At 60.8% G+C, this 227,950-nt stretch carries 215 protein-coding genes, 1 other RNA gene and 7 pseudogenes (2 of these 223 running past the window's edge); 127 read left to right on the top strand and 96 right to left on the bottom strand.

Features of this window, described 5'->3' with window-relative positions; translation table 11 throughout:
- The 11 genes from AD665_RS02100 to sdhC all read right to left on the bottom strand — a co-directional run.
- Positions 1–49, bottom strand: the 5' portion of a protein-coding gene (locus AD665_RS02100; RefSeq protein WP_024780612.1) for a DUF599 domain-containing protein. Its footprint begins 689 nt before the window's first position; only the first 49 of its 738 coding nucleotides appear in the window; it begins with the start codon at positions 47–49; its stop codon lies beyond the left edge, outside the window.
- A gap of 259 nt (positions 50–308) precedes the next feature.
- Positions 309–1,622 carry a branched-chain amino acid transport system II carrier protein gene (gene brnQ / locus AD665_RS02095; RefSeq protein WP_053190678.1) on the bottom strand — a complete coding sequence of 438 codons (1,314 nt, stop codon included), beginning with the start codon at positions 1,620–1,622 and terminating at the stop codon, positions 309–311.
- Between the two features lie 385 nt (positions 1,623–2,007).
- Positions 2,008–2,892: a succinate--CoA ligase subunit alpha gene (sucD, locus tag AD665_RS02090; RefSeq protein WP_003179236.1), complete on the bottom strand. Its 885-nt coding sequence runs from the start codon at positions 2,890–2,892 to the stop codon at positions 2,008–2,010.
- Positions 2,892–4,058: an ADP-forming succinate--CoA ligase subunit beta gene (gene sucC / locus AD665_RS02085; protein WP_003179235.1), complete on the bottom strand. Its 1,167-nt coding sequence runs from the start codon at positions 4,056–4,058 to the stop codon at positions 2,892–2,894. The genes sucD and sucC overlap by 1 nt, the downstream gene beginning before the upstream one ends.
- Positions 4,059–4,254: 196 nt before the next feature.
- Positions 4,255–5,691 (bottom strand): dihydrolipoyl dehydrogenase, encoded by a 1,437-nt coding sequence (gene lpdA, locus AD665_RS02080; protein ID WP_024780614.1) that lies wholly within the window; start codon positions 5,689–5,691, stop codon positions 4,255–4,257.
- Between the two features lie 110 nt (positions 5,692–5,801).
- Positions 5,802–7,025: a 2-oxoglutarate dehydrogenase complex dihydrolipoyllysine-residue succinyltransferase gene (gene odhB / locus AD665_RS02075; RefSeq protein ID WP_024780615.1), complete on the bottom strand. Its 1,224-nt coding sequence runs from the start codon at positions 7,023–7,025 to the stop codon at positions 5,802–5,804.
- Between the two features lie 42 nt (positions 7,026–7,067).
- Positions 7,068–9,899 carry a 2-oxoglutarate dehydrogenase E1 component gene (locus tag AD665_RS02070; RefSeq protein WP_024780616.1) on the bottom strand — a complete coding sequence of 944 codons (2,832 nt, stop codon included), beginning with the start codon at positions 9,897–9,899 and terminating at the stop codon, positions 7,068–7,070.
- 261 nt (positions 9,900–10,160) lie between these two features.
- A complete protein-coding gene (locus AD665_RS02065) occupies positions 10,161–10,865 on the bottom strand; it encodes a succinate dehydrogenase iron-sulfur subunit (RefSeq protein WP_024780617.1) in 705 nt (234 codons plus the stop codon).
- A gap of 11 nt (positions 10,866–10,876) precedes the next feature.
- A complete protein-coding gene (gene sdhA, locus AD665_RS02060) occupies positions 10,877–12,649 on the bottom strand; it encodes a succinate dehydrogenase flavoprotein subunit (protein WP_024780618.1) in 1,773 nt (590 codons plus the stop codon).
- A 3-nt stretch (positions 12,650–12,652) separates the two neighbouring features.
- Entirely contained in the window at positions 12,653–13,021 is a 369-nt protein-coding gene (gene sdhD / locus AD665_RS02055) for a succinate dehydrogenase, hydrophobic membrane anchor protein (protein WP_024780619.1), read from the bottom strand.
- Entirely contained in the window at positions 13,015–13,401 is a 387-nt protein-coding gene (gene sdhC, locus AD665_RS02050; RefSeq protein WP_172679607.1) for a succinate dehydrogenase, cytochrome b556 subunit, read from the bottom strand. Before sdhC ends, sdhD begins: the two co-directional genes overlap by 7 nt.
- 351 nt (positions 13,402–13,752) lie before the next feature.
- Here sdhC and gltA point away from each other — a divergent pair, with 351 nt between their 5' ends.
- Entirely contained in the window at positions 13,753–15,042 is a 1,290-nt protein-coding gene (gene gltA, locus AD665_RS02045; protein WP_024780621.1) for a citrate synthase, read from the top strand.
- 401 nt (positions 15,043–15,443) lie between these two features.
- Here the strand turns inward: gltA and AD665_RS02040 are convergent, their stop codons facing one another.
- From AD665_RS02040 to AD665_RS02030, 3 genes are all read right to left on the bottom strand, one after another.
- Positions 15,444–17,102, bottom strand: a complete 1,659-nt coding sequence (locus AD665_RS02040) for a cation acetate symporter (protein WP_024780622.1) — start codon at positions 17,100–17,102, stop codon at positions 15,444–15,446.
- Entirely contained in the window at positions 17,099–17,410 is a 312-nt protein-coding gene (locus tag AD665_RS02035) for a DUF485 domain-containing protein (RefSeq protein ID WP_024780623.1), read from the bottom strand. Before AD665_RS02035 ends, AD665_RS02040 begins: the two co-directional genes overlap by 4 nt.
- Before the next feature lie 337 nt (positions 17,411–17,747).
- Entirely contained in the window at positions 17,748–18,602 is an 855-nt protein-coding gene (locus AD665_RS02030; RefSeq protein ID WP_024780624.1) for a glycine betaine ABC transporter substrate-binding protein, read from the bottom strand.
- Positions 18,603–18,975: 373 nt separating this feature from the next.
- On the opposite strand from AD665_RS02030, the gene AD665_RS02025 reads away from it, so the two are divergent.
- The gene (locus tag AD665_RS02025; RefSeq protein WP_024780625.1) at positions 18,976–20,274 is read left to right on the top strand and encodes an alpha/beta fold hydrolase; all 1,299 of its coding nucleotides are present in this window, start codon (positions 18,976–18,978) and stop codon (positions 20,272–20,274) included.
- Between the two features lie 25 nt (positions 20,275–20,299).
- Positions 20,300–21,040: an MlaA family lipoprotein gene (locus tag AD665_RS02020; protein ID WP_231995053.1), complete on the top strand. Its 741-nt coding sequence runs from the start codon at positions 20,300–20,302 to the stop codon at positions 21,038–21,040.
- 132 nt (positions 21,041–21,172) lie between these two features.
- Here the strand turns inward: AD665_RS02020 and AD665_RS02015 are convergent, their stop codons facing one another.
- Positions 21,173–22,087: a DUF808 domain-containing protein gene (locus AD665_RS02015; protein ID WP_053190675.1), complete on the bottom strand. Its 915-nt coding sequence runs from the start codon at positions 22,085–22,087 to the stop codon at positions 21,173–21,175.
- A gap of 131 nt (positions 22,088–22,218) precedes the next feature.
- Between AD665_RS02015 and AD665_RS02010 the strand changes: the two genes are divergently transcribed.
- On the top strand, positions 22,219–22,833 hold the full coding sequence (locus tag AD665_RS02010) for a TetR/AcrR family transcriptional regulator (protein WP_024780628.1): 615 nt from the start codon (positions 22,219–22,221) through the stop codon (positions 22,831–22,833).
- Positions 22,834–22,942: 109 nt separating this feature from the next.
- On the opposite strand, the gene AD665_RS02005 is transcribed toward AD665_RS02010, so the two are convergent.
- Entirely contained in the window at positions 22,943–23,401 is a 459-nt protein-coding gene (locus AD665_RS02005) for an REP-associated tyrosine transposase (RefSeq protein WP_024780629.1), read from the bottom strand.
- 213 nt (positions 23,402–23,614) lie between these two features.
- Complete coding sequence (locus AD665_RS02000) at positions 23,615–24,055, bottom strand: GlcG/HbpS family heme-binding protein (RefSeq protein ID WP_053190672.1); 441 nt, start codon at positions 24,053–24,055, stop codon at positions 23,615–23,617.
- 267 nt (positions 24,056–24,322) lie between these two features.
- On the opposite strand from AD665_RS02000, the gene gcl reads away from it, so the two are divergent.
- The 9 genes from gcl to AD665_RS01955 all read left to right on the top strand — a co-directional run bounded on the left by gcl (position 24,323) and on the right by AD665_RS01955 (position 35,290).
- Complete coding sequence (gene gcl / locus AD665_RS01995; protein WP_053190669.1) at positions 24,323–26,098, top strand: glyoxylate carboligase; 1,776 nt, start codon at positions 24,323–24,325, stop codon at positions 26,096–26,098.
- 137 nt (positions 26,099–26,235) lie between these two features.
- Positions 26,236–27,018 carry a hydroxypyruvate isomerase gene (hyi, locus tag AD665_RS01990; RefSeq protein ID WP_024780632.1) on the top strand — a complete coding sequence of 261 codons (783 nt, stop codon included), beginning with the start codon at positions 26,236–26,238 and terminating at the stop codon, positions 27,016–27,018.
- Between the two features lie 182 nt (positions 27,019–27,200).
- Positions 27,201–28,091 (top strand): 2-hydroxy-3-oxopropionate reductase, encoded by an 891-nt coding sequence (locus tag AD665_RS01985; protein ID WP_024780633.1) that lies wholly within the window; start codon positions 27,201–27,203, stop codon positions 28,089–28,091.
- A 144-nt stretch (positions 28,092–28,235) separates the two neighbouring features.
- On the top strand, positions 28,236–29,516 hold the full coding sequence (locus tag AD665_RS01980) for a glycerate kinase type-2 family protein (protein ID WP_024780634.1): 1,281 nt from the start codon (positions 28,236–28,238) through the stop codon (positions 29,514–29,516).
- Positions 29,506–30,921, top strand: a complete 1,416-nt coding sequence (gene pyk / locus AD665_RS01975; protein ID WP_024780635.1) for a pyruvate kinase — start codon at positions 29,506–29,508, stop codon at positions 30,919–30,921. The genes AD665_RS01980 and pyk overlap by 11 nt, the downstream gene beginning before the upstream one ends.
- Before the next feature lie 126 nt (positions 30,922–31,047).
- A complete protein-coding gene (locus tag AD665_RS01970; protein ID WP_024780636.1) occupies positions 31,048–31,950 on the top strand; it encodes an urea transporter in 903 nt (300 codons plus the stop codon).
- Between the two features lie 20 nt (positions 31,951–31,970).
- Positions 31,971–32,795: an ion transporter gene (locus tag AD665_RS01965; RefSeq protein WP_053190666.1), complete on the top strand. Its 825-nt coding sequence runs from the start codon at positions 31,971–31,973 to the stop codon at positions 32,793–32,795.
- Between the two features lie 85 nt (positions 32,796–32,880).
- Entirely contained in the window at positions 32,881–33,879 is a 999-nt protein-coding gene (locus AD665_RS01960; RefSeq protein WP_024780638.1) for a sulfate ABC transporter substrate-binding protein, read from the top strand.
- A 223-nt stretch (positions 33,880–34,102) separates the two neighbouring features.
- Positions 34,103–35,290, top strand: coding sequence for an MFS transporter (locus tag AD665_RS01955; protein ID WP_024780639.1), 1,188 nt, complete (start codon positions 34,103–34,105; stop codon positions 35,288–35,290).
- 49 nt (positions 35,291–35,339) lie between these two features.
- On the opposite strand, the gene AD665_RS01950 is transcribed toward AD665_RS01955, so the two are convergent.
- From AD665_RS01950 to AD665_RS01935, 4 genes are all read right to left on the bottom strand, one after another.
- A complete protein-coding gene (locus tag AD665_RS01950) occupies positions 35,340–35,531 on the bottom strand; it encodes a PLDc N-terminal domain-containing protein (protein WP_041021537.1) in 192 nt (63 codons plus the stop codon).
- 71 nt (positions 35,532–35,602) lie between these two features.
- Complete coding sequence (locus AD665_RS01945) at positions 35,603–36,133, bottom strand: hypothetical protein (protein WP_053190664.1); 531 nt, start codon at positions 36,131–36,133, stop codon at positions 35,603–35,605.
- A gap of 211 nt (positions 36,134–36,344) precedes the next feature.
- Positions 36,345–36,863, bottom strand: a complete 519-nt coding sequence (locus AD665_RS01940) for an ankyrin repeat domain-containing protein (RefSeq protein WP_024780642.1) — start codon at positions 36,861–36,863, stop codon at positions 36,345–36,347.
- Between the two features lie 95 nt (positions 36,864–36,958).
- A complete protein-coding gene (locus AD665_RS01935) occupies positions 36,959–38,785 on the bottom strand; it encodes a long-chain-acyl-CoA synthetase (protein WP_053190662.1) in 1,827 nt (608 codons plus the stop codon).
- Between the two features lie 348 nt (positions 38,786–39,133).
- On the opposite strand from AD665_RS01935, the gene AD665_RS01930 reads away from it, so the two are divergent.
- The gene (locus AD665_RS01930; protein WP_024780644.1) at positions 39,134–39,412 is read left to right on the top strand and encodes a DUF3509 domain-containing protein; all 279 of its coding nucleotides are present in this window, start codon (positions 39,134–39,136) and stop codon (positions 39,410–39,412) included.
- A gap of 60 nt (positions 39,413–39,472) precedes the next feature.
- Here the strand turns inward: AD665_RS01930 and mtnC are convergent, their stop codons facing one another.
- From mtnC to aroC, 5 genes are read right to left on the bottom strand one after another with little or no spacing between them, the layout of a single operon-like run.
- On the bottom strand, positions 39,473–40,156 hold the full coding sequence (mtnC, locus tag AD665_RS01925) for an acireductone synthase (protein ID WP_024780645.1): 684 nt from the start codon (positions 40,154–40,156) through the stop codon (positions 39,473–39,475).
- A 4-nt stretch (positions 40,157–40,160) separates the two neighbouring features.
- Positions 40,161–40,706: a 1,2-dihydroxy-3-keto-5-methylthiopentene dioxygenase gene (locus AD665_RS01920; RefSeq protein WP_024780646.1), complete on the bottom strand. Its 546-nt coding sequence runs from the start codon at positions 40,704–40,706 to the stop codon at positions 40,161–40,163.
- A gap of 18 nt (positions 40,707–40,724) precedes the next feature.
- Positions 40,725–41,345: a methylthioribulose 1-phosphate dehydratase gene (locus tag AD665_RS01915; protein WP_024780647.1), complete on the bottom strand. Its 621-nt coding sequence runs from the start codon at positions 41,343–41,345 to the stop codon at positions 40,725–40,727.
- On the bottom strand, positions 41,342–42,487 hold the full coding sequence (locus tag AD665_RS01910) for an MFS transporter (protein ID WP_024780648.1): 1,146 nt from the start codon (positions 42,485–42,487) through the stop codon (positions 41,342–41,344). The genes AD665_RS01915 and AD665_RS01910 overlap by 4 nt, the downstream gene beginning before the upstream one ends.
- Positions 42,488–42,521: 34 nt before the next feature.
- On the bottom strand, positions 42,522–43,613 hold the full coding sequence (gene aroC / locus AD665_RS01905) for a chorismate synthase (protein WP_053190660.1): 1,092 nt from the start codon (positions 43,611–43,613) through the stop codon (positions 42,522–42,524).
- 142 nt (positions 43,614–43,755) lie between these two features.
- On the opposite strand from aroC, the gene AD665_RS01900 reads away from it, so the two are divergent.
- Positions 43,756–44,721, top strand: a complete 966-nt coding sequence (locus AD665_RS01900) for an alpha/beta hydrolase (protein WP_024780650.1) — start codon at positions 43,756–43,758, stop codon at positions 44,719–44,721.
- 99 nt (positions 44,722–44,820) lie between these two features.
- Entirely contained in the window at positions 44,821–45,609 is a 789-nt protein-coding gene (locus AD665_RS01895) for an N-acetyltransferase (RefSeq protein ID WP_024780651.1), read from the top strand.
- 147 nt (positions 45,610–45,756) lie between these two features.
- On the opposite strand, the gene prmB is transcribed toward AD665_RS01895, so the two are convergent.
- Positions 45,757–46,665, bottom strand: coding sequence for a 50S ribosomal protein L3 N(5)-glutamine methyltransferase (gene prmB / locus AD665_RS01890; RefSeq protein WP_024780652.1), 909 nt, complete (start codon positions 46,663–46,665; stop codon positions 45,757–45,759).
- Between the two features lie 254 nt (positions 46,666–46,919).
- Between prmB and AD665_RS01885 the strand changes: the two genes are divergently transcribed.
- The 5 genes from AD665_RS01885 to AD665_RS01865 all read left to right on the top strand — a co-directional run bounded on the left by AD665_RS01885 (position 46,920) and on the right by AD665_RS01865 (position 49,682).
- Positions 46,920–47,510 (top strand): cysteine hydrolase family protein, encoded by a 591-nt coding sequence (locus tag AD665_RS01885; RefSeq protein WP_024780653.1) that lies wholly within the window; start codon positions 46,920–46,922, stop codon positions 47,508–47,510.
- Between the two features lie 121 nt (positions 47,511–47,631).
- Entirely contained in the window at positions 47,632–47,952 is a 321-nt protein-coding gene (locus AD665_RS01880) for a hypothetical protein (protein WP_024780654.1), read from the top strand.
- 74 nt (positions 47,953–48,026) lie between these two features.
- Positions 48,027–48,584, top strand: coding sequence for a Smr/MutS family protein (locus AD665_RS01875; protein WP_041021551.1), 558 nt, complete (start codon positions 48,027–48,029; stop codon positions 48,582–48,584).
- Between the two features lie 77 nt (positions 48,585–48,661).
- A complete protein-coding gene (folE, locus tag AD665_RS01870; protein WP_003204506.1) occupies positions 48,662–49,207 on the top strand; it encodes a GTP cyclohydrolase I FolE in 546 nt (181 codons plus the stop codon).
- A gap of 103 nt (positions 49,208–49,310) precedes the next feature.
- Positions 49,311–49,682 carry a glutathione S-transferase N-terminal domain-containing protein gene (locus tag AD665_RS01865; RefSeq protein ID WP_053190657.1) on the top strand — a complete coding sequence of 124 codons (372 nt, stop codon included), beginning with the start codon at positions 49,311–49,313 and terminating at the stop codon, positions 49,680–49,682.
- Positions 49,683–49,817: 135 nt separating this feature from the next.
- Here AD665_RS01865 and AD665_RS01860 read toward each other — a convergent pair whose 3' ends face one another.
- A complete protein-coding gene (locus AD665_RS01860; protein WP_024779648.1) occupies positions 49,818–50,984 on the bottom strand; it encodes an aminotransferase-like domain-containing protein in 1,167 nt (388 codons plus the stop codon).
- An 82-nt stretch (positions 50,985–51,066) separates the two neighbouring features.
- On the opposite strand from AD665_RS01860, the gene AD665_RS01855 reads away from it, so the two are divergent.
- The 5 genes from AD665_RS01855 (at position 51,067) to AD665_RS01835 (ending at position 59,444) form a co-directional block, all read left to right on the top strand.
- Positions 51,067–51,513, top strand: coding sequence for a MarR family winged helix-turn-helix transcriptional regulator (locus tag AD665_RS01855; RefSeq protein ID WP_024779647.1), 447 nt, complete (start codon positions 51,067–51,069; stop codon positions 51,511–51,513).
- Positions 51,514–51,834: 321 nt separating this feature from the next.
- A complete protein-coding gene (locus AD665_RS01850) occupies positions 51,835–53,184 on the top strand; it encodes an NCS2 family permease (protein ID WP_024779646.1) in 1,350 nt (449 codons plus the stop codon).
- Positions 53,185–53,247: 63 nt separating this feature from the next.
- On the top strand, positions 53,248–53,877 hold the full coding sequence (locus tag AD665_RS01845; protein ID WP_053190655.1) for a LysE family translocator: 630 nt from the start codon (positions 53,248–53,250) through the stop codon (positions 53,875–53,877).
- Positions 53,878–53,973: 96 nt separating this feature from the next.
- Complete coding sequence (locus AD665_RS01840; RefSeq protein ID WP_053190653.1) at positions 53,974–57,699, top strand: calcium-binding protein; 3,726 nt, start codon at positions 53,974–53,976, stop codon at positions 57,697–57,699.
- A 386-nt stretch (positions 57,700–58,085) separates the two neighbouring features.
- Positions 58,086–59,444 (top strand): hypothetical protein, encoded by a 1,359-nt coding sequence (locus AD665_RS01835; RefSeq protein ID WP_055136924.1) that lies wholly within the window; start codon positions 58,086–58,088, stop codon positions 59,442–59,444.
- Positions 59,445–59,537: 93 nt separating this feature from the next.
- Here AD665_RS01835 and uraH read toward each other — a convergent pair whose 3' ends face one another.
- Positions 59,538–59,891, bottom strand: a complete 354-nt coding sequence (gene uraH, locus AD665_RS01830) for a hydroxyisourate hydrolase (protein WP_024779641.1) — start codon at positions 59,889–59,891, stop codon at positions 59,538–59,540.
- A 410-nt stretch (positions 59,892–60,301) separates the two neighbouring features.
- Here uraH and puuE point away from each other — a divergent pair, with 410 nt between their 5' ends.
- The 6 genes from puuE to AD665_RS01800 all read left to right on the top strand — a co-directional run bounded on the left by puuE (position 60,302) and on the right by AD665_RS01800 (position 65,840).
- On the top strand, positions 60,302–61,228 hold the full coding sequence (gene puuE, locus AD665_RS01825) for an allantoinase PuuE (RefSeq protein ID WP_053190649.1): 927 nt from the start codon (positions 60,302–60,304) through the stop codon (positions 61,226–61,228).
- On the top strand, positions 61,225–61,740 hold the full coding sequence (gene uraD / locus AD665_RS01820) for a 2-oxo-4-hydroxy-4-carboxy-5-ureidoimidazoline decarboxylase (protein WP_024779639.1): 516 nt from the start codon (positions 61,225–61,227) through the stop codon (positions 61,738–61,740). The genes puuE and uraD overlap by 4 nt, the downstream gene beginning before the upstream one ends.
- Before the next feature lie 63 nt (positions 61,741–61,803).
- Positions 61,804–62,799, top strand: coding sequence for an allantoicase (gene alc / locus AD665_RS01815; RefSeq protein ID WP_053190647.1), 996 nt, complete (start codon positions 61,804–61,806; stop codon positions 62,797–62,799).
- A gap of 137 nt (positions 62,800–62,936) precedes the next feature.
- Positions 62,937–63,440, top strand: a complete 504-nt coding sequence (locus AD665_RS01810) for an ureidoglycolate lyase (RefSeq protein WP_024779637.1) — start codon at positions 62,937–62,939, stop codon at positions 63,438–63,440.
- Between the two features lie 52 nt (positions 63,441–63,492).
- Positions 63,493–64,794, top strand: a complete 1,302-nt coding sequence (locus tag AD665_RS01805; protein ID WP_053190645.1) for a urate hydroxylase PuuD — start codon at positions 63,493–63,495, stop codon at positions 64,792–64,794.
- Positions 64,795–65,054: 260 nt separating this feature from the next.
- Positions 65,055–65,840 (top strand): outer membrane protein OmpK, encoded by a 786-nt coding sequence (locus AD665_RS01800; protein WP_053190643.1) that lies wholly within the window; start codon positions 65,055–65,057, stop codon positions 65,838–65,840.
- Between the two features lie 481 nt (positions 65,841–66,321).
- On the opposite strand, the gene AD665_RS01795 is transcribed toward AD665_RS01800, so the two are convergent.
- Positions 66,322–67,482: a patatin-like phospholipase family protein gene (locus AD665_RS01795; RefSeq protein ID WP_053190641.1), complete on the bottom strand. Its 1,161-nt coding sequence runs from the start codon at positions 67,480–67,482 to the stop codon at positions 66,322–66,324.
- Positions 67,483–67,518: 36 nt separating this feature from the next.
- Entirely contained in the window at positions 67,519–68,451 is a 933-nt protein-coding gene (locus tag AD665_RS01790; RefSeq protein WP_053190639.1) for a lipid A biosynthesis lauroyl acyltransferase, read from the bottom strand.
- 118 nt (positions 68,452–68,569) lie between these two features.
- Here AD665_RS01790 and minC point away from each other — a divergent pair, with 118 nt between their 5' ends.
- The 6 genes from minC (at position 68,570) to AD665_RS01760 (ending at position 73,207) form a co-directional block, all read left to right on the top strand.
- Complete coding sequence (gene minC / locus AD665_RS01785) at positions 68,570–69,307, top strand: septum site-determining protein MinC (RefSeq protein ID WP_024779632.1); 738 nt, start codon at positions 68,570–68,572, stop codon at positions 69,305–69,307.
- A gap of 201 nt (positions 69,308–69,508) precedes the next feature.
- On the top strand, positions 69,509–70,321 hold the full coding sequence (gene minD, locus AD665_RS01780; protein WP_024779631.1) for a septum site-determining protein MinD: 813 nt from the start codon (positions 69,509–69,511) through the stop codon (positions 70,319–70,321).
- The gene (gene minE / locus AD665_RS01775) at positions 70,321–70,575 is read left to right on the top strand and encodes a cell division topological specificity factor MinE (protein WP_007960071.1); all 255 of its coding nucleotides are present in this window, start codon (positions 70,321–70,323) and stop codon (positions 70,573–70,575) included. The genes minD and minE overlap by 1 nt, the downstream gene beginning before the upstream one ends.
- A 178-nt stretch (positions 70,576–70,753) precedes the next feature.
- On the top strand, positions 70,754–71,389 hold the full coding sequence (locus AD665_RS01770) for an RluA family pseudouridine synthase (protein WP_003204542.1): 636 nt from the start codon (positions 70,754–70,756) through the stop codon (positions 71,387–71,389).
- A 197-nt stretch (positions 71,390–71,586) separates the two neighbouring features.
- Positions 71,587–72,876: a M18 family aminopeptidase gene (locus AD665_RS01765; RefSeq protein WP_024779630.1), complete on the top strand. Its 1,290-nt coding sequence runs from the start codon at positions 71,587–71,589 to the stop codon at positions 72,874–72,876.
- Positions 72,877–73,024: 148 nt separating this feature from the next.
- Entirely contained in the window at positions 73,025–73,207 is a 183-nt protein-coding gene (locus tag AD665_RS01760; protein ID WP_024779629.1) for a hypothetical protein, read from the top strand.
- Here the strand turns inward: AD665_RS01760 and AD665_RS01755 are convergent.
- The gene (locus AD665_RS01755; protein ID WP_053190637.1) at positions 73,199–73,927 is read right to left on the bottom strand and encodes a UTRA domain-containing protein; all 729 of its coding nucleotides are present in this window, start codon (positions 73,925–73,927) and stop codon (positions 73,199–73,201) included. The two genes, AD665_RS01760 and AD665_RS01755, sit on opposite strands and share 9 nt — an antisense overlap.
- 361 nt (positions 73,928–74,288) lie before the next feature.
- Between AD665_RS01755 and AD665_RS01750 the strand changes: the two genes are divergently transcribed.
- From AD665_RS01750 to AD665_RS01725, 6 genes are all read left to right on the top strand, one after another.
- Complete coding sequence (locus AD665_RS01750) at positions 74,289–75,356, top strand: ABC transporter substrate-binding protein (protein WP_053190635.1); 1,068 nt, start codon at positions 74,289–74,291, stop codon at positions 75,354–75,356.
- Positions 75,357–75,562: 206 nt separating this feature from the next.
- The gene (locus tag AD665_RS01745; protein WP_024779626.1) at positions 75,563–76,369 is read left to right on the top strand and encodes an alkaline phosphatase family protein; all 807 of its coding nucleotides are present in this window, start codon (positions 75,563–75,565) and stop codon (positions 76,367–76,369) included.
- Between the two features lie 5 nt (positions 76,370–76,374).
- Complete coding sequence (locus tag AD665_RS01740; protein ID WP_162232172.1) at positions 76,375–77,211, top strand: ABC transporter permease; 837 nt, start codon at positions 76,375–76,377, stop codon at positions 77,209–77,211.
- Complete coding sequence (locus AD665_RS01735; RefSeq protein WP_024779624.1) at positions 77,198–77,998, top strand: ABC transporter permease; 801 nt, start codon at positions 77,198–77,200, stop codon at positions 77,996–77,998. Before AD665_RS01740 ends, AD665_RS01735 begins: the two co-directional genes overlap by 14 nt.
- Positions 77,995–78,984: an ABC transporter ATP-binding protein gene (locus AD665_RS01730; protein ID WP_024779623.1), complete on the top strand. Its 990-nt coding sequence runs from the start codon at positions 77,995–77,997 to the stop codon at positions 78,982–78,984. The genes AD665_RS01735 and AD665_RS01730 overlap by 4 nt, the downstream gene beginning before the upstream one ends.
- A gap of 46 nt (positions 78,985–79,030) precedes the next feature.
- On the top strand, positions 79,031–79,684 hold the full coding sequence (locus AD665_RS01725) for an HAD family hydrolase (protein ID WP_053190632.1): 654 nt from the start codon (positions 79,031–79,033) through the stop codon (positions 79,682–79,684).
- Positions 79,685–79,939: 255 nt separating this feature from the next.
- Here AD665_RS01725 and AD665_RS01720 read toward each other — a convergent pair whose 3' ends face one another.
- Positions 79,940–80,182 (bottom strand): hypothetical protein, encoded by a 243-nt coding sequence (locus AD665_RS01720; RefSeq protein WP_053190629.1) that lies wholly within the window; start codon positions 80,180–80,182, stop codon positions 79,940–79,942.
- Positions 80,183–80,703: 521 nt separating this feature from the next.
- Between AD665_RS01720 and AD665_RS01715 the strand changes: the two genes are divergently transcribed.
- Entirely contained in the window at positions 80,704–81,660 is a 957-nt protein-coding gene (locus AD665_RS01715; RefSeq protein WP_053190627.1) for an IS110 family RNA-guided transposase, read from the top strand.
- A gap of 354 nt (positions 81,661–82,014) precedes the next feature.
- Here the strand turns inward: AD665_RS01715 and AD665_RS01710 are convergent, their stop codons facing one another.
- Both AD665_RS01710 and rep read right to left on the bottom strand, forming a co-directional pair.
- On the bottom strand, positions 82,015–82,587 hold the full coding sequence (locus AD665_RS01710) for a xanthine phosphoribosyltransferase (protein ID WP_024780573.1): 573 nt from the start codon (positions 82,585–82,587) through the stop codon (positions 82,015–82,017).
- A 56-nt stretch (positions 82,588–82,643) separates the two neighbouring features.
- A complete protein-coding gene (gene rep / locus AD665_RS01705) occupies positions 82,644–84,653 on the bottom strand; it encodes a DNA helicase Rep (protein ID WP_024780572.1) in 2,010 nt (669 codons plus the stop codon).
- 255 nt (positions 84,654–84,908) lie between these two features.
- Here rep and AD665_RS01700 point away from each other — a divergent pair, with 255 nt between their 5' ends.
- Positions 84,909–86,579 (top strand): putative bifunctional diguanylate cyclase/phosphodiesterase, encoded by a 1,671-nt coding sequence (locus AD665_RS01700; RefSeq protein ID WP_053190625.1) that lies wholly within the window; start codon positions 84,909–84,911, stop codon positions 86,577–86,579.
- Between the two features lie 125 nt (positions 86,580–86,704).
- On the opposite strand, the gene AD665_RS01695 is transcribed toward AD665_RS01700, so the two are convergent.
- A complete protein-coding gene (locus AD665_RS01695; protein WP_053190623.1) occupies positions 86,705–88,105 on the bottom strand; it encodes a NorM family multidrug efflux MATE transporter in 1,401 nt (466 codons plus the stop codon).
- Between the two features lie 204 nt (positions 88,106–88,309).
- Between AD665_RS01695 and AD665_RS01690 the strand changes: the two genes are divergently transcribed.
- The 4 genes and pseudogenes from AD665_RS01690 (at position 88,310) to AD665_RS01675 (ending at position 92,920) form a co-directional block, all read left to right on the top strand.
- Positions 88,310–89,230, top strand: a complete 921-nt coding sequence (locus AD665_RS01690; protein WP_024780569.1) for a LysR substrate-binding domain-containing protein — start codon at positions 88,310–88,312, stop codon at positions 89,228–89,230.
- A 185-nt stretch (positions 89,231–89,415) separates the two neighbouring features.
- A pseudogene (locus AD665_RS28070) lies at positions 89,416–90,489 on the top strand (Cache 3/Cache 2 fusion domain-containing protein); the annotation flags it as partial.
- A gap of 42 nt (positions 90,490–90,531) precedes the next feature.
- Complete coding sequence (locus AD665_RS28065) at positions 90,532–91,392, top strand: methyl-accepting chemotaxis protein (protein ID WP_392396980.1); 861 nt, start codon at positions 90,532–90,534, stop codon at positions 91,390–91,392.
- 313 nt (positions 91,393–91,705) lie between these two features.
- Entirely contained in the window at positions 91,706–92,920 is a 1,215-nt protein-coding gene (locus AD665_RS01675) for an aldose 1-epimerase family protein (RefSeq protein WP_053190619.1), read from the top strand.
- 6 nt (positions 92,921–92,926) lie between these two features.
- Here the strand turns inward: AD665_RS01675 and AD665_RS01670 are convergent, their stop codons facing one another.
- Together AD665_RS01670 and AD665_RS01665 are read right to left on the bottom strand one after the other, a co-directional pair.
- Positions 92,927–94,420, bottom strand: a complete 1,494-nt coding sequence (locus tag AD665_RS01670) for a YifB family Mg chelatase-like AAA ATPase (protein WP_024780566.1) — start codon at positions 94,418–94,420, stop codon at positions 92,927–92,929.
- A 294-nt stretch (positions 94,421–94,714) separates the two neighbouring features.
- Entirely contained in the window at positions 94,715–94,981 is a 267-nt protein-coding gene (locus AD665_RS01665) for a bacteriocin immunity protein (RefSeq protein WP_024780565.1), read from the bottom strand.
- A gap of 200 nt (positions 94,982–95,181) precedes the next feature.
- Here AD665_RS01665 and AD665_RS27745 point away from each other — a divergent pair, with 200 nt between their 5' ends.
- Positions 95,182–95,736, top strand: coding sequence for a hypothetical protein (locus tag AD665_RS27745; RefSeq protein ID WP_231995008.1), 555 nt, complete (start codon positions 95,182–95,184; stop codon positions 95,734–95,736).
- 24 nt (positions 95,737–95,760) lie between these two features.
- Positions 95,761–96,459: a sensor histidine kinase gene (locus tag AD665_RS27740; RefSeq protein ID WP_231995009.1), complete on the top strand. Its 699-nt coding sequence runs from the start codon at positions 95,761–95,763 to the stop codon at positions 96,457–96,459.
- Positions 96,460–96,479: 20 nt separating this feature from the next.
- Here AD665_RS27740 and AD665_RS01655 read toward each other — a convergent pair whose 3' ends face one another.
- Positions 96,480–96,740: an accessory factor UbiK family protein gene (locus AD665_RS01655; RefSeq protein ID WP_024780563.1), complete on the bottom strand. Its 261-nt coding sequence runs from the start codon at positions 96,738–96,740 to the stop codon at positions 96,480–96,482.
- Between the two features lie 414 nt (positions 96,741–97,154).
- On the opposite strand from AD665_RS01655, the gene glnK reads away from it, so the two are divergent.
- From glnK to sutA, 4 genes are all read left to right on the top strand, one after another.
- The gene (gene glnK / locus AD665_RS01650) at positions 97,155–97,493 is read left to right on the top strand and encodes a P-II family nitrogen regulator (protein ID WP_002555808.1); all 339 of its coding nucleotides are present in this window, start codon (positions 97,155–97,157) and stop codon (positions 97,491–97,493) included.
- A gap of 34 nt (positions 97,494–97,527) precedes the next feature.
- Positions 97,528–98,862, top strand: coding sequence for an ammonium transporter (locus tag AD665_RS01645; RefSeq protein WP_024780562.1), 1,335 nt, complete (start codon positions 97,528–97,530; stop codon positions 98,860–98,862).
- Positions 98,863–99,073: 211 nt separating this feature from the next.
- Complete coding sequence (locus AD665_RS01640) at positions 99,074–99,499, top strand: secondary thiamine-phosphate synthase enzyme YjbQ (RefSeq protein ID WP_024780561.1); 426 nt, start codon at positions 99,074–99,076, stop codon at positions 99,497–99,499.
- A gap of 101 nt (positions 99,500–99,600) precedes the next feature.
- On the top strand, positions 99,601–99,924 hold the full coding sequence (sutA, locus tag AD665_RS01635) for a transcriptional regulator SutA (protein ID WP_024780560.1): 324 nt from the start codon (positions 99,601–99,603) through the stop codon (positions 99,922–99,924).
- A gap of 188 nt (positions 99,925–100,112) precedes the next feature.
- Here the strand turns inward: sutA and AD665_RS01630 are convergent, their stop codons facing one another.
- Genes AD665_RS01630 through lptM form a run of 6 tightly spaced genes read right to left on the bottom strand, consistent with a single transcriptional unit; the run spans position 100,113 to position 104,717 of the window.
- Positions 100,113–100,817, bottom strand: coding sequence for an HAD family hydrolase (locus tag AD665_RS01630; RefSeq protein ID WP_053190617.1), 705 nt, complete (start codon positions 100,815–100,817; stop codon positions 100,113–100,115).
- Positions 100,814–101,713, bottom strand: coding sequence for a tyrosine recombinase XerC (gene xerC, locus AD665_RS01625; RefSeq protein WP_024780558.1), 900 nt, complete (start codon positions 101,711–101,713; stop codon positions 100,814–100,816). Before xerC ends, AD665_RS01630 begins: the two co-directional genes overlap by 4 nt.
- 2 nt (positions 101,714–101,715) lie before the next feature.
- Positions 101,716–102,441 carry a DUF484 family protein gene (locus AD665_RS01620; protein ID WP_024780557.1) on the bottom strand — a complete coding sequence of 242 codons (726 nt, stop codon included), beginning with the start codon at positions 102,439–102,441 and terminating at the stop codon, positions 101,716–101,718.
- A 13-nt stretch (positions 102,442–102,454) separates the two neighbouring features.
- A complete protein-coding gene (gene dapF, locus AD665_RS01615; protein ID WP_024780556.1) occupies positions 102,455–103,285 on the bottom strand; it encodes a diaminopimelate epimerase in 831 nt (276 codons plus the stop codon).
- 4 nt (positions 103,286–103,289) lie between these two features.
- The gene (gene lysA / locus AD665_RS01610) at positions 103,290–104,537 is read right to left on the bottom strand and encodes a diaminopimelate decarboxylase (protein ID WP_024780555.1); all 1,248 of its coding nucleotides are present in this window, start codon (positions 104,535–104,537) and stop codon (positions 103,290–103,292) included.
- A 9-nt stretch (positions 104,538–104,546) separates the two neighbouring features.
- Complete coding sequence (gene lptM, locus AD665_RS26600; RefSeq protein ID WP_033034938.1) at positions 104,547–104,717, bottom strand: LPS translocon maturation chaperone LptM; 171 nt, start codon at positions 104,715–104,717, stop codon at positions 104,547–104,549.
- 225 nt (positions 104,718–104,942) lie between these two features.
- Between lptM and cyaY the strand changes: the two genes are divergently transcribed.
- The 3 genes from cyaY (at position 104,943) to rnk (ending at position 106,185) form a co-directional block, all read left to right on the top strand.
- A complete protein-coding gene (gene cyaY / locus AD665_RS01605) occupies positions 104,943–105,275 on the top strand; it encodes an iron donor protein CyaY (protein ID WP_024780554.1) in 333 nt (110 codons plus the stop codon).
- A gap of 4 nt (positions 105,276–105,279) precedes the next feature.
- Entirely contained in the window at positions 105,280–105,498 is a 219-nt protein-coding gene (locus tag AD665_RS01600; RefSeq protein WP_024780553.1) for a DUF1289 domain-containing protein, read from the top strand.
- Between the two features lie 276 nt (positions 105,499–105,774).
- Positions 105,775–106,185: a nucleoside diphosphate kinase regulator gene (rnk, locus tag AD665_RS01595; protein WP_024780552.1), complete on the top strand. Its 411-nt coding sequence runs from the start codon at positions 105,775–105,777 to the stop codon at positions 106,183–106,185.
- A gap of 5 nt (positions 106,186–106,190) precedes the next feature.
- On the opposite strand, the gene AD665_RS01590 is transcribed toward rnk, so the two are convergent.
- The 3 genes from AD665_RS01590 to AD665_RS01580 form a co-directional block, all read right to left on the bottom strand.
- Positions 106,191–109,034 (bottom strand): class I adenylate cyclase, encoded by a 2,844-nt coding sequence (locus AD665_RS01590; protein ID WP_053190615.1) that lies wholly within the window; start codon positions 109,032–109,034, stop codon positions 106,191–106,193.
- A 176-nt stretch (positions 109,035–109,210) separates the two neighbouring features.
- On the bottom strand, positions 109,211–109,456 hold the full coding sequence (locus AD665_RS01585; protein WP_024780550.1) for a TIGR02647 family protein: 246 nt from the start codon (positions 109,454–109,456) through the stop codon (positions 109,211–109,213).
- Between the two features lie 233 nt (positions 109,457–109,689).
- Positions 109,690–109,974, bottom strand: a complete 285-nt coding sequence (locus tag AD665_RS01580) for a hypothetical protein (protein WP_024780549.1) — start codon at positions 109,972–109,974, stop codon at positions 109,690–109,692.
- 124 nt (positions 109,975–110,098) lie between these two features.
- Here AD665_RS01580 and AD665_RS01575 point away from each other — a divergent pair, with 124 nt between their 5' ends.
- Complete coding sequence (locus AD665_RS01575; protein ID WP_024780548.1) at positions 110,099–110,758, top strand: glutathione S-transferase family protein; 660 nt, start codon at positions 110,099–110,101, stop codon at positions 110,756–110,758.
- 130 nt (positions 110,759–110,888) lie between these two features.
- On the opposite strand, the gene argH is transcribed toward AD665_RS01575, so the two are convergent.
- Positions 110,889–112,283 carry an argininosuccinate lyase gene (argH, locus tag AD665_RS01570; RefSeq protein WP_024780547.1) on the bottom strand — a complete coding sequence of 465 codons (1,395 nt, stop codon included), beginning with the start codon at positions 112,281–112,283 and terminating at the stop codon, positions 110,889–110,891.
- A gap of 314 nt (positions 112,284–112,597) precedes the next feature.
- Between argH and AD665_RS28060 the strand changes: the two are divergent.
- The 8 genes and pseudogenes from AD665_RS28060 to AD665_RS01540 all read left to right on the top strand — a co-directional run.
- Positions 112,598–112,747, top strand: a pseudogene (locus AD665_RS28060) (sensor histidine kinase); the annotation flags it as partial.
- Positions 112,744–113,490: a LytR/AlgR family response regulator transcription factor gene (locus AD665_RS01565; protein ID WP_024780546.1), complete on the top strand. Its 747-nt coding sequence runs from the start codon at positions 112,744–112,746 to the stop codon at positions 113,488–113,490. The pseudogene AD665_RS28060 and the gene AD665_RS01565, both read left to right, overlap by 4 nt.
- 138 nt (positions 113,491–113,628) lie before the next feature.
- Positions 113,629–114,570: a hydroxymethylbilane synthase gene (gene hemC, locus AD665_RS01560; protein ID WP_053190614.1), complete on the top strand. Its 942-nt coding sequence runs from the start codon at positions 113,629–113,631 to the stop codon at positions 114,568–114,570.
- Positions 114,570–115,313 (top strand): annotated as a pseudogene (locus tag AD665_RS27735) (uroporphyrinogen-III synthase); the annotation flags it as partial. The gene hemC and the pseudogene AD665_RS27735, both read left to right, overlap by 1 nt.
- A 36-nt stretch (positions 115,314–115,349) precedes the next feature.
- On the top strand, positions 115,350–116,480 hold the full coding sequence (locus tag AD665_RS27730; RefSeq protein WP_053191288.1) for a uroporphyrinogen-III C-methyltransferase: 1,131 nt from the start codon (positions 115,350–115,352) through the stop codon (positions 116,478–116,480).
- Positions 116,477–117,724 carry a heme biosynthesis protein HemY gene (locus AD665_RS01550; RefSeq protein ID WP_024780543.1) on the top strand — a complete coding sequence of 416 codons (1,248 nt, stop codon included), beginning with the start codon at positions 116,477–116,479 and terminating at the stop codon, positions 117,722–117,724. Before AD665_RS27730 ends, AD665_RS01550 begins: the two co-directional genes overlap by 4 nt.
- Before the next feature lie 240 nt (positions 117,725–117,964).
- A complete protein-coding gene (locus tag AD665_RS01545; protein ID WP_024780542.1) occupies positions 117,965–118,507 on the top strand; it encodes a disulfide bond formation protein B in 543 nt (180 codons plus the stop codon).
- Between the two features lie 175 nt (positions 118,508–118,682).
- Positions 118,683–119,141, top strand: a complete 459-nt coding sequence (locus AD665_RS01540; RefSeq protein WP_024780541.1) for an Rsd/AlgQ family anti-sigma factor — start codon at positions 118,683–118,685, stop codon at positions 119,139–119,141.
- Positions 119,142–119,198: 57 nt separating this feature from the next.
- Here the strand turns inward: AD665_RS01540 and AD665_RS01535 are convergent, their stop codons facing one another.
- Complete coding sequence (locus AD665_RS01535) at positions 119,199–119,864, bottom strand: FKBP-type peptidyl-prolyl cis-trans isomerase (RefSeq protein WP_024780540.1); 666 nt, start codon at positions 119,862–119,864, stop codon at positions 119,199–119,201.
- 191 nt (positions 119,865–120,055) lie between these two features.
- Between AD665_RS01535 and AD665_RS01530 the strand changes: the two genes are divergently transcribed.
- Positions 120,056–121,147 carry an AlgP family protein gene (locus AD665_RS01530; protein ID WP_024780539.1) on the top strand — a complete coding sequence of 364 codons (1,092 nt, stop codon included), beginning with the start codon at positions 120,056–120,058 and terminating at the stop codon, positions 121,145–121,147.
- Here the strand turns inward: AD665_RS01530 and AD665_RS01525 are convergent.
- Entirely contained in the window at positions 121,144–121,608 is a 465-nt protein-coding gene (locus AD665_RS01525; RefSeq protein WP_024780538.1) for a TIGR02444 family protein, read from the bottom strand. The two genes, AD665_RS01530 and AD665_RS01525, sit on opposite strands and share 4 nt — an antisense overlap.
- 50 nt (positions 121,609–121,658) lie before the next feature.
- Here AD665_RS01525 and AD665_RS01520 point away from each other — a divergent pair, with 50 nt between their 5' ends.
- From AD665_RS01520 to AD665_RS01490, 7 genes are all read left to right on the top strand, one after another.
- The gene (locus tag AD665_RS01520) at positions 121,659–123,569 is read left to right on the top strand and encodes an ATP-binding cassette domain-containing protein (RefSeq protein ID WP_024780537.1); all 1,911 of its coding nucleotides are present in this window, start codon (positions 121,659–121,661) and stop codon (positions 123,567–123,569) included.
- Positions 123,569–124,150, top strand: coding sequence for a mechanosensitive ion channel family protein (locus AD665_RS01515; protein ID WP_024780536.1), 582 nt, complete (start codon positions 123,569–123,571; stop codon positions 124,148–124,150). The genes AD665_RS01520 and AD665_RS01515 overlap by 1 nt, the downstream gene beginning before the upstream one ends.
- 99 nt (positions 124,151–124,249) lie before the next feature.
- Positions 124,250–124,882, top strand: a complete 633-nt coding sequence (rhtB, locus tag AD665_RS01510) for a homoserine/homoserine lactone efflux protein (RefSeq protein ID WP_024780535.1) — start codon at positions 124,250–124,252, stop codon at positions 124,880–124,882.
- Between the two features lie 276 nt (positions 124,883–125,158).
- Positions 125,159–127,255, top strand: coding sequence for a type VI secretion system tip protein TssI/VgrG (tssI, locus tag AD665_RS01505; RefSeq protein WP_053190613.1), 2,097 nt, complete (start codon positions 125,159–125,161; stop codon positions 127,253–127,255).
- 24 nt (positions 127,256–127,279) lie between these two features.
- Positions 127,280–128,092 (top strand): toxin Tle1 chaperone Tla1, encoded by an 813-nt coding sequence (gene tla1, locus AD665_RS01500; protein WP_024780533.1) that lies wholly within the window; start codon positions 127,280–127,282, stop codon positions 128,090–128,092.
- Entirely contained in the window at positions 128,089–128,610 is a 522-nt protein-coding gene (tli1a, locus tag AD665_RS01495; RefSeq protein WP_024780532.1) for a Tli1a family immunity protein, read from the top strand. The genes tla1 and tli1a overlap by 4 nt, the downstream gene beginning before the upstream one ends.
- 179 nt (positions 128,611–128,789) lie before the next feature.
- Positions 128,790–131,120 carry a T6SS phospholipase effector Tle1-like catalytic domain-containing protein gene (locus AD665_RS01490; protein ID WP_080996560.1) on the top strand — a complete coding sequence of 777 codons (2,331 nt, stop codon included), beginning with the start codon at positions 128,790–128,792 and terminating at the stop codon, positions 131,118–131,120.
- Here the strand turns inward: AD665_RS01490 and AD665_RS01485 are convergent.
- The 4 genes from AD665_RS01485 to AD665_RS01470 form a co-directional block, all read right to left on the bottom strand.
- Complete coding sequence (locus tag AD665_RS01485) at positions 131,117–131,860, bottom strand: hypothetical protein (protein WP_053190609.1); 744 nt, start codon at positions 131,858–131,860, stop codon at positions 131,117–131,119. The two genes, AD665_RS01490 and AD665_RS01485, sit on opposite strands and share 4 nt — an antisense overlap.
- A gap of 3 nt (positions 131,861–131,863) precedes the next feature.
- The gene (gene lpoB / locus AD665_RS01480) at positions 131,864–132,451 is read right to left on the bottom strand and encodes a penicillin-binding protein activator LpoB (protein WP_024780529.1); all 588 of its coding nucleotides are present in this window, start codon (positions 132,449–132,451) and stop codon (positions 131,864–131,866) included.
- 89 nt (positions 132,452–132,540) lie between these two features.
- Complete coding sequence (locus tag AD665_RS01475) at positions 132,541–132,912, bottom strand: YcfL family putative periplasmic lipoprotein (RefSeq protein WP_024780528.1); 372 nt, start codon at positions 132,910–132,912, stop codon at positions 132,541–132,543.
- A gap of 18 nt (positions 132,913–132,930) precedes the next feature.
- Positions 132,931–134,328 carry a COG3014 family protein gene (locus AD665_RS01470; protein WP_024780527.1) on the bottom strand — a complete coding sequence of 466 codons (1,398 nt, stop codon included), beginning with the start codon at positions 134,326–134,328 and terminating at the stop codon, positions 132,931–132,933.
- A 312-nt stretch (positions 134,329–134,640) separates the two neighbouring features.
- Here AD665_RS01470 and AD665_RS01465 point away from each other — a divergent pair, with 312 nt between their 5' ends.
- Both AD665_RS01465 and AD665_RS01460 read left to right on the top strand, forming a co-directional pair.
- The gene (locus tag AD665_RS01465; RefSeq protein WP_053190607.1) at positions 134,641–136,539 is read left to right on the top strand and encodes an FTR1 family protein; all 1,899 of its coding nucleotides are present in this window, start codon (positions 134,641–134,643) and stop codon (positions 136,537–136,539) included.
- Positions 136,539–136,994: a YaiI/YqxD family protein gene (locus tag AD665_RS01460; RefSeq protein WP_024780525.1), complete on the top strand. Its 456-nt coding sequence runs from the start codon at positions 136,539–136,541 to the stop codon at positions 136,992–136,994. The genes AD665_RS01465 and AD665_RS01460 overlap by 1 nt, the downstream gene beginning before the upstream one ends.
- Positions 136,995–137,114: 120 nt before the next feature.
- Here the strand turns inward: AD665_RS01460 and elbB are convergent, their stop codons facing one another.
- On the bottom strand, positions 137,115–137,783 hold the full coding sequence (gene elbB / locus AD665_RS01455) for an isoprenoid biosynthesis glyoxalase ElbB (RefSeq protein WP_024780524.1): 669 nt from the start codon (positions 137,781–137,783) through the stop codon (positions 137,115–137,117).
- A gap of 113 nt (positions 137,784–137,896) precedes the next feature.
- Between elbB and AD665_RS01450 the strand changes: the two genes are divergently transcribed.
- Positions 137,897–139,132 carry a sterol desaturase family protein gene (locus AD665_RS01450; RefSeq protein WP_024780523.1) on the top strand — a complete coding sequence of 412 codons (1,236 nt, stop codon included), beginning with the start codon at positions 137,897–137,899 and terminating at the stop codon, positions 139,130–139,132.
- On the opposite strand, the gene AD665_RS01445 is transcribed toward AD665_RS01450, so the two are convergent.
- Positions 139,083–139,736: a DedA family protein gene (locus AD665_RS01445; RefSeq protein ID WP_053190605.1), complete on the bottom strand. Its 654-nt coding sequence runs from the start codon at positions 139,734–139,736 to the stop codon at positions 139,083–139,085. The two genes, AD665_RS01450 and AD665_RS01445, sit on opposite strands and share 50 nt — an antisense overlap.
- A 203-nt stretch (positions 139,737–139,939) precedes the next feature.
- Here AD665_RS01445 and hemB point away from each other — a divergent pair, with 203 nt between their 5' ends.
- Both hemB and ppk1 read left to right on the top strand, forming a co-directional pair.
- Positions 139,940–140,953: a porphobilinogen synthase gene (hemB, locus tag AD665_RS01440; protein ID WP_053190604.1), complete on the top strand. Its 1,014-nt coding sequence runs from the start codon at positions 139,940–139,942 to the stop codon at positions 140,951–140,953.
- 17 nt (positions 140,954–140,970) lie between these two features.
- The gene (gene ppk1, locus AD665_RS01435) at positions 140,971–143,190 is read left to right on the top strand and encodes a polyphosphate kinase 1 (RefSeq protein ID WP_024780520.1); all 2,220 of its coding nucleotides are present in this window, start codon (positions 140,971–140,973) and stop codon (positions 143,188–143,190) included.
- A 73-nt stretch (positions 143,191–143,263) separates the two neighbouring features.
- On the opposite strand, the gene ppx is transcribed toward ppk1, so the two are convergent.
- From ppx to AD665_RS01410, 5 genes are all read right to left on the bottom strand, one after another.
- Positions 143,264–144,766: an exopolyphosphatase gene (gene ppx / locus AD665_RS01430; RefSeq protein ID WP_024780519.1), complete on the bottom strand. Its 1,503-nt coding sequence runs from the start codon at positions 144,764–144,766 to the stop codon at positions 143,264–143,266.
- 126 nt (positions 144,767–144,892) lie between these two features.
- Positions 144,893–145,627, bottom strand: a complete 735-nt coding sequence (locus AD665_RS01425) for an amino acid ABC transporter ATP-binding protein (protein ID WP_024780518.1) — start codon at positions 145,625–145,627, stop codon at positions 144,893–144,895.
- Positions 145,614–146,264 (bottom strand): amino acid ABC transporter permease, encoded by a 651-nt coding sequence (locus AD665_RS01420; RefSeq protein ID WP_024780517.1) that lies wholly within the window; start codon positions 146,262–146,264, stop codon positions 145,614–145,616. Before AD665_RS01420 ends, AD665_RS01425 begins: the two co-directional genes overlap by 14 nt.
- The gene (locus AD665_RS01415) at positions 146,261–146,941 is read right to left on the bottom strand and encodes an amino acid ABC transporter permease (protein WP_053190602.1); all 681 of its coding nucleotides are present in this window, start codon (positions 146,939–146,941) and stop codon (positions 146,261–146,263) included. Before AD665_RS01415 ends, AD665_RS01420 begins: the two co-directional genes overlap by 4 nt.
- 21 nt (positions 146,942–146,962) lie before the next feature.
- Positions 146,963–147,748 (bottom strand): transporter substrate-binding domain-containing protein, encoded by a 786-nt coding sequence (locus AD665_RS01410; protein ID WP_053190600.1) that lies wholly within the window; start codon positions 147,746–147,748, stop codon positions 146,963–146,965.
- Positions 147,749–148,002: 254 nt separating this feature from the next.
- Here AD665_RS01410 and AD665_RS01405 point away from each other — a divergent pair, with 254 nt between their 5' ends.
- The 6 genes from AD665_RS01405 to AD665_RS01380 all read left to right on the top strand — a co-directional run bounded on the left by AD665_RS01405 (position 148,003) and on the right by AD665_RS01380 (position 154,163).
- Positions 148,003–148,710: a FadR/GntR family transcriptional regulator gene (locus AD665_RS01405; RefSeq protein ID WP_053190598.1), complete on the top strand. Its 708-nt coding sequence runs from the start codon at positions 148,003–148,005 to the stop codon at positions 148,708–148,710.
- 121 nt (positions 148,711–148,831) lie between these two features.
- A complete protein-coding gene (gene trxA, locus AD665_RS01400; protein WP_024780513.1) occupies positions 148,832–149,161 on the top strand; it encodes a thioredoxin TrxA in 330 nt (109 codons plus the stop codon).
- A gap of 239 nt (positions 149,162–149,400) precedes the next feature.
- On the top strand, positions 149,401–150,660 hold the full coding sequence (gene rho / locus AD665_RS01395; protein WP_003206716.1) for a transcription termination factor Rho: 1,260 nt from the start codon (positions 149,401–149,403) through the stop codon (positions 150,658–150,660).
- A 120-nt stretch (positions 150,661–150,780) separates the two neighbouring features.
- Positions 150,781–152,247, top strand: coding sequence for a 4-hydroxy-3-polyprenylbenzoate decarboxylase (ubiD, locus tag AD665_RS01390; protein ID WP_024780512.1), 1,467 nt, complete (start codon positions 150,781–150,783; stop codon positions 152,245–152,247).
- Positions 152,247–153,215 carry a CDP-6-deoxy-delta-3,4-glucoseen reductase gene (locus tag AD665_RS01385; protein WP_024780511.1) on the top strand — a complete coding sequence of 323 codons (969 nt, stop codon included), beginning with the start codon at positions 152,247–152,249 and terminating at the stop codon, positions 153,213–153,215. Before ubiD ends, AD665_RS01385 begins: the two co-directional genes overlap by 1 nt.
- Before the next feature lie 279 nt (positions 153,216–153,494).
- Positions 153,495–154,163 carry a gamma-glutamylcyclotransferase gene (locus AD665_RS01380; RefSeq protein ID WP_024780510.1) on the top strand — a complete coding sequence of 223 codons (669 nt, stop codon included), beginning with the start codon at positions 153,495–153,497 and terminating at the stop codon, positions 154,161–154,163.
- Here the strand turns inward: AD665_RS01380 and glpT are convergent.
- Both glpT and AD665_RS01370 read right to left on the bottom strand, forming a co-directional pair.
- A complete protein-coding gene (gene glpT, locus AD665_RS01375; RefSeq protein WP_024780509.1) occupies positions 154,139–155,488 on the bottom strand; it encodes a glycerol-3-phosphate transporter in 1,350 nt (449 codons plus the stop codon). The genes AD665_RS01380 and glpT overlap by 25 nt on opposite strands.
- Positions 155,489–155,722: 234 nt before the next feature.
- The gene (locus tag AD665_RS01370) at positions 155,723–156,700 is read right to left on the bottom strand and encodes an NADPH:quinone oxidoreductase family protein (protein ID WP_024780508.1); all 978 of its coding nucleotides are present in this window, start codon (positions 156,698–156,700) and stop codon (positions 155,723–155,725) included.
- A 151-nt stretch (positions 156,701–156,851) separates the two neighbouring features.
- Here AD665_RS01370 and AD665_RS01365 point away from each other — a divergent pair, with 151 nt between their 5' ends.
- Positions 156,852–157,268: a flagellar basal body-associated protein FliL gene (locus tag AD665_RS01365; protein WP_024780507.1), complete on the top strand. Its 417-nt coding sequence runs from the start codon at positions 156,852–156,854 to the stop codon at positions 157,266–157,268.
- 115 nt (positions 157,269–157,383) lie between these two features.
- On the opposite strand, the gene AD665_RS01360 is transcribed toward AD665_RS01365, so the two are convergent.
- Complete coding sequence (locus AD665_RS01360; protein WP_053190596.1) at positions 157,384–157,836, bottom strand: EVE domain-containing protein; 453 nt, start codon at positions 157,834–157,836, stop codon at positions 157,384–157,386.
- Positions 157,837–158,030: 194 nt separating this feature from the next.
- Here AD665_RS01360 and AD665_RS27545 point away from each other — a divergent pair, with 194 nt between their 5' ends.
- Entirely contained in the window at positions 158,031–158,177 is a 147-nt protein-coding gene (locus AD665_RS27545; RefSeq protein WP_167355720.1) for a hypothetical protein, read from the top strand.
- Positions 158,178–158,212: 35 nt separating this feature from the next.
- Here the strand turns inward: AD665_RS27545 and AD665_RS01355 are convergent, their stop codons facing one another.
- The 4 genes from AD665_RS01355 to AD665_RS01345 all read right to left on the bottom strand — a co-directional run bounded on the left by AD665_RS01355 (position 158,213) and on the right by AD665_RS01345 (position 159,669).
- Complete coding sequence (locus AD665_RS01355) at positions 158,213–158,818, bottom strand: 5-formyltetrahydrofolate cyclo-ligase (protein WP_053190595.1); 606 nt, start codon at positions 158,816–158,818, stop codon at positions 158,213–158,215.
- A 117-nt stretch (positions 158,819–158,935) separates the two neighbouring features.
- Positions 158,936–159,115, bottom strand: a non-coding RNA gene (gene ssrS / locus AD665_RS26585) — 6S RNA.
- Between the two features lie 30 nt (positions 159,116–159,145).
- Positions 159,146–159,463 (bottom strand): cell division protein ZapA, encoded by a 318-nt coding sequence (locus tag AD665_RS01350; RefSeq protein ID WP_024780504.1) that lies wholly within the window; start codon positions 159,461–159,463, stop codon positions 159,146–159,148.
- A complete protein-coding gene (locus AD665_RS01345) occupies positions 159,460–159,669 on the bottom strand; it encodes a TIGR02449 family protein (RefSeq protein WP_003177365.1) in 210 nt (69 codons plus the stop codon). Before AD665_RS01345 ends, AD665_RS01350 begins: the two co-directional genes overlap by 4 nt.
- 129 nt (positions 159,670–159,798) lie before the next feature.
- Here AD665_RS01345 and AD665_RS01340 point away from each other — a divergent pair, with 129 nt between their 5' ends.
- From AD665_RS01340 to gcvH, 8 genes are all read left to right on the top strand, one after another.
- Positions 159,799–160,353 (top strand): YecA/YgfB family protein, encoded by a 555-nt coding sequence (locus AD665_RS01340; RefSeq protein ID WP_024780503.1) that lies wholly within the window; start codon positions 159,799–159,801, stop codon positions 160,351–160,353.
- Positions 160,354–160,380: 27 nt separating this feature from the next.
- Positions 160,381–161,715 (top strand): Xaa-Pro aminopeptidase, encoded by a 1,335-nt coding sequence (gene pepP / locus AD665_RS01335; protein ID WP_024780502.1) that lies wholly within the window; start codon positions 160,381–160,383, stop codon positions 161,713–161,715.
- Complete coding sequence (gene ubiH / locus AD665_RS01330; RefSeq protein ID WP_053190592.1) at positions 161,712–162,899, top strand: 2-octaprenyl-6-methoxyphenyl hydroxylase; 1,188 nt, start codon at positions 161,712–161,714, stop codon at positions 162,897–162,899. Before pepP ends, ubiH begins: the two co-directional genes overlap by 4 nt.
- Positions 162,900–162,966: 67 nt before the next feature.
- Positions 162,967–164,184: a 2-octaprenyl-3-methyl-6-methoxy-1,4-benzoquinol hydroxylase gene (locus AD665_RS01325; RefSeq protein WP_173668677.1), complete on the top strand. Its 1,218-nt coding sequence runs from the start codon at positions 162,967–162,969 to the stop codon at positions 164,182–164,184.
- Between the two features lie 238 nt (positions 164,185–164,422).
- Positions 164,423–165,427, top strand: a complete 1,005-nt coding sequence (locus tag AD665_RS01320) for an extracellular solute-binding protein (RefSeq protein WP_024780499.1) — start codon at positions 164,423–164,425, stop codon at positions 165,425–165,427.
- 177 nt (positions 165,428–165,604) lie between these two features.
- A complete protein-coding gene (locus AD665_RS01315) occupies positions 165,605–167,218 on the top strand; it encodes an ABC transporter permease (RefSeq protein ID WP_053190588.1) in 1,614 nt (537 codons plus the stop codon).
- A gap of 240 nt (positions 167,219–167,458) precedes the next feature.
- Positions 167,459–168,541 carry a glycine cleavage system aminomethyltransferase GcvT gene (gcvT, locus tag AD665_RS01310; protein ID WP_024780497.1) on the top strand — a complete coding sequence of 361 codons (1,083 nt, stop codon included), beginning with the start codon at positions 167,459–167,461 and terminating at the stop codon, positions 168,539–168,541.
- A gap of 52 nt (positions 168,542–168,593) precedes the next feature.
- Entirely contained in the window at positions 168,594–168,980 is a 387-nt protein-coding gene (gcvH, locus tag AD665_RS01305) for a glycine cleavage system protein GcvH (RefSeq protein WP_024780496.1), read from the top strand.
- 162 nt (positions 168,981–169,142) lie between these two features.
- Here gcvH and AD665_RS01300 read toward each other — a convergent pair whose 3' ends face one another.
- From AD665_RS01300 to AD665_RS01290, 3 genes are all read right to left on the bottom strand, one after another.
- Positions 169,143–169,463, bottom strand: a complete 321-nt coding sequence (locus AD665_RS01300) for a DUF2388 domain-containing protein (RefSeq protein ID WP_173668678.1) — start codon at positions 169,461–169,463, stop codon at positions 169,143–169,145.
- Between the two features lie 84 nt (positions 169,464–169,547).
- On the bottom strand, positions 169,548–171,332 hold the full coding sequence (gene tfpB / locus AD665_RS01295; protein ID WP_024780494.1) for a type IV pilus assembly ATPase TfpB: 1,785 nt from the start codon (positions 171,330–171,332) through the stop codon (positions 169,548–169,550).
- 144 nt (positions 171,333–171,476) lie between these two features.
- Positions 171,477–171,806 carry a hypothetical protein gene (locus AD665_RS01290; protein WP_024780493.1) on the bottom strand — a complete coding sequence of 110 codons (330 nt, stop codon included), beginning with the start codon at positions 171,804–171,806 and terminating at the stop codon, positions 171,477–171,479.
- A gap of 125 nt (positions 171,807–171,931) precedes the next feature.
- On the opposite strand from AD665_RS01290, the gene AD665_RS01285 reads away from it, so the two are divergent.
- On the top strand, positions 171,932–172,402 hold the full coding sequence (locus AD665_RS01285) for an Lrp/AsnC family transcriptional regulator (protein WP_024780492.1): 471 nt from the start codon (positions 171,932–171,934) through the stop codon (positions 172,400–172,402).
- 126 nt (positions 172,403–172,528) lie between these two features.
- On the opposite strand, the gene AD665_RS01280 is transcribed toward AD665_RS01285, so the two are convergent.
- Positions 172,529–173,896, bottom strand: coding sequence for a CYTH domain-containing protein (locus tag AD665_RS01280; RefSeq protein WP_053190586.1), 1,368 nt, complete (start codon positions 173,894–173,896; stop codon positions 172,529–172,531).
- Positions 173,897–174,134: 238 nt separating this feature from the next.
- Here AD665_RS01280 and argE point away from each other — a divergent pair, with 238 nt between their 5' ends.
- The 11 genes and pseudogenes from argE (at position 174,135) to AD665_RS27720 (ending at position 182,964) form a co-directional block, all read left to right on the top strand.
- Positions 174,135–175,292, top strand: coding sequence for an acetylornithine deacetylase (gene argE, locus AD665_RS01275; RefSeq protein WP_024780490.1), 1,158 nt, complete (start codon positions 174,135–174,137; stop codon positions 175,290–175,292).
- 132 nt (positions 175,293–175,424) lie between these two features.
- Positions 175,425–176,723, top strand: coding sequence for an amino-acid N-acetyltransferase (gene argA / locus AD665_RS01270; protein ID WP_024780489.1), 1,299 nt, complete (start codon positions 175,425–175,427; stop codon positions 176,721–176,723).
- 486 nt (positions 176,724–177,209) lie between these two features.
- A complete protein-coding gene (locus tag AD665_RS01265) occupies positions 177,210–178,532 on the top strand; it encodes an OprD family porin (protein WP_024780488.1) in 1,323 nt (440 codons plus the stop codon).
- Positions 178,533–178,816: 284 nt separating this feature from the next.
- On the top strand, positions 178,817–179,455 hold the full coding sequence (locus AD665_RS01260; RefSeq protein WP_024780487.1) for a peroxiredoxin: 639 nt from the start codon (positions 178,817–178,819) through the stop codon (positions 179,453–179,455).
- A 248-nt stretch (positions 179,456–179,703) separates the two neighbouring features.
- Positions 179,704–180,144 (top strand): annotated as a pseudogene (locus AD665_RS01255) (LLM class oxidoreductase); the annotation flags it as partial.
- A gap of 7 nt (positions 180,145–180,151) precedes the next feature.
- Positions 180,152–180,931 (top strand): annotated as a pseudogene (gene ssuC, locus AD665_RS01250) (aliphatic sulfonate ABC transporter permease SsuC).
- A pseudogene (locus AD665_RS01245) lies at positions 180,928–181,552 on the top strand (ATP-binding cassette domain-containing protein). The pseudogenes ssuC and AD665_RS01245 overlap by 4 nt, the downstream one beginning before the upstream one ends.
- A gap of 25 nt (positions 181,553–181,577) precedes the next feature.
- On the top strand, positions 181,578–181,793 hold the full coding sequence (locus AD665_RS01240) for a TOBE domain-containing protein (RefSeq protein WP_024780485.1): 216 nt from the start codon (positions 181,578–181,580) through the stop codon (positions 181,791–181,793).
- A 293-nt stretch (positions 181,794–182,086) separates the two neighbouring features.
- On the top strand, positions 182,087–182,404 hold the full coding sequence (locus AD665_RS01235) for a helix-turn-helix domain-containing protein (protein WP_053190584.1): 318 nt from the start codon (positions 182,087–182,089) through the stop codon (positions 182,402–182,404).
- Positions 182,404–182,676, top strand: a complete 273-nt coding sequence (locus AD665_RS27725; RefSeq protein WP_024780482.1) for a HipA N-terminal domain-containing protein — start codon at positions 182,404–182,406, stop codon at positions 182,674–182,676. The genes AD665_RS01235 and AD665_RS27725 overlap by 1 nt, the downstream gene beginning before the upstream one ends.
- Before the next feature lie 54 nt (positions 182,677–182,730).
- Positions 182,731–182,964, top strand: a complete 234-nt coding sequence (locus AD665_RS27720; protein ID WP_231995011.1) for a HipA domain-containing protein — start codon at positions 182,731–182,733, stop codon at positions 182,962–182,964.
- Between the two features lie 142 nt (positions 182,965–183,106).
- On the opposite strand, the gene AD665_RS01220 is transcribed toward AD665_RS27720, so the two are convergent.
- Together AD665_RS01220 and AD665_RS01215 are read right to left on the bottom strand one after the other, a co-directional pair.
- Positions 183,107–183,742, bottom strand: a complete 636-nt coding sequence (locus AD665_RS01220; protein WP_024780480.1) for a TetR/AcrR family transcriptional regulator — start codon at positions 183,740–183,742, stop codon at positions 183,107–183,109.
- Positions 183,743–183,956: 214 nt separating this feature from the next.
- A complete protein-coding gene (locus AD665_RS01215) occupies positions 183,957–185,333 on the bottom strand; it encodes a glutamine synthetase family protein (protein ID WP_024780479.1) in 1,377 nt (458 codons plus the stop codon).
- Positions 185,334–185,610: 277 nt separating this feature from the next.
- Between AD665_RS01215 and AD665_RS27270 the strand changes: the two genes are divergently transcribed.
- The 8 genes from AD665_RS27270 to AD665_RS01180 all read left to right on the top strand — a co-directional run bounded on the left by AD665_RS27270 (position 185,611) and on the right by AD665_RS01180 (position 194,287).
- The gene (locus AD665_RS27270; RefSeq protein ID WP_147460400.1) at positions 185,611–185,913 is read left to right on the top strand and encodes a hypothetical protein; all 303 of its coding nucleotides are present in this window, start codon (positions 185,611–185,613) and stop codon (positions 185,911–185,913) included.
- A 33-nt stretch (positions 185,914–185,946) separates the two neighbouring features.
- Positions 185,947–187,305, top strand: coding sequence for a glutamine synthetase family protein (locus AD665_RS01210; protein WP_024780478.1), 1,359 nt, complete (start codon positions 185,947–185,949; stop codon positions 187,303–187,305).
- Between the two features lie 59 nt (positions 187,306–187,364).
- Positions 187,365–188,729, top strand: a complete 1,365-nt coding sequence (locus AD665_RS01205; protein WP_024780477.1) for an aspartate aminotransferase family protein — start codon at positions 187,365–187,367, stop codon at positions 188,727–188,729.
- 180 nt (positions 188,730–188,909) lie between these two features.
- Positions 188,910–190,007, top strand: a complete 1,098-nt coding sequence (locus tag AD665_RS01200) for a polyamine ABC transporter substrate-binding protein (protein WP_024780476.1) — start codon at positions 188,910–188,912, stop codon at positions 190,005–190,007.
- A gap of 184 nt (positions 190,008–190,191) precedes the next feature.
- Positions 190,192–191,289, top strand: coding sequence for a polyamine ABC transporter substrate-binding protein (locus AD665_RS01195; protein ID WP_024780475.1), 1,098 nt, complete (start codon positions 190,192–190,194; stop codon positions 191,287–191,289).
- A 60-nt stretch (positions 191,290–191,349) separates the two neighbouring features.
- The gene (locus AD665_RS01190; RefSeq protein ID WP_024780474.1) at positions 191,350–192,492 is read left to right on the top strand and encodes an ABC transporter ATP-binding protein; all 1,143 of its coding nucleotides are present in this window, start codon (positions 191,350–191,352) and stop codon (positions 192,490–192,492) included.
- Positions 192,489–193,409: an ABC transporter permease subunit gene (locus tag AD665_RS01185; RefSeq protein ID WP_053190582.1), complete on the top strand. Its 921-nt coding sequence runs from the start codon at positions 192,489–192,491 to the stop codon at positions 193,407–193,409. Before AD665_RS01190 ends, AD665_RS01185 begins: the two co-directional genes overlap by 4 nt.
- Positions 193,406–194,287, top strand: a complete 882-nt coding sequence (locus AD665_RS01180; protein ID WP_024780472.1) for an ABC transporter permease subunit — start codon at positions 193,406–193,408, stop codon at positions 194,285–194,287. Before AD665_RS01185 ends, AD665_RS01180 begins: the two co-directional genes overlap by 4 nt.
- 291 nt (positions 194,288–194,578) lie before the next feature.
- Here AD665_RS01180 and AD665_RS01175 read toward each other — a convergent pair whose 3' ends face one another.
- The 3 genes from AD665_RS01175 to AD665_RS01165 all read right to left on the bottom strand — a co-directional run bounded on the left by AD665_RS01175 (position 194,579) and on the right by AD665_RS01165 (position 198,024).
- Positions 194,579–194,920 (bottom strand): carboxymuconolactone decarboxylase family protein, encoded by a 342-nt coding sequence (locus tag AD665_RS01175; RefSeq protein ID WP_024780471.1) that lies wholly within the window; start codon positions 194,918–194,920, stop codon positions 194,579–194,581.
- A 101-nt stretch (positions 194,921–195,021) separates the two neighbouring features.
- Positions 195,022–197,430 (bottom strand): penicillin acylase family protein, encoded by a 2,409-nt coding sequence (locus tag AD665_RS01170; protein ID WP_053190580.1) that lies wholly within the window; start codon positions 197,428–197,430, stop codon positions 195,022–195,024.
- 9 nt (positions 197,431–197,439) lie between these two features.
- Positions 197,440–198,024, bottom strand: a complete 585-nt coding sequence (locus tag AD665_RS01165; RefSeq protein ID WP_024780469.1) for a DUF6436 domain-containing protein — start codon at positions 198,022–198,024, stop codon at positions 197,440–197,442.
- Positions 198,025–198,132: 108 nt separating this feature from the next.
- Here AD665_RS01165 and bipL point away from each other — a divergent pair, with 108 nt between their 5' ends.
- Positions 198,133–199,080 carry a phospholipase BipL gene (gene bipL / locus AD665_RS01160; RefSeq protein ID WP_053190578.1) on the top strand — a complete coding sequence of 316 codons (948 nt, stop codon included), beginning with the start codon at positions 198,133–198,135 and terminating at the stop codon, positions 199,078–199,080.
- A gap of 130 nt (positions 199,081–199,210) precedes the next feature.
- On the opposite strand, the gene AD665_RS01155 is transcribed toward bipL, so the two are convergent.
- On the bottom strand, positions 199,211–199,954 hold the full coding sequence (locus tag AD665_RS01155; protein WP_053190577.1) for a DUF2059 domain-containing protein: 744 nt from the start codon (positions 199,952–199,954) through the stop codon (positions 199,211–199,213).
- 140 nt (positions 199,955–200,094) lie between these two features.
- Between AD665_RS01155 and AD665_RS01150 the strand changes: the two genes are divergently transcribed.
- Positions 200,095–200,727 carry a 2OG-Fe(II) oxygenase gene (locus tag AD665_RS01150; RefSeq protein ID WP_024780466.1) on the top strand — a complete coding sequence of 211 codons (633 nt, stop codon included), beginning with the start codon at positions 200,095–200,097 and terminating at the stop codon, positions 200,725–200,727.
- Positions 200,728–201,219: a 2-thiouracil desulfurase family protein gene (locus tag AD665_RS01145; protein ID WP_024780465.1), complete on the top strand. Its 492-nt coding sequence runs from the start codon at positions 200,728–200,730 to the stop codon at positions 201,217–201,219.
- 170 nt (positions 201,220–201,389) lie between these two features.
- Here AD665_RS01145 and AD665_RS01140 read toward each other — a convergent pair whose 3' ends face one another.
- Positions 201,390–202,763 (bottom strand): GTPase/DUF3482 domain-containing protein, encoded by a 1,374-nt coding sequence (locus AD665_RS01140; RefSeq protein ID WP_024780464.1) that lies wholly within the window; start codon positions 202,761–202,763, stop codon positions 201,390–201,392.
- Complete coding sequence (locus AD665_RS01135) at positions 202,756–204,123, bottom strand: DUF2868 domain-containing protein (RefSeq protein ID WP_392396996.1); 1,368 nt, start codon at positions 204,121–204,123, stop codon at positions 202,756–202,758. The genes AD665_RS01140 and AD665_RS01135 overlap by 8 nt, the downstream gene beginning before the upstream one ends.
- 96 nt (positions 204,124–204,219) lie before the next feature.
- On the opposite strand from AD665_RS01135, the gene AD665_RS01130 reads away from it, so the two are divergent.
- Positions 204,220–204,732, top strand: a complete 513-nt coding sequence (locus tag AD665_RS01130) for a dihydrofolate reductase (RefSeq protein WP_024780462.1) — start codon at positions 204,220–204,222, stop codon at positions 204,730–204,732.
- Between the two features lie 150 nt (positions 204,733–204,882).
- Here the strand turns inward: AD665_RS01130 and AD665_RS01125 are convergent.
- Positions 204,883–206,170, bottom strand: a pseudogene (locus AD665_RS01125) (L-cystine transporter).
- 242 nt (positions 206,171–206,412) lie between these two features.
- On the opposite strand from AD665_RS01125, the gene AD665_RS01120 reads away from it, so the two are divergent.
- Complete coding sequence (locus tag AD665_RS01120; protein ID WP_024780461.1) at positions 206,413–207,468, top strand: HAD family hydrolase; 1,056 nt, start codon at positions 206,413–206,415, stop codon at positions 207,466–207,468.
- A gap of 180 nt (positions 207,469–207,648) precedes the next feature.
- Here AD665_RS01120 and ilvD read toward each other — a convergent pair whose 3' ends face one another.
- The 5 genes from ilvD to AD665_RS01095 form a co-directional block, all read right to left on the bottom strand.
- Positions 207,649–209,490 carry a dihydroxy-acid dehydratase gene (gene ilvD, locus AD665_RS01115; RefSeq protein WP_024780460.1) on the bottom strand — a complete coding sequence of 614 codons (1,842 nt, stop codon included), beginning with the start codon at positions 209,488–209,490 and terminating at the stop codon, positions 207,649–207,651.
- A 268-nt stretch (positions 209,491–209,758) separates the two neighbouring features.
- Positions 209,759–210,964 carry an MFS transporter gene (locus AD665_RS01110; RefSeq protein ID WP_024780459.1) on the bottom strand — a complete coding sequence of 402 codons (1,206 nt, stop codon included), beginning with the start codon at positions 210,962–210,964 and terminating at the stop codon, positions 209,759–209,761.
- Positions 210,957–211,910 (bottom strand): diiron oxygenase, encoded by a 954-nt coding sequence (locus AD665_RS01105; protein ID WP_053190575.1) that lies wholly within the window; start codon positions 211,908–211,910, stop codon positions 210,957–210,959. Before AD665_RS01105 ends, AD665_RS01110 begins: the two co-directional genes overlap by 8 nt.
- Positions 211,907–212,989: a SagB family peptide dehydrogenase gene (locus AD665_RS01100; RefSeq protein ID WP_024780457.1), complete on the bottom strand. Its 1,083-nt coding sequence runs from the start codon at positions 212,987–212,989 to the stop codon at positions 211,907–211,909. The genes AD665_RS01105 and AD665_RS01100 overlap by 4 nt, the downstream gene beginning before the upstream one ends.
- Before the next feature lie 441 nt (positions 212,990–213,430).
- The gene (locus tag AD665_RS01095; RefSeq protein ID WP_024780456.1) at positions 213,431–214,627 is read right to left on the bottom strand and encodes a class I SAM-dependent rRNA methyltransferase; all 1,197 of its coding nucleotides are present in this window, start codon (positions 214,625–214,627) and stop codon (positions 213,431–213,433) included.
- 282 nt (positions 214,628–214,909) lie between these two features.
- Between AD665_RS01095 and AD665_RS01090 the strand changes: the two genes are divergently transcribed.
- From AD665_RS01090 to AD665_RS01080, 3 genes are read left to right on the top strand one after another with little or no spacing between them, the layout of a single operon-like run.
- The gene (locus AD665_RS01090; RefSeq protein ID WP_162164418.1) at positions 214,910–215,725 is read left to right on the top strand and encodes an HDOD domain-containing protein; all 816 of its coding nucleotides are present in this window, start codon (positions 214,910–214,912) and stop codon (positions 215,723–215,725) included.
- Positions 215,726–215,754: 29 nt separating this feature from the next.
- On the top strand, positions 215,755–216,567 hold the full coding sequence (gene mutM / locus AD665_RS01085) for a bifunctional DNA-formamidopyrimidine glycosylase/DNA-(apurinic or apyrimidinic site) lyase (RefSeq protein WP_024780454.1): 813 nt from the start codon (positions 215,755–215,757) through the stop codon (positions 216,565–216,567).
- Between the two features lie 56 nt (positions 216,568–216,623).
- Positions 216,624–216,944 (top strand): hypothetical protein, encoded by a 321-nt coding sequence (locus tag AD665_RS01080; protein WP_024780453.1) that lies wholly within the window; start codon positions 216,624–216,626, stop codon positions 216,942–216,944.
- Positions 216,945–217,095: 151 nt separating this feature from the next.
- Here AD665_RS01080 and AD665_RS01075 read toward each other — a convergent pair whose 3' ends face one another.
- The 5 genes from AD665_RS01075 to AD665_RS01055 form a co-directional block, all read right to left on the bottom strand.
- Entirely contained in the window at positions 217,096–217,347 is a 252-nt protein-coding gene (locus AD665_RS01075) for a YfhL family 4Fe-4S dicluster ferredoxin (protein WP_003206534.1), read from the bottom strand.
- A 136-nt stretch (positions 217,348–217,483) separates the two neighbouring features.
- Positions 217,484–217,963: a pantetheine-phosphate adenylyltransferase gene (coaD, locus tag AD665_RS01070; protein ID WP_024780451.1), complete on the bottom strand. Its 480-nt coding sequence runs from the start codon at positions 217,961–217,963 to the stop codon at positions 217,484–217,486.
- A gap of 115 nt (positions 217,964–218,078) precedes the next feature.
- Positions 218,079–219,674 (bottom strand): GMC family oxidoreductase, encoded by a 1,596-nt coding sequence (locus AD665_RS01065; protein WP_024780450.1) that lies wholly within the window; start codon positions 219,672–219,674, stop codon positions 218,079–218,081.
- Between the two features lie 85 nt (positions 219,675–219,759).
- On the bottom strand, positions 219,760–220,305 hold the full coding sequence (locus AD665_RS01060) for a hypothetical protein (RefSeq protein WP_024780449.1): 546 nt from the start codon (positions 220,303–220,305) through the stop codon (positions 219,760–219,762).
- A 27-nt stretch (positions 220,306–220,332) separates the two neighbouring features.
- Positions 220,333–221,763 (bottom strand): coniferyl aldehyde dehydrogenase, encoded by a 1,431-nt coding sequence (locus AD665_RS01055; RefSeq protein ID WP_053190573.1) that lies wholly within the window; start codon positions 221,761–221,763, stop codon positions 220,333–220,335.
- A 147-nt stretch (positions 221,764–221,910) separates the two neighbouring features.
- On the opposite strand from AD665_RS01055, the gene AD665_RS01050 reads away from it, so the two are divergent.
- Both AD665_RS01050 and AD665_RS01045 read left to right on the top strand, forming a co-directional pair.
- Positions 221,911–222,582 carry a TetR/AcrR family transcriptional regulator gene (locus AD665_RS01050; protein ID WP_024780447.1) on the top strand — a complete coding sequence of 224 codons (672 nt, stop codon included), beginning with the start codon at positions 221,911–221,913 and terminating at the stop codon, positions 222,580–222,582.
- 50 nt (positions 222,583–222,632) lie between these two features.
- Complete coding sequence (locus AD665_RS01045; protein ID WP_024780446.1) at positions 222,633–223,487, top strand: sulfurtransferase; 855 nt, start codon at positions 222,633–222,635, stop codon at positions 223,485–223,487.
- A gap of 520 nt (positions 223,488–224,007) precedes the next feature.
- Here the strand turns inward: AD665_RS01045 and AD665_RS01040 are convergent.
- The 4 genes in view from AD665_RS01040 to AD665_RS01025 are tightly spaced (at most 30 nt apart) and all read right to left on the bottom strand, a layout consistent with a single transcriptional unit that may run on beyond the window.
- Entirely contained in the window at positions 224,008–225,006 is a 999-nt protein-coding gene (locus tag AD665_RS01040) for a hydrolase (RefSeq protein ID WP_053190572.1), read from the bottom strand.
- Between the two features lie 30 nt (positions 225,007–225,036).
- Positions 225,037–225,648: a 16S rRNA (guanine(966)-N(2))-methyltransferase RsmD gene (rsmD, locus tag AD665_RS01035; protein WP_024778912.1), complete on the bottom strand. Its 612-nt coding sequence runs from the start codon at positions 225,646–225,648 to the stop codon at positions 225,037–225,039.
- The gene (locus AD665_RS01030) at positions 225,648–227,138 is read right to left on the bottom strand and encodes a M16 family metallopeptidase (protein ID WP_053190570.1); all 1,491 of its coding nucleotides are present in this window, start codon (positions 227,136–227,138) and stop codon (positions 225,648–225,650) included. Before AD665_RS01030 ends, rsmD begins: the two co-directional genes overlap by 1 nt.
- A protein-coding gene (locus tag AD665_RS01025) for a M16 family metallopeptidase (protein ID WP_053190568.1) crosses the window boundary here: on the bottom strand, positions 227,131–227,950 show its 3' portion. It continues 536 nt past the right edge of the window; 820 of the gene's 1,356 nt are visible here — the last part of the coding sequence; its start codon lies off the right edge, out of view — the gene reads right to left on this strand; it ends in the stop codon at positions 227,131–227,133. The genes AD665_RS01030 and AD665_RS01025 overlap by 8 nt, the downstream gene beginning before the upstream one ends.

The raw sequence follows: 227,950 nt of genomic DNA, 5'->3' as shown, positions 1-227,950 counted from the left end.
ACCACACAGCGGCCAGGAGATGGATCAGGTTGGCTTGGATGAATGACATGCAATTCCTTGTATAAAAAGAACATGGAGCAGTTGCTGCGCCTCCTGTGGGAGCGAGCCTGCTCGCGATTGCGGTTGATCAGCTATCCATTCATTGGCTGACTTACCGCTATCGCGAGCAGGCTCGCTCCCACAGGAGAACTTCATTTGTGCAGGACACTGCTTCGACGTTAACCCAAGGAAAAAGACACCGCTGCATAAAAAATGCCCCGTATCGATTGATACGGGGCATTTCGGTCAAGCGGGAACAGTGTGGCGGTTTAAGCCAGTGCTTCGCTGCGCTTGCCCAGCAGGCGATCACACACCACGGCCACGACCAGGGTCATGACCGATGGCACCAGCCAGGCCAGTCCCTGCTCGCTCAGCGGCAGATGAGCCAGTTGCGCCGGCATCCAGTCAGCCAGCCCTGCGCCCTTGAGCGCATCGACCAGGCCAAACAGGAACGACACCAGCATCACCGGGCCGACGATGCGTCCCTGTTCGAGCCAGAAGTCCTTGCAGAAGCTCAGGGCTACCAGGGCGATGCATGGCGGATAGATTGCGGTCAGGACCGGGATCGACAAAGCGATCAGCTTGGTCAGGCCGAGGTTGGACACCAGCAACGAAAACGCCGCCAGAATCACCACCAGCGTCTTGTAGGACAGCGGCAGGACACGGCTGAAGTATTCGGCACAAGCGCAGGTCAGGCCCACCGCGGTCACCAGGCAGGCCAGGGAGATCAATACGGCAAGGAAACCACTGCCCAGACTGCCGAAGGTGTGTTGCACGTAGGCATGCAGCACCGCAGCGCCGTTGGTTGCGCCCAATGCCACTTCGTGGCTGCCCGAGCCCAGGCGGAACAGGCTGATATAGACCAGCGCGAGGCCGGCCCCGGCAATCAACCCGGCAATGATTGCATAGCGGGTGATCAGGGCCGGTGACTCGACGCCCCGGGAGCGGATCGCGTTGACGATGACGATGCCGAACACCAGGGCACCGAGGGTATCCATGGTCAGGTAGCCATTGATGAAACCCTGGGAGAACGGCGCCGCGACATACTCCGGTGTGGCTACGCCGATACCGCCGGCGGGCAAGGCAAACGCAGCGATCCCCAGCACGGCCAGGGCGATGATCTTCAGCGGCGCGAGGAAACGTCCAACGGTATCCAGCAACCGACCCGGGTAGAGCGAGATGAAGAACACCAGCACGAAATACACGGCGCTGTAGAGGAACAGCGCCAGCGGGCTTTCGCCGGTCAGTGGCGCCAGGCCGACTTCGAACGAGACGGTGGCGGTACGCGGCGTGGCGAACAGCGGACCGACGGCCAGGTAGCAGACCGCCGCCAGCAGACCGCCGGCAAGCTTGCCGATGGGACTGCTCAATGCATCCATCGCCCCGCCGACCTTCGCCAGGGCAACCACGGTGATCACCGGCAGCCCTACCGCAGTGATCAGGAAACCCAACGCCGCCATCCAGACATGGGGTCCGGACTGCAAACCAACGATAGGCGGGAAGATGATGTTGCCGGCCCCGACGAACAGGGCAAATGTCATGAAACCAAGCGCCAGGATGTCCTGGCCTTTCAACACTTTCATTAAGGAAACCACACTGCTGAATCGGAATTTAGAGAGGGATTTCCCCATGGGTAGAGGGAAATGCTGCCGATCCGTATGGGATCGACCCGTTTAGCGCGTCGCGTCCTTGTGGGCTGCGGTCGCAAAAATGGCTGCTAGCCTAACCAATTCGGATCACAAACGCACTGTTACGGGGCGAACTATCCGATACACGACATTTTCGTGTCGCGTTTACGTATCTATTTTTCCCACATAACCTCCCTGGTGGACAGCGGATGACTTGTGGCGAGGGGATTTATCTGTGGGAGCAAGGCTTGCTCCCACACTTGCTTCCACACAAGTGCCAGAAACGACAAAGGCCACCCGAAGGTGGCCTTTGTGCTGGAGCGAATCAGTCAGCCGAAGCTTACTTCTTCATTTCCCAGCCAGTCAGCTCAGCCAGGGCCTTGCCGATGTCTGCCAGCGAACGCACGGTTTTCACGCCTGCGTCTTGCAGTGCAGCGAATTTCTCGTCTGCAGTGCCTTTGCCGCCAGAGATGATTGCGCCAGCATGGCCCATGCGCTTGCCCGGAGGAGCAGTCACACCTGCGATGTAGGAAACAACCGGCTTGGTCACGTTTGCCTTGATGTAGGCAGCCGCTTCTTCTTCAGCCGAACCGCCGATCTCACCGATCATGACGATCGCTTCGGTCTTCGGGTCTTCCTGGAACAGCTTCAGGATGTCGATGAAGTTCGAGCCTGGGATCGGGTCACCGCCGATGCCGACGCAAGTCGACTGACCGAAACCGGCGTCAGTGGTCTGCTTCACAGCTTCGTAGGTCAGGGTGCCGGAACGGGAAACGATACCGACCTTGCCTGGCAAGTGAATGTGACCTGGCATGATGCCGATCTTGCATTCGCCTGGAGTGATCACGCCTGGGCAGTTAGGCCCGATCAGGGTGATGCCCAGCTCGTCGCACTTGACCTTGGCTTCCAGCATGTCGATGGTCGGGATGCCTTCGGTGATGCACACGATCAGCTTGATGCCGCCGAACGCCGCTTCAAGGATGGAATCCTTGCAGAAAGGAGCCGGAACGTAGATCACGCTGGCGGTGGCGCCAGTGGCTGCAACAGCGTCCTTGACGGTGTTGAAGACAGGCAGGCCCAGGTGCTCGGTGCCGCCCTTGCCAGGCGTTACGCCGCCAACCATCTTGGTGCCGTATTCGATGGCTTGCTGGGTGTGGAAACTACCTTGCGAACCGGTAATACCCTGGCAGATAACCTTGGTGTCTTTGTTGATCAGGACGCTCATTATTTGCCCTCCGCAGCTTTAACGACTTGTTGAGCAGCGTCGGTCAGGCTGGTAGCAGCGATGATGTTCAAACCGCTTTCTGCCAGTACTTTAGCGCCCAGCTCAGCGTTGTTGCCTTCGAGGCGAACAACAACCGGGATTTTCACGCCAACTTCTTTCACGGCGCCGATGATGCCTTCGGCAATCATGTCGCAACGAACGATACCGCCGAAGATGTTGACCAGTACTGCTGCGACGTTGGTGTCGGACAGGATGATCTTGAACGCTTCGGTTACGCGTTCCTTGGTAGCACCACCGCCCACGTCGAGGAAGTTGGCTGGCTTGCCGCCGTGCAGGTTGACGATGTCCATGGTACCCATGGCCAGACCGGCACCGTTGACCATGCAGCCGATGTTACCTTCCAGGGCTACGTAGTTCAGTTCGAACTTGGCAGCGTGCGCTTCGCGCGGATCGTCTTGCGACGGATCGTGGAAAGTCTTCAGCTTGGGCTGACGGTACATGGCGTTGGCGTCGATGTTGATCTTGGCATCGAGGCAGTGCAGGTCGCCGTCGGCCTTGATCACCAGCGGGTTCACTTCCAGCAGTGCCAGGTCGTGGTCCTGGAACAGCTTGGCCAGACCTACGAAGATCTTGGCGAATTGAGTGACCTGCTTGCCTTCCAGACCCAGCTGGAATGCCAGTTCGCGACCCTGGAATGGCTGTGCGCCAACCAGTGGATCGATGGTGGCCTTGAGGATTTTCTCAGGGGTATCGTGAGCGATTTTCTCGATGTCCACGCCACCTTCGGTGGAAGCCATGAACACGATGCGACGGCTCGAACGGTCAACGACAGCGCCCAGGTACAGCTCTTTAGCGATATCAGTGCACGATTCAACCAGGATCTTGGTGACTGGCTGACCATTGGCATCAGTCTGGTAAGTCACCAGACGCTTGCCCAGCCACTGCTGTGCGAAGGCTTTGGCGTCTTCTTTGCTGCGAACCAGCTTGACGCCGCCCGCTTTACCGCGACCACCGGCGTGAACCTGGGCTTTGACAACCCATTCGCTGCCGCCGATTTTGTCGCAAGCTTCTGCTGCCGCTTCCGGAGTGTCTACCGCGTAGCCTGTGGATACTGGCAGGCCGTACTCAGCGAACAGCTGCTTACCCTGATACTCGTGAAGATTCATGCTTATTACCGTCTTCGTTAGGTACTGCGCATTCGGTGCTGCACCGTTTCAGTGCCGCACCACCTGTGACTGCTGCTTGCGTAGCCTTCCGGTCGCCCGGTTCAGCTACGCAAGACTGCGTCCAGCGGACATTCCGCGGTGAGTCTTGCTCGCAAGGCTCACGACGGGCCGAACCGCCGTGGTTTCTTATTATTTATTAACGCTTCTTGCGGTTGGCCACGTGGATGGCGCCGCCATTTACGGCCAGGGCCGCTTCGTGCAAGGCTTCGGACAGGGTCGGATGGGAGAAGACCATCATGCCCAGATCTTCAGCGCTGGTGCCGAATTCCATGCCGATCGCGCCTTGCTGTACCAGCTCGGCAGCGCTTGGGCCGATAACGTGAACGCCCAATACGCGATCCGTCTTGGCATCGGCGATGACTTTCACGAAACCGCCGGTATCGTTGGCTGCCATGGCACGGCCACTGGCGGCGAACGGGAAGGTGCCGACGTTAACTTCAACGCCCTCGGCTTTCAAGGCCTGCTCGGTCTTGCCGACCCATGCGATTTCCGGGTGGGTGTAGATAACCGACGGGATCAGGTCGTAGTTCATCTGGGCCTTGTGGCCCTTGATGCGCTCGACGACCATGATGCCTTCCTCGGACGCCTTGTGCGCCAGCATCATGCCGCGGACCACGTCACCGATGGCGTAGACGCCCGGTACGGTAGTGGCGCAGAAATCGTCAACCTGGAGGAAACCGCGCTCGTCGATTTCCACGCCGCTGTCGGCAGCCAGCAGGTCGGTGGTCACCGGACGACGGCCAACCGCAACGATCAGCTTGTCAAAGGTGATGGTCTGTTCGCCATTGGCGTCGGTGTAGGTCACCACGACTTCTTCGCCGTTGACTTTCGAACCGGTCACGCGTGCACCCAGCTTGATGTCCAGGCCTTGCTTGGTCAGGGTCTTCAGCGCTTCCTTGGAGACTGCGGTGTCGGCAGCCATCAGGAAGGTATCGAGGGCTTCCAGTACGGTCACTTGCGCGCCCAGGCGCGACCATACCGAACCCAGCTCGAGGCCGATCACGCCGGCACCGATGACGCCCAGGCGCTTAGGCACGGACTGGAATTCCAGGGCGCCGGTGGAGTCGACGATCACGTTCTGGTCGACCGGAGCCGGCGGGATGTCGATCGGACGCGAACCAGGAGCCAGGATGACGTTTTCGGCTTCGATCACTTCAACCGAGCCGTCCGGCTTGGTCACTTCGACTTTCTTGCCCAGCAGCAACTTGCCGTGGCCCTGGATCGAGGTCACGCCGTTGGCCTTGAACAGGGTGGCAACACCGCTGGTCAGGTTCTTCACGATGTTGGCCTTGCGACCGACCATCGCGGGTACATCCATGCTCACGCCGGAGTGGCTGATACCGTGGATCTTGAAGCCGTCTTGCGCTTCGTGGAACTTCCAGGAGCTGTCCAGCAGCGCCTTGGATGGAATGCAACCGACGTTCAGGCAGGTACCGCCCAGGGCCAGTTTGCCCTCTTTGTCGGTGTACTTCTCGATGCAGGCAGTAGTGAGGCCCAGTTGCGCAGCCTTGATGGCCGCTACATAGCCACCAGGGCCCGCACCAATCACTACTACGTCGAATTTCTGAGTCATGAGTCATTCCTTCTCGAATCAAACCGGACGGTCACTTGTGGAGACCGCCGTGGGACGAAACCGGTTGTTTCAGCAAGGGGCCGGTCAACGGACCGGCCCTCGCGGCGATATCAGATATCCAGCAGCAGACGAGCCGGATCTTCCAGCAGGTTCTTGATGGTCACCAGGAACGTCACGGCTTCTTTACCGTCGATCAGGCGGTGATCGTAGGACAGGGCCAGGTACATCATCGGACGAATCACAACCTGACCGTTGATCGCCATCGGACGCTGCAGGATGTTGTGCATGCCCAGGATCGCCGCTTGTGGCGGGTTGACGATCGGCGTCGACATCATCGAACCGAATGTACCACCGTTGGTGATGGTGAACGTACCGCCGGTCATCTCTTCGATGGACAGCTTGCCGTCACGGGCCTTCTTGCCGAAGGTGGCGATGCCGCCTTCGATTTCGGCCAGGCTCATCAGTTCGGCGTTACGCAGGACCGGAACCACCAGGCCACGATCGCTGGAAACCGCAACACCAATGTCGGCGTAGCCATGGTAGACGATATCGGAACCGTCGATCGATGCGTTGACAGCCGGGAAGCGTTTCAGCGCTTCGGTGGCAGCCTTGACGAAGAACGACATGAAGCCCAGGCGTACGCCGTTGTGGGACTTCTCGAACAGGTCCTTGTACTTCGAACGCAGAGCCATGACTTCGGTCATGTCGACTTCGTTGAAGGTGGTCAGCATCGCCATGTTCGACTGGGCTTCGACCAGACGCTCGGCAACCTTGGCACGCAGGCGAGTCATCGGAACGCGTTTTTCAACGCGATCACCGGCAGCGAACACCGGAGCCGAAGCGGCCGGTGCGGCTGGCTTGGCAGGTGCGGCAGCTGGAGCGGCTTTCTTGGCGGCCACGGCGGCAACCACGTCTTCCTTGGTCACACGACCACCTTTGCCGGTGCCGGCAACGGAAGCGATGTTGATACCGTTCTCTTCGGCGATCTTGCGCGCAGCAGGTGCGGCGACTGGATCGTCTTCGCCATCGGCAACCGGAGCGGCAGCCTGGGCAGCGGCAGGTGCAGCAGCAGCGGCCGGAGCAGCAGCGGCAGCACCACCTTCAACGATCGAGCCCAGCACTTCGTCGGACAGAACAGTGTCGCCTTCGTTCTTGACGATCGCGCCCAGCACGCCGTCGGCGGTCGCCAGGACTTCCAGCACGACCTTGTCGGTCTCGATGTCGACGATCAGTTCGTCACGCTTGACGGCCTCGCCCGGTTTTTTGTGCCAGGTGGCAACGGTGCCATCGGCAACCGATTCCGGGAAAGTGGGGGCTTTGATCTCGATAGCCATTATCTGTGGTTCCTTAAATTCGGTTTCAGGTGCGCGAAGGCATTAAACAGTGAAGGCATCTTGCAGCAGTTGTTCCTGCTGCTCGGCGTGCATCGATGCGTAACCACAAGCAGGTGCAGCAGAAGCGTCACGACCGGCGTATTCCAGGCCCAGGGCCTTGTTATGGTTGCCGATGCTGCGACGCAGGTGATGCTGGCTGCTGTACCACGCGCCCTGGTTCATCGGTTCTTCCTGACACCACACCACGTCGGTGAGGTTGGTGTAAGGCGCGATGGCCTCCATCAGGTCTTCTTCCGGGAACGGGTAAAGCTGCTCGATACGCACGACGGCGATGTCTTCGCGGCCTTCGGCACGACGTTTTTCCAACAGGTCGTAGTAGACCTTGCCGCTGCACAGGATCAAGCGAGTCACCTTGGCCGCATCCAGCGTATCGATCTCGGAAATGACGGTCTGGAACGAGCCTTCGGCCAGGTCCTCGAGCGTGGAGATCGCCAGCTTGTGGCGCAGCAACGACTTCGGCGTCAGCACGATCAGCGGCTTGCGCAGCGGACGGATGACCTGACGACGCAGCAGGTGGTAGATCTGAGCCGGGGTCGTCGGTACGCAGACCTGGACGTTGTGCTCGGCGCACAGTTGCAGGTAACGCTCCAGACGTGCCGAGGAGTGCTCCGGCCCCTGCCCTTCATAACCGTGTGGCAGCAGCATGGTCAGGCCGCACAGACGACCCCACTTGTGCTCGCCGCTGGTGATGAACTGGTCGACCACCACCTGGGCACCGTTGGCGAAGTCGCCGAACTGGGCTTCCCAGATCACCAGCGCATTCGGCTCGGTGGTGGAGTAGCCATATTCGAACGCCAGGACGGCTTCCTCGGACAGCAGCGAATCGTACAGGTCGAAACGTGGCTGGCCTTTGTACAGGTGTTGCAGCGGGATGTAGGTGCTGGCGTCTTTCTGGTTGTGCAGCGCCGCGTGGCGGTGCGAGAAAGTGCCGCGGCCTACGTCCTGGCCGGTGATGCGGATCGGGTGACCTTCGAACGCCAGGGTCGCGTACGCCATGGTTTCGGCGTAACCCCAGTTGATCGGCAGGCCGCCGGCTTGCATCTTCTGACGGTCTTCGTAGATCTTCGCGACCTGGCGCTGGACCACGAAGCCTTCCGGAATTTCCAGCAGCTTGGCGGACAGTTCCTGAAGGGTCTTGAGGTCGAAACGCGTGTCGTGACGAGCGGTCCAGGCGTGGCCCAGGTATGGACGCCAGTCCACGAACAGCTCTTTGTTCGGCTCTTTGACCAGGCTTTTTACAACGTGCAGGCCATTGTCCAGGGCGTTGCGATATTCATCGACTTTTTCCTGGACGCGCTCGGCATTCAGCACGCCGCTCTGGGTCAGGCGCTCGGCATACAGCTCACGGGTAGTGCGCTGCTTGGCGATCTGCTGGTACATCAGAGGCTGGGTGCCGCTTGGCTCGTCGGCTTCGTTGTGGCCGCGACGACGGTAGCAGACCAGGTCGATCACCACGTCACGCTTGTACTGCATACGGTAGTCGATGGCCAGCTGGGTCACGAACAGCACGGCTTCCGGATCATCACCATTCACATGGAGGATCGGCGCCTGGATCATCTTCGCCACGTCGGTCGCGTACTCGGTGGAGCGCGAGTCCAACGGGTTGCTGATGGTGAAACCAACCTGGTTGTTGATGACGATGTGCACCGTACCGCCGGTCTTGAAACCGCGGGTCTGGGACATCTGGAAGGTTTCCATGACCACGCCCTGACCGGCGAATGCCGCGTCACCGTGGATGGAGATCGGCAGTACCTTCTCGCCGGTCGGGTCGTTGCGACGATCCTGACGGGCGCGAACCGAACCTTCGACCACCGGGGAAACGATTTCCAGGTGGGACGGGTTGAACGCCATGGCCAGGTGGACTTCGCCACCGGTGGTCATCACGTTGGACGAGAAGCCCTGGTGGTATTTAACGTCACCGGAACCCAGCTCGACCTTCTTCTTGCCTTCGAACTCGTCGAACAGCTCGCGCGGGTTCTTGCCGAAGGTGTTGACCAGCACGTTGAGACGACCACGGTGGGCCATGCCGATGACCACTTCCTTGGTGCCGTACGAACCGGAACGCTGGATCAGCTCGTCCAGCATCGGAATCAGGCTCTCGCCGCCTTCCAGGCCGAAACGCTTGGTGCCCGGGTACTTGGTGCCCAGGTATTTTTCCAGGCCTTCACCGGCAGTGACGCGCTCGAGCAGGTGGCTCTTGATGTCGGCGGAGTACGTCGGACGGCCACGAACGCTTTCCAGACGCTGCTGGAACCACTGGCGTTGCTCGGAATCGGTGATGTGCGTGAACTCAGCGCCAATGGTGCGGCAATATGTCTGCTGCAACGCTTCGTGAATTTCACGTAGGCTCGCTTCCTCTTTGCCGATAAACAGGTCGCCGGCACGGAAGGTCGTATCAAGATCGGCATTGGTCAAGCCGTAGTGAGTGATCGACAGGTCTGCAGGTGCAGGACGCTGCCACAGCCCCAGCGGGTCCAGCTGGGCTGCCTGGTGGCCTCGCATCCTGTAGGCCTGGATCAGTCGCAGTACTTCAACTTGCTTCTTCTCGTGTTCGCTGCTCACGCTGCCGGCGGAGACCGGTTGAGCGCGGCGCTGGTTCTTTGCCAGCAGCACGAAATGATCGCGAATCGTCGAGTGCGAAACATCAGTGGCAGAGTTACCGTCAGCCGGCAACTTCTGAAAATAGGTGCGCCATTCTTCTGGCACAGCGTTAGGGTCGTGCAGGTAGAGCTCGTAGAGCTCTTCCACATAGGCAGCGTTACCACCGGAGAGGTGGGCACTGTTCCACATGCGCTGCATCACGCTTTCTTGCATGCTTGGTCACCCTCGATTAGGGGAACACCATCGGCGAAAACACCGAGCAAACTTGCAGAAGTCCGAGTGCAGCGACTAAAACAAGCCACTTAGGATCACGCTGATAGTCCGGGTACCAGCCCGGATGCCCCTGCTTGTCTCATTTCTTCAAAATAAGAACCGCCGCTTTGTAAGCGGCTGTTCTGGTTATGCTACGACGCGGGTTGAAGCCCGCGCCTTAGCCTCTACGGGTACAGCGGTTCTACGGGTACAGCAGCTGAATCACACGCCGCTTTGCAGCAGCATGTTACGTACGTGACCGATGGCCTTAGTCGGGTTCAGGCCTTTCGGGCAGACGTTGACGCAGTTCATGATCCCGCGGCAGCGGAATACGCTGAACGGGTCATCCAGTGCGGCCAGACGCTCGGACGTCTTGGTATCACGGCTGTCTGCCAGGAAGCGGTACGCTTGCAGCAGGGCGGCCGGGCCCAGGAACTTGTCCGGGTTCCACCAGAAGGATGGGCACGAGGTCGAGCAGCAAGCGCACAGGATGCACTCGTACAGACCGTCGAGCTTCTCACGCTCTTCCGGGGACTGCAGACGCTCGATGGCCGGAGCCGGCGTGTCGTTCTGCAGGAATGGCTTCACCTTCTCGTATTGCTTGTAGAAGATGCTCATATCGACGACCAGGTCACGAATAACCGGCAAACCTGGTAGCGGACGAACGATCAGCTTGTTGCCTTTGACAACGGCCGACAGTGGCGTGATGCAGGCCAGGCCGTTCTTGCCGTTGATGTTCATGCCGTCGGAGCCGCAAACGCCCTCGCGGCAAGAGCGACGATAGGAGAAACCTTCGTCCTGCTCTTTGATCAGGGCCAGCACGTCCAGCACCATCAGGTCTTTACCACCGGTATCGACCTGGAAATCCTGCATGAACGGCGCGGCGTCCTGATCAGGGTTGTAGCGATAAACACTGACTTGCAACATGGCGGTCACCCTTAATAAGTCCGGACTTTAGGTTCGAAAGTCGGAACAGTCTTCGGCGAGAAGTTCACGGCACGCTTGGCGACGCGTTTTTCACCCGGGAAGTACAGCGTGTGGCACAGCCAGTTTTCGTCGTCACGGTCTTCATAGTCTTCGCGGGCGTGGGCACCACGGGACTCTTTACGCACTTCTGCGGCGATGGCGGTGGCTTCGGCCACTTCCAGCAAGTTCTGCAGTTCCAGCGCTTCGATACGAGCGGTGTTGAACGCCTGTGACTTATCGTTGATCTTCACATTGGCAATTCGTTCACGCAGTTCTGCCAGCTGGGCAATACCCTTCTGCATGTATTCGCCGGTACGGAACACACCGAAGTAGTTCTGCATGCAGCTTTGCAGCTCGCGACGCAGGGTGGCCACGTCTTCGCCATCGGTACGGTTGTTCAGGGCGTTCAGGCGCGACAAGGCCGCATTGATGTCGGCTTCGGTAGCGTCGTCGTATTCGATGCCATCGCTCAGCGCCTTCTCCAGGTGCAGGCCAGCGGCACGACCGAAGACCACCAGGTCGAGCAGCGAGTTGCCGCCCAGACGGTTGGCACCGTGAACCGATACACACGCCACTTCACCCACTGCGAACAGGCCAGGGATGATTTCGTCCACGCCTTCGGCGTTCTGGGTGATTGCCTGGCCATGGATGTTGGTGGGAACGCCGCCCATCATATAGTGGCAGGTTGGAACCACTGGAACCGGCGCGACGACCGGGTCGACGTGAGCGAAAGTCTTCGACAGTTCGCAGATGCCTGGCAGACGGCTGTGCAGAACTTCCTCGCCCAGATGGTCGAGTTTGAGCATCACGTGGTCGCCATTCGGGCCACAGCCGTTACCGGCGATGATTTCCTTGACCATCGAACGCGCTACGACGTCACGACCGGCAAGGTCCTTGGCGTTCGGAGCATAACGTTCCATGAAACGCTCGCCGTGCTTGTTGATCAAGTAACCGCCTTCACCGCGGCAACCTTCGGTGACCAGTACACCGGCGCCGGCGATGCCGGTCGGGTGGAACTGCCACATTTCGATGTCTTGTACCGGCACGCCAGCACGCAGGGCCATGCCGACGCCGTCACCGGTGTTGATCAGGGCGTTGGTGGTGGAGGCATAGATACGGCCTGCACCGCCGGTCGCCAGTACGGTGGCTTTCGAGCGGATGTAGGTGGTTTCGCCGGTTTCGATGCAGATCGCGATCACGCCGACGAAGGCGCCGTCCTGGTTCTTCACCAGGTCTACGGCGTAGTACTCGTTCAGGAACGTGGTACCGGCCTTCAGGTTGCCCTGGTACAGGGTGTGCAGCAGCGCGTGACCGGTACGGTCGGATGCCGCGCAGGTACGTGCAGCCTGACCGCCCTTGCCGTAGTCCTTGGACTGGCCGCCGAACGGACGCTGGTAGATACGGCCGGTTTCGGTACGGGAGAACGGCAGGCCCATGTGATCCAGCTCGAACACCGCGGCCGGGCCTTCCTGACACATATATTCGATAGCGTCCTGGTCACCGATGTAGTCGGAACCCTTGACGGTATCGTACATGTGCCAGCGCCAGTCATCGTTCGGGTCGGCCGAAGCGATGGCGCAGGTGATGCCGCCCTGGGCGGAAACAGTGTGCGAACGGGTCGGGAAGACCTTGGTGATCACGGCAGTCTTGTGACCGCCCTGGGCCAGTTGCAGCGCTGCGCGCATGCCGGCACCGCCGCCGCCAACAATGATGGCGTCGAAAGAAATCGTTGGAATGTTAGCCATGGATCAGATACCCCAGAGAATCTGCACACCCCAGACGAAGTAAGCGAACATCGCAACGCCGCATACTGCCTGGAAGAGGAAACGTACGGCAGTCGCCGACTTGCCGAACGCCATCTGCGTCAGGTAGTCGGTGGCAATGGTCCACATGCCGACCCAGGCGTGAGCGCCCAGTGCGACGAGGGCCAGCAGACTGAAGATACGCATCCAGTTGTTTGCAAACAGTTCATGCCATTGGGCATAGCCAAGGCCGGGGTGGGCGACGACATATCCGATCAGGAAAATGAAATAAGCCGCGAGAACGACCGCGGACACGCGCTGCGCCATCCAGTCATAGAGGCCCGAACGCGAGAGGTTCGTGACGTTGGTTACCATATCCAGACTCCTGCCAGAACGATTACCACCACGGAAACGGCGATAACGATTTTCGAGCCCAGCTTGCCGCCTTCCAGCGTTTCACCGATGCCCATGTCCATGATCAAGTGGCGCACACCGGCAACCAGGTGATACAGCAAGGCGGACAGGATGCCCCAAATCACTAGCTTGGCTAGCGGACTGGTCAGACACGCCTTCACCTGACCGAAGCCTTCTTCCGAGTCGAGCGACTTGTCCAATGCGTAGAGCATGATGGCCAGGCTGACAAAGAGGATGACACCGGAGATACGGTGAAGAATGGACGTGTAAGCAGTGACTGGGAGTTTGATGGTCCTTAGGTCTAGGTTTACAGGTCGTTGGCTTTTCACGGCTTTTTTCACACTGAAGAGCCCCTAAGAATCAGGGCAAAGTTGTTGCGGCGCGCACTGGTCAGGTACTCACCACCCAGGGAGTGACGACCCCCAGCAAAGCTGGCCCAAAAGCCCCTGGCGGTCGGCTGCCGAGTATAGACAGTTAGGTTACTAATGACAACGCGTTCACCTTCCACTGATGGCGCATTGCACAACAGCGGCAAAAGGCGTAAACGGCAGGCAATTTCGACGAAAAAGTCCGGTTAAAGCCTTCTGGAGCAAGACTTTAGGCAAATTGACATTCGGATTTATCTCACTATAGTGGTGCGGGCCCTGCGTGGGGGGTCTGTCTGATGATTCCAAGCATTAATAGGAGGCCACATGGCTGACAAAAAAGCGCAGTTGATCATCGAGGGCGCAGCCCCCGTCGAGCTGCCCATTTTAACCGGCACCGTTGGTCCCGATGTAATCGACGTTCGCGGCCTGACGGCCACGGGCCGCTTCACCTTCGATCCAGGGTTCATGTCGACCGCCTCGTGCGAGTCGAAGATCACCTATATCGACGGCGACAACGGCATCCTGCTGCACCGCGGCTACCCGATCGAGCAACTGGCTGAAAAATCGGACTACCTGGAAACCTGCTACCTGCTGCTCAACGGCGAGCTCCCGACCGCAGAACAAAAGGCCCAGTTCGTCAGCACCGTGAAAAACCACACCATGGTTCACGAGCAGTTGAAGTCCTTCTTCAACGGCTTCCGTCGCGACGCCCACCCGATGGCCGTCATGTGCGGCGTTGTCGGCGCCCTCTCGGCCTTCTACCACGACTCCCTGGACATCAATAACCCCCAGCATCGCGAAATCTCCGCGATCCGCCTGGTGGCGAAGATGCCGACCCTCGCGGCGATGGTCTACAAGTACTCCATGGGCCAGCCCATGATGTACCCGCGCAACGACCTGTCGTACGCGGAAAACTTCCTGCACATGATGTTCAACACCCCGTGCGAGATCAAACCGATCAGCCCGGTGCTCGCCAAGGCCATGGACCGGATCTTCATCCTCCATGCCGACCACGAGCAGAACGCCTCCACGTCCACCGTGCGCCTGGCCGGCTCGTCGGGTGCCAACCCGTTCGCCTGCATCGCTGCCGGTATCGCGGCACTCTGGGGCCCGGCCCACGGCGGTGCCAACGAAGCGGTACTGACCATGCTCGATGAAATCGGTGATGTCTCGAACATCGACAAGTTCATCGCCAAGGCCAAGGACAAGAACGATCCGTTCAAGCTGATGGGCTTCGGTCACCGGGTCTACAAGAACCGCGACCCGCGCGCCACCGTCATGAAGCAGACCTGCGACGAAGTGCTCAAGGAACTGGGGATCAAGAACGATCCGCAACTCGAACTGGCCATGCGCCTGGAAGAGATCGCCCTTACCGATCCGTACTTCATCGAACGCTCCCTGTACCCGAACGTCGACTTCTACTCGGGGATCATCCTCAAGGCGATCGGCATTCCAACCAGCATGTTCACCGTGATCTTCGCCCTGGCGCGGACCGTCGGCTGGATCTCCCACTGGAAGGAAATGCTCTCCAGCCCGTACAAGATCGGCCGCCCACGCCAGTTGTACACCGGCTACGAGTCGCGTGACATCACCAAACTGGAAGATCGCAAGTAAGTCCTTGCCATAACGCCTCAAGCCGCACCGGAACGGCCCCCGCATCTTATATAAGAGCGGGGGCCGTTTTGTTTGCCCCCCTCCCCCTGTAGTGACCATTTTGACGCCATCGTGAGCAGGCTCGCACACAGGGGATCTGTGCCAGACGCAAAGCCAACAGACACCAGGCACTACTGTGGGAGCGGGCTTGCTCGCGAAAGCAGTGGATCAGCTTGCATCGATGGTGTTTATGCCGCCGTCATCGCGAGCAGGGCTCGCACACATTGGAATGCGGTCACCTGTGGGAGCGAGCCTGCTCGCGATGACGCCAGACCTGATTCCCCTTTCTCCCGGGCACAAAAAAATACCCCAGCCTCTCGACCGGGGTATTTCTTCAAACGCGACGCTTGCTACTTATCGCCTCAGTGATTAACCGCCCCACTCGCCCCCAGGCCAGTCTGCGAACGCACGAACTGCGGGAAGAACAGCGCCCGCTCGCTCTCGGCTTCAGCCGACTTGTCGGTGATGGAGAAGAACCAGATACCGACGAAGGCAATGGCCATCGAGAACAACGCAGGATACTCATACGGGTAGATCGGCTTCTCGTGACCCATGATCTGTACCCAGATGGTTGGGCCGAGGATCATCAGGCCCACGGCGCTGACCAGGCCCAGCCAGCCACCAATCATGGCGCCGCGGGTGGTCAGTTTCTTCCAGTACATCGAAAGCAGCAGCACCGGGAAGTTGCAGCTCGCCGCGATGGAGAACGCCAGGCCCACCATGAACGCGATATTCTGCTTCTCGAACAGGATGCCCAGGCCGATCGCCAGCACCGCCAGAGCGATGGTGGTGATCTTCGAGACACGGATCTCGTCCTTCTCGTTGGCCTTGCCTTTCTTGATCACACTGGCATACAGGTCATGGGATACCGCCGAAGCACCAGCCAGGGTCAGGCCTGCCACAACCGCCAGGATGGTGGCAAACGCCACGGCCGAGATGAAGCCCAGGAAGACACTGCCGCCGACGGCGTTGGCCAGATGCACCGCCGCCATGTTGTTACCGCCCAGCAAGGCACCTGCCGCGTCCTTGAAGGCCGGGTTGGTGCTGACCAGCAAGATCGCGCCGAAGCCGATGATAAAGGTCAGGATGTAGAAGTAACCGATGAAGCCAGTGGCATACAGCACGCTCTTGCGAGCTTCCTTGGCGTCACTCACAGTGAAGAAGCGCATCAGGATGTGTGGCAGGCCAGCGGTACCGAACATCAGCGCCAGGCCCAGGGAGAAGGCCGAGACCGGATCCTTCACCAGACCGCCGGGGCTCATGATCGCCTCGCCTTTCGGGTGAACCTTGACCGCTTCTGCAAACAGCATGTTGAAGTCGAAGTTGACGTGCTTCATGACCATCAACGCCATGAACGTAGCACCCGACAGCAACAGCACTGCCTTGATGATCTGTACCCAGGTGGTCGCCAGCATGCCACCGAACAGCACATAGAGGCACATCAGGATACCCACCAGCACCACCGCAACGTGGTAGTCCAGGCCAAACAGCAACTGGATCAGCTTGCCGGCGCCGACCATCTGCGCGATCAGGTAGAACGCTACCACCACCAGCGAACCACTGGCGGACAAGGTACGGATCTGCTTTTGCCCAAGGCGATAGGACGCCACGTCGGCAAAGGTGTATTTACCCAGGTTACGCAGGCGCTCGGCGATCAGGAACAGAATGATCGGCCAGCCCACCAGGAAACCGATGGAGTAGATCAGGCCGTCGTAGCCGGAAGCGAACACCAGCGCGGAAATACCCAGGAAGGACGCCGCCGACATGTAGTCACCGGCAATGGCCAGGCCGTTCTGGAAGCCGGTGATCCGTCCACCCGCCGCATAGTAGTCACTGGCCGACTTGCTCCGCTTGGACGCCCAGTAGGTGATGCACAGGGTCAAGCCGACAAATCCCACGAACATGATAATGGCGGAGACGTTGAGGGGTTGTTTCTCCACAGCCCCGGTCAGGGCCTCAGCCGCCCAGGCACCCGGGGCGAACGCTGCGATGCTCAATAGAGCCAATAGACGCCGGATCATTGTTGAGCCTCCTTGAGAATCGCATTGTTCAGCTCATCGAACTCGCCATTGGCGCGTCGCACATAGATGGCGGTCAGGATGAACGCCGAGACAATCAGGCCGACACCAATGGGGATACCCCAGGTCATCGTCGACTCGGGCGTGATCTTGGCCCCGAGAATGTGCGGCCCGTAGGCGATCAGAAGAATGAATCCGGAGTACAGCCCTAGCATGATCGCCGAAAGAATCCAGGCGAACCTTTCTCTTTTTCTCACCAGCTCCTTGAAGCGCGGGCTGTTTTGAATCGAGAGGTAAATGCTGTCGTTCATTGTTTTTATCCTCGCAGCACAATTTAAGATGGAACGACTCTACTCTATGCGGCTCAAGGCGAGGTTCCAGACGACCTTAGTATTAGAACGACATGACGGTTTTGCCAGTTTTCAGCAAAAACTGTCTCCACCACCTCTCCCTTGTGGGAGCGAGCCTCTGTGGGAGCAAGGCTTGCCCGCGACAGCATCGCTCCGGCATCAAGACCAACCGAGGCGCCTGCATCGCGGGCAAGCCTTGCTCCCACAGGTATGTGTGGAGGATTCGAGTATTGCGTATCAAAAAAAAAACCGCATGACACGACGTCATGCGGCTTTCGGGATTACCGGATCAGGCAGATTACTTGCCAGTCCACTCCTTCACGCGGTCAGGGTGCTTGGCGACCCAGTCTTCGGCAGCAGCTTCAGGCTTGGCGCCCTCTTGGATAGCCAGCATGACTTCGCCGATCTCGTCTTTCGAGGACCATTGGAATTTCTTCAGGAACTCAGCGACTTCCGGCGCTTTGGTCGCCAATTCCTTGCTGCCGATGCTGTTCACGGTTTCAGCCGCGCCGTAGACGCCTTTCGGGTCTTCCAGGAAGCGCAGTTTCCACTTGGCGAACATCCAGTGCGGCACCCAACCGGTAACGGCGATGGATTCGTTCTTTTTCTCGGCACGGGTCAGCTCGGCAATCATGCCGGCGCCGGAACTGGCCTTGAGTTGATAACCGGTCAGGTCGTAGTCCTTGATCGCCTGCTCAGTCTTGAGCATCACACCTGAACCTGCGTCGATGCCAACAATGCGATTCTTGAAGCTTTCATCGGTTTTGAGATCAGCCACGGACTGAGCCTTGACGTACTCGGGCACGATCAGGCCGATTTTTGCATCTTTGAAGTTCGGGCCGTAATCGACCACCTGATCCTTGTTCTTCGCCCAATAATCGCCGTGAGTTACCGGCAGCCAGGCCGAGAGCATTGCATCGAGCTTGCCGGTGGCCACGCCCTGCCACATGATCCCGGTCGCCACCGCTTGCAGCTTCACGTCATAACCGAGCTTCTTCTTGATGACTTCCGCCGCCACGTGAGTGGTCGCGACGCTGTCGGACCAGCCGTCAACATAGCCGATGCTCACGGTTTTGGTTTCGGCGCTGGCCAGTGTGGAGCTGATCGCCAGTACCAGTGCGGCACCTGCGCCCATGAGTCGTCGCATCTTCATCGTGTACTTCCCCGAAAGTGCTGCGCCCGACGGATGCCGAGCGACGTCAACGTATTTGTTATGGTGCTCAGCGCCCCCATCACGCTCGCCTGCCAAACCGATTCGAACATCAGTGGAGTGCTGATGTAACGATCATCAACCCGCGCCGATCTGGAACCTGATCTGTCAGCGACATCGAAACAGCGAGGAGCGACATCAGAACGCCATCCACGACAAGTGTAGGCAACTAGCCATTAACCGCCCACACCGTGTATCGTCCCGTTGCCATTGTCCCTTGCTCAAACCTGTTTCGTGTCGATCATGGCACTTGGTTTCGCTTCAGTGGTCATAGCCTGCGAACCTCATTCGGCACCATCCTCTAAGGGATCCAGTCATGCTCCGTTCCTTGCGCTTCGCTGCCCTCATCGGCGGCCTTATCCTGAGTGCGTCCGTGCTGGCGGTGGATATCGACGCCGCCAGCTATGGCTACCCCTTGACCAACCCGTTCGAGGCAACCATCGCGACCACCCCGCCTGACCTGCGACCCGAGCTGCCCTTGATCGAGGACATCAACCAGGCGGACCACAGCGTCACCCTTCGCCCGGAACGCGAGTTCATTCTGCCGGACAACTTCTGGCCGGTGAAAAGCCTTACCTACCGCATGGCCACCCAGGACAAGCCGGCCCCGCTGATCTTCCTGATCGCCGGTACCGGTGCACGGTACGACAGCAGCCTCAACGAATACCTCAAGCGGCTCTATTACAAGGCCGGCTACCACGTGGTGCAGTTGTCATCGCCCACCAGTTTCGACTTCATGAGCGCCGCCTCGCGCTTCGCCACGCCGGGCATCACCAAGGAAGACGCCGAAGACATGTACCGGGTCATGCAAGCGGTGCGCGCGCAGAACCCGAAGCTGCCGGTGACCGAGTACTACCTCACCGGCTACAGCCTTGGCGCGCTGGATGCCGCCTTCGTCGCGCACCTGGACGAAACCCGCCGCAGCTTCAACTTCAAGAAAGTCCTGTTGCTGAACCCGCCGGTCAACCTCTACACCTCGGTCACCAACCTGGACAAACTGGTCCAGACCCAGGTCAAGGGCATCAACAACACCACGACTTTCTATGAGCTGGTGCTGAACAAGCTGACCCGCTACTTTCAGCAAAAAGGCTACATCGACCTCAACGATGCCCTCCTTTATGACTTCCAGCAGTCCAAGCAACACCTGAGCAACGAGCAGATGGCGATGCTGATCGGCACGTCATTCCGGTTCTCGGCAGCCGACATCGCATTCACCTCAGACCTGATCAACCGTCGCGGCCTGATCACCCCGCCCAAGTTCCCGATCACCGAAAGCACCAGCCTGACGCCATTTCTCAAGCGTGCGCTGCAATGCGATTTCGACTGCTACCTGACTGAACAAGTGATCCCGATGTGGCGCGCGCGGACCGACGGCGGCAGCCTGCTGCAACTGGTCGACCAGGTCAGTCTCTACGCCCTGAAGGATTACCTGCATGAAAGCTCGAAGATTGCCGTGATGCACAACGCCGACGACGTCATCCTCGGCCCCGGCGACCTGGGCTTCCTGCGCAAGACCTTTGGCGACCGCCTGACGGTGTATCCACTGGGCGGCCACTGCGGCAACCTCAATTACCGCGTCAACAGCGACGCCATGCTGGAGTTCTTCCGTGGCTAAATACCTCCTGCTTATCGCGGCGTTAATGGGTGCGGGCGTGGTTCACGCCGATGACCAGGCCACCGTGGACCCCGACGGTTTCAAGGAGCCGCTGGCCAAACTCAAGTTCAATCCGGGCCTGGACCAACGCGAATTCGAGCGCTCGACCCTCAACGCGCTGAATGTCTATGACCCACTCGAGTCCTGGAACCGTCGCGTCTATCACTTCAATTACCGTTTCGACCAATGGGTGTTCCTGCCCGTGGTCGATGGCTACCGCTACGTCACCCCGAGTTTCGTGCGCACCGGCGTCAGCAACTTCTTCAATAACCTGGGCGATGTACCGAACCTGATGAACAGCCTGCTGCAATTCAAGGGCAAGCGCTCGATGGAGACCACGGCGCGGCTGCTGCTCAACACCACGATCGGCGTCGCCGGCCTGTGGGATCCCGCCACCGCCATGGGCCTGCCGCGCCAGAGCGAAGACTTCGGCCAGACCCTGGGCTTCTATGGCGTACCCGCCGGTGCCTATTTCGTGCTGCCGATCTTCGGTCCTTCCAACCTGCGGGATACCTCAGGGTTGCTGGTGGACTACACGGCCGAGTCGGAGATCAACTTCCTGAACGTCTCGGAAGTCAGTGCCAACCACCCGGAACTGCTGCTCCTGCGCGGCGTGGACAAGCGCTACCAGACCACCTTCCGCTATGGCCAACTGAACTCGCCGTTCGAGTATGAAAAGGTGCGCTACGTGTACACGGAGTCGCGCAAGTTGCAGATTGCCGAGTAACAGTCGGCCAAGTGAGATCCCCTGTGGGAGCGAGCCTGCTCGCGATGAGGGCCTGACATTCAACATTTATGTTGCCTGACAGAGCGCTATCGCGAGCAGGCTCGCTCCCACAGGGGTTCCGGGTTGTCAGGTTCAGCCTTTCAGCGCCTTCCAGACCTTGCCCACCACCATCACCCCGGCCAGCACCACCGCCCCGGCCACGATCCCCGCCACCGCATTGAGCAATATCGGCACGATGAACCCGGCCCCGCCGGCACTCGCCGCCGCGGCCTCGATCCAGTGATGCACCACCGGCACGCCATGGGTGAGGATGCCGCCGCCCACCAGAAACATCGCTGCCGTACCGATCACGGACAGGCCTTTCATCATGTAAGGGGCAGCACGCAGGATGGCCCCACCGATGCTTCTGGCAACCTGTCCCGGTTTCTGTGTCAGCCACAGCCCCAGGTCATCGAGCTTGACGATCCCGGCCACCAGACCGTAGACACCGACGGTCATGACCACAGCGATGCCCGACAGCACGATCACCTGTTGGGTCAACGGTGCATCGGCGACAGTGCCGAGGGTGATGGCGATGATCTCCGCCGACAGGATGAAATCGGTACGTACCGCGCCCTTGATCTTGTCCTTCTCAAAAGCCACCAGGTCCACTGCCGGATCGGCCACGGCCTCGACCAACTGCGCATGCTCGGCCTGGTCTTCGGCCGGACTGTGGAGGAACTTGTGGGCGAGTTTTTCGAATCCCTCGAAACACAGGTAGGCGCCACCCACCATCAACAGCGGCGTCACCAGCCACGGCACGAAGGCACTGATAGCCAGGGCCGACGGCACCAGGATCAGCTTGTTGATAAAAGAGCCCTTCGCCACGGCCCAAACCACCGGCAGCTCTCGCTCGGCCCGCACGCCGGACACCTGCTGGGCGTTGAGCGCCAGATCGTCGCCGAGCACGCCGGCGGTTTTCTTCGCGGCCATCTTGGTCATCAGCGCAACATCGTCGAGCACGGTGGCGATGTCGTCGATCAACACCAGCAAACTGCTTCCGGCCATGGTGGGACTCCTTGAATAATAATGCCGCGCAGCATACCGCGAGCCGCCGTGCCACGGGGCATTCTTGAGCGTCGCGCGAGGCCGGTGCTACCATGCGCCACCGCCAGAACAGGCAAGGAACCCCTGGGTTTATGAGCACTATCCGCGAGCGCAACAAAGAACTCATCCTGCGTGCCGCCAGCGAAGAATTTGCCGACAAGGGCTTCGCAGCGACCAAGACCAGCGACATCGCGGCCAAGGCGGGCCTGCCCAAACCCAACGTCTACTACTACTTCAAATCCAAGGAAAACCTCTACCGCGAGGTCCTGGAAAGCATTATCGAGCCGATCCTCCAGGCCTCGACCCCGTTCAACGCCGACGGCTTGCCCGGCGAGGTGCTGAGCCATTACATCCGTTCCAAGATCCGCATTTCCCGCGACCTGCCCTTCGCCTCGAAGGTCTTCGCCAGCGAGATCATGCACGGCGCCCCCCACCTGAGCCCCGACCTGGTGGAACAACTCAACGCCCAGGCCCGGCACAACATCGACTGTATCCAGACCTGGATCGACCGAGGCCAGATCGCTCCCATCGACCCCAACCACCTGATGTTCAGCATCTGGGCCGCCACCCAGACCTATGCCGATTTCGACTGGCAGATCACCGCCGTCACCGGCAAGGCAAAGCTGGATGAAGCCGATTATGAAGCAGCGGCGCAGACGATTATCCGGTTGGTGTTGAAAGGGTGTGAGTTGGATCGCCAGGCTTAGCATCGAGTCGCCTTTATCGCGAGCAGGCTCGCTCCCACAGGGTCTGGCTGTATGACTGCTTTCCTTGTGGGAGCGAGCCTGCTCGCGATGGAGGCGACTCAATTCCAAATCAGACCCAGATCGCATCCCACAGCGGATAATCGCCAAACCGCTTGACCAATCCGGCCCGCAATGGGTTGGCCACGACATACCGCGCGAGCTTGACCAAGTCATCTTCCCGCCGCAGTGCCCGGTCATGAAAACCTGGCTGCCAAAGGCAGAGTTTACGATCAAGACGCAGGTTCACTGACTTGGTACTCAATGATTTTGTTCGTTGCATCAAGCCATCTAACGACCCCTTGCGTAATTCGATCAACCAATGGAAGTGATCCGGCATGACGACCCATGCCAATGAGTTGGCGAGGCCCAGATCCTCGGCTTTTCGAAACTGCTCGACAACCAATCTCCCCAGACCAAAATCGCTGAAGATCGGCATTCGGTCGGAGGTGTTGGTGGTTAATAGGTAGATCCGGCTGGACTCAGTACAGCGGCCAATGCGTAGTCGGCGCGAAGCAGGTAGATCAGGCATTCCGTGCCCCTTTGTTATCGAACTCCGGACAAGGCTAGACCTTCAAATACCTGAATGTGGGGCCAGACCATAGCAGGATGTGTCTACAAAATTGTCATCGCGAGCAGGCTCGCTCCCACAGGGGATTTGCGGTGTTCACACATTTTGTATCCACCCATCGAAACCTGTGGGAGCGAGCCTGCTCGCGATAGCGATAGGTCAGTCAATACAGAATCAAGCAACCCCCCCCGCATCCGCCCATAACCCCACAGCCTCCACAGCCCTGACAGCCACCTGCTCATCGACATCCGATAGATCGCCGCTGATCCCAACCGCACCCAACACCAGCCCCGCCTGATCCTTGATCAACACCCCACCCGGAACCGGCACGACGCTGCCCTGCCCCAGGCTGTTCAATGCAGCGATGAAGGCCGGGCGTTGTTGGGCGTCCTGGGCCAGCAGGCGTGAGCCTTTGCCCAGGGCGATGGCGCCCCAGGCCTTGCCGATGGCGATCTGCGGCCGGAGCAGGCTGGCGCCGTCCTCGCGCTGCAGGGCAATCAGGTGCCCGCCGCTGTCGAGGACCGCGACGGTCAGGGGTGCAGCGTTGATTTCACGGCCCGCGACAAGGGCCTGCCCCGCCAGGTTGACGGCGACATTCAAGGTTAGAGCGCTCATGGATGCTGTCCTTCTTCTGTTGTTGGAAAGCCTTCTGGGTTTCACCTTCGGCAAACCCTCACACAACAAATAGAGCACAATTGAATTTATTTTTGTATACAATAATTCTCGTAAAATCCTAGACAGGACAAAAAGCCATAGGATTATCGGCCTTCTGACGAATGGGACAGGCACCAGAGGAAAAGGATTGACCTGCACCATTCGCCATGAATAAACTCGCCGAAAAGCCACTTGTATACAATTACAAAACGTAAGAGGCACAAAACCATGAGCAAAATGAGAGCAATCGAAGCCGCCGTTCTGGTGATGCGCCGTGAAGGCGTGGACACCGCCTTCGGTATTCCGGGTGCCGCGATCAACCCGCTGTATTCCGCCCTACAGAAAGTGGGTGGCATCGATCATGTCCTCGCGCGCCACGTTGAAGGTGCCTCGCACATGGCTGAGGGCTACACCCGTACCAAAGCCGGTAACATTGGCGTCTGCATCGGCACGTCGGGCCCGGCCGGCACCGACATGGTCACCGGGCTCTACAGTGCCTCGGCCGATTCGATCCCGATCCTGTGCATCACCGGGCAAGCCCCCCGCGCCCGTATGCACAAGGAAGACTTCCAGGCAGTGGACATCACCAGCATCGTCAAGCCGGTGACCAAATGGGCCACCACTGTCCTGGAGCCGGGCCAGGTGCCCTATGCGTTTCAGAAAGCGTTCTTCGAGATGCGCTCCGGCCGCCCCGGCCCGGTATTGATCGACCTGCCCTTTGATGTACAGATGGCCGAGATCGAATTCGACATCGACACCTACCAGCCACTGCCGCTGGCCAAACCCGCGGCCAACCGTGCGCAGGTCGAGAAAGCCCTGGCGATGCTCGATCAGGCCGAACGCCCTTTGCTCGTGGCCGGTGGAGGTATCATCAACGCCGATGCCAGCGAGCTGCTGGTGGAGTTCGCCGAGCTGACTGGCATCCCGGTGATTCCCACGCTGATGGGCTGGGGCACGATCCCGGACGACCACCCGCTGATGGTCGGTATGGTCGGCCTGCAGACTTCCCACCGCTACGGCAACGCGACACTGCTCAAGTCGGACCTGGTGCTGGGCGTCGGTAACCGCTGGGCCAACCGTCACACCGGTTCGGTGGATGTCTACACCGAAGGCCGCCAGTTCATTCATGTGGACATCGAACCGACCCAGATCGGCCGTGTGTTCACCCCGGACCTGGGCATCGTCTCCGACGCCGCCTCGGCGCTGACAGCGTTCATCGAAGTCGCCCGTGAATGGCAGGCCGCCGGCAAACTGAAGAACCGCAGCGCCTGGTTGCAGGACTGCCAACAACGCAAGGCCAGCCTGCAGCGCAAGACGCACTTTGACAACGTGCCGGTCAAGCCCCAGCGCGTGTACGAAGAAATGAACCAGGTGTTCGGCAAGGACACCTGCTATGTCAGCACCATCGGCCTGTCGCAGATCGCCGGCGCGCAGTTCCTGCACGTCTACAAGCCGCGTCACTGGATCAACTGCGGCCAGGCCGGTCCGCTGGGCTGGACCATTCCGGCCGCGCTGGGGGTGGTCAAGGCCGACCCGAGTCGCAAGGTCGTGGCTTTGTCGGGCGACTACGACTTCCAGTTCATGATCGAAGAGCTGGCGGTAGGTGCGCAGTTCAAGCTGCCGTACATCCACGTCGTGGTGAACAACTCCTACCTGGGCCTGATTCGCCAGGCACAGCGCGGATTCGACATGGACTACTGCGTGCAGCTGTCCTTCGACAACCTCAACGCGCCGGAACTCAACGGTTATGGGGTGGACCACATCGCCGTCGCCGAGGGCCTGGGCTGCAAGGCGCTGCGCGTGTTCGAGCCGTCCGCCATCCAGCCGGCACTGCGCAAGGCCCAGGAAATGATCGAGGAGTTCAAGGTGCCGGTGATCGTCGAGGTCATTCTGGAACGGGTGACCAATATTTCCATGGGTACCGAGATCAACGCCGTCAACGAATTCGAAGACCTGGCATTGGTGGGCAACGACGCGCCGACGGCCATTTCGTTGCTCGATTGACCGCCGTGGGAGCAAGGCTTGCCCGCGATGGAAGCGCCTCGGTTCATCTTGATACCGAGGCGATGTGATCGCGGGCAAGCCTTGCTCCCACAGAAGTCCGCCCCACAAGGGCTTCAGAATATTCATAGGAGACTGTCATGCCGCGTTTCGCCGCCAACCTGTCCATGCTGTTTACCGAACAGGATTTTCTCGCCCGTTTCGAAGCGGCCGCCAAGGCCGGCTTCAGTGGTGTCGAGTACCTGTTCCCCTACGACTACAGCTCCGCCGAAATCAAGGCCCTGCTTGATGCCAATGGCCTGACCCAGGTGCTGTTCAACCTGCCGGCCGGTGACTGGGCCAAGGGCGAGCGTGGCATTGCCTGCCTGCCGGACCGGGTCGAGGAGTTCCGTGCCGGCGTCGACCTGGCGATTGCCTACGCTCAGGTGCTGGGCAACACCCAGGTCAACTGTCTGGCCGGGATTTGCCCGCACAATTGCGACGAAGCCCTGGTGCGCAAAACCTTCGTTGCCAACCTGAAGTATGCCGCCGAGAAGCTGCAAGCCAAGGGCATCAAGTTGGTGATGGAGGCCATCAACACCCGTGACATCCCCGGCTTCTACCTGAACAACACCGCCCAGGCCCTGTCGATCCGCGAGCAGGTGGGCAGCGCCAACCTGTTCCTGCAGTACGACATCTACCACATGCAGATCATGGAAGGTGACCTGGCCCGGACCCTGTCGGCGCACCTGGGCGAGATCAACCACGTGCAACTGGCGGACAACCCGGGACGCAACGAGCCGGGCACCGGCGAGATCAACTATCGCTTCCTGTTCGAACACCTGGACCGCATCGGCTACCAGGGTTGGGTCGGCTGCGAATACAAGCCGTTGACCACCACCGAAGCGGGCCTGAACTGGCTGAAAACCCATAACGCGATCTGAAATGCACTCCTGTGGGAGCGGGCCCGTGTGGGAGCAAAGCTTGCCCGCGATGTAGGCGCCTCGGTTCATCCAGGTACCGAGCCGATGTTATCGCGGGCAAGCCTTGCTCCCACAGAAGCTCGCTCCCACATAAAAGCAGTTCTCCATTTGCCTGAAGCAGCAACAAACAAGAGGATTCTCCCATGGCTAAAATCGGATTCATCGGCACCGGCATCATGGGTCACCCCATGGCACTGAACCTGCAAAAGGCCGGGCACAGCCTGTTCCTGTCCCAACATCACGACCCGGCTCCCGCCGATCTTCTGGCCGGTGGCGCGGTGGCCCTGGCCAATCCGAAGGAAGTCGCCCAGGAAGCCGAATTCATCATCGTCATGGTCCCGGACACGCCCCAGGTCGACGACGTGCTGTTCCGTGCCGATGGCGTCGCGGCGGGTGTGGGCGCGGGCAAGGTGGTGATCGACATGAGCTCGATCTCCCCGACCGCCACCAAGGCGTTCGCGGCGAAGATCAATGAAAAAGGCGCGCAGTATCTCGATGCCCCGGTGTCCGGTGGCGAAGTCGGCGCCAAGGCGGCGACCCTGAGCATCATGGTCGGTGGTGACAGCAGCGCTTTTGAACGCGCCCTGCCGCTGTTCCAGGCCATGGGCAAGAACATCACCCTGGTGGGCAGCAACGGCGACGGCCAGACCGCCAAGGTCGCCAACCAGATCATCGTCGCGCTGAACATCCAGGCCGTGGCCGAAGCCCTGCTGTTCGCGTCGAAGAACGGTGCCGATCCGGCCAAGGTCCGCGAAGCGCTGATGGGTGGTTTTGCTTCGTCGAAGATCCTGGAAGTGCACGGCGAGCGCATGATCAAAGGCACCTTCGATCCAGGTTTCCGCATCAGCCTGCACCAGAAGGACCTGAATCTGGCCCTGCAAGGTGCACGGGAACTGAACATCAACCTGCCCAACACCGCCAACGCCCAGCAAGTGTTCAGCACCTGCGCGGCCATCGGCGGCAGCAACTGGGATCACTCGGCGTTGATCAAGGGCCTGGAGCACATGGCGAATTTCTCGATTCGCGATAACTGAGCCCGGTGTTTCCCTGTGGGAGCGAGCCTGCTCGCGATGGCTGTTTCACAGTCGATAAGGCTGTGACTGAAGCATCGCTATCGCGAGCAGGCTCGCTCCCACAAGAGATCGCATCAATCCAATAATAAGAATCGGGAGCCCGCCATGTCGGTCGATCCGCAACAATTGCTCCGCGAGCTGTTTGCCGCAGCCATCGACGCGGCCCATCCGCAACAAGTCCTTGAACAGTATCTGCCAGCCGACCGCAGCGGCCGGGTGATTGTCATCGGGGCCGGTAAGGCCGCTGCGGCGATGGCGCAGGTAGTCGAGCGTTGCTGGCAGGGCGAAGTCAGCGGCCTGGTGGTGACCCGCTACGGCCATGGCGCGCCTTGCCAGAAAATCGAGGTGGTGGAAGCCGCCCACCCCGTGCCCGACGCGGCCGGCCTGGCGGTGGCCGGGCGGGTGCTGGAACTGGTCAGCAACCTGACAGAAGACGACCGGGTGATCTTCCTGCTGTCCGGCGGTGGCTCGGCGTTGCTGGCACTGCCGGCGGCCGGGATCAGTCTGGCCGACAAACAAGCGATCAACAAAGCCTTGCTCAAATCCGGCGCCACCATCAGCGAGATGAACTGCGTGCGCAAACACCTCTCGGCGATCAAGGGCGGGCGCCTGGGCAAGGCCTGCTGGCCAGCGACGGTCTACACCTATGCGATTTCCGATGTGCCGGGCGACCTCGCCACGGTCATCGCGTCCGGCCCCACCGTGGCCGACCCCAGCACATCGGCCGAAGCCCTGGCGATCCTCAAGCGCTACAGCATCGAGGTCCCGGCGGCGGTACACACCTGGCTGCAAAGCGCGGAGTCGGAAACCGTCAAGCCCGGCGACCCAAGCCTGGCCCGCAGTCATTTCCAACTGATCGCCCGCCCCCAGCAATCCCTGGAAGCGGCCGCTGTGAAGGCTCGCAAGGCCGGCTTCAGCCCGCTGATCCTTGGCGACCTGGAGGGTGAGTCCCGGGAAGTGGCGAAAGTCCATGGCGGTATCGCCCGGCAAATCGCCCGGTATGGCCAGCCAGTGGCGGCGCCGTGCGTGATCCTGTCCGGCGGCGAAACCACGGTGACCGTGCGCGGCCAGGGCCGAGGCGGTCGCAACGCAGAATTCCTGCTGAGCCTTACCGACAACCTCAAGGGCCATCCCGGCATTTATGCGCTGGCCGGCGACACCGACGGCATCGACGGTTCCGAAGACAACGCCGGCGCCATCATGACCCCAGGCAGTTATCGCCGTGCCGCCGAGCTGGGCCTGAGCGCCAGCGACGAACTGGACAACAACAACGGCTACGGCTATTTCGCCGCGCTGGACGCGTTGATCGTCACCGAGCCGACCCGCACCAACGTCAACGACTTCCGCGCCATCCTGATTCTCGAGAACCCCGAACATGACGCCTGACAAGAAGGTCAAGATCCTCGCCACCCTCGGCCCCGCCACTCGCGGGATCGACGACATCCATGAGCTGGTGCAGGCCGGGGTGAACATCTTCCGCCTGAACTTCAGCCACGGCGATCACGCCGACCATGCCCAGCGCTACCAGTGGATTCGCGAAGTGGAGCGGCAGCTCAACTACCCGCTGGGAATCCTGATGGACCTGCAAGGCCCGAAACTGCGGGTCGGCAAGTTCGCTGACGGCAAGGTCCTGCTGCAACGTGGCCAGGCCCTGCGCCTGGACCTGGACCCGACACCCGGCGATCAACGCCGGGTCAACCTGCCCCACCCTGAAATCATCGCAGCCCTGGAGCCGGGCATGGATCTGCTGCTGGATGACGGCAAACTACGCCTGCGGGTGGTTGCCCGGCACAGCGACGCCATCGACACCGAAGTGCTCAACGGTGGTGAACTGTCGGACCGCAAAGGCGTGAACGTCCCCCAGGCCGTGCTCGACCTGAGCCCGCTGACCGCCAAGGACCGTCGCGACTTGAGCTTCGGCCTGGAGTTGGGCGTGGACTGGGTGGCGCTGTCGTTTGTACAGCGTCCCGAAGACATCCGCGAAGCCCGCGCACTGATTGGCGACAAGGCGTTCCTGATGGCCAAGATCGAAAAACCATCGGCGGTGACCCAACTGCGGGAAATCGCCGAGCTGAGCGACGCGATCATGGTTGCGCGTGGCGATCTGGGCGTTGAAGTACCGGCCGAGAGCGTGCCGCAGATCCAGAAGAACATCATCGGCACCTGCCGCGCCCTCGGCAAACCGGTGGTGGTGGCGACCCAGATGCTGGAATCGATGCGTTTCTCCCCGGCACCCACCCGGGCCGAGGTCACCGACGTCGCCAACGCCGTGGCCGAAGGCGCCGATGCGGTGATGCTGTCGGCGGAAACCGCTTCGGGCGACTACCCCCTCGAAGCCGTGCAGATGATGAGCAAGATCATCCGCCAGGTCGAGAACGGTCCGGATTACCAGGCCCAGTTGGATGTCAGCCGACCGAAAGCCGAGGCCACGGTGTCGGACGCCATCAGCTGTGCGATCCGGCGCATCAGCAACGTCCTGCCGGTAGCGGTGCTGGTGAACTACAGCGAATCGGGCAGTTCCAGCCTGAGAGCCGCGCGGGAACGGCCAACGGTGCCGATCCTCAACCTCACGCCGAACCTTCAGGCAGCCCGCCGCTTGACGGTGGCCTGGGGCGTGCATTCGGTGGTCAACGATCGGCTGCGGCAGGTGGATGAAGTGTGCTCCACCGCCCTGGAAATCGCCCAGGCCCAAGGCATGGCGCGGCGCGGCGACACGCTGTTGATCACCGCGGGCGTGCCGTTCGGGCAGCCGGGGTCGACCAATTCGTTGCGCATCGAGACGTTGATCTAGCGTTTGTACTGGCCTCATCGCGAGCAGGCTCGCTCCCACACTGGGTTTGCGGCGTTCACCAAAACCTGTGGGAGCGAGCCTGCTCGCGACGGGGTCAACTCGATCCACCAGACACACCACCCAACCATGCCCAATACCCACTGCCCCGACTGGGCCACCGCCCTGCTCAACGGCTTCAGCCAGATCTTCCTCCAACGTCATCCGCTGTGCGGCCTGTTGTGCCTGCTGGCGATACTGTTCAGCACGCCGACCCTGTTCGGGTGGGCGTTGCTGGGCGGCGTGGCCGGGCTGCTCACGGCCCAGCGGCGCGATTACCCCAAGGCGGATCGCCAGGCCGGGCTGTTCAGCTACAACGGCATCCTGCTGGGGTTGCTGGCGGGCCTGGTGTTGCCCTGGTCCGTCCTGCTGCCGCCGCTGATTATCGCGGGCGGCGGCCTCAGTGCGATGCTGACCCAGCAATGGCTCAAGCGCATCCGTAGCCCGCGATGCCTGCCCGCCTACACCGCGCCTTTCGTAGGGCTGGGCTGGTTGCTGCTGGGGGGAGTCCCGCTACAGCCGCCCTCCCTGACGGTGGAACTGACAGTGCCCAACCTGCTGACCGGCTGGTTGAACGGATTGGGCCAAGTCGTATTTCTCGACCACCCGTTGGCCGGAGCGCTGATCGCGACAGGTCTGCTGCTGGTCAACCCGCGCGCCGCAAGCTGGGCATTGTTCGGTTCAGCCGCCGGCCTGGCCTTCGCGTTGTTGCATCACGAAAACGCAGCCGCCCTGTCAGGGTTGGGTGGTTATAACCCGGCCCTGGCTGCGCTGGCGCTCAGCCAGGCGCGGCGCTCACCCTGGCGACCACTGGCGGGCATCCTGTTGGCGATCCTGCTCACGCCCGGCTTCGCCGCCCTCGGCCTGGCGCCGCTGACCGCCCCTTTCATCCTCGCCGGCTGGCTGGTCCGCGCCACGGTTCGGGCGTGGCACCAGGCCACACTCGACACCGCGCCTTGCACTCTGCGGGGCAATCACCCTAGGCTTCGCTGACTCTGAATCAGGCGAAGGTTATGGACAGCACCGACAACTGGCGTGAACGCCTCTACATCATGATTTTCCAGACCGACACCGTGGCCGGTCGACGCTTCGACAGTACGTTGCTGTTGATCATCCTCGCCAGCCTGGTGATCGTGATGCTCGACAGCATCGACAGCGTGCACAAGAACTACGCAACCCTGCTGGCCGGGATCGAATGGGGTTTCACCTTTATCTTCCTCGTCGAGTATGGCCTGCGCCTGTATTGCTCACCCAAGCCCCTGCGGTATGCGTTCAGTTTCTATGGCCTGGTGGATCTGCTGGCGATCGTGCCGGGCATCCTGGCGCTGTACTACAGCGATGCCCAGTACCTGCTGATCATTCGGATCATCCGCATGCTGCGGATCTTCCGGGTGCTCAAGCTCAGCCCCTACCTCAAGCAAGCCAATTACCTGATGGCGGCGCTGCAGGGCAGCAAGCAGAAAATCATCGTGTTTCTGGTCAGCGTCTCCACCCTGGTAACCGTGTTCGGCACGCTGATGTACGTCATCGAAGGCCCGGAGCATGGCTTCACCAGCATTCCCAAGGGCATCTATTGGGCGATCGTGACACTGACCACCGTGGGTTTCGGCGATATCGTGCCCAGGACGCCCCTGGGCCAGGTGGTTTCATCCCTGGTGATGATCACCGGTTATTCGATCATCGCCGTGCCGACCGGTATCTTCACCGCAGAACTGGCCACCGCCATGCGCGGCGACCAGCTCAGGCACGATTGCCCGGTGTGCAGTAAAGACAGCCATGAGCATGGGGCCGCGTTCTGCTCTCGCTGTGGCAATACATTGTTCAGGAAACTGGAATAAGCAAAGCACTTTTTGATGCTTGTAGGCCGTCAGGCCTGCCGCTAGTGTGCTGGCCTGGAACCCCTTCAAATAAAAGGAATTCGCAGTGAAGAACTTCTTTCGCGCCTCCCTTCTCGCCGCCGGCCTGACCTTCGGCAGCCTGGCCCACGCCGCTCCGACGCTGCTCAACGTGTCCTACGACGTGATGCGCGACTTCTACAAGGATTACAACGCAGCCTTCCAGAAGCACTGGCAATCCGAGCACAACGAAAACATCACCGTGCAGATGTCCTTCGGCGGCTCGAGCAAACAGGCACGCTCGGTCATCGACGGGCTGCCGGCGGATGTCATCACCATGAACATGGCCACTGACATCAATGCCCTGGCGGACAACGGCAAACTGGTGCCCGAGGACTGGGTCAGCCGCCTGCCGAATCACAGCGCCCCGTTCACCTCGGCCACGGTGTTCATCGTGCGCAAAGGCAACCCCAAGGCTCTGAAAGACTGGCCCGACCTGCTCAAGGATGGCGTGCAAGTGATCGTGCCCAACCCGAAGACCTCCGGTAACGGTCGCTACACCTACCTGTCGGCCTGGGGCTACGTGCTGAAGAACGGCGGCGATGAAACCAAGGCCAAGGATTTCGTCGGCAAGCTGTTCAAGCAAGCGCCAGTGCTGGACACCGGCGGTCGTGCCGCGACCACCACGTTCATGACCAACCAGATCGGCGACGTGCTGGTGACCTTTGAAAACGAAGCTGAAATGATCGCCCGCGAGTTCGGTCGCGACCAGTTCGAAGTGGTCTATCCGAGCGTGTCCGCCGAAGCCGAGCCTCCGGTGACCGTGGTGGACAAGGTGGTGGAGAAAAAAGGCTCCCGCGCCGCAGCCGAGGCGTACCTCAACTACCTGTGGTCGCCCGAAGGCCAGGAAATTGCCGCCGCCAACTACCTGCGTCCACGGGATCCGGCCATCCTGGCCAAATACACCGACCGCTTCCCGAAGGTGGATTTCCTGTCGGTGGAGAAAACCTTCGGCGACTGGCGCACCGTGCAGAAGACGCACTTCAATGACGGTGGGATTTTCGACCAGATCTACAACGGGCAATAAACGCCACTTTCCAGGCCACACAAAAACCTGTGGGAGCGAGCCTGCTCGCGATGGCGGAGTGTCAGACAAGCACTGGTAACTGACACACCGCCATCGCGAGCAGGCTCGCTCCCACAGTCGCATCAATCCCGGACATGGTTGTTATCAATCCAGGCGACTACCCCAAAGCCGGCACAGCCTTTAGCCTTGCCCGCAATCCTTACTAGTCATTGACGGAACTCCCATGACCGCCAACTCCCCCGCCCTGACCCGAGGCATGGTCCTGCTATTCGCCTTCTGCTGCGGCGCCATCGTTGCCAATATCTATTACGCCCAACCCATCATCGAACTGATCGCCCCCGACGTCGGCCTGACCAGCACCATGGCCAGCCTGATCGTCTCGCTGACCCAGATCGGTTACGCCCTGGGCCTATTCTTCCTGGTGCCGCTGGGCGACCTGCTGGAAAACCGCCGGTTGATGATCCTCACCACCCTCGTGGCGATTGCCAGCCTGTTGGGCGCAGCGTTCACCGATCAGCCGAATGTGTTCCTGTTGGTTTCGCTGCTGGTGGGGTTCAGTTCAGTGTCGGTGCAAGTCCTGATTCCCCTGGCCGCGCATCTCACGCCGGAAGCGTCCCGGGGTCGGGTGGTCGGCGGGATCATGGGCGGGCTGCTGCTGGGGATCCTGCTGGCACGGCCGGTGTCCAGCGTGGTGGCCGATTACTTCGGCTGGCGCGCAATGTTCATGATCGCGGCGGCATTGATGGCGGCGATCAGTCTTGTTCTGGCGTTCACCGTGCCCAAGCGCCAACCTGACCACAGCGCCACCTACGGGCAATTGCTGGGTTCCCTCGGCACCTTGCTGCGTCAACAACCGCTGTTGCGCCAACGGGCGTTTTACCAGGCCTGCATGTTCGCCACGTTCAGCCTGTTCTGGACGGCCGTGCCCCTGGAGCTGGCGCGTAACCACGGGCTGTCCCAGACCGAGATTGCCCTGTTCGCCCTGGTCGGTGCCATCGGCGCCATCGCCGCCCCCATTGCCGGGCGGCTGGCCGACGCCGGTCACACCCGCATCGCCTCGCTGCTGGCAATGCTGTTCGCCGGCCTGAGTTTCCTGCCGGCATTCATCCATCCGCTCTACAGCGTCATCGGCCTGGCGGTCACCGGCGTGGTATTGGACTTTTGTGTGCAGATGAACATGGTACTGGGCCAGCGCACCATCTATGCCCTGGATGCCAAAAGCCGCGGCCGTCTCAATGCCCTGTACATGACCAGTATCTTCGTCGGCGGCGCCTTCGGCTCATCGATTGCCAGCGCGGTGTACGAGCATGGTGGCTGGCTGTGGGTGGTGATCATCGGCAGCGCCTTCCCGTTGCTGGCCCTGCTGCGTTTCCTCGGCACGTCACAGAAGCACGCGATGGCGGCGGCGTAATCGATAGAGGCCCGGCAGACAACGCCTGCCGGGCACAGCACAAGAGGCGTCAGACCCGCACGTTGCCACGCGGCCCGGCAATCGCCCAGATGATCAGGCCCAATACCGGCAACAGCAGGATCAGCAGTACCCAGAGGATTTTCATCCCGGTTTCCGCGCCACTCTTGAGCACATTGATGATCGCCCAGATATCGAGCGCCAGGATGATCAGGCCAACCAGGCCGTTGAAGGTGGAACCCATGGTGTCGCTCCCAAGTGATGGCATGCACACTTAGGATAGTCGGCCCCCAGCGAGGGTTCCGTTTGATTGCTTCAGACGTGGACCGCGACCTTGAGGGCTTCCAGGGCAGGTGCCGCGGCAATGCCGACTTGCGCGCACAGCTCCAGCACCCGCGGAACGTCGTTGCCGTACACCAGCACCATCTGCAATTCATCGTCGAGCAACTGGCTGAAGTTCATCAGTACGTAGCCGCCGTTTTCCTTGTTCAGGCTGCTCATCTGGATCTGGATGCGGTTGAGCGCCGTCAGGGCTTCGGTTTTCGCCAGTTGCTTGGGCTTGAGGTTGAACGCCACGCCGGGGCCGAAAGACGCGACGATCTGCTCGAACAACTGCACATAGGTGTCGGCCTGGAACAGCACGGTGTCCGGCAAACTGCCGACGACCACCCATTCGCCCAGCGGAATCGGAAAGGTGTCGTCGTAGTTGATGTCCGGGTTGACTGCCAGGAAAGCCGCCGGATCGGCATAGGCCTGGGCCGCTTCGTCGGCAATCCTGTCAATGTCGGCATCGCCCAGGCAGCCGGAGCTGATTTTGCTGATGAGTTCGACGAGTGCGGCTTTCATTGGGTGGATCCTGTGGCAATTGGGAATTTCGAGGGCGCGCAGGATAGCGCATCACATCAGCCGAGGCATCCGTGGCGAGGGAGCTTGCTGTGGGAGCAAAGTTTGCTCGCGATAGCGGCAGGCCAGTCGACATTATTGCTGACTGACTCACCGTAATCGCGAGCAAGCTTTGCTCCCACAGTCACTCTCATCACATGGATACCGTCTGATATCAACCCGACAACTTCTCCAACTGCGCCGTGGTATCTACCGCGCCCATGGTCCGGGCCGCATCCAGGGCCGAGGTGCCGTTGGCGTCCTTGGCCTTCGGGTCCGCGCCTTTGCCGATCAGGTAGTCGACGATCGCCACCCGGTTGAACATCGCCGCCATCATCAGCGCCGTGCGACCGTCGAAGGAGGCACCTTCCACCTGTGCGCCACCGTCCACCAGCGCCGAGACCACCGCCAGGTCGCCCTTGAACGCCGCGCCGGCAATCGGGCTCTGGCCGTTGTCGTTGCGGATTTCCGGGTCGGCCTTGTGTTCCAGCAGTACTTTCACCGTTTCCACGTGCCCGTGATAAGCGGCCAGCATCAACAAGGTGTCGCCCTTGTGGTTACGCAGGTTGGGCGGCAAGCCTTTGCTCAGCAAGGCCGCCATCATGGCGGCGTCACCCTGGCGCGCCACGTTGAACACCTGTTCGGCAAATTCCGCGGCCTCTTCCGGGGTCATCTGGCGGCTTGTATCGGACATGGGGAACTCCACTTGAGTCTTCGAGAATGCGGCTAGTTTCCCGAGCGGCGCAGGGCCTGTCATCCCCTTTTTCTCTGTACCCGTCATAGCCACAATCAATAGTCATACTGCCCGCCCCGGATCTGCGTCGCCAACTGGCGGTCGACGCGCACATAGGTTCCGGTGCCGGGTATCCAGGCGAAGACCGGCTCATCGTCCATGACGCAGGGGTCGAAGGCTTCACTCCTGAGCCGGGCCTTGTGGTATTTGAAGGTGCCGGTGATGTCCATCTTCACCTTGATGCGCAGGAACAGCGGTACCGCATTGGCCGGCAGCCGGGATTGCAGAAACTGCAACAGCTCGCTGAAGTCCAGGGTTGCCAGGGATTCGGATGGAGTGATGGCCGCCATGCCGGCGCGCCCGTCGGCGCCATTGATCTCCACACCATAGACCACCGCCTCGGCCACTTGCGGGTGCTGCAGCAAGACATTCTCGACTTGCGTGGCGGATACGTTTTCGCCTTTCCAGCGGTAGGTGTCGCCGAGGCGGTCGACGAATTGGCCATGGCCAAAACCGAGGTCACGCAGCAAGTCACCGGTATTGAAGTAACGATCACCAGGAGTGAAGACATCCCGATAGATGGCTTCTTCGTTCCGGGTCGGGTCGGCGTAGCCGTCCAGGGGCGCTTTGTCATCGATCCGCGCCAGCAGCAGACCAGGCTGCCCCTTCGGGACTTTCTGCATCCGCCCTTGCAGGTTGCGCAGCGGCATCCCGCTGCCCTGGTCGTACTGCACCAGCTCCCAGCCCGTCAGGGAAAACCCGACGGTATTGTCGAAATTCAGGAGGTTGGCGAAGCCGATATTGCCGTCGCTGGCCGCGTACATCTCACAAATGTGGTCGACGCCGAAGCGGGTCTTGAACGCAGCCCAGGCGCCCGGCCGCAGGCCATTACCGATCATCTTCTGCACCTCATGCCGACGGTCTTCGCCGCTGGCAGGCTGGTCGATCAGGAAGCGACACAGCTCCCCCACATACCCCAGCGTGGTTGCTCGATAACGGCGTACATCGCTCCAGAACCGGCCGGCGCTGAATGTACGCCGGATTGCAAAACCCGACGCGCCACTGATCGCTGCTCCCCAACACACGCACAGACCCGTGGCGTGATACAGGGGCAAGGGGCAGTAGAGGACATCGTCGGGCTGCATGTCCAGGGCCATCAGGCCAGAATGGGTGGACGTGCGCATCCAGCGCCCATGACTGAACACCACGGCCTTGGGCAGGCCGATAGTGCCCGAGGTGTAGAGATAAAAGCACGGGTCGTTGAAAAATACCTGTCGGCTGCTGACCGGGTTGTCATCAGGATAGTCGTCGCTGTTGCCCAGCAGATCGACGAAGCCGCAAGGGACAGCGGCGCTGTGTTCGTCAGCCAACCACCAGGTGCGAGCGCTCGACAGAGCAGTCCGGCCCCGCACCTGCTCGAAAGCCGGAATCCGCTCATCCCCCACCACCACCGCGACCGGTGCAACCAGCACCAGGCTGTGCACCAACGCGTCTCCCGTCTGCGAAGTGTTGAGCATGGCACTGACCGCCCCGATCTTCGCCACTGCCAACAGCGTTATCAGCAGTTGAGGACGGTTCTCGAGAAAAATCGCGATGCAGTCGCCCTTGCCAATGCCCTGCGCCAACCAATAGTGGGCGATGCGATTGGCCTGCTCGTTGACTTGTGCATAACTCAATGAAATGTCGTCGTACAGCAACGCAGGGCCCTGGGGATTGCGTCGCGCGGCCTGTTCGAAACTCCAGCCCAGGCCACAGGGTTGGGCCGGGTCCCGGACATTGGCGAACTTGCGGCCCCTGATGATCCGGGGGACGATTCTGGCGAGGGAAGGCAGCTTGCGCAGCATCATGCCCCAGGTAATGGCGTCGTTGGGTATACGACTCATGAAGCTCCCTGTTCGACCTGCGGGTCTCGGTTCCTGCGCTCAGGCTGGCGGCGATGGTCGCTCGAAAGTACCGAGCGCTCGTCGCCCTGTACACGCGCTTTTTGCAATGTTTTGTATCCACTGCGGGGACAGACGAAGCGTGAGCATCAGGATTTGATTTGGTTCAAAAAAAGATTGTCCGACCACGCAAAATGCAGGGTGCACGATAGCCATTCATGCAAGATGCACGAAAGCAAAAAAGCACCTGAAAATTAACTTGTTGTTTTTTAAGGAATTTTAGACGGATCCAATGCTGGCATGGTCAGTGCAACTTCTCCTCCACGGTTTGCCACCACCAAGGAGCAGTCAATGAATATGATTCAAGAGAAGTTCGCGTCCCTGTTTTCCAACTATGAAGTGACTACACAAGCTCGCCCGGACGGCGGCATCCTGCTGACATTGCGCAACAGCGAAGGCAAACAGTTCAAACGCTCGATTTCCTATGCCCAGTTGCACGCCGGGGACCAGCTGTCCTGGGTGATCAGTGCCATCCGTCGTGACTTGGCCGAGCAGGCCAGCGAGCTGCCGCAGATCAGTATGTTGCAGAGCCAGCATCGCTTTGCGCTGCCGACGTATCACAGCGCTTGACCTTGAAGTTCGCCCAGTTGGGCTCCCTCAACTGGGCTTTTGTGGGGTTTGCGGTGGTCCTCAGAAACCCTCAGGGTTTATGTCGGCAAAAGTCTTCACGGTGAGATGTCCAGGCAACTCCCCCCCCTCCCGAGCCAATCCACACGTCACCATGCCAGCCCCCTGGGCCGCATCCAGTTCCTGGACGATGTCCGACAGGAACAGGATCTCGCCTGGTGCAACTCCTATGGCCTGGCTGATCCGCTGATAGGACTGGACGTCGCGCTTGGCGCCTGAGGTGGTGTCGAAGTAACCGCTGAACAACGGCGACAAGTCGCCTGCCTCTGAACAGCCGAAGATCAGTTTCTGCGCCTGAATCGACCCCGATGAATACACATAGAGCCCATAGCCTGCTTCATGCCAGCGCTTGAGGGCCTCTACCGCATCCGGGTAAACGTGCCCCTTCAGCTGCCCGGCCTGATACCCCTGCTCCCAGACCATGCCCTGCAACGCCTTGAGTGGCGTGGCCTTGCGGTCTTCGGCGATCCAGCCCAGCAGAATCGCGATGACTCGCTCGATGTCTGCCCCCGGCTCGCCACTGTCCTGACGCACCGCAGCCAGTTGCTCGGCCACGTCGCCGCGGTCGGCATGCTGACGGACAAACGCCGGCAAGTGCTGTGCAGCGTAGGGAAACAGCACGTCGAAGACGAAACTCACCGCGCTGGTGGTGCCTTCGATGTCGGTGAGTATGGCTTTGATCGACACGGGCTCAGTCCTCCAGGCGAGGAAAACGGCTGGCGATGTCGTCGCCGGTGAAATTGGCGACCCAGCCTTCCGGGTTATTGAACAGGCGAATGGCAACGAAATGCGGGTGCTCACCCATATCGAACCAGTGCGGTGTGCCGGCAGGCACGGAGATCAAGTCGTTCTTTTCGCACAACACGGCGTAGACGTAATCGTCAATGTGCAGGGTAAACAGACCGCGCCCGGCGACGAAAAAGCGGACTTCGTCCTCACCGTGGCGATGCTCATCGAGGAACTTGGCGCGCAGTTCGGCTTTTTGCGGATGATCGCTGTTGAGGCTGATGACATCGACCGTGATGTAACCGCGCTCGGTCATCAACTGATCGATCTGGCTCCGGTAGGCGGCGATGACTTCGTCCTGGGCCGCGCCGGGCTGGATTCTCGTCGCCGCCTCCCAACGGTCGAAGCGAACCCCTTGTTCGGCCAGTGTCGCGGCGATGTCTTCGAAGTGAGTCAACACCTTGTTCGGGATGTCGGGACTTGATACGTGGTAAACGGACAGGCTGCTCATGGCTATGGCTCCAGCAAATTAACGGTTCAGGAGTGCGCGGGTTTTCAGCTCGCACTCGAACAGGAACTCGAACGCCTCGATCTGACGCAACGCATCATTCATGCCTGGTCCCCAGGTATACAGGCCGTGGCCACGGATCAGGTAGCCCACACAATCGGGATGCTCATCGAGCCACGGCTGTACCTTTGCGGCCAGGCGAGCGATGTCCTGGTCGTTGTCGAAAATCGGCACGCGCACCCGGGACTCGTGAGTCGATACACCGCTGAAGGCTTTCTGCAGTTCATAGTCTTCGAAATCGACGAACGCTTCAGCCGTCAGGCGCGACAGCACCGTGGCGTTCACCGAATGGGTATGCAGCACCGCACCGATCTCCGGGCGCCAGCGGTAGAGCTGGGTGTGCAACAGGGTTTCGGCGGAAGGTTTCTTGCCCGGTTCCAGGCTATTGCCATCCAGGTCAGTGGCCAGCACATCGTCAAGACCCAGTTGTCCCTTGTGCTTGCCGGACACGGTGAGCAAGGCCTGGTCAGGCGCCAGGCGGGTGGAGTAATTGCTGCTGGTGGCCGGGGACCAACCGCGGCCATACAGGAAACGCCCGGCGTCGATGATTTCCCGGGCAAGCTGTTCACGGGTAAGGCTCATGGCCTGTCCTCTTGCATACGTGTGGCAATGATAACGGCTGCAGCAAAGGCTGCGATGCTGGCGATACTGAAAGTCCAGGTGGCGCCCAAGGCGTTCCAGCTGTAGCCCGAGTACAAGGCGCCCAATGCCCCGCCCGTACCGGCCAGTGCGGCATACAGCGCCTGGCCCTGGCCTTGCTGGCGAGCGCCGAAACTACGTTGCACGAAATGGATGGCAGCGGCGTGAAAGCTGCCGAAGGTCGCCGCATGCAGCACCTGGGCAAACAACAGCACCCAGAGAAATTCGGCCAATGATCCCAGCAGCAGCCAGCGCAACGCGGCCAGCAGGAAACTCGCCAGCAGTACCCGCCGCACGGAAAACCGCGCCAGGATCCGGCTCATCACCAGGAACACCAGGACTTCAGCCACCACGCCCACGGCCCACAGCACGCCGATCACCCCACGGCTGTAACCCAGCCGTTCAAGATGCAGCGTCAGAAAGGTGTAATACGGTCCATGGCTCATCTGCATCAGGCCGACGCACGCATAGAAGGCCAGTACACCGGGGCTGCGCAGCTGGCGCAGGAATCCGTCGCCTGCCACCCGCGGCCCCTGTATCGGCTGGGCATTGGGCACCCAGAAGCTGGCAAGCACGATGCCGCCCATGATCAGCACCAGCGCCAGCGGGTAGATGTCCAGGCTCAGCCATTCGAACAGCCGGCCCAACGCGACCACGGCGATGATGAAGCCGATGGAGCCCCACAGGCGGATCTGGCTGTAGCGCGAGGCCTGTCCGCTCAGATGGGCCAGGGTGATGACTTCGAACTGCGGCAGCACCGCGTGCCAGAAGAACGCGTGCAACGCCATGACCATCGCCAGCCAGGCGTAGCTCTTGTCGATGAAGATCAGGGAAAAGGTCAGCAACGTACAGACCGCGCCGAAGCGCACGATCGCCAGGCGCTGACCTGTGTAATCCCCCAGCCAGCCCCAGATGTTCGGCGCCACGCAGCGCATCAGCATGGGAATCGCCACCAACTCGCCGATGCGCGCCGCGTTGAATCCCAGGTGATCGAAATACAGCGCCAGGAACGGCGCCGTCGAACCGAGCAGGGCGAAATAGAACAGATAGAAGCTGGAGAGCCGCCAGTACGGCAGTGCCGCCATGGTCGTCAGGCCACGGCGGTCGGCAGATCAGCCATCAAAGCTGACCCAGCACCGGGGTGCCGACCCGGACATCGGCGTTCTGGCCGCGATGCCGCAGCAGGTGATCCATCAACACCATCGCCATCATCGCCTCGGCAATCGGCGTGGCACGGATACCCACGCATGGGTCGTGACGGCCCTTGGTGATGACGTCTACCGGATTGCCGTGGATGTCGATGGAGCGGCCCGGCGTGGTAATGCTGGAGGTCGGTTTCAACGCCAGGTGCGCCACGATCGGCTGGCCCGAGGAAATGCCGCCCAGGATGCCGCCTGCGTTGTTGCTGAGGAAACCCTGCGGGGTCAGTTCGTCGCGGTGCTCGGTGCCACGCTGGGCAACGCAGGCGAAACCGGCACCGATTTCCACGCCTTTCACCGCGTTGATGCTCATCAGCGCGTGGGCGAGTTCGGCGTCGAGGCGGTCGAAAATCGGCTCGCCAAGGCCCGGCATCACTCCTTCGGCCACCACAGTGATCTTCGCACCGACCGAATCCTGGTCCCGGCGCAACTGGTCCATGTAGGCCTCAAGTGCCGGCACCTTGTCCGGATCGGGGCAGAAAAAGGCGTTCTGCTCCACCGAATCCCAGGTCTTGAAGGGGATTTCGATAGGGCCCAACTGGCTCATGTAGCCACGAATCACGATGCCCTGGCTGGCCAGGTATTTCTTGGCAATCGCCCCGGCCGCCACGCGCATCGCGGTTTCCCGGGCCGAACTGCGGCCGCCGCCACGGTAGTCACGCTCACCGTATTTGTGGTGGTAGGTGTAATCGGCGTGGGCCGGGCGGAACAGGTCCTTGATGGCCGAATAGTCCTTGGACTTCTGGTCGGTGTTGCGGATCAGCAGGCCGATGGCGCAACCGGTGGTGCGGCCTTCGAACACTCCGGACAGGATCTCGACTTCATCGGCTTCCTGGCGCTGGGTGGTGTGGCGGCTGGTGCCGGGCTTGCGGCGATCCAGATCACGCTGCAGATCCTCCAGGGAAATCTCCAGGCCCGGCGGGCAGCCGTCGACAATGGCGACCAACGCCGGGCCATGGCTTTCGCCCGCGGTGGTAACGGTGAACAGCTTGCCGTAGGTATTGCCGGACATGCAGGGTGCTCCGTGAAATCGCTGAGAAACTCAATCTGGGATTCTTGATGGGCGCCAGTATACGCAGGCTAACTGCGTAGTTCATCCTCGAACCTTATTGGTAGCCGTCAGTCCAACCGGCACCTTCACAACCAGTGGCGTGATGATGCTAAACCTGCGTGTCCTGAGCCTTACCCTGTTCATCGGTCTGTTTTCCAGCCTGGCCCAGGCGACGGTCCTGCTAAGACCGATCAGCCTCGACACCGGCCACGGCGAGCTCTTTGGTTCATTGCTACTGCCCAAATCCGACAAGCCGGTGCCGGTAGTCCTGATCATTTCCGGATCCGGTCCTACGGATCGCGACGGCAATAACCCCGAGGGCGGACGCAATGACAGTCTCAAACGCCTGGCCTGGGTCCTGGCCAAACACAACATTGCCAGCGTGCGGTATGACAAGCGCGGCGTGGCCGCCAGCCTGGCCGCGACACCGGACGAACGCGACCTGAGCGTCGAGGCCTATGTGGCCGATGCCGTGGCCTGGAGTCACAAACTGGCCGCTGACCCACGGCTGGGCCCATTGATTTTGCTCGGGCACAGCGAAGGCGCATTGATCGCCAGCCTCGCCGCCCCCCAGGCCAATGCGGCAGCGGTCATCTCGGTGGCCGGCAGTGCCCGTCCTATCGACCAGGTGCTGCGCCAGCAACTGGGCAGCCGTCTGCCACCGCCGCTGATGTTGCGCAGCAATGAGCTGCTCGACAGCCTCAAGGCCGGTCGCCTCGACGCGAACGTGCCGGCGCCGCTGCAGTTCATTTTCCGACCCAGCGTGCAGCCGTACCTGATCTCGCTGTTCCGTCAGGATCCAGCCCAGGCGTTCGCGGCGCTGAAGGTGCCGGCCTTGATCATCCAGGGCAGCCACGATATTCAGGTCAATGTCGATGACGCGCGGCAGTTGAAGGCGGCCAAACCCGACGCCGAGCTGGCGCTGATCGAGGGCATGAACCACGTGATGCGTATCGTGCCCTACGACGAGAAACGGCAACTGGCGTCCTATAAGAATCCCGACCTGCCCCTGGCAGCGGCGCTCGGTACCCATATAGTGGCTTTTATTGACTCGATAGCTGCCCGTTAAGCGCTTTTAACCCTCCAGTCCTGGGAAAAACGGCCGATAGATCGGTGTCGGACAGCGCATTGGCTTCCGACGAGCCGGCCAGGACAGGATTTCGCCGTTATGACTGAGACTGAAACTTCACCCGACACCACCGCCGAAACGCCCGCCACACCGACGGCGGAGCTGCCTTGGGCGGACGTGCAAGCCGAGCACCACAAGATGCTCCGGCTGGCCCCGCTCAAGACGGACCGTGCCACGGGCGCGCGGCCATTGCGGTTTGTCGAATTCAGCTACGCCGAGCGCCACAGCAAGGAACGCAGCTTGTTGCGCATGAGCATCCAGTTGCCAGGCCAACGCGTGCGCAAGGAACAGAACCACCTGGATGTCTGGGCCGATCACGTCGAGAAGCGCCTGCATTTTTCCCCGGAAAGCCTGCAGATGGAGCCGATGAACCGCGGCATCGGCCGCTTCCTCGCAGCCCAGGCCATTACGTGGGCCAAGAAGCGCTGGTCAAGCTATCGGGTGGACGGCACCGACCTGAACAACAAGGACGCGTTGAACGAAGATACCCGGCTGCGCCGCGACCGCTTCCTGCAGGCCCATGGCTTCGAAGTGGTCTATGCCGACGCCCAGCACCTCAAGGGCAGCGTCAAGAATGCCCAGGTCGGTGACCTGAAAGGAGACTGGAATACCGAAAAGCTGCAGTTCGTGGAAATCCTCGAAGCCGCGCAGATGCTGCAACAAGCCGAGCAGAACCTGGCGGAACAGGAGGTCAAGCTCAAGCAGCAGGAGGAAAAGGTCAACAAGTTCAAACGCGAAGACACCGGCCTGCGCTTCACCATCACCTGCCTGGTAGCGTTTGCCATGTTCCAGGCGGGCTTGCTGATCTGGATTGCGACGCGGCACTGAGACCACGCTATAGCTATGGATGCAATCCCCTGTGGGAGCGAGCCTGCTCGCGAAGGCGGTGTGTCAGCCACTACCCTGCAACTGATCTGACGCCTTCGCGAGCAGGCTCGCTCCCACAGGGGGAACTGACAGGCGATCTCGCTTCAGTCAAACCCGCGAAGCGAACAGCTCCTGATGCTGGCGGCACTGCTCGGCACTGAGCATGAACACGCCATGCCCGCCGCGTTCGAAATCCAGCCAGGCGAAATCGACTTCGGGGTACAACGCCTCGACATGAACCTGGCTGTTGCCTACCTCGACAATCAGCAATCCCTTCTCGGTCAGATGGTCGGCCGCCTCGGCCAGCATCCGGCGTACCAGGTTCAAGCCATCATCGCCACAGGCCAGGCCCAACTCCGGCTCATGCTGGTACTCCTGGGGCATGTCAGCGAAGTCTTCCGCATCGACGTAGGGCGGGTTCGACACGATCAGGTCGAAACGCTGTCCCGGCAGCCCGTCGAAACCATCGCCCTGGACGGTGAATACACGTTCATCGACGCCGTGGCGCTCGATGTTCTGGTTGGCCACTTCCAGTGCGTCGAACGACAGGTCGGCCAGCACCACTTCGGCTTCCGGAAATTCATAGGCACAGGCGATACCGATACAGCCGGAACCGGTGCACAGGTCTAGGATCCGTGCCGGTGCCTGGGCCAACCAGGGTTCGAAACGCTTTTCGATCAACTCACCGATGGGCGAGCGCGGGATGAGCACGCGCTCGTCGACAATGAAAGACATCCCGCAGAACCAGGCCTCGCCCAACAGGTAGGCCGCCGGGATGCGCTCCGCGATACGTCGCTGCAGCAGGCGCTGCACATGGACCAATTCGTCGTCTTCCAGACTGCAATCCAGATAGCTGTCGGCGATTTCCCAAGGCAGGTGCAGCGCGCCCAGTACCAGTTGGCGAGCCTCATCCCACGCATTGTCAGTGCCGTGGCCGAAAAACAGATCTTCCCCATGGAAACGGCTGACGGCCCAACGGATATGGTCGCGCAGGGTACGAAGACGGGAAGTGATCACAGCGGCAAACTCCAGAAAAAACGACTGGCGAGTCTAACAGCCAAACGCGCGCCTACCCAAACGCGCCTCAAGGACGACTGAAAAACGCCAGAGCAGGCGTAGGAACCTTCCGTTTTTTGCGCCACCCATTGAACAAGACGGGCGTCTTGACAAGGCTGTAGGCCAGCAACGACGGCGCTTGCGATGGAAGCGATTCACAGAACCGCTCAGCCAGAGGACAATGTCGCAAAAGCCCCACCCGAAGGAGCCCCAGAATGTCCGTTCCAAAAACGATGTTTCAACTCAGCGGCCGTGGTTACGCAGCGGCCAATCTGAGTCAAGCGACCCTGATCATCATCGATGCCCAGAAAGAATACCTCGCCGGCCCCCTGGCCCTGAGCGGCATGGATGCAGCGGTTGCGAACATCAAGCAACTGCTCGGCGCGGCCCGTGCCGCCGGCCGGCCGATCGTGCACGTGCGCCACCTGGGCACCCACGGCGGGCTGTTCGATCCACAGGGCGAACGCGGGGAATTCATTCCAGGCCTCGAACCCCTGGATGACGAAACCATTATCGGTAAGCTGCTGCCCAGCGCCTTCCATGGCACCGAATTGAAAAAGCGCCTGGAAGAGTTCGGTCCCCTGGATCTGATCGTCTGCGGATTCATGAGCCATTCCAGCGTCAGCACCACCGTGCGTGCCGCCAAGAACCTGGGCTTTCGCTGCACCCTGGTGGAAGACGCCTGCGCCACCCGCGACTTGCCGCACAAGGGCGGTGTCCTGAGCGCCGAACAAGTGCACCAGACTGAAATGGCGATCATGGCGGACAATTTCGCGACGCTGGCCCTGACCCACGACTTGATCTGATTGCCCTCGATGAGCGGCCGCCTCCGCCGCTCATCCGCAAAAGACTCCCATTAGCCCTATCCTCAGGAACAACCCGAACATCTTCCGGTCGAAGGGCCGATACCCACTGAGGAAGGTCGGAATGAAGTTATCCGATGGTTTTGACGCACGTCGCTTGCGGCCCAAAGGCCCGAGCAACTGGCGGTTTCGTTTTGGCGCGGCCATCGCGGCGCTGCTGGCAACACTCGGCGTCCTGCTGGCCATGGCCGGTGCCGCGAGCCTGTTGGGCCGCCCGCCCGCGCTGGGGGATTTGAACGCCTCCCCGCTCGGTTCGGCGATCATCCTGGCCGTGGGTCTTCTTGTCCTGTTGCTGGGTATCTGGCTCTGGCGCCTCTGCCGCCGTCGCGCCCGCCAATCCCTGGAGCTGGCCATGGCTCCGCACCTGATGAAAAAGCACGACTGACCCGCCATCCGACGTTTTGTCGCGCCCGATCCCGCCGGACTTGGGTAAACTGGCCAGCCTTCGCGGAGGCTGACATGCAAGACGACGATTTTTCCCTGTTCAAAAGTGCGATCCAGGGCGTTAAACCGATCAAACACGATCGCGCCGACACCGGCAAACCCAAAGCCGATCGCGCACAGATCGCCAAGCTGCGACAGGCCGCCACCGTGCGCGCCGACGCCACGACCGTGGACGGATTGTCCGATCAGTTCGTGATCGACGTAGGTCCCGAAGACGAGTTGATGTGGGCGCGCGACGGCGTCCAGGAAAGCCAGATGCGCAAGCTGAAGGTCGGCCAGATCCCCTTCGAGGGCAGTCTCGACCTGCATGGCATGAGCGTCGAAAAAGCCCGGGAAACCCTCTGGGCCTTCCTCGCCGAAGCCACGAAATTCGAAATCCGCTGCGTGCGTGTCACCCACGGCAAGGCCGTGCGCCTGGACGGCAAGCGGCCGATGATCAAGAGCCACGTCAACACCTGGCTGCGCCAGCACCCGCAAGTGCTGGGCTTCACCTCCTGCCAGGCGAAACACGGTGGCGCCGGGGCGGTATACGTGATGCTCAAGCGCACCATGATGGAAGGCCGCGACGAGTAGCCCTCGATTGCCGAGCTTGCAGCGCCGTGTCCGCCACCGTACCCTTGCCCTTTGCGTAAAATCCCACAGGTAGTTTCATGTCTCTGGAACAGAATTACACCGCGATTCTCGGCCAACTGGGCGAGGACGTTTCCCGCGAGGGCCTGCTCGACACGCCCAAGCGTGCTGCCAAGGCCATGCAGTACCTCTGCCGTGGTTATGAACAGACTCTCGAAGAAGTCACCAACGGTGCCTTGTTCAGCTCCGACAACAGCGAAATGGTGCTGGTCAAGGACATCGAGTTGTACTCGTTGTGCGAGCATCACCTGCTGCCGTTCATCGGCAAGGCCCATGTGGCCTATATCCCGAGCGGCAAGGTGCTGGGGCTGTCGAAGGTCGCGCGGATCGTCGACATGTATGCACGTCGCCTGCAGATCCAGGAAAACCTCAGCCGCCAGATCGCCGACGCGGTCCAGCAGGTCACCGGCGCCCTGGGCGTGGCGGTGGTGATCGAGGCCAAGCACATGTGCATGATGATGCGTGGCGTGGAAAAGCAGAACTCTTCGATGATCACCTCGGTGATGCTCGGTGAGTTCCGTGAAAACGCCGCTACCCGCAGCGAATTTCTCAGCCTCATCAAGTAAGCTGTCGTTCGAGAAAAACCGGCATCGATCGCCGGTTTTTTTTCGCCCGTGAAAAATCAGGTAAGCTGCGCGCCCTCTTCTTCCCTGCCGCGAGGCTTATACCGTGATCGTCAAAGCACTTCGAGTTGGTTTGGGCCAACTGATCATCTTCATCGACTTCATCACCCGTCCAGGCAAGAAAAAACGCCCGGCCGACACCCAGGCGCAAGTCGACCAGGCCGCCCGCAGCCTGACGCTGTATCAATTCCATGCATGCCCGTTCTGCGTGAAAACCCGCCGCACCCTGCGCCGCCTCAACGTACCAGTGGCCCTGCGCGATGCGAAGAACAACGAGCAGGATCGCCAGACACTGCTGGAGCAAGGCGGCAGGATCAAGGTGCCGTGCCTGCGTATCGAAGAGAATGGCCAGACCACCTGGATGTACGAGTCCAAGGTAATCATTGATTATCTGGACAAGCGGTTTTCGGCGGTCTGATGGTTCTTGGGGAGATGTGAAGGCCCCATCGCGAGCAGGCTCGCTCCCACATAGGATCTTCAGTGTTCACAAAACTTCTGTGGGAGCGAGCCTGCTCGCGATAGCGCTGGCCCGCTCACCACAAGACCCACCGCCTCACGCCGCCTCGGCAGCCAACGCTGCCCGCACCACCCCTGCCAGCCGCCTCAACCCTTCATCCAGCCGGGCCGGATCGATGTGGCTGAAGTTCAAGCGCAAGTGCCCCGGGTGCTGGTCCGGCTCGGGGAAGAACGGTTCTCCCGGCATGAACGCCACATCCGCTGCCAGCGCGGCGGCGAGCAACGTACGGGTGTCCAGCGGCTGCTTGAGGGTCAACCAGAAAAACAGCCCGCCCTGGGGTATGTTCCAGTCCGCTATGTCGGAAAAATGCGTGTGCAGCGCAGCCTGGAACCGGTCGCGACGATCCCGGTAAAAATCCCTTAGCTCGCTGAGGTGGCTGCGGTACTTCTCGCTGCCGATCCATTGCAACGCCTGCCATTGGCCGATGCGATTGGTGTGCAGATCCGCCGATTGCTTGAGGCGCAACAGGTGCGGGAACAGGTCCGGGCTGGCAATCAGGTAGCCCACCCGCAGCCCCGGCAGCAGGGTTTTCGACACGGTGCCGGTGTAGATCCAACTGGCTTTCTTCAAGCGACTGACAATCGGCGTGGCGCTGCCGCCGTCGAAGGTCAGTTCGCGGTAGGGTTCGTCTTCGATCAGGGTCACACCGAACTCATCCAGCAGTGCCGCCACCGCGTCGCGCTTGGCCTCGCTGTAGCGCACCGCCGACGGATTCTGGAACGTGGGGATCAAGTAGATGAACGCCGGTCGATGCTGTTCCAGGCGTGCCCGCAATTGCTTCAGGTCCGGGCCATCGGCCTGCAGGGGGACGGTGATGCAGTCGGCGCCGAACAGCTGGAAAATCTGCAGCGCCGCCAGGTAGGTCGGTGCCTCCAGCATGATCTCGGTGCCGACGTCGATGTGCAGCTTCGCCGCCAGGTCGAGGGTCTGCTGCGAGCCGCTGACCACCAGCACCTGACTCGCCTCACAAGCCAGGCCCAGCGCCCGTGCCTGCGCCGCCAAGGCTTCGCGCAGGACCGGTTCCCCTTCGCTCATGCCGTATTGGCCCATGGCCAGGGGCATGGCGTCCCACTCCACCTTCGGCAGCATGGCTTCGGCGGGCAGACCGCCGGCGAACGACATCACCTCAGGGCGTTGGGCCGCTGCGAGGATTTCTCGAATCAAAGAACTTTTGAGGCGCGAGACACGTTCGGAAAAAGCCATGGGGGGCACCTGTAGCGAGGCATTAGGGAAATAAGTCAAACTGCTTGACCGAAATTACTCCGACCCTTCTGGATACGTCAATATGCTTGACCTTAAAAATCCGACTTCCCAGCAGATGGCCATGGAAGCGTTTTTCTTCGGCTACCAGGCGTTCACCGCCAAGGCCGATGAAATGCTCGAGCGCCGTGGGTTGAGCCGGGTGCATCAGCGCATCGTTTTTTTCGTCGCCCGGTATCCGTCCCTCAGCGTGAAGGAATTGCTGGCCCTGCTGGGCGTCACCAAACAAGCCCTGAACATGCCGCTGCGGCAACTGATGGAAATGCATCTGGTCAACAGCGTCGCGTCCGAGACCGACAAGCGTAAGCGGCTGCTGGAGTTGACCGCAGAAGGGGCACGATTCGAACAGGCGTTGCGGCGCGAACAGGTGAAATTGCTGGAGCGGGTGTTTGCCGAAGCCGGGGAAGCGGCGGTGAATGGGTGGCTGGCGGTGAACATGGCGCTGGGCAAGGGTCAGGTATCCGCCGACTGATATCAATTCAAGTCATGCATGGCCTGAGCTATCCATCGCGAGCAAGCTTTGCTCCCACAAGATGATCCGTATCTGTGGGAGCAAGGCTTGTCCGCGATAGCGCCCTCCCAGGCGATATATCCATATCACCAAACATTTCGTCGACAAAACAGAAAACATTATTTGCTTTATTTGTATACAAAAGCATAATTCGCTTCGTGCGAGTTCCTGACCAACAGGTCAACTACTTCGCCAGCCTTACCTGCCTCAAAGCGCGCGAGTCTCCCCCCGCAAGGCCTGCGACGCTGGAAATAACAATAAAACTGTTGAGGAGTACTCGCTGTGGAAAGCCGCAAACCCGAAGCCCGGACGCTGGACCTCTCGCCGCCATCAAGCAATGGCTGGCTGGAGCGCATCTTCAAACTCAGCTTGCATGGCACCACGGTGAAGACCGAGCTGATCGCCGGCCTGACGACCTTCATCACCATGGCCTACATCATTTTCGTCAACCCCAACATCATGGCCGACGCCGGCATCGACCACGGCGCGGCGTTCGTCGCCACCTGTATTGCCGCAGCCCTCGGTTGCCTGTTGATGGGCCTGTATGCCAACTGGCCGGTAGGCCTGGCACCGGGCATGGGCCTGAATGCCTTCTTCACCTACACCGTGGTCGGCACCATGGGTTACAACTGGGAAACAGCGTTGGGCGCGGTGTTCATTTCCGGCGTGCTGTTCATGATCCTGACCCTGTCGCGGGTTCGTGAGTGGCTGCTCAACAGCATTCCGGTGAGCTTGCGGTTCGCCATGGGTGCAGGGGTCGGGTTGTTCCTCGGACTGATCGGCCTGAAGACCGCCGGAATCATCGTCGACAGCCCCGCCACCCTGATCAAGCTCGGCTCGTTGCGCGAACCCGGCCCGCTGCTCGCCGCCGTGTGCTTCCTGATGATCGCCGTGCTCAGTTATCACCGGGTGTTCGGCGCGATCCTGATCAGCATCATCGCCGTGACCCTGGCCGGCTGGGGCCTGGGCCTGGTGCAGTACAATGGTGTGATGTCGACGCCGCCGAGCCTGGCACCGACCTGGATGGCGATGGATGTGGCCGGCGTGTTCAACGTCAGCATGATCAGCGTGGTGCTGGCCTTCCTGTTCGTGCACATGTTCGACACCGCCGGCACCTTGATGGGCGTGGCCCAGCGTGCTGGTCTGGTGAAGCCCGATGGCCGGATCGAGAATCTTTCCCGCGCCCTGAAAGCCGACAGCGCTTCCAGCGTATTCGGCGCCATGGTCGGCGTACCGCCGGTGACCAGTTACGTGGAAAGCGCTGCCGGTGTCGCGGCGGGAGGCCGGACAGGGCTTACCGCGGTGACCGTCGGCGTGCTATTTATTGCCGCCATGTTCTTCGCACCGCTGGCGGGGATGATCCCCGCTTATGCCACGGCCGGAGCCTTGATCTACGTCGCCATGCTGATGATGGGCGGCATGGCCCATATCGAATGGGACGAGCCGACCGACAGCATTCCGGCCATCGTCACGGCCATCATGATGCCCCTGACCTTTTCGGTCGCCGACGGTATTGCACTGGGTTTCATCACCTACGTGGTACTCAAGGCCGGCACCGGTAAACGCAAGGAAATTTCTGTCAGCCTGTGGGTGCTCTGCGCGATCTTCATCGCCAAGTTCATCTTCTTGTAAGCAACACCGTATCCACCCCGCCTCACCCTTCGGGTGAGGCTTTTGTACATCAGGAGCAAAGCAATGAATCTGGAAACCTGGCTGCTGTTCAGTGGCGCCGCGCTGGTGGTGATCCTCATCCCCGGGCCCCTGTCGTTGTTGATGATCGGCAACAGCCTGAACTACGGCCTGCGCCGCTCGTATCCGGCGTTCCTGGGCGGGGTGATCGCCTCGATCTGCTTGTTGAGCGCCTCGGCGCTGGGGCTTGGGGCGTTGCTGCTGGCCTCGGAGAAGCTGTTCAGTGCCCTGAAAATCGTCGGTGCGCTGTACCTGTTCTACTTGGCTTGGCAGAGCTGGCAGCAATCGCGACAGCCCTCCCCAGGCGCCGAAGTGCCCCAGGGCGCCGCCGTCCCGCGCTTTCGCGCGCTGTTTGGCCGGGCATTCATGCTGGGCGCCAGCAATCCGAAAGACATCCTGTTCTTCGCCGCGTTCCTGCCGCAGTTCCTGAGCGCCGGGCAACCGTTCCTGCCCCAACTGTTGATCATGATCGCCACCTGGACCGTCCTCGACCTGCTCTGCAAGTTGGCCTATGGCCTCGGCGCCCACGGCGCGGCGCGGTACCTGCGCACTGGTAAAGGCCAGAGCTGGTTCAATCGCGTCAGTGCTGGCCTGTTTGGAGGCGCGGGCGCAGCGTCGCTATTGTCCGCCCACTGAGTGGCAAAACGAGGCAACAACCCATCGATATACACCGTTCAGGAAAACATCTTACATAGAGGGCCATTCAATCATCGTTGAACAAGGACGTTCACAATGGCCAAGGTTATTCAGCCCTCCTCCGTTTATGCCGAGCACGGCATCGTCATTACGGATATAGGTTTGCACGCCAATGCGCGCACAACCGAAACGCTCGATTTCGAAGTTGCCGATCAATCGCAGCTCAGCTCAGAACTCAAGCAGCGACAGGCGCAACTTGAAGTTGTGGATAAACTTTACGGCCCGTTCCACATCGGCTCTGTGACCGTCACCCGTTCAGCCCTGAATGCACTCGGCGCAACAACCGACGGACAGCCCTTGAACGGCGAGAATACTTTTTTCCGCATTCCCAATCGCTTTTTCCTGAACTCACTGCAGCTCAACGCCCGTGATATCGAAACCCGTATAACACTCACCCGCGATGCAAACGACTACCGGCTGCCAACGTTGCTGTTCGAAATGGCGAGCCAACGGTCACGCTCCGCGCAATCATTGTTGCGGGAAGACCTTGAGATGCAGGCCGAACCGAGTCGTTATCGGAACACGCTCGAAAGACTGTTGAACGCGGCCCGGAACCTCGACACCCAAGTGCTGGTGCAGCGGTCATCCAGCTGGATCAACCAGGCCAAGAGCCAGATCCTCATTCCCACGGGCCTGGGACTCCAGGCTTTCGGAATCTACAGCGGCCTGCGCGGCCTGCAAGACGCCATCCGGGACAAGGACGCCTACCAGACCCTGTTCAACGGGACCAGCGTGGCCGCCGAGGTGGCGTCCATCGGTGTCGAAGCGCTGGTGACCCGCCAGGCCACCCAGATGATCAAGGCCGGCCAGCGCTCCCTGGAGGATTTCGCCAAAACGACCTTCGCCATCAGGTTGGCGCGTGGCAGTGGCCTGCTTGCCAGCGTGCTGACGCTTCCTTTCGATATCATCGCCGCGGTCGACTCGTTCAAGGCCGCCGCCGGCTCCACCGGCCGCGAGGCCACCGACCACTACGTCAACGCAGCCTTGAGCGTGACCAGTGCCACCATGGCCGTGACCCTTGGCGTCGCGGCGCTGGCAGGGTTTACGTCAGCGGGTCCTGCGGGTCTGGCCGCAGGGCTTATCCTGGTGGTCGGCTCACAGATCTGGGGCGCGATCCGTCAAGTCGATGAAATCGACGACTACCTACAACTCACCGTCCACGAACGCCTTCGCACGGGCTGGCTCGCCTTCTGGACGATCAGCCCCGATGACGATATCCAGGACCGCTATACCGTCGCCAAGGCGGCCGCTGAACATACAAAGCGGCTCCAGGCCAACGCCTTGAACTTGCTCGGGGGGCCGTTGAAAGACAGCACCGAAGCGATCGTAAACGGAAAGTTCACCGTAGAACTCGAACGAGTGACCTACAACACCCGAAGTTGGTGGACCGGCGAAAGGTATCAGGCATCCACTGTGCGTCCCCGGATCAAGGACAGCGATGATTGGTTTGATGCCCGCAGTGGCGTAACGGCTGAGACGCCCGGTGCAGTTATCGGGACGGCGGCAGACCATAAAGGCATCCAATGGTCTATCGGCGGCGGCAATGACACTGTCCTGGGCGTTGAAAACAAGCCAAACGTCTTCCATTACGGGGCAGGCGTCAAGACACTCACCGGTGGCGCAAAAGATGATGTTTTCATTTTTGAAAGGGCGCCAGAGATCGTCGCCAGCAACCAGACGCCCCAACCTAACCGCCTGATGGGTGGCGCAGGCAATGACACGCTGATTCTAGCCGGCGGTGCCAGCGACAGTCAGGAGACGCGCCTGGGTTATCAGGTCGATCTGGCCGCAGGGCAAGTCAGCGTCATCACCCAAGCCCCTCATGGAACAACGAGCGGCGCCTATCGTTCTACTGTCCTTGAAAGCATCGAACATATCGAAATACTTGAGGGCGGAACCAACGTCATCAAGGGAACGGCCGGCTCGAACATCATCAAATCCCGCGGTGACGACTCCATTGAGGCCGGCGCGGGAAATGACCGGATTTTCATCCTCAGTGGCAATAACCGCAACGCAGACGGTGGCCCAGGCGATGATGTCTACGCCATTGCCCATCGGCCAGGCCATGTATCGATCAGCGAAGACGGCGTGGGCAATAGTGTCATCGCACTGGACTGGCGAGCGGATCTGATTGAAAGCTGGGCAATTGAGGCCGGCAATCTGGTGATTACCTCCGGGTTCGATTCGAACGACTGGGACGTTCGCATAGTTACGATCAACAACGTCTACAGCGATACCGGGTATCCAAGAGCTCTGCGCAACAGCAAGCTGACTTTTATCACCAAAGATGGTTTCCACTGGCTACCCGACCTGCCCGACAGTATCGAACATGGCAACCGGCTCTCCATCGAAGCCATCATGGTGCAACAAGGAACGCCGCGAAACCCGGCCATCCTGAATGATCGAAGCGAGCAATCAATCGACCACGCCAAAGATACGAGCTATTACGTTTCCCGTCTTATTGAGTTCACTACACTCAAGGTCAAACAAAAAAGTGAATACTCCACCACAGTCCACCTGGACTACGTCCACTCCGAGTTGACACGAATCGAGGCCCATTACAACGCCCACGTCATTCCGGAAGACGAATCGGACACTGTGAAATATGGTGAGTGTGGCCTGACGCTGCACTTTGGCAAGCGCCGGATCGTCCTGAATAACCTGGCAAGTTCCGATGAACGTTATACCGCGCGCAAAAACGCCTCGGGACGACGCGCATTTTCCGCCCTCGGTCCGAATCATACTTTGATCCTGATCATGAATGACGGCTCATCCTATCGTTTGCTCCTGCCCTCCCCCGACTACGGCCTGTTACTGGACAACCAGTTCATAAACAAGGACCCGGTACAATGGAAAACGCCAATATCACTGCCACTCACGCCGACAAAAAAGAAATACGCCTATCTTCAGCCCTTGGATAAAAAGCCCTATTACATGGGCAACCGGGCGACCTGCGCCCTGCTCACTTCAGCCGCCGTACAAGCGGGTGTCGAAGTCCTGATTGGCCAAGGCTCCAGCTACCTTGTCCACTTGGGCACGAACATGACGCTACGTCTCTCCACGCCAGGCGCACTGGCCAGCGCCAACCCCCGCTTACCCCAGGCCTCCTTGTGGGAGTTCGACGCTACACAGCTCGGCCAGGTCGAGATAAAACTGGCATCCAACCTGCTGCAAATCGGTGGAACGGTCATTCATCTGCCCGCTTATGAAGTTGACGACCTTGTGGACCAGATACGCGTTATCACTACACAAGGTGTCGTGTATGCGGTCAACAGCTTGTTCGAGAGCGTTTATGTAGAAGCCCTGGATGGTCGGTATTTTGCGCCCACGCTCGACCCCGATGCAGCGTTGCCCCTGGAACTTTCCAGGTTGTCGTCCGAACAACTGAGGGTCTTCAATGTTGCCGTCAAGGACGGCACTCCCGGTGCCCTGAGCTATCACCTCAAGACACGCAAGTGGACCCTGGATACAAATAAGTCTCGGGTTATTACGGCGCAGGATCTTAGAAAAACAAACGTGTGTGACCACCATCTCAAGATCTATCAGGAGGTGGCCCGGGAAGGCCTCAGCCAACATCCCCCCTTGGACGACGAGTCACTGCGTTTATTGCGGGAACAATGCACCAAGTTAGTAGAGGGTTTAACGCCGAGCAAGTCGTTGATGCTCGCCCAGGCAATCATCTTGGGGCCGCCATTTGCCAGGGAGTTGCCTTATATGAACTGGATACTCTCGTCGGACAAGGCCCTATCCAACCCGGCATAGCCTCATGCAGGTTTTTCCAGATATTTAGTTCAAACGCAATATATATGTAGTGCACCTGCGCGGGCCTTTTCCATGAACATCTTCAAGGCGACGATCAGCCATCTGTTTCAAGTCATATTCATTATTGATATCCAAGAGCCGAACTTCCAATGAGTCCAAGAAAAAGCACCCGCCCCAATGTCTCAACTTCGTCCTCCGATACATCCCGCACCAGTCGCGATACAACGCCGGAAAGTTCACCCAGGGGTCCCATGAGGACGGAAGGAACGGACCAGGTATCCGTCTCGCCGTCGGGAAGACACACCGAAGCGTCAGAATCTCAGCCCACGACCTTCCAGGTATCCGAAATCACACAACAGGCGTCCGCCCAAGGTCAGGCCGTCCCGGTGTCGCTGGACAATTATCACCTTTCACCCGAACTGGTCCCCCTGTTATCAGCGCCAGACGCGACCTCTGGCATCCGGACGTTCAGGACACGCACCTACGTCGAGCTGGAAGACGGTGCAACGGTGTTGCTGGGTCGCGATGCCGAACAGAACTACCGGGCCCGATCAAGCACCGAGCTCATCGCCTCCGGACCACGCCTGGAACAAGTGGAAGGCAGTCTCCTGTGGCGACGGGTTCCCCAGCCCATCGAGCCGGGCAGCAGTGACTCCCCCCAGACCATCACCCTCCACAGCCTGTCGGACGATGAACTGTCCGAAGGGCCCGCGCCCAAACGCCAGCGCACGACGTCGCCTCCTCCGCAAAGTGAAGCAGCTGTGCAAGGCCCGGCGGTCTTCAAGCGGGATTGGGCGTTCAAACCCACGCTGACACTGCCCCATTTCATCACCGTGAACGATGTTCACTACAAGGTGATGAGCCGCATGGAAGCTCGAGATTACCCGATCCTCTACATTCAGCCGCCCACTCATCCCGCCTATGATTTCGATGTGCTGGAGGCCATCCTCAGGCATACGCCTGACGAACAGCCCAGGGCTGTCATACGCGTCCCACCGGATAATCACTGGGAGATTGACGCCAGGCTGCCCTTCGAAAAACCCCTGACGGCTTACGTCAGGGACGTTTTCCCGGAGGTCACGACCGTGACCCTGGAAAACATCGCCAGAAAGCAATTCGAGCTGGCCAACAGCTCGACTTACGCCGACGCAGCGGGGCTGACCGCACTCAGGCAGATTTTCCACAGCTGGAAACAAGCCACTCCTTCACCGCACCCGCAATGGAGCGATCCATTATTGATGCTCTCGGTTCTGCCAACCTCTTCAGGCACTACAAGCACCTCGCGCGCGATCGAGCTGCCCTTCCCGTCCACGACGGGCACCTTGAACCGGCTGGACTTCGACCCCATGCGGTTCCGACGACAGTGGGATTACTTCCTCTCGACGTATTCGACGGTGGACTTCAAACGCTTCATGGCCGACCTCCTGAGCCGTCATGGCTATACGGTCATGGAACCCAACAACTTCAACAGTTTTCCGGCATTGGTCTTTCGGCGCACAGGGCATGACTATCTGTTTTTCATGAGCCTGCACCGCACCCGGATCCCGAAGCTGTCCCTGCCCACCCACACCAACCCCAACACGACCGGCATGAACCTGGAAACCCAGGTCGGCGACGCCGCCGCGCAAGCCGTCAAGGACGCCCATGCCGCCAACAAGATCGTCTGGCTCAAGGGCGGCTCCCAGATCCTGCCTGGCCACGCCGACACCGTCTTCATCATCCGGGACGACAATGCCCGGCTGTAACAGGCAGGCAAAAAAAGCCCGCAGTGTGAGCGGGCGAAAAACCAAAGAGGCGCCATGCGCAGGCGCTTCCAGGAGCAAGCGGCTGCCTGGGGGTCAGCTGCCGCGATAGGTTGAATAGGCGTAGGGCGATATCAGCAGGGGCACGTGGTAGTGCTCCTGCTCGGCAGAAATGCCGAAGCGCAACACCACCACGTCAAGGAAGGCCGGATCGGGTAATTGCACTCCCCGGGCGCGGTAGTAATCGCCAGCGTGAAATTGCAACTGATAGACCCCCGAACGGTAGTCCTCCCCTTGCAACAGCGGTGCATCGCAACGGCCATCGCTGTTGGTCGACGCGCTGGCGACGAGGTGCAGTTGCGGGCCTTCCACACGGTACAGCTCGACCTTGATCGAGCTGCCCGGGCAGCCATGTGCAGCATCCAAAACGTGAGTAGTCAAACGTCCCATTGATTGTGCGCGCCTCGCTGCAGGGCAGTCCGGCCCGACGCCTCCTGATCAGTTGAAAGACAAGCCGCACCATTTCAGAGCATGAAACGCTGCGGCGATACGCAAATTAAGACATTTTAAATAGAAATTGTACACAATAAAAAACACATATTTGCCGCGCCCTTTCCCCGCTCGTCCTTAAGCTCGGGTTCCGGCCAAACCAGAGGATACACGGCTCCTCTAATGATTAATTGACCAACCCGGCAGATTTCTTGCAGTGTAGGGCCAGCCAGGGGTGCGGTGAAAAATGCAAAAAATCAGGCTTACAAATCGCGCATAAAGTTGTATACAATCAACCCATCGCCGTGACGCCAGCTTTGCTTCATCGCCCGGGCGCCACCTACATGGTACGAACAAGAAGGAAGACTGCAGTGAGCGCTGACTATCCACGCGACCTGATCGGTTACGGCAGTAACCCTCCCCATCCCCACTGGCCGGGCAATGCCCGCATCGCCCTGTCCTTCGTGCTCAATTACGAAGAAGGCGGCGAGCGCAACATCTTGCATGGCGACAAAGAGTCCGAAGCGTTCCTTTCGGAAATGGTCGCGGCGCAACCGCTGCAGGGCGAGCGCAACATGAGCATGGAGTCGCTGTACGAGTATGGCAGCCGCGCCGGTGTCTGGCGGATCCTCAAGCTGTTCAAGGAATTCGATATCCCGCTGACCATCTTCGCCGTGGCCATGGCCGCCCAGCGTCATCCGGACGTGATCCGTGCCATGGTCGCCGCCGGTCATGAAATCTGCAGCCACGGCTATCGCTGGATCGACTACCAATACATGGATGAAGCCCAGGAGCGCGAGCACATGCTCGAAGCGATCCGCATCCTCACCGAAATCACCGGCGAACGCCCGCTGGGCTGGTACACCGGCCGCACCGGTCCCAACACCCGCCGACTGGTGATGGAAGAAGGCGGTTTCCTCTACGACAGCGACACCTACGACGACGACCTGCCCTACTGGGAACCGAACACCCCCAACGGCAAGCCGCACCTGGTGATCCCGTATACCCTCGATACCAACGACATGCGCTTCACTCAGGTGCAGGGGTTCAACAACGGCGACGACTTCTTCCAATACCTCAAGGATGCCTTCGATGTGTTGTATGCCGAAGGCGCCGAAGCCCCGAAGATGCTTTCCATCGGCCTGCACTGCCGTCTGATCGGCCGTCCGGCCCGCCTCGCCTCCCTCAAGCGTTTCCTCGAATACGCCAAGAGCCATGAGCAGGTCTGGTTCAGCCGTCGCGTCGACATCGCCCGCCACTGGCAGCAGACCCACCCGCATCCTGGAGCCTTGAAATGACCGCGTTCCAGACCCTCAAGCCGTCGACCTTGAGCCGCGAGGCGTTCGTCGACGCCTTCGCCGACATCTACGAACACTCGCCATGGGTCGCCGAGAAAGCCTTCGACCTGGGCCAGGACCCGTCGATCGACGAGATCGAAACCCTGCACCAGCGCATGAGCGACATCCTTTTGAGCGCCGATCACGCCAGCCAGTTGGCCCTGATCAACGCTCACCCGGACCTGGCCGGCAAAGCCGCCGTGCAGGGCCAATTGACCGAAGCCAGCACGAACGAACAGGCCGGCGCCGGTATTCACCAATGCACGGCCGAAGAGTTCCAGCGCTTCACCGAGCTGAACGACGCCTACAAGGCCAAGTTCGAGTTTCCCTTCATCATGGCGGTAAAAGGCAGCAACCGGCATCAGATCCTCGCGGCGTTCGAAACCCGCATCCATAACCCGGTGGACACCGAGTTCAAATGCGCGTTGGCGGAGATCAACAAGATCGCGCTGTTCCGACTACTGACCCTTTAGCGAGCAGCCTGAACGAGGCCAGCAAGCATCCCCAGCCAACTTATTTAAAGGCAGACAAGAAGAATGAAAGCTTACGCCGTACCTTTCGAGAAGTTCGTCAACCTGGCCGACGCCCGTCTCGGCACGAAGATCATCTCCGTCACCGACGACTGGTTCGCCGACGCCAACCGCCTGTTCCAGCCAACGCCGGCCGTATGGAAGGAAGGCGTGTTCGATGACAATGGCAAGTGGATGGACGGCTGGGAATCGCGTCGCAAGCGCTTCGAAGGCTACGACAGCGCCGTGATCCGCCTGGGCGTAGCGGGATCGATCAAGGGCGTGGACATCGACACTTCATTCTTCACCGGCAACTACCCACCGTCGGCGTCCCTGGAAGCCTGCTTCCTGACCGAAGGCGAGCCGGACGACGACACCCAGTGGACCGAAGTGCTGTCTGCCGTCGAACTGCAAGGCAACAGCCACCACTACCATGAAATCAGCAACGACCAGGCCTTCAGCCACTTGCGCTTCAACATCTACCCCGATGGCGGTGTGGCCCGGTTGCGGGTCTACGGCATTCCGTACCGCGACTGGTCGGCCGTCGGCGACAACGAACAGATCGACCTGGCCGCAGCCCTCAACGGTGGCCGCGCCCTGGCTTGCTCCGACGAGCACTTCGGGCGCATGAGCAACATCCTCAACCCGGGTCGTGGCGTCAACATGGGCGACGGCTGGGAAACCGCCCGGCGCCGCACGCCGGGCAACGACTGGGTCATCGTCGCCCTGGGCCATGCCGGCGAGGTCGAGAAAGTGATCGTCGATACCCTGCACTTCAAGGGCAACTACCCCGACAGTTGCTCGATCCAGGGCGCCTTCGTCAAGGGCGGCACCGACAGCCAGATCGAAACCCAGTCGCTGTTCTGGCGCGAGCTGCTGCCAAGCCAGAAACTGGAAATGCACGCTGAACATACCTTCGCCGAGCAGATCAAGGCCCTGGGCCCGATTACCCACATCCGCCTGAATGTGTTCCCGGATGGTGGTGTGAGTCGCCTGCGGGTATTGGGCAAGGTCGCGAAGTGACACGATGATCGTTCCCACGCTCTGCGTGGGAATGCATACGGTGACGCTCTGCGTCGCAAAGCGGACGCAGAGCGTCCGGTGAGGCGTTCCCACGCAGAGCGTGGGAACGATCAAATCAAGAGATTAAGAAGACCAGCATGCGCACACTCAAGATCGAACCCTTGACCAAAGAAGCCTTCGCCCCCTTCGGTGACGTGATCGAAACCGACGGCAGCGATCACTTCATGATCAATAACGGTTCGACCATGCGCTTTCATCGCCTGGCGACGGTTGAAACCGCCACGCCGGACGACAAGGCGATCATCAGCATCTTCCGCGCCGACGCGCTGGACATGCCGTTGACCGTGCGCATGCTGGAGCGCCATCCGCTGGGCAGCCAGGCGTTCATTCCGCTGCTCGGCAACCCCTTTCTGATCGTGGTCGCGCCACTTGGCGATGCACCTGTATCAGGCTTGGTCCGCGCCTTCGTCACCAACGGCAGGCAGGGCATCAATTACCATCGCGGCGTCTGGCACCACCCGGTGCTGACGATCGAAAAGCGGGATGACTTCCTGGTGGTTGATCGCAGTGGCACAGGCAATAACTGCGATGAGCATTTCTTCGAAGAGGATGAGTGTTTGATCCTCGATCCCCACCAATAAGAGAAGCGTCCGATCACGCGAGAACAAGCGTGACGGGCGAGAGGTAACGACTGTGGAAGCACATTTGCTGGAATGGCTGAACCTGAGTATCCGCTGGGTTCATATGATCACTGGCGTGGCCTGGATCGGCGCGTCGTTCTATTTCGTCTGGTTGGAAAACAACCTCAACCGCGTCAACCCCAGGAGCGGCCTGGCCGGAGACTTGTGGGCCATCCACGGCGGCGGCATCTACCACCTGGAAAAATACAAACTCGCACCGCCGTCCATGCCGGATAACCTGCACTGGTTCAAGTGGGAAGCCTATTTCACCTGGATGTCGGGTATCGCGTTGCTGTGCGTGGTGTTCTACTGGAACCCGACGATCTACCTGCTGGCTCCCGGCAGCAGTTTGAGCGGGCCCGAAGGCGTTGCCCTGGGCATCGGTTCGTTGTTGGTCGGCTGGTTCGTCTATTCCTTTCTCTGCGACTCGGCCCTGGGCAAGCGCCCTGCCCTGCTCGGCGCGATCCTGTTCGCCCTGCTGATTGCCGCGGCCTACGGGTTCAGCAAGGTGTTCAGCGGTCGCGGTGCCTACCTGCATGTCGGGGCGGTCATCGGCACAATCATGGTCGGCAACGTGTTCCGCATCATCATGCCGGCACAGCGTGCGCTGGTCGCCGCTATCGCCGAGAACCGCACACCCGATCCGGCGCTGCCGGCCAAGGGCCTGCTGCGCTCGCGCCACAACAACTACTTCACCCTGCCCGTGCTGTTCATCATGATCAGCAACCACTTCCCGAGCACCTACGGCAGCCAGTACAACTGGCTGATCCTCGCCGGGATCGCAGTGGCGGCGGTGTTGGTGCGTCATTACTTCAACACCCGCCACGACAGCAACCGGTTTGCCTGGACGCTGCCGGTCGGCGCCCTGGCAATGATCTGCCTGGCGTATGTCACCGGGCCCAAGCCCGTGTCCACCGCCCCGGACGTGGCCAAGGCTTCCGCCGCCATCGAGTACCAACCGCTGCCGGAAACCGCCGTGGGCGGTGGCGCCAAGCCGCAAACCGCGCCGGCACAGCCTGCCGCAGCACCTGCCCAGGCCGCCAATGCCCAGGGCCCTTCGTTCGAGAAGGTGCACAGCGTGATTCAAGAACGCTGCTCGGTCTGCCATTCGGCCAAGCCCACCAGTCCGCTGTTCAGTGCGGCTCCGGCCGGGGTGATGTTCGATACGCCACAGCAGATCCAGCAACAGGCCGCGCGCATCCAGGCCCAGGCCGTGGCCACCCAGATCATGCCCCTGGGCAACATCACCCAGATGACCCAGCAGGAACGGGACCTGATCGGCGCATGGATCACCCAAGGCGCGCAGACCAACTGAGTGACCCTGTGCGGTCTGATTGAACCCGTTACGCACACTACCCGCTGACAGGCGACCGGTCGCCTGTCAGCGACTCCCTGCATCTCGACAAACAGTGCCCCAGACAGTTGAACGAGCTTTTCGGGAACCTCTCCAGGCTCGCTCACCCGTATTTGCCACAAGCAAAAACCTGACCGAACGGATGTTTTATCTGGAGAAAAAGGCGCCACACCAGAGCGCTGACAAAAAAAGCGGTACCACCTACCTTGGGAGCAAACCGAATGAAACGCACGTGCACCAGCCTGATACTCGCAGGATCCTTGCTGGCCGGCGGCCAAGCCATGGCCGACGATCTGTTCCAATGGCAGAACAACAGCCTGACCTACCTCTACGGCAAGGATTTCCAGGTCAACCCACGCATCCAGCAGACGGTGACCTTCGAACACGCCGACGCCTGGAAATACGGCGACAACTTCTTTTTCCTCGACCGGATCTTCTACAACGGCAAGGAGGACGGCCAGTCGGGGCCGAACACCTACTATGGCGAATTCAGCCCGCGCCTGTCGTTTGGAAAGGTTTTCGACCAGAAGCTGGAAGTAGGTCCGATCAAGGACGTGCTGCTGGCGATGACCTATGAATTCGGCGAAGGCGACAACGAGTCCTACCTCGTCGGCCCTGGCTTCGACCTGGCGATCCCTGGCTTCGATTACTTCCAGCTGAACTTCTACAACCGCCACACCGAAGGCCCGCGGGCTGGCGACAACGTCTGGCAGATCACCCCGGTCTGGGCGTACACCATCCCCGTGGGCTCATCCGACATCCTGATCGACGGCTTCATCGACTGGGTGGTGGACAACGACAGCAATGCCAAGGGCAGCTCCCACGCCAATCTGCACATCAACCCGCAGATCAAGTATGACCTGGGCAAGGCCCTGAACCTGGGTGCCAAGCAGCTGTATGTGGGTGTGGAATATGACTACTGGAAGAACAAGTACGGGATCGAAGACAGTGATGGGTTCAAGACCAACCAGAGCAATACGAGCTTCTTGCTGAAGTATCACTTCTGATTACCCACCTTGATCCTGGATACACAGAGATTCTTGTGGGAGCTGAGCTTGCTCGCGATAGCGGTGGATCAGGCTAGGTAAGTGCTGGATGTACCGCCGTCATCGCGAGCAAACTCGGCTCCCACGGGGTTATGGGTGGGTTGAGATTTCACGTTCGCCATAGATCCCTTGTGGGAGCGAGCCTGCTCGCGATGGCGGTGGATCAGGCTAGGTAAGTGCTGGATGTACCGCCGTCATCGCGAGCAAGCTCGGCTCCCACGGGGTTATGGGTGGGTTGAAATTTCGCGTTCGCCATAGATCCCTTGTGGGAGCTGAGCTTGCTCGCGATAGCGGTGGATCAGGCTAGGTAAGTGCTGGATGTACCGCCGTCATCGCGAGCAAGCTCGGCTCCCACGGGGTTATGGGTGGGTTGAAATTTCACGTTCGCCATAGATCCCTTGTGGGAGCGAGCCTGCTCGCGATGGCGCCGGGTCGGCTTTCATCACCCTCGGGCCAACCCCAGGAACCGGCTCAGTTCATCGCGCTGGGCCAGCGCATCCTGGCGACCCAGCTCGATCAGTTCGTTGCAATACCCCGCCTCGAACAGCAGATAGCTCAACACTCCGGCGCCGCTGGTCTTGGTTGCGCCCGGCCCGCGCAGGAATAACCGCAGCGCACGGGGCAGTTCCTGGCGATGGCGGGCGGCAATTTCATCAATCGGTTGGCTCGGCGAAATCACCAGCACCTCCACCGGCGCCGCGCCCAGGGAGTGGGCCGGCACGTCATCGGGCAGCAAGTGACTGAACCCGTTCAGACGCTGAAGCAACTCGATATCGCTTTCCAGACTGTCGATGAAGGTACTGTTGAGCAAGTGCCCACCGATCTGCGCCAGGGTCGGTTGCAGACCGGTATAGCTGCGCGCCACCGGCTCCGCGGCAGCGGGTCCACGGGGGTTGCCGCTGACGCCGATGACCAGCACCCGGTTCGCACCCAGGTGTAACGCCGGGCTGATGGGCGCCGATTGGCGCACCGCGCCGTCGCCGAAATACTGCGGGCCGATCTTGACCGGCGCGAACAGCAGGGGAATCGCCGAACTGGCCATCAAATGCTCGACCGACAGCACGGTCGGCACGCCGATCCGACGGTGCCGCAACCAGGCGTCAATGGTCCCGCGCCCCTGGTAGAACGTCACGGCCTGGCCGGACTCATAACCGAACGCAGTCACCGCCACTGCACGCAATTGGTGCTCTGCGATGGCCTGCGCGATACCCGAAGCCTGGAACTGTGACTCAAGCAAATCACGCAGCGGGGAGCTGTCGATCAGCGCCACCGGCAACCTGGTGCCCAGGCCCAACAAGCTATGGCCAAGGAAACGTCTCGCCTGGGCAATAACCCCCCACCAGTCGCTGCGCATGACCTGATGGCTTCGCACGGCCTGCCAGAACGCGGTCAACCGCTCGATGGCCGTTTTGAAGTGCATCGCCCCGCTCGCCAGGCTGACCGCGTTGATCGCCCCCGCCGAGGTGCCGACGATCACCGGAAACGGGTTCTGCGCCTCGTCCGGCAACAATTCGGCAATCGCCGCCAATACCCCCACCTGATACGCCGCCCGAGCCCCGCCGCCGGAAAGAATCAAACCTGTCACCGGTTCAGCTGGGATCATCGCAACACTCCGTGCTCATGGATGGGAACTACTGGCTCAACCGCGCTTGTCGTACAGCTTCGGTTCGCCCGGCGGACGACTCTTGAAACGCCGGTGGGCCCAGAGGTATTGCTCGGGGCAGTCGCTCACCGACTGCTCCACCCACCGATTGATACGGATGCAGTCGGCTTCCTCGGTCTCACCTGGAAAATCCTCCAACGACGCCTGGATCACCAGGCGATAGCCACTGCCATCGGCCAGGCGCTCCTGGACGAACGGCACCACCAGCGCCTTGCCGAGACGGGCGAACTTGCTGGTGGCGGTCACCGTTGCCGCCTGGATGCCGAACAATGGCACGAACACACTCTGCTTGGCGCCATAATCCTGGTCCGGTGCATACCAGATCGCCCGGCCGGCACGCAGCAACTTGAGCATGCCACGTACATCTTCACGCTCCACCGCCAGGGAGTCGAGGTTGTGCCGTTCACGGCCCCGGCGCTGGATGTAGTCGAACAGCGGATTCTTGTGCTCACGGTACATGCCATCAATGGTGTGCTGCTGGCCGAGCAAGGCCGCGCCGATTTCCAGCGTAGTGAAATGCAGGGCCATCAGGATCACGCCCTTGCCATCGCGCTGGGCCTGCTTGAGATGTTCCAGCCCTTCCACATGAGCCAGCTTGGCCAGCCGCGAACGCGACCACCACCAGCTCATGGCCATTTCGAAGAAGGCGATACCGGTGGAGGCAAAGTTTTCCTTGAGCAGACGCTTGCGTTCAGCCGCGGACTTTTGCGGAAAACACAGCTCCAGGTTGCGGCTGGCGATGCGCCGTCGGTCGCCGGCCACCCGGTACATCAGCGCCCCCAGGACACGACCGACCCGCAACAGCAACGGGTAAGGCAACTGAACGATCAGCCACAACAGCCCCAGGCCGCACCATAGCAGCCAGAAACGCGGGTGAAAAAAGGCACTTCGAAAACGCGGGCGATCCATTACAGCTTCCATAAAGACATGGGCCGCGCATTCTACATCGTTCGACCCGGCTTGCGGCTCGCGGACGATCTCGTTATAAGTCTCGGCACTTTTAGTGACAAGCCGTTGTACGCCGACCATGAGCCAAACCGAACCGCTAGACCAAGATCCCGTGTTCCAGCTGAAGGGCAGCATGCTCGCCATTACGGTGCTGGAGCTTGCCCGTAACGACCTGGAGGGCCTTGACCGGCAGCTCGCGGCCAAAGTCGCCCAAGCGCCGAATTTCTTCAGCAATGCCCCGCTGGTGCTGGCCCTGGACAAGCTGCCGGCCACCGAAGGCTCGGTGGATCTGCCGGGGCTGATGCGCGTTTGCCGCCAACACGGCCTGCGCACCCTGGCTATCCGTGCCAGCCGCATCGAGGACATCGCCGCCGCCATCGCCGTGGACATTCCGGTGCTACCACCATCCGGCGCCCGGGAGCGCTTGCTGGAGCCGGCGCCGGCCGAAGCGATAAAGAAACCGGAAAAACCACCGCAGCCAGAGATCAAGCCGACCCGCGTGATTACCTCGCCCGTGCGCGGCGGACAGCAGATTTATGCCCAGGGTGGCGATCTGGTAGTAGTGTCCTCGGTCAGCCCGGGGGCGGAACTTCTGGCCGATGGCAACATCCATGTATACGGTCCGATGCGCGGCCGCGCGCTAGCCGGCGTCAAGGGCGATACGAAAGCCAGGATCTTCTGTCAGCAATTGAGCGCTGAACTGCTCTCCATCGCCGGGCAGTACAAGGTTTCCGAGGATTTACGCCGCGACCCGCTGTGGGGGGCTGGCGTCCAGGTCAGCCTGTCGGGCGACGTGTTGAACATCATTCGGCTTTAACGGATACTGCCGCATTTTCCAAGCATCTCTAAAACGTAGCGAAAACGGCTAAAACGACGTAGGAAAAAGGATCAGGCAGCGTTTACCGGAGGTAAACCCGGCCCAGCACCCTATTCCAGCCAAGCCTGTCCAATTGCAGCCGTTTTCAAGAGATGTTTTTCAGGGACTGACAAAGTCCTTTTTCCTTAGGGGTGAAACACCTTGGCCAAGATTCTCGTGGTTACATCCGGCAAGGGTGGTGTGGGTAAGACCACCACCAGCGCCGCTATCGGTACCGGTCTCGCGCTGCGCGGCCACAAGACTGTCATCGTCGACTTCGACGTCGGCCTGCGTAACCTCGACCTGATCATGGGTTGCGAGCGACGCGTGGTCTATGACTTCGTCAACGTCGTCAATGGCGAAGCGAACCTGCAACAGGCCCTGATCAAGGACAAGCGCCTTGAGAACCTCTACGTCCTGGCCGCCAGCCAGACCCGCGACAAAGACGCGCTGACCCAGGAAGGCGTGGAAAAAGTCCTGATGGAGCTCAAGGAACAGTTCGAGTTCGTGGTCTGCGACTCCCCGGCCGGTATCGAAAAAGGTGCCCACCTGGCGATGTACTTCGCTGACGAAGCGATTGTCGTGACCAACCCGGAAGTGTCCTCGGTACGTGACTCCGACCGCATGCTGGGCCTGCTGGCGAGCAAATCCCGTCGCGCCGAGAAGGGCGAGGAGCCAATCAAGGAGCACCTGCTGATCACCCGCTACCACCCGGAGCGCGTGGAAAAGGGCGAAATGCTCGGTGTCGAAGACGTCAAGGAAATCCTCGCGGTACGCCTGCTCGGCGTGATCCCGGAATCCCAGGCGGTGCTCAAGGCCTCCAACCAGGGCGTCCCGGTAATTCTCGACGACCAGAGCGACGCCGGCCAGGCCTACAGCGATACTGTCGACCGCCTGCTGGGCAAAGACCTGGAACACCGGTTCCTCAACGTCGAGAAGAAGGGATTCTTCGAGCGCCTGTTTGGAGGTAGGTAATGAACCTTTTTGACTTCTTTCGTGCCAACAAAAAGCCCAGTACCGCCTCGGTCGCGAAAGAGCGTCTACAGATCATCGTGGCGCACGAACGCGGCCAACGCAGCACCCCGGACTACCTGCCCTCGTTGCAGAAGGAACTGGTCGAAGTGATCCGCAAGTACGTCAATATCGGCAACGATGACGTACATGTCGCACTGGAAAGCCAGGGTAGCTGCTCGATTCTGGAACTCAATATCACTCTGCCGGATCGCTGATCGATCCAGCAGGAGCCACGGCGGCTCGGGCCTCGCCCTATGTGGGAGCGGGCTTGCTCGCGAAAGCGGTAGTTCGGACACATTGTCATTGAATGTGCCGCCGTCTTCGCGAGCAAGCCCGCTCCCACACAGGGACAGGCCCGAGCCGCCGTTGGCGTTTGTACCGAGACTGTTTTCAATGCCCCTGTCCAACATCCGCATCATTCATCAGGACGCCGCCGTCCTGGTGGTCGACAAGCCGACCCTGCTGTTGTCCGTGCCCGGCCGGGCCGACGACAACAAGGACTGCCTGATCACCCGCCTGCAGGAAAACGGTTACCCGGAAGCACGAATCGTGCACCGATTGGACTGGGAAACGTCCGGAATCATCCTGCTGGCCCGGGATCCAGACACCCATCGCGAACTGTCCCGACAGTTTCATGACCGGGAAACCGAAAAGGCCTACACCGCGTTGTGCTGGGGTCAGCCGGAGCTGGACAGCGGTAGCATCGATCTGCCCCTGCGCTACGACCCGCCAACCAAGCCTCGTCACGTGGTCGACCATGAGCACGGCAAGCACGCCCTGACCTTCTGGCGCGTGCTGGAACGTTGTGGCGATTGGTGCCGGGTCGAACTGACGCCCATCACCGGACGCTCACACCAATTGCGCGTGCATATGTTGTCCATCGGCCATCCGCTGCTGGGTGACGGCCTCTATGCCCACCCGCAGGCCCTGGCCGCCTGGCCTCGCCTGTGCCTGCACGCCAGCATGCTCAGCTTTACCCATCCGCAAAGCGGCGAGCGCCTGCGCTTCGAGTGCCCGGCGCCGTTCTGAAGGATTGCGGTGCTCTCATCGCGAGCAGGCTCGCTCCCACAGGCATTTGCGCTGAACACAGAATTTGTATTCGACGAAGATCCCCTGTTGGAGCGAGCCTGCTCGCGATGACGGCGGCACAACCAACGTAGACTTCAACCCTCTCCCTATCAACAGCCAATACGGTAAACTCCGCCCATTGCTGTCTGGAGCTATTTATGCGCGCAGAGTTGAACCAGGGCCTGATCGACTTCCTCAAGGCCTCCCCTACCCCGTTCCATGCCACCGCCAGCCTTGCCCAACGCCTCGAGGCGGCGGGCTATCAGCGCCTCGACGAACGCGAGACCTGGGCCACCGAAGCCAACGGTCGCTATTACGTCACGCGCAACGACTCTTCGATCATTGCCTTCAAGCTGGGCCGCAACGCGCCGCTGCACGACGGCATCCGCCTGGTCGGAGCCCACACCGACAGCCCTTGCCTGCGGGTCAAGCCTCAGCCTGAGCTGCAACGTCACGGGTTCTGGCAACTGGGGGTGGAAGTGTATGGCGGTGCGCTGCTGGCACCATGGTTCGACCGCGACCTGTCCCTGGCCGGACGCGTCACCTTCCGCCGGGACGGCAAGGTCGAAAGCCAGCTGATCGACTTCAAGGCACCCATTGCCACGATTCCGAACCTGGCCATTCACCTCAATCGCGAAGCCAACCAGGGCTGGGCCATCAACCCGCAGAACGAATTGCCGCCGATCCTTGCCCAGTTCGCTGGCGACGAGCGCGTCGACTTCCGTGCCGTGCTCACTGACCAGTTGGCCCGCGAACACGGCCTGAACGCCGATGTGGTGCTCGATTACGAGTTGAGCTTCTACGACACCCAAAGCGCCGCGATCATCGGCCTGCATGGCGACTTCATTGCCGGCGCCCGCCTTGACAACCTGCTGTCGTGCTACGCCGGCCTGCAAGCCTTGCTCAACGCCGACTCGGAAGAGACCTGCGTGCTGGTGTGCAACGATCACGAGGAAGTGGGCTCCTGCTCGGCCTGCGGCGCCGATGGCCCGATGCTGGAGCAGACCCTGCGTCGCCTGCTGCCGGAAGGGGAAGAGTTCGTACGGACCATCCAGAAATCCCTGCTGGTTTCTGCAGACAACGCCCACGGTGTACACCCCAACTACGCCGACAAACATGACGCCAACCACGGTCCCAAGCTCAACGCCGGGCCGGTCATCAAGGTCAACAGCAACCAGCGCTACGCTACCAACAGCGAAACCGCCGGGTTCTTCCGCCACCTGTGCATGGCCGAAGAAGTGCCGGTGCAGAGCTTCGTGGTACGCAGCGACATGGGGTGCGGCTCGACCATCGGCCCGATCACCGCCAGCCAGTTGGGCGTACGCACCGTGGACATCGGCCTGCCGACCTTCGCCATGCACTCGATCCGTGAACTGTGCGGCAGCCATGACCTCGCGCACCTGGTGAAAGTGCTGAGCGCGTTCTACGCCAGTCGTGAGTTGCCGTAACCACGCCACACCCTGCAGGAGCTGCCGCAGGCTGCGATCTTTTGATTTTGATCTTTTTGTAGAGATTCAAGTGTCTGGGGGAAGATCGCAGCCTCGCTTCGCTCGGCAGCTCCTACACTGACCTTATCCCCCTGACAAGGTCACCACCATGATTCCCTCGTCCATCTTCAACGCCATGCTGGTGCCCATCCTCGCCGGCATGATCCTGTTGGCCATCGGCTTCAATTTTCGTGACAAGAATGTCGGGGTCTTCGCCATGTGGATCGGCATGATACTGATCCTCGCCACCGTCCTGTTCAGGATCATGAGCAAGCTCAACGAATCATTGTGACCCGACGTCCAGTACGTCTACTCCGACATGAATCGCATCGTGTCGCCAGAACTCCAGGTCGCAGTCGATCAACCGTTGATGCTGGTCATAATTGACCCGCGCAATCCGCAACCCGGGGCTGCCGACCGAGACCTTCAGCGCCGCCGCGGCTTCAGGCTGTAGAGACGTGGGTACGATTTCGAATTTCACCCGGCCGTAGTGCAGATCGTAATGACGGGCGTACAACTCGGTCATGGACTGGTTGAGATCGAACCCGAGGATGTCGGGAAAATACTGCGGGTTCAGGTAATGCTCGACATACAGCACCAGACGCTCGTCAATACGCCGCACGCGGCAGATCTGGATCACACTCGACAACGCCGGCAATTGCAACCAGGCGCACACCGCCGCCGAGGCCGGTTGCAGGCGGGCCGAGATCACCTGGGTAGATGGCACCCGTCCCTGGGCCGTGACCATGGCGTGGAAATGGCTGCGCTGCATCAGGTTATAGGCCAGACGTGGCGGCGAGACGAACCAGCCCCGGCGTTCCTCGCGATAGATCTGCCCCTGGGCTTCGAGCTGCAACAAGGCTTCACGCACGGTAATGCGCGTGGTCCCGAACAACTCACTGAGCTTGCGCTCGGCCGGCAACTTGCTGCCGGGAGCCAGCAACCCATGGTCAAGCTGCTCCTGCAGGACCTGCCCGATAGCTGTCACCGCTTTGGTTGTCTCAACGCGCATCAACGTTACCTATCTGGACTAGACCAGCACTGTTTCGGGGCGAAATCGGTGAAGCCACCGAGCCATTTTAATTCCTGCAAGCCTAGGCACTGCACATGACTGGCAGATGACAGAACCGCCGAACGGTCGAACCACAGACGTGCAAATTTGCGGCCAAGTCCTTTCATATCAGCCGTTTAACCATGGTCTACGCTTAGCTATCAGCCACTGCGCACGAGCCGGGTCGGTGTGGATGCTTCCACCGCCGACATCAAAATGTCACAGGGCTCACCTACATTGGCTCAGGTATTGCTGACCTAGACCAACATAACCGCCAACACAACCGCAATCGCAGCGTTGAAAACGCCCATAGGAGCTTCGGATGAAACAGCTTTTCCTGGCATCACTGTTAGGCTCGACCATTGCCATGTGCACTGCCGCCATGGCCGCTGATACCGATCTGAAAACGTTGGAAGCCGCTGCGAAAGCGGAAGGCGCCGTGAACAGCGTCGGCATGCCCGATGACTGGGCGAACTGGAAAGGCACCTGGGAAGACCTGGCCAAGACCTACGGGCTGAAACACGTCGACACCGACATGAGCTCGGCCCAGGAAATCGCCAAGTTCGCCGCCGAGAAAGACAACGCCAGCGCCGACATCGGCGACGTCGGCGCGGCCTTCGGCCCGATTGCCGTCAAGCAGGGTGTGGTTCAACCGTACAAGCCAAGCACCTGGGGCCAGGTTCCGGACTGGGCCAAGGACAAGGACGGCAACTGGGCCCTGGCCTACACCGGCACCATCGCGTTCATCGTCAACAAGAAGCTGCTGCATGGTTCCGAAGCTCCCACCAAATGGGCTGATCTCAAAACCGGCAAATACAAGGTATCCATCGGTGACGTGAGCACCGCGGCCCAGGCTGCCAATGGCGTACTGGCGGCGGCACTGGCCAACGGTGGCAACGAGAAGAACCTGCAACCGGCCCTGTTGATGTTCGCCGAGATCGCCAAGCAAGGACGCCTGTCCATGGCCAACCCGACCATCGCCACCATGGAAAAGGGTGAAGTCGAAGTGGGCGTGGTCTGGGACTTCAACGGCCTGAGCTACAAGGCCAAGATGGCCAACCCGGATGATTACGTCGTGCTGATTCCATCCGACGGCTCGGTCATCTCCGGCTACACCACCATCATCAACAAATACGCCAAACACCCGAATGCCGCCAAGCTCACTCGCGAGTACATCTTCAGCGACGCCGGCCAGATCAACCTGGCCAAAGGCAACGCCCGGCCGATCCGCGCCGAGCACCTGACACTGCCGGAAGAGGTCAAGGCCAAGCTGCTGCCGAACGAGCAGTACAAAGGCGTGACCCCGATCAAGGACGCGGACGCCTGGGAGAAGACCTCCAAGGCACTGCCACAGAAGTGGCAGGAAGAAGTGATCATCAATATGCAGTAAGGCGGTAGCTCCCGCTCGGATATCCGCTGGAGATATCTTGTGGGAGCAAGCTTTTCTGTGGGAGCCGAGCTTGCTCGCGATGAAGGCGACGCGGTGCAACTTCAAGGCCGTGTCATCGTTCATCGCGAGCAAGCTCGGCTCCCACATTGACCGCGTTGCCACTTGCATCTTTTTTTTTCAGTCTGCCTCTGCGGAGCCTTTTTCCCATGAAGCACAACGTCATCCTGGTAGTGCTCGACGGCCTCAATTACGAAGTCGCCCGGCATGCCATGGGACATTTGCAGGCTTACGTCAGCGCAGGACGCGCGGCTCTCTACAAACTGGAATGTGAACTGCCGGCCCTGTCCCGCCCGCTCTATGAATGCATCCTCACCGGCGTCGCGCCCATCGACAGCGGTATCGTGCACAACAACGTCTCGCGCCTGTCGAACCAGCGCAGCGTTTTCCACTACGCCACCGAAGGCGGCTTGAGCACGGCTGCCGCGGCGTACCATTGGGTCAGCGAGCTCTACAACACCTCACCGTTCGTGGCTGGGCGGGATCGTCATACCGACAACCCCGAGCTGCCGATCCAGTACGGACATTTCTACTGGAATGACCACTATCCCGATTCCCATCTGTTCGCCGACGCCGAACATTTGCGTCAGCGCTACGCGCCGAACTTTTTGCTGGTGCATCCGATGAATATCGACGATGCCGGCCACAAGCATGGCCTCGACACCCCGCAATACCGCAACAGTGCCCGTTCGGCGGACATCAACCTGGCGGTCTACCTGCAAGCCTGGCTCGATGGCGGTTATCAGGTGCTGGTGACTTCCGATCACGGCATGAGCAACGATCGCTCTCACAACGGCCTGTTGGCCGAGGAACGCGAGGTGCCGCTGTTCGTGTTTGGGGACAGCTTCAGCCTCGACCCCGCCGCGAATCCCCGGCAGACCGAACTGTGCGGCACCCTCTGCCAGTTGCTCGGTGTCGCTCACGACAAGCCCTATTGCCAGGAGTTGCTCAAGTGAACGCCATGACGCGCGGCAAATGGCTGGCAGCGTTGTGCCTGGTGCCCTTCGCGATTTTCTTCATCGTGTTCCAGATCGCCCCGCTGCTCTGGGTGCTGGTCAACAGCCTGGAGTCGGAAGAGTTCGGTTGGGGCCTGGCCAACTTCAGCAAGATCTTCAGTTCGAAGTTCTACCTGCAAGCGATCCAGCACAGCCTGGAAATCAGCTTCTGGTCCAGTGTGTTCGGGATCATCATCGCAGTACTCGGCAGCTACTCACTGCGCCGGGTCGATTCGAAGCTGCGCAACTTCGTCAACGCCTTCGCCAACATGACCAGCAACTTCGCCGGCGTGCCCCTGGCGTTCGCGTTCATCATTCTGCTGGGGTTCAACGGCAGCATCACCCTCATGCTCAAGCAAGCGGGGATCATCGAAGACTTCAACCTGTACTCGAAAACCGGGTTGATCATCCTCTACACCTACTTCCAGATTCCCTTGGGCGTGCTGCTGCTCTATCCGGCCTTCGACGCCCTGCGCGAAGACTGGCGCGAGTCCGCCGCGCTGCTGGGCGCCAACGGCTGGCAGTTCTGGCGGCACATCGGTCTGCCGGTGTTGACCCCGGCGCTGTTGGGTACATTCGTGATCCTGCTGGCCAACGCCCTGGGTGCCTACGCTACGGTGTACGCGTTGACCACCGGCAACTTCAACGTGCTGCCGATTCGCATCGCCGCCATGGTCTCCGGCGACATCTCCCTCGACCCGAACATGGCCAGCGCCCTGGCCGTGGTGCTGGTGGCGTTGATGACCCTGGTGACCGTCGTCCATCAGTTCCTGCTCAAGAGGAGCTACCATGTCTCGCGCTGAATCGAGCCCTGCCGGCCTCTATCATCGGGCAGTGGTGTACCTGTTGTTCGCCGTTTTGCTGTTGCCCCTGGCCGGCACGCTGGTCTACTCCATCGCCAGCAGCTGGTCGGCCACCGTGCTGCCCGCTGGCTTTACCTTCAAATGGTATGTGCAACTGTGGAGCGACCCACGTTTTCTCAGCGCCTTCGGCCAGTCGCTGATCGTCTGCGTCGGCGCGCTGGTGCTCTCGGTAGTGCTGATCCTGCCACTGCTGTTCGTGGTGCATTACCACTTCCCGAAGCTCGACGCGCTGATGAACATCCTCATCCTGCTGCCCTTCGCGGTGCCGCCGGTGGTGTCGTCGGTAGGACTGCTGCAACTCTATGGTTCCGGCCCGTTGGCAATGGTGGGGACGCCGTGGATCCTGATCGGCTGCTACTTCACCGTTGCCCTGCCGTTCATGTACCGCGCGATCACCAACAACCTGCAAGCCATCAACCTGCGCGACCTGATGGACGCTGCCCAACTGCTCGGTGCCAGCACTTTCCAGGCGGCCTTGCTGGTGGTGCTGCCCAACCTGCGCAAGGGCCTGATGGTGGCGTTGCTGCTGTCCTTCTCGTTCCTGTTCGGCGAGTTCGTGTTCGCCAACATCCTGGTGGGCACTCGCTATGAAACCCTGCAGGTCTACCTGAACAACATGCGCAACAGCAGCGGCCACTTCACCAGCGCCCTGGTGATTTCCTACTTCTTCTTCGTACTGGTCCTGACCTGGGCGGCGAACATTTTGAACAAGGACAAAAGCCAATGAGCTACGTCAGCGTCCAACACTTGCAAAAAGGCTACGCGGGCACGCCGGTGTTCAGCGACATCAATTGCGAAATCGGCAAGGGCGAATTCGTCACCCTCCTCGGCCCTTCCGGCTGTGGCAAATCCACGCTGTTGCGCTGCATTGCCGGGCTGACGGCGGTGGATGCCGGCAAGATCCTGCTGGACGGCCAGGACATCGTTCCCCTGAGCCCGCAAAAGCGCGGCATCGGCATGGTGTTCCAGAGTTACGCCCTGTTCCCCAATATGACCGTGGAACAGAACGTCGCCTTCGGCCTGCGCATGCAAAAGATCCAGGCCGAAGACAGCCGCCAGCGGGTGCAGGAGATCCTGCGCCTGGTGGAACTGCACGAGTTCGCCACCCGCTACCCCCATCAGCTCTCCGGCGGCCAGTGCCAGCGCGTTGCCCTCGCCCGCTCCCTGGTGACCCGGCCGCGCCTGTTGCTGCTGGACGAGCCGCTGTCAGCCCTGGATGCGCGGATTCGCAAACACCTGCGCGAACAGATCCGACAGATTCAGCGCGAGTTGGGTCTGACCACGATTTTCGTCACCCATGATCAGGAAGAAGCCCTGACCATGTCTGACCGGATTTTCCTGATGAACCAGGGAAAGATCGTACAGAGCGGCGATGCAGAAACCCTTTACACGGCGCCCGTCGACGTTTTTGCCGCCGGCTTCATCGGCAACTACAACCTGCTGGACGCCGACAGCGCCAGCCGATTGCTGCAACGGCCGGTGAACAGTCGCATCGCCATCCGCCCGGAAGCCATCGAGCTGAGTCGCAACGGCGCCGCCGATGCGTTGATCCGCAGCCACAGCCTGCTGGGCAATGTGATCCGATATCGGGTCGAAGCCCGCGGCGTGGAGTTGGTGGTGGATGTGCTCAACCGTTCGGCCGCCGACCTGCATCCCGAAGGCGCCCGCCTGGCGCTTTCCATCGATCCGTCGGCACTGTGTGAGGTAGCCTGATGGCTGAGTTGATTCTGAAGCTGATCTTGAGAAGGAAAGTGTGCTGATGGCCCTGGCAATTTTTGATCTGGACGAAACCCTGATCCACGGCGATTGCGCCACCCTCTGGAGCGAACAGATGGGGCGCCTGGGCTGGGTCGATCCCGAGTCGTTCATGCGTCGCAACAACGAGCTGATGGATGCCTACAGCCATGGCAAGCTGCGCATGGAAGAGTACATGGACTTCAGCCTGGAACCGATGATCGGCCGTACACCGGAAGAAGTCGAACACCTGGTGTCGCCCTGGGTGGAAGACTTCATCGAACCGATCATCTTCAGTGACGCCACCAAGGCCATCGCCGAACACCGCAAGGCCGGCGATCGGATCCTGGTGATCTCGGCCTCGGGCACGCATCTGGTGGGGCCGATTGCCGAGCGTCTGGGCATCGATGAGATCCTGGCGATCGAGCTTGAAGTGGCCCATGGGGCCTACAGCGGCAAAACCGTGGGCACCCTGACCTACCGTGAAGGCAAGATCGCCCGGTTGCTGGACTGGCTGGACGCCGAGGAAGAAAACCTGGAGGGGGCGAGCTTCTACTCTGATTCACGCAATGATCTGCCGCTGTTGCAACGGGTGGACTACCCCCATGTGGTGAACCCGGATCCGGTGTTGAAGGCCCATGCCGAATTGGCGGGGTGGCCTGTTCACAGTTGGAAGTGAATACAGCTCTCACAGTTTATCGAGGTGTTCACGAAAGCAGCGTCCGAGCACCCATCCCTTGTGGGAGCGAGCCTGCTCGCGATGGCGGTGGGTCAGTCAACCCGGATGCCAACGGGGCCGACGCTATCGCGAGCAAGCCCGGCTCCCACAGGTAAGCGTGCCATGACCATCTGGTGCGGATCGATGTCAGCTTCGGATCGAGCTAGAAGCCGCAATACACCTGCATCGGGCGGCGTGACCAGACATCCCTCATAGCTACTCGAACACGGAAAAGGCCTTGGCCAGTTCCAGCAGGGCATTTTCGTCCTGCACGTCCATATCGCCATCAGCATCGGTGTCAGTTTTGACGTTGACGGTATCGTAGGCGCCATTCGCTTTTGAAGCGGAGATAAAAGTCGCGAACTGTAGCGCCTCGTCTTTATAGAACTCCACGACAACGTCGGGTGAGCTGTCGTCGTCAATATCTTCTTTGAACAGGCGGATCTCTTGTTTGGCCATCACAACACCTCTTCTGTCAGGGAAACTATCAGAGAGACCTCTATGGCTCTCGAGGCAAATCTAGAGCGGCTGTCTTCACGCCGTCTACTGGCAGACCTGACAGGGTGTATATCCATCTAGTGAGTGAAATCAAACTGCCCTGTACGGGGGCATACAGAACAATGGCTTGTTCATGGCAATACTCTGACGTCGCGAATCTCGCCGCAGAGGGGCGTGGCCTACAACCATTGAAGAGGTATTAGCCGGCGGACAGCAGGTAACGTCTACTGTCAGGAATGACAGTTCGGACCAATACTCGGACATTGAAACCTTGTGGGAGCCAAGCTTGCTCGCGATTGCGGTGGGTCAGCTTGCACGATGTTGTCTGTGGTGCCGCCATCGCGAGCAGGCTCGCTCCCACAGGTTTTCGCGGGTTCATGAAAGCAATGTTCGGGCACCCATACTAATGAGATGGCTACCCCCGCCGCCCCCTGTGAACGCCCGCTAAGCTTTCACAGGGGGATCTATCGGAGACCGCCGTCATGAACAAAGTAGCTATTGTCGCCATCGACCTTGGAAAGCTCACCTTTCACGTACATGAGCAAGATGATCACGGGCATCCGCTTCTGCGCAAAAAATTTAAGCGAGTGGAACTCCTCCAGCACCTAGCAAATCTCGAGCCGTGCATCGTCGTGATGGAAGCTTGTGGCGGGGCCCATTTCATGGCGCAAGAAGTCGCCAAGTTAGGCCATTCGCCCAAACTGATAGCACCTCATCTCGTACGTCCCTATGTGAAAAGCAACAAAAACGATTTTGCCGATGCCGAGGCGATCTGCGAAGCAGGCAGTCGTCCAACGATGCGTTTTGTCCCCGTTAAAAACCAGACTCAGCAGGCGCTGGCAATGCTCAACTCGGTCCGCGACTCGCTCATCAAGGATCGCACGGCGACCGTCAATCGGATTCATGCCGCGTTTCTGGAAGTCGGCATCAGCCTGACCCCGGGCTATAAGTCGCTCAAGGACATACCGGCCCTGTTGGAAGCAAGTTCCTTTCACGGACTCATCCGCAAACTTGTGGCGGACTTGTACGAGCATTACCTCTACCTCAATCTGCGTATCAAGGTGTTGGACAAGGAGGTCGATTGCCAGGCCGCCGAAGTGGGCGACGGTAAGCAATTCAAATGTGGTCGAGACTACTCAGCCTCGATTGGGCTGGTCCCCAAACAACACTCAACGGGCGGGCGGACGGTACTTTTGGGCATCAGCAAACGAGGCGATCGAAATCAGAGACGCCTGTTCGTCCAGTGTGCCCAGACGTATGTGAACAGGCTGGATCGACAGGAAGGGAAGCTGGCTGATTGGGCTCGCAAGCTCCTGGCCAGCCACCGTCACCGCAATCTTGTGGTCTGCGCACTGGCCAACAAGTTCGCGAGGATCGCCTGGTCGATTGCGGCAAACCACACGGTATTCGATGCAGGGCCAAGCGCGATGAACGCTTGACCCTGCTGCTACCCGAGCACCACCCACCTGGTTTTGCGATGCTGAATAACAGATGACATGAACGGCTAACCGGCCTGACGAAAACCCTGGGCTCCCACACGGCTGCAAGGCCGTCACACTAATCAGGATCGTCGGGCATCGAATTCTCATCGAGGCGCAGGGACACAACTCCCCACTCAGACGCCGGATAGATGAAAGCAAGCCAAACACGCATCAAAGACAGTATTGCAGAAAAGGGGGTAACCATAGATGTGGGAGCGAGCCTGCTCGCGATGACGAACTACCTGCCAACACTGATGTTGGATGTGCAGGCCTCATCGCGAGCAGGCTCGCACACAAGGGGGATCTGTGCGGTCAGTCGATGAAGGTCACTACCCCACCGGCCAGGGATTTCACCCGCGCCAGGGACTCGACACGATAGCCCTGGGCATCGAGTTCCGAGCGGCCACCCTGGAACGACTTCTCGATCACGATCCCCAGCCCGGCCACGGTGGCGCCGGCCTGTTTGATGATGGAAATCAGCGCCTGGGAGGCTTTGCCGTTGGCCAGGAAGTCATCGATGATCAGTACCCGATCACTGCTGGTCAGGTGACGAGGGCTGATGGCTACGGTGCTCTCGGTCTTCTTGGTGAACGAATACACGGTCGCCGACAGCAGGTTTTCCGTCAGGGTCAGGGATTGCTGCTTACGGGCGAAAATCACCGGCACGCCAAGGTTCAGGCCGGTCATGATGGCCGGGGCAATGCCTGAGGCTTCGATGGTGACGATCTTGGTGATGCCCGAGTCCTTGAACAGCGCGGCGAACTCGTCGCCGATCTGTTTCATCAACTGCGGATCGATCTGGTGGTTCAGGAACGCGTCGACTTTCAGGACCTGGTCGGAAAGGACGATGCCTTGCTCGCGGATTTTCTGATGCAGGGCTTCCATGAAGCCTCCTCTGATAACGCCTCAAGGGCTCTGAAGGCGGGAAAAAGTAGTCGATTCTAGCGCTTTAGCATCGCTCGTATATCGGCCAAAGCGCTGTTGCCGCGAACGGCTTTTACTTCAGTCGGGGTGTCGTCGTTGCCTTCCCAGGCCAAGTCGTCCGGCGGCAGCTCATCGAGAAAGCGACTCGGCGCGCAGTCGATCACTTCACCGTATTGCTTGCGCTTTGCGGCGAAGGTGAAGGCCAGCGTCTGGCGGGCCCGGGTAATACCTACATAGGCCAGGCGCCGTTCTTCTTCGATGGTGTCGGCCTCGATGCTGGAACGGTGCGGCAGGATTTCCTCTTCCATGCCCATGATGAACACGTAAGGGAATTCCAGACCCTTGGACGCGTGCAGCGTCATCATCTGCACGCCTTCGGCACCGTCTTCCTCTTCTTGCTGACGCTCGAGCATGTCCCGCAGTACGAGTTTGCCGATAGCGTCCTCGACGGTCATTTCACCGTCTTCGTCTTTTTCCAGGGTGTTCTTCAAGGCTTCGATCAGGAACCAGACGTTGCCCATGCGGTAGTCGGCGGCCTTGTCGCTGGAGCTGTTGGTGCGCAGCCAGTTCTCGTAGTCGATGTCCATGACCATGCTGCGCAGGGCCGCGATCGGATCTTCCCCGGCGCACTGCTCGCGGACGCGGTCCATGAAGCGCTTGAAGCGCGCCAGGCGGTCGGTGAAACGGCTGTCCAGGTGTTCGCCCAGGCCGATTTCGTCGGTGGCAGCGTACATCGAGATTTTGCGCTCGGTGGCGTAGTTGCCGAGTTTTTCCAGCGTGGTCGAGCCGATTTCCCGGCGTGGAACGTTGATCACCCGCAGGAACGCGTTGTCGTCGTCCGGGTTCACGATCAGGCGGAAATAGGCCATCAGGTCCTTCACTTCCTGACGGCCGAAGAAGCTGTTACCCCCTGACAGACGATAGGGGACCTGGTGATGCTGCAATTTCAACTCGATCAGCTTGGCCTGGTAGTTGCCGCGGTACAGGATCGCAAAATCGCTGTATGGCCGGTCGGTGCGCAGGTGCAGGCTGAGGATTTCCATGGCCACGCGCTCCGCTTCGGCGTCTTCGTTGCGGCAGCGGATCACGCGGATCTCGTCGCCGTGGCCCATCTCGCTCCAGAGCTGCTTTTCGAACTCGTGGGGGTTGTTGGAAATCAGCACGTTGGCACAGCGCAGGATGCGGCTGGTAGAGCGGTAGTTCTGCTCCAGCATCACCACTTTGAGTGACGGGTAGTCTTCCTTGAGCAGCATCAGGTTTTCCGGTCGCGCGCCACGCCAGGCGTAGATCGACTGGTCGTCGTCGCCGACCACGGTGAACTGGTTGCGCTTGCCGATGAGCAGTTTCACCAGCAGGTATTGGCTGGCGTTGGTGTCCTGGTATTCGTCCACCAGCAGGTAGCGAACCTTGTTCTGCCATTTCTCGAGGATGTCGGCGTGTTCCTGGAACAGCTTGACCGGCAACAGGATCAGGTCGTCGAAGTCCACCGCATTGAACGCTTTGAGCGTGCGCTGGTAATGGGTGTAGACGATGGCGGCGGTCTGTTCCTTGGGATTGCGGGCGTTTTCCAGGGCTTCGGCGGGCAGCACCAGGTCGTTTTTCCAGGCACCGATCATGTTCTTGATCTCGTCGACGCCGTCGTCGCCCGCGTACTCCTTCTGCATGATGTCGGTCATCAGGGCCTTGACGTCGGTCTCGTCAAAAATCGAGAAGCCCGGCTTGTAGCCCAGTCGCACGTGTTCCTTGCGGATGATGTTCAGGCCCAGGTTGTGGAAGGTGCAGACCGTCAGACCACGGCCTTCGCCGGCGCGCAGCAGGCCGCCGACCCGTTCTTTCATTTCCCGGGCGGCTTTGTTGGTAAAGGTCATGGCGACGATGTACTGGGCGCGGATGCCACAGTTCTGGATCAGGTGCGCGATCTTGCGGGTGATCACACTGGTCTTGCCGGAGCCAGCACCGGCGAGCACCAAAAGAGGGCCGCCGACATAGTTCACGGCTTCTTGCTGCCGGGGGTTGAGTCGGGACATGACTGGGTCTGGGAGTCGTTTGCGAAAAATGGGCCGGCATTTTAACAGGCTCAGAGAATTGTGCTGCTCTGTCCGACATCAGGCGCGTTTCGCGGCCTTGATGCCGGGATTTTGAGTGGATTGGCGCTGATGTTCGGCCTGGAATGGAAAAAAATCGCCGAAAGCCCGTTTTTGAGAACTATTGGCACTGGTCATTGTCGGTCGGCAAGTCATAATGCCCAGCGCCTACCCCCTTGCAGAGTCTACGGAGTCAGCTTGTCCACGCCTGTCGAACCCTTGCGTTTGCTGTTATTGGCCGAAGAGCCTGAGTGGTCAGCGATATTACGCGAGTGCCTGGCGCCCATGGCGGGCTCGGTCGTATTGATCACTGCCCCGAACTGGGAGTCGGTCAGCAGCCTGTTCGAAGACAACCGCAATGCGGTTCTGTTGACGGTCGCGGCCTTGCAGCCGGCGCCCGGCCGCTGCCATCTGCCAACCGTCCTGCTGCTTGAACACGAGCCTGCGACGCTACCCGATGGCGCCAGCGACTGGCTGGTGCGTGACCTGCTCGACAGCGCGACCCTGCGCCGTTGCCTGCGCCATGTACGTGAGCGCGGCGTCCTGGAAAACACCTTGCAGCGTCTCGCCGAACAGGACCCATTGACCGGCATTGCGAACCGCCAGGGGTTCCAGACTCTTCTGGCGGCACGCCTGGCCGAAAGCGATGGCCGTGGCCTGGCTCTCGGCCATCTGGATCTGGACAACTTCCGTCACGCCAACGACGCCCTCGGGCATCAGGCCGGTGATCGCTTGATCCTGCAGGTGGTATCGCGCCTCAAGGGTGCGCTCGAAGCCGGCGATCAACTGGCGCGGCTGGGCAGCGACGAGTTCGCCTTGTTGATCGATACCCGCCGGGCCCCTCAGCGGGCCGAATGGATGGCCGAGCGCATCACGCAAGCCATGGCCGAACCTTACTGGGTAGACGGCGAAAGCCTGCTGATCGGCTGCAGCCTGGGCATTGCCCACGCTCGGGCGCAGGCGGGTGCAGATCCGCTGATGTGGCACGCCCACATCGCCATGCAACAGGCCAAGAGCACCCAAGGCTGCACCTTTCATGTCTTCAACGAGCGTATCAACCGCAACGCTCGCAGCCTCGCCGACCTGGAAAGCGAATTACGCCGGGCGCTGCGTCGTGACGAACTGGAGTTGCACTACCAGCCCCGGCTGGACCTCGAGAGCGGCCATATCGTCGGCCTCGAGGCTCTGGTGCGTTGGCGCCACGGCGAGCGTGGGCTGCTGCCACCGAGTGAATTCGTGCCGCTGGCCGAACAGAGCGGCCTGATCGTTCCGCTGGGCTACTGGGTGATTTCCCGCGCGCTGCGGGATATGCAGGCCCTGCGCGAGCGCGGGCTGGCGCCGCTGCATATGGCGGTAAACCTGTCGTTCCGGCAGTTCCAGGACAGCCAGTTGCTGTCGACCCTGAGTCGGTTGATCAGCGAGCGGGGCGTCGAAGCCCAATGGCTGGAGTTCGAACTCACCGAAACCGCGGTCATGCGTCGCAGCGAATTGGTCAAGCAGACGATGGATGCCCTCGGCCGGTTGGGGGTGCGTTTCTCCCTGGACGATTTCGGCACTGGATTTTCCTCGTTCGTGCACCTCAACAGCCTTCCCATCGCCCTGCTGAAGATCGACAAGAGCTTCGTCGGCGGCATGGAGCAACGCGAAGAGAACCGCAAGCTGGTGCACGCGATGATCAACCTGGCCCACAACCTCAACCTGGAGGTGGTGGCCGAAGGTGTTGAAACCCGAGAGCAACTGGACCTGTTGCGCGGTTTCGGTTGCGATCAGGTGCAGGGCTTCCTGATCAGCAAACCGTTGCCGCTGCCTGAGCTGGTGGAATACCTGACGTTCGATGGTCATCAGGCAACGCGGGACGTGGTGGGCTGACCCCACCCCGCGGGCTGACACAATCCCCGGTGGGAGCGAGCCTGCTGGCGATAGCGGTGTGTCTGATACCTCGATCTTGACTGATCGACCGCCATCGCGAGCAGGCTGGCTCCCACACGGGTTGTTCATTCAGTCTGGACGATCTCGAAACCCTGTTGTCCCGGCTCGCCCCTGATCATCCGCTTCATCTTCCCTTCGAACGCCAACGTCAGGCTCACCGCCGCGCAGGCCAGCCCCAGGGCCAGCCCCCACCAGACGCCGGTCGCTCCCCAGCTCAGGTGAAACGCCATCCACCAGGCCGCCGGCGCGCCAATCAGCCAATAGCAACCCAGGCCCACCAGGAACGTGGTCTTGGCGTCCTTGAGCCCACGAATGCAGCCCATGGCGATGGTCTGCGTGCCGTCGAACAGTTCGAACCACGCCGCCACGGCCAGCAGGCTCACCGCCAGGTCGATCACTGGACGGAACGCCGGGTCGTTGTGGTCAAGGAACAATCCGATCAACTGATTCGGCAACAGCCAGAACACCATGGCGAAGGTCAGCATCACCGCCGCGCCGAAGCCTATGCCGACCCGTCCGGCCATTCGCGCCATCAGCAGGTGGCCGGCGCCATAGTGCTGGCCGATACGCATCGTGATGGCGTACGAGATGCCTGCCGGCACCATGAACGCCACTGAAACGATCTGCAGGGCGATCTGATGGGCCGCCAACGGCGTGCTGCCCATGGTGCCCATGCACAGCGCGGCGAATGCGAACAGCCCGACTTCCACGGCATAGGTGCCGCCAATCGGCAGGCCCAGGCGCCACAGCTCCTTGAGGTACTGGCGATTCGGCCGGAACAGCCCCTCAAGCAGTGGGTACTCGCGGTATGCCGGATGCCGGTGGATATGCCAGGCCAGCGCCAGGGCCATGCAACTGGCAACGATGGCAGTAACCAGGCCGATGCCCATCAAGCCCAGTTTCGGCAGCCCGAACATACCGGTGATGAGCGCGTAATTGAGCAGGAAGTTGGCCACCGTGCCGCCGAGGCTGATCACCATGACCGGCGTGGCACGGCCAATGGCGCTGGTGAAACCGCGCAGGGCCATGAAGCTCAGATAGCCGGGCAAAGCAAACGGTAGTGCTAGCAGGAACTGTCCGGCGGACATCACGTTGGTTTCGGTCTGGCCGAACATCAGTAGCACCGGCTTGAGGTTCCATAGCAGCAACCCGGCGACCAGGGCCATCAGCCAGGCCAGCCACAATCCGGCCTGGGTCAATCGGGTGGCGCCCTCGATGTCGCCAGCACCGTGACGGATCGCGACCAGCGTGCCTACCGCCGCGATTACGCCGATGCAGAAAATCGACACGAACGAATAACTCGCCGCCCCCAGTCCACCGCCGGCCAGGGCTTCGGGGCTCAGGCGCGCCATCATCAAGGTGTCGGTCAGGACCATCAACATGTGCGCCAACTGCGAGGCAATCAACGGCCCCGCCAGCCGCAGGATGGCCCGGAGTTCGGTACGCACGGGATGCTGCATGATCATCACGCTCCCTGTTCAAACGAGGCTGTAAACCGTCGATTCTCGGCGCTTGCGATGCTTTGCACAAAAGGATAAAAACGATGGCTGATATGATTAAAACTCATGCATGAGTTCTTTCCGCTAGTGGCCTGTACGGTTAATTTGAGTGCATGAGTTAGCCGCACAGGCCCCTAGGTTGCGTGAACCCCGTCACTGGAGCGTTTCCCGATGTCGCGTCGTCTTCCACCTCTTTATGCGTTGCGGGCATTCGAAGCGGCGGCGCGCTACAGCTCGTTCACCCGGGCCGCAGAAGAGTTGTCGATTACCCAGAGTGCGGTCAGCCGCCACATCCGCACGCTTGAGGAGCATTTCGCCTGCCGGCTGTTTCAGCGCAGCGGTCGCAATCTGCAATTGACTGAAGCGGCGCGATTGCTGCTGCCAGGCATACGCGATGGGTTCATGGCGCTGGAGCGGGCCTGCCATACACTGTCTGGTGAAGACGGCATCCTGCGCATGAAGGCCCCCTCGACCCTGACCATGCGTTGGTTGCTGGCGCGCTTGAGTCGTTTCCGGCATTTGCAGCCGGGCAATGAGGTGCAACTGACCAGCGCCTGGATGGACGTCGATTCGGTGGACTTCAATACCGAACCTTTCGATTGCGCAGTGCTGCTGGGCAACGGACATTTCCCAGCGGATTGGGAAGCCAGTTTCCTGTTCCCCGAGGAACTGATCCCGGTGGGCGCGCCGAACCTGTTGAACGATCAACCGTGGGATGTGCAGCGGCTGGCCAACGCCGAACTGCTCCATCCCACTCCGGACCGTCGCGACTGGCGCAGTTGGCTGGAGCGTATGGGCTTGTCCGACAAGGTCTCGCTCAAGGGCGGGCAGGTGTTCGATACGCTGGAGCTGGGCATGATTGCCGCGGCACGCGGTTACGGTGTTTCCATGGGCGACCTGTTGATGGTGGCCGAAGACGTGGCCCAAGGGCGTTTGAGCCTGCCGTGGCCGACGGCAGTCGCCAGTGGCGAGCACTATTATCTGGTCTGGCCGAAAACCCGTCCGGGAGGTGAGCGTTTGCGTCGGCTCAGTGACTTCCTCCAGGGCGAAGTCAGTGCCATGCAACTGCCCGCGGTGGAGCGTCTTGGCTGAAACGTTGCAGTAAGCGTAATGGCGGCCTGATATTATTCCCTGCAAACCGCTCAAGTATTCGGCTTGGCTGCCGAACCCGTGAACATGGAACCCTCGTTCAGAAAGGGTAAATACATACCTACCTTGAATAAACGCCGAGCGTGCGACGTGATCAGAATGATCCGGTGTCTCGGCCAGGAGCCGTCATGTCTCAACCCCGTGCCCGGATCGCCTCACAGCTAGGCCTTGCCCTTGCCGTGATACTGGCGATCGTGATCTCCGGCAGTACCGTCTTCGCCTTGCGATCGCTGGACGCCGCCAACCTCGCCACTCGTGAAGAGCATCTGGCCAGCGAAGCACGCCTGATGGCCGATCAGCTCAATACCTTCCATGGCACCTTGCGTGAGAGCACACAGCGCTTGGCTGGCCTGTTCGAGAAGCGCTTCAGCGCGGGCCTGCAAGTGCATCCGGATCAGCCGGTTACGGTGGCAGGCGTGCAGACCCCGAGCCTGAGCCTGGGCAGCGAGGTACTGAATAACAACTTCAAGGAAGTTGACGAGTTCAAGCAAATGACTGCCGGGACTGCCACGGTATTCGTGCGCAGCGGCGACGATTTCATCCGCGTCAGTACGTCGGTGGCCAAGCAGGACGGTTCGCGGGCCATTGGTACCCTGCTTGACCATGCCAGCCCGGCTTACGCCCGCTTGACGAGTGGGCAGAGCTATATTGGCCGCGTCTTGCTCTTTGGCCGCTACTACATGACCCAGTACAGCCCGGTGCAGGACAGCAGTGGCAAGATCATCGCTGCGCTGTATGTCGGTTTCGACTACACCGACGCGCAAAATGCGCAGTTCGAAAATCTCAAGCGTTTCCGTATTGGCAAGACCGGCTCGCTGGCGCTGCTGGATGAGCAAAACAAATGGCTGGTACCGCCGGCCGGCGTTCAGGCGCTGGATGCTGCTGTCACTACAGTCGTCAGCCTGGTGAAGGAGCCGGGTAAGGGCGCGTTCTGGAGCGACACCGCGGAAGATTTCTACAGCGTCGCCGTACCGTTCGAGGGTGGACCGTGGGCGGTGGTGGCGAGCATGCCGAAGGCCGAGATTCGCGAGGTGACCTGGAGCGTTGGTACGCAGCTGGCCATTGGCAGCTTGCTGGCAATGTTGTTGGCGGTCGGTGCGGCGATGTGGCTGCTGCGCAGCAAGCTGGCACCCCTGGGTGATCTGGTGCGCCAAGCCGAAGCGCTGGGCGCCGGCGACCTGAGCGTGCGCCTGAACGTGTCGAGCCATGATGAAATCGGCCAACTGTCCCGTGCTTTCAACCAGATGAGCCAGGCGCTGTCGACCATGGTCGAGCACATCCGCAAGGCTTCCCAGGAGGTCAGCAGCCGTGCCCAGGCCCTATCGGGATTGTCCAGCGGCGCCTACGAAGGAATGGAGCAGCAATCCGGGGAAATCACCAGCATGGCCGGCGCGGTGGAAGAGTTCAGCGCCACTTCGTTGAACATTGCCGATAACATGGGCAATACCGAGCGCCTGGCTCAGGATAACGCCCAGCAAACGCGGATCGGTCGGACATCGATGGATGAAGCGTCTTCGTCCCTGGAGCAGATTGCCGGGGCATTGAACAGCACCGCTACGGTCATCAACACCTTGGGCCAGCGTTCCCAGGAAATCGGCGGGATCGTCGGCGTGATCACCTCCATCGCCGAGCAGACCAACCTGCTGGCCCTGAACGCCGCCATCGAAGCCGCCCGTGCAGGCGAGCAGGGGCGTGGTTTCGCCGTGGTGGCGGATGAGGTCCGTAGTCTGGCCTCCCGTACCCGTCAGGCCACTGACGAGATTTCCAGCATGATCACCAGCATCCAGCAGGAAACCGGCAATGCCATCAGCACGATGGAACAGGGCAACCTGTTGATGCAGGAAGGTCTGTCGCGCAACGCCAACGTGGCCTCGGCCCTGGCACGCATCGACGAGCAAAGCCGTTCGGCCGGCCAGCAGTTCGCGGCGATCACCACCGCTACCCAAGAACAAAGCAGCACGGCAACCCTGCTCAGCAGCAACCTGCAGAGTATCGCCATGGCCAACAGCGAGCAGCGCGAAGTGGTCTCGAACCTGGCGGTCACTGCCAAGGAACTGGAAAAATTGGCGCAGGACCTGCGCCATGAAGTCGATCGGTTCCGCTGAGTCCCCTATAACCGCAGCCAGCAAGCTCATCCCAGATCATTATGGGAGCGAGCCTGCTCGCGATGGCTTTCAACCGTCAATATCTAATTGCCCCCGGCCACTGTGGGAGCCGAGCTTGCTCGCGATAGCATCATGTCAGGCGACAGAGATATCGCCCGATCCAATGCCATCGCGAGCAATCTCGGCTCCCACACACTTTGTGTCGCTAATCTCTCCGGTCTGCTTTTTTTTAGAGTTATTGCCGTTTTTAAGCTTGCTGAAACGTTTCTTCAAGTCTATAAAAACCGCACAACTCCAATAAAAGGCCAAGTCCATGACTCCGTTCAAACTCCTCGTTACCCTTGGCGCCCTGGGCGCTGCCTCCCATGCCATGGCCTGGGACTATGTGCTTCTTGACACTGATAAAGCCGCTCAGCCCTGGCAGATCACCAGCCAGCAGCTCGGTGTGAAGACCGACAAACCCTTTTCCGTGACGATGCGCACCCTGCACGGCGGTCGCCAGGAAGGCGTCAGCATCGTCGACATCGACAACGGCACCATGAAGCTTTCGGTCGTTCCGACCCGGGGCATGAACGTACTGCAGGCGTCGGTCGGGAATGCGCGGATGGGTTGGGATTCGCCGGTCAAGGAAGTGGTCAATCCGGCTTTCATCGAACTCAACGGGCGCGGTGGGTTGGGATGGCTCGAAGGTTTCAACGAGCTGGTCACCCGTTGTGGTTACGAGTGGGTAGGTCACCCTGGCATGGACAATGGTGAACTGCTGACGCTGCACGGTCGTGCGGCCAATATCCCGGCCAACAAGGTCACCTTGCACATCGACGAAAAAGCGCCTTACGCCATTACCCTGAGGGGCGAGTTGAAAGAGCAGGCTTTCAAGAAAGTCGATTTTTCGGTGCAGACCGAGTTGGTCACCGAGCCTGGCAGCGTGACCTTCGCTCTCAACGACACGTTGACCAACAACGGCGACTATCCAAAGGAATACCAGGCGCTCTACCACAGCAACTTCAGCACGCCATTCCTGGAGCAGGGGGCTCGTTTCGCGGCACCGGTCAAGCAAGTCTCGCCATTCAATGACAAGGCCAAGGGCGATCTGGCTGACTGGCAAACCTACCGGGCGCCCACCAAGGATTACGACGAAACCGTCTATAACCTCGTGCCTTACGCCGACGCCAAGGGCGACACGCTCACCGTGCTCCACAACAAGGCCGGTAGCCTCGGTGTATCGGTGGGCTTCAACACAGGAACGCTTCCCGTGTTCTCCCTGTGGAAAAACACCGATACCCAAGGGCAGGGGTACGTGACCGGGCTGGAGCCTGGCACCAGTTTTTCCTATAACCGCCACTATCAGCGTCCACTGGGACTGGTGCCCACTATCGCGCCGAAAGAGCAAAAACACTTCCAGATCTACTACAGCCTGCTGGCGGACAAGGGCGCCGTGGACAAAGCCCTCAAGCGCATCAATGAGATCCAGGGTGATCGCAAGACCGAGGTACGAAACACGCCGCTGGTGGACCTGACCAAACCGTGACACGGTTCAAGCCGTAGCAGGTCGATACTGCAAGGCTTCAGCCAGGTGCTCCCGGCTGATACGGCCCGCCTGCTCGAGGTCCGCCAGTGTCCGCGCGACCTTGAGCAAGCGATGGGCAGCCCGTAGCGACAAGGTCAGTCGCTCGCAGGCGGTTTCCAGCCACGTTTCATCGGCTGTGGATAACGTGCAATGCCGGCGCAAGCCGGGTAGATCCAGAAAAGCGTTGGCACAGCCCTGGCGTATCTGCTGGCGTTCGCGGGCTTCGGCCACTTGTTCGGCCACGGTGGCCGTGTCCTCACCCGGTTCGCACCTGGGATTGAGCGCCGTGGCTTCCCGTGCGACCGTCAGGTGCAGGTCGATGCGGTCCAACAAGGGACCTGAGAGCTTGTTGCGGTAGCGCTGCACCATGTCGGGTGTGCAGGAGCAACGGCCGCTGGGCTCGCCCAGGTATCCGCAGGGGCAGGGGTTCATTGCCGCCACCAGCTGGAAGCGCGCCGGAAAGCGCACGCGGTCGCGGGCGCGCGAGACGACGATCTGGCCCGATTCGAGTGGCTCCCGCAGGACTTCCAGTACCTTGCGGTCGAACTCCGGCAATTCATCCAGGAACAACACACCATGATGGGCCAGGGTGATCTCGCCTGGCTGCGGTTTGGATCCTCCGCCCACCAGCGCCGGGCCAGATGCCGAATGATGGGGCTGGCGAAAAGGGCGTTGCGGCCAGTGGCTCAAGGGCACGCAACTGGCAACCGACTGGATCGCCGCGACCTCCAGGGCCTCGCTCTCGGCCAGTGGCGGTAGCAGTCCCGGCAAACGACTCGCCAGCAATGTCTTGCCGGTACCCGGTGGTCCGCTGAATAGCAGGTTGTGCGCGCCGGCGGCAGCGATCAGCAAGGCACGCTTGGCCCCGACCTGGCCTTGAACTTCCTTCAGGTCGGGGTAGGGCTTGCTGGCCGAGAGCAGTCCGTTCGAGACGAAGGGCTCGACCGGAGCGTGGCCGTTGAAATGCGCCACTACTTCAAGCAGATGATCCACGGCGATGACTCTCAGGCCCGAGGCCAGGCAGGCTTCCTCGGCATTCGCCCGCGGCACCACCAGCGTGCGTCCGGCCTTGCGTGCGGCCAGCGCTGCGGGCAATACCCCGCGCACCGGTCGCACAGCGCCGGATAGCGCCAGCTCACCGAGGCATTCCACATCGTCCAGCGTCAGGGTCGGCACCTGCACGCTGGCCGCAAGGATGCCCAGAGCAATGGCCAGGTCGAACCGCCCGCCGTCCTTCGGTAGATCCGCTGGTGCGAGGTTCAAGGTAATGCGCCGCGCCGGGAAGTTCAGCCCCGAATTGATGATCGCGCTGCGCACCCGGTCCTTGCTTTCCTTCACCGCCGCCTCCGGCAAGCCGACCATCGTCAATGACGGCAGGCCATTGGCAAGATGGACCTCAACGGTAACGGCGGGAGCCTCCACCCCCACCTGGGCGCGGCTATGGACAATGGCGAGCGACATGAATCATTCCTTGAAGGGGATATAAAGACCGCATCCTGCGGTGCTTGAAGGTTAGTCGTGGGAAAGTGCTCCGGTGTGGCAACTGAGGAGTGAAATATTGGCAGGATGTTTCGGGTAATTTGCCCCGCATGATTGTGTTCACTTGGCGTGTCACGTTTCCATTGGCTATCGGGCTGGTATTTTCTTGGTAGTGATGGTCGATGCATCACATCGACCACGTCATCACTTGCCGAGTAAGGGGCCCCCTCAGGAAAAATTAGATCAGCCTCATATAGTTCCATGGCTGAGTGTTTGTCACTGCCAGGACTGTTTAAATCCCGTCTTGCCGTTGGCTGCTCGCCATTCCTTGACGACCTTCAGAATTCCTTCCGGACTATCCTCGACACCAGACTCTGGATAAAAAATCAGTTCATTACCTTGAGGATGCTCCGTGACTTTTGCAAAGTGTTCGATGAGCTTGTCATGCTCTTGCTCTGTGGGCACGTCTGTAGTCCATATCTTATTGAGAATCTCTAGAAACTCGGTCTCGGTGTATTCTTCAAAATTGTCCTTAAGTTTCATTTTTTTTCAGAGCTCTATTTTCTGTCGCGGAGCATGTTGTTTGCCGTAACCCTATAAATATTGGCAACGAGGTTAACGGGGCATCGTTTTTTAAGAACGTGCATAGTGAACTTCAGGCTTCACCTTGCCGCCGAAAAATGCTCATGGCCCCTGCTAGACTGCGATCTGTGGCAATCCAATGGCACAGGGAGGACGCGGCCATGAACGATCTGCTGGCGTTGTTGACCGATAACCGCTTCATGCCCCATGGGCATTGCTATCTGTGGCGCCCGGATCTGCTCTGGACCAACGTGATTGCGGACGGGCTGATCACGTTCTCCTACATCACCATTCCCTTTACGCTCATCTACTTTATCCACAAGCGCAAGGACGTGCCTTTCGACTGGATGCTGGCGGCCTTCGGCGTTTTCATCCTGGCCTGCGGGACCAGCCATGTGATGGAAATCCTGACCATCTGGCAACCCTACTACTGGCTGTCGGCGCTGGTTAAGGTGATCACCGCGATTGCTTCGGTGATTACCGCCGTCCTGCTGATCCGGCTGGTGCCTGCGGCCCTGAAGATTCCCAGCCCGCAGCAAATGGCCAGGGTCAACGACGAGTTGCGCGAGGCCCAGGCTGAACTGGTCACCACCGCACGCCGGGCGGGCATGGCGGAAATCGCCACGAATGTGCTGCATAACGTGGGCAACGTACTCAATAGCGTCAATGTGTCGGCCCAGGTCCTGTATGACAAAGTGCATACGTCCAAAGGGTAGGGGGTCGCCAAGGTCGTTCAATTGATGAAGGAGCATTCCGATAATCTCGGCGACTTCTTCAGTAGCAATCCGAAAGGTCGCGCGTTGCCGGACTATCTCGGCAAGCTGGCCGAGTCGCTGGCCGTCGAGCAGCAGAGCATGATCAACGAGTTGGCGCAGTTGACCAGGAGCATTGACCATATCAAGGAAATCGTTGCCACCCAGCAGTCATATGCCGGTAATTCCAGTGTGCTGGAGGCAGGCTCGTTGCGAGAGTTGATCGAGGATGTGGTGCGCATCTGTCATGTGTCCCTGGCCCGTCATCAGGTGACACTGGTCAAGGAACTCAATGACGTCCCGACAATGGCGCTGGATAAGCACAAGGTGCTGCAGATACTGATCAACCTGATCAACAACGCCAAGCAGGCGCTTGATCCGGTCACGGATCGCCCGTCGCGGATCACCCTGCGCCTGAAAGCCATTGATGACAAGCGTGTGCGAATCGAGGTCGAGGACAACGGCGAGGGTATCGCCATGGACAATCTACCCCGGCTGTTCGAGCACGGTTTCACGACACGGGTCGACGGCCACGGTTTCGGCCTGCACAGTTGCATCCTTGCGACCCATGAAATGGGCGGCGAGCTGACCGTGCAGAGTGCCGGGCCTGGGCAGGGAGCTTTGTTTGCGTTGGAGCTGCCGATAGCGCTTGATCAGGGGCAATCCCTGCAAGCAGCGGGTGGGTAAGCAGGTCTTGTCGCGGCTGTTTACTCCTCCGCTGGAGCCAGCCGCGCCTCCAGCTCTGCCACCTTCGCCTCCAGGCTTTCGAGGCGCGCCCGGGTGCGGGCCAGCACGACCATCTGACTGTCGAATTCTTCCCGGCTCACCAGGTCCAGCTTGCTGAAGCCGCTTTGCAACAGCGCCTTGAACTGGCCTTCGATTTCGCTTTTGGGCAGCGGAGTGTCACCGCTCAGGAGGCGGGAGGCGTGGCCGCTGAGGGCGTCTAGCAGGTCTTTGGGGGCAAGCATGGCAGCAATCCTGGAAACGATGGCGGCAGTGTATCACGCAGTGTCTATAGTCAATCCGCATGCGCTGGATGCACGTTTTTCGCGCACAGGGTCGAGCGGTGCCGCACTGTTGTTGTGCGTATCGTTGCGGTTCTTGAGGTGGCGGAGGCTGATGCGGCAGGTAAATCCTTGAAAACACGGGACTTGGGCACAGATGGCAAGGTTTCTGCTTAGAGGCTCATGACCCATGCACTGATGCAGTCGTTGTGACGAATGCAGTGCAGCCAGACGAAGCGGGGAGCTGCGGCTGGCACGGTTGACTGGCGCTGGTCGGACAACTTGGGCCGACGGTGCGTTACAAAGCCAGGCACTGCGCTTAGACTTGAGTCGGGTTTGTTTTCCTGGGGCAAGTCCACCAATTCGGGAGAGAGTTTCATGAAGCTAGTCACTGCCATCATCAAGCCGTTCAAACTGGACGATGTGCGCGAGTCGTTGTCCGAGATCGGCGTGCAGGGCATCACCGTTACTGAGGTCAAAGGCTTCGGCCGGCAGAAAGGTCACACCGAGCTGTATCGCGGCGCGGAATACGTGGTCGATTTCCTGCCCAAGGTGAAGATCGACGTCGCCATTGACGACAAGGATCTTGACCGGGTGATCGAGGCAATCACCAAGGCCGCCAACACCGGCAAGATCGGTGACGGAAAGATCTTTGTGGTCAATCTGGAACAGGCTATTCGCATCCGTACCGGCGAAACCGATACCGACGCCATCTAAAGCCGCCAAACCCAACGCCCCAGGAGAAAACAATATGACTCTGCGTAAATTCGCAGGGCTAGGAGCCCTGTTGTCCTTCGTAATGCCTGGCCTGGCCATGGCAGAAGAAGCGGCAGCCCCTGTCCTCAACTCCGGCGACACCGCCTGGATGCTGACGTCCACCATTCTTGTACTGTTCATGACCATTCCTGGCCTGGCGCTGTTCTACGGCGGCATGGTTCGGTCGAAAAACCTTCTTTCCGTGATGATGCAGTGCTTCGCCATTACCGGTCTGATCAGCATCCTGTGGGTCATCTATGGCTACAGCATTGCGTTCGACACCACCGGCATGGAACAGGGCGTCGTCAACTTCAACTCCTTCGTCGGTGGCCTGGGCAAGGCGTTCCTGGCGGGCGTGACCCCGGCGAGCATCACCGGTCCGACAGCGCTGTTCCCTGAAGCAGTATTCGTCACTTTCCAGATGACCTTCGCCATTATCACCCCGGCCCTGATCGTTGGCGCCTTTGCCGAGCGGATGAAATTCTCCGCCATGCTCATCTTCATGGGCGTGTGGTTCACCCTGGTGTATGCGCCGATTGCGCACATGGTCTGGTCCGGTAACGGCGGCCTGCTGTGGGACTGGGGCGTGCTCGACTTCGCCGGCGGCACCGTGGTGCACATCAACGCCGGTATCGCAGGCCTGGTGGCGTGCCTGGTACTGGGCAAGCGCAAAGGCTTCCCGACCACACCAATGGCGCCGCATAACCTGGGTTACACCCTGATGGGCGCCGCCATGCTGTGGGTCGGCTGGTTCGGCTTCAACGCCGGTTCCGCCGTCGCCGCCAACGGCACGGCCGGCATGGCCATGCTGGTCACTCAAATTGCTACCGCTGCCGCAGCATTGGGCTGGATGTTTGCCGAGTGGATCACCCACGGCAAGCCAAGCGCACTGGGCATTGCTTCAGGCGTGGTGGCGGGTCTGGTTGCGATTACTCCGGCTGCCGGCACCGTGGGCCCGATGGGCGCCCTGGTCATCGGCCTGGCGGCGGGCGTGGTGTGCTTCTTCTGCGCAACCACCCTCAAACGCAAACTCGGCTATGACGATTCCCTGGATGCCTTCGGCGTGCATGGCATCGGCGGTATCCTCGGTGCGATCCTCACCGGCGTATTTGCAGCGCCTGCACTGGGTGGCTTCGGCACAGTGACGGACATTGCTGCGCAAGTGTGGATTCAAGTCAAAGGCGTGGGCTTCACGGTGATCTACACCGCGATCGTCACCTTCATCATCCTCAAGGTCCTGGATGCCGTCATGGGGCTGCGTGTCTCCGAGGAAGAAGAGGCCGTTGGCCTGGATCTGGCCCAGCACAACGAGCGGGGTTACAACCTGTAAACCCAGGCAAAAAATATGCCCGGTTCGCCGGGCATTTTTTTGCCTGGAATTTGTCAACGCTCACAGGAAGAGCCAGTTTTTCCGAAGTCTTTCTGTCTTGTGGGTGACAAGGGTTTTCCGGCGCCAAAGGCTTACGTCGAAGGTGGAATATTAGGCTCTTTGTTTTTTTCCTGAGCGCGCTAGAATGCGCGCCGAGCGTGCGGAGAACTGTATGTGGCAACAGACGCTGATCACCCTGCGGGCAAGGCCCCGGGGCTTTCATCTGGTGACGGACGAGTTGCTCGCCGGCCTGCCTGAACTACGGGCTTGTCGCGTCGGTCTGTTGCATCTGTGGCTGCAGCATACCTCGGCCTCGTTGACCATCAACGAGAACGCCGATCCGGCGGTACGTCGAGACTTCGAACGATTTTTCAATCGGCTGATCCCACAAGGAACTGCCGATTATGAGCACAACGACGAAGGCCTGGACGACCTCCCGGCGCACTTCAAGGCCAGCGTGCTGGGATGTCAGCTCAGCCTTCCGGTGACGGACGGGCGACTGGCACTGGGTACCTGGCAAGGTGTTTATCTGGGCGAGCACCGTGATCATGGCGGTGCTCGTAAAGTCCTCGCCACCTTGTACGGTGAAGGGGCATGACCGCCGATTGCCGGTGGATGTTGAATTTTTTCTGGCAGCCTTCGACAGATGGCGTAGCTGGGCTATAACTAATCTGCTTTTCGCAAGTCATGAGGTAGAACATGAGCGACGATGATCTGGAAAACGACGACCTCGAAGTAGGTGAAGAAGACGAGGCCGAAGACGGCCTGGAAGCGGCGGCCGAAGACGTTGCCGACGACGATGGCGCCGATATACCGGCCCCGACCGCCAAGGGTAAGGCCAAGGCTGCGGTGTCGGTCGACGAGTTGCCGAGCGTAGAGGCCAAGAACAAGGAGCGTGATGCGCTCGCCAAGGCCATGGAAGAATTCCTGGCCAGGGGCGGAAAGGTGCAGGAAGTGGAGGCCAATGTGGTCGCCGATCCGCCCAAGAAGCCTGACAACAAGTACGGCAGCCGCCCTATCTGAGTTCTGCTTCCTGCTTGCCGAAAAAGCCCGCCGTCGTCGCGGGCTTTTTCATGGGCATAAAACTGTTGCGCCGGCCCTTGTGGGAGCGAGCCTGCTCGCGATGGCGGTGTGTCTGTTAAATGAATGTCACTGGCACTCCCTCATCGCGAGCAGGCTCGCTCCCACAGGGTTTAGTGGTGTTCTCGGACTCAGCCCTGGCCATGCCACCCCGCCAACAACCCCGGCAACTCGGTCAGGCTGCGGATCTCTGCATCCGGCGCATGGTCGGCATCCCAGGCCTTGCCTGTCGGATTGAACCATACCGCCCGCAGGCCGGCCTGTTGGGCGCCGGCAATATCGTCACCGGGATGATCGCCAACGTGCACGGCGGTCTGCGCCGTGGCACCGCCGCGTTGCAGGGCCTCGTGGAACAGCCGCGCATCAGGTTTGGCGATACCGATGTCCTCGGCACACAGCGCGAACTTGAAGTAATCCGCCAGCCCGAGGCGCCGCACATCGGCGTTGCCATTGGTGACCACGCCGAGGGCGAAGTGGTTGGCGAGGATTTCCAGGGTGGGTTGCACCTCGGGAAACACCTCCAATTGATGGCGAGCATGCAGGAACGTCTCGAACCCCTGGTCCGCCAGCTCGGACGCTTGCCACTGGTCATAGCCGGCTTCTTGCAGCGCGCGGAACAGCACCCGCCGGCGTAATGCGCTGATGCGATGCTTCAGGCCAGGCTCTTCGCGCAATACCTGTTCGCGAATCGTCCAGAGGTGCTCCACTGGCACGCCGCCCAGGTTCGGTGCGTTGTCGGTCAGCCACTGGCGGAGAACGGCTTCGGCTGTGGCGATCACCGGAGCGGTATCCCACAAGGTGTCGTCGAGGTCGAAAGTGATGAGCTCAATGGTCATGATTCGTCGCCCTTGATGCGTTTGGCCCTGGGATGGGCACTGTCATAGACCGTCGCCAGGTGCTGGAAGTCCAGGTGGGTATAGATCTGAGTGGTCTTGATGTCCGAGTGGCCCAGCAGCTCCTGCACGGCGCGCAGGTCCTGGGAGGACTCCAGCACATGGCTGGCAAAGGAGTGCCTGAGCATGTGCGGGTGCAGGTTCTGCCCCAGCTCCCGTTCGCCGGCGGCCTTGACCCGTACCTGGATTGCCCGCGGACCGAGGCGCCGCCCTTGTTGGCTGACGAATACCGCATCATCGGCAGGATTGCTCAGTGCTCGCAACGGTAGCCACAGCTCCAGGGCTTCCCGGGCCTTGCGGCCAATGGGCAGCAGGCGGGTCTTGCTGCCCTTGCCGAGCACCTGGACCATGCCGTCGGCCAGGTCCAGTTGATCCAGGTTCAATCCCGTCAGCTCGGAAAGCCGCAGGCCGGAGGAATAGAACAGTTCGAGAATCGCCTGGTCCCGTCGCGCCAGGAAGTCATCTTCGACCGCGCCTTCAAGCAATTGCAGCGCGCGGTCGGTATCGAGGGTTTTCGGCAGGCGACGCTCGCCCTTGGGCGGTGCCAGGCCGGTGGCCGGATCGTGATCGCACAGGCCTTCGCGGTTGAGATAGTGATACAGGCCGCGTACCGCCGAGAGCAGGCGCGCCAGGCTGCGGGAAGACTGTCCCTGCTGATGCAGGCGTGCGACCAGGCTGCGCAGGCGCTGGATATCCAGCGCCTGCCAACTGCCGACGTTCTGTTTCTGGCACCAGCCCAGCACTTTTTCCAGGTCGCGGCGATAGGCCGACAACGTGTGGGGTGACACCTGGCGCTCACTGCGCAGGTGTTCGCAGTAGGCGTCCAGCTGTCGTTCCATCATCAGCGTACCGAGCGCAGGGAACCGGCAACCCGTGGCAGTACCCGGCCGGTGACTTCGGCGATGTAGCTCAGGAACAGCGTGCCCACCGAACTCTTGTAGTGCTGCGGGTCGCGGCTGGCGATGGCCAGCACGCCGTGTACACCTTGATGGGCGATGGCGACGACGGCGGTGGAGCCAATCTGCTTGCGCTGTTCTTCACCGAACAGAAAATCCAGCTCATGTTCGCGCAGGCTGCCACTGACGCTTTTGTTCTCGGTGAGCAGGCCGCCAATGGCCGTCTGCGCTTCGGCATGGGTCACCCAGCGACCCACCGGCATGGCGTTGTCACCGAACAGGATCAGGCTGACAAAGGGCACCTGGAAATCCTGGCGCAGACTGTCTTCGACGCTCATGACCAGATCTTCAAGGGTGCTGGCGTCCATCAGGGCCAGGATCAGGCGCCGGGTCTTGTCGAAGAGCCGGTCGTTGTCCCGGGCGACGTCCATCAGGTGCGAAAGGCGATGGCGCATTTCGATGTTGCGCTCACGCAGGATTTTCATCTGGTGCTCCACCAGCGACACGGTGTCGCCGCGCCGATGGGGGATGCGCATCACTGAAAGCAAGTCTTCACGCTGGACGAAAAAGTCCGGATGAGCCTCCAGGTAAGCGGCCACCGCCGCGGCCTCCGGAAGCGGGCTCGAGGATTCATCGGGCTGTGGCGCTGGAACCTGTGGCTTGTCGGTCATGGGTTTGGCTCATTCAAAGACGGACTTGTCCTTCGTATACGCGTACTGCCGGGCCGGTCATCATCACCGGTTGGCCGAGGCCTGCCCACTCGATGGACAAGCGCCCGCCCGGCAGGTCGATCAGCAGGGGCGAATCCATCCACCCCTGGCTGATCGCAGCGACTGCGGCGGCGCAGGCGCCGGTGCCGCAGGCCTGGGTCTCCCCGGCACCGCGCTCCCAGACCCGCAATTGCGCGCGGTGACGGTCGATGACCTGCAGGAAGCCCACGTTCACCCGTGCTGGAAAGCGCGGGTGGTTCTCGATCTTCGGCCCCAGTTCATGCACTGGCGCGCTATTGATGTCGCTGACCCGCAGCACGGCATGGGGATTGCCCATGGACACCGCCGCCAGCTCCACCGTGGTGCCGTTGACGTCCAGCTGGTAATTCAGGGCCTGGGCCGGTGCTTCAAACGGAATATCTGCCGGCACCAGGCGTGGAGCGCCCATGTTGACGCCGATCTGGCCGTCGCTGCGCACGTCCAGCTCGATTATGCCGCTTTTGGTCTCGACGCGAATCCTGCGCTTGGCCGTCAGACGCTTGTCCAGCACGAAGCGGGCGAAGCAGCGTGCACCGTTGCCGCATTGTTCCACTTCCGAACCGTCGGCGTTGAAGATCCGGTAACGAAAGTCCACGTCCGGGTTATTGGGTGCCTCGACGATCAGCAGTTGGTCGAAACCGATACCGGTGTGCCGGTCGCCCCATTGCTTGGCATGTTTGGGCAGGATGTGCGCGTGCTGGCTGACCAGGTCGAGAACCATGAAGTCATTGCCCAGGCCGTGCATCTTGGTAAAACGCAGCAGCATGGTTTTACTCCGGTAGCAGGCTTTCGCCGGCAAACAACTCGGCTACCGTCTCGCGGCGACGCACTTCGAATGCTTGATCACCGTCCACCAGCACCTCGGCGCAGCGGCCGCGGGTGTTGTAGTTGGAGCTCATGACAAACCCGTAGGCACCGGCTGAATGCACCGCCAGCAGGTCGCCTTCCTCCAGTGCCAGCTCCCGACCCTTGGCCAGGAAGTCACCGGTTTCGCAGATCGGACCGACGATGTCGTAGCTGCGGGCAGTGGTATTGCGGGGGCGCACGGCCGTCACATCCATCCACGCCTGGTACAGCGCCGGGCGGATCAGGTCGTTCATGGCCGCGTCGACGATGGCGAAATCCTTGTGCTCGGTGTGCTTGAGGTACTCGACCTGGGTCAGCAGCACGCCGGCGTTGGCCACGATGTAGCGACCCGGCTCGAACATCAGCGCCAGGTCACGACCTTCGAGGCGCTCACGAACGGCCTTGATGTAGTCGGCCACCAAGGGCGGCTCTTCATCGCGGTAACGCACACCGACACCGCCACCCAGGTCGATATGACGCAGGTAGATGCCGCAATCGCCGAGACGGTCGATCAGCGCCAGCAGGCGGTCGAGCGCATCAAGGAAGGGTTCAAGGGTGGTCAGTTGCGAGCCGATGTGGCAATCGACGCCCAGTACTTCCAGGTTCGGCAGTTGGGCGGCACGTACGTAGACGTCTTCGGCGTCGGCAATGGCGATGCCGAACTTGTTTTCCTTGAGACCGGTGGAAATGTACGGGTGGGTGCCGGCATCGACGTCCGGGTTCACGCGCAGGGAAACCGGTGCGCGCACGCCCAGCTCGGCGGCAACGACCTGCAGGCGTTCCAGTTCGTCGGTGGATTCGATGTTGAAGCAATGCACGCCGACTTCCAGGGCGCGCCGCATGTCCTCACGGGTCTTGCCGACGCCGGAAAAGACGATCTTGTCCGGGCTGCCGCCAGCTGCCAGCACCCGTTCGAGCTCGCCGCCGGAGACGATGTCGAAGCCGGCACCCAGGCGCGCGAGGATGTTGAGCACACCCAGATTCGAGTTGGCTTTCACAGCGAAGCACACCAGGTGCGGCATGCCGGTGAGAGCGTCAGCGAAGGTCCGGTATTGGGCCTCGATGTGCGCACGGGAGTAGACGTAGGTCGGCGTGCCGAAACGTTCGGCAATGGCGGACAGGGCTACACCCTCCGCGAACAGCTCCCCGCCACGGTAGTTAAAGGCGTCCATGGCGTTCCCTTAGTAGGTGGTTTGGGTGTCGTGCGAGTGGGACTTGGATTGCGACGATTTGGCCTGCTCTTCAGGGGACTTGCTGTCATCAGGCAGGTACAGCGGACCTTTTTGACCACAGGCCGTCACAAGGCAGGCAACCGCGACGAGCGCAGCAAGGGAAGAGATCAGGCGCTTCATGGCGAAATCCTTGAAAATGCGTTAATTGCGCCGGAGTATACCGGCCACCCGACGGCTTGCCTATGCAACGGGGTTCCCGTCCGGCGGGGCTGCTGGCCTATATGTCCGGTTCCATGGACATTTCACGGCCCCCGGCGGTGGTTGTCGGTTATCCTTTGCAATCGTCGGGGAGCGTCCGTATCTTGCGGCGCTTGAGCATGAGCAGACATTTTCGAGGTTGCCGCAATGAGTTTGACTGAAGCCCGCTTTCACGATCTGGTCGATACCGCCCAGCAAATGCTGGAGGATATCTTCGACGAGAGCGAACTGGACATCGATCTGGAAAGCTCCGCCGGCGTGCTCACCGTCAAGTTCGAAAATGGCAGCCAGTTGATCTTCAGTCGCCAGGAGCCGTTGCGGCAGTTGTGGCTGGCGGCGGTGTCCGGTGGCTTCCACTTCGACTACGACGAGGAAAGCGAGCGCTGGATGTGCGACAAGAGCGAGGAGCAATTGGGCGAAATGCTCGAGCGTGTCGTCAAGCAGCAGGCCGGTGTGGAACTTGAGTTCGAAGGTCTGTAGCAACATGAATCAGACCGCCCCTGCGCGGCCACCCAAGCCGCTCTACAGCAACGTCAGCCCTGCCGTGTCGTCGCCGTGTACCGGCGTGTGCAAGCTGGATGAGCAGAAGGTTTGCCTCGGCTGTTTCCGCCATGTGGAGGATATCCGTGAATGGCGCTCGGCCGATGATGGGCGCCGGCGGGTGATCTGTGCCGAGGCGGCGCAACGCAAAGCCTTGGCGTGATCAATGTGGCGAGGGGATTTATCCCCGCTGGGCTGCGCAGCAGCCCCATAGCAGTCTATCGGCATGCCGAGGTGTCAGGTTTTAGGGCCGCTTCGCAGCCCAACGGGGATAAATCCCCTCGCCACATGTGGATGTGCAAACCCACCTCGCTTGTATATTTTTTGAGCTGTGATAGTGTCCGGCTACGCCTCAACTTACCGAGGCCTGTGAAAAACCCCGTCTTTTTGTGGCGGGGTTTTGCTTTTTTCGTGCAGAAGAAAGGAGTCTGCCTGGATCATGACCGCACCTTCCATCACTCTTACCCGCCTGGACGTACAACGTCTGGAGCGCCTGATCGACAGTCTCGACGAAACGCTGCCGGGCGTGGTTGCGTTGCAGACAGAACTGGACCGCGCCGAGACCCTGGTGAGCCACGAAGACGTGCCCGCCGATGTCGTGACCATGAACGCTCGCGTGCATTGCCGCGAGGAAGGCAGCGGCAAGGATTACCACCTGACCCTGGTTTATCCACAGGACGCGAATGCCGACGAAGGCAAGGTCTCGATCCTCGCGCCGGTTGGCAGCGCCTTGCTGGGGCTGAAGGTCGGCCAGCACATCGATTGGCCGGCGCCGGGCGGCAAGACGTTGAAGTTGACGTTGCTGGCGGTGGAATACCAGCCCGAAGCGGGCGGCGATTTCCACCTCTGAGGGCTTCAGACCAGAGCCAGCGCTTCGTTCAGGGCGCGCTCCAGATCGGCCTTGTAGCGCAGGTACAGATTGCTTGAGCAGGCGCTGTCACCCACCAGGCCCGAGAGGTCCAGGTCGGTGATGTAGCAGCGATAGCGTTCGGCCTCGCGGCGCTGCTCGACGATCTCGCTGGCGACTACACGGAACAGCTGGTCGCCATGCTCCAGTTCCGAAAACTCCTGTTGATTGCAGTACAGTGTAACGTGGACCTGGCCATGGGTCGCTTTGCCGATAATGGCTTGCACGTCGTAGAACGGCTTGTTCTCGGATGTCTGCGGCACCGGGCGTATTTCGATCCGGCGTGCGCGTCCGTTGCCTGAGGGCAGGAGTTGGTAGTACAGGGTTTCCAGGTTCAACGGCTGGTCGGTGTCCATCGACAGCAAGGCGTCCCGACGGTACAGCACCGATTGCAGAAAACGCTGAAGTGGCACCAGCAGGCTGTTTTCGTCGTGATAGGGCAGGCGCTGATGCCACAGGGCATTGAGCTCATCGAGCACATACAGTTCGGCGTCGTCCTCATTGACCCGGTAGAACACCTGGATGCATTCGGGCTGGCCCATAGGCAGGATCAGCGCCAGGTCGTGGTCTTCCAGGGCCATCGGGTCCAGGTGCAGCGGGCTGTAGGTGCTCAGCTCTTCGCCCAGGTAATCCAGCAATGCCGACAGGCTGCTCAGCGCCACGTGCCTGACCTGGCCGGGAACCAGTTCCAGCACGTGATAATACTGCTGCACCTTCAGCAAATAGCGGTGGTTGAGTCTGCTCAGCAGCAGGGTCTGGGCTGTTTCGATGACTTCTTCGACCCGCCGTGCAATGAACTGCGCCCGGTTGTGGCAGAAACAACGTACCTGCAAGCGCGGCTGGCGCGCAGTGGCGGGCAGGTCGTTGAGGTAGTCGCGCAGACAGTCGAGCAGCGCGTGCTCGCCATCGAAGCGGTTGACCAGCACCTCATTCCAGCTGTTAAGCGTAACCTGGTCGAGCGTCAGTACCAGGTTTTCCCGGACCCCGGCGTAGCTCAGGGAGTCGGTGCGCTCGGTAGTCATCAGGATATTCAGGTCACGGTGATGCTTGAGCGGGTCGACGCCGACGTTCACCAGGACCAGCACTTCACTGGGGACGCTGGCGTGCAGCAGCTGTTCTTCGTCGACCGTGACCAGCGGCAAGGCGATGGCCTGTTGCAGGCTGCCCAGCAGGTTGAACAGTTCGAACTCGCTCAAGTCACTGTCACCCGGGTGCAGCGCCAGGCGTGTACTGCTGTCGATCACGCCGTTGCGATGGCACCAGGTCAGCAGCTCCAGCAGTTCACGGCTGCGCTTGATCGGCGCGAAATTTTCCCACTCCAGAGCGTTGAGGCTGCCGTTGTAGAGGCCCCACTGGTTCTGCCCGGGTTCTTTCTTGTTGGGCGACTGGACCAGCGTCAGGGTGTCCTCGGCCAGGTCCGGGGCGATGCCCGGATTGATGAACTCGACCTTGTCGGCCTTGCGTTCGAAGGCTGCATACAACCGGCGGCCAAGGACGTTGAGGTCACGCTTGTTGATCAGGCTGACGGTTTTTTCGGTGCGGGCGAACTGGGTCAGGAAGCGATAGCTGTAGGTCAGTTCGTTGACCAGCGCGCGACGTTCGTTGCTGACCTGGCGCACTTTCCACTGGCTGCGGCTGTCCAGTAGCGCGAGTTGGCGCGGGTCCCAGCCCCATTCCCTGGCCAGGCGCTCAAGCAGTACCCGTTGCCAGCCGCTGCTGCGACCTTGGCCGGTGAGCTTGCGATTGACCTTCAGGTACAGCGCACGCCGGATCAGTTCCAGGCGCTCGGATTCACCGCGAGCGTTGAGGTACTCCTCGATGCGGCGGTAAACCAGCATATAGGGGTCCAGTTCCTCCAGATCCAGGCGATTGGCGAACACGGCCTGTTTGAAGCGCAGGCTCAGGCAGCGGACATTGGGGTGTTCGCTGGCGTAGACCTCGGTCAGCAGCAGTTTGAGCACGGATTTGTAGGGCGACTCGATGCCCTTGAACAATTGCCAGAGCCCGGCGCCGATGAACTCGCCCGGTGGAATGTAGGCCAAGTGCCCGAGGTCCAGGGTCTCATCGGCGCGGATGAAGCGCTTGGAAAGCAACGTATGGGTGTATTCCTCATAGTTGTCTTCCTCGTACACCGGCACCAGCCACCAGATCGGTGTACGCCCGGCCAGCCAGATCGCCGTGCGGTAGAACTCGTCCAGCAACAGGTAATGCTGGGTCGTACCGCAATCGTCGGAACTGAGTTGATTGTCCCGCTCACCCCGCACGAACCGGGCCGGATCGATCAGAAAAAAATGGGCTTCGGCGCCCTGGGTCGCCGCCCAGGCTTCGAGCAACTGGCACTTCTTGCGCAACTCGGCCAGTTCGTCGTCGCTCAGGTTCGGCCCATGGCAGACCCAGACATCCATGTCGCTCTGATCAGCCTGGGCGAGCGTGCCCAGGCTGCCCATCAGGTACAAGCCCAGGATGGGGCGCGGCGGGTTGCTGCCATGGCGTGGCTTGTAGGAGAACGAGCGGGTCAGTCGCTGGGCGTCGGCGAGGACGTTGGCGTCGGGTTCGTAGTTCGACAGCCCGGCCGGTGTACTGCCGGATACGTAGCCTGGCAGCAGCGGATGGTTGACGTGGAAAAACAGCGGGAGCAGCGTCAACACGCCTTGCTGGCGAGGCGACAAGCCCTCCATGGCGCGATCCATCCGGACGGTGTTGAGCTTGAGAAAACGTGCGCGCAGTTGGCCGAGGACCTTACGGTCGATTCCCTCGTCCAGATCGGGGCGTATTTCGTGATTGCGGGTCATGTCGGCTCAAACCGGCTCGCGGCGTCGAACGTGGGAAATCAGAGGTGATGGAAGTTTAGCGTCCGGGTTGGGGAATTCTTAAACTGAAAGTAGGGCCTGGACGTCAGATTTTTCACGCAAGGCGCCCGCGCCTGCGGAAATCCGGCGAAGCGGATTTCCGTGGGCGATAGGAGGAGTCAGGCGGCTTCTTGAACGCTGAGTATCGTCAGGACGGTTTGTACATTTTGCGCGGCGTCACGACCCAGGCTGGTCAGATAACCACCGTCGGGTTGGGTGATCAGTTCCTTGTCGTACAGGCGTTGGGCAGCGGCAATGGCTTTAGGGGCAGCGGTCTGATGGATTTTCAGGCCTTCCTGGGAACTGTCCAGGTTGAAGAGTGCAAGGATTTCCAGTTCGGCAACCAGCTCAGGGGTAAGCGACATAAGGACTCCAGACTTTCTAGGAATATGGACGATAGCGTCACTAAGGTGAGCGTACTCGGTCGAGCTGTCCAGTGTCAGAGGCAGGCTTTTTTTGTTTTGGGCGATGGAGCGTGTGTGGGCGCAAAGCTTGCTCGCGATGCAGGCGCCTCGATTCATGAGCGATCGCATCGGTTTCATCGCGGGCAAGCCTTGCTCCCACAGTGTTTGAGGCCGTCCCTCCCGCCGCAGCGGCTTCAGTTCTTTTCCGGTGGCAACTCAGGCAGCTTGCGCAACGCCTCTTCATACCATTGGGTGTCGAACGGGCGGTCTTCATCGAGCATGGCGTCGATCTCGAAGGCCAATACATGGGCCATGAGGTTGAGGATCTCTTCGCGCTCGTAATTGACCAGGGTCAGTTTATTGAAGGTGGCCTTGGCTGCTGGCGGGTTTCCGCTTTCGATCTGGTTTTCAATGGCTTCGATCAGGGTCGACTCGACGAATTCTTCTTCATCGTTGTCGATGTCGGTTGGCTCGCTCATGGCTGGCTCCTATGGGAAAGGCGCCAGTTTACCTGCATTCAGCGGCGTGATGCGCCTGGCGCGAAATGCCCCGACAGTCTATAACGCAAGGCTGCCCACCCCACACGGACTGGAGGTATTTGCAATGCTCAAGCTTTATGGTTTCTGCGCCAGTAACTATTACAACATGGTCAAGCTGGCGTTGCTGGAGAAGGGGGTGCCCTTCGAAGAAGTGCCGTTCTATGGCAGCCAGACTCCGGACGTACTCGCCATCAGCCCGCGGGGCAAAGTGCCGGTGCTGAAAACCGACCACGGCTTCATCAATGAAACCAGCGTGATCCTCGAGTACATCGAGCAAACCCAACCGGGCAAAGCCCTGCTGCCCGCCGATCCGTTTGAACGTGCCCGGGTCCTGGCCCTGTGCCGGGAGATCGAGTTGTACATCGAGCTGCCCGGGCGAGCCTGCTACGCCGAGGCATTCTTCGGCATGACAGTACCCGATGCCATCAAGGAAAAGAGCAAGGCTGAACTGCTGCTGGGGTTCGCCTCGCTGGGCAGGCACGGCAAGTTCTCACCCTATGTCGCGGGCGACAGCTTGAGCATTGCCGACTTGTACTTTCTCTATGGTGTTTCGCCAGCCTTACAGGTGGGCAAAAAGCTGTTCGATATCGACCTGTTCGCGGACGTGCCGGCAGCCAAGGCACTGATGGAGCGGTTGGGAGAGAATCCGAACGTGCAGCGGATTGCGGCTGACAGGGAGGAGGGAATGCCGGCGTTTTTGGCGATGATCGCTGCCAAGAAGTAGGGTCTTTGGCGTTCTTGAGGTCGCATTCGCGAGCAAGCCCGCTCCCTCATTGGATCTTTATATGTCCACAAGTTTGTGTTCATTGGAGATCCCATGTGGGAGCGGGCTTGCTCGCGAAGCTTTTTAGCTTTTAGCGGCTTGCAAGCAGCGCCTGGCCGCGCACCACGGCAGCCTTGACCTGCGCCGGTGCCGTGCCGCCGATATGGTCGCGGGCGTTGACCGAGCCCTCCAGGGTCAGGACCGCAAACACGTCCTGCTCAATCTGGTCGCTGAACTGGCGCAGTTCGTCCAGGCTCATCTCGGCCAGATCCTTGCCGTTGTCGACCCCGTATTTCACGGCATGACCGACAATTTCGTGGCAATCGCGGAATGGCAGGCCACGGCGCACCAGGTAATCGGCCAGGTCTGTCGCCGTGGAGAAACCACGCAGGGCCGCTTCGCGCATTACCGCATGTTTGGGCTTGATGGCCGGGATCATGTCGGCAAAGGCGCGCAGCGAGTCACGCAGGGTGTCGGCGGCGTCGAACAGCGGCTCCTTGTCTTCCTGGTTGTCCTTGTTGTAGGCCAGCGGTTGGCCTTTCATCAAGGTCAGCAGGCCCATCAGCGCGCCGAAGACCCGGCCGCTCTTGCCCCGTACCAGTTCTGGTACGTCGGGGTTTTTCTTTTGCGGCATGATCGAGCTGCCGGTGCAGAAGCGATCCGGCAGGTCAATGAACTGGAATTGCGCGCTGGTCCACAGCACCAACTCTTCGGAGAAGCGCGACAGGTGCATCATCGCGATGCTCGCGGCAGCGCAGAATTCGATGGCGAAGTCGCGGTCTGAGACATTATCCAGCGAGTTGCCGCCCACGGCGTCGAAGCCAAGCAGTTGGGCGGTGTATTCGCGATCGATCGGGTAGGTGGTGCCGGCCAGCGCGGCGCTGCCCAGGGGCATGCGGTTGGTGCGCTTGCGGCAGTCGACCAGGCGCTCGTAGTCGCGACTGAGCATTTCGAACCAGGCCAGCATGTGATGCCCGAAAGTCACGGGTTGAGCGGTCTGCAGATGGGTGAAGCCGGGCATGATGCTCTCGGCCTCACGTTCGGCCTGTTCCAGCAGGCCTTTCTGCAGGCGGGTGATCTCCGCCAGGATCAGGTCGATTTCATCACGCAGCCACAAGCGGATATCGGTGGCGACCTGGTCGTTGCGGCTGCGGCCGGTGTGCAGTTTCTTGCCGGTCACGCCGATGCGATCGGTCAGGCGCGCTTCGATGTTCATGTGCACGTCTTCAAGATCGACACGCCAGTCGAATTGACCCGCGTCGATTTCGCCCTGGATGGTCTTCAGGCCATCAATGATGCTGTCGCGCTCGGCATCGGTCAGCACGCCTACCTTGGCCAGCATGGTGGCGTGGGCGATCGAACCCATGATGTCGTGTCGATACAGGCGCTGGTCAAAGTTGACGGAGGCGGTGAAGCGGGCGACGAAGGCGTCGACGGGTTCACTGAAGCGGCCGCCCCAGGACTGATTGGTCTTGTCAGTGCTCATGAATTCGCTCGTGATCGGCTGTGGAGAAAATAGGGGTTAAAGGCTGCGGCGGATGATAGCAGGGTTGCCGGGGCTGGCGCTGGCACTGGTCGGCAGGTTTTTTGCGCACGAGCCGGGCGTTCAGGCCGGTTTCTGCACAACGATATTTTCCGATTGAGCAATATCGTCTTGGCAACCGTCTACAGTGGACGATAGGAGTTTTGCTTTTTCCATCATGGCGCATGGGTCGAATCTACCAGGGGGGCTCAATATTGATCAGATTGAAAATGAACAATCCCTACGGCGACGCCGTGCGGCAACGGGCCTCGAGCATCGGTCGGCAAGCGCTGGTAAAGATAGGCAACCGCCTCGCGGCACTTTTTGGCCCTCGAGCGAGTCTTAGCGTGGATCGCGGTGACGGATGTCACTTCCCCTGTCTACGCTATCCTTGTGCGAGACTCACGCAGGAATCCAGCGCAATATGAATGTCCTGATCGTTGATGACGAACCACTGACCCGCGAGCGCCTGAGCCGAATGGTTGGCGAACTCGAGGGTTACAGTGTCCTGGAGCCGAGCGCCACCAATGGCGAAGAGGCGTTGGCCCTTATCGACAGCCACAAGCCGGATATCGTGCTGCTCGACATCCGCATGCCTGGCCTGGACGGTCTGCAGGTGGCGGCGAAGCTGTGCGAACGAGAGTCGCCTCCCGCCGTGGTGTTTTGCACCGCTCGGGACGATTTTCCACCCGAGGTGTTGCAGGCCGGTGCCGTGGGCTACCTGGTCAAGCCGGTGACTTCCGAGGCGTTGCTCGACGCCTTGCGCAAGGCCGAACGGCCCAACCGCGTGCAACTGGCGGCGCTGACCCGTCCGGCAGCGGAAAGTGGCAGCGGCCCACGCAGCCACATCAGTGCGCGAACCCGCAAGGGCATAGAACTGATCCCATTGAACCAGGTGGTCTACTTCATTGCCGACCACAAGTACGTGACCTTGCGTCATGAGAGTGGTGAGGTGCTGCTGGACGAGCCTCTCAAGGCCCTCGAGGACGAGTTCGGCGAGCGGTTCGTGCGCATCCACCGCAATGCCCTGGTGGCCCGCGAACGCATCGAGCGTCTGCAACGTACGCCCCTCGGGCATTTCCAGCTGTTTCTCAAAGGCCTCAATGGCGACGCGCTGATTGTCAGCCGGCGACATGTGGCCGGCGTGCGCAAGATGATGCAGCAGCTCTAGCGTAATGCCCCAACGGCGTTGCACCTTCGAGTTTCCAGGATATTGACGGCCAGGGAGGCCTTGGGGTCGTGATTCAAGTCAAAGCGGATTTGGCTGAGCTGTTATTATCCGCCGTATCTTTTAAGTACGGATTGATCCATGTCCCCTCGCGAGATCCGCATCGCCACCCGTAAAAGCGCCCTGGCCCTCTGGCAGGCCGAATACGTCAAAGCCCGTCTGGAAGCCGCCCATCCCGGCCTGATCGTGACGCTGGTGCCCATGGTCAGTCGCGGTGACAAGCTGTTGGACTCGCCGCTGTCGAAAATCGGCGGCAAGGGTCTGTTCGTCAAGGAGCTGGAAACCGCACTGCTGAACAACGAAGCCGACATCGCCGTGCATTCGATGAAAGATGTGCCCATGGACTTCCCCGAAGGCCTGGGCCTGTTTTGCATCTGCGAGCGGGAAGACCCGCGCGATGCGTTCGTCTCCAATACCTTTGCCAGCCTGGAAGCGCTGCCTGCCGCAAGCGTGGTCGGCACGTCCAGCCTGCGTCGCCAGGCGCAGTTGCTGACCCGCCGTCCTGACCTGCAAATCCGCTTTCTGCGAGGCAACGTCAACACTCGCCTGGCCAAGCTCGACGCTGGCGAGTACGACGCCATTATCCTCGCCTCCGCCGGCCTGATCCGCCTGGGCTTCGAGGACCGCATCACCTCGGCCATCAGCGTCGACGACAGCCTGCCGGCCGGTGGGCAAGGAGCGGTAGGCATCGAATGCCGCAGCGCTGACAGCGAGGTCCATGCACTCCTGGCCCCCCTGCATCATGAAGACACCGCGACGCGGGTCTTTGCCGAGCGCGCCCTCAACAAACACCTCAACGGTGGCTGCCAGGTGCCGATTGCCTGCTATGCCGTACTTGAAGGCGAACAAGTCTGGTTACGTGGCCTGGTGGGCGATCCGGATGGCGGCACGCTGCTCAGCTCCGAGGCCCGGGCGCCCCGTGGCGATGCTGAAGGGCTGGGGGTGCGGGTCGCCGAAGACTTGCTGAAGCAGGGCGCTGGCGACATCCTCAAGAAAGTCTACGGCGAGGCTGGCCACGCGTGATGGGCTGGCGGTTGCTGCTGACCCGACCGGAGGACGAGTCGTCGGCCCTGGCGGCTGCCCTGGCCGAGGCCGGCATATTCAGCAGTCGCTTGCCGTTGCTGGATATTGAACCGATTCCCTTGTCCGATGCCGGCCGGGCGATGCTTCAGCGGCTCGACCAGTACTGCGCCGTGATCGTCGTCAGTAAGCCGGCCGCCCGGCTGTGCCTGGAGCAACTGCGCGAACATTGGCCCGAGCCGCCGAAGCAACCCTGGTTCAGCGTGGGGGCGGCCACCGGGCAGATCCTGGCCGATGCGGGCCTCACGGTGTTTTATCCAGACGATGGCGACGACAGCGAAGCCTTGCTTAAACTCCCGGCGTTGCGTCAGGCTCTCTCCCGGACTCGTCCCCAGGTTTTGATCGTGCGTGGCGAGGGTGGCCGGGGTTTGCTGGCAGAGCGCTTGCGCGAGCAAGGTGCTAGTGTCGAGTATCTGGAATTGTACCGGCGCAGCCTGCCAGCGTATCGCGACGGTGAATTGCCGGCGAAGGTCGAAGCGGAACGCTTGAACGCCCTCATGGTCAGCAGTGGGCAGAGCTTCGAGCATCTGCATCGCCTGGCGGGTGCCGCGTGGCCAGATCTGGCGCGGTTGCCGTTGTTTGTACCAAGCCCAAGGGTTGCCGAGATGGCGCGGGCCGCCGGGGCCCGATCAGTTGTGGATTGTCGTGGCGCCAGTGCCGCGGCTTTGCTGGCGGCGTTACGGGAGCAATCCGTGCCGTTTTCTAATGCAAAGGATGGACACGTGAGCGAAACAGCCTTGCCAAAAGATCAAGACCGACCCGTGATCGATTCACCGGTGGAAACGCCGACACCGGTAGCGCCGCGTCGCGGTAACGGGTTGGCCATTGTCGCGTTGCTGCTGGGGGCCGCTGGCGTGGCCGTTGGCGGCTGGGGTGTCTGGCAGGTGCGTCACCTGCAGGCCAACAACCAGCAACAGTCCGCCCAGGTCCAGGCACTGAATGATCAGGCCCAGAACCTCAAACTCAGTGAGCAACGCCTCAGCGAGCGCCTCGCACAGATGCCGGCGGCCGAAGAGCTGGAGGAGCGACGGCGTCAGGTCGCCCAACTGCAAGGCGACCAGCAACACCTGAGCCAGCGTCTGGAGACCGTTCTTGGTGCCAGTCGCAAGGACTGGCGGTTGGCCGAGGCCGAGCATCTGTTGCGCCTTGCCAGCCTGCGCCTTTCCGCCTTGCAGGACATCAGCAGTGCCCAGGCCCTGGTCCAGGGCGCCGACGAAATCCTGCGGGAACAGAACGATCCGGGCTCGTTCGCTGCCCGCGAGCAATTGGCCAAGACGCTTGCGGCGTTGCGCAGCACCGAGCAGCCGGATCGCACCGGGCTGTTCCTCCAGTTGGGAGCCTTGCGTGAGCAAGTGCTGCAACTCACGGAGCTGGCGCCGGAGTACAAGGATCGTGGCGAGTCCCTGCTGGGCCTGACGGCCGATGGCGATGGTGCCAGCCGCTGGGCGCAGTGGTGGGATCGGATATCGCGCTATATCCGCATCGACTTCAATGCCGACGAGAACGTCCGTCCGCTGCTCGCCGGGCAGAGCCTGATGCAGGTGCGCCTGGCGTTGAGTCTGGCGCTGGAGCAAGCGCAATGGGCGGCCCTGAACGGGCAGACGCCGGTGTATACCCAGGCGTTGGTCGAGGCCCGCGATGTACTCAAGAACAACTTCAATCAGGACAACCCGCAGAGCAAAGTCATGCTCGAGCGAGTGGCTGAACTGGCCAAACAACCGGTGACAGTGGTCACACCGGACCTGACCGCGACCCTGAGCAGCGTCCAGGCCTACCTGGAACGCCGCAACCTGAATGCCGAGGAGTCGGTCAAGCCACTGGCCAAGCCTGCTGAGCAGGGGGCCACGCCATGAAGCGTCTCTACGTGATTCTGTTCGTGGTCATCGCTGCCGCCGCCCTGTTGGGCGTGGCGATTTCCGAGCATTCGGGTTACGTGCTGGTGGCGTACAAGAACTTCCGCTACGAAGCCGGCCTGTGGGTCACCCTGGCGTTGGTGGCGGTACTCTGGCTGTTGTGGCGGGGCGTGCGCGCCTTGATCGGCCTGGTGACCACGTCCGGCGGCGTGGTCAATCCGTGGTCGCGGCGCAATCGCAGCCGGCGCGTACAAGTGGCGATCGAACACGGTCAACTGGACCTTGCCGAAGGTCGCTGGGCCAGTGCCCAGAGGCATTTGCATCGTGCCGCGGAAGCTGAGCGCCAGCCGTTGCTGTATTACCTCGGCGCGGCCCGTGCGGCCAACGAACAAGGTCTTTATGAACAAAGCGACAATCTGCTGGAGCGCGCCTTGGAGCGCCAGCCTCAGGCGGAGCTGGCCATTGCGCTGAGCCACGCGCAGTTGCAGGTGGATCGAGGCGACACCGACGGTGCCTTGGTCACTCTGCAAGCCATGCATGATCGTCATCCCCATAACGTCCAGGTCCTGCGCCAGCTGCAGCGGCTGCATCAGCAGCGCGGTGATTGGTCGGCGGTGATTCGCCTCTTGCCGGAACTGCGCAAGGACAAGGTCCTGCCGACGGCGGAGCTGGCTGAACTGGAACGCCGGGCCTGGGGTGAAAATCTCTCCCTGGCGGCCCATCGTGAAGAAGACGGCAGCGTCGGCTTGCAATCGCTGAACCGCGCCTGGCAACAGCTGACCTCTGCGCAGCGCCAGGAGCCGGCGCTGGTGTTGGCCTATGCCGAGCAACTGCGACAGCTGGGCGCGCAGGGCGAGGCCGAGGAAGTATTGCGCACCGCGCTCAAGCGTCATTATGACAGCCACCTGGCGCGTCTATACGGGTTGGTCCGTGGCAATGATCCAGCTCGACAGCTGCAAGCAGCCGAAGGCTGGCTCAAGGATCATCCGGCCGACTCCAGCCTGCTGTTGACGTTGGGCCGCCTGTGTCTGCAGAACAGCTTGTGGGGCAAGGCGCGGGATTATCTGGAGGGCAGCCTGCGAATCCAGCGCAATCCGGAAGCCTGTGCTGAACTGGCAAGACTACTGGCGCAACTGGGAGATGCCGAGCGCAGCAATCAGCTGTTCCAGGAGGGCCTAGGGTTGCTGGATGAGCGCTTGCTTGCTGCGCCATTACCGGTTCCGGCCCAGGCGCTGCCCAGTTAAGAAAACTCAGGGTATCGGGCGGCTTGAGATGGTTTTGTCAGGCGGACGGTCGACCTTCGTTGCCTGGCTCAAGGCTCAAATGATGTATTCGGGAAAGTCCTACAGGGGATTGCGCTGAATCCCCTCGTTCCTGTCGGGAATTCCCTACACCCTTGGTGAAGTGTCTGCGCGGACCCGCCTTGAAAGGCCCGAGGGCTTTCCTCTACCGTAACTGCTTGTCTCTTCTGTTACGGAACCGCCATGTCTTTGGCTTGCTCTCGCTTCTTGTTTTTCATGGCTTCCGCGGCCGCAGCCCTGGCTTTGGGCATCGCCAGCTATCTGGAGTACGCAGTCGGTCTGACGCCTTGCAGCCTGTGTGTCTTGCAGCGTTTGTGCCTGGTGCTGTTCATGGTGAACGGTTTCGCGGCCTGCATGCATGGCCCGGGTCGAAAGGGCAGCATCCTTTACGGGGTGACGGGCCTGGTGTTCGTGTCGGGAGGAATGGCCCTGGCATGGCGTCAGGTTCTGTTGCAAAGTCATTCGCTCGAGCCAATGTCCGATTGCCCGGCCCAAATGACGGGCGCCAGCTCATGGTGGAGCGCCATGCAGCGAGCCCTGGACGGTGCGGTCGATTGTGCGGGTGTCACCTGGACATTGTTCGACTTGAGCATCCCCGAATGGAGCCTGCTGTTTTTCCTCGCCGTCTCCATTGCAATGACCTACCTGCTGCTTCGCCTGGTCTGGAACGCTCTGATCCGACCGCTGGGCGACAAGATGTCGCAATTGGTCCGGGTCGCGGATTAAACACTTGTATGAACTTTGTCGTCTGCGTACCTTGAAGCGGCTGTCGTGCGGGCATAATCTGGCCCGCACGTATCATTGGAATTATGCCGCTCGATCATGTTGTGTCCGGCTTGCCATGAATCATCAAGGTGTATGCAGGCTGCGAGGGGCATGACTCACAAGGGAAGAAATCGCCATGCTCGAAAGTTGTCAGAATGCTCAGGAACGATGGGGTGGGGTGCATCTGCTGATCGACCGCTGGTTGCAGGAGCGTCATGAACTGGTTCGAGCCTATGATGCTCTCGGTGACAAACCTGAAGTGTTGGGTGAAAGCCGTAAGCCGTTGCAGGAATTCTGCGGCGTGCTGGTGGACTATGTCTCTGCCGGGCATTTCGAGATCTACGAGCAACTCACCGGCGAGGCCAAGGCCTTCAACGACAAGCGTGGCCTGGAGCTCGCCGAGCAGATCTACCCGCGCATCGACGTCATCACCGAGAAGCTGCTGGCATTCAATGACCTGTGCGATGAAGGCAAATGCGTAGCGGAAAAATTCAAGGAGCTCGGTGGCCTTCTGCACGAGCGGTTCGAGCTGGAGGACTGCCTGATTGAAGTGCTGCACAACGCCCATAAGGAAGAGGCGGCAGTTCAGGCTTGATCGCTTGGCGGCAAAAAAAACGGTGCGCATTGCGCACCGTTTTTCGTATGGGCAATGTCAGCTCGTCGCACCCAGCAATTCGATCTCGAACACCAGTGGCGTGAACGGTGGAATCACATCCCCGGCCCCTTCCGCGCCATAGGCCTGGGTCGACGGAATTACCAGTCGCCATTTCGCGCCTACGGGCATTTGCGGCAACGCAACGCGCCAGCCATCAATCACACTGTCGAGACTGAACCACTGCGCCTGGTGGTTGGAGTCGAATACGGTACCGTCGGGCAAGCGACCGGTGTACAGCACCTGCACCTTGCCGTGGGGACCGGCTTTCACCCCGTTGCCGGGCTTGAGTTCAGTCAACAGGATGCCGTCTTCCAACTGCTTTACACCTGGCCGGTTTCTTTCCTCGTTGAGAAATTTCTGCTCCGTTTTCAGCGCCACTTCAATCCGTGGTGTCGTCGATTGCGCTGTCAGCTGTGCCTGATGATTGGCCAGGATCTGTTCGATGCGCTCATCCTTGAGTGCCAGCGGCTTGCCCTGGTAGGCCTGTTGCAGACCTTCCACCAATGCCTGGATCTGCAGGTCAGGCACGTCCTGGCGCAGGCGCTCACCCAGGCTCGCGCCCAGGCTGTAGGCCAGGTCATGGGCATCGTTTGCGCTGGTTCTTTCGACGGCCTGGACCATGGAGCAAACCATGCACAGGAGGAAAAACAGGTGACGCGTCATGTGTGCTCTCCGGGCTCGAATGGAGGAATTATGCCAGCGCCGATTGCTGCGAAGTGGGATTGCTCCGGCAATGGCGCAGAAGTTTTTTTGTCTCTTGCAACGCAACGCCCTGTGTACTGTCAACATGCCCTAGCGGCGGTTGCAGCAGAGGTCTAGTATGAGCCGCACTCACGTCAGTCAGGAGGTAAACCATGTCGGCCACCAAGAAGCCTGTAAATACTCCGTTGCACTTGCTCCAACAACTTTCGGGCGCCTTGCTCGAGCATTTGGAAAACGCCTGCTCCCAAGCCCTGGCTGATGCTGAAAAACTGCTCGCCAAACTGGAAAAACAACGCGGCAAGGCGCAGGAAAAACTGCACAAGTCGCGCACCAAACTGCAAGACGCAGCTAACGCCGGCAAGGCCAAGGCACAAGCCAAGGCCAAGGATGTCGTCAAAGAACTCGAAGACCTGCTCGATGCCTTGAAGGATCGTCAGTCCGAAACCCGCGCCTACATTCTGCAGCTCAAGCGTGATGCCCAGGAAAGCCTGAAGCTGGCTCAGGGCGTTGGTCGCGTGCAAGAGGCTGCCGGCAAGGCGCTGACGCTTCGTGCTGCCAAGCCTGCCGCTGTATCGGCCAAGAAACCGGTAGCTAAACCCGTCGTGGCAAAAGCACCGGCAAAAGCACCAGCCAAGCCTGCTGCTAAATCGGTCGCTGCCAGCGCAGCCAAACCAGCGGCGAAAAAACCGGCTGTCAAAGCTGCCGCCAAGCCTGTTGCAAAAACAGCTGCCGCCAAGCCTGCTGCGAAAGCTGCTGTGAAACCGGCCGCTAAAAAAGCAGTCGCCGCCAAACCCGCCGCGACGAAAACCGCAGCGGCCAAGCCAGCCGCCAAAGCCCCTGCAAAAGCAGTCGCGGCGAAGCCAGTTGCCAAACCAGCGACGACAAAAACGGCTGCTGCCAAACCTGCCGCGACGAAAACCGCTGCCGCCAAACCTGTTGCAGCTGCCAAACCGGCCGCTGCCAAAGCGCCTGCCAAGGCTGCGACTAAACCAACTGCTGCCAAACCAGCTGCGACCAAATCCGCTGCCAAGCCTGTTACAGCAAAACCTGCCGCTGCCAAGCCAGCAGCAAAACCCGCTGTGAAAAAGCCAGCCGCGGCAAAAACTGCGACTGCGCCAGCTGCCAAGCCTGCATCGCCGGCCCCGACAGCGACCCCCGTTCCAACTGCCAGCACCCCGGCTTCGACGGTCAGCCCATCGGCTTCCGTTGCGCCGAGCACCGGCACCCCAACCAGCGCTTCCTAAGTACTGGAGACCACGACGCGCAACTGATGCAGCGCGTCGTGGTTCGCTGGTCCGGCACTCGCCGCCAGCCCTTGCAGCCATCGCGCCGAGTCGTTCTGACGCCCCTCAGGCCAGCGTGCAGCCACTGCTTCCAATCGCTCCAGCAGACACCGTTCGGCTTCCAGCTCCAGCTTCTTGACCTGCTCGCGCAGATGAGTGAGATCCGTGTCTTGCAGGGCGCCAGCTTTCCATTGGGTGCGAAGCGTCCGTAGTGGCTGCACCACCTCTTTTTCCCAAGACTGTGCCAGCTGCCGAAGCTGTTGCAGTCTTTGTTCATCGCAGGCCACGCCGCGCTGCTCCAGCCACAGGCCGCAAAGCAGCAGGCAGACGCTTGCGCCGGCCTCCTGCAATGCCAGACAGATCGGCTCCACGCCGGGCCGCGCATAGAGGTCGAGGGAGAATTTCCACAGGTCAGAGGACATCGTGCTACTCGCGCCAGTTGCGAGCGAAGCTGGTAGACTCCGCCGCCATTATGATCCGACTTCAGAACCTGACTTTACAGCGTGGCCCGCAACGTCTGCTAGAAGACGCCGAGCTGACCCTGCACGCCGGCCACAAAGCTGGCCTCATCGGTGCCAATGGCGCCGGCAAATCGAGCCTGTTCGCCTTGTTGCGGGGCGAGCTTCACCCGGACTCCGGTGATTGCTCGCTGCCCGCTGACTGGCGTATTGCCCACATGCGCCAGGAGGTCGATACCCTCGAACGCCTGGCGGTGGACTACGTGCTCGACGGCGATATACGCCTGCGTCAGGTTCAACGCGACCTGGCTGTCGCCGAAGCGGCTCACGACGGCGCAGCCCTGGCCCGGTTGCATTCGGAGCTCGACAGCGCCGACGGCTACACCGCCGATGCCCGTGCCCGCAAGTTGCTCGCCGGCCTGGGTTTTACCAACGAACAGATGGACCGCCAGGTCGGGGACTTCTCCGGCGGTTGGCGGATGCGCCTGAACCTGGCGCAAGCCTTGATGTGCCCCTCGGATCTGCTGCTGCTCGACGAGCCGACCAACCACTTGGATCTTGACGCCATCATCTGGCTCGAGGACTGGCTCAAGAGTTACCCGGGCACGCTGCTGCTGATTTCCCACGACCGTGATTTCCTCGACGCGGTGGTGGACCACGTGGCCCATGTCGATCAGCGCAAGCTCGTCCTGTATCGCGGTGGCTATACGGCTTTCGAACGGGCCCGTGCCGAGCGCCTGGCCCAGCAACAGCAAGCCTACGAGAAGCAGCAGGCGCAGCGCGCGCACATGGAAAGCTACATCGCCCGCTTCAAGGCCCAGGCCACCAAGGCCCGTCAGGCCCAGAGTCGGATCAAGGCGCTGGAACGGATGGAGGAGCTGTCCGCGGCCCACGTCGATTCGCCGTTCGATTTCGTCTTCCGCGAGTCGACCAAGATCTCCAGCCCGTTGATCGACCTGTCCGACGCGCGACTGGGCTACGGCGACAAGACTGTGCTGGAGAAGGTCAAGCTGCAACTGACGCCCGGCGCGCGCATTGGTCTGCTGGGCCCCAACGGTGCCGGTAAATCGACCCTGATCAAGAACCTCTCCGGTGAACTCCAGCCCCTGGCCGGGCGCCTGACCCGTGGCGAGAATACCGTGGTCGGCTACTTTGCCCAGCACCAGCTGGATTCCCTTGATGCCAAGGCCAGCCCTTTGTTGCACTTGCAGCGCCTGGCGCCGACCGAACGCGAGCAGACCTTGCGTGATTTCCTCGGCGGCTTTGACTTCCGGGGCGCGCGCATCGACGAGCCGGTGCTGAATTTCTCCGGTGGCGAGAAGGCACGCCTGGCGTTGGCGTTGATCGCATGGGAGAGGCCGAATCTGCTCTTGCTCGACGAACCGACCAACCACCTGGACCTGGAAATGCGCCTGGCCCTCACCATGGCCTTGCAGGAGTTCAGTGGGGCGGTGCTGGTGGTGTCTCACGATCGGCACCTGCTCAAGAGCACCACGGATAATTTCTTCTTGGTGGCCGACGGCAAAGTCGAAGAGTTCGACGGCGACCTCGAAGACTACGCACGCTGGTTGGTGGACTACCGCCAGCGCAATGCGCCGGTCAGTACGACGCCAGTGAACCCGGACAAGACCGACAAGAAAGCCCAGCGCCAGGCCGCCGCCGCCCTGCGTCAGCAGCTTGCGCCGCACAAGCGCGAGGCCGACAAGCTCGAATCCGAGCTGGGCAAGCTGCATGAAAAACTGCATGGAATCGAAACCAGTCTCGGGGACAGTGGTCTCTACGAAGCAGCGCGCAGGGATGAATTGCGCGATCTGCTGGCCGAACAGGCCCGGTTGAAGGTTCGGGAGGCGGAGCTTGAGGAGGCGTGGATGCAAGCCCTGGAATTGCTGGAAACCCTGCAAGCGGAGCTGGAGGCGCTGTCCTGATGGAAGCGTTGACCTTGCCCATCCCGGTCATGTGGATCGAGCCGCTCTGGCTCGGCGTGCAAGTCCTGCTGATCCTGCTGGTCGGTTACGTGATGCAGCGTGTCGTGGCGCGTGCGCTTACGGGACTCGGCGAGCGCTACCCGTTTCCACCTCACCTATTGATCGTTCTGCGGGGCGTGCTGCGCTGGCTGATCATGGGCAGCGCGGTGCTGGTGGTGCTTGAGCGCCTGGGGGTGTCGGCCACGGTATTGTGGACCGCGATTTCCGGCTTCGTCGCGGTGGCGGCCGTGGCGTTTTTCGCCATCTGGAGCGTGTTGTCGAATCTGCTGTGCGCGGTCCTGATCTACACCGTCGGGCCATTTCGCCTGGGCGATGTGGTCGAGCTGGTGGAAGCGACCGACAAGCCTGGCATCAAAGGGCGGGTGGTAGCGATCAACCTGCTTTACACCACTTTGATCGAGCCCGAGGAACTCGGCACTGGCAGTTCCATGGTGCAAGTGCCCAACAGCCTGTTCTTCCAGCGTTCGGTCCGGCGTTGGCGCGGTAGCGAGGCTTTTCCGGTGGGTGGGTTGGTCGAGTAGCCAGTCCCTGCTGCTCCAAGGTTTCTGAAATAACGATGGTCAGCCGCGCGGCGGCGCATTAGCTTAGTCGTCTAGACGAAATCTTGGCCGAGGTGTGCAATGGTGCTGGAAACATGGCTGGCGTTTTTCGCCGCTTGTTGGGTGATCAGTCTTTCGCCGGGCGCGGGTGCCATCGCATCGATGTCCAGCGGTCTGCAGTACGGTTTCTGGCGTGGCTACTGGAATGCCCTGGGCCTGCAATTGGGCCTGGCGTTGCAGATCGTGATTGTCGCTGCGGGCGTCGGCGCGATCCTCTCCACCTCAGCCACGGCGTTCTATGCAATCAAATGGTTCGGGGTTGCCTACCTGGTGTTCCTGGGCATCAAGCAGTGGCGAGCCATCCCCGGCGAGATCAGCGATGAAGCCACTCCACGGCCCATCGGCAAGCCCTTGGCGCTGATGTTCCGTGGCTTTCTGGTGAACATCAGCAACCCCAAGGCATTGGTGTTCATGCTGGCGGTACTGCCGCAGTTCATCGATCCCCATGCCCCTCTGCTCAAACAGTACCTGATCCTGGGCGTGACCATGATTTGCGTCGACCTCATCGTCATGGCTGGCTACACCGGGCTGGCTGCCAAAGTCCTGCGCCTGTTGCGTACTCCGAAGCAGCAACGGCGGATGAATCGGACCTTCGCCGGATTGTTCATTGGCGCAGCGGGTCTACTGGCGACGATTCGCAAAGCCGCTATGTAAAGGTACTGCATAAGGAAATCAGTGTGGGAGCGGGCTTGCCCGCGAATGCGGTTGATCAGTTGGCGTGTTTTTGACTGACGAACCGCATTCGCGAGCAAGCCCGCTCCCACTTTTTTGTGTCTTGCGGGTAGGTATCAGCCTACAAATCCGCCTTTTCTGACAGACCTAACTGGGGGTAAGCGGGGAATTTGCCTATGCGGTGTTCGGATTGGGGCTGCATACGACCTGCGTCGATTTTTCGATCATGGAGCTCTCTCGTTCATCCGGTGACCGTAAATGCCCGCGCTCTCCACAGCCCAGTTCAGGTTGACGATCGACAGCCTGCCCGATGAACTCGGTGTTCTCGCCTTCGAGGGCACGGAGGCAATCAGCCGGCCTTTTGAATTCAGAATCAGGCTTGTCAGTGAGCATGCCGGCCTGGCGCTTGAACGGTTTCTGCATCGTCCCGCCTTTCTGGCTTTCAATACGCTGGGCAATGGCATCCACGGGCAAATTGCGGATTTCGCCGTGGGCGAGTCCGGGCAGCGGCTGACCCATTATCACGCGACGCTGGTGCCGCGCCTGAGCAGTCTCGAGCTGGCCTTCAATCGGCGAATCTTTCAGCGACAGACTGTTCGCCAGATCATCACAGAGGTGCTCAAACTGCATGGTCTGCTGGGGGATGCCTTCCGCTTTCAACTGGGCCCCACGGAATATCCACCCCGGGACTATTGCACCCAGTGCGAAGAAAGCGATCTGGCCTTTATCCAGCGCCTGTGCGAAGAGGAGGGTTGGCATTACCACTTCGAACATGGGCCGCAGCAGCATGTCCTGGTATTTGGTGATGACCAGTCCCGGTTCAGGAGTCTGCCACCTACACCGTTCGTCCCTGACGGTGCGATGGTCGCCGACGAACCCACCATCAGGACCTTCTCCGTTCGGGTACGAGGTGCCACCAGTCGGGTAACCCGACGTGACCATGATTTCGAAAAGCCTCGCCTGACCCTGGAAGGTGCCTCTGGACATCACCCGCATGGTGCACAGGGGGCGCAGCCGGATCGAGAGGATTATGCCTACGCGCCAGGGCGTTTCCTGACGCTGGCTCAGGGCCGACAGACGGCCCTGCGAGCCCTGCAACGTCGACAAAGAGATACCTGCGTTGCCGAAGGCGGCAGCAATCAACCGGCCCTGCTTAGCGGGCATTTCATGAGCCTGAAGAACCATGGCCGGGCTTGCTGGAACCAGCGCTGGTTGCTCACCTGGCTCAGGCATGAAGGCTCGCAGCCCCAGGTCCTTGAAGAGGCCATTGGCAATGTGGAGGAGGGGATACCGGAGCAGGGCTATGGCAACCGGTTCAAGGCGGTTCCGTGGGACGTGTTCTATCGCCCGTCCGTGAGGCATCGTCGACCGGTGCTGGTCAGTGAAACGGCCACGGTCAGCGGACCGCAAGGCAGCGAGATTCATTGCGACGAGTATGGCCGGGTCAAGGTCCGTTTCCATTGGGACCGTGCCGAAGGCAACCCGGAGCGGAGCAGTTGCTGGGTGCGAGTCGCCACCGGATGGGCGGGGGATGGGTTTGGTACCCAGTTGATCCCCCGGGTCGGCATGGAAGTCGTGATCACTTTTCTTGCGGGCGATCCCGATCAACCGCTGATCACCGGTTGCGTGCCAAACAAGGCCAATCCGGTTCCCCATGGCTTACCCCTCAACGACACCCGCAGTGTCTTCAAGAGTCGAAGCTCGCCGGGAGGGGATGGCAGCAACGAGTTGCACATCGAAGACAGAAAGGGGGCCGAACGGATCTATCTGCGGGCCGAACGCGACCTGTTCGCCAACGTGCGCAATGACCACACGCTGGAGATCGGCCGCGACCAGCGCATTACCCTGGCCGGTCAGCACTACAGCGAAATACGGGGCGAGGAGCACCACACCGTTGGAGGGCATCGCGTAACGCAACTGAATGCCGACGATTTTCTCAACATCAACGGCAGCCTCCATGCACAGGCCGGTGAGACCCTGGTGATTCGCGCCGGGCAGGTCCTGCAGATCGAATGCGCGGGTGCGCTGACAGTCAAGTCCGGATCGCAGCTGACCCTGGAAGGCGGTGGCCATTTTCTGCGTATTGGTGCCGACGGCATTTTCAGCAGCACTCCCATCGAACCGGGAGGCGGTCCGGGTCCTGGAGCGACTTTGCAGAACAAGTCTGCCCGCCGGCCGGGGGAAACCGATGACCCAGTGGCCGGACGCGCAGCCACTTCGACCGGCGTCGTTGCGATAAGTGAAGGCGCGACCGGGCCGCCGGCGGGTAGAGCGCCCCTGTCGATCGGCGTGCTGTGCAAACGTTGCTTTCAACAGGCCCAAGCCCAGGTCAGAGGCTTGGCCGCCCGTCTCTGAGCGGGTCAACTTTCAAGGATGATCATGTCTCCAACTGCCCTGCAATGGCTGCAACATCTATACGCTCAGGCCAAGGCCTGCGGCCTCACTCATGTGGACCTGCTGATCAACTGCGCGCTGTTTGACTATCCGCTGCTGCAACGCTTGGACGAGCTCGCGCCGTCGCCGCGCTATCGGCTTCTGCTCCGGGATTCTCCCGAACGGGCTTTCGCTGACCAGGGACCGGTGCTGGTGCGGGTTCTGCTCTTCGATGCCGTGCAGCAGCTCTGGCTGAAGGACTTCATCCAGATGTGCTACCGCCATTCGCGAGTGCTGGCGCTGTTCAGCCGCTGGTCGTTCGATGCCCTTGGCGAACGCCTGGGACGGTGCACCCAGGCTGAATGGGATCAGGGCCACAAAAGCGGTGTGCTGCGCTACTACGACACCCGCTTGTTCAGACTCTTGTGCGAACTGCTCGATCCCGACCAGCTCAGGATGCTCCATGAGGGCGTCATCAATTGGCAGTGGATCGACCGCGATGGCAAGGCCTGCCAGATGGCGGGATTCGATGTCCGGCAGAGGGATGTGGGGCAGGGCGCACCGGTGTTGCGGTTGAGCGATGAGCAAATCGCCGAAGTGGGCGTCCTCAGCGATGCGCAACAGTGGTGTGCCCGGCAGGAAATCCTACCGGGCCCTTACGGTTTCGATTCGTTCGAGACCTTCATCCACCAGGCTTTTCGCGTTCATGTCGATGCGGACCGTCAGCGGCTGATGGGAGCGGCGCGGGAGCAGTTCCTCGAGGAATGGCTCGTGGAGTGTGCCGCCCAAGCGAAGGGCAAACGAGGTATCGGCCAATGACGCGTCCAGGGACATGGGGGTTGTCGGTCTTCAGTGCTCTTTGCGGTTGCATGCCTGCGCAGACCAGCCTGATCGGCACGCCCATCGAAGGCTATAACCATACGTCGGCGGCCATCCATCACTTCAGCGTCAACCGCAACGGTGGGCCGGGCATCGGTCCTTATGGCGGTGGCGGCAAGCAGAACTGTTGTGTCGGGATGCCTGCCCAATGGAGTCCGGGACTGAAGGTGTTGGTGGAGTGGGAAAAGGATCCGGCGCCCCACGCTTATGGCAGTTGGCCGGAGCGACGGCACACGGATGAATGGCGGACGCGGATGAAAGCCCATCGGGCCGGCTACAGCCGGCACAGCGTCTGGGTTGAGGTGGCGCCCTACGAGCGGCTCGGTGTGGTTGACGTGCATTTCCTGCCTTGTGATCAAGTCGCCGTGTCCGCGGTGGTGACGTTGCCGGGCATGCCCGGTTATCCCTTTGGTTTCCCCCGCAGGATGGAGGCGCTGTCGCCATGCCCGGTACATTGAGAAGCAGGCCGCAGCCCCTGGCCGTGACGCCGTTTTTTGCCAAAGAGGGAATGTTGCCGCGAACGCCTAAAGACGTCGCGCACAACCATGTCGAACAGCAGAAAACCTTGACCGAGGCTGCGAACATTTACAGAGCGGCTTGCAGGGCGGCAGACATTCCCTATTCCGGCCCACCCTGCATGGACGTGTTGCATGTCACGTTGTGTTTTGACGGCACCAATAACCACGAACCCACAGACAAGCGGAACCACCCGCCGACCACCAGCAACGTCGCGCGCCTGTATCACGCCAGCCTGGGTGGCGGCACCGGTCCGGGGCAAAGCCGGGCCAATGAGGCAGGTTTCTATGCCTATTACATGCAGGGTGTCGGCACCGAGTTTCCGGAAGTCGGTGAGTTTGAACCTGACGCCATGGGGCTGGTGGCGGCTCGTGGTGGCGAAAATCGCATCAACTGGGGCCTGACGCGGCTGATCGATGCTTTGCGTCGACACTGTGGGGAGTCGCACCTGGAATCGGCGCAAGCCCTTGCCTGGGTCCGGCGGATGAGCAGTTGCGTGGGGGATGCACTCAATACCGCACAAGCGCGCAGGCGTGCTGTGCTGGAAGAGCCATTGATAGGCTTGCGTGAGACGGTTGAGCGTCTGCACGCCAGTCACTCGATCCCACGGATCAAGTTCCTGCGCCTGTATGTCTATGGCTTCTCCCGTGGCGCCGCCCAGGCCCGGACGTTTACACAGTGGTTACGTCAACTGACCGAAGTCGGGGCGAACGGCGAAACCTGCCACCTGTTCGCCGGTGTGCCCATCAGCATCGGTTTCCTCGGTCTGTTCGACACGGTGGCGTCGGTGGGCATGGCGGATCTGGCGCCCTTTGTCAGCGGACACATGGGCTGGGCGGAGGGAGCGTTGCGGCTGCCCGATTCGCAGATATTCCTGGAGCGTTGTGTACACCTGGTGGCAGCCCATGAGCAGCGGGGCAGTTTCCCCCTGGATTCGATTCGTCGAAAAGCCGATCCCGACGACCCCGATTGTCCATCCACTTATCGCACGGGCACATTTGAATACCTCTATCCGGGGGTGCATTCGGATGTTGGCGGAGGTTATCCGCCGGGAGAGCAGGGCAAGGCGTTGGGAGGCAGTCATGAGCTGCTGTCCCAATTGCCCTTGCAGCACATGTTTCATGAGGCCTATCAGGTCGGCGCTCCCTTGCAGGCACCTGCCAGTGCCCTCAGCGATGAGCAGAAAGAGCGCTGGCCGTGGTTGGTCATGGATGGCGGGACCTACGACGCTTTCGATGTCTCCCCAACGCTGATCCGTCGCTTCAATATCTGGCTCGATGCCCAGGACAATGGGCCCCTCGAAGAGGTTATGGCCCGAGAAGCCGGGCTGATTACCGGTTGGCGCATCAACCGCTACGCCAATTTTCTCTTTCGCACCACCTCGGCCTGGGCCCACGTGCAGGGCAAGGACATGAGCGACGAGGAACGTTCGGCCTTCTCCACGCTGCACCGGCGACAACAGGAGAAAAATACCGCCCTGCGTGCCGGCAAGGAGCCTCCCGCCGCTTCCGCTGATCATGAAAGACATTCGGCCCTGAAGCGCACTTATGAACAACGGACCGGTGTGGGTGAGATTGCTCTCAATACAGCAAAAACGTTTGAGCCGAGCCTGGATCAACGTCAGTTGCACGGCGCCATGCTGGATTTTCGCCGCGACTACATTCCTGAGTGGAACCTGAGTCCCCTCGACCCCGGCCTGAGTCAAGGTCGCCTCATCAATGCGTCGGTTGGCGGCCTGGTCTACCTGCTCAACGAGCAGGATGAAGCGGAGGAATACCGTGACCTGCGCCGGGCCGGCAATCGGGAAGTGGTGCGCTGGTTCGGTGAGGACCTGGCGCCTCGCGATGATGAAGCCTGGGATCTGGTGCGGTTGTTCGATGAACATGTCCACGATTCTCGCGCCTGGTTCATGAACGCGGCGCTGAACGAGCGGGAAGTATTCAGTGACTACTTCCGATATCGAGCGATTTTTTTCGATGAGGAGTCCAATAAGCGCTTGTCGCTGTTGGCGACGGCCGGGCAGGTCATCGGCGTGGCCGTGGTGCTCGCCAGTGTTGGCCTGAGTGTCAGCCGTCGAGATCCACGCCTGTTGGTGGGCCTGTTGATGCCGGGGCTCGGCATCCCGGTGCTCCGTGGCAAGCTTGGCATCGTTCCGACGATCGAGGCCTTTGATAGCGCCACCGGTATCGCACTGCCATTAGACGAGGGGCTCGATGAGGTTCGTGCTTACACGCGGCAAGTCGGAAATGTCCTGAAGCTGGCCCAAGCCTTGCCGTCCCCAACACCGCTGAATGAACAGACGGCGGATAGTCACAGGTGGCAACCGTTGCTGGACGCGATTCAATCTGTGAGAAAGCCGGAGAGCGACTGCTTGGGACGGCTCAGGCAGACGCTTGATGGCGCCGCAGGAGCCTCTGTCCCAGGGTTGGGGAGCAGGGGCTCCGGTGCTTAGCGCAGGATTACCGGTGCGGTGTCCCGTGGCAGGTTGTTGCGTGGTACCGGCTCGCCGGGCGGCTCATGGCTTGGACCGCCGAGCTGCTCGCTCAGTTGTCGCGCCACGTCCTCGCCCAAGGACTTGGACACGTCGCGTACCACGCGAGGGCGGTTGAGGCTGATGCGTGCGTCCCGGTGGTTCAGCAATTTGGTGTCCTGGCCTTCACCCATGGCGGTGAACGCCGAGGTGATTTCGAAGGTCCGGGTGTTGATCAGGCTGAAGTCGGCCACCAGGGTCAGTCCTAGCACCGCCGAGTAGCTGTCGGTGTTGGCCAGTTCATTGATGTCTCGGGTGAAATCGATGTCCGATACCGTGCCGAATAGCACGTAGTCGGCGCCCTTGAAGCGTCCGGCTCTGATGCGCTTGATTACATCGTAGACGTCGCCGGTGGAGGACTCGGTGTGAGGCGTGCCCTGTACTAGCTGGAACATGCCGCTGCGCAGGATTTCACCCTTGATGTCACCGGTGAACTTGCGCAGTTCGCCTTGCTCGATATAGCTGCTGGTGGCTTCCATCTCGTCGTAGCTCGACGACGCGCTGGCACTGTAGGTATTCGCCTGGAAGTTGCTCTGGGCCGAAACGGTGTGGATGTATTCCTCCACCCGTTGCTGGTAGGCCAGGTCGGTAACGGCGACTTTCGGGGCCGCCTGCGCGCCGAACGCGCAGGCCAGGGCCATGATGCCTATCCATGTGCGCATGGCTTAGCGCTCCGTGGTCTTGCGGATTTCTTTTTCGTCCATCCACTCGGCCAGACCGCTTTCGACGTCGATCAATTGCAGGCTGAATTTGTAGAAGACGTCCTTGTAGTCGCTGCTGCGCTTGACGATCGAGCTGATAGAGCCTTCGAGGCGGTATTTGGCGGCGATCATGTTGCCGGTCTTGGCCACGGTGCTCTTCTTGTACAGTCCGCTCTGGTTCTGCAGCTTGAGCTGGTCGACCTGGCTGTCCATGGCGTTGTTGTCGCTGGCAAAGCGCGCCGCGCCGGTCTTCATCAGCTGGGTCTTGATGCTGGTGGTGATTTCACGGGTATCGATGTACTCGCTGGTCTTGTTCTTCACGTCATAGACCTGAACCACCGGACGACCGTGCAGGACACCGGACTGGGCCAGTGAGCGGGTCATGGACTCGGCAATCATCTGCAGGTCGGTGGAGCCGAACTCGTTGGTCACGGTTTCCACGGCCTTGGTGTCACCATAGGTAATATTCTTGTTGCCCAGTACCGGGGAGTTGTTGGCACAGCCGCTGACCAGCAGGGCGGCGAGGGTGATGAATGCAACGCGTGTGAACATGGAAGCGCTCTCGAGTAACTGCGTAAAGGATTCTTGGCAGCAGAATTATTTAGGTTGGAATGCGCCGTAGGAGCTGCCTTCGGCGGCTCCTACGGCGTATTGATTTCCAACCGGAAGTCCACGGCCTTGGGGGTCGGCGCGATGGCTGGCAGGAAGCTGGTTTGTTCGCCGTAAAGTGTCAGGCTTTTCCAGGTTTCCTCTTCGGCAATCGGAAAGCCTTCAGGCCCCAGCCAGGCAAAGCGGTAGTACATCGTCTTGTTGTTGTAACTGGTGTTGCTCAGCTGCACATTGACGGTCATGTAGCCGTTTTCCCGGGCCACGCGCATGGCGCCGACCACGATGTTCTTTGTCTTGCCCATCGCTACGACCTTGCTGGCGGCACTGCCCGGCTCAGGGGGTGGCGGGGTGGCGCAACCGGCCAGCAAGGCCAGGGCGCAGACGACGATCAGTTTTGAACGCATGTGGACAAGACTCCGTTCTTAAGGTTGTTTGAGGCTGGCGACGGCGGTCGGGTTGCCACTCGGCATCACCTGGGCGGCCAGGCCCCCGGCAAAGACCTGATTGCCCACGGCCCGCAGAGTGACAACCTGGTAGCGCTGGTCGACCACCACCTTGACCACCGAACCACCTACCGCGTTGGGCAGGATGACCTGGTGCTCGCCCTTCTTCAGGCGCAGGCGCACCACTTGGGTGTAATCCGGCAGGGTGCGCCAGGTCCGGGTATCGGCGCCTTCGAGCACGGCCGACGTGAGGCCCACGGCCAGGCCGGCCAACGGGTTGGTGTCGTTGATCTGCTTTTGCGCCACGCCACGGGTGACGGCTCGCACGGTGGTGCGCAGGATGATGCCGGGCATGTCGTCGCGAAGGGCGCGGCGGGACATGGCGGTGACGCTGTTGAGCGGGGTCAGATCCATCTGGCGACCATCGACATCGATCTGGGCGAAGGTCACGGTGGAGGTGTCAGGCTTGATCACCGGGAACGACAGTGGCGTGATGACGATGTGGCCACTGATAGGCAACGGCAGGGGGATGCGGATCGAGTCGCGGGACGGTGCCAGGCCGCTTTGCACCACGATCAGGATGTCGCTGTCATCATTCTTGGCTGCAGGCTTGTCCAGGTTGAGCAATGCCTGTTCCAGCAAGGGTGTGTTGGGGCGCAGCTCTGCTGCCTTGCGATAACCCGGTGCGGCCAGGCCTTTCTCCCCCAGGGCCTCGTAGACGAAACCGGCCAGGTAATGGCTGAACGCGCTCTGGTAGCTGTTTTTCAGACCCACCACTTCGGGCGCGTCGAGGCTGGCGACCGGATAACCCTGAAGGTCCTTGTACTCGGTCTTGACCCCTTGCTGCTCGGCCTCTTCTTCGCGCTTGAGGTATTCCTTGTCCCGCAGATCGGCAATCACCGCTTCGCGTTCATGGGTTTTCTTGATCTGGGTCCGGGCGCCGTCGAAATCGTTCACGGCCAGCAGATTCAGGGCCATCTGTGTGGTCAGCATGACCTTTTCGTAGTCGTAGCCCTCATAGCGCCGGACTTTATCGTTGACCAGGAAGCTGCCGAACTGCGCCACGTACTTGGCGGTGTCGAGCTTGACCGCATCTTCCCACTGGCCGACCTGCTGATCGGCGCTGGTCCAGGCTGTCTGGCTGCCAGACAGATCGCCTTTGGCACGCAGCAGCTCACCTTTTTCAAAGTAATACAACAGATCCCGGTCTTGACCGGTGTTGTTCTTTTCCAGCAGGGTCAACGCGGCATCGACATTGCCGGACGCCAGCTCTTGATTGGTCTGGGTCAGTTCACTGTCGTAGTTGCGAAAAACCGAGCAGCCGGACAGCAAGGTGATCGCACCGAGGGCGACCGAAAAAACGGCACGGGAGGCCATGAACATTTCTTCCCTGAGTAGCAGCCAGGTGGGCGGGTCGGGCTGGGTCGATCCACGGACGGCGTCGGGACGCTATCGGTTCCTCATAAGCAGAGGAGCTTTTATGCCAAGTTCTTATAATAAGGCGGCGCGATTATAGACATGGCCGTTGGCTATGTAATGGCTTTTCAATCTCGAAACGCCGTTTTTGTGACATCACTTCCAAAGCATGAAAATCCGATGAAAATGTGCCGCCGAAACACATTCGCTCTTGAGCCAAAGTCCGTGTAAGTGAACAATGTGTTACTTCTTATTTCCAATTGAGAGTCATTCATGATTGCCCCGCTTCGTTTTCTGGCCTGGCTTGCACTGCCGTTGCTCGCCCTGTGCAGCAATCAATTGCTGGCCAATACTGTCGAAGGCGCTTCCCAGGCGTTGCACTTGCTGGATTACATTGGCGCCGACTACCCGGAAACCGTCGAGGCGGGCAAGGTTATCGACGAGTCCGAGTATCGCGAGCAGCTGGAATTCACCCACGTCCTGGAAGGGTTGGTCGTTGCGCTGCCGACCAAGCCGCAAAAGGCTGAGCTCACACAGGGTATCGGTGCCTTGCGCCAGGCGATTACCCTGCATCAGGATGGCGGCGATGTCGCCCGCCTGGCACGTCAACTGGGGGCGAAGCTGGCAGTGGCCTATGAAGTCAGCCAGGCGCCGGTCATTACCCCGGACCCGGCCCGTGGCGCGCCGCTGTATGCCCAGAACTGCTCGGTGTGTCACGGTGACAGTGGCGCCGGCGACGGCCCTGCCGGTGTCGGTCTGGAGCCTGCGCCCTCCAACCTGCGTGACGGTCGGCGTCTCGATCACTTGAGTCTCTACGCGATTTACAACACCCTCGGCATGGGCATCGAAGGGACCGACATGCCGGCTTTCGCCGATCAGCTCGATGAGCGGCAGCGCTGGGACCTGGCAGCCTACATCGCCGGTTTCAGTGCCGATCCGGCGGCGACCAAGAGCGAACAGACCTTCAACCTTGCCGATCTGGCCCGCCAGACCCCGGCTGAAGTGCTGGCGGCCCAGGGCCCCGCTGCGGCGACAACCTTCCGCGCCCAGCGTGCCCAGCCACCGCAGGTGCAGCGTGGCCCGGCGCAGTTGCTCGACTACACCGCTGCCACCCTCGATAAAAGTATCGCGGCCTATCGTGCCGGTGATCACGACCAGGCCTATGACTTGTCGGTAGCGGCTTACCTGGAGGGCTTCGAGCTGGTGGAAAGCTCGTTGGATAACGTCGATGCCACTGCGCGCAAGGACACTGAAAAGGCCCTGATGGCTTATCGTCAGTCTCTGCAGGACGGTTTGCCGGTGGAGCAGGCCGAACAGCGCCTGGATGCGGCCAAGGCCAAGCTGAAAGCGTCGGCGGGACTGTTGGGCGGAGATGGTCTGAGCTGGTCGCTGAGTTACATCTCGGGTTTGCTGATTCTATTGCGCGAAGGACTGGAAGCGATCCTGGTTTTGGCGGCGATCCTGGCGTTCCTGCGCAACACCGGCCAGGAGTCGGCGGTTCGTAGCGTCAACGCGGGTTGGGGGCTGGCGCTGCTGGCCGGTCTGGCAACCTGGGCCCTGGCTGCCTATGTGATCGACGTCAGCGGTTCCCAGCGTGAGTTGCTTGAAGGTGCAACGGCGTTGTTCGCCAGTGTGATGGTGCTGTGGTTGGGTGTGTGGATGCACGACCGCCGTCACGCGGCGGCCTGGCAGGATTACATCAAGAGCAGCCTGGTCGGCGGTGGTGGCCGTTTCGGTTTCGCCGTCCTGGCGTTCTTCTCGGTCTATCGCGAACTGTTCGAAGTGATCCTGTTCTACGAAACCCTGTGGCTGCAAGCAGGCCCAGCCGGGCATAACGCCGTACTGGCCGGTGGCACGACGGCGCTGGTGCTGCTGGTAGGACTGGCCTGGGTAATCCTGCGCGGGTCGGCGCGACTGCCATTGGCGCTGTTCTTCAGTATCAACGCCGCGTTGCTGTGCGCGTTGTCGGTGGTCTTCGCCGGACACGGCGTGAAAGCGCTGCAGGAAGCCGGGATCTTCGGCACCCGTCCGGTGGCGTTCTTCGACTTCGATTGGCTGGGTATTCACGCCGATGCCTATTCGCTGGCTGCTCAAGTGATCGCAATCCTGGCGATTGTCGTGTTGTACGGCCGTAGCTGGGTGACGGAGAAGCGCAGGGTGCAGGTGTCCTGATGCGTGTCTGGATCGACGCTGACGCCTGCCCCAAGGCGGCGAAAGAACTGGTGGTCAAGTTCGCCTTGAAGCGCCGGTTCGAGGTGGTGCTGGTGGCTGGGCAACCTCAGATCAAGCCCGGCCTGGCCTGCGTCAAGTTGATCGTGGTACCCAGCGGCCCTGATGCGGCGGACGACTATCTGGTGGAACACGCTGGGCCGGGTGAGCTGGTGATCTGCAGCGACGTACCCCTGGCCGACCGTTTGGTGAAGAAGGGCGTGGCGGCCCTGGACCCGCGAGGCAAGGAGTTCAACGCACAGAACATGGGCGATCGTCTCGCGGTGCGCAACCTGTTCACCGATTTGCGTGATCAGGGCCAGATGGGCGGCGGTCCTGCGGCCTACAGCGAGCGGGACAAGCAAGGGTTCGCCAATGCGCTGGATCGGATCCTCACGCGCTTGAGCCGGATGTCCTGAGCCTGACAGTTCCCCTGTGGGAGCGAGCCTGCTCGCGATGACGGTGTGTCAGCTAACCAAAGTATCAACTGAACCGACGCTATCGCGAGCAGGCTCGCTCCCACATTGGCTGGGTGTTGCTCAGGCATCGTTCTCGTGGGTCAGCTCGAGTATCCGATCCACCAGCTTGTTGATCCCGGATGCCGCTTCGCTGATGTTTTGCGCGAGCATGTAGGCCGGGGTGCTGACCAACCTGCGGGCGCGGTCTTCGACAATGTCGGTGACGGCGCAGTCTTCATGTGTGCCACCCATTTTTGTCACGGCAGCGGCGGTGTCGACATCCGTACCGATGGTGCAGGTCACGCCAGGGCCGTAGATTTTCGCCGCCAGGGCCGGGGAAATGCAGATCAGCCCCACCGGCTTGCCGGCCTCGGCGAAGGCCTCGGTCAGCGCCAGGAACTCCGGCTGGACGGTGCAATCAGCGCCTTCGACGGCAAAGTTGGAGAGGTTCTTCGCCGAACCGAAGCCGCCGGGTACGATCAGGGCGTCGAAGTCCTCGGCCCTGGCCTCGCGCAGGTCCTTCACGTTACCGCGGGCGATCCGCGCCGACTCCACCAGCACGTTGCGGCTTTCGGGCATTTCTTCACCGGTCAGGTGATTGATCACATGCAATTGGGCAATGTTGGGGGCGAAGCACTGGACCTGCGCACCGCGTTGGTCCAGGCGCAGCAGGGTGATCACGCTTTCGTGGATCTCGGCGCCGTCGTACACGCCACAGCCGGAAAGGATCACTGCAACTTTTTTGCTCATGGGTTTTTCTCCAGATTCATGGCGTTAAATGTCCACTAATTTGTCACTCGTTGCCATAGGGTTATCCGGCGGCTAAACCTAATCTGCCGACTATCTTTTGTCCGGGTCGCATCATGAATTTCATTCTGTATGCCGTGCCGTTCTTCTTCGTGCTGATTGCCGTCGAGCTGCTGGCTGACCGCTGGCGTGGCGTGAGTCATTACCGCATGGCCGATGCGATCAACAGCCTGAGCACCGGCGTGCTGTCCACCACTACCGGTCTGCTGACCAAGGGCGTGGGGCTGGTGACCTACGCCTTTGCCCTGAAACATCTTGCTCTTGTCCGGATGCCTGTCGACCAGGCTTGGGTCTGGATATTTGCCTTCGTGTTCTATGACTTTTGCTATTACTGGCTGCATCGCATGGGCCATGAGCGCAATATCCTCTGGGCCGCCCATTCGGTGCATCACCAGAGCGAGGACTACAACCTCTCCACGGCGCTGCGCCAGACCAGCACCGGGTTTCTGTTGAGCTGGGTGTTCTACCTGCCGCTGGCCGTGCTGGGCGTGCCGCTGACGGTGTTCGTCAGCGTCGCGGCGCTGAACCTGCTGTACCAGTTCTGGGTTCACACCCAGCACATTCCCAAGCTTGGCTGGCTGGAATGGTGCTTCGTCACGCCGTCCAATCATCGTGCCCACCATGCGCAGAACCCTCTTTACATGGATCGCAACTACGGCGGGGTGTTCATTATTTGGGACCGTCTGTTCGGCACCTTCCAAGAGGAAGAGGACTGCGAACCGGTGATTTTCGGCGTCACCACGCCGTTGGCGAGCTGGAACCCGTTGTGGGCGAATCTGCAGTTCTATGTGCAGTTATGGACGGATGCCCGACGGGCCGGACGGTGGTGGGACAAGCTGCGAATCTGGTTCATGCCCACGGGCTGGCGACCGGCGGATGTGGCGGTGAGATACCCGCTGGACAAACCGGACCTGAGCCGTTTCCGCAAATTCGAAGTGCCGCTGGACGGGCGACAACAGGGATACGTGGCGCTGCAGTTCTGCCTGTACATCGCGCTGGGCAGTTATCTGATGAATCTGGAGAGCAGCCTGCCCGTCGCAGCCCTTGTACTGGGTTGGGGGGCGGTGGCGTTCGGTCTGTTCGTATTGGGTGTGGCCCTGGAGAATCGCCCGTGGGCGCTGAGGCTGGAGCTGCTGCGGCTGGCTTCGAATCTGCCCCTGGTGTGGCTGGCGCCGCTGGCCGGGTTGTGGCCGGTAGGCCCCTTGGCCTGGGTCGGCTTGCTCAGCTACAGCCTGTTCAGCGTCATGGGGCTCTATTACTGTCGCAACCGGTTTGCTCGGTTGGCGTCGTAGGTTCACCAGAGCTTATGCGTTCAAGCCGCTCGGCTTCGAGGACCTTCTTCGCCAATCGCGCATTCTTGATCCGTCGACGCAACCACAGGCACAAGCCCAGCACCAGCAACGCGCCGAGTACCCACAATTCATACTTCTTGATACTGCCCAGCATGCCTTCGAGCACAGCGCCAAAGTGATAGGCGGCGGCGGCCAGTGCGGTCGCCCAGATCGCTGCGCCAATGCCGTTGAGCAGCAGGTAACGCCCCGGTGGGTAGCCTGACAGGCCGATGGCCACCGGCATCACCGTACGCAGGCCATAGACGAAGCGAAAGCTCAGGACCCAGATGTCCGGGTGCCTGCGGATGTGCTCCAGCGCACGATCACCCATCAGTTGCCAGCGAGGCTTGCGCGCCAGCAGCTTGCGCCCATGCTTGCGTCCCAGGAAATACCACAGCTGATCACCCGCGTAGCTACCGCAAAACGCCACGACCACCACGAAATTGATGTCCATGTAGCCACGGAACGCCAGGAAACCTGCGAGCACGAGGATGGTTTCGCCTTCGAAGAACGTGCCGATGAAAAGGGCAAGATAGCCGAAGTCATGTAGAAATTGCTGGAGCATTGTCTGGGTGCTGGCGAAATGAACGCGCAGCCTAACCCTTCGGGCACATTCAGGAAAGTGTCGAAATGTGTCTCGACGTGAACATTTCCTACAACCACAATAACTGCGACGACAGGTCACAGGTGCACATAACTGTCATACGTTAGTCATAATGGCCGCTTATAACTGTCACGCTCGCCCGTCAGTGGGCTCAGGAGTCTGCCGTGAGCTTTACCCCCGCCAATCGTCTGTTCCCTGCCACCCGTCTGCGTCGCAATCGCCGTGATGAGTTCTCTCGTCGGCTGGTGCGTGAGACCGTGCTGACCACCGATGACCTGATCCTGCCGGTCTTCGTGCTGGACGGTGAGAATCGGCGCGAAGCGGTGGCATCGATGCCCGGGGTGGAGCGCCTGACCATCGACCTGCTGCTCGAAGAAGCTGCCCGATGGGTGGAGCTGGGCATTCCGGCGCTGGCGCTGTTCCCGGTGACGCCGCCGGGCCTCAAGTCCCTGGATGCCGCTGAAGCCTGGAACCCGGACGGCATTGCCCAGCGTGCGACCCGCGCCCTGCGGGCACGCTTCCCTGAGTTGGGGGTGATCACCGATGTGGCGCTGGATCCGTTCACCACCCACGGACAGGATGGCATTCTCGACGAAGAAGGCTATGTACAGAATGACATCACTGTCGACGCCTTGGTCAAACAAGCTCTGTCCCATGCCGAGGCCGGTGCCCAGGTGGTGGCGCCGTCGGACATGATGGATGGCCGCATCCAGGCGATCCGCGAAGCCCTCGAGGTGGCCGGGCACGTCAACGTGCGCATCATGGCCTATTCGGCCAAGTACGCCAGTGCCTATTACGGCCCGTTCCGCGATGCGGTCGGCTCGGCCCTGAACCTGGGCAAGGCCAACAAGGCCTCTTATCAGATGGACCCGGCCAACAGTCAGGAAGCCTTGCACGAAGTGGCGGCCGACTTGTCAGAAGGGGCAGATATGGTCATGGTCAAGCCAGGCATGCCTTACCTCGACATCCTTTGCCGGGTCAAAGACGAATTCAAAGTGCCGACCTTTGTTTATCAGGTCAGCGGCGAATACGCCATGCACATGGCGGCGATCCAGAACGGCTGGTTGAGCGAAGGCGTCATCCTTGAATCCCTCACCGCTTTCAAGCGCGCTGGTGCTGATGGGATCCTGACTTACTTTGCCGTACGCGCCGCCCAATTGTTACGAGAGCAGAAATAGCCTCCCAGGAACTTGCGATGAATACCGAAGGACTCTCTGAAGTCGCCGTAAAAGACGCTCAACCCGTCGTCGAGCAAATCGCCGAAACACCACCGGAGCTGGAGCCCGCTCCACCGGTGGTTGTCGCCGAACCCGCCCCGGCCCCGGCGATTGCGATCCCCAACCTGGATGACAGCAGTCTGTACATCCATCGCGAGCTGTCGCAACTGCAGTTCAACATCCGCGTGCTGGAGCAGGCGCTGGACGAGTCCTATCCCTTGTTGGAGCGGTTGAAGTTCCTGCTGATCTTCTCCAGCAACCTGGATGAGTTCTTCGAAATCCGCGTCGCCGGCCTGAAGAAGCAGATCACCTTCGCCCGTGAACAGGCCGGTGCCGATGGTCTGCAACCCCATCAGGCCCTGGCACGTATCAGCGAACTGGTCCACGGTCACGTCGACCGCCAGTACGCGATCCTCAACGACATCCTGTTGCCGGAGCTGGAAAAGCACCAGGTCCGCTTCATCCGTCGCCGCTACTGGACCACCAAGCTCAAGACTTGGGTGCGCCGCTATTTCCGCGACGAGATCGCTCCGATCATCACGCCGATCGGCCTCGACCCGACGCACCCGTTCCCGCTGCTGGTCAACAAAAGCCTGAACTTCATCGTCGAGCTGGAGGGCATCGACGCCTTCGGCCGCGATTCCGGCCTGGCGATCATCCCCGCGCCACGCTTGCTGCCGCGCATCATCCGCGTACCGGAAGACGTCGGCGGTCCTGGCGACAACTATGTGTTCCTGTCGTCGATGATCCACGCCCACGCCGATGACCTGTTCCAGGGCATGAAGGTAAAGGGGTGCTACCAGTTCCGCCTGACGCGTAACGCCGACCTGTCGGTGGACACCGAGGACGTCGAAGACCTGGCCCGCGCCCTTCGCGGCGAGCTGTTCTCCCGTCGCTACGGCGACGCGGTGCGCCTGGAGGTAGCCGACACTTGCCCGAAACACCTGTCCGATTACCTGCTCAAGCAATTCAACCTGCATGAAACCGAGCTGTATCAGGTCAATGGTCCGGTCAACCTGACCCGGCTCTTCAGCATCACCGGCCTGGACAGTCATCCGGAGCTTCAGTATTCGCCGTTCACGCCGCAGATCCCGAAGCTGCTCCAGAACAGCGAGAACATTTTTAACGTGATCAGCAAGCAGGACATCCTGTTGCTGCACCCGTTCGAGTCGTTCACGCCGGTGGTCGACCTGCTGCGCCAGGCCGCCAAGGACCCTCATGTCCTGGCAGTGCGCCAGACCCTGTACCGCAGCGGCGCCAATTCGGAAATCGTCGACGCCCTGGTGGATGCGGCGCGAAACGGCAAGGAAGTCACGGCGGTGATCGAGTTGCGCGCGCGTTTCGACGAGGAATCCAACCTGCAACTGGCAAGCCGTCTGCAAGCAGCCGGTGCGGTGGTGATCTATGGTGTGGTCGGTTTCAAGACCCACGCCAAGATGATGCTTATCCTGCGGCGCGAGGCCGGCGAGATCGTGCGTTACGCTCACTTGGGCACGGGCAACTACCACGCTGCCAACGCTCGCCTGTACACCGACTACAGTCTGCTGACTTCAGACGATGCCTTATGCGAAGACGTCGGCAAGCTGTTCAGCCAGTTGATCGGCATGGGCAAGACTTTGCGCATGAAGAAATTGCTGCATGCACCATTCACCCTGAAAAAGGGCATGCTCGACATGATCGCCCGGGAGACGCAATTCGCCCTGGACGGCAAGCCGGCGCACATCATCGCCAAGTTCAACTCGCTGACCGACCCGAAGATCATCCGCGCGCTGTACAAGGCCAGCCAGTCGGGCGTGCGAATCGACCTGGTGGTGCGCGGCATGTGCTGCCTGCGGCCAGGTATTCCGGGGGTTTCCCATAACATCCACGTACGTTCGATCATTGGGCGCTTCCTGGAGCACACGCGGGTGTTCTACTTCCTCAACGGTGGCGAGGAACAGATGTTCCTTTCCAGCGCCGACTGGATGGAGCGCAATCTCGACAAACGCGTCGAGACCTGCTTCCCGGTGGAGGGCAAGAAGCTGATCCTGCGGGTGAAGAAGGAGCTGGAAAGCTACTTGACCGACAACACTCACAGCTGGAGCCTGCAGTCGGATGGTCGCTACATCCGCAACACGCCGACCGGCAACCAGAACCCGCGCAGCGCCCAGGCGACGCTGCTGGATCGCCTGAGCAGCCCGGTGTTGGCGGTCAATTAAGGAACGGCGAGCTCAGCTTTTTGTGGCGAGGGGATAAATCCCCTCACCACAAAAGATCTCTGTTGCTGTCCGATCAGTGGATATTCAGCACAATCCCGACCCGGGTCAGCCATTCCGCCTCCTGGGCGAAGTCGGCCTGGGTCAGTTGGTTTTCTTCCAGCCAGCCTTCGGGGAACATCACATCCAGTTGGTCACCGTCGGCGTGCAATGCCACCTGGGGCATTTCCTGGGTGCCGCGGATGTGGTGGAACAGGATCGCGAACCGTAGCAGCACGCACAGGCGAATCAGCTTGGTGCCTTCAGCGCCGAACTCGGCAAACTTATCCTTGGGAATGTTGCGTCGGTGTCCGCGTACCAGAAGGGCAAGCATCTGCTGGTCTTCCCGGGAGAAACCCGCCAGGTCCGAGTGCTCGATCAGGTAGGCGCCGTGCTTGTGGTAGTGATAGTGGGCAATGTCCAGGCCGACTTCATGGACCTTGGCGGCCCAGCCGAGCAGTTCGCGCCAGACCCCGTCGTTGAGGTCCCAGTCGTCGGCCACCTGGTCGAAGGCATGCAACGCCTTGCGCTCGACCCGCACGGCTTGTTCCTGATCGACGTGATAGCGCTCCATGAGCGATCCCAGGGTGCGTTCGCGGACGTCTTCGTGGTGATGGCGCCCCAGCAGGTCATACAACACGCCTTCACGCAGGGCGCCTTCGCAATGATCCATGCGCTGCAGCTCGAGGGCGTCGAAAATGGCCTCGAGAATCGCCAGGCCTGCGGGGAAAATCGCCCGACGGTCGGGTTTGATACCTTCGAAGTCGATCTTGTCCGATTCGCCGAGTTTGAACACCTTGCGCTTGAGCCAGGCCAGGCCCTCGGCGTTGACCTCGCCACTGCCATAGCCGCCGGCCTTGAGGGCCAGGCCGATGGCGCGAATGGTGCCTGAGGAGCCGATAGCTTCATCCCAGGTCAGGCGGTGCAGGGCATGCTCGATGCTCATGATTTCCAGGCGCGCCGCAGTGTAGGCCTGGGCGTAGCGGGCTGGCGTGATCTTGCCGTCGCGGAAATAGCGCTGGGTATAGCTGACGCAGCCCATCTGCAGGCTTTCGCGCAACAGCGGCTCGAAGCGCTGGCCGATGATGAACTCGGTACTACCGCCGCCGATGTCCGCCACCAGCCGCTTGCCGGGTGTATCGGCCAGGGTGTGGGAGACGCCGAGATAGATCAGGCGGGCCTCTTCCCGGCCGGAGATGACTTCCACCGGATGGCCGAGGATCTCTTCAGCGCGGCGGATGAACTCGCCGCGGTTGCGCGCCTCGCGCAGGGCGTTGGTGCCAACGATCCGCACGGCGCCCAGTGGCATGCCGTTGATCAGTTGAGCGAAGCGCTTGAGGCAGTCGAGCCCGCGCTGGATGGATTCTTCGCTCAGTTTGCGTTCTTCATCGATGCCGGCCGCCAACTGCACCTTTTCACCGAGCCGCTCAAGAATACGGATTTCCCCGTTCTGGGCCTTGGCGACAACCATGTGAAAACTGTTGGAGCCCAGGTCTATGGCGGCGATCAGGGACAGATTCTTGGCTTGGGATGGCGGCATGTCTGAAGGTCTCGGTCGATAACCCTGCCATCCTGCCACGATCAACCGCTTACGCCAACGCGCCTGAACCAAACCCTTGAGCCAGCGCGGGTCCTCGTGGCGAGGAAGCGCCCTTGGCAGTGTGGATCAGGCAGGCTCGACCATTCCGATGAAATTCGCCAGTTCGGCCGTCTTCGGAGCGGCGAACAACACCTTGGGCTCTCCCACCTCATGCACCTTGCCCTGGTGCATGAACACCAGTTTGTCCCCCACCTCCCGGGCAAAGCGCATCTCGTGGGTGACCATGATCAGCGTCATCCCTTCCTTGGCAAGTTGCCGCACCACGCCGAGCACTTCATTGACCAGCTCCGGGTCCAGAGCCGAGGTGATCTCGTCGCAGAGCAGTACCTTGGGTGACATCGCCAGGGCTCGGGCAATCGCCACACGTTGCTGCTGACCGCCGGACAGACGGTCCGGGAAAGCGTCGAATTTTTCACCGAGCCCGACCCGCTCCAGCATCTGCCGCGCCAGTTCAGTCGCCTTGGTCTTGGATACTTTTTGTACAACCTGAGGCGCGAGCATCACGTTTTCGCCAACGGTCAGGTGCGGGAAGAGGTTGAACTGCTGGAACACCATCCCGACTTTCTGCCGCAGGCTGCGCAGATCGGCACGAGCGGCATCGAGGTACTCGCCGTCCACCTCGATCACGCCGTCGTTGATCGACTCCAGGCCATTGAGCGTGCGCAGCAAGGTGGATTTGCCCGAGCCGCTGCGGCCGATGATCGCGACCACCTGGCCTTCTTCGACGGTCAGGTCGATGCCTTTGAGCACATGATGATCGCCATAGTATTTATGCAGGGCGGAAATTCTAAGCAGAGGCATGCAGTCTCCTTTCCAGGTAGCGCGCGCTGAGGGACAGGGGGTAGCAGAGGAGGAAATAGCCGAGGGCAACCAGGCCATAGACCATGAAGGGTTCGAACGTGGCATTGGCGAGCATGCCGCCGGTCTTGGTGAGTTCGGTAAAGCCGATGATCGAGGTGACTGCCGTACCCTTGACCACTTGTACCGAGAAGCCCACGGTCGGTGCCACGGCGATGCGCAGGGCCTGGGGCAGGATCACGTAGCGCAACTGCTCCAGCCGGTTCAGCGCCAGGCTCGAGGACGCCTCCCATTGGCCATTGGAGATCGCTTCGACACAGCCGCGCCAGATCTCCGCCAGATAGGCGCTGGTAAACAGGGTCAGGGCAATGGCCGCCGCCGTCCACGGTGATATCTCCACCCCGGCCAGGGCCACGCCAAAAAATACCAGGAACAACTGCATCAACAGCGGCGTGCCCTGGAACAGCTCAATGTAGGTACGGGCAACATGGCGGGGCAGGGGACCTCTGGCGATGCGCATCACCATGACCAGCAAACCGATCACGCCGCCACCGATAAACGCCACCAGCGACAGCGCCAGCGTCCATTGCAGGCCCGTGAGCAGGTTGCGCACCACGTCCCAGAAAGTGAAGTCGCTCATTGGTCGCTCCTGGCGCTGCTCTTGTACAGGCAGCGACGGCCCACCCAGTTCAGTAACTGACGGATCAACAGCGCCATGCACAAATAGATCAACGTGGTCAGTGCATAGGTTTCAAAGGCGCGGAAATTGCGCGACTGAATGAAGTTGGCGGCAAAGCTCAATTCTTCGGTGGCAATCTGCGAACAGACCGCCGAGCCCAGCATCACGATGATGATCTGACTGCTCAGGGCCGGCCAGACCTTGCCCAGCGCCGGCAACAACACCACGTGGCGAAAGGCCTCGAAGCGACTCATCGCCAAGGCCGCGGCGGCTTCCAGTTGCCCGTGGGGGACAGCCTGGATGCCGGCGCGAATGATTTCGGTGGAGTAGGCGCCGAGGTTGATCACCATGGCCAGTACCGCCGCCTGCCATTCGGAAATCTGCACGCCCAGGGACGGCAGGCCGAAGAAGATGAAAAACAGCTGCACCAGGAACGGCGTATTGCGGATCAGCTCCACATACACCCCGAATATCGCCGCGAACGGGCGGATCTTCCAGGCCCGCACCACGGCACCGACGATGCCCAGGCCAACCCCGAGCACCGCGCCGATGGCCGTCAGTTCCAGGGTGAACAGCGCACCGCGCAACAGTAGCTCGGTGTTTTGCATCACCGGCAGAAAATCGAACTGATAAGCCATGCTCAGCCTCTCGAATGACGATCAGAGATCGGCCGGCAGCGGCTGCTTGAGCCAGGTTTGAGCGTTTTTCTCCAGGCTGCCATCGGTCTTGGCCGTGGCGAGGATCTGGTTGACCTTGTCCAGCAGCGCGGGCTCGTTCTTGTTCACGCCGACATACACCGGCGAGTCCTTGAGTTTCACTTTCAGCGCCGGGACACGCTTGGGGTTGCGCTCGCTGATGGCGACCATCACCACGTTGCCGCTGGCGATCAGGTCCACCTGGCCGGCGAGGTAGGCTGCGATGGTCGAATTATTGTCTTCGAAGCGCTTGATGGTGGTGCCTTCCGGGGCGACCTTGGTCAGTTCGATGTCTTCGATGGCGCCCCGGGTGACGCTGATGGTCTTGCCCTTGAGATCGTCCAGGCCATTGATGGCGGCCTCGGGCGGGCCGAATACGGCGAGATAGAACGGCGCGTAGGCGCTGGAAAAGTCGATGACCTTCTCGCGTTCCGGGTTCTTGCCCAGGCTGGAGATCACCAGGTCGACCTTGCCGGTGGTCAGGAACGGAATGCGATTGGTGCTGTTGACCGGCGTAAGCTCAAGCTTGACCTTGAGCTGGTCGGCCAGCAGCTTCGCGGTATCGATGTCCAGGCCGCGGGGTTTCATATCCGGGCCTACCGAGCCGAACGGCGGGAAATCCTGGGGCACCGCGACTTTGAGGGTGCCGCGCTTGACCACGTCCTCCAGTCCGTCGGCGTGGGCGGGCAACTGGCAGAGCATCAGGCTGGCAAACAGGACGGTGAGCAGGGCGCTGCAACGCTGGATCATGGCGAATCTCCGCGGTCGGTGATGTGATTTCTGCGTTCGGACAGAGCACAGGCCATGCCAACGCGATTTCAAACCCGCCAAGGCCGCGGATTTGCTGGCGCGGCTCGGTCTGACTGGTCTGAACAGTTGGGCCGCGTTTCGCACCTTTATCGAGCGTCGGTATCGGCCGCCGAACCCTGCTGGGGCACGACTTGCCGGGCGCGGCGAATAGCTTTACAACTAGTCGCTCACTGGCCGGATATACCCGAAAAAACATGAATTCCATCTCCCGTGCAGTTCCCGAAGTGGCCTTGCAAGGCATCCGCAAACTGATCGCCGATGAAGGCTTCGGTCCGGGGGATGCGTTGCCGTCGCAACGGGATCTGGCACTGCAACTGGGCGTGAGTCGGGCGTCCTTGCGCGAGGCCCTGTCGTCGTTGAGTGCGCTGGGGATGATCAGCGTGCAGCCCGGCAAAGGGGTGTTCGTACAATCGTCGGTGGAGGTTTCTCACGGTGAGTCGACAGCGGGTTGGCCATTCGCGGCCCAGGTCTCGCCACTGGACATCTTCCAGTTGCGCTATGCCCTGGAGGGCTTCGCAGCCGGAATGGCGGCGGCGACGCTGAGCCCCGATGAACTGGATGTGCTGGGCGACAACGTTGAGGCTATGCGCCGGGAACTGAAATCAGGGGATTTCGACGCCGCGGCGCGGCTGGATTTCGAGTTTCACCGGCGGATCCTGCAGGCCAGCGGCAACCAGGCGATGCTGAACATCCTCACCGCCAGCGCAGAGATCTTCCTGGAGAGCCAGAAACTACCGTTCATCAGGGCGGAGCGGGCCATGGAAACCTGGCAGGAACATCGAAAAATCCTCCGGGCGCTGTCTCGGCGAGCCTCTGGCTCCGCCCAGAAAGCCATGCAGGAACATGTCCGTAACGCCGCGCTGCGCACCGGAATCGGCTTCGTCGCCCCGAGTGCTTCATGACCTGAGTCATGTCCAAATGCGTCCGGCGCCATAGCGAGACTCAATCAACAGTGGCTTCCTGAACCCGGGAAGGGCAGCTATGATGGGCCACGTTTTTTTGCTGACAACCCCGGAGATTTCCATGAGCAGCGATCTGATCAAACACGTTACCGACGCTAGCTTCGACGACGAAGTACTCAAGTCCGAAGGCGCGGTACTGGTCGACTATTGGGCTGAGTGGTGCGGTCCCTGCAAGATGATCGCTCCTGTCCTGGACGAAATTGCCGAGACCTACAAGGGCAAGCTGACCGTCGCCAAGCTGAACATCGACGAAAATCAGGAAACCCCGGCCAAGCACGGCGTGCGTGGTATCCCGACGCTGATGCTGTTCAAGAACGGCAACGTCGAGGCCACCAAGGTCGGTGCGCTGTCGAAGTCGCAGCTGGCTGCATTCCTCGACGCCAACATCTAAGCGCCGAATGCCATTGAAAAAGCCCCGCCAATCGCGGGGCTTTTTCGTTATTCGGGGCTAGACGCTCGCAAATCCAGGTGTTACATTCGGCCCCGCACTGGTTTCTCCATTGCCCCCTGCAAGCCGTCGCCGACGCACTCCTTTCGAATAAGTACGCGATCCTGTCGCCTTCTCTGCGGCGCGGCCTCATTAAGCCAAAAGCTTAATTTCCCCTCCATAAATGATTACGTCATTCCTATATGAATCTGACTGAACTCAAGCAAAAGCCGATTACCGAACTGCTCGAATTGGCCGAACAGATGGGCATAGAAAATATGGCCCGTTCGCGCAAGCAGGACGTGATTTTCTCCCTGCTCAAGAAGCACGCGAAGAGCGGCGAGGAAATCTCCGGTGATGGCGTGCTGGAGATTCTCCAGGACGGCTTCGGCTTCCTCCGTTCCGCGGACGCTTCCTACCTCGCCGGCCCGGACGATATCTACGTCTCGCCGAGCCAGATCCGTCGCTTCAACTTGCGCACCGGTGACACCATCGTTGGCAAGATCCGCCCTCCGAAGGAAGGCGAGCGTTACTTCGCGCTGCTCAAGGTCGACACGATCAACTTCGATCGTCCGGAAAACGCGAAGAACAAGATTCTTTTCGAAAACCTGACCCCGCTGTTCCCGACTGTGCGCATGAAGATGGAAGCCGGCAACGGCTCCACTGAAGACCTCACCGGTCGTGTCATCGACCTGTGCGCACCTATCGGCAAAGGCCAGCGTGGCCTGATCGTGGCGCCGCCGAAAGCGGGCAAGACGATCATGCTGCAGAACATCGCGGCCAACATCGCCCGCAACAATCCTGAAGTTCATCTGATCGTGCTGCTGATCGACGAGCGTCCGGAAGAAGTGACGGAGATGCAACGTACCGTACGCGGCGAAGTGGTCGCCTCGACGTTCGACGAGCCGCCGACCCGTCACGTGCAGGTTGCCGAAATGGTGATCGAAAAGGCCAAGCGTCTGGTCGAGCACAAGAAGGACGTAGTCATCCTGCTGGACTCCATTACCCGCCTGGCCCGTGCCTACAACACCGTGATCCCGAGCTCCGGCAAGGTGCTGACCGGTGGTGTCGATGCCCACGCCCTGGAGAAGCCGAAGCGTTTCTTCGGTGCCGCGCGCAACATCGAAGAAGGCGGCTCGCTGACCATCATCGCCACCGCACTGGTTGAAACCGGTTCGAAGATGGACGAAGTGATCTACGAGGAATTCAAGGGCACCGGCAACATGGAGCTGCCCCTGGACCGTCGCATCGCCGAGAAACGCGTGTTCCCGGCCATCAACATCAACCGTTCGGGCACTCGTCGTGAAGAGCTGCTGACGGCCGATGACGAGTTGCAGCGCATGTGGATCCTGCGCAAGCTGCTGCATCCGATGGATGAAGTGGCTGCCATCGAGTTCCTGGTCGATAAATTGAAGACGACCAAGACCAACGATGAGTTCTTCCTGTCGATGAAGCGCAAGTAAATCGATGGGTCCAGCAAAGCCGGGGAAACCCGGCTTTTTGCTATCTGTACATTTCACTATTTCGAACGGTCGGCGTTAAACTCGGGCCCCCGAACGCCACGGTCACCATGAGGCTTTTGCATGCAGTATCGCGATTTACGCGACTTTATCAGCGGTCTGGAGCAGCGCGGCGAACTCAAGCGCATCCAGGTACCGGTGTCTCCTGTGCTGGAAATGACCGAGGTCTGCGACCGCACCCTGCGTGCCAAAGGTCCGGCGTTATTGTTCGAGAACCCAACAGGCTACGACATACCGGTATTGGGCAACCTGTTCGGCACGCCGGAGCGCGTTGCCCTGGGCATGGGCGCCGAGGCTGTCAGCGAGCTGCGCGAGATCGGCAAGCTGCTGGCGTTTCTCAAGGAGCCCGAGCCGCCCAAGGGCCTGAAGGACGCCTGGTCCAAGCTGCCGATTTTCCGCAAGATCATTTCCATGGCACCGAAGGTCGTCAAGGACGCGGTCTGCCAGGAAGTGGTGATCGAGGGTGAGGATGTAGACCTGGCGATGCTGCCGGTGCAGACCTGCTGGCCGGGCGATGTGGGGCCGTTGATCACTTGGGGGCTGACCGTCACCAAAGGCCCGAACAAAGACCGCCAGAACCTCGGTATCTATCGCCAGCAGGTGATTGGCCGCAACAAGGTCATCATGCGCTGGCTGAGCCACCGTGGCGGTGCGCTGGACTATCGCGAGTGGTGCGAAAAGCATCCCGGCCAGCCTTTCCCTGTTTCCGTGGCCCTGGGCGCGGACCCGGCAACCATTCTCGGTGCCGTTACGCCAGTGCCGGACAGCCTCTCTGAATACGCGTTCGCCGGCCTGCTGCGTGGCAACCGTACCGAGTTGGTGAAATGCCGCGGCAACGACCTGCAGGTTCCGGCCACCGCCGAGATCATCCTCGAAGGCGTGATCCATCCCGGCGAAATGGCCGATGAAGGTCCCTACGGCGATCACACCGGCTACTACAACGAAGTCGACAGTTTCCCGGTGTTCACCGTCGAGCGCATCACCCATCGGATCAAACCGATCTACCACAGCACCTACACTGGCCGTCCGCCCGATGAGCCGGCCATTCTCGGTGTGGCGCTGAACGAAGTCTTCGTGCCTATCCTGCAGAAGCAGTTTCCGGAAATCACTGATTTCTATCTGCCACCGGAGGGTTGTTCCTACCGTATGGCCGTGGTGACCATGAAGAAGTCGTATCCAGGGCATGCCAAGCGGGTGATGCTGGGGGTCTGGTCGTTTCTGCGACAGTTCATGTACACCAAGTTCGTTATCGTCACTGACGACGATATCAATGCACGGGACTGGAACGACGTGATCTGGGCCATCACCACGCGCATGGATCCCAAGCGCGACACGGTGATGATTGAGAACACGCCGATCGACTACCTCGACTTCGCTTCGCCGGTCTCCGGCCTGGGGTCGAAGATGGGACTCGATGCCACGCATAAATGGCCCGGTGAAACCACCCGTGAGTGGGGCCGGGTTATCGTCAAGGATGAAGCCGTTACCCAACGGATCGATGCCATTTGGAATCAGTTAGGAATAGATTGATGCGTGTGACCTTGCAGCCGTCCGGCGCGGTGCTGGAGATACAGCCCGCCGAGCGAATTCTCGATGGTGCGCGGCGCCTGGGCTATGAATGCCCGCAAAGCTGCCGCAACGGCAACTGCCATGTCTGTGGGGCGTTGCTGGTGGAAGGCCGCGTGGAGCAGGCAGGTGAGGTGCGTGATCACGGAGAGATCTTCACCTGCATCGCAGAGCCCCTGGAGGACTGTGTGGTGTTGTGGGATGGGGTGCTGGCGCCGGGCGAGTTGCCGGTGCGTCGCCTGGCGTGCCAGGTCACCGGGTGCGCCGATGTGGGTGGGGATGTCTGGCGGGTCAGTCTGCGTGCCCCGGCGGGCAAGCCGCCGCGTTATCACGCGGGGCAGTATCTGATGGTCGAGCGGGAGAATGGCGATAAGTCGGCTTTCTCCCTGGCTTCGGCGCCGCATTCGGGGCGCGATCTGCAATTGCATGTATTGGTGCGCGAAAACAGTGCGAAGGCGCTGCTGGAGCAACTGCAACGCAACCCCAACGTTCATGTCGAAATGCCTTTCGGCGATACTCACTTGTCCGAATTGCCCGATGGCCCCTTGGTGTTGATCGCCGCCGGCACCGGCATGGCGCAGATGCACAGCCTGATCGAGCACTGCCGGGCAGCAGGCTTCAAGCATCCGGTACATCTCTATTGGGGCGTGCGGCGACCGGACGATTTCTATGAAATCGAGCATTGGGAAGAGTGGAAAAAACTGCCGAATCTGTTCCTGCACAAGGTCGTCAGCGACCTGTGTGGTTGGGAAGGGCGCTGTGGCATGCTCCACGAAGCGGTATGCGAGGACATCAGCGACCTGTCGGGTGTGCACGTCTACGCCAGCGGCTCACCGGCCATGATCTATGCCACCCTCGACGCGCTGGTGGAAGCCGGGATGGACGCCCACCAGATGCGCGCCGACGTGTTTGCCTACGCACCTCGTGCCTGAGCCTTGATCTTGAACGATTCTGGATGGCGCTTTTTTTGTGGCGAGGGGATTTATCCCCGCTGGGCTGCGTAGCAGCCCCATCAATTTATCTGACCCACCGAGCGCTCAGGTTTTAGGGCTGCTACGCAGCCCAACGGGGATAAATCCCCTCGCCACAGGTGTTTTCCAGTGCCATAGGTGTCAGTGGCATCCAACTTGCCTGGGTTCTGACAAGCGTCAGTCCCATGACGCGTGCCTATCCATTTTCCGATCCTCGCGAGGAGCCTTCCGCTACCGGCCATGACCGCTATCGAAACCGCCATTAGCTGCGCCCTGTATCCGCCACGACTCGACCTGGGCGCGCAATTGACCCGAGAGCAATTGCTCGCCTCGATGCAATCGACCATGAGCCTTCACCAGGGCGGTCCGGTCTGGCTGTTCGCCTACGGCTCGTTGATCTGGCGGCCGGAGTGCACGGCAGTGGAACGGATGCGGGGGCGGGTCCATGGCTATCATCGCGGCTTGTACCTGTGGTCCCACGAGCATCGCGGTACGCCGGAATTGCCGGGGCTGGTGTTCGGACTGGACCGCGGTGGGTCATGCAGCGGTTTCGCCTACCGATTGCCGGAGGAGAATCTCGAGGACTCGTTGTTCGCCTTGTGGCAGCGGGAAATGCCCGTTCCGTCCTATCGCCCGCACTGGCTCAGTTGCCGCCTTGAGAATGGCAACCGCGTGCAAGCCTTGGGCTTTGTGCTGGAGCGTCACCTGCCCAGCTATGCCGGCAATCTGCCGGACCATGTTCTGAGCCAGGTGTTTGAAAGTGCCTGCGGGCGTTTCGGCACCACTCGCGATTATGTCGAGCAGACCATACACGCCCTGCGTAGCCACGCCATCCCGGATCGGAATCTGGAGGCGCGGCTCAAGCGTTGCAGTTCAGCCCTCGATCAGGCCACCGCTTCGCGGCTCTGACTGCTGACTTGCTTGTGCCCCAGGGTCGGGGCGAGGAAAGCCATGGCCAGCAGGCATGCGGCGATCAGCAGGATAAAGCCGCCGTTCCAGCCGAAGTAGTCCACCGTGTAACCCATCAAGGCGCTGGCTGCGACTGAACCACCCAGATAACCGAAAAGACCGGTAAAACCGGCAGCGGTACCGGCCGCTTTCTTGGGCACGAGCTCCAGTGCCTGCAGGCCCACCAGCATTACCGGGCCATAGATCAGGAAGCCGATCGCGAACAGCGAGATCATGTCGACCATTGGGTTGCCCGGTGGATTCAGCCAATACACCAGGGTCGCTACCGTTACCAGCGCCATGAACACCATGCCCGTCAGGCCACGGTTGCCACGGAAGATCTTGTCTGACATCCAGCCGCACAGCAGCGTACCGGGAATCCCTGCCCATTCGTAAAGGAAGTAAGCCCAGGACGTCTTGTCGAAGTCGAAGTGCTTGACCTCCTTGAGGTAGGTCGGCGCCCAGTCCAGGATTCCGTAGCGCAGCAAATAGACGAAGACGTTGGCCAGTGCGATTAACCAGAGCATTTTATTGCGCAGCACGTATTTGACGAAGATTTCCTTGGCGCTGAATTCGTTCTCGTGACTGGCATCGTAGCCTTCCGGATAATCGTCCTTGTACTTCTCGATGGGCGGCAATCCCGTTGATTGCGGGGTATCGCGCATGACAATGAAAGCAAATGCAGCCACCAGCAAGGCCACGGCAGCCGGTACATAGAACTTGCTGTGCCAGTCGTTGAACCACCCCATGCCGAGGATCGCCAGCGGACCGATCAGGCCACCGCCGACGTTATGCGCAGTGTTCCATACCGAAACCACTCCGCCGCGTTCTTTCTGCGACCACCAGTGCACCATGGTCCGCCCGCTCGGCGGCCACCCCATGCCTTGTGCCCAACCGTTGATAAACAACAGGATGAACATTATGGCCACGCTGGACGTCGCCCACGGTGCGAAACCGAAAACGAACATCACCGCGGCGGACATCACCAGGCCAAAGGGCAGGAAGTAGCGGGGGTTGGAGCGGTCGGACACGATGCCCATCAGAAATTTGGAAAGACCGTAGGCGATCGCAATTGCCGACACCGCCACGCCGAGCTGGCCTTTTGTATAGCCTTGGGCAATCAGGTCCGGGAATGCCAGGGTGAAGTTCTTGCGTAGCAGGTAGTAACCCGCATACCCAATGAAGATCCCGGCGAAAATCTGCCAACGAAGGCGTCGGTAGGTGCTGTCTATTTTTTCTTCAGGCAGGGGTGCCTGGTGTGCGGCAGGACGAAAGAAAGCAAACATTCAAGGACTCCGGTTTCTTGTTATGGCTGCGAATGCGAATGTTACAGTTTCGTTACCGAAAATAGCATCGCTTGTTTTGCGCTGCACAGGGGAAATGTTGCCGGAGAGATGTTCATAAACGAACGCGTCGCCGAGGCATAAGCGGGCGACGTCGTGGGTCTTGGCGCTGCAAGCGCTTCGATACTATGGAGTCGCGGCCTCGACGCCATGGGCGTCGGGGCCGCATCAATGCAGTCAACGCACCTGCACAACCACCTTTCCAACCGCCTTGCGCTGGGCGAGGTCGTTGATGGCCTGGGCGGCGTTGTCCAGTGGATACAGCTGCGAGACCAGCGGCTTGAGCCTGCCTTCGGCAAACCAGCCGAACAGTTGCTGGAAGTTGGCGGCGTTGTCCTGGGGTTGGCGCTGGGCAAAGGAGCCCCAGAACACGCCCACCACAGCAGCGCCTTTGAGCAGGGCCAGGTTCACCGGCAGCTCGGGAATGCGCCCGCTGGCGAAGCCGACCACCAGCAGCCGGCCATTCCAGGCGATGGAGCGGATGGCCTGGTCGAAGAGATCGCCGCCCACCGGATCGTAGATGACATCCGCGCCCTGGCCGTCGGTGAGGCGTTTGATCTCGTCTTTCAGGCTGGTTTCGCTGTAGTTGATCAGTTCATCGGCGCCGGCTGCCTTGGCCACAGCAAGCTTTTGCGCGCTGCTGGCGGCGGCGATCACCCGTGCGCCCATGGCTTTGCCTATCTCCACCGCCGCCAGGCCTACGCCGCCTGAGGCGCCGAGCACCAGCAGGGTCTCGCCTGGTTGCAGGTTGGCCCGCTGCTTGAGGGCATGCATCGAGGTGCCGTAGGTCATGCTGAAGGCCGCGGCGGTGTTGAAGTCCATGGACGCTGGGATCGGCAGTACGTTGTAGCCTGGCACCGCGACCTGTTCGGCAAAGCTGCCCCAGCCGGTCAGCGCCATCACCCGGTCACCGACCTTGAGGTGGCTGACCCTCTCACCCACTTCCCTGACGACTCCCGCCGCTTCACCGCCGGGAGAAAACGGGAAGGGCGGTTTGAATTGATATTTGCCCTCGATGATCAGCGTGTCGGGGAAATTCACCCCCGCGGCGTATACGTCCAGCAGCACTTCGTTCTTCTTCGCAACGGGGCTGGCGACGTCTTCCAGCACCAGCGACTCGGCGGGGCCGAATTCTTTGCACAGCACGGCTTTCATCAGGGCTATTCCTTTGGGAGTGATGGCCGATAAGTGTAGGTGTGAGAGTCAACGGGTCAACGAGCATGCCCCGCCCTGATAGCCGGCCATAAGCTTGTGCTTGAACGGCGGGTCGGTATGCTGGGCCGCAAAACCGGATGAGGAGTCGAATGTGAAAGCGTGGATCGTATTGATGTTGGCCCTGCTGCTGCCTGCGGCAGTGATGGCCGAAGAAGCCAAGGAAGCAAAAGAAGGTGAGGCCCCGAAGGTCAGCTATATCACCCTGAGCCCGCCCTTCGTGGGCAACTACGGTCTGGATGGCTCGGCGAAACTCAGGGTCTACAAAGCCGACGTGGCCTTGCGCGTGACCGGCGATGCCGCTGCAGCTGCAGTGAAGGCCAACGAACCGCTGATTCGCAATCAGTTGGTTGCGCTGTTCGCCCAGCAGACCACCGAAACCATGAACAACCTTGAGGCCAAGGAAAAGTTGCGCCAGGAAGCGTTGAAGCAGACCCAGCAGGTGATGAACGACGAAACCGGCAAGCCGATGGTGGATGATCTGTTGTTCAACAACCTGATCATCCAGTAAGTCTTGTGCTGTTTGGGCGGGCCTCATCGCGAGCAGGCTCGCACAGGGGATCTTATTGAATGGAGATCCGGCGTGGAGCCAGCTCGCGATGGCGGACCGAGGGGGGGCGATAGCGCTAGGGTTTCAGCGCCATCACCGCTGCCCACTGCTCCGCAGTCACCGGCATCACCGACAGGCGCGAGCCCTTCTGCACCAGCGGCATTTCGGCCAGGGTGGTTTGCTGTTTGAGATAGTCGAGTTTCAGCACGCGGGAAAAGGTTTCGACATGGGCGACGTCGATCGCGGTCCAGGGGTTTTTATCCGGACTGGCCTTCGGGTCGAAGTAGTGGCTGTCGGACTCCAGCGCCGTGGGGTCCGGGTAGGCCGTCCTGACAATTTTCCCGACCCCGGCAATCCCTGGTTCCGGACAGCTCGAGTGATAGAAAAAGAAACTGTCACCTTGCGCCATGGCCCGCAGGAAATTGCGCGCCTGGTAGTTACGGACCCCGTCCCAGCGGGCCTGACCGAGCTTTTCCAGGCCTTGGATGGACAATTCGTCGGGCTCGGATTTCATCAGCCAATAGGCCATGACTGTTACTCCTGGGCGATATGCTAAAAATAGTTCAGCGATTTTATGACAAACCGACAGTCGGTTGACGCCAGCGTTTGCGTGACGGTCAAGGTTGTCGCAAAATGCCGGCCTTCCAAGCTTGACGCTGCTGCACGGCCAATAAGAAAACCGCTGCTGTCATCGTGTGTGATATGCCTTGAGGGGGGCAATCGATGAAACGCAAACCGGATTTGTTGTGGATTCTGGTCATTCTGTTCGGACTGGGTGTTGTAACCACGGGGTACGCCCAGAGCCTGTGGGCCAGCAAGACCGAGGCGCCGATGGATGTCACCCAACCCGCGCCATCGCTTAAACGCTGAAACCGTCTTCCGGGCGCCGCCGATTTTCGCGGCGCCTACTCTGCGATATACCAATGCCTGTCACTGACCGTTCCTTGCAGCGGTACGTCCCAGCTCGCCTGCGCCAGTCTTTCGACTTTCTGGCATTCATGGGCCAGCCCCAGCAACGTTGGCTTGCGCCATAGTTTGCGTCGCGCCAGATACGCCAGGCTGCGGTCATAGAACCCGCCTCCCATGCCGAGGCGGCCGCCCACATCGTCGAACCCCACCAGTGGCAGCAACACCAGGTCCAATGTCCAGACCTTGCGTTGCCGGGCGACATCGATCCGTGGTTCGAGAATCCGAAAGCGATTGGGGTGCAGTTGTTCCCCAGGGCGGATGCGTTGGAAAACCATCTTGGTCCGTGGCCACGGGCTGAGCACCGGCAGGTAAGTGGCCTTGCCCCGGCGCTGGGCTGCGCGCAGCAGCAATCGAGGGTCGATCTCGCCATCGTTGGGCAGGTACAGCGCGATGTGTCTCGCGCGGCGGAACATTGGATGCTGGGCCAGTTGCCGGTAGAGCCCTTGAGCGGCTTGTCGTTGTTGGGCGGGCGTCAGGGCGCGACGGGCCTGGCGCAGCAGGCGCCGAAGTTGGGGGCGGGGCAGCAACGCGGGTTCGGACATGGTCGATGCTTCGAGTCTGGCTGGGATGACACAGCGTAACCGCAAACGATCCAGTCAGAAATGCCTGTGCCAGACACGACAATGCCAGTCCTGGAGACTGGCATTGTCTGGAAAATCAGGCTCCCCGGATGAACCGCTGCCGGCTTAGCCCTTGAACCCGAGAGTTCAAGGTGGAAGTTGCAGGAGGCGTTAAGGCTTTCCGTCAAGCGGACATGCACACCGGCCCCAACGTGCAACCCCCGTGGTTGTGCGTATCGGCTCAGGGACATCACCAGCTGGCAAGCACCCCAGGGAGTGACGCAAGTATACCCCAGGCAGCTCCGCGAATCAGCCCTTGCTGACGTCCGGATCGGTGGCCAACACCAGATCCACCCGTTCCAGCAGGTCGCGCACCTGTTCACGGGTCGATCCGCTGACCTGCACATCCGGCGTATCCTGGCGATGCAGCAGGTCATGGGTGATGTTCAAGGCAGCCATTACGGCGATGCGGTCGGCGCCGATGACTTTGCCGCTGCTGCGGATCTCGCGCATCTTGCCGTCCAGGTAACGGGCGGCGCTCACCAGGTTGCTGCGCTCTTCCTGGGGGCAGATGATCGAATATTCTTTGTCGAGGATCTGCACGGTAACGCTATTGCTTGAACTCATGAGTCTTGCTCCAGGGCCTTGAGGCGCGAAATCATCGATTCGACCTTACGCCGGGCGATTTCGTTTTTTTCAATGAGGTGAGCGCGTTCCTCGCGCCAGGTTTTTTCCTGAGCTAGTAAGAGTCCGTTCTGGCTTTTTAGTTGCTCGACCCGGTCAATTAGCAATTCGAGTCTGGCCATCAGCGCTTGCAGGTCGGTGTCTTCCATTGTGTCCACTGAAGATTGTGTCTGATGGGGGAGGTGTGTCGCACAGCCTCTGATAGTCTTGGCGAGTCTGTCGATGTAGGATACAAGGCCTCCATTCTAGACATAGCGCCGTCTGGCGCCTAGCTGCCCATGCCCATTCAGAATTCCCCGTATCAAGCTTTCGCCACCCTGCTGAGCACCAGCGGCCACCCCGTATCGCCTGCCGAATTGCATGGCCTGTTGCTCGGCCGCAGTTGCGCGGGTGCCGGTTTCGACGCCGAAGGCTGGCTGGCCGATGCTGCCGAGCTGCTCGAAGGCGAGCCGGCGGACAACGTCCGCAATGCCCTCATCGGCCTGCAGGAAATGGTCAAGGGCGAGCTGACCAGCGACGACATGACCGTCGTCCTGCTGCTGCCCACCGACGACGCGCCACTGGCCGAGCGCGCCGCTGCCTTGGGCCAGTGGTGCCAGGGCTTCCTCGCCGGCTTTGGGCTGACCCGCCGCGCCTATGCGCTGAGCGCCGAGGCCAACGAGGTATTGCAGGATCTGGCCGCGATCTCGCAGGTCCAGGATGCCCTGGAAGAGTCCGATGACGGCGAAAGCGACTACATGGAAGTGATGGAATACCTGCGGGTCGCGCCGCTGCTGCTGTTCACCGAGACGAAGAAAACCGCCGAGCCAGCGGCCAGACCGTCCTTGCACTGATTGCTTGAAAGGGAACACCGTCTGCCCATGATTCATATCCCGAAATCGGAATACAGCCGTCGCCGCAAGGCCCTGATGGCGCAGATGGAGCCCAACAGCATCGCAATCCTGCCCGCCGCCGCCGTTGCGATCCGCAACCGCGACGTCGAGCATGTCTACCGCCAGGACAGCGACTTTCAGTACCTCAGCGGCTTTCCCGAGCCGCAGGCGGTGATCGTGCTGATGCCCGGCCGGGCCCATGGCGAATACATCCTGTTCTGCCGCGAGCGCAACGCCGAGCGCGAGTTGTGGGACGGCCTGCGCGCCGGTCAGGAAGGCGCGATCCGCGATTATGGTGCCGACGACGCATTCCCCATCACCGATATCGACGACATCCTGCCGGGCCTGATTGAAGGCCGCGACCGGGTGTATTCGGCCATGGGCAGCAATCCGGAATTCGACCGGCACCTGATGGAGTGGATCAACGTGATTCGCTCCAAGGCCAACCTCGGTGCCCAGCCGCCGAACGAATTCGTTGCCCTGGATCACTTGCTGCACGACATGCGCCTGTATAAATCGGCAGCGGAAGTGAAGGTCATGCGTGAAGCGGCGCGGATCTCTGCCCAGGCGCATATCCGGGCGATGCAGGCGGCGCGTCCTGGGCTCTACGAATACAGCCTGGAAGCCGAACTGGATTACGAATTCCGCAAGGGTGGGGCGAAAATGCCGGCCTATGGCTCGATTGTCGCGTCCGGCCGCAATAGCTGCATCCTGCATTACCAGCAGAACGACGCGCTGCTCAAGGATGGCGACCTGGTGCTGATCGACGCCGGTTGTGAAATCGACTGCTACGCCAGTGATATCACCCGCACCTGGCCGGTCAACGGCAGGTTTTCCCCCGAACAGAAGGCAATCTACGAGTTGGTACTGGAGGCCCAGGAAGCGGCGTTTGCCGAGATTGCGCCGGACAAGCACTGGAACCAGGCCCATGAGGCGACGGTCCGGGTCATTACCGGGGGCCTGGTGCGCCTTGGGCTGCTTGAGGGCGAGGTGAACGAGTTGATCGCCAGCGAAGCCTACCGGGCGTTCTACATGCACCGTGCCGGCCACTGGCTGGGCATGGATGTGCATGATGTGGGCGAATACCGGGTCGGCGGTGAATGGCGAGTATTGGAAGTCGGCATGACACTGACCGTGGAACCTGGCATCTACATTGCGCCGAACAACCGCAATGTAGCGAAAAAATGGCGCGGCATTGGCGTGCGCATAGAGGATGACGTGGTAGTGACCAAAAGCGGATGTGAGATCCTGTCCCGAGGTGTACCCAAGACCGTTGCCGAAATCGAGGCCCTGATGGCCGCCGCACGGGAACAAGTGGCATGAGTCGGGTCAATCTGGCGATCATCGGCGGTGGCCTGGTCGGTGCAAGCCTGGCCCTGGCCCTGCAAGCGGGTGCCAAGGCCCGGGGTTGGAAGATCGTCCTGATCGAGCCCTTTGCCCCCGGCCATGCCTGGCAACCGAGCTACGATGCCCGCTCCTCTGCGTTGTCCTTCGGCTCCCGGCAGATCTATCAGCGCCTGGGGCTCTGGCAGGATATTTCCCAGCGTGCCGAGCCCATCAAACAGATCCATGTGTCTGATCGCGGACGGTTTTCCACGGCTCGGCTGTCGGCCAGCGAGGAAGGTGTCCCGGCCTTGGGCTACGTGGTGGAAAACGCCTGGCTTGGCCAGTGCCTGTGGCAGGGCCTGGACAAGGACGTGGTCAGTTGGCGTTGCCCGGCGCAAGTCACTCGGATGGAGCCGCTGGTTGACGGTTATCGCCTGACCCTGGATGACGAAACACTCCTGGAATGCGACCTTGCGGTGCTGGCCGACGGCGGTCGTTCCGGCCTTCGGGAGCAATTGGGTGTCGGTGTGCGCAATCGCCCGTACGACCAGAGCGCGTTGATCGCCAACATCACCCCCAGCGAAGCCCACAACGGCATGGCCTTCGAGCGCTTCACTGATGACGGCCCGATGGCCTTGCTGCCGCTGCCGGAAAACCGCTGTGCTCTGGTCTGGACCCGTCAGGGCATGGATGCGCAGCGGCTGGCGGACCTTGACGAGCGTAGCTTCCTCAGCGAATTGCAGAGTGTGTTCGGCTATCGCCTGGGTGCATTGAAACAGGTGGGCGTACGACATCTGTACCCGTTGGCACTGGTGGAGGCCGAGGAGCAGGTGCGCCCGCATCTGGCAATCCTGGGCAACGCCGCCCACAGTCTGCATCCGATTGCCGGGCAGGGCTTCAACCTGTCGCTGCGCGATGCCCGGGCGCTGGCCGATGCATTGCTGGACAGCGCAAGTGAACCGGGGGATTTTACCGTGCTGCAGGCTTATCGCGAGCGCCAGCGGATGGACCAGGCCTTGACGGTGGGTTTCTCCGACCAGGTCACGCGACTGTTCAGCAGTCGCCTGCCGCTGGTGTCGGTGGCCCGTAACCTCGGTCTGCTCGGTCTCGACGCGTTGCCCCCCGCCAAGCGTTGGTTCGCCCGCCAGGCCATGGGCCTTGGGACCCGACCCGATGTGTAGGCGTGGGGTTGAACATTCTTTTCATGGGCGGCTCATGTCGCCCGCAAAACAGGCTTGAAGCATGGAATTGCGTGCAGATCTGCTGATTGTCGGCGCCGGTATGGTCGGAAGTGCCCTGGCACTGGCGTTGCAAGGTAGCGGCTTGCAGGTGCTGTTGCTCGACGGCAGCCCGATGAGCGTCAAACCCTTCGATCCCCAGGCGGCATTCGAGCCTCGGGTCAGTGCCCTGTCGACGGCCAGCCAGCGGATCCTCGAGCGCCTTGGCGTTTGGGACGGGATCGCCGCCCGCCGCGCCAGTCCCTATACCGACATGCACGTCTGGGATGGCAGTGGCACCGGGCAGATTCATTTTTCCGCTGAAAGCCTGCATGCCGACACCCTGGGGCATATTGTCGAAAACCGGGTGGTGCAGGACGCACTGCTGGACCGGTTGCATGATTGCGACCTGGGCCTGCTCGCCAACGCGCGACTCGAGCAGATGCGCCGCTCCGGCGATGACTGGCTGCTGACCCTGGCCGATGGTCGCATCCTGCGGGCGCCGCTGGTCATCGCCGCCGATGGCGCGAACTCCGCCGTACGCCGCCTGACGGGAGTTGCCACTCGCGAATGGGATTACCTGCACCATGCCATTGTCACCAGCGTGCGCAGCGCCCAGGCCCATCGAATGACAGCTTGGCAGCGCTTCACCGACAACGGTCCTCTGGCTTTCCTGCCCTTGGAACGCGACGGCCGGCACGACTGGTGTTCGATTGTCTGGTCCACGACCCCTGGCGAGGCGCAGCGCTTGATGGCACTGGATGACGCCGGTTTCTGTACCGAGCTGGAACGAGCCTTCGAAGGCCGGCTCGGTCAGGTAGTCAGCGCCGACCCGCGCCTGTGCGTACCGCTGCGCCAGCGTCACGCCAAGCGCTATGTGGCCGAAGGCCTGGCCTTGATCGGCGATGCGGCCCACACCATCCACCCGCTGGCCGGGCAGGGCGTGAACCTGGGCTTCCTCGACGCTGCGGTGCTGGCCGAGGTGCTGCTGCAGGCAGCCGGACGGGGCGAGCGACTGGCGGATATCAAGGTGTTGAGCCGCTACGAGCGCCGGCGCATGCCCCATAACCTGGCGCTGATGGCGGCGATGGAAGGTTTTGAGCGGCTGTTCCAGGCTGATCCATTGCCGGTACGCTGGTTGCGCAATACCGGGTTGAAGCTGGTGGACCGCCTGCCCGAGGCCAAGGCGTTGTTCGTGCGCGAAGCGCTGGGGTTGATCGGGGATCTGCCGGATCTGGCCAAAGCCTGAGCGTTATGGTGGGGCAGATGGCCCTATCGCGGGCAAACCTTGCTCCCACAGAGCAGGTTGGCCTGGATCTGTGAAAATGAGCTGTCCTTGTGGGAGCAAGGCTTGCCCGCGATGACGGTTGCACGGCTAGCCTACCAGTACGGCAACATTTGGAAATGTCTCCACCCACTGTTTGATTGAGCTGCCAAATGTGAGTCTTTATCATTTGCGCTCGCTCACCCACCGAGAGACCGCTTCCATGTTGGTATCCAAGCGCCTGCTGTCCGCCCTCGCCCTGACCCTCATCGGCTCCACTGCCGTGCAGGCCGCCGATGAGGTCGTGGTCTACTCCTCGCGCATCGATGAGCTGATCAAGCCGGTCTTCGATGTCTACACCAGAAAGACCGGTGTATCGGTGAAGTTCATCACCGACAAGGAAGCGCCGTTGATGCAGCGCATCAAGGCCGAAGGTGAAAATGCCACCGCCGACCTGCTGCTCACCGTCGACGCCGGCAACCTCTGGCAGGCCGAGCAGATGGGCATTCTCCAGCCGTTTACATCCCCGGTAATCGACGCCAACATCCCGTCTCAGTACCGTGCGTCCTCCCATGCCTGGACCGGCTTGAGCCTGCGGGCACGGACCATTGCCTACTCCACTGACCGGGTAAAACCCGACGAGCTGAGCACCTACGAAGCACTGGCGGACAATCAATGGGAAGGTCGCCTGTGCCTGCGCACTTCCAAGAAGGTCTACAACCAGTCCCTCACCGCCACCCTGATCGAAACCCACGGTGCGGAAAAAGCCGAGCAGATTCTCAAGGGCTGGGTCAGGAACCTGTCCACCGACGTGTTTTCCGACGACACCGCATTGCTCGAGGCGATCAACGCCGGGCAGTGCGACGTCGGCATCGTCAACACCTATTATTACGGTCGTCTGCACCAGCAGAAGCCGGACCTGAAAGTGAAGCTGTTCTGGCCGAACCAGGCAGACCGGGGTGTGCACATCAACTTGTCGGGCATCGGCCTGACCCGGCACGCACCGCACCCGGAGGCGGCAAAGAAACTGGTGGAATGGATGACCACGCCAGAAGCTCAAAGTATCTTTGCCGACGTCAACCAGGAATTTCCAGCCAATCCGCAAGTGGAGCCGTCCAAGGAAGTCGCAGCCTGGGGCAAGTTCAAAGCCGATACGCTGCCGGTGGAGGTGGCAGGCAAGCGCCAGGCCGAAGCCATTCGCATGATGGATCGGGCGGGCTGGAACTGACATACGGGGCGAGGTCCCCTGTGGCGAGGGGATGCATCCCCGCTGGCTTGCGAAGCAAGCCCGTGGAAAACAACTCAGTCCACCTGACATACCATGGCTTCCATCGAGCGGGGGTAAATCCCCTCGCCACGGGTTTTCTGTGAGCCTGCCCACGCATCATTTGAACGAGCGCCTTCCTTGACCCACCCCGTCCAACGCCGCTGGTACCCCCTGGTCTTCGCCATCGCCGCGCTGGTCCTGTTGCCCTTGAGTGTGCTGCTGCTGTCCTGGCAAAGCATCGACTCGCAGATATGGTCCCATTTGTGGGACACCCAGATGCCGCGTCTGTTGGGCAATACCCTGACGCTGGTTGTCGGCGTGGGTTCAGGGGTGACGGTGCTGGGCGTCAGCCTTGCCTGGCTCACCAGTCTTTGTGAGTTTCCGGGCCGGCGTTGGCTCGACTGGGCATTGATGCTGCCGTTCGCGATTCCGGCCTACGTGCTGGCGTTTGTCTTCGTGGGCCTGCTGGACTTTGCCGGCCCGGTGCAAACCTTGTTGCGTGACTGGTTCGGCAGCGGCCTGCGCATGCCCCGGGTCCGCTCTACCGGCGGGGTGATCCTGGTGCTGGTCCTGGTTTTTTACCCTTACGTATACCTGCTGGCGCGCAGTGCGTTCCTGGCCCAGGGCAAGGGGTTGATGGAAGCTGCCCGAGTGCTCGGGCAGTCGCCGTGGCAGGCGTTCTGGCGCGTGGCATTACCGATGGCCCGGCCGGCCATCGGGGCGGGCGTGGCGCTGGCATTGATGGAAACCCTCGCGGATTTCGGGGCGGTGTCGGTGTTCAACTTCGACACCTTCACCACGGCCATCTACAAGACCTGGTACGGCTTCTTCAGCCTCTCCAGTGCTGCCCAACTGGCCAGCCTGTTGTTGCTGGCAGTGATGCTGGTGCTCTATGGCGAACGCCGGGCTCGGGGTGCCCAGCGGGCCAGTAACGAACGGCCCAGGGCCAGGGCTTTGTATGCCTTGTGTGGTCTCAAGGCCGCAGCGGCCACTGGTTGGTGCCTGCTGGTATTCATCTGCGCATTCGTCATCCCGGTTCTGCAACTGGTGGTGTGGTTCTGGCAGCGCGGCCGTTTCGATCTGGATGAGCGCTATGCCGGGTTGATTGTCCACACCCTTTACCTGGGGGGCCTGGCGGCGCTGATCACCGTTTGCGTGGCCTTGCTGTTGGCTTTCGCCCGGCGCCTGGCCCCGACCCGTGCCATTCGTGGCGGCGTGGGGCTGGCGAACCTGGGGTATGCCTTGCCTGGGTCGGTGCTGGCGGTGTCGATCATGCTTGCTTTCAGCTATCTGGACCGTGAGCTGGTTATCCCGTTGTCGAGCATGCTCGGCGGCGCGGGTAAGCCCCTGCTGCTGGGCAGCCTGTCGGCCCTGCTGTTGACCTATCTGGTGCGTTTCCTGGCCGTGGCATACGGGCCCCTGGAAAGCAGTCTTGGACGGATCCGCCCATCGTTGCCTGAAGCTGCACGCAGTCTCGGTGTCAGTGGGCCACAACTGTTTTTCAAAGTGTATCTGCCGCTATTGCTGCCCGGCACACTGAGTGCGGCGTTGCTGGTGTTCGTGGATGTGCTCAAGGAAATGCCCGCGACCCTGCTCATGCGCCCGTTCGGTTGGGACACCTTGGCAGTGCGGATCTTCGAAATGACCAGCGAAGGGGAGTGGGCCCGGGCCGCGCTGCCGGCGCTGACCCTGGTATTGGTGGGACTGTTGCCGGTCATCGGATTGATACGACGTTCGGCTCATCGGAGCTGATGAAACGAGTCCCCAGGTGTCAGTCCGAGTGTGCTGTTTCGCCAATACGTTCCTTTTTTGACGAGTGGTTATTGTCGTCAGGCGAGGAGCGGCAACGCAGCATGACGGCAATGGGCACCGTCAAAAAAGAACAGTATTGGTGATACAGGACAGCGGATCATGCGGCTACAATGCGCCGCATTCGGTGCGCTCCGTCTGTCGGACAGTCCGCATCTTCGCCAAGCCCGGAAGGAGAAACCCATGGGACAGCGTACGCCTCTGTATGACCTTCATCTCGCCCTCGGCGCGAAGATGGTCGATTTTGGCGGTTGGGATATGCCTCTGCATTACGGCTCGCAAGTCGAGGAGCACCACCAGGTGCGTCGCGATTGCGGTGTATTCGATGTATCCCACATGACGGTAATCGACGTCGCCGGTACCCAGGCGAAGGCCTGGCTGCAGCGCTTGCTCGCCAACGACGTCGATCGCTTGCAGGACACGGGAAGTGCCCTCTACAGTGCCATGCTCAACGAGCAGGGTGGCATCGTCGACGACATGATCGTCTACCGCGTAGACGATGGTTACCGGCTGGTCTTCAACGCCTCGACCCGGGATCAGGACCTGGCCTGGATGCAGGTGCAGCTCGGGGAATACGACGTGCAACTGCGCGAACGTTCCGAGCTGGCGATGCTGGCCATCCAGGGGCCACAGGCCCGGCACAGGATTGCCGAGCTGGTCTCGCAATCGCGCGGTCAATTGATCCAGCAACTCAAGCCCTTCGAGGGGCGCGCCGACGGTGACTGGTTCATCGCACGCACGGGCTACACCGGTGAAGATGGTCTGGAGATTGTCCTGCCCGCTCACGAAGCGCCGAGTTTTTTCAACGATCTGGTGGGGGCGGGCATTTCGCCCATTGGCCTCGGAGCTCGGGATACCTTGCGCCTGGAGGCCGGCATGAACCTCTACGGCCAGGATATCCACCAAGACATTTCGCCCTTGGCCTCGAACATGGCCTGGAGCATTGCCTGGGAGCCGGCGAGCCGGCAGTTCATCGGGCGCAGTGCGCTGGAAGCCGAGTTGGCGGGGGGCGTGCAGCACAAACTGGTTGGTCTCGTGCTGGAAGAGCGCGGCGTCTTGCGCGCCCATCAGGTGGTTCGCATTGCTGATGCGGGCGAAGGTGAGATCACCAGTGGCAGTTTTTCTCCTACGCTTAGCAAGTCGATCGCCCTGGCACGTGTTCCGATGGCTACCGCCGACCGTGCCGAGGTAGAAATTCGTGGTAAGTGGTACCCGGTACGGGTGGTCAAACCGACCTTCGTCCGCCATGGCAAAACCCTGATTTAACCTTTCACGGCGGGCCGCTGGCCGCTGACACTTTCTCTTGAGGACACAGAATATGAGTGATATCCCTGCCGAACTGCGTTTTGCTGAAAGCCATGAGTGGGCGCGCCTGGAGGCTGACGGTACCGTTACCGTGGGCATTTCCGACCATGCCCAGGAAGCGCTGGGTGATGTGGTATTCGTCGAGCTGCCGGATCTAGGCAAGGTTTTTGACGCCTCTGAGACAGCGGGCGTGGTGGAGTCGGTCAAGGCCGCTTCGGACATCTATGCCCCGGTCGGCGGTGAAGTGATCGCTGTCAACGAAGAGCTGGCTGGTTCGCCGGAACTGTTGAACTCCGAGCCGTATAACGCCTGGATCTTCAAGCTCAAGCCTTCCAATGCCGCAGCTGATCTCGGCAAGCTGCTTGATGCGGCTGGCTACAAGGCTGCCATCGGCGAATGATGAGCCGCTAATGTGGGAGCGAGCCTGCTCGCGATGGCGGTGTGTCAGTCAGCATGAATATTGCTGACCTACCGCTATCGCGAGCAGGCTCGCTCCCACAAGAGATGACTTGCAAGGCAAAAAAATGCCGCTCGATCGAGCGGCATTTTTCATGGGGCCGGATCAGTCCTGGGCGACGGCGTTTTTCGCCAGGATCGCGTTGGCCAGTTCCATGTCGGTGGCCTGCAGGCCTGGGTTATCGGCACGGACCTTCTGCATTGCCGCTTCCAGATAAGGGCCGCGGATGTTGCCGTCACTGGCGACGAAGCTACCGGCGTCGTCCTGGGCGGCGACGATCAGTTTGTGATCCTTGAAAGTCAGGTAGGTGGAACCGGTGGTTGCACCGGACGAGATGACGTTACGCCAAAACGTGTCGGCCATTGCCGAGCCAACAGGAAGAGACAGCAAGGCTAGGGTAGCGACAGCAAGTTTGAGACGCATGATGGTGACTCCACTGGGTTAACTATGACTTTGGATTACCTGCGTCTGGATTCAGTTCCGTGACTTATCGGTCAAGCGATACCGGGTTCATTTGTGCTCGCTTTGCGGCGTTACCCGCAGCACCTCCTCGACAGTGGTCAGCCCTGCGGCGATTTTCTGAGCACCGGACAGCCGCAAGCTGCGCATGCCTTCCTTGAATGCCTGGCGGCGTACTGCCAGCAGGTCTGTATCGGCATGGATCAGTCCCTTGATGCTGTCACTCAGTTGAAGTATTTCGTACACCCCGGCGCGGCCGCGATAACCGGTATCACGGCATTCCAGGCAACCGACGGCTTGTTGGGCATTGCTCGGCAAGGGGGCTTGCCAGGGCCGGGTCAGGGTTTGCCAGTCTTCCTCGTCCAGGGCCAGGGGCGCCTTGCAATGAGGACACAGTGTGCGCACCAGGCGCTGAGCCATGATTCCGAGGACCGTGGCCTTGATCAGATAGTGGGGCACGCCGAGCTCAAGCAGGCGACTGATGGCGCTCGGTGCATCGTTGGTATGCAGCGTCGAGAGCACGAGGTGCCCGGTGAGTGCCGCCTGGATCGCCATCTCGGCGGTTTCCAGGTCACGTATTTCGCCGATCATGATGATGTCCGGGTCCTGCCGCATGAGCGCGCGCACGCCTGCGGCGAAACTCAGGTCGATGTTGTGCTGCACCTGCATCTGGTTGAAGGACGACTCGACCATCTCGATCGGGTCCTCGATGGTGCAGAGGTTCACTTCCGGCGTCGCCAGCTTCTTGAGGGTGGTGTAGAGGGTGGTGGTCTTGCCGGAACCGGTGGGGCCGGTCACCAGAATGATGCCGTTGGGCTGGCGCGTCATGTCCTGCCAGCGGCGCAGGTCGTCGGCGGAGAATCCGAGCTGGTCGAAATCCTTGAGCAGGACTTCGGGGTCGAAGATCCGCATGACCATTTTTTCGCCGAACGCCGTAGGCAATGTCGACAGGCGCAACTCCACCTCGTTTCCGTCAGGGGTCTTGGTCTTGACCCGGCCATCCTGGGGTTTGCGCTTCTCCGCGACGTTCATCCGTCCAAGGTTCTTCAGGCGACTTATGATCGCCATCGTCACCTGGGGCGGGAACTGGTAGACGGTGTGCAGCACCCCGTCGATGCGAAACCGCACCGTGCCCTGCTCGCGACGTGGCTCGATGTGGATATCACTGGCGCGCTGCTGGAAGGCGTACTGGAACAGCCAATCGACGATATTGACGATATGCGCGTCGTTGGCATCCGGCTCCTGGTCGCTGGCGCCCAGGTTGAGCAATTGTTCGAAGTTGCTGAGGTTGCTCGGTTGCTGCTCGGTCGTGGTGGCGCCACTGACAGATTTGGCGAGGCGATAGAACTCCACGCTCAGGCGCTGGATGTCCACGGGGTTGGCGACCACTCGTTTGATCGGCAGCTTGAGCACATGGGTCAGGTCCGATTCCCAACTGCTGACGTACGGTTGGGCGCTGGCGACAGTGACGGTATCGCGATCGACTGCCACCGCCAGGATCTTGTGGCGCTGGGCAAAGGCGTAGGACATCAGTGGCGTAACGGCCGCGACATTGATCTTCAGCGGGTCGATGCGCATGTACGGTTGGCCGGCCTGCTGGGACAACCACAGGGTCAGGCTCTCCAGGTCCAGGCGCTTGCCGGGGCGGCTGAGGTCGTCCAGATGTTGGTTGGCGATGAACTCCAGCGGGTGCAACTGGCTGCTGGTGTTGTGGCGTCGCCGGGCGTTGAGCGCGGTTTCGGCCGAATCCTGGCTGATGAAGCCTTGGGTGACCAGTTGGCGCAGCAGATCATTGAGGTCCAGCCAGCGGTCCTGAGTGGCGTGTTTGGTGGACATGTGGGTTCCTATTGAACAATTGCAGCAAAGCCGCGATACAGACGCTTGCGCGTCCTGAGTCGGTCTGCAAAAGAATAGTCCCGACCCGGTGAACCGTTGGGCCACTACCCGACCAATGCGTTTCGAATTCTTGCCTGATACCCCTCAAGCCGTCGCCTGGACCGGCGCAGCCCAGGCGGTATCGGCGCTTTGCAGATCCACCGAGCACACGCTGATCAGGTTGCGCAATTTTTCCGCAAGCACCTGGGCACGGTGCCAGCTCAGCCCTTCGATGAGGATCTCCATCGTCAGCAGTTCATCCTGGCGTTCGACGTGGACCTGCTCTGGCATCAAGCCCTGCAGGGCGAACAGATTCAGGGCCCGGCACAGCAAATCGGCTTCGGCTTCGGCCAGCAACCGGTACTTCACGCGACAATGGGCGTTGGCGGTATGCCAGACATCGGCGCGCGGGGCGACGGTTTCGAACGAGGGCATGGACGATCTCCTTGAGTGGAGAGGAATGTTTACATGCGCGAAGGGGAATTTCTTATCTAAAATGCACAAATTAGCCATCATGTTGAATCGTATGATTCTTTATTTTGTTCTTGAAGAGTTTATTTATGCATAGCGAGCTGGATGGTTACGACCGCAGGATACTGGCGTTGCTGCAAGAGGATGCGTCGCTGTCCAGCGCGCAGATCGCCGAACAGGTAGGCCTGTCCCAGTCGCCGTGTTGGCGACGGATCCAGCGAATGAAGGAGGAGGGGATCATTCGCGGTCAGGTAACGTTGCTCGACCGCAAGAAAATCGGACTCAACACGCAGATCTTCGCCGAAATCAAACTCAACGCCCACGGGCGTTCGAACTTCACCGAATTCACCGAGGCGATTCGCGGCTTTCCCGAAGTCCTGGAGTGTTATGTGCTGATGGGGTCGGTGGATTTCCTGCTGCGCATCGTCACGGCGGACATCGAGGCGTATGAGCGATTCTTTTTCGAGAAGCTGTCGCTGGTGCCGGGGATACAGGAAGTGAACTCGATCGTGGCGCTTTCGGAGATCAAGTCCACGACGAGTTTACCGGTGATGCGCTGACGTCTGCTGTGTCTGCTCCGGCCCCATCGCGAGCAGGCTCGCTCCCACATTGATGCCATGCTCGTACACATCAATTGTGTCCGCTGAAGATCCGGTGTGGGAGCGAGCCTGCTCGCGATGGCGGTATTACAGACGCAACAACATCTTCCAGGCCCGATTCTGATAAACCGCAATCGCCTGATGCTTGCGTGCATCCAGGGCTTCGTCGGTAATGGGCTCGTTGGCCAGTTGCGCCAGTTTGTTCAGCTCGCCGTAGAGGCGGTCCATCTCCGGTATATCCAACACCGCACGGGCGTGGTGCAGCCAGACCTGGATGCGCTCGATGCGCGGCAGTTGTTCGGCCAGGTCTTCAGGTTGCTGCTGGTAGCGTTGCAACTGCAGGGACGAGGCTTCCTCGCCCAGCAGGCGTGGCAGCCAGCTGTTGAGTTGCGCCGCGCCCTGACGATTGCCACGGGTGTTGCGTTCGGTCGTCCAGCCGCGGGCCAGCAGCCAGCGCGAAGCGTTCAGGGAAAACAGGCCCCAGCGCGGGTCCTGCAGCTCTTCAAGGAACTGCTCCGGTGCCGCCTTGCGCACATCTTCGTCGTCCAGGCCGGCTTGGACCAGTGGACGCCAGTCTTCCAGCAGGGCGTCCAGGGCGGCGCGCAAGTCGTGGGTCGACTGGCGTGGAGCGGCCTGGCCGAGGCTGCTGAGCAAGGCTCGCAGTTCGGCGAGGTTCTCTACCCAATCCAACAGCAGGCGCCAGTGGCCATTGAAGCGGTACTGCTCGGCCAGGCGCTGGCTGCTGCCCAGCAAATGCCAGCTCAGCGCGGCGAAGGCGTCGTCCAGCGGCATCTCGGCGGTCAATTGCGGGGCGGGCAGGCTCAGGGCGTAGCTGTTTGCATCGTACAGGCGGTAGCCACGTTCGGCCTTGCTGATGTCGCAGGGCATCAAGGGCAGGGTCGCGGCCAGTTCGGCGGCCAGCTCCAGCAGCGCGGCGGGCTCGCCTTCGCGCAGTTCCAGCTCCAGCTCGCAGATTTCTTCCTTCTGCTTGCCGACCACGACATGGCCCAGGTCCAGCGCGGCTTCGATGACCACTTTGCTTTTGCCGCGACCCCAGGCGATTTCGGCGCGCTCGCGGACGAAATCGGTGGTGAAGATGGCCTTGAGGGTTTTCTTGTCCAGTTCGGCCAAGGCCTCGGGCCAGCATTCGCCATCGAGTTTCTTCAGGTCGAGCTTGGCTTTGGGCAGGTGCCAGTCGTATTCGTTGCGCTCGGACAGGCCGGCGATGCTCTGGCCACGGGTCTTGAGCGTCTGAATCACCTCTTCACCGTCGCGGCGCAGGCGCAGGGCGACCTTGGCCCGAGCCAGGTCACGCTCCGGCGTGTCGAAATACTGGTTCATCAGCTCACGGCGTTCCCAGCCGCCTTTGTTGCGTTTTTTCAGCAGCGGGTGCTCGCGCAAGGCTGCCAGGGTCTCGCGGCTGACGCGGAGTTTGATTTCGGTTTCTTTCTGCATGGCCGGAAAATCCAGGGATCGGGTGCGCAGCCGGGGGAAGGTGTGGCTGCCAAGGCCGTGCAGTGTACAGGAGTCCTCCGTCCTACGCGCCGCGACGAGTCATAGCCCGCTATGGCGAGGAGCGGCAACGCAGCATCACGGCAACAGACACCGTCAAAAAAGAACAGTATTTGTGATGCAGGACACCGGCACCGGATGGTTCTATGATGGGTGTCAACTTGTGAGTCCGGAGCCAGCGATGCCTTTGCCGTCCATGAAAGATCAGTTCGCTGCCCTGATCGCCGCGCCTTCGGTCAGTTGCACGCAGCCTGGGCTGGACCAGTCCAACAGCGCCGTGATCGAACTGCTTGCGGGCTGGCTCGGCGACCTCGGGTTTTCCTGTGATATCCAGCAGGTCAGTCCCGGCAAATTCAATCTGCTGGCAAGTTTCGGCAGCGGCCCCGGTGGTCTGGTGCTGGCCGGGCATAGCGATACGGTGCCGTTCGACGGTGCACTGTGGCAGACCGACCCGCTGAAGCTCACCGAAGTCGATGGGCGCTGGGTCGGGCTGGGCAGTTGCGATATGAAAGGCTTCTTCGCCCTGGCCATCGAAGCGCTCAAGCCACTGCTGGATCAGCCGTTCAAGCAACCGTTGCTGATCCTCGCCACCTGCGATGAAGAAAGCTCCATGGCCGGCGCCCGCGCCTTGGCCGATGCCGGACGTCCTCTGGGACGCGCCGCCGTCATCGGTGAGCCGACCGGCCTGCGGCCGATTCGCCTGCATAAAGGCGTGATGATGGAGCGCATCGACATTCTCGGGCGCAGCGGTCATTCCTCCGATCCGAGCCTGGGGCATAGCGCGCTTGAAGCCATGCACGACGCCATGGGCGAGCTGCGTGGCCTGCGCCTGCAATGGCAGCGTGAGTTCCGTAACCCGCAATTCACGGTGCCGCAACCGACCCTGAACTTCGGTTGTATCCATGGCGGCGACAACCCCAACCGGATCTGCGGCCAATGCTCGATGGAATTCGACTTGCGTCCCTTGCCGGGCATGGATCCGCAAGTATTGCGTGCGGCCATTTTGCAGAAGCTCGATCCCATCGCCGAGCGGCACAAGGTCAAGATCGACTATGCCCCGCTGTTCCCCGAAGTGCCGCCGTTCGAGCAGTCCGAGGACGCCGAACTGGTGCGCGTGGCCGAGCGGCTCACCGGCCATCGTGCCGAAGCAGTGGCGTTCGGCACCGAAGCGCCTTATCTTCAGCGCCTTGGTTGCGAAACCCTGGTGCTGGGCCCTGGCGATATCGCCTGTGCCCACCAGCCGGGCGAGCACCTTGAAATGTCACGACTGCAACCTACTGTGCAATTGTTACGGCAGTTGATCGAACACTATTGCCTGACACCGGCCGCCGGCTACTAGATTGCCTATATCCAGACCCGTATTCATAAGGAGAGCGCGCGTGTCGCCAAGCCTGTTCCGACGATAACCATCAGCCTGCTGTGCGTCCGTTTCGTCTTTTTTTCGGCTGTTATTTATTACAGGTCCAGGTTCATGCCCGAATACGTCAATTGGCTTCGTCACGCTTCGCCCTATATCAATGCCCACCGCGACTGCACCTTCATCGTCATGCTGCCCGGCGACGGAGTAGAACACCCCAATTTCGGCAACATCGTCCATGACCTGGTGCTGCTGCACAGTCTCGGTGTGCGGCTGGTGCTGGTCCATGGTTCGCGTCCTCAGATCGAAACCCGCCTCGCCGCGCGGGGACTGACCCCGCACTATCACCACGGCATGCGCATCACCGATGCCGCGACCCTGGAATGCGTGATCGATGCGGTTGGCCAGTTGCGCATTGCAATCGAGGCCCGCCTGTCGATGGACATGGCTTCTTCGCCGATGCAGGGCTCGCGGTTGCGGGTCGCCAGCGGCAACCTGGTCACCGCAAGGCCCATCGGCGTGCTGGAAGGCGTGGACTATCACCATACCGGCGAAGTGCGCCGGGTCGACCGCAAGGGTATCAATCGCCTGCTGGATGAGCGCTCCATTGTCCTCCTGTCGCCGTTGGGCTATTCGCCTACCGGAGAAATCTTCAACCTCGCCTGTGAAGATGTCGCAACCCGGGCCGCCATTGACCTGGCGGCCGACAAGCTGTTGCTGTTCGGTGCCGAGCAGGGTTTGATCGGCGAGGACGGGCGTCTGGTGCGCGAGTTGCGCCCACAGCAGGTCCCGTCCCATATGCAACGCCTGGGCAGCGACTATCAGGCCGAACTGTTGGATGCTGCAGCCCAGGCCTGCCGTGGTGGCGTCGCTCGCAGCCACATTGTCAGCTACGTCGAAGACGGTGCGCTGCTGGCCGAGCTGTTCACTCGCGATGGCAGCGGTACGTTGGTCGCTCAAGAGCAATTCGAGGTGGTGCGCGAAGCGGCCATCGAAGACGTCGGTGGCTTGCTGGACCTGATCAGCCCACTGGAGGAGCAGGGCATCCTGGTGCGTCGCTCCCGCGAAGTGCTGGAGCGGGAAATCGAACAGTTCAGCGTGGTCGAGCGCGAGGGCATGATCATCGCTTGTGCGGCGCTCTACCAGATCGCCGATTCGGACGCCGGGGAGCTGGCCTGCCTGGCGGTGAATCCTGAGTACCGCCACGGTGGACGGGGCGACGAGTTGCTGGAGCGGATCGAGGCCCGTGCCCGCGCCAAGGGACTCAAGACCCTGTTCGTCCTCACCACCCGTACCGCCCACTGGTTCCGCGAACGGGGCTTCGAACCGAGCAGCGTTGAACGTCTGCCGGCGGCTCGGGCTTCGCTGTACAACTATCAACGCAATTCGAAGATCTTCGAGAAAGCCCTGTAGATCCGGTAACCCTCTGTGAACCCCGCTATGTGCGACAGGTTGCACTCTTTTTGATTTCAGACAATGAAGTGTCTGTCTCAAAACCTTCACGATTGTGGTCTATGCTGCTCCGGACGCACTGAGACAGAGCCATCGAGGCTTGCATGGCGAGCCTCGACATTTACGTTCTTTGTCCTGAAAACTGCACAAAAAATAGCCATTCAGTAATCCGCAAGGCTGGCCGATATGCCAGGTCTGCGGTGAAGAAGCATTGCTGGCACCTATATGTCCAAATCGACTGAAAACTTATGAAACAATTCTTTTTGGGCTTATGAATAATCCATTATTCTCCCGCCCGGTGTCGTGGGGTTAGACCTTGGTCGTAGTCATAAATGGTTACGATTGACTTGTCGGTCACGGTCTGGCGCTAATCGCGCATCCGCGGATTCCGGACGTTCGATCCAGAACCAAAGAAACACAAGAATTAGAAAACGAGAGGAGCGAAGCATGAACAAGTCCACCTTGGCCCTGGCTGTGGCCGTTGGGGTTCTGGCGCAGCAGGCAGGCGCCGCCGGTTTTATCGAAGACAGCAAGGCGTCCGTCAGTTCTCGTACGCTGTACTTCAATAACGATAACCATGAAACAGGCAAAGAAGACCTGCGCGAAACGGGCACCGGCCTCAAGTTCGACTACAAGTCTGGTTTCACGCAAGGTGTAGTGGGTTTCGGTATCGATGCTCAGGCGCTGGTGGGTATTCGTCTCGATGGTGGAAGGGGCCGTAACGCCGGCTCCTTTATGCCAAGCGATACCGATGGTGCGGCAGTACATGACTGGAGCCGTTTGTCGGGCAACGTCAAGGCGCTGTTCTCCAAGACCGAGGCTCACGTAGGTGGTGCACTGGCACCGAACCTGCCGATCCTGGTCGCCAACGATTCCCGTCTGCTGCCGCAGACCTTTGAAGGTGGCACCATCACCTCCAAGGAAATCGACAATGTGACCTTCAATGCCGGTCAGCTGGAGCACGCCACTGGCCGTGCATCGAGCAACAGCACTGGCCTGGCAGTGGCCGGTGGTACCGAGGACAGTAACCAGTTCCGCTTTGCCGGTGCTGACTGGAAGGTCACCAAAGACCTGACCCTGCAGTACTACTACGCTAACCTGCAGGATTACTACAAGCAGCACTTCCTGGGTGCGGTGCACGTTTTCCCGATCAGCGAAGGCCAATCGTTCAAGACCGACCTGCGCTACTTCGACAGCAGCTCGGATGGCCGTAATGGCGATGCCGGTTATCAGTTCAACAACAACGGTGGCTATGCCAAGCACTCGGGCGAGGTCGATAACAAGACCTGGAGCGCGATGTTCACCTACACACTGGGTGGCAGCGCCTTCCTGTTGGGTCACCAGCAAGTCGGTGATGACGGTGGCTTCGTCTACCTGAACCAGGGCAACGTGGTTAACGGCGACGGTCGTCCCGAAGGTGCGGGTGGCGCGAGCTTCTACCTGTTCACCGACAGCATGATCAACGGGTTTGTCCGTGCCGGTGAAAATACCAGCTTCGGTCAATACTCCTACGACTTCGCTTCCTTGGGCGTTCCAGGCCTGAAAGCCTCGGTTTCCTACCTGCGTGGTGACGATGTCAAATCCGCCACTGCTGGCGGAAGCGATTACTCCGAGTGGGAACGCGACATGCGTGTGGATTACGTCATCCAGCAAGGCGCTTTGAAAGGCTTCGGCACTACCCTGCGTCAGGGTACCTACCGCAGCAGCGGTGCTGGCGACAGCCAGGACCAGACCCGTCTGATCTTCAACTACACTTACAACTTCATGTAAGATGTAGAGCTATAAAAAAGCCCCGCCCGGCACACGCCGGGCGGGGCTTTTGCGTTTTCGGGTCAGGCCCACCCCTGAAGCCTTTCTCGAAGTTTCTCCTCTTTACAGCAACTCGAGGCCTTCTCGAAACCTCGTCGAAGATGTTGGACTCATAGGTACGTCTGGGCCAGTGAACAGTTTTTTATATTCACAAAAAATCTAGAGAGATCGATATTCATTCTTTTTAAAACCGCCACAACCGAGGCACAGTCAGGCTCCACAAGATCTCATCCAGGAGCCGTACCATGAGCCTCAGACTGGGCGACATCGCCCCCGACTTCGAACAGGAATCCAGCGCCGGCAAAATCCGCTTCCACGAGTGGCTCGGCAACAGCTGGGGTGTGCTGTTTTCTCACCCGGCGGACTTTACGCCGGTCTGCACCACCGAGCTGGGCCTCACCGCCAAGCTCAAGGATGAATTCGCCAAGCGCGGCGTCAAGGCCATTGCTCTCTCGGTCGACCCGGTGGACTCGCACCACAAATGGATCGACGACATCAACGAAACCCAGAATACCGTCGTCAACTTCCCGATCCTGGCTGACGCCGATCGCAAGGTGTCGGACCTGTACGACCTGATCCACCCCAATGCCAGCGATACCTTGACCGTGCGTTCACTGTTCGTGATCGACCCGAACAAGAAGATTCGCCTGACCATTACCTATCCGGCCAGCACCGGGCGCAACTTCAATGAAATCCTGCGGGTGATCGATTCCTTGCAGTTGACCGACAACTATAAGGTTGCCACGCCGGCCAACTGGCAGGACGGTGATGAGGTAGTGATCGTGCCGTCGCTCAAGGATGAAGAAGAACTCAAACAGCGTTTCCCCAAAGGATATCGTGCGGTGAAGCCGTACTTGCGCCTTACTCCGCAGCCTAATCGCTGACGCAAAACCTTTGTGGGAGCGAGCCTGCTCGCGATAGCCATAGATCAGCCATATTCATGCTGACTGACACGCCGCTATCGCGAGCAGGCTCGCTCCCACAGGTTCTCCATGCACCAAGGGTTTTTGCCGTTTCGACGGCCTTTTTTATGCTTTGAAAAAGAAATGCCTGCATATTTCTATATTGAATAAATAAATGAATAAATATGATTTATGGATATATAAAGGCCCCTGCTATGGTTTGACCCATCCAGCGAGCTTGGCAGGCCGCCAATCGGTTGATCTCCCATCTGGACGACGACACCATCGCCCGCGCTCAGGCTTCCCTGGCGCGCTTCGACTCGGTGGGCCAGCAACGCATGGCCGCGCTGCATGGGGGGCGGCGTGACAAGCTGGAAGTCAGCCCCAACCTCTGGGCCGGCGTCGGGCTGGTGCGTGGCGGTGCCGGTACAGCGCTGGTGGGCGATGGCCCGACGGTGGCGGCGCGGGTCAAGGAATACGCTGAACTAGGGATCGACGCCTTTATTTTCTCCGGTTATCCACACCTCGAAGAGTCGTATCGCGTGGCGGAGCTGTTGTTTCCACACCTGGACGTGGAGCGCCCGGAGCAGCCGAAAAGCCAGGGCTATGTGAGCCCGTTCGGGGAAATGGTCGCCAATGACATCCTCCCCAAAGCCGCATCCCAGAGCTGAGGCGGCCATGAAGAAACTTATCCACAACCTGACACCCTGGGCACTGCCGCTGCTGTTGCTGGCCGTGTGGCAACTGTCGGTATCGGCGGGATAGTTGTCCACGCGAATCCTGCCTGCTCCGGTGGCCGTGATCGAGGCCGGGGTCAATCTGGTCAGCGGGGAGATCTGGACCCACCTGGCGATCAGCGGTTGGCGGGCGACGGTTGGTTTCCTGCTCGGCGGGAGTATCGGGCTGGTGCTGGGCTTTATCACCGGTCTGTCGAAATGGGGTGAGCGCCTGCTGGACAGTTCGGTGCAGATGGTGCGAAACGTGCCGCACCTGGCGTTGATTCCGTTGGTGATCTTGTGGTTCGGCATCGATGAGTCGGCGAAGATTTTCCTGGTGGCGCTTGGCACGCTGTTTCCGATCTACCTCAACACCTACCACGGCATCCGCAATGTCGATCCGGCGCTGGTGGAAATGTCCCGCAGCTGCGGTTTGTCCGGCTTCAATCTGTTTCGCCAGGTGATCCTGCCCGGCGCGTTGCCTTCGATCCTGGTGGGGGTACGGTCTGCGTTGGGTTTCATGTGGTTGACGCTCATCGTTGCGGAAACCATCTCCGCCAGCTCCGGCATCGGCTACCTGGCGATGAACGCCCGGGAGTTCCTGCAGACTGACGTGGTGGTGTTGGCGATTCTGTTGTACGCCGTACTCGGCAAGCTGGCCGACCTTGCGGCCCGCGGGCTTGAGCGAGTCTGGCTACGCTGGCATCCGGCGTATCAGGTGAACAAGGGGAATGCCCCATGACCGCCCAACAACCCCCGCGCCTGTTGCGAGGCATTCCGCTGGCGGTGCGCAAACTGCAGAGAACCTTCGGCTCGCGCCAAGTGCTGCGGGACATCGACCTGCACATCCCGGCCGGACAATTCGTGGCAGTGGTCGGTCGCAGCGGCTGCGGTAAAAGCACCTTGTTGCGTTTGTTGGCCGGTCTAGATCAGCCCTCGGATGGTCAACTGCTGGCAGGCTCGGCGCCGTTGAGCGCTGCGCAACAGGACACCCGCTTGATGTTCCAGGAAGCGCGCCTGTTGCCTTGGAAAAAGGTCATCGACAACGTCGGCCTGGGGCTCAAAGGCAACTGGCGAGTCCAGGCGTTACAGGCGCTGGACGCCGTCGGTCTGGCCGACCGTGCTGCTGGTGACCCACGACGTCAGCGAAGCGGTGGCAATCGCCGACCGGGTGATCCTGATCGAAGACGGCCGGATCGGTCTCGACTTGCCCATCGACCTGCCACGCCCGCGGGTTCGCGGCTCCCATCGCCTGGCGACCCTGGAGACCGAAGTCCTCAACCGCGTGCTGTCCCTGCCCGGCCAACCGCCGGAACCCGAACCCGTTTCACCCTTGCCCACGCAACTGCGTTGGGCGCAATAACACCACCCAGATAGGAATCGACACCATGACCATCAAAGCCATCAACGTGCGTAACCAGTTCAAAGGCATCATCAAGGAAATCGTCGAAGGCGACGTACTCTCGGAAATCGACGTCCAGACCGCCTCCGGCATCGTCACCTCGGTCATCACCACCCGTTCGGTCAAAGAGCTGGAACTGGCGATCGGCAGCGAAGTGATCGCCTTCGTCAAATCCACTGAGGTGTCTATCGCCAAATTGTGAGCGGTGCATCACCCGATGCCCCGAACGGCGTTGGCCTTTTGGGGCTCGCTCCCACGCTCTGGTTTGGGAGTGCCCCTACGGACACTCTGTGTTCGAGTCTTTGGGGCTCGGAGCGTCTCTGGCTCCGTTCCCAGGCAGAGCGTAGGAATGATTATAAAAGGTATTTAAATGCACTTTATATTGGGTAAAGAGACTTATAAGGATGTTAATCCCTGAGCTTCTTTAACGTCTATTGCATTTAAGCGGTGCTATAGTTCGCTTTAGCATGCCTTAGCAGCCTCTGAGCGCCGTTTATGAATGAGTTTTTCCCTATTGACTGTGCCGACAGCCTCCACGCCATTGGAGTATTGGTAAAAAGCAGGCGCCTGCAAAACCGACAGCGACAAAAAGATCTCGCCGCGTCATTGGCCGTTTCGGAAAGGACGGTACGCAAGATTGAGGCCGGTGACCCGTCCGTGGAATTGCGATCATTCATGCTGGTTCTGTGGCAATTGGGGTTGACCCAGGAAGTGTTTCAGAGCCGCCAGCAAATCGAAGCCTCATCCCTTGCGTCCGTTCAAGCACCACACAAAGCCCGCGTGCGGCTGGCCGGTGGCAAGGGGGACTTTTGATGTCCAGGGCTTACATCTATGTGGAAGATCCCGAAACTGGAGAGGTTCATACACTGGGCCGGTTGAGCATCGACAATGGTCAAGGGGAGTTTATTTACGACCCCGATTATGTCGCCGGCCATGTCTGGGTACCTGACCCGATCCGTTATCCACTTCGTGTCCAACCCTTTGTTGGCATCACCGCTAACCGTGGCGTACCGGGTTTCATCAACGATGCAATGCCTGATAGTTGGGGGAGCGCGTTTTGCGGGACCTTCATCGAACGGATCTGAGCCCTGTCGGGTATTTCGAATGAAATGAAGCGACGGGGCGTTCCGGATGACGACTTGCGTGAGCTATTCAAGCGCATGTGTTTTAACGCGTTGGTTGGCAATGACGACGATCATCCGAAAAACCATGCAATCCTTTGGCTCGAAGGGCGATGGCGGTTGGCGCCGATGTACGACGTGGTGCCAGGACTCGATGGTTCTTCGCCGCCCTATCTTTCGATGGCGGTCGGTCGGAGTGGACGAGCCATCACCCGCGAAAACCTGCTCAGCCACTGTAAGCACTTCGCCTGACGCCCGAGCAGGCAGCCAATGTCCTGGACGAAGTGATCGGGTGGGAAGATGAGCTTGGCGCCCATTACGGTTGCCACCTGAATGGCGCCGAGCTGGATCTCGCTCTAGGCGCAATGGGCGCCATGCGTATGAAAGTCTGAGATCAGACCACTTCGCGCTTGGGCAGGTACGGCGGCAGGTACAACCCCAGGTACGCATCGAACACTCGCATGCCTTCTTCGGCCATGCGCGGGGTGATCTGGCCGTGTTGTTGCACCGAGCGGGCGTAGACCCGGTCGCCCAGCTCCATGGCGAGGGCGAAGACGTCGACGTCATTGGGCAGTGTCGGCAGTTCGAAATGCCGGGAGAAGACTTTGTGCATCAGATCACTGAGTTCGAGGTCGTGCTGGCGGTCGGCCTGGGTGACTTCGGTCAGCCCATGCTGGGCCAGGATCAACTGGCGGGCGGCGGCGTCCTGATCGTAGATCGTCAGCATGCGCTGTTCCACCAACCGCGACAGATCGTGCCAATGGTGCAGCGCGTCGTGATCGATCGGTGCCTGGAGGCAGGCGCGGAAGGCGGCGTGGACGTCAGCAGTGAGCGCTTCGAGCAGGGCTGGAACGCTGGCGAAAAAGTGATACACGGAGGAGGGCGGGATGTCGGCGCGCTCGGCCACGCTGTAGATCGACAGGCTGGCCACGCCTTCCGCCGCCAGCAGCGTGCGGGCGGCATCGAGGATCGAGTCGATCCGGGCCTGGCTGCGTGCGCGAGGTTTGCGAGGGGTGGCGGTGCGTGTCATGGGGCTCTCCTGCAGGGCTGCGCGCATTGTACGCAGAGCAGGCCGATGATCCATACGCTTTTGTGGCGAGGGGATTTATCCCCGCTGGGGCGCGAAGCGGCCCTTCTTTTCTGGGGCCGCTGCGCAGCCCAGCGGGGATAAATCCCCTCGCCACAATGGCCATAAAAAACGCCGCGGCCCTGAGGGCGGCGGCGTTTCTCATTACTGCAACCGCTTAAACGGTATGCAGGTACCAGTTGTACTCAAGGTCGGAGATGGAGTGCTCGAACTCTTCCAGCTCGCTTTCCTTGCAGGCCACGAAGATATCGATGTACTTCGGATCGATGTACTTGGCCATGACTTCGCTGTCGTCCAGCTCGCGCAGGGCATCGCGCAGGTTGTTCGGCAGGCTTTGCTCGTTCTGCTCGTAGCTGTTGCCTTCCACCGGTGCGCCCGGCTCGATCTTGTTGACCAAGCCATGATGCACGCCCGCCAGCACGGCGGCCATCAGCAGATATGGGTTGGCATCGGCACCCGCCACGCGGTGTTCCAGGCGTACGGCGTCGGCGGAGCCGGTGGGCACGCGCAGGGCCACGGTGCGGTTGTCCAGGCCCCAGGTCGGCGAGTTCGGCACATAGAACTGCGCGCCGAAACGACGGTAGGAGTTCACGTTCGGGCAGAGGAACGCCATCTGCGCGGGCAGGGTCTCGAGCACACCGCCGATCGCGTGACGCAGCGCGGCGTTCTGCTCGGGATCCTCGCTGGCAAAGATATTCTTGCCATCCTTGTCCAGAATCGAAATGTGAACGTGCAGACCGTTGCCTGCCTGGCCCGGATACGGCTTGGCCATGAAGGTGGTGTCCATTTCATGGTCGTAGGCGATGTTCTTGATCAGGCGCTTGAGCAATACCGCGTAGTCGCAAGCCTTGATCGGGTCGGCCACATGGTGCAGGTTCACCTCGAACTGCGCCGGGGCACTTTCCTTGACAATGGCGTCGGCGGGAATGCCCTGCTCCTTGGCACCTTCCAGGATGTCCTGGAGGCAGTCGACGTATTCGTCCAGGTCGTCGATCAGGTAGACCTGGGTCGAGTGCGGGCGTTTACCGGAGATAGGTGAACGGGGCGGTTGTGGACGTCCATTCACGTTCTCCTGGTCGATCAGGTAGAACTCCAGCTCGAATGCCGCGCAGATGGTCAGGCCCAGCTCGTCGAACTTGGTCACGACCTGGCGCAGGACTTCGCGAGGGTCAGCGAAGAACGGCTCTCCTTCCAGTTCGTGCATGGTCATCAGCAGTTGCGCGGTAGGGCGCTTCTGCCAGGGTTCGTTGGAAAGGGTGCCCGGGATTGGATAGCAGATCCGATCGGCATCGCCGATGTCCAGGCCCAGGCCGGTGCTTTCCACCGTCGAGCCATTGATATCCAGGGCAAACAGGGAGGCCGGCAGGTTGATGCCTTTCTCGTAAACCTTGTGGAGGCTGGTGCGTTCGATGCGCTTGCCGCGCACCACACCATTCATATCCGCAATCAGAAGGTCAACGTACAGAACCTCAGGATGTTCCTTAAGGAACGCGTTCGCTTCGTTAAGCTGAACGGCACGCGGGGGTACCGACATGATGCAACACCTTTGTTGTTAAAAATATCAATCATTGATCTCTTCGAAAGCCAGTCAACCCGAACGGCATGCCGAAGTCAAGCAGGGCCTTTTTTGCCCTAAAAAAGCACTTGCGAGGCTTTTTTGAGGCAGTTTGGGGCGTTTTTTTCCTTTGAGGGACTTGGCGCCCGCAAGCTTGAGCGGGCCGTGTTGTATTTTTTACGGGGGTGTTGTGTAAAAAAATGAACAAGGCTAAGCTCGATTCAAACCCATAACAGCAATAATACCGGGGTGCTTCATGTCTCGCCTGCCGTACCAACGGCCTCACCAACTGTTCCAGCAGATCGGTTGGCACGCTCGTCGCAATGCTCATCGCATCAGTGATGGCATCTGCTCCCCGGCCACGACGACGGCCGCCAAGCGCTTGCCCATGCTGATGTCGCTCCCGGCGTATCAGTCGTCATCATCGTCCAATATTCTGGACGCTCTGGACGAATTTCTCTTTAGCGGCTCTCCTTCAACTTTAGAACCTTTCCGGCTGATTGTCGGGCAAGGGCAACACAATGCGACGCCGATGCGTCAAACAACGCCTGGCTACTGAACGCAGTCAGGAAACTCACGCCTAGAGGCATTTATGAGTAACAACCTCGACCAGCTCACCGATTGGTTGAAAAACCATAAGATCACAGAAGTCGAATGCATGATTGGCGATCTGACCGGTATCACCCGGGGCAAGATCTCACCGACCAACAAGTTCATTGCCGAAAAAGGCATGCGCCTGCCCGAGAGCGTCCTGCTCCAGACCGTTACGGGCGACTATGTCGAAGACGACATCTATTACGAACTGCTCGACCCTGCCGACATCGACATGATGTGCCGCCCGGACGAAAACGCAGTGTTCCTCGTGCCCTGGGCCATCGAGCCCACCGCTCAGGTGATCCACGATTCCTACGACAAACAGGGCAACCCCATCGAGCTGTCGCCGCGCAACGTGCTCAAGAAGGTGCTCAAACTCTATGCCGATAAGGGCTGGCAGCCGATCGTGGCGCCGGAAATGGAGTTCTACCTGACCAAGCGTAGCGACGACCCGGACTTCCCGCTGCAACCGCCGGTAGGCCGTTCCGGTCGCCCGGAAACCGGACGCCAATCTTTCTCCATTGAGGCGGCCAACGAATTCGACCCGCTGTTCGAAGACGTCTACGACTGGTGCGAATTGCAGGAGCTGGACCTCGATACCCTGATTCACGAGGACGGTACGGCGCAGATGGAAATCAATTTCCGTCACGGCGATGCCCTGTCCCTGGCCGATCAGATCCTGGTGTTCAAGCGCACCATGCGCGAGGCGGCGCTCAAGCACAACGTAGCCGCTACCTTCATGGCCAAGCCCATGACCGGCGAGCCGGGCAGTGCGATGCACCTGCACCAGAGCATCATCGACAAGGAGACCGGCAAGAACGTCTTCTCCAATGAAGACGGGACCATGAGCGAGCTGTTCCTGCACCACATCGGTGGCCTGCAGAAATTCATTCCCGAGCTGCTGCCGCTGTTCGCCCCTAACGTCAACTCGTTCCGCCGCTTCCTGCCGGATACGTCAGCGCCGGTGAACGTGGAGTGGGGTGAAGAGAACCGTACCGTGGGTCTGCGGGTGCCGGATGCCGGACCGCAGAACCGTCGGGTGGAAAACCGCCTGCCGGGTGCCGACGCCAACCCGTACCTGGCGATCGCCGCCAGCCTGTTGTGCGGATTCATCGGCATGGTCGAAGGCATCAACCCGAGCGCACCTGTGGTGGGCCGCGGTTACGAGCGTCGCAACCTGCGCCTCCCGTTGACCATCGAAGACGCCCTGGAGCGAATGGAAAACAGCAGCACCATCGAGAAATACCTGGGCAAGAAATTCATCACAGGCTATGTCGCAGTCAAGCGGGCCGAGCATGAAAACTTCAAGCGCGTCATCAGTTCGTGGGAGCGGGAATTCCTGCTCTTTGCCGTCTGAGGCGCCGGGTGGGGTTGCCTTCGGCAGCCTCGCCCCCACCGATATAAAGGAGAATTCGCATGACCCGCAACAACCCGCAAACCCGTGAGTGGCAGGCCCTGAGCAGCGATCATCACCTGGCCCCGTTCAGCGATTTCAAGCAGCTCAAAGAGAAAGGCCCGCGCATCATCACTCGCGCCAAGGGTGTCTATCTCTGGGACAGTGAAGGTAACAAGATTCTCGATGGCATGGCCGGCCTCTGGTGCGTGGCCGTCGGCTATGGGCGCGATGAATTGGCCGATGCCGCCAGCCGGCAGATGCGCGAGTTACCGTACTACAACCTGTTCTTCCAGACCGCCCACCCGCCGGCGCTGGAATTGTCCAAAGCCATTGCCGATATTGCCCCTGAAGGCATGAACCATGTGTTCTTCACCGGTTCCGGCTCAGAAGGCAACGACACCATGCTGCGCATGGTCCGCCACTACTGGGCGATCAAGGGGCAGCCGAACAAGAAAGTCATCATCAGCCGCAAGAACGGTTATCACGGTTCCACCGTGGCCGGCGCGAGCCTGGGCGGGATGACTTATATGCATGAGCAGGGCGACCTGCCGATTCCGGGCATCGTCCACATCGCCCAGCCTTACTGGTACGGCGAAGGCGGCAACATGAGCCCCGAGGAGTTCGGGCTGTGGGCGGCCAATCAATTGGAAGAGAAGATCCTGGAGATCGGCGTTGACAACGTCGGGGCCTTCATCGCCGAGCCGATCCAGGGCGCAGGCGGCGTGATCGTCCCGCCGGACAGCTACTGGCCACGCATGAAGGAGATTCTCGCCAAGTACGACATTCTGTTCGTGGCTGACGAAGTGATCTGCGGTTTCGGTCGTACCGGTGAGTGGTTCGGTAGCGATTTTTACGGTTTGAAGCCACACATGATGACCATCGCCAAGGGCCTGACCTCCGGCTACATCCCCATGGGCGGCCTGATAGTGCGTGATGATGTGGTCGAGGTGCTCAATGAAGGCGGCGACTTCAACCATGGTTTCACCTATTCCGGTCACCCGGTGGCCGCTGCGGTGGCGCTGGAAAACATCCGCATCCTGCGTGAAGAAAAGATTATCGAGCGGGTCCACAGCGAAACGGCACCCTATTTGCAGAAACGCCTGAGGGAACTGAACGACCACCCGCTGGTGGGTGAAGTGCGCGGTGTCGGTCTGCTGGGGGCGATCGAACTGGTCCGGGACAAGGCCACGCGCCAGCGCTACGAAGGCAAGGGCGTGGGCATGATCTGCCGGCAGTTCTGCTTCGATAACGGGCTGATCATGCGTGCCGTGGGCGACACCATGATCATTGCGCCGCCGCTGGTGATCAGCAAGGCCGAGGTGGATGAGCTGGTGACCAAGGCACGGCAGTGCCTGGACCTGACCCTCAGTGCGTTGCAAGGCTAAGTGCTAGGCTCTGTGCGAGGCGCTTCCAAGGGCCTCGCACAGTCTGAACAAAAGGTCGGGCTTGTGTTGAAAGCCTGCCCTGTAACTTGCCAGACTACCGTTGTTCAGGTTGCCCGCGAGCCGGCTGCTGAACTGTGGCTAAAAAGAATAACTGGAGCATCATCCATGAAGGCAATAGGTATGAAGATAGCTGGCAAGACCCTCCTCGCCATGTCCCTGATGGGCGTGATGGCGAGTGCCGTTCAGGCGGACGATAAAGTGCTGCATGTCTATAACTGGTCCGACTACATCGCACCGGACACGGTTGCCAAGTTCGAGAAAGAGTCGGGGATCAAGGTGGTCTACGACGTGTTCGACAGCAACGAAACCCTGGAGGCCAAATTGCTGGCCGGCAAGTCGGGTTATGACATCGTGGTCCCGTCGAACAACTTCCTGGCCAAGCAGATCAAGGCCGGCGTCTACCAGCCACTGGACAAGTCCAAGTTGCCGAACTGGAAGAACCTCGACACCGACCTGCTCAAGGCCGTGGGCGATGCCAGCGACAAGGGCAACCAGCACGCCTTCCCTTATATGTGGGGCACCATCGGCATCGGCTATAACCCCGAGAAGGTCAAGGCCGCTCTGGGCGTCGACAAGATCGACTCGTGGGACACCCTGCTCAAGCCGGAAAACATTGCCAAGCTCAAGGGCTGCGGTGTGAGCTTCCTCGATTCGCCGACCGAAATGATCCCGGTGGCATTGCATTACCTGGGTTACCCGACCGACAGCCAGGACAAGAAACAACTGGCTGACGCAGAGGCCCTGTTCCTCAAGATCCGTCCTTCGATCAGCTACTTCCATTCGTCCAAGTACATCTCTGATCTGGCCAACGGCAACATCTGCGTGGCCGTGGGTTACTCGGGTGATATCGAGCAGTCCAAGTCCCGTGCGGCCGAAGCGGGCGGCAAGGTCAAGGTGGCCTATGCCATTCCAAAAGAAGGCGCCGGCTCGTTCTACGACATGGTCGCTATTCCAAAGGATGCCGAGAACGTCGAGGCTGCCTACAAGTACATGAACTTCCTGATGAAGCCGGAAATCATGGCCGAGATCACTGACAACGTGCGCTTCCCGAACGGCAACAAGGCTGCCACGGCGTTGGTGGACAAGGAAATCTCCGGTGACCCGAACATCTATCCGTCGGACGAAGTAAAAGCCAAGCTCTACGCAATCAGCGACTTGCCGCCGGCCACCCAGCGGCTTCTGACCCGCAGCTGGACCAAGATCAAATCCGGTAGATAAACCGGCCTGAGGCATCTTCCTGTTGTCGCGGTCATCACGGCGGCGGCAACAGGAGCAATTAAATAACTAAAAGTTTTGCTGGATCGGTTTATCGAGGGTAAGTTGCGCGCCGGTTTTGTTGCAGGGCCCAGCGCGGCCAGGCAACGGGGGCAACTTGGGCCCGACTATTTAAGAGGACCTCCACGTGCCAGTCTTTTCTTTGTTACGCAACGCCTTGCTGGTCGGTGCAGGCCTGACGCTCGCAGTCGGCGTCCAGGCGGCTTCCACCGTGCATATTTATAACTGGTCGGACTATATCGGCGAGACCACCCTGGCGGATTTCGAGAAAGCCACCGGGATCAAGCCGGTCTACGACGTGTTCGATTCCAATGAAACCCTGGAAGGCAAGTTGCTGGCCGGTCATACCGGTTACGACGTGGTCGTGCCGTCCAACCACTTCCTCGGCAAGCAGATCAAGGCCGGGGCCTTCCAGAAGCTCGACAAGGCACAGTTACCCAACTATGCCAATCTCGACCCCGTGCTGCTCAAGCGCCTGGAGCGTAACGACCCGGGCAACCAATACGCCGTGCCATACCTGTGGGGTACCAACGGTATCGGCTACAACGTCGAGAAGGTCAAGGCGGTCCTGGGTGTCGACAAGATCGACTCGTGGGCCATGCTGTTCGAGCCGGAGAACATCAAGAAACTCTCCAGCTGCGGCGTCTCGTTCCTCGATTCGGGTGACGAGATGATCCCGGCGATGCTCAATTACCTGGGGTTGAACCCCAACAGCGTAAACCCCGAGGACTACAAGAAGGCTGAGGCCCAGCTCCTCAAGATCCGGCCTTATGTGACTTACTTCAACTCCTCCAAGTACATCTCCGACCTTGCCAATGGCGAGATCTGCGTGGCTGCCGGTTTCTCCGGCGACATCTTCCAGGCCCGGGAGCGTGCCAGCGAAGCCGACAAAGGTATCGACATCGCCTACGTGATCCCCAAGGAAGGTGGCAACCTCTGGTTCGACATGCTGGCGATCCCGCGCGACGCCGCCAACGTCAAGCAAGCCCATGCATTCATCAACTATCTGCTCAAGCCTGAGGTTATCGCCCAGGTCAGTGACACCGTCGGTTATGCCAACCCGAACCCCAAGGCTGGCGAACTGATGGATCAGAAAGTCCGTACCGACGAAGCGGTTTACCCATCGCAAGCAGTTGTCGACAAGCTCTACGTCAACTCCGAGTTGCCGCCCAAGATCCAACGACTGATGACTCGCAGCTGGACCAGGATCAAGTCGGGTAAATAACCGCTCTAACCAAGGTTCGCCCGTACGGGGCGAACTGTAAATTCTGTGGGAGTTTCGTAAATGGCTGTTGCCTCCGGCGCCTATAAGAAAGCCCTCGAGGGCGACCAGACACCCAAGCAGGTGCTGGTCAAAATCGACCGGGTCACGAAGAAGTTCGACGAGACGATTGCCGTGGACGATGTGTCCCTGGAAATCAAGAAAGGCGAAATCTTCGCCTTGCTCGGCGGTTCGGGTTCGGGCAAATCCACCTTGCTGCGCATGCTTGCCGGCTTCGAGCGGCCCACGGAGGGGCGTATTTTTCTCGACGGTGAGGACATCACCGATATGCCGCCCTATGAGCGGCCGATCAACATGATGTTCCAGTCCTACGCCTTGTTCCCGCACATGACCGTGGCGCAGAACATCGCCTTCGGCCTGCAACAGGACAAGATCCCCAAGGCCGACATCGATGCCCGCGTGGCCGATATGCTCAAGCTGGTGCAGATGAGCCAGTACGCCAAGCGCAAGCCGCACCAGCTCTCCGGCGGCCAGCGTCAACGCGTGGCCCTGGCCCGCTCCCTGGCCAAGCGTCCGAAGCTGTTGCTGCTCGACGAGCCGATGGGGGCTTTGGACAAGAAGCTGCGCTCGCAAATGCAGCTTGAGCTGGTCGAGATCATCGAGCGTGTCGGCGTGACGTGCGTCATGGTGACCCACGATCAGGAAGAGGCCATGACCATGGCCGAGCGTATCGCGATCATGCATCTGGGCTGGATCGCCCAGATCGGCAGCCCGATCGATATCTACGAAACCCCGACCAGCCGCCTGGTCTGCGAGTTCATCGGCAACGTCAACATCTTCGAGACTGAGGTCGTAGACGACGCTGAAGGCCACGCGGTGCTGACCTGCAAGGACCTGGACCGCAACATCTACGTGGGTCACGGCATCAGCACCTCGGTGCAGGACAAGTCGGTGACCTACGCCATTCGCCCGGAAAAACTGCTGGTGACCGTCGAGCAGCCGACCTGCGAGCACAACTGGTCCAGCGGCAAGGTCCATGACATCGCCTACCTGGGCGGGCACTCGGTGTTTTACGTCGAGCTGCCGAGCGGCAAGCTGGTGCAGTCCTTCGTCGCCAACGCCGAGCGCCGTGGCCAGCGGCCGACATGGGGCGATCAGGTGTTTGTCTGGTGGGAAGACGACAGCGGCGTGGTGCTTCGCTCATGAACATGCGCAAATTCAAACGCCGACTTGATCGAATAACGCCCGGTGGCCGTCAACTGGTCATCGGGGTGCCCTTCCTCTGGCTGTTCCTGTTCTTCATGCTGCCGTTCTTCATTGTCCTGAAGATCAGCTTCGCTGAAGCCGACGTGGCGATTCCGCCGTACACCGAGATCTACAGCTACGTCGACCAGAAGCTTCAACTGCTGCTCAACTTCGCCAACTACGTGCTGCTCAGCGAGGACGAGCTGTATATCGCCGCTTACCTGGGCTCGTTGAAGATGGCCCTGATCAGCACCGCGCTGTGCCTGCTGATCGGTTATCCGATGGCCTATGCCATCGCCAATGCCCGCAAAGATAAGCAGACGGTGTTGGTACTGCTGATCATGATGCCGACCTGGACCGCGATCCTGATTCGCGTCTACGCGTGGATGGGCATTCTCAGCAACAACGGTCTGCTCAATGGCTTCCTGATGAGCATGGGCTGGATCAACGAACCGCTGCAGATACTCAACACCAACCTGGCGGTCTACATCGGCGTGGTTTATTCCTATCTGCCGTTCATGATCCTGCCGTTGTACGCCAACCTGGTCAAACATGACCCCAGCCTGCTGGAGGCCGCTTCCGACCTGGGTTCGAGTACCTTCAACAGCTTCTGGAAAATCACCGTGCCGCTGTCCAAGAACGGCATCATCGCCGGGTGCATGCTGGTGTTCATTCCAGTGGTGGGCGAGTTCGTGATCCCGGAACTGCTGGGCGGCCCGGAAACCCTGATGATCGGTAAAGTGCTGTGGCAGGAATTCTTCAATAACCGTGACTGGCCGGTGGCGTCCGCCCTGGCGGTGGTGATGCTGGCAATCCTGATTGTGCCGATCATCCTGTTCAACCGCAGTCAGGCCAAGGAAATGGAGGGCAAGGAATGAAGCGCTTCAGTTTTTCAAGCCTGATGCTGGTGCTGGGATTGCTGTTCATCTATGCGCCGATGCTGATCCTGGTGATCTATTCGTTCAACGCCTCGAGGCTGGTGACGGTGTGGGGCGGCTGGTCGATCAAGTGGTACGTCGGCCTGCTGGATAACACCCAGTTGATGGGCTCGGTGCTGCGTTCGCTGGAAATCGCCTGCTATACGGCAATCGCTGCGGTGGCCCTGGGTACACTGGCGGCCTTCGTGCTGACCCGTATCACCCGCTTCAAGGGACGTACGCTGTTTGGCGGCCTGGTCACCGCGCCGCTGGTGATGCCGGAAGTGATCACCGGCCTGTCGCTGTTGCTGCTGTTCGTGGCCATGGCGCAGATGATCGGCTGGCCCCAGGAGCGTGGCATCGTCACGATCTGGATTGCCCATACTACGTTCTGCGCAGCCTATGTGGCGGTGGTGGTCTCCTCACGCTTGCGTGAGCTGGACCTGTCCATCGAAGAGGCGGCCATGGACCTCGGTGCGCGCCCGTGGAAGGTGTTTATCCTGATCACTATCCCGATGATTGCGCCGTCGCTGGCGGCGGGGGGCATGATGTCGTTCGCGCTATCCCTGGATGACCTGGTACTGGCGAGCTTCGTGTCGGGCCCGGGTTCGACGACCTTGCCGATGGAAGTGTTCTCGGCGGTGCGACTGGGCGTGAAGCCGGAGATCAACGCCGTGGCCAGCCTGATCCTGCTGGCGGTTTCGGTGGTCACCTTTCTGGTCTGGTATTTCAGCCGCCGCGCCGAAGAGAATCGCAAGCGGGCGATCCAGCAAGCCATCGAAGAAAGCGCCGCCGATTCGTGGAAGCAGCCGGAAGTCCGCCGGGCGGCGGCTGCATAGGTCTGAAGGTGACAGTGTGGCGAGAGAGCAAGCTCTCTCGCCACAGGGTTTTCTGTCGCTCACAGCTCGTTGGCCTGCCACAAATTCACTGTGGGAGCGGGCTTGCTCGCGAAAGCTATGAATCAGTGGGCACAGAGGTTGACTGTGAGGCCGTCTTCGCGAGCAAGCCCGCTCCCACATAGTTGTTCGCACATCCGTGACTCACCACGGAACAAATATGGGAGCGAGCCTGCTCCGGGCGGCGATCCGACGATAGCGGTGCGCCAGTCGATGAACATGCCACGCCATCCCTCATTTCTTCAGCGTGTCATGGGCCTCCAGCGCTCGCAGCGAGTAGATGTAAGCTGCGCCGGCGTTCAATGACACCGCAGTGGCTAGGGTCGCGGCGATTTCTTCGCGGGTGGCGCCGGCCTTGATGGCCGCATCGGTGTGTACGCCGATGCAACCATCACAGCGGGTCGTGATTGCCACGGCGATGGAAATCAGCTCCCGGGTCTTGGCATCGAGCACGTTGTTCTCGGCAGCGGCTTCATCCAGGGCCATATAGGCCTTGACCATCTTCGGGTTGCTCTTGCCAAGGGCACCAAAGGCACTCTTGATGGTGGGCAGCAGTTCGGACCAGTTATTGAACATCGCTATGACTCCATTGTGAGGGACGGGGAAAACCCCCTGTAGTCTTGACCAACAATGATGATCAAGCCTGTCGGTGACGGAAAAAATGAGTGCCGTCCGACTCAGGGCGCGGTCCTGGCTGGCAACAGTTTCAGGGTGTCATGGGTGTTGGCGGTCACTTCCTCCTCGGCCAAGTGCGCCTGGTGGTACAAGCCCTCGATGTAGGCCTCGGCCTGATCGGCGTAATACTTGTCGAACGGCACACCGCTCTGGCCGACCGGATTGATGGTGACGCTGTGGGTCGGGTCGGCGAAATCGATGATGCGCCGGGTGGACGGGCCGTAGGTAACCGGCCAGGGAGCCGGGCCGATCCTGGCGGAAAGATTGTTGGGCACTTCATGGGTACCGGGTGCGGCGAACGGGCCGACATTGAAAATCCGGTCCAACGGTTTTTGCATGCCCAATGGGTGCCCGTGTGTGAGGGTATGGGCATTGCCCCATTGCCATTGCGTGGCATCGTCACCGAAGGTGGCCTTCAGGTGCGCCAGGCTTTTGCTCCAGGCTGTTTTGACGATGTCGCTACGGGTTTCCTTGCTCAGGGTCGTGCGATTGTCCCACCAGGGCGAATCCACCGAGGCGGCCAGGCGCGGCAGTGCGGCATCGATCACCCGGGTCGACAGCGCGGTGTCGAAGAAGCCGTCTCCCAGTTCATCGTGCAGGGCGGCATCCGCGAGGTTGAACAGGAACTGGTTGAACAGCGTGGCGCTGACGGAATCCAGGGGATAATCGCCCTGCCATTGTGCGAGTTGTTCCACCCACTTGCGTTCCTGCGGGTCGCTGACCACTTCTCTCAACACTGGCAGCAAAGGCGCCAGCAAGCGCGGGCCATAGGCGGTGGTGGTGCCCAGTTGCAGCTTGCGAGTGCTTTCGATGTCCCACTTTGCCTGTTTGTCGCTGAGCTGGAGATTGAGTTGCTGCCCACGGTCGGGGAGGTTGTAGTAGCCCGGAATCTCGATACCGCTGGATGAAACCGGCTGGAAATTCGCCGATACGATATAGCCGCGGGCAGGGTTCTCCTCCTGGGGGTTATTGCTGAAGGGGTAGAAACCTTCCTTCTCCGCCTCAGGGCTGCTGCCGTCGAGCAGGAAACCGGGTTTCACACCGGCCGGTCGCTTGGGCAGTTGGGCGGCGGCCCACCAACCGATATCCCCCTTGGCATTGGCCCAGACGACATTCAGCCCCGGTGCATGGATCTTGGCTGACGCTCCGCGCGCCTTGGCCAGTGTGTCGGCACGGTTGAGCTGGTAGAACGCCTCGAGGATCGGGTTGCGGCTTTCCAGGAAACCCCACCACATGGCAATCGGTGTATGGCCGGCATTGGCGCCGAGCACATCGTTGACGATCGGGCCGTGGGGCGACTGGCGCAGCACCAGCGTCACGGGTGCCTGGCCTTTTACCGCGATCTGCTGTTCGCTGTGGGTCATGTCGACCCACTTGTCGCGATACCAGACTTGTTCGGGGTTGTTCGGGTTGACCTTCTCGGCAATCAGGTCCAGGTCGTCGTTCTGGAACATGGTGATACTCCAGCCGAAATCCTTGTTCATGCCCAGCGTCGCAAACGGCATCAATGCCTGATAGTGCCCATAGAGTTCGAATCCCGGCGCCGAGAGATGCGCCTCGTACCACACCGAGGGGGCGGAAAAGCGTATGTGCGGGTCTCCCGCCAACAAAGGTTTGCCGCTGCGGGTGTGGCTTCCGGCAACGGCCCAGGCGTTGCTGCCCTCGAACTGTGGCAGGCCGCTTCCGGCCAGGGCCTTATCACTCAAGCGGGCCAGGGCATCGAGGCCTTTCCAGTCGACGTCGGCCAGGGGCAGGGCGGTTCTGCGGTGTTCCCCCAGCGCACCCTTGGGCTGCCAGTCGAGGTCGAAGATACTCAGGTAGTCAGTGCCTAGCTGATCGCGTACGTAGGTCAGCAGTGGTTCGGTGCGAAAGGCGGCGGCGAAGCTGTAGGCCATGTAACCGGTGATGCTCACCGTGTCTTCTGCGGTGAATGGGCGCTTGGGGATGCCCAGCACATCGAATTCTATCGGACGGACGTGGCTGCCCTGGTAGCGGTTGATGCCATCGAGATAAGCCTGCATCGCGATCCAGGACGGGGATAGTGGATCCTGTTCCGCCACGTAGCGGGCGGCGCGCTCGCGGATTCGCAGGCTGCGCATCAGTTTATCGGTGTCGAGCAGTTTCGGCCCCAGTACCTCGGCGAGTTCGCCACGTGCGAGGCGGCGCATGATCTCCATCTGGAACAACCGGTCCTGGGCTTGGACATAACCGAGCGCGCGGTACAGGTCGGTTTCGTTCTCGGCGCGGATATGGGGCACGCCGCGCTCGTCGTAGCGCACGGTCACCGAGCCCTGCAGCCCCTGCAACTGCACCGTGCCTTGGCGGGTGGGCTGCTTGCTGTAGAGGTAGCCACCGGTGACGATGATGGCGGTGACGACCAATGACAGGAATGCAATGAGGCTGCGTTTCATGGTGCTCTCTTATTCGGATGATGCGTCCTTGCCCCACTGACAATAACAGCCCACCGCCAGTGTGTGGGTTGCATTGACGGCGCGGCCGACGTTCAAGGCCTCGAGAATCGGCTCGATGAAGCTGTTGCTCGAATTGCAGGTCAAGCCTTCGCTGTAGGGACCGAAGTAGGCCAGTTCGCCGGTGCGACTCCATATCGCCACGGCCGGGCTGGCGGGAATCTGCTCCGAACCGGGCAATGCTGCAAGCGGCTTGAGGCTGCTCAGCGTGGTCGGTAGCTGGCCTTGAGTGCCGCTTTTCTGTATCGCATAGAACTCGACACCTTGTGGTGCGTATTTATCGACCAGTTCGGACAGGTGTTGCTGATTGCCGACGTTGCACGGGCAGGCCGGGTCCCAGAAGTGCACCAGGCGGATCGGGCCGGGCCCGGCCAGCTCGGGCGGCAGGCGCAGGGGATCGCCGGAAAATACCGCGGTGTGTTGGCTGAAAGCTCGCAGGAAACGTCCCTGGAACCAGTCGTAGGCGACCCACAGCACGACTGCGCACCCAAGGGCAAGCAGACTGGCAAGCAGGGTCGTGCGGTGGGACTGGCGCATGGATTCATCCTCTGAAGCCGCGTAGCTTGCCATGCCTGTCGCGACAGATGAATATCGCAGGTCTACAAAGTCTGTTTTCGCGCCTTGTGCGTTTGCCTGGAAATATTGATGCCTGCCACTTTCGACCCCGATCATCTGCGTGCCAGCCTGCAACCGTTGGACCAGTGGCAGCCGCTGTCTGCGCAGGCCCAGGCCTATCAACAATTCTATGGATTGGATTTTCCCCAGCGGACCTTGCGCAAGGGGCTTGGACGTTTCGAGATCGATGGATATGAGTTGGTCGATCAGGTCTGGTGGCCGGAAAAAGCCGTGGCAACGTTATTCGTGTTTCACGGTTACTACGATCACATGGGACTCTACCGGCACTTGGTCGAATGGGGCCTGGAGCAGCATTTTGCGGTGATCGCCTGTGACCTGCCAGGTCATGGGCTGTCCAGCGGCGAACGCGCCAGCATCGGCGATTTCGCCGAGTACCAGGCCACATTGCAGGGCTTGCTGGCCGAGGCCGGAAAGCTGGGGCTGCCGCAGCCGTGGCACCTCTGTGGGCAAAGCACCGGCGGCGCAATCGTGGTCGATCATGTGCTTAATCAGGGGGCGAACAGCCCGGCCCAGGGCCAGGTCATCCTGTTGTCGCCCCTGGTGCGCCCTCGGGCCTGGGGCTGGTCACGGCTGAGTTATCACCTGCTCAAGCCCTTCGTGACCGGCATCGCCCGGCGCTTCAGCGAAAACTCCACTGACCCGCAGTTCCTGCCGTTCCTGCAAGCCGACCCACTGCAGCCGCTACGCCTGCCTACCGCCTGGGTGGGTGCATTGGGGCGGTGGATCAAGCGTATCGAAGCTGCCCCGAGCAGCCCGCGCCGGCCCCTGATCGTGCAGGGGCAGGCGGACATGACCGTGGATTGGAAACATAATCTGCAAGTGCTGCACAGCAAGTTCGACCGGCCCCAGATACTGATGCTGCCCCAGGGCCGCCATCACCTGGCAAATGAAGTGCTGGCGATGCGGCAAGAGATGTTTGGGTTCCTGACCAAGCGGATGAGCCGGATCCGGCGGTGACTTCAGGGCCCTGTCGCGAGCAGGCTCGCTCCCAAAATGAATCTCGGCGGGTCACAAAATCCGTGTACACACCCGATTCCCTGTGGGAGCGAGCCTGCTCGCGATGGCGGAATCTCAGGCGCTGAAGTTTTTACTGCCCGAGGTTCTGCCCCACCGCCAACCCCGCCCGGATCGCCGCCAGGGCCGCCTGGTAATAGGCTTGGCCCTCGGCCGATTCGGCAAACGTGGAAAACTCCTCCAGCTCGGTATCGGTCAGGTCACGGTAGACGTACAGCAGGGTGTTGTTCAGGTCGGCGCCGATCTGATCCATCAACCGCTGGCGCTGGCCGTTCAGCATGCCCTGGGCCTGGCCACCGCCCAGCAGGCCGGGGATCATCGAGCTGAGGCTGTCGGCCGCCACGCCAGCGATGGCCAGGCTGACTTCGGCGCCAGCCTCGCGGGCGGGCAGGGCCTGGGCCAGGTGGCCGATGATCAGCAGGCGGTTATCGCTGGCCTGCATCTTGGGCAGGCCCTTGGCGTTCTTTGCCAATTGGTCGCGACGGGTTGCCAGTAGCTCGGCGGCCACGACCTTGCGTCCCAGCGGCGACTGGAAGAACGTCAGGGCCGGGTTCGGATCACGAAGATTCCTGCGCATCTGCGCCTTGGCCCGCTGGTCCATGGCCTGGGGGGCGAAACGCTGATTGCTGTTGCTCACCAGGGCCTGGAACACCGCTGGCGGCAGGCTGTTCTGGTAACGCTGCTGCGCGGCGCTCAAGGCATCGTTGAAATGCGCCCGCTGTTCCGGCCAGCCGGCGACCTTGTACAACTGGTCGTAGCTGTCTGCCCAAGCGGGCAAAACGCAGAACATCAACAGTGAGAAAAGCAAACGGCGCATAGGGACTCCTGTCAGCAGCCGACTATTCTCCGTGGGGTGTGGGAACTTGTCGAGAATTCGTATCAAGTTCGTACGGCGGTGCCACCTGGCGCTGCAAACCCGCTGCGTGGCGCTGTCGGTTTTGCGGGCACAGGCATACTATGCGCGCCATGCAAATACCTTCTGATCACCCGTTGCTGTTACGTATTGTCGATGACCTGGCCGAGCGCGGCTGGTCGCAGCAGAACATCTTCCTGCCGGATGCGCTGACCCGTGCCCTGGCGGCCGAGTGTCGCCAGCGTGCCGCCGAAGGCGAACTGGCTCCGGCTGCGGTCGGGCGCGGCTTGTTTTCAGAAATCCGCGAAGGCATACGGGGTGATCGCATCCAGTGGATCGAACCCGGCCAGGCCGAGGCCTGCGACCGTTACCTGGGACTGATGGACAGCCTGCGCGAGGCGTTGAATCGTGGGCTATTCCTGGGTCTGGAGGATTTCGAAAGTCACTTCGCTCTGTACCCCCCCGGTGCGTTCTACCTCAAGCATGTCGATCGCTTCCGTGATGACGACCGGCGCATGGTGTCGGCAGTGCTCTACCTCAATGACGGTTGGTTGCCGGAGCATGGCGGCCAGTTGCGCATGTACCTGGATGAAGGCAGGGAGCAGGACGTGGTGCCCACCGGCGGCTGTCTGGTGGTATTCCTGTCGGGAAACATCCCCCATGAAGTTCTGCCAGCCACGCGGGATCGCCTGTCCTTGACCGGCTGGTTCCGACGCCGTGGCAACGAGTTGTTCTGAATGGACAAGATCCTGGTCAGTCGTTGCCTGCTCGGACATCGCGTGCGTTACGACGCAGGTGCGAGCGGGCCGTTCGAGCAACTCCAGCGGTGGGTCGATGAAGGCCGTGTCGTGCCACTGTGCCCGGAAGTCGCTGGCGGTTTGCCCACGCCTCGGGCGGCAGCGGAAATCCCCGGCGGGCAGGGCGCACAGGTGCTCGATGGCCAGGCGGTCGTGATGACGTCCGAGGGGGAGGATGTGAGTGCGCAGTTTCTGTCGGGTGCGTACCAGGCCCTGGAGCTGGTGCGTGAACACGGTATCCGGGTCGCTGTGCTCAAGGCCAACAGTCCGTCCTGCGGCAACCTGCTGACCTATGATGGGACATTCGGCGGGGTGAAGGTCCGTGGCGAGGGTGTGACGGCGGCGTTGCTCAAGCGTCACGGGGTGCGGGTGTTCAGCGAGTTGGAGTTGGCTGAGGCTGCGGCGGCGCTCGAAATCTTGCTCGATGGCTGAATCCCTACCTGACACAACCGCTTTTTGTGGCGAGGGGATTTATCCCCGCTGGGGTGCGCAGCGCCCCCAAAAGGATTGACGCGGTCTACCTGACGCACCGCGGTGCCAGGTTTCAGGGGCGCTTCGCACCCCAGCGGGGATGAATCCCCTCGCCACAGGGACCGGCTCGTCTATAACTGCGCGGCCAACTGCTCGATCTGCTCCTGTCGCTCGGCCTGATTCAACCTTGGATGGGCGTTGAGCGATGACCACTGCGGATACGCCCGAGCCTTGTTCAAGGCTTCGGGCAGTTTGCCTTCGCGCCAGCTCTTGTCCTGGGGCGTATCGATCCTGATGCTGTCCAGCGCCGCGTGGCCGCGCTGGTTCAGGGCTTGCACCAGTTGTCGTTGGCGCAGGGCCAGCAGACGCAGCACGCTGTCGTCCACGGTCAGTTCTCGCTGGCCCTTCAGTTTTCCCATCAACCGGTTGCCATAGCCGCGGGCTGTTTGCAGGGCGCCGCCGGCTATAGCGCCGACCAGAGCGGCGGCACCGAGGGTCAGGCCGCCCACCAGCAAATCCACTCCAGCCCCGGCCGCAGCTCCGGCCGCGATTCCGCCGCCGACCCGTACGCCCAGTTGCTTGAGGGTTGCAGGGTTGAACAGGTCGTCGCCCCAGCGTCCATCGAGCAGCGGTAGATCACTGGCCGCGGCGTCCTGGGGACGAAAGGCATAGAGCTTGAGCAGGGCTTCGACGCAGCGCTGTTCCCGCTGGCGCACCGCCTTGCGCAACTCGCTGATGGCCTGGTGCTCCTGCTCGGTGTCGCTGGTCACGCTGCGTCGGCAGGCGGCGCAGTCGATCAGCAACTCGGCGATCAAGCGTGCCGCGCTCTGCTGGCGAGCCAGGCGTTGGGCCTGTTGATCGGCGATCAATCGTTCCAGTTGGCCGCGTGCATTTTCCAACAACAGCGCAAGGCTTTCATACAGGCGCCGCTCGCCATCCTCGGGCGGGGCAACGCTGTCGAAGCGCACCAGGGCGTGCAACCCCAAGCGGGCCAGGGCCTCGCGCCAATCGGGTTCGCGGTGCTGGGCGCTGCTGACGAAATTCAGCACCGGCAGCAGCGGTTTTCCGCAGCTGGCGAGGACTTCCAGTTCGTCACGGTACTTCGCCAGCACCGGCTCCCGGGCATCGATCACGTAGAGCCCGGCGTCACTGGCAAGCAGTTGCCGCAACACTTTGGCTTCCTGCTCGAAACGCTGTCGCGCCTCGCTGCCCTTCAGAAAACGGGCCAGGCGCGCCGGGCCGTCCAGGCGTTCACCGGGGCGCTCCAGGCGTTCGAGGTAATCGAGCAGGGCGATGGCATCCTCCAGGCCCGGCGTGTCATACAACTCCAGCAGCGCTTCGCCATCCACCGACAAGCGCGCCCCTTCGACGTGCCGGGTGGTGCTCGGGCGATGGGATACTTCGCCAAAGCCGACGTCCCGGGTCAGGGTGCGCAGCAGCGAGGTCTTGCCGACGTTGGTATGGCCGACCACGGCCAGTTTCAGTGGTTTCAAGGGCTCAGTCATGGCCGGTCTCCAGCCAGTTCAGAGGCGCACAATCGGCGAAGGGCAACTGCAATTGTTGCAATGCGTTGTGCCAGTCGCCCAGGCGCTCGGCGTCCAGGGCCTCGCCGGGGGGCGCCTGCAACAGCCATACACGGGTAGCACTGGCGCTGCGGGCCAGTTCGGCGATCAATGCCAGACTGCCGCGGTCCGGTGACCGTCGTGGGTCGCAGGCAATCGCCAGGCGCGCCGGAGGGAAGCGCGACAACTGCTCGAGGAGTTTGTGACGCGACTCGCGGCTGTCGAGGATGCCGGCGTTTTTCACTGAGTCCGGCAGCTTCGGCGGCCAGGGTCGCTCGTCCAGTTCGATCGCCACCAGCAGCGCTCCCGTGCTGTCCAGCGTGCCGACCGAGTGCTCGATCGGATGCAGTTGTCCGGGCGCGGCGTCGCTGACCCCCAGTCGTTCACTGCTGGGCATCAAGTGTTCGCGCAGTTGCGCGTAGCCCGGCAGATTCAAATCCAGGCCCAGGGTGGCGCGGCCGCGCCGCCAACGCCACAGGCACAGCAGTGCCAGGCCCAGGCGTGGCAGCACGCCATACACCAGCACCACGCCCACCAGCCACGCGGCCCAGGCCTGCCGGGCGCTTTCGATGTTCAGGGCGCCGTCGCCGCTGGCGCGGATCATTTCGACGGTCGGGGCACTGAAGCCCAACAGCGCGGGCAACGCGCCAAGGGTGCGGGTCAGGGAGACGAAGGTTTCGCCACCGAGGATGGTGGTTTCCCAGACGAAACCATAGCGTCGGGTCGCCATCAATAGCAGTACGATGACCAGCGCGCTGAGCATCGCCAGTAACCACGCGCCGTTGACCAGCATGCCGAGTGCCCAGCGATTGAGCTTGTGTCGTTGCAGCAATAGCAGCAAGGCCGGCGCCAGCTGGGCCGCCTTGGCATCGCGGGCGAGTTTTTCGCTGAGCCACAGCCACAGGCGTCCCAGTATCGCGCCTTGTTCCCCAGCGAATACCAGGCCCAAGGCCCAGCCGATGATCAGGATCAGGTTCAGCCCCAACAGGCTGCCGAGGGCCCAGAATACGTTGACGGGTGTTTGACCGTCGCCGAGGGCGGCAAATCCCAGGCCGGCACCGCTGAAGATGGCGAAGACTGCCAGGACGATCAGCGCCAGGCGTGCCCCTTGCAGCCAGTGGCGCAGGGCTTCGGTGAGACCGTCACGCTCGGCCAGCCGGCGGGCGCGATGGTGAATGCGGGTCGATAGATCGCCACCCGCCGCGCGGGCCTGGCGATTGGCTTCCTGGTCCTGGAGCGGGCCCGCGTGTTCTTCACGCAGGCGTACCGTCTCGGTCAGCCAGAGGTTCTGCAGTTCAGTCAGGGGAGCAGTCACGGGCGCTTCCGTCGCAAATGAGCGTTGAGGATAACCGCTGGGGCGCCTGTCAGGGTACGTTGAGCCTCTGCTATCCTCGGCACCATGAAAAAAACTCTTCCTTTAAGCCTGATCGCAGCCCTCGGTGAAAACCGTGTGATCGGCATCGACAACAGCATGCCCTGGCACTTGCCGGGGGACTTCAAATATTTCAAGGCCACCACCCTGGGCAAGCCGATCATCATGGGCCGCAAGACCTGGGACTCCCTCGGCCGACCGCTGCCGGGGCGCTTGAACATCGTGGTCAGTCGTCAACCGGGCCTGGTGCTCGAGGGCGCGGAAGTCTTCTCCTCGCTGGAGTCCGCGGTGGAGCGGGCCGAGGCGTGGGCGCTCGCGCAAGGCGTCGATGAGCTGATGTTGATCGGCGGTGCCCAGTTGTATGCCCAGGCCCTGGAGCAAGCGGATCGGCTGTACCTGACCCGTGTGGCGTTAAGCCCGGAAGGGGATGCGTGGTTTCCGGAGTTTGATTCGAGCCGGTGGGAACTGGTTTCGAACCAGCCGAACCCGGCAGAGGGGGATAAGCCGGCGTACAGTTTTGAGGTGTGGGAGAAGCTTTAAAGTTCAGGCTCCAAGCAAAGTGCCGAGCTGGTTGTGGGAGCAAGGCTTGCCCGCGATTCAGGCGATGCGGTCTATTGGTCAAACCGCATAACCGTCATCGCGAGCAAGCTTTGCTCCCACAGGCATCAGGCATCAGGCATCAATCAAGCATCAAGCGTGCACCAACTCCCCATGCTCATCGGCATCCAGCAGCGCCTTGTCGGTCTGCTGCATCACCTGGCTGGTAATCGCCCCTGCGGTGATCGAGCCGCTGACGTTCAATGCTGTGCGGCCCATGTCGATCAGAGGCTCGACGGAAATCAGCAACGCCACCAGCGAAACCGGTAAGCCCATGGCCGGCAACACGATCAACGCGGCGAACGTCGCACCACCACCGACGCCGGCCACACCGGCCGAGCTCAAGGTCACGATGGCAACCAGGGTTGCGATCCACACCGGATCCAACGGGTTGATGCCCACCGTTGGCGCAACCATCACAGCGAGCATGGCGGGGTAGAGTCCGGCGCAACCGTTCTGGCCGATGGTGGCACCGAATGACGCGCTGAAGCTGGCAATGGCTCGGGGAATGCCAAGGCGACGGGTCTGGGCTTCGATGCTCAGAGGGATGGTCGCGGCGCTGGAGCGGCTGGTGAAGGCAAAGGTCAGCACCGGCCAGATCTTGCAGAAGAAGCGCAGGGGGTTGATCCCGGCGGCGGACACCAGCAGGCCATGGACCACGAACATCAGGCCCAGGCCCAGGTAGGACACCACCACGAAACCGCCCAACTTGATGATGTCCTGCAGGTTGGAGCCGGCCACCACCTTGGTCATCAACGCCAGCACACCATACGGAGTCAGCTTCATCACCAGACGCACCAGGCGCGTGACCCAGCTTTGCAGGGTGTCAATGGCATTGATCACTTTCTGACCTTTCTCGACATTGCGGAATGAACGAGAGCAGCAATTGCGGGACGTTCAAGTCGGCGACCTTGCCGGCGTAATCGCTCTGGATCACTTGCAGGCGTGCCAATTCCTGGGTGCCAGCCACAAGGCCTTCGGCGGTGAGACCGAACAGGTTGGTCAGGCCGATACCGATCAGGGCCGCGATGGCGGTGGTGAACAGCAGGGTGCCGATGGTCAGGAAGTTGATCTTGCCCAGGGACGAGGCGTTATGCAGCCGGGCCACGGCGCTGAGAATCGAGGCGAAGACCAGCGGGATCACGATCATTTGCAGCAACTGTACGTAACCGTTGCCCACCAGGTCGAACCAGCCGATGGAGGCTTTGAGCACCGGGCTGCCGGCGCCATGGACCGTGTGCAGGGCTATCCCGAACCCCACCCCGAGCAGCAGCGCCAGCAGCACCTTCTTCGCCAGGCTCCAGTTGCGGTGACGGGTTTGCGCCAGGCCGAACAGCAAGGCGAGGAACACCAGCAGATTGAGGAACAGCGGCAGATTCATCAAAAAGAGCTCCGTTAAGACTTGCCAGTCGCCTGAAGCTGCGACTGCGAGCAGGGAAGCCTAATAGCCTGAAAACTAATGAATTAATATTAGAAAAGCATGTTGAATGTCGCTTATGGAATAAGGACGTGGCGTTTGCAGACACGTCGCTGGCGCTATCGAGACGCAAGCGGTCGTGGACAGGCGAGGACTGTCACAAGCATTTGTTAGCGTCGGGTTCTTTGAACCTGGGAGAAATGCCGATGAAGCTCGTACCTCGTTTTCTCGCTGTTGCCTTGAGCCTTGGTCTCGCCGGCCAGGCACTTGCCACCGAACTCAAGCACTGGCCGGCGGAACAGGCCAAGGCGCTGGATGCGATGATCGCGGCCAACGCCAACAAGGGTAACTTTGCGGTGTTCGACATGGACAACACCAGTTACCGCTATGACCTGGAAGAGTCGTTGCTGCCGTTCATGGAGAACAAGGGCCTCATCACCCGGGAAAGCCTGGATCCTTCCCTGAAGCTGATTCCGTTCAAGGACACCGCCGATCACAAGGAAAGCCTGTTCAGTTACTACTACCGCCTCTGCGAAGTGGACGACATGGTCTGCTATCCATGGGTAGCCCAAGTGTTCTCCGGTTTCACTCTCAAGGAACTCAAGGGCTACGTCGACGAGCTGATGGCGTCCGGCAAGCCTGTACCGACCACGTATTACGACGGCGACAAGGTGGTCAACTACAACGTCAACCCACCGAAAGTTTTCACTGGCCAGGCCGAGCTGTACAACAAACTGATGGAAAACGGCATCGAGGTCTATGTCATGACCGCGGCGTCGGAAGAGCTGGTGCGTATGGTCGCCGCCGATCCGAAATACGGCTACAACCTCAAGCCGCAGAACGTCATCGGCGTGACCACGCTGCTCAAGGATCGCAAGACCGGCGAGCTGACCACCGCTCGCAAGCAGATCACCGCCGGCAAGTATGACGAGAAGGCCAACCTGGACCTGGAATACACGCCTTACCTGTGGACCCCGGCGACCTGGATGGCCGGCAAGCATGCGGCGATCCTGACGTACATCGATGAGTGGAAGAAACCGGTCCTGGTGGGTGGCGATACGCCGAGCAGCGACGGCTACATGCTGTTCCATGATGTGGATGTGGCCAAGGGCGGTATCCACCTGTGGGTCAACCGCAAGGACAAGTACATGACCCAGATCAACGGCATGATGGCCAAGCACGCTGCGGCCCAGGCCAAGGAAGGGCTGCCGGTTACGGCGGACAAGAACTGGGTGATCGTGAAGCCTGAGGACATTCAGTAAGCCCAGTAACCCTTGTGGGAGCGAGCCTGCTCGCGATAACGGTGTGTCAGGCACATCGATGCAGCTGATCCACCGCTATCGCGAGCAGGCTCGCTCCCACAGTTGATCACCATTTGCCACGGGATATCAGGCAATAAAAAGCCCCGCACTTGCGGGGCTTTTTATTGCGGCGCTGGAGGCTTACAGCCCGTCCAGCATCGCCTTGTTGCGCACCGCGCCCTTGTCGGCGCTGGTGGCGAGCAGGGCATAGGCCTTGAGTGCGGTGGTCACTTTACGTGGACGCACTTCCACCGGCTTCCAACCTTTCTTGTCCTGTTCGACGCGGCGCGCGGCCAGTTCTTCGTCGCTGATCAACAGGTTGATCGAGCGGTTCGGAATGTCGATCAGCACTTTGTCGCCGTCACGCACCAGGCCGATGGCGCCGCCAGCGGCCGCTTCAGGCGAAGCGTGGCCGATGGACAGGCCCGAGGTGCCGCCAGAGAAACGGCCGTCGGTCAGCAGGGCGCAGGCTTTGCCCAGGCCCTTGGACTTCAGGTAGGACGTGGGGTAGAGCATTTCCTGCATGCCTGGGCCACCTTTCGGCCCCTCATAGCGGATGATCACGATATCGCCGGCCTTCACTTCGTCGGCGAGGATCCCACGCACGGCGCTGTCCTGGCTTTCGAAGATCTTGGCGTTGCCTTCGAACACGTGGATCGACTCGTCGACGCCTGCGGTTTTCACCACGCAGCCGTCCAGGGCGATGTTGCCGTACAGTACGGCCAGGCCGCCTTCCTTGGAGTAGGCGTGCTCGACGCTGCGGATGCAGCCATTTTCACGGTCATCGTCCAGGGTTTCCCAGCGAGTCGACTGGCTGAATGCGGTTTGCGTAGGAATACCCGCCGGGCCGGCCTTGAAGAAGTGGTGCACGGCTTCGTCGGTGGTCTGGGTGATGTCCCACTTGGCGATGGCATCGGCCATGGTCTTGCTGTGCACTGTCGGCAGCTCGGTGTGCAACAGCCCGCCACGGGCCAGGGAGCCGAGGATGCTGATGATCCCGCCCGCACGATGCACATCTTCCATGTGGTACTTCTGGATGTTCGGCGCAACCTTGCACAGTTGCGGTACGTTCCGGGACAGGCGGTCGATGTCGCGCAGGTCGAAATCGATCTCGGCCTCCTGGGCAGCGGCCAGCAGGTGCAGGATGGTATTGGTGGAACCGCCCATGGCGATGTCCAGGGTCATGGCGTTTTCGAACGCCTTGAAATTGGCGATGTTGCGCGGCAGCACCGACTCGTCGTTCTCGCCGTAATAACGCTTGCACAGTTCGACGATGGTCCGGCCGGCCTGCAGGAACAACTGTTCGCGATCGCTGTGGGTGGCCAGGGTCGAACCATTGCCCGGCAGGGCAAGGCCCAGGGCTTCGGTCAGGCAGTTCATCGAGTTGGCGGTAAACATGCCGGAGCACGAACCGCAGGTCGGGCAAGCGCTGCGCTCATATTCGGCGACCTTCTCGTCAGAGGCGCTGGAATCGGCTGCGATGACCATGGCATCCACCAGGTCCAGGCCGTGGCTGGCGAGCTTGGTCTTGCCGGCTTCCATCGGACCGCCGGACACGAATATCACCGGGATGTTGAGACGCAGGGCCGCCATGAGCATGCCGGGGGTGATCTTGTCGCAGTTGGAAATGCACACGATGGCGTCGGCACAGTGGGCGTTGACCATGTATTCGACGGAGTCGGCGATGATCTCCCGGCTTGGCAGCGAATAAAGCATGCCGTCGTGGCCCATGGCGATGCCGTCATCCACGGCGATGGTGTTGAATTCCTTGGCCACACCGCCGGCGCGTTCGATTTCGCGGGCAACCAGTTGGCCCAGGTCCTTGAGGTGTACGTGGCCGGGTACGAACTGGGTGAAGGAGTTGGCAATGGCAATGATCGGCTTCTTGAAGTCGTCATCCTTCATCCCCGTGGCGCGCCACAATGCACGGGCGCCGGCCATGTTGCGACCGTGGGTGGATGTTTTCGAGCGGTAATCGGGCATGGAGCACTCCGGGCGGCTAAAACAGGTACTAGTCAGGTATCAAGGGGAAAGTGAGCTTCTGTTGACCTCTGGGACACCGGGTTTGGTCGTGTGTCCGGAAGTGGCCGATGACTGTGCAGGATCGCTGCGCGCCTCAGCATGAGCTCATAAACCCGCCGGGGATGAATGGCGATGAATGTCGCGATTCTACACCGCTGGCGCCAGGATGAAATGACGCAAAGCGCTGATCGGATGCCAATGTCGCGGTCGGAATGACGACCGGCGGCGCTCAATCGGTCAACAGTTCCCGGTGCCGATGCCGGAGCAGGCCGTTGAGCGCCAATCCCAGGAGGCTGAGCAGCACCAGGCACAACGCCAGGGTGGTTTGCAGGGCAAGGGGGGTGAGGCTGATCGCGGCACTGGTCAACCCGCCGACGATGAAGATCAGCACGCTGCCGGCCGAAGCGGAGGTGCCGGCCTGCTCAGGGAACAGATTCATGGCCCGGGTATGGGCCGCCGCACGGGCGATGGTGGTGCCTGCGGTACAGACAATCATGGGCAGCAATACGGTGACAACCGTCAACCCGAGATGGCTGGAAAGCCCGAACATTACGACGCCCGCCAGCAGGATCAGGCTCAGGCCAGTGATGATCTGCGTCTGTGGGGCGAGTCGGCTGCTCAACACCGTCGCCAGCGCGCCGCCGCCGATGTAGGCCAATCCGTAGCCCAGCAGTGCCAGGGAAAAAATCTCGGGTGAGAGCTGTAGCTGGTCGATGAACAACAGCGGTGAAACGACGATGAATGAAAAGTGGCAGGAAAAAGCCAGTGCCGAGGTCAGCCAGTAGGCCATGAAGCTGAAATCGCCGCATACCTTTCGATAGGCGCCGATGAAGTCCAGGCGCATGGCGTGGCTGCTCGCCGTGGATCGGCTTAATAAAAGCCAGGCGCTCACGAATACTCCGGCTGCCAGGACGATGAACACCAGGAAGCTGCCGCGCCAGCCCAGCCAGTGCTGCAATCCGGTACCGGCCAGGGGGGAAACGGAGATGAAGATGCCACCGCAGGTGACCAGGAAGATGCGCAGTCGCTGCTGCTCCAGACCGCTGAACAGGTCCTGGATCAATGCCTGGGAGAGCACGAAGCAACCACATCCCAACGCCTGGACGATGCGGAAGAACAGGAATACCCCATAGTCGTCGGCGAGCACGCAACCTGTGGCGCCGACGGCTGAAACGGTGATTCCGATCAACAGCAGGTTTTTCCGCCCCATGGTGTCGGAAAGCGGGCCGAGCAGCAGTTGCGAAAGGGCAATGCCTATTGCGAACAGGCTGACAGACAGGGCTATGTCGGACGAGGAACGCTCGAAATGTTCGGACAATGCCGGGAATGAGGGCAGTACGACGTCGATCGGGAACACGCCGAGCAAGGTCAACGATAGCAATAAGCCGACGGCTGCGGGTTTACGGGGGCCTGGAAGGCCTTTGGTATCATCCATCGATAAACCCTGCCTGGGCGAAAAGCTGTCGGTGGTGTTCGTTGTCGAAAAAGCCTGCCTTGCGCATGGCCGCGAACGTCGACACCGCACCCGAGCGCACTCTTTGGCCATGGGTGTTCGGCTGCAGGAAATCGGCAACGATCCGTAGGGCAGGCCGTTCGTTGAAGCCGACGCTGGCGAGGCTGCGCATCAGCCAGGGTATGTCAGGCTCGAAATAGAGGCCGATGATCTGCAGCAGCATGCTCGCGGCCAGATCGCGTTGCATGGGATCCAGGGCGGTCCACAGGTACTGGAACACTTCGCTGAAGTAGCGACTGTGGCGTGCCTCGTCCTCGAGATGGCTCCTGAGCATCCGGTTTACGGTGCACACCAGGGTGTCGCGGGTAATGGCCAGCAATTCCTTGGCGATGATCGTCTCGGAGACGAAGCCCAGCAGAAACCACGCCAGGGGGCGATCCCCAGGGGCGATGGTATCGATCATGCCCAGCAGGCGCCGGATACGCCTGGGTGGTGGCCGGTCGCTGATACCGTAGAGGGCTGCGACCTGTTCGGCCACGTCATTGGAAAAAAGTGCGTGATAGCCCTCATCGGTATAGAGCTGCAGCGCCGCGGTTTTCATCGGTTGGGGGATCGGCAAGGCCAGTTCACCATGGACGAGGGTTTCCACGGCGCGATTGACGACCCGGTGTTCGAGCAGCGTGGTGTAGTCGAGGAAATGCACCAGGTGGTTGGCCGCCAGACGCTGGGCAATCGAGCGACCCGCCTCGTGGATCAACGGATGTTCGACATAGGGAATAAAGGCTGATGGAAACCAGTCTCGACTGCAGAGCTGCTGTTCAAGGTTTGCCGGCAGACGATAGTCGCCTTTACCAACGCGTACGGCGGCCTTGTGATCCCAGTCGCCCAATGTGTAATGAGGCGTTCGGCTGGAGGCTGAATCGGTCATGGCACGATCTCCTGTCGGTCGATCAGCGCCATCAGCTCCTTGCAGTGCACCTGTCCGTTGCCATGACCGCAGCCGACAAAAAACAACGGTTGCTCACTCGCGCCTTCAAGGCCAAGCAGGTGTTCGACCTCACGGTCGGCCAGTGCTCCGGTCAGCCAGGTATCGAGGCCCAATGCAGTAGCAACCATCAGGAAGGTCTGGGACACATGACCTGTTTCGACGAAAGCCATCCGGTAGGCGCGAGAGTGCGGGTATTTCCACCAGAGCTTGTCAAAGCGTGAAGTGAGGAACAGCCCGAACGGCAGGGGATTGATGAAGTGCTGACCGCACAACAGATCGCCCAGGCGGTCATCGGGTAGGGACCGGATCAGGCTCAGGGCATGTGCGTCCGGATGATAGGCGTAGATGCCGGGGGCCAGGTCGGTCACGTTGCGTACATACAGATAACCCTCGCAGGCATTCAGGCCGCCGCCCGAGGGGCTGCTGCGTCTCGCGCCCAGCGCATCGGGACAGGAGGCCTCCTGAATGCCCTGGCGTTCGTTCAGGTAGCCAAGGGTCAGGTACAGGAGCGTGCCGACCTGCTCGATCGAGATGGCTTGTTCGCTGAATGAGCGGGATGTGCTCCGACCGATCAGGGTCTGTGACACTGAAACGTCGGGCATATCGATCAACGTGCAGGGAGCCAGAACGATTCGCTCGACGGGGTATGTCGCTGTCCGGACGGGAGGTGCCGGCGAAGCCAGTACTTCATTGCAATGTTGCAAATACACGGTCGCCCATTCATTCACATCCATGGGGACCTGTGCGCAAGGAATATTCTTTGTACCGATATGGAATATCCTGGATAACTCATCCCAGTTCCACTCAATGGACTTTTTCGATTCTTCGATGAATATTTCTGCCTCCAGGAATCTGGCATCGATAGGATTCTGAATATCGAATTGCAGTGGGTTGGCTATAAGTTGTGCCAGTCGCGTCGAATAGTGCAGGTCGAGTTCGAATTGGGTATGTCGCTCGTAGTTCCATACAATTTGGTGTGGCGGGCGGGCAAGAACGAAAAGGCACGGATTTATATGCATGCAAATGGATTCCGCTAGGGCAAAGTGTCTGGATGGGACTGAGGCGCCGGCACTCCTCAGTCCATCGTCTACTTCAAGCGTTTACTGGCTTAGCGGTTCTTTGGAACAATCAGGCCCGCCAGGTTTGCGATGTTGTCAGCTTCCAGGTTGATTGCTTTCATGATGCAGCTCCTTTGCGTTAAACAAGTGTTGTGTCTTGAATGATTGTCACTTGTGCAGTGACTGTTCAATCATAGTTTTTAATGAATGCTTGGCAAGAGGAGATTGAGTAGGAAAGCTCCAGTAATAATGTGAGAGGGTTCTTACAAAAAAAGCAGGTAGTGGTATTAACTTCAATGTCAGGTAACTTTTCGTACACAAAAAACAATCGCAGCCGAAGCTGCGATTGGGGTGTTGACTGGATACCGATGAGCTGGGCGCAGGATCTGAGACCGCGATCCGTTAGCTGTTGGGCAACAGCCGGCAGGTGATGCTCTTGATGTAGCGGGTTTCGGGGATGGCTGGGTGAACTGGATGGTCCGGGCCCTGACCGCCGCGTTCAAGCAATTGAATGTTGCGGTCCAGGTGACGGGCGCTGGTCAACAGGATGTTCTGCAGGTCGTCTTCGGGCAAGTGCATCGAGCACGAAGCGCTGACCAGGATGCCATCCTTGGTGAGCAGGCGCATGGCTTGTTCATTGAGACGGCGATAGGCGCCTTCACCATTCTTGAGGTCTTTCTTGCGCTTGATGAAGGCCGGCGGGTCGGCCACGATCACATCGAAACGCTCTTCGCTGGCCTTGAGCTCCTTCAGGGCTTCGAACACGTCGCCTTCGATGCAGGTCAGCTTTTCGGCAAAGCCGTTCAGTGCTGCGTTGCGTTCGACACCGTCCAGGGCGAAGCCCGAGGCGTCGACACAGAAGACTTCGCTGGCGCCGAATGCCGCCGCCTGCACGCCCCAGCCACCGATGTAGCTGAACAGGTCCAGGACGCGCTTGCCCTTGGCGTAGGGGGCCAGACGTGCGCGGTTCATGCGGTGGTCGTAGAACCAGCCGGTCTTCTGGCCCTCCATGACCGGTGCTTCGAATTTTACCCCGTTCTCTTCCAGGGCAACCCATTCCGGCACCAGGCCGAACACGGTTTCGACGTAGCGCTCCAGGCCTTCGGCATCGCGGGCGGCGGAGTCGTTCTTGAACAGAATGCCGCTGGGCTTGAGCACCTGGGTCAGAGCAGCGATCACGTCATCCTTGTGGGCTTCCATGGTGGCGGAAGCGATCTGTACCACCAGGATGTCGCCGAAGCGGTCGACCACCAGGCCCGGCAGCAGGTCGGAGTCGCCATAGACCAGGCGATAGAAAGGTTTGTCGAACAACCGCTCGCGCAACGACAGCGCTACGTTGAGACGATGCACCAGCAGGGACTTGTCCAACGGCAGCTTCGCGTCACGGGACAGCAGGCGGGCGCAGATCAGGTTGTTGGGGCTCATCGCGACAATGCCCAGCGGCTTGCCGCCGGCGGCTTCGAGGATCGCCTGGTCGCCGGCCTTGAAACCATGCAGCGGGGTGGCGGCCACGTCGATTTCGTTACTGTAGACCCACAGGTGGCCGGCGCGCAGGCGACGGTCGGCGTTGGCTTTGAGGCGCAGGCTGGGCAGGGACATGACGTCGCTCCGAAAAAAAGAGCGGGAGTATACCGTGTTGAGGTGGTCGGCGGGCCTGGAGGTCGATATGCGGCAACCGGACCGTCGGCACAAAAAACAGCTCAAGCACAATGGAGTCGCTGCCGATTCAGGCCTGAGTCTCCATGAAAGTTTCGTCGATCCAACCGGGCGGTGTGTCGGACCCGTCTTTCAGGGTTAGAATCCTTGCCTGTCCCAGAGTGTGTGCCCATGTCCAACGAGCTTTCCACCGAACAGATCCAACAGTCCCTGCAAGGCATCAGCGTGCCGCCCCAGCCGCAGATCATGGTGGATCTGCAGATGGAGCAGTACATGCCCGATCCGGACCTGGAAACCATCGCCAAGCTGATCTCCCAGGACCCGGGGCTTTCGGGGGCCTTGCTGAAGATCGTCAACTCGCCGTATTACGGCCTGCGCAACAAGATCACCTCGATCCAGCGCGCGGTGAACCTGTTGGGCAGCCGTTCGATCATCAACCTGATCAACGCGCAGTCGATCAAGGGTGAGTTGCACGACGATGCCATCGTCACCTTGAATCGCTTCTGGGATACGGCCCAGGATGTGGCGATGACCTGCCTGACCCTGGCCAAGCGGGTTGGCCTGGAGAATGGCGACGAAGCCTATGCCCTGGGGTTGTTCCACGATTGCGGTGTGCCGCTGATGCTCAAGCAGTTTCCCAACTACATGGGCGTGCTCGAGGAGGCGTACGCCAGCGCAAGCGCCGAATGCCGGGTGGTGGACACAGAGAACCGCGTGTTCAATACCAACCACGCGGTCGTCGGTTACTACACCTCAAAATCCTGGCGACTGCCGGATCATGTCAGCCAGGCCATCGCCAATCACCACAATGCCCTGGCGGTTTTCAGTGACGAGTCCTCACGCAACAACAGCTCGCTGAAGAACCTGCTGGCGATCCTGAAAATGTCCGAGAACATCTGTGCGTCCCACCGGGTTCTGGGTAATCAGGCCGAAGACCACGAGTGGGATTGTGTCGGTGCCCTGGTGCTCGATTACATCGGATTGTCGGAATATGACTTCCAGACCCAGAAACAGGAAATCCGCGATCTTGCCACTCGTTGAGTGCCCGGTTCGCCTGACTCGAGAGCCTCATGCCAGAACTGCCGGAAGTCGAAACCACCCGCCGCGGAATTGCGCCACATCTTGAAGGGCAGCGGGTCAGCCGTGTGATCGTGCGCGACCGCCGCCTGCGCTGGCCGATTCCGGAAGACCTCGATGTGCGGCTTTCGGGCCAGCGCATCGTGCAGGTGGAGCGACGAGCCAAGTACTTGCTGATCAATGCCGAGGTCGGCACCTTGATCAGCCACTTGGGCATGTCCGGCAACCTGCGGCTGGTGGAGGTGGGCATGCCTGCTGCCAGGCACGAGCATGTAGACATCGAGCTGGAGTCTGGCCTTGCCTTGCGCTACACCGACCCGCGACGCTTTGGCGCGATGCTCTGGAGCCTCGACCCGTTCAACCATGAATTGCTGGTTCGCCTCGGACCGGAACCGCTGACCGATCTGTTTGACGGTGAGCGCCTGTTCCAGCTCTCACGTGGGCGCTCCATGGCAGTCAAGCCTTTCATCATGGACAACGCGGTGGTCGTGGGGGTGGGCAATATCTATGCGACTGAAGCGCTGTTCGCCGCCGGCATCGACCCGCGTCGGGCGGCCGGAGGCATTTCCCGGGCCCGGTACCTGAAACTGGCCATCGAGATCAAACGCATCCTCGCCCATGCCATCGAGCGCGGCGGTACCACGTTGCGGGATTTCATTGGTGGCGACGGCCAGCCCGGCTATTTCCAGCAGGAACTGTTCGTGTACGGCAGGGGCGGGGAGTTGTGCAAAGTCTGTGGCACGGGCTTGCGGGAAGTTCGTCTGGGGCAGCGTGCGAGTGTCTGGTGTCCGCGTTGCCAAAGCTGATTCGTCCTACGGTCTATAGTCAGTAGTCATACTGATCAGCCGAAGGATCGACCTCCATGAGACTGCTTCGACCTGTTGTTCTAACGCTGCTGCTGACCATGAGTCTGGCCACCCTGGCGAATACCGGCAGTGGCGATCCGCGCTACACCATCCAGAATCCGCCAGCTTTCGCGATGATCGGCGACTTGTTGATCGCCCGGCCGCTGCTGCTCGCCGCCACCGTGATCGGTGCGGGGGCGTTCGTGGTGTCGTTGCCCTTTACCGCGCTGGGCGGCGGAGTCGGTGATGCCGGGAAGGCGCTGGTGGTGGACCCGGCGAAGGCCACCTTCGTGCGGTGCCTGGGGTGTGTTGGGGAAGGGTTCGAACAGCAGGAGTGAGTCTTGCGGTGGCGCTGATGGCCTCATCGCGAGCAGGCTCGCTCCCACAAGGTATTTGGACCAGGCACACCTGTTATGAACATGGCAGATCCCCTGTGGGAGCGAGCCTGCTCGCGATGAGGCCGGTGCAGGCGCTACAAAACCATCTGGCTCAAGCCTTGCCAGTGATCTTGCGATATTTCGCCATCAACTGTTCTTCGGTTTCCGGATGTGCTTCGTCCAGCGGAATGCAATCCACCGGGCAGACCTGCTGGCACTGGGGCTCGTCGTAGTGACCGACGCACTGGGTGCACAGATTCGGGTCGATGACGTAGATCTCTTCGCCTTGTGAAATGGCCTCGTTCGGGCATTCGGGTTCGCAGACGTCGCAATTGATGCAGTCGTCGGTGATGATCAGGGACATGCAGGCTCCTGCCGGGGCGTTGTGCCCGGGCATCTGAAAACGGATATGCGCAATTGTGCCGCATTGGCGAGCGCAGTGCACGTGGGTGCGATGGACTGCGCTCACCCTGCCGCGAAGTGAATCGCAGCCAGCGGGACTACTTCTTGAAGCGCAGGGTCAGCGCATCGGCCACGGCCGGGTGGACGAACTTGGTGATGTCGCCGCCCAGGGCAGCAATTTCACGCACCAGGGTCGATGAGATGAACGAGTAGTGCTCCGACGGCGTCAGGAAAAGACTTTCGACGTCCGGGGCCAACTGGCGGTTCATGTTGGCCAGCTGGAACTCGTATTCGAAGTCCGAAACCGCCCGCAGGCCGCGCAGGAACACATTGGCGTTCTGTTCTTTGGCAAAGTGCGCCAGCAGCGTCGAGAAACCCACCACTTCCACGTTGGGCAGATGCTTGGTGACTTCACGGGCCAGTTCCACCCGTTGTTCCAGCGGGAACAGCGGATTTTTCTTCGGGCTGGCGGCAACGGCGATGATCACATGATCGAACAGGCGCGCGGCGCGTTCGACCAGATCGCCATGGCCCTTGGTAATAGGGTCGAAGGTACCTGGGTACAACACTCGGTTCATCGCGTCGTCCTGGCGGGAGTCCGTTGGGGAGTCGGATGGTATCGCAGCCTTCTCGGTCGGCCAAGTCGGCTGTGGGATAAGAAAGCACTATAGACGCTGCGAATGATCTGGATATTCATGGATTTCTCAGACGTTCGGCCAGGAATGTCGCCAGTTTGGCCGTCAGCCCATACACCGACAATTGCGGATTGGCACCGATGCTGGTGGGAAACAGCGAGCCGTCGTGGATCGAAAGGTTGCTGAGTTGATGATGACGACCGAGGCTGTCGGCGACAGCGGTTTGCGGCGTTTCGCCCATCGCGCAACCGCCCATCACGTGAGCGCTGCCCAGGCGCGTGCGATACAAGGCAAGCTCCAGCCCGTCGATCAGGCTTCGGGCTTCGGCCAGGGTTTTTACGTAGCGGGCGTCACTGTGCAGCGGCATGACCGCCCTGGCGCCGCCAGCGAACTGAATCTCGGCCATGCTATGGAATGCGCGACGCAAACCGTCCCAGGCATAGGGTGACACACTGTAGTCGAGCACCGGAGAGCCGTCGCTGCGCAACTCGACGCTGCCGCCGGGGCTGTCCGGGTGAAAGCCGTCGCGCAGCAAGGCCAGCATGGCGTGGGTATGGGGCAGTTGCGCCATGCGATCGGCGTTCTGTGTGCCGAAACCACCCAGCAGCGTGGCCGCGAGGGCGGGGTGCAAGGGCGGTACTTCGAGTTTGTAGGACATTTTGCCGGTAGCGCCGTCCTGCCATTGGAAGTGATCCGAATAGATCGATTGGGGCGCGCCGTAGAACGGGTTGATGACCTCGTCGAACTGCCCGGCCGACATGTTCACCAAATGCAGGAATGTCCGCTTGCCCGCGCGTTCGTAAGGGTCAGGTGCATCGGAGCGCAGTAACAAGGCGGGACTGTTGATGCCGCCGCCGGCCAGTACGTAATGGCGCGCCTTCACAGTGATGCGCCGCCCGGTCGGCGCCACACAACGCTCGTCCATGGCCAGGCATTGCAGGTCGACGACCGCATCGTTTTTGAGGGTCAGGCGCTCGGCCCGCGCCAGGTAAAGCAATGCGCCGCCCTTGTCGAGCAGGCTCGGGATGGTGGTGACCAGCATCGACTGCTTGGCGTTGGTCGGGCACCCCATGCCGCAATAGCCCAGGTTCCAGCAGCCGCGCACATTGCGCGGGATGACGTGCCAGCGATAACCCAATCGTTCACAGCCTTTGCGGATGACATCGTTGTTGGCATTCGGCGGAATCAGCCATGGTGCCACGCCCAGGCGTTGTTCCATTCGTTCGAACCAGGGCGCCATTTCGGCGGAGCTGTGCCCTTTGACGTTGTGCTCGGCCGCCCAGTGATCCAGGGTCTGATCCGGAGTGCGGAAGCTCGAGGTCCAGTTGATCAAGGTAGTGCCACCCACGGCCCGGCCCTGGAGGATGGTGATGGCGCCATCCTTGCTCATGCGCCCCAGGCCTTCCTGGTACAGGCTGGTGTAAGCCTGGTCCTCGAGCAGCTTGAAGTCGCTGCTGGTCTTGAGCGGGCCTTCTTCGATCAGCAACACGTTATAGCCGGCCGCGCTGAGGATTTCCGCAGTGGTACCGCCACCCGCGCCGCTGCCAATGATTGCCACGTCTGCTTCCAGAGTCAGGTCCTGGCTCAGTCGAGCACCGTTGTAGGTGGTCCAGCCGCGGGCAAGACCCTCGCGGAAGGGGTCGGGTACGGGCATGTTCAGGCTCTCTTGTTGTTATGGATGTGCAATAGACCTCCTGTGGGCGCGAGCAAGCCCGCACACATGACTCTCATCTGCATATTCAAACCGTGGGCGGCCCTGGATACCCGCAATGTGTCCAAGCCTCGGCCCGGCTGTACCACGCCATCATCACCATTTGCAGCAATGAGCTGTGGCCCTGGCGCAGCAAGTCCAATGAGCTGTTTTCCCAGCGATCGAGAAACTGGCGGATCTCATCGCCGCTGGCGGTTTCCCAAGAGCCCCAGACGCCGGTCAGCGGTCCACGGGTAATGCCCAGCGTGAGTACGTCGAACAGTTGGCGAGTGAGCTTGAGCATGGGTGGGGAAAGGTGGGCCAGGGCTGTATCCAGGCTTTCCAGGGTGGCATCAGCAGCGGCGTTGCGTTGTTCAGCGGCCACGGCGCCCTCCAGCATCACGGGAATGAGCGCGCGTAAAAATGGCAGGTCGCTATCCCGCAGGGCGGCAAGGCCCTTGGCCGGTTGGCTTGGCGAACAACCGCTCAGGCTGGCCCCCAGCCCAACGGTGCTCAGGAACACGCTGGCGCCGAGGCTGAATTTCAGTAGTCCGCGCCGTGACAGCACGGGTGTATCGGTCAGGCTTGGGTTCATTACTGTGATCACCCGCTCCGGGACCTGTTAACGGACGAACAGCTTCTGAATCAACTTCTGGAGCGGTTTGCCATAGGGCGGATAAATCAGCCTGGCGGCGTTAAAGCGTTGCTTGCTCAGCACACCCTTGGCTTTGCTGAAGGTAAGGAACCCTTCGTGCCCATGGTAATGCCCCATCCCCGAAGGACCGATGCCACCGAATGGCAAGTCGTCCTGGGCAACGTGCAGCAAAGTGTCGTTCAAGCAGACGCCGCCGGAATGGGTTTCGTGGAGTACGCGGTTCTGTTCGGCCTTGTTGTAGCCAAAATAGTAGAGAGCCAACGGACGAGGCCGTTGATTGATGTAGGCAAACGCCTGGTCCAGGTCGTTGTAGGGCACGATAGGCAGCAGCGGGCCGAAGATCTCGTGCTGCATGACGGTCATGTCGTCGTTGACGTTGAGTAGCAGGCTATGGGGCATGCGGCGTCCCTGGCCTCGGTCGAACAACTCGATCAGCAATGCGCCCTTGCTGGTAGCGTCACTGATGTAGCCGTTGAGCCGTGCCAGTTGTCGTTCGTTGATGATCGCAGTGTAGTCCGGGTTGTCAGCCAGGGTCGGATAAAGCCTGCGAACCGCCTCACGGTAGGCATCGACGAATTCGCCGACGCGGTTTTGCGGCACCAACACGTAATCTGGCGCCACACAGGTCTGCCCGGCATTCAGCATCTTGCCGAAGGCAATGCGCTCGGCGGCATCGCTCAGAGATACGTCGGTGGACACGACTGCGGGCGACTTTCCACCCAGCTCCAGGGTGACGGGGGTCAGGTTCTCGGCGGCGGCACGCATGACGTGCCTGCCGATGCTGGTAGCGCCGGTAAACAACAGGTGATCGAACGGCAGCCTGGAAAAGGCTACGCCGACATCTGCCTCACCGAGCACCACGCACACCAGATCCTGGGGAAAGACTCGCGCCAGCAACTGCTTGAGCAACAGTCCGGTGGCAGGTGTGGCTTCGCTGAGCTTGAGCATCACCCGATTTCCCGCCGACAATGCTCCGACCAATGGCCCGATGGCCAGGAACAAGGGGTAGTTCCACGGCACGATGATCCCGACCACGCCCAGAGGTTGATAGATCACCTTGGCCGATGCCGGTTGGAAGGCCATGCCTACCTTGCGCCGGGAGGGTTTCATCCAGCTCTTGAGGTGTCGACTGGCATAATGGATGCCGTGCAGGCTCGGCATCAGCTCGGCCAACAGCGTTTCGTCGGCGCTGCGGTGGCTGAAATCCTCGCTGATGGCATCGATCAGAGCCTGTCGTTCATTGCTCAGCACCTCTCGGAGGGACTTGAGCCACTGCCGACGCTGTTCGGCGGGGGGCATTGGATGAGCGGCATAGGCCTGACGCTGTGTCTCGAAGAATGACTGCAGCTCATCCAGTTGCCGTTGGGAATCGCGCAGATAAGCAATGTCGGCAGGCATCGTCAGGCACCAGTTCTTATAAGTGTGGGTGTTTTCTAGAGCTTATGCTCTATAAAGTCAAATGACATCCTGGGTGGCTTTGGGTTTGTCCTCCGGGCGATAGGTCGTAAGATGCCGCAATGCTTTCGTCGAATTAAAGCCCAAGCCATGGTCACGCGAATGAAAACCAGCGAGCGCATCGTGCAAAACAGCCTCGAACTGTTCAATCAGCAGGGCGAGCGCAGTGTCAGCACCAACCACATTGCCGCCCATATGGATATGTCCCCGGGCAACCTTTACTACCACTTCCCTAACAAGCAGGCGATCATCGCCGTGCTGTTCAGTGAATACGAAAACCTGGTGGACAGTTTCCTGCGGCCTCCCCAGGGCCGGGCGGCTACGGTGGAGGACAAGCGCTTCTATCTCCAGGAGCTGCTGTCGGCGATGTGGAGTTATCGCTTTCTTCACCGGGACCTGGAGCATCTGCTCGACAGCGATCCCGACCTTGCGGCTCGCTATCGCCGGTTTTCCCAGCGCTGCCTGATCCACGGGACCGCCATCTATGAGGGCTTCGTCGCGGCCGGCATCCTGAAGATGGATCGCGTGCAGATCGAGTCCCTGACTCTTAATGCCTGGATCATCCTGACGTCTTGGGTGCGGTTTCTTTGCACCACTCGGGAAAACTCCAATCATTTGAGTGAACAGGCCATCAAGCGCGGGGTGTATCAGGTGTTGGTGCTGGAGGCCGGTTTCGTGACCGACCAGGCCCGCGAAGCGGTGGATGCACTGTTCAAGGAATATTACGTCCCCCTGCCCCAGACCCTGGAGGAAGGGCAGTAGGAATCGGAACTGAACCATACCGGCCACTCATTCCGTCACAGGAGCTCGCCATGCCTATCGCGCAACTCATCAGCCCTCAAGCCCTCGAGCAAAGGAGGGCACAGCCCGGGCTGGTGATCCTCGATTGCCGTTTTGCCCTCGAAGATCCGGATTATGGCCAGCGCAGCTACGCCGAGGGGCATATCGCCGGTGCGTCGTTCGCGGACCTCGAGCGCGACCTGAGTGGCCCGGTGATCAAGGGGGTTACCGGGCGTCATCCGCTGCCGGAGCCCGGCGCGTTGATGGAGCGCTTGCGGACCTGGGGCATCGACAACGACAGCGACATCGTGCTGTACGACGATGGTCCCGGTGCCTATGCGGCTCGGGCCTGGTGGTTGCTGGCCTGGTTGGGCAAACGCGAGGGTGTATACCTGCTCGATGGCGGACTCAAGGCCTGGCACGCCAATGGTTTGCCCTTGAGTCTCGATCCGCCGACGGGCAACCGTGGGACGTTCAGCGGTTCGCCGGATGATTCCCTGTTGCTCGACGCCGAGGCGCTGCAACAGCGCCTCGGCCAAGCGGAGATGACGCTTCTGGATGCTCGTGCGTTGCCGCGCTTCAAGGGCGAAGTCGAGCCGATCGATCCGGTGGCCGGACACATCCCGGGAGCGCAATGTGCGGCATTTACCGACAACCTTGGCGCTGATGGGTGTTTTCTTTCGGCAGATCGACTCAAGCAGCGTTTCGCCGAAAAATTGGGGGGGCGTTCGCCGACTGAGCTGGTGGCTTATTGCGGCTCCGGGGTGACGGCGTGTCATAACCTGTTTGCCTTGTGCCTGGCGGGGTATCCGTTGGGGAGGTTGTATGCTGGGTCGTGGAGTGAGTGGATTAATGATTCGGGGCGTGGGGTGGCGAAGGGTGAATAGCTGCGAATGGCGACCTGACACTCTCACCTGGTGTTTTTGACCGGGTACATATCCATTGCTGCGGTAACGGCGGCTTAGGGTTCCGCCCTTACGGCGGCTTACTTTTTTTCAAACGCCAAAAAAAGTAAGCAAAAAAGGCTTGGCCCCACCACTCGGCACCTCGCCTAGGCTCGGTGTGCCCTCACTCCGGCATTGCTCCGTGGGCCCGCCGCGAAGGGCCATCCATGGCCCAGCGCGGCTAACCCGGCATCCATGCCGGGTTGCCCACTACGCAATGCCTGCGTTCGGCCAGCGTGGTTAACGGGGCCTGAAGATCAAAAGCAAAAGCAAAAGCAAAAGCAAAAGCAAAAGCAAAGCGAGGCGGGGCGAGGCCTTGCAGTCGGCCTGTTTCTTCCTGCTGGCGCTAGTCCCTGTGGGAGCGAGCCTGCTCGCGATAGCGGCGGGTCAGCAGCATTGAAGTGACTGACACTCCGCTATCGCGAGCAGGCTCGCTCCCACAGGGGTGTGTGTTGGCGGTGGCTCATCCGTGACCCAGGTTCGCCAGCCACTGGGGAATACGTCGCTCCAGGTAGTATCCGGGTGAGCGCAAGGTCCCTTCGACAAATCCCACGTGCCCACCCTGGGCATGCAGTTCCAGCTGGGTGGAGGCGGACAGCTCGTCGGGTTGGGGCAGGCTGTGGGGGAATACGAAAGGGTCGTCGGCAGCTTGGATGACCAGGGTCGGGGTGTTGATTTCGCTCATGTAATAGCGGCTGGAGGCGCGACGGTAATAGTCCGAGGCGTCGGAAAAGCCGTGCAGCGGGGCGGTCACGCGGCCGTCGAAATCCCAGAAGGTGCGCATGTTTTCCAATGGACCCAGCGCCGCCAGGGTGGCAAGCCCTTCGTGACGTCCATCGTGCTTGAACCGGCGTTGCTTGTTGCGCACGTAAGCCACCAGCTCCCGCATGAAATGCGCCTGATAAAACCTGGAAAACCCTTGCCCGATGCGATCGGCGCATTGATCGAGTCGAAACGGCACCGAAACGGCCACGGCGCCGAGCAGTTGACTGTCGCTGCCGGTTTCTCCCAGGTGTTTGAGCAGTACGTTGCCGCCTAGCGAATAACCCACCGCAAACAGCGGCGCCAGGGGCCGTCGCGTCCGCAGGTGAGCAATGACGGCGGCCAGGTCTTCGCTGACGCCGGAGTGGTAACTGCGGGGCAGCAGGTTCGGTTCGCCTGAACAGCCGCGCCAGTTCAGCGCGACACTGGCCCAGCCCTGATGGCCAAGGGCTTGTTGCAAGCCGGCCACGTAAGGCGAGTTGGAGGAGCCCGTCAGTCCGTGAAGCACCAACACCAGCGGCGCCTTGGCGCTGTGGGGGCCATGCCAGTCTAGGTCGAGGAAATCACCGTCGTCCAGCCACAAACGCTCGCGTTGGCGAGGGATGTGTGTGGTCTTGCGCCATAGCGGGCCCCACAGGGTTTGCAAGTGCGGGTTGCCAAGGCCTCTGGCGGGGATGAATCGTTCAGGTGCAGAGGCCATTATTATTGTTCTCGATGCTGCGGCCAGCCGTCAGCCAACGGCTTCTGCCATACGTTGCCACAATGCGTAGTACACCCGTCCGGATTTCTGCTCGCGATGCAAGCGCCAATTGCCCGGCAGGCCGAGGACCGACGGAGCGGTCTCGCTTTCAGTGTAGACCCAGGCATCCTCGGTCAGCCACTGGCGTTCCTCAAGCAGCGCGCAGACCGTCGGCAACAGGTTCTGGTTGAACGGCGGGTCGAGAAACACCAGGTCGAAAGGGCTGGCCGGTTGGCTGTCCAGATAGCGCAAGGCGTCGGCTGTCTGTACCTGGCCGACCGTGCAACGCAGGGTGCCCAGGTGTTCTTTCAGGCTGGAAACCGCCAGGTTGCTGGCGTCCAGTGCCTGGCCCATGGCAGCACCACGGGACAGGGCTTCGAGAAACAGCGCGCCACTGCCGGCGAACGGGTCGAGTACCCGGGCGCCTGCCACATAAGGTGCGAGCCAGTTGAACAGAGTTTCACGCACCCGGTCCGGTGTCGGTCGCAAGCCCGGAGCGTCTGGGAAGCTCAGGCGCCGGCTGCGCCATTCACCGCCGATGATGCGTAATTGGTTGATCCCGTTGTGAGCGGGTTTCTTGCTGGAATTCGATGGACGGGCCATTAGTGCTCCGGGACCCCGAGCGGTTGCTCGGCAGGTTTGTCAGTGGGGGCCGGCAACGGCTTTTGCGGCACGGTCGGGCCGGCGGTGACGATGACCATCTTGTCGGTGCTCAGGTGCTTGTTCAGCGCTGCCTTGACCTGATCTACCGTCAACGCCTGTGATTGGCGCATGAAGTCTTCCAGGTAGCTCAGCGGCAAGTCGTAGAAACCCATGGCCCCGAGTTGGCCGACAATATCGGCGTTGCTCGCGGTGGACAGTGGGAAACTGCCGGCCAGCTCACGCTTGGCGTCATCGAGCTCCTTCTGGGTCGGACCGTTCTTCAGGTACTCGGCGAATACGTCCTGCACCAGCTTGAGTGTGCCTTCGCTCATCTCGGCTCGGGTCTGCAGGTTGATCATGAACGGGCCGCGAGCCTGCATCGGCGTGAAGCCAGAGTACACTCCATAAGTCAGGCCACGTTTTTCCCGTACTTCAGTCATCAATCGCGTGCCGAAACCACCGCCGCCGAGGATCTGGTTGCCCAGGGAGACGGCCGCAAAGTCCGGGTCATCCCGGTCGATGCCCAGTTGCGCGAGCATCAGGTTGGTCTGTTTGGACGGGAACTCGATGTGGCTGACGCTCGCCTTCGGTTCTACTGGTGATGGGGTTTTTGCCAGCGCGGGCCCCTTGGGCAGCGCGGCGGACACCTGGTTGGCGATCGCCTCGGCCTCGGCGCGGGAGAGGTCTCCCACCAACGCAATCACCGCGTTGCCGGCAGCGTAGGCCTTGGCGTGAAAGTCACGGGCCTGGGCCAGGGTGATCGGTGGAATGCTTTGTGCGGTGCCGTCGCTGGAGTGCGCGTACGGGTGGTCACCGTACAGGCGCTTCATCAGTTCCAGTCCCGCCAGTTTGCCGGGGTTCTGCTTCTGGTACTCCAAGCCGGCGAGCATCTGGTTCTTGATGCGGGCGAAGGAGTCAGCGGGGAAGGTCGGCTTGCCGACCACTTCGGCGAACAGTTTCAGTGCCGGCTCCCGCTTGTCCACCGCACTGAGGCTGCGCAGGGAGGCCACGGCCATGTCCCGGTAGGCACCGTTGCCGAAGTCAGCGCCAAGGCTTTCGAACCCTTCGGCGATGGCGCTGACGTCCTTGCCGGCCACGCCTTCGTTGAGCATGGCGTTGGTCAGCAGGGCCAGGCCGGGGGCGTTGCCGTCCTGGCTGCTGCCGGCGGCGAAGGTCAGGCGCAGGTCGAACATCGGCAGTTCGCGAGCTTCGACGAACAGTACCTTGGCGCCGTCAGCGGTTTTCCAGGATTGCACGTCGAGCTGACGATGGCCGGGGGCCTTGCCGTCAAGTTCCGCCAGCGATTGCAGCTTGTTGCCGGATCTGGCGTTGTCCAGGGCCTGGCTGGCAGTGACGTCAGTGGCAGGAGACAGGTAGAAGGCCAAGGCTGCGACCAGGGCGATGACCACCAGGCCGATCAGCAGCAGGCGTGATGATTTGCGCTCACTCATGAGCTTTCTCCTCGGGCAGGATGTGCGCAACGCTCAGGCGCGAGTGGGTGAAATACAGCTGGGCTGCCTTCTGGATGTCTTGCGGAGTTACGCTTTGCAATTCGGCAAGCTCGGTGTCCATCAGCTTCCAGGACAACCCGACGGTTTCCAGCTGGCCGATGGCGGTGGCCTGGCTGGTGATCGAATCGCGCTCGTACACCAGGCCGGCGATCACCTGGGCGCGGACGCGCTCCAGTTCATCGGCGGTCGGGGCGGTGGTTTTCAACTGGTCCAGCAAGCGCCACAGGCCGGCTTCGGCCTGGGCGATGGTTTTTTTCTTCTGGGTATTGGGCGCCGCCGACAAGGTGAACAGCGTGTCGCCACGGGTGTAGGCGTCGTAGCTCGACGAACCGCCGGATACCAGCTCCTCCCCACGCTCCAGCTGGGTCGGAATCCGGCCGCTGTAGCCGCCATCCAGCAAGGCCGAGATCAACCTCAGGGCGTTGACCGAGCGCTTGTCTGTCGCAGTGGCGATGCTTGGCACGTTGAAGGCCAGCATCAGGCTGGGCAGTTGGGTCTGCACATGCAGGGTGATCTGGCGTTCGCCGGGTTCGGCCAGTTCCAGGGGAATCTTCGCCGTCGGCACGTTACGCCGGGCAATCGGGCCGAAGTAGCGTTGGGCCAGGGCCTTGACCTCGTCCGGCGTCACGTCGCCAACCACCACCAGGGTGGCATTGTTCGGCGCGTACCAGGATTCGTACCAGTGGCGCAGTTCCTGGACGGTCATGCGGTCCAGGTCGGCCATCCAGCCGATGGTCGGCGTGTGGTAGCCG

This window comes from Pseudomonas corrugata, from assembly GCF_001269905.1.
Taxonomy (GTDB): domain Bacteria; phylum Pseudomonadota; class Gammaproteobacteria; order Pseudomonadales; family Pseudomonadaceae; genus Aquipseudomonas; species Aquipseudomonas corrugata.
The sequence above is the reverse complement of the archived record's forward strand: the minus strand, read 5'-3'. Positions and strand labels throughout refer to the sequence as shown.

Coding starts and splice junctions, on each gene's coding strand:
- brnQ (WP_053190678.1), bottom strand. CDS start 1,622: ATGAAAGTGTTGAAAGGCCAGGACATCCTGGCGCTTGGTTTCATGACA.
- sucD (WP_003179236.1), bottom strand. CDS start 2,892: ATGAGCGTCCTGATCAACAAAGACACCAAGGTTATCTGCCAGGGTATT.
- sucC (WP_003179235.1), bottom strand. CDS start 4,058: ATGAATCTTCACGAGTATCAGGGTAAGCAGCTGTTCGCTGAGTACGGC.
- lpdA (WP_024780614.1), bottom strand. CDS start 5,691: ATGACTCAGAAATTCGACGTAGTAGTGATTGGTGCGGGCCCTGGTGGC.
- odhB (WP_024780615.1), bottom strand. CDS start 7,025: ATGGCTATCGAGATCAAAGCCCCCACTTTCCCGGAATCGGTTGCCGAT.
- AD665_RS02070 (WP_024780616.1), bottom strand. CDS start 9,899: ATGCAAGAAAGCGTGATGCAGCGCATGTGGAACAGTGCCCACCTCTCC.
- AD665_RS02065 (WP_024780617.1), bottom strand. CDS start 10,865: ATGTTGCAAGTCAGTGTTTATCGCTACAACCCTGATCAGGACGCCGCG.
- sdhA (WP_024780618.1), bottom strand. CDS start 12,649: ATGGCTAACATTCCAACGATTTCTTTCGACGCCATCATTGTTGGCGGC.
- sdhD (WP_024780619.1), bottom strand. CDS start 13,021: ATGGTAACCAACGTCACGAACCTCTCGCGTTCGGGCCTCTATGACTGG.
- gltA (WP_024780621.1), top strand. CDS start 13,753: ATGGCTGACAAAAAAGCGCAGTTGATCATCGAGGGCGCAGCCCCCGTC.
- AD665_RS02040 (WP_024780622.1), bottom strand. CDS start 17,102: ATGATCCGGCGTCTATTGGCTCTATTGAGCATCGCAGCGTTCGCCCCG.
- AD665_RS02035 (WP_024780623.1), bottom strand. CDS start 17,410: ATGAACGACAGCATTTACCTCTCGATTCAAAACAGCCCGCGCTTCAAG.
- AD665_RS02030 (WP_024780624.1), bottom strand. CDS start 18,602: ATGAAGATGCGACGACTCATGGGCGCAGGTGCCGCACTGGTACTGGCG.
- AD665_RS02025 (WP_024780625.1), top strand. CDS start 18,976: ATGCTCCGTTCCTTGCGCTTCGCTGCCCTCATCGGCGGCCTTATCCTG.
- AD665_RS02020 (WP_231995053.1), top strand. CDS start 20,300: ATGGGTGCGGGCGTGGTTCACGCCGATGACCAGGCCACCGTGGACCCC.
- AD665_RS02015 (WP_053190675.1), bottom strand. CDS start 22,087: ATGGCCGGAAGCAGTTTGCTGGTGTTGATCGACGACATCGCCACCGTG.
- AD665_RS02010 (WP_024780628.1), top strand. CDS start 22,219: ATGAGCACTATCCGCGAGCGCAACAAAGAACTCATCCTGCGTGCCGCC.
- AD665_RS02005 (WP_024780629.1), bottom strand. CDS start 23,401: ATGCCTGATCTACCTGCTTCGCGCCGACTACGCATTGGCCGCTGTACT.
- AD665_RS02000 (WP_053190672.1), bottom strand. CDS start 24,055: ATGAGCGCTCTAACCTTGAATGTCGCCGTCAACCTGGCGGGGCAGGCC.
- gcl (WP_053190669.1), top strand. CDS start 24,323: ATGAGCAAAATGAGAGCAATCGAAGCCGCCGTTCTGGTGATGCGCCGT.
- hyi (WP_024780632.1), top strand. CDS start 26,236: ATGCCGCGTTTCGCCGCCAACCTGTCCATGCTGTTTACCGAACAGGAT.
- AD665_RS01985 (WP_024780633.1), top strand. CDS start 27,201: ATGGCTAAAATCGGATTCATCGGCACCGGCATCATGGGTCACCCCATG.
- AD665_RS01980 (WP_024780634.1), top strand. CDS start 28,236: ATGTCGGTCGATCCGCAACAATTGCTCCGCGAGCTGTTTGCCGCAGCC.
- pyk (WP_024780635.1), top strand. CDS start 29,506: ATGACGCCTGACAAGAAGGTCAAGATCCTCGCCACCCTCGGCCCCGCC.
- AD665_RS01970 (WP_024780636.1), top strand. CDS start 31,048: ATGCCCAATACCCACTGCCCCGACTGGGCCACCGCCCTGCTCAACGGC.
- AD665_RS01965 (WP_053190666.1), top strand. CDS start 31,971: ATGGACAGCACCGACAACTGGCGTGAACGCCTCTACATCATGATTTTC.
- AD665_RS01955 (WP_024780639.1), top strand. CDS start 34,103: ATGACCGCCAACTCCCCCGCCCTGACCCGAGGCATGGTCCTGCTATTC.
- AD665_RS01950 (WP_041021537.1), bottom strand. CDS start 35,531: ATGGGTTCCACCTTCAACGGCCTGGTTGGCCTGATCATCCTGGCGCTC.
- AD665_RS01945 (WP_053190664.1), bottom strand. CDS start 36,133: ATGAAAGCCGCACTCGTCGAACTCATCAGCAAAATCAGCTCCGGCTGC.
- AD665_RS01940 (WP_024780642.1), bottom strand. CDS start 36,863: ATGTCCGATACAAGCCGCCAGATGACCCCGGAAGAGGCCGCGGAATTT.
- AD665_RS01935 (WP_053190662.1), bottom strand. CDS start 38,785: ATGAGTCGTATACCCAACGACGCCATTACCTGGGGCATGATGCTGCGC.
- AD665_RS01930 (WP_024780644.1), top strand. CDS start 39,134: ATGAATATGATTCAAGAGAAGTTCGCGTCCCTGTTTTCCAACTATGAA.
- AD665_RS01920 (WP_024780646.1), bottom strand. CDS start 40,706: ATGAGCAGCCTGTCCGTTTACCACGTATCAAGTCCCGACATCCCGAAC.
- AD665_RS01915 (WP_024780647.1), bottom strand. CDS start 41,345: ATGAGCCTTACCCGTGAACAGCTTGCCCGGGAAATCATCGACGCCGGG.
- AD665_RS01910 (WP_024780648.1), bottom strand. CDS start 42,487: ATGGCGGCACTGCCGTACTGGCGGCTCTCCAGCTTCTATCTGTTCTAT.
- aroC (WP_053190660.1), bottom strand. CDS start 43,613: ATGTCCGGCAATACCTACGGCAAGCTGTTCACCGTTACCACCGCGGGC.
- AD665_RS01900 (WP_024780650.1), top strand. CDS start 43,756: ATGATGCTAAACCTGCGTGTCCTGAGCCTTACCCTGTTCATCGGTCTG.
- AD665_RS01895 (WP_024780651.1), top strand. CDS start 44,821: ATGACTGAGACTGAAACTTCACCCGACACCACCGCCGAAACGCCCGCC.
- AD665_RS01885 (WP_024780653.1), top strand. CDS start 46,920: ATGTCCGTTCCAAAAACGATGTTTCAACTCAGCGGCCGTGGTTACGCA.
- AD665_RS01880 (WP_024780654.1), top strand. CDS start 47,632: ATGAAGTTATCCGATGGTTTTGACGCACGTCGCTTGCGGCCCAAAGGC.
- AD665_RS01875 (WP_041021551.1), top strand. CDS start 48,027: ATGCAAGACGACGATTTTTCCCTGTTCAAAAGTGCGATCCAGGGCGTT.
- folE (WP_003204506.1), top strand. CDS start 48,662: ATGTCTCTGGAACAGAATTACACCGCGATTCTCGGCCAACTGGGCGAG.
- AD665_RS01860 (WP_024779648.1), bottom strand. CDS start 50,984: ATGGCTTTTTCCGAACGTGTCTCGCGCCTCAAAAGTTCTTTGATTCGA.
- AD665_RS01855 (WP_024779647.1), top strand. CDS start 51,067: ATGCTTGACCTTAAAAATCCGACTTCCCAGCAGATGGCCATGGAAGCG.
- AD665_RS01845 (WP_053190655.1), top strand. CDS start 53,248: ATGAATCTGGAAACCTGGCTGCTGTTCAGTGGCGCCGCGCTGGTGGTG.
- AD665_RS01840 (WP_053190653.1), top strand. CDS start 53,974: ATGGCCAAGGTTATTCAGCCCTCCTCCGTTTATGCCGAGCACGGCATC.
- uraH (WP_024779641.1), bottom strand. CDS start 59,891: ATGGGACGTTTGACTACTCACGTTTTGGATGCTGCACATGGCTGCCCG.
- uraD (WP_024779639.1), top strand. CDS start 61,225: ATGACCGCGTTCCAGACCCTCAAGCCGTCGACCTTGAGCCGCGAGGCG.
- alc (WP_053190647.1), top strand. CDS start 61,804: ATGAAAGCTTACGCCGTACCTTTCGAGAAGTTCGTCAACCTGGCCGAC.
- AD665_RS01810 (WP_024779637.1), top strand. CDS start 62,937: ATGCGCACACTCAAGATCGAACCCTTGACCAAAGAAGCCTTCGCCCCC.
- AD665_RS01800 (WP_053190643.1), top strand. CDS start 65,055: ATGAAACGCACGTGCACCAGCCTGATACTCGCAGGATCCTTGCTGGCC.
- AD665_RS01795 (WP_053190641.1), bottom strand. CDS start 67,482: ATGATCCCAGCTGAACCGGTGACAGGTTTGATTCTTTCCGGCGGCGGG.
- AD665_RS01790 (WP_053190639.1), bottom strand. CDS start 68,451: ATGGATCGCCCGCGTTTTCGAAGTGCCTTTTTTCACCCGCGTTTCTGG.
- minC (WP_024779632.1), top strand. CDS start 68,570: ATGAGCCAAACCGAACCGCTAGACCAAGATCCCGTGTTCCAGCTGAAG.
- minE (WP_007960071.1), top strand. CDS start 70,321: ATGAACCTTTTTGACTTCTTTCGTGCCAACAAAAAGCCCAGTACCGCC.
- AD665_RS01770 (WP_003204542.1), top strand. CDS start 70,754: ATGCCCCTGTCCAACATCCGCATCATTCATCAGGACGCCGCCGTCCTG.
- AD665_RS01765 (WP_024779630.1), top strand. CDS start 71,587: ATGCGCGCAGAGTTGAACCAGGGCCTGATCGACTTCCTCAAGGCCTCC.
- AD665_RS01760 (WP_024779629.1), top strand. CDS start 73,025: ATGATTCCCTCGTCCATCTTCAACGCCATGCTGGTGCCCATCCTCGCC.
- AD665_RS01755 (WP_053190637.1), bottom strand. CDS start 73,927: ATGCGCGTTGAGACAACCAAAGCGGTGACAGCTATCGGGCAGGTCCTG.
- AD665_RS01750 (WP_053190635.1), top strand. CDS start 74,289: ATGAAACAGCTTTTCCTGGCATCACTGTTAGGCTCGACCATTGCCATG.
- AD665_RS01745 (WP_024779626.1), top strand. CDS start 75,563: ATGAAGCACAACGTCATCCTGGTAGTGCTCGACGGCCTCAATTACGAA.
- AD665_RS01740 (WP_162232172.1), top strand. CDS start 76,375: ATGACGCGCGGCAAATGGCTGGCAGCGTTGTGCCTGGTGCCCTTCGCG.
- AD665_RS01735 (WP_024779624.1), top strand. CDS start 77,198: ATGTCTCGCGCTGAATCGAGCCCTGCCGGCCTCTATCATCGGGCAGTG.
- AD665_RS01730 (WP_024779623.1), top strand. CDS start 77,995: ATGAGCTACGTCAGCGTCCAACACTTGCAAAAAGGCTACGCGGGCACG.
- AD665_RS01725 (WP_053190632.1), top strand. CDS start 79,031: ATGGCCCTGGCAATTTTTGATCTGGACGAAACCCTGATCCACGGCGAT.
- AD665_RS01720 (WP_053190629.1), bottom strand. CDS start 80,182: ATGGCCAAACAAGAGATCCGCCTGTTCAAAGAAGATATTGACGACGAC.
- AD665_RS01715 (WP_053190627.1), top strand. CDS start 80,704: ATGAACAAAGTAGCTATTGTCGCCATCGACCTTGGAAAGCTCACCTTT.
- AD665_RS01710 (WP_024780573.1), bottom strand. CDS start 82,587: ATGGAAGCCCTGCATCAGAAAATCCGCGAGCAAGGCATCGTCCTTTCC.
- rep (WP_024780572.1), bottom strand. CDS start 84,653: ATGTCCCGACTCAACCCCCGGCAGCAAGAAGCCGTGAACTATGTCGGC.
- AD665_RS01695 (WP_053190623.1), bottom strand. CDS start 88,105: ATGATCATGCAGCATCCCGTGCGTACCGAACTCCGGGCCATCCTGCGG.
- AD665_RS01690 (WP_024780569.1), top strand. CDS start 88,310: ATGTCGCGTCGTCTTCCACCTCTTTATGCGTTGCGGGCATTCGAAGCG.
- AD665_RS28065 (WP_392396980.1), top strand. CDS start 90,532: ATGAGCCAGGCGCTGTCGACCATGGTCGAGCACATCCGCAAGGCTTCC.
- AD665_RS01675 (WP_053190619.1), top strand. CDS start 91,706: ATGACTCCGTTCAAACTCCTCGTTACCCTTGGCGCCCTGGGCGCTGCC.
- AD665_RS01670 (WP_024780566.1), bottom strand. CDS start 94,420: ATGTCGCTCGCCATTGTCCATAGCCGCGCCCAGGTGGGGGTGGAGGCT.
- AD665_RS01665 (WP_024780565.1), bottom strand. CDS start 94,981: ATGAAACTTAAGGACAATTTTGAAGAATACACCGAGACCGAGTTTCTA.
- AD665_RS27745 (WP_231995008.1), top strand. CDS start 95,182: ATGAACGATCTGCTGGCGTTGTTGACCGATAACCGCTTCATGCCCCAT.
- AD665_RS27740 (WP_231995009.1), top strand. CDS start 95,761: ATGAAGGAGCATTCCGATAATCTCGGCGACTTCTTCAGTAGCAATCCG.
- AD665_RS01655 (WP_024780563.1), bottom strand. CDS start 96,740: ATGCTTGCCCCCAAAGACCTGCTAGACGCCCTCAGCGGCCACGCCTCC.
- glnK (WP_002555808.1), top strand. CDS start 97,155: ATGAAGCTAGTCACTGCCATCATCAAGCCGTTCAAACTGGACGATGTG.
- AD665_RS01645 (WP_024780562.1), top strand. CDS start 97,528: ATGACTCTGCGTAAATTCGCAGGGCTAGGAGCCCTGTTGTCCTTCGTA.
- AD665_RS01640 (WP_024780561.1), top strand. CDS start 99,074: ATGTGGCAACAGACGCTGATCACCCTGCGGGCAAGGCCCCGGGGCTTT.
- sutA (WP_024780560.1), top strand. CDS start 99,601: ATGAGCGACGATGATCTGGAAAACGACGACCTCGAAGTAGGTGAAGAA.
- AD665_RS01630 (WP_053190617.1), bottom strand. CDS start 100,817: ATGACCATTGAGCTCATCACTTTCGACCTCGACGACACCTTGTGGGAT.
- xerC (WP_024780558.1), bottom strand. CDS start 101,713: ATGGAACGACAGCTGGACGCCTACTGCGAACACCTGCGCAGTGAGCGC.
- AD665_RS01620 (WP_024780557.1), bottom strand. CDS start 102,441: ATGACCGACAAGCCACAGGTTCCAGCGCCACAGCCCGATGAATCCTCG.
- dapF (WP_024780556.1), bottom strand. CDS start 103,285: ATGCTGCTGCGTTTTACCAAGATGCACGGCCTGGGCAATGACTTCATG.
- lysA (WP_024780555.1), bottom strand. CDS start 104,537: ATGGACGCCTTTAACTACCGTGGCGGGGAGCTGTTCGCGGAGGGTGTA.
- lptM (WP_033034938.1), bottom strand. CDS start 104,717: ATGAAGCGCCTGATCTCTTCCCTTGCTGCGCTCGTCGCGGTTGCCTGC.
- cyaY (WP_024780554.1), top strand. CDS start 104,943: ATGAGTTTGACTGAAGCCCGCTTTCACGATCTGGTCGATACCGCCCAG.
- AD665_RS01600 (WP_024780553.1), top strand. CDS start 105,280: ATGAATCAGACCGCCCCTGCGCGGCCACCCAAGCCGCTCTACAGCAAC.
- rnk (WP_024780552.1), top strand. CDS start 105,775: ATGACCGCACCTTCCATCACTCTTACCCGCCTGGACGTACAACGTCTG.
- AD665_RS01590 (WP_053190615.1), bottom strand. CDS start 109,034: ATGACCCGCAATCACGAAATACGCCCCGATCTGGACGAGGGAATCGAC.
- AD665_RS01585 (WP_024780550.1), bottom strand. CDS start 109,456: ATGTCGCTTACCCCTGAGCTGGTTGCCGAACTGGAAATCCTTGCACTC.
- AD665_RS01580 (WP_024780549.1), bottom strand. CDS start 109,974: ATGAGCGAGCCAACCGACATCGACAACGATGAAGAAGAATTCGTCGAG.
- AD665_RS01575 (WP_024780548.1), top strand. CDS start 110,099: ATGCTCAAGCTTTATGGTTTCTGCGCCAGTAACTATTACAACATGGTC.
- argH (WP_024780547.1), bottom strand. CDS start 112,283: ATGAGCACTGACAAGACCAATCAGTCCTGGGGCGGCCGCTTCAGTGAA.
- AD665_RS01565 (WP_024780546.1), top strand. CDS start 112,744: ATGAATGTCCTGATCGTTGATGACGAACCACTGACCCGCGAGCGCCTG.
- hemC (WP_053190614.1), top strand. CDS start 113,629: ATGTCCCCTCGCGAGATCCGCATCGCCACCCGTAAAAGCGCCCTGGCC.
- AD665_RS01550 (WP_024780543.1), top strand. CDS start 116,477: ATGAAGCGTCTCTACGTGATTCTGTTCGTGGTCATCGCTGCCGCCGCC.
- AD665_RS01545 (WP_024780542.1), top strand. CDS start 117,965: ATGTCTTTGGCTTGCTCTCGCTTCTTGTTTTTCATGGCTTCCGCGGCC.
- AD665_RS01540 (WP_024780541.1), top strand. CDS start 118,683: ATGCTCGAAAGTTGTCAGAATGCTCAGGAACGATGGGGTGGGGTGCAT.
- AD665_RS01535 (WP_024780540.1), bottom strand. CDS start 119,864: ATGACGCGTCACCTGTTTTTCCTCCTGTGCATGGTTTGCTCCATGGTC.
- AD665_RS01530 (WP_024780539.1), top strand. CDS start 120,056: ATGTCGGCCACCAAGAAGCCTGTAAATACTCCGTTGCACTTGCTCCAA.
- AD665_RS01525 (WP_024780538.1), bottom strand. CDS start 121,608: ATGTCCTCTGACCTGTGGAAATTCTCCCTCGACCTCTATGCGCGGCCC.
- AD665_RS01520 (WP_024780537.1), top strand. CDS start 121,659: ATGATCCGACTTCAGAACCTGACTTTACAGCGTGGCCCGCAACGTCTG.
- AD665_RS01515 (WP_024780536.1), top strand. CDS start 123,569: ATGGAAGCGTTGACCTTGCCCATCCCGGTCATGTGGATCGAGCCGCTC.
- rhtB (WP_024780535.1), top strand. CDS start 124,250: ATGGTGCTGGAAACATGGCTGGCGTTTTTCGCCGCTTGTTGGGTGATC.
- tssI (WP_053190613.1), top strand. CDS start 125,159: ATGCCCGCGCTCTCCACAGCCCAGTTCAGGTTGACGATCGACAGCCTG.
- tla1 (WP_024780533.1), top strand. CDS start 127,280: ATGTCTCCAACTGCCCTGCAATGGCTGCAACATCTATACGCTCAGGCC.
- tli1a (WP_024780532.1), top strand. CDS start 128,089: ATGACGCGTCCAGGGACATGGGGGTTGTCGGTCTTCAGTGCTCTTTGC.
- AD665_RS01490 (WP_080996560.1), top strand. CDS start 128,790: ATGGACGTGTTGCATGTCACGTTGTGTTTTGACGGCACCAATAACCAC.
- AD665_RS01485 (WP_053190609.1), bottom strand. CDS start 131,860: ATGCGCACATGGATAGGCATCATGGCCCTGGCCTGCGCGTTCGGCGCG.
- lpoB (WP_024780529.1), bottom strand. CDS start 132,451: ATGTTCACACGCGTTGCATTCATCACCCTCGCCGCCCTGCTGGTCAGC.
- AD665_RS01475 (WP_024780528.1), bottom strand. CDS start 132,912: ATGCGTTCAAAACTGATCGTCGTCTGCGCCCTGGCCTTGCTGGCCGGT.
- AD665_RS01470 (WP_024780527.1), bottom strand. CDS start 134,328: ATGGCCTCCCGTGCCGTTTTTTCGGTCGCCCTCGGTGCGATCACCTTG.
- AD665_RS01465 (WP_053190607.1), top strand. CDS start 134,641: ATGATTGCCCCGCTTCGTTTTCTGGCCTGGCTTGCACTGCCGTTGCTC.
- AD665_RS01460 (WP_024780525.1), top strand. CDS start 136,539: ATGCGTGTCTGGATCGACGCTGACGCCTGCCCCAAGGCGGCGAAAGAA.
- elbB (WP_024780524.1), bottom strand. CDS start 137,783: ATGAGCAAAAAAGTTGCAGTGATCCTTTCCGGCTGTGGCGTGTACGAC.
- AD665_RS01450 (WP_024780523.1), top strand. CDS start 137,897: ATGAATTTCATTCTGTATGCCGTGCCGTTCTTCTTCGTGCTGATTGCC.
- AD665_RS01445 (WP_053190605.1), bottom strand. CDS start 139,736: ATGCTCCAGCAATTTCTACATGACTTCGGCTATCTTGCCCTTTTCATC.
- ppk1 (WP_024780520.1), top strand. CDS start 140,971: ATGAATACCGAAGGACTCTCTGAAGTCGCCGTAAAAGACGCTCAACCC.
- ppx (WP_024780519.1), bottom strand. CDS start 144,766: ATGCCGCCATCCCAAGCCAAGAATCTGTCCCTGATCGCCGCCATAGAC.
- AD665_RS01425 (WP_024780518.1), bottom strand. CDS start 145,627: ATGCCTCTGCTTAGAATTTCCGCCCTGCATAAATACTATGGCGATCAT.
- AD665_RS01420 (WP_024780517.1), bottom strand. CDS start 146,264: ATGAGCGACTTCACTTTCTGGGACGTGGTGCGCAACCTGCTCACGGGC.
- AD665_RS01415 (WP_053190602.1), bottom strand. CDS start 146,941: ATGGCTTATCAGTTCGATTTTCTGCCGGTGATGCAAAACACCGAGCTA.
- AD665_RS01410 (WP_053190600.1), bottom strand. CDS start 147,748: ATGATCCAGCGTTGCAGCGCCCTGCTCACCGTCCTGTTTGCCAGCCTG.
- AD665_RS01405 (WP_053190598.1), top strand. CDS start 148,003: ATGAATTCCATCTCCCGTGCAGTTCCCGAAGTGGCCTTGCAAGGCATC.
- trxA (WP_024780513.1), top strand. CDS start 148,832: ATGAGCAGCGATCTGATCAAACACGTTACCGACGCTAGCTTCGACGAC.
- rho (WP_003206716.1), top strand. CDS start 149,401: ATGAATCTGACTGAACTCAAGCAAAAGCCGATTACCGAACTGCTCGAA.
- ubiD (WP_024780512.1), top strand. CDS start 150,781: ATGCAGTATCGCGATTTACGCGACTTTATCAGCGGTCTGGAGCAGCGC.
- AD665_RS01385 (WP_024780511.1), top strand. CDS start 152,247: ATGCGTGTGACCTTGCAGCCGTCCGGCGCGGTGCTGGAGATACAGCCC.
- AD665_RS01380 (WP_024780510.1), top strand. CDS start 153,495: ATGACCGCTATCGAAACCGCCATTAGCTGCGCCCTGTATCCGCCACGA.
- glpT (WP_024780509.1), bottom strand. CDS start 155,488: ATGTTTGCTTTCTTTCGTCCTGCCGCACACCAGGCACCCCTGCCTGAA.
- AD665_RS01370 (WP_024780508.1), bottom strand. CDS start 156,700: ATGAAAGCCGTGCTGTGCAAAGAATTCGGCCCCGCCGAGTCGCTGGTG.
- AD665_RS01360 (WP_053190596.1), bottom strand. CDS start 157,836: ATGGCCTATTGGCTGATGAAATCCGAGCCCGACGAATTGTCCATCCAA.
- AD665_RS27545 (WP_167355720.1), top strand. CDS start 158,031: ATGAAACGCAAACCGGATTTGTTGTGGATTCTGGTCATTCTGTTCGGA.
- AD665_RS01355 (WP_053190595.1), bottom strand. CDS start 158,818: ATGTCCGAACCCGCGTTGCTGCCCCGCCCCCAACTTCGGCGCCTGCTG.
- AD665_RS01350 (WP_024780504.1), bottom strand. CDS start 159,463: ATGAGTTCAAGCAATAGCGTTACCGTGCAGATCCTCGACAAAGAATAT.
- AD665_RS01345 (WP_003177365.1), bottom strand. CDS start 159,669: ATGGAAGACACCGACCTGCAAGCGCTGATGGCCAGACTCGAATTGCTA.
- AD665_RS01340 (WP_024780503.1), top strand. CDS start 159,799: ATGCCCATTCAGAATTCCCCGTATCAAGCTTTCGCCACCCTGCTGAGC.
- pepP (WP_024780502.1), top strand. CDS start 160,381: ATGATTCATATCCCGAAATCGGAATACAGCCGTCGCCGCAAGGCCCTG.
- ubiH (WP_053190592.1), top strand. CDS start 161,712: ATGAGTCGGGTCAATCTGGCGATCATCGGCGGTGGCCTGGTCGGTGCA.
- AD665_RS01320 (WP_024780499.1), top strand. CDS start 164,423: ATGTTGGTATCCAAGCGCCTGCTGTCCGCCCTCGCCCTGACCCTCATC.
- gcvT (WP_024780497.1), top strand. CDS start 167,459: ATGGGACAGCGTACGCCTCTGTATGACCTTCATCTCGCCCTCGGCGCG.
- gcvH (WP_024780496.1), top strand. CDS start 168,594: ATGAGTGATATCCCTGCCGAACTGCGTTTTGCTGAAAGCCATGAGTGG.
- tfpB (WP_024780494.1), bottom strand. CDS start 171,332: ATGTCCACCAAACACGCCACTCAGGACCGCTGGCTGGACCTCAATGAT.
- AD665_RS01290 (WP_024780493.1), bottom strand. CDS start 171,806: ATGCCCTCGTTCGAAACCGTCGCCCCGCGCGCCGATGTCTGGCATACC.
- AD665_RS01285 (WP_024780492.1), top strand. CDS start 171,932: ATGCATAGCGAGCTGGATGGTTACGACCGCAGGATACTGGCGTTGCTG.
- AD665_RS01280 (WP_053190586.1), bottom strand. CDS start 173,896: ATGCAGAAAGAAACCGAAATCAAACTCCGCGTCAGCCGCGAGACCCTG.
- argE (WP_024780490.1), top strand. CDS start 174,135: ATGCCTTTGCCGTCCATGAAAGATCAGTTCGCTGCCCTGATCGCCGCG.
- argA (WP_024780489.1), top strand. CDS start 175,425: ATGCCCGAATACGTCAATTGGCTTCGTCACGCTTCGCCCTATATCAAT.
- AD665_RS01265 (WP_024780488.1), top strand. CDS start 177,210: ATGAACAAGTCCACCTTGGCCCTGGCTGTGGCCGTTGGGGTTCTGGCG.
- AD665_RS01260 (WP_024780487.1), top strand. CDS start 178,817: ATGAGCCTCAGACTGGGCGACATCGCCCCCGACTTCGAACAGGAATCC.
- AD665_RS01240 (WP_024780485.1), top strand. CDS start 181,578: ATGACCATCAAAGCCATCAACGTGCGTAACCAGTTCAAAGGCATCATC.
- AD665_RS01235 (WP_053190584.1), top strand. CDS start 182,087: ATGAATGAGTTTTTCCCTATTGACTGTGCCGACAGCCTCCACGCCATT.
- AD665_RS27725 (WP_024780482.1), top strand. CDS start 182,404: ATGTCCAGGGCTTACATCTATGTGGAAGATCCCGAAACTGGAGAGGTT.
- AD665_RS01220 (WP_024780480.1), bottom strand. CDS start 183,742: ATGACACGCACCGCCACCCCTCGCAAACCTCGCGCACGCAGCCAGGCC.
- AD665_RS01215 (WP_024780479.1), bottom strand. CDS start 185,333: ATGTCGGTACCCCCGCGTGCCGTTCAGCTTAACGAAGCGAACGCGTTC.
- AD665_RS27270 (WP_147460400.1), top strand. CDS start 185,611: ATGTCTCGCCTGCCGTACCAACGGCCTCACCAACTGTTCCAGCAGATC.
- AD665_RS01210 (WP_024780478.1), top strand. CDS start 185,947: ATGAGTAACAACCTCGACCAGCTCACCGATTGGTTGAAAAACCATAAG.
- AD665_RS01205 (WP_024780477.1), top strand. CDS start 187,365: ATGACCCGCAACAACCCGCAAACCCGTGAGTGGCAGGCCCTGAGCAGC.
- AD665_RS01200 (WP_024780476.1), top strand. CDS start 188,910: ATGAAGATAGCTGGCAAGACCCTCCTCGCCATGTCCCTGATGGGCGTG.
- AD665_RS01190 (WP_024780474.1), top strand. CDS start 191,350: ATGGCTGTTGCCTCCGGCGCCTATAAGAAAGCCCTCGAGGGCGACCAG.
- AD665_RS01185 (WP_053190582.1), top strand. CDS start 192,489: ATGAACATGCGCAAATTCAAACGCCGACTTGATCGAATAACGCCCGGT.
- AD665_RS01180 (WP_024780472.1), top strand. CDS start 193,406: ATGAAGCGCTTCAGTTTTTCAAGCCTGATGCTGGTGCTGGGATTGCTG.
- AD665_RS01175 (WP_024780471.1), bottom strand. CDS start 194,920: ATGTTCAATAACTGGTCCGAACTGCTGCCCACCATCAAGAGTGCCTTT.
- AD665_RS01170 (WP_053190580.1), bottom strand. CDS start 197,430: ATGAAACGCAGCCTCATTGCATTCCTGTCATTGGTCGTCACCGCCATC.
- AD665_RS01165 (WP_024780469.1), bottom strand. CDS start 198,024: ATGCGCCAGTCCCACCGCACGACCCTGCTTGCCAGTCTGCTTGCCCTT.
- bipL (WP_053190578.1), top strand. CDS start 198,133: ATGCCTGCCACTTTCGACCCCGATCATCTGCGTGCCAGCCTGCAACCG.
- AD665_RS01155 (WP_053190577.1), bottom strand. CDS start 199,954: ATGCGCCGTTTGCTTTTCTCACTGTTGATGTTCTGCGTTTTGCCCGCT.
- AD665_RS01150 (WP_024780466.1), top strand. CDS start 200,095: ATGCGCGCCATGCAAATACCTTCTGATCACCCGTTGCTGTTACGTATT.
- AD665_RS01145 (WP_024780465.1), top strand. CDS start 200,728: ATGGACAAGATCCTGGTCAGTCGTTGCCTGCTCGGACATCGCGTGCGT.
- AD665_RS01140 (WP_024780464.1), bottom strand. CDS start 202,763: ATGACTGAGCCCTTGAAACCACTGAAACTGGCCGTGGTCGGCCATACC.
- AD665_RS01130 (WP_024780462.1), top strand. CDS start 204,220: ATGAAAAAAACTCTTCCTTTAAGCCTGATCGCAGCCCTCGGTGAAAAC.
- AD665_RS01120 (WP_024780461.1), top strand. CDS start 206,413: ATGAAGCTCGTACCTCGTTTTCTCGCTGTTGCCTTGAGCCTTGGTCTC.
- ilvD (WP_024780460.1), bottom strand. CDS start 209,490: ATGCCCGATTACCGCTCGAAAACATCCACCCACGGTCGCAACATGGCC.
- AD665_RS01110 (WP_024780459.1), bottom strand. CDS start 210,964: ATGGATGATACCAAAGGCCTTCCAGGCCCCCGTAAACCCGCAGCCGTC.
- AD665_RS01105 (WP_053190575.1), bottom strand. CDS start 211,910: ATGACCGATTCAGCCTCCAGCCGAACGCCTCATTACACATTGGGCGAC.
- AD665_RS01100 (WP_024780457.1), bottom strand. CDS start 212,989: ATGCATATAAATCCGTGCCTTTTCGTTCTTGCCCGCCCGCCACACCAA.
- AD665_RS01095 (WP_024780456.1), bottom strand. CDS start 214,627: ATGTCCCTGCCCAGCCTGCGCCTCAAAGCCAACGCCGACCGTCGCCTG.
- mutM (WP_024780454.1), top strand. CDS start 215,755: ATGCCAGAACTGCCGGAAGTCGAAACCACCCGCCGCGGAATTGCGCCA.
- AD665_RS01080 (WP_024780453.1), top strand. CDS start 216,624: ATGAGACTGCTTCGACCTGTTGTTCTAACGCTGCTGCTGACCATGAGT.
- AD665_RS01075 (WP_003206534.1), bottom strand. CDS start 217,347: ATGTCCCTGATCATCACCGACGACTGCATCAATTGCGACGTCTGCGAA.
- coaD (WP_024780451.1), bottom strand. CDS start 217,963: ATGAACCGAGTGTTGTACCCAGGTACCTTCGACCCTATTACCAAGGGC.
- AD665_RS01065 (WP_024780450.1), bottom strand. CDS start 219,674: ATGCCCGTACCCGACCCCTTCCGCGAGGGTCTTGCCCGCGGCTGGACC.
- AD665_RS01060 (WP_024780449.1), bottom strand. CDS start 220,305: ATGAACCCAAGCCTGACCGATACACCCGTGCTGTCACGGCGCGGACTA.
- AD665_RS01055 (WP_053190573.1), bottom strand. CDS start 221,763: ATGCCTGCCGACATTGCTTATCTGCGCGATTCCCAACGGCAACTGGAT.
- AD665_RS01050 (WP_024780447.1), top strand. CDS start 221,911: ATGGTCACGCGAATGAAAACCAGCGAGCGCATCGTGCAAAACAGCCTC.
- AD665_RS01045 (WP_024780446.1), top strand. CDS start 222,633: ATGCCTATCGCGCAACTCATCAGCCCTCAAGCCCTCGAGCAAAGGAGG.
- AD665_RS01040 (WP_053190572.1), bottom strand. CDS start 225,006: ATGGCCTCTGCACCTGAACGATTCATCCCCGCCAGAGGCCTTGGCAAC.
- rsmD (WP_024778912.1), bottom strand. CDS start 225,648: ATGGCCCGTCCATCGAATTCCAGCAAGAAACCCGCTCACAACGGGATC.
- AD665_RS01030 (WP_053190570.1), bottom strand. CDS start 227,138: ATGAGTGAGCGCAAATCATCACGCCTGCTGCTGATCGGCCTGGTGGTC.